The sequence below is a fragment of the Neorhizobium sp. CSC1952 genome (assembly GCF_030378245.1).
Lineage (GTDB): Bacteria > Pseudomonadota > Alphaproteobacteria > Rhizobiales > Rhizobiaceae > Neorhizobium > Neorhizobium oryzae_A.
Genome location: NZ_CP128416.1, coordinates 603,686 through 828,565, shown reverse-complemented (window position 1 = coordinate 828,565; position 224,880 = coordinate 603,686). Strand labels below are relative to the sequence as shown.

Here is a 224,880-nt window from a genome sequence, read left to right as displayed (position 1 = left end):
CCGAGATACATGGCGCGCGCGCCGAGCGGGTTCTCCGGACCGCCCTCCATGCGTGCCGGCAGGTAGTGGCCCTTGGCGGCCTCGCGTGCGATCATTTCCTTCGGCGGGACCCAGGAAGGCCACTCGGCCTTGCGGGTGACCCTGTGCTCGCCGGCCCATTCGAAGCCGGGCTTGCCGACGCCGACGCCGTAGCGGCGGGCCTGGCCGTCGCCCGTCACCAGATAGAGGAAGCGGTTGTTGGTATCGATGACGATCGTGCCGGGCCTTTCCTTGGTCTCGTAGGCGACCGTCTGCGGCAGGAACTGCGGCTCGATTCGGCTGCGGACCGGCTGCGGCCGCATGGCGACCGGCTGGGCGCGGTCTTGGTCGAGGATGCCGCGGCGCTGCACTGCCCGCGGTTCGCGCTGCTGATATGCGCGCTGGCGGTAGACGGGGCGCGGCTCGGCCGCCTGGCGCGGATAGACGACCGGGCGGGCGTTGGGTCCGGCAAGCTGCATCACCCAGGGGGCGGCAAGATCGGGGCTGATGATGACGGGCGGCCGCTCGCGATAGCGGTCGTTCGCAAGGGCGCCGCCGGAAAGGGCGGTCGCAAGGCTGAGCGCCAGGAACAGGGTTTTCTTCATGATCGGGTCCACGCGTTACAAATCACCGGCCGGACGCCTCGGGGCAGGCTGGCATCCGCATCGGCCGTCATCGTTGAGCGCGAGATGAAAGCGAATGGTAAACGGGTGGAACATCGCAATGCATCCGGCCCATAAACCTTTTGGCAGGGTTACCGGCGGGTTTCGGAACATGGTTGACCAGTGCTAAAGCAGGCGGAAAATCGGTTAATGCCAGAAATTTAAAGGGATTCGGGAATGGAAAAGGCGGGAATCATCATCGGCGAGGACGGCAGGGGCCGCTGCTTCTGGCATGGCGGGCTGGAGGATTACCGTCGTTATCACGACGAGGAATGGGGCCGCCCGGTGACGGACGACTTCCGCCTCTTCGAGAAGATCTGCCTGGAAGGCTTCCAGTCCGGCCTTTCCTGGCTGACGATCTTGAGGAAGCGCGAGAACTTCCGCGCCGCCTTCGCCGGCTTCGATTTCGAGAAGGTGGCCCGTTTCGGCGAGGAGGACATCGCCCGGCTGCTCGCCGATGCCGGCATCATCCGCCATCGCGGCAAGATCGTCTCGACGATCAACAACGCCGCCCGCGCTATCGAATTGCGGGACGAGTTCGGCTCGCTCGCCAAGTTCTTCTGGGGATTCGAACCCGGCCCGCACGAGCGGCCCGAGCTCATGGACCTCGAAACCCTGCGGGCCAACCCCACCACGCCGGTTTCCGTCCGGCTCTCGAAAACGCTGAAGAAGCGCGGCTGGACCTTCGTCGGCCCGACCACCGTCTATGCCTTCATGCAGGCCATGGGCCTCGTCAACGACCATCTCGACGGCTGCTTCTGCCGCCGCGAGGTGGAGGAGATCAGGCTGAAGTTCCGCCGTCCGTGATCCGCCGGATCACGTCGGAAAGCTCGCCCAGATGCTCGATCTGGCGGAAGCGGGGCGCATCGGCCGGTGCGTCCACGTGCTCGATCACCCAGGTCAGCGCATGCGGCACGAAGACGCCGTAGCTTCCAGCGGCGATCGCCGGCACGATGTCGGATTTCAGCGAATTGCCGACCATCATCGCCCGCTCCGGCCCGTCGGCGACCTTCGAGAAGATGCGGCGATAGGTCGTGGCGCTCTTGTCGCTGACGACCTCCACCGCGTCGAAGAAATCGCCGAGGCCGGATTGCGCAAGCTTGCGCTCCTGGTCGAAGAGGTCGCCCTTGGTGATCAGCACCAGAAGGTACTCGCCGTTCAGCGCTTCCAGCGTCTCCTCCACATGCGGCAGGGTCTCGACCGGATGGCGCAGCAGCTCGCGGCCGATATCGAGGATTTCGCCGATCGTCTTCGCTGGCACCTTGCCGTCGGTGATCTCGATCGCCGTCTCGATCATCGACAGCGTGAAGCCTTTGATGCCGAAACCGTAATGCGAAAGATTGCGCTTTTCCGCCTCCAGTAGGCGCTCGGAGATATGCGCGCCTTCGCCGAATTCGCCGAGGAGCTGGGCGAAATGCTCTTCCGTCAGCCGATAATACTGTTCGTTCTGCCAGAGCGTATCGTCGGCGTCGAAGCCGATGGCGGTAATCGGGCGCATGGATCAATTGCCTCCATCGGCTGATATGGCGGATAAGAGCACGCCGGGCAAGCCGTCGGGGCCTGCCCGGCGCAATCATGCTATTTGCCGCGTGCCTTCAGCCAGGCCTGCATTTCGGCGATCTCCGCCTCCTGCGCCTTGATGACGGCCTCGGCAAGCTTGCGCAGTTCGGGGTCCTTGCCGTGCTCGAGCTCGACGCGCGCCATGTCGATCGCGCCCTGGTGATGCGGGATCATGCTGCGGACGAAATCGACGTCCGGATCGCCGGAATAGTCGATCGCCATGTCCTTGTGCATCTTGGCGTTCGCATCTTCGAAGCCCTTGGTGGACGGGCTGCCGCCCGTCTGCATGGCGGAATGGTCGTGTCCTTTCATCTCCTGCGCGGCGAGCGGGCCGGCAAGGAGAATCGAGAGGGCGGTGGTGATGAGAATGGTTTTCGCAGACATGGTTTTTCCTTTCCCGTGTCCGATGGAAATATGATGATTGACGTGACAGGTTCCGTCAGGCGCGGGGAGGGGGCGTCAGCGGCGCAGGCGCGGACGGAAGAAGCGCCCGTTCCACGGCGGGCGCCGGATAGGCGTAATCGAACGGACTGCCGTCGCCGGCTGCGATCTCCGGCGGCAGCGTCAGGCAGGCGGCGCAGAACGGCGCTACGCAGCCCTTGCCGCCGTGCGGACAGGGCTTCTGCATATCGCCGTGCGCATGCGCTGCCTTCGCCGTTTCGATCGTCTTGCCATGGTCGTGCTCGCCGTGATGCCGTGTGACGGCTTCCGTCCGCTCGACGACCGTGCCCGGTACCGGGGGCATGGCGACGACCGGCATGGCTCCGTAAAGAAGCCAGGCGAAAAACATCAGAAGGGCGGCAAGGCGCGACATGATCTGGAATCTACGACGGTCCGCGCCGAAATCAACTGCCTGAAAATCACAGCATGATGATCATAGGGCGATGACCTCGTGTACCGCCTGGCAATCCCGGCCGAGCTCACCATAGGGCGCCACAGGCCAGGTCCAGGCCCGTTTCGCCGGCGGTGCCGGCACGCCGCGCAGGAGGTCCGCCTCTTCCAGCACGTTTCCCTCGCGGTCCGTGACGCGATAGCCGGTATCGGTGAGAAGCACAGTCTTGCAGGGGAGCGCGGCGAGACCATCGAGATGGGCGCGGATCAGCGCCGGCAGGATTTCTCCTTTTCCCGGATCGTTCTCCCGTTCCAGCCGGCGTTTCGCCCCGACCCCGATCTGCGAAAGGACGTTCGCCGAGACAACGAGGTCAAGATAGGGCACCCGTCTGAGGAACGCCAGCGGCTCCGGCGTCTTGCCGGCCAGGGCATCCTCGAACCCCGAGAGATCGCGAAAGATCAGCCGGACATTTCCGAACCGCCGAGCCTTCACCCATGCCCTGACGCTTGCGAGATGCACGAGATCGACGAGCACGACCGTATCGAATTTTTCAGCAAGCGTTTCGATCGGCACGTCGCGCAAAAGGCCCGAGCCGAGCACCACGACCGTCCGGCATTCCCTCATCCCGGCAATCGCCTCGCGGATGAATGCCCTGCAATTCTCCTCATGCGGAGCCCAGTCCTTCGCGCACCGCCCGGCCCGCGACCAGAGATTGACGGAGGAGCGGATGAAGGGGCGAAATTCCTTGGGCGTGACCGCACGGGTCGCGGCATACTGGATGGCTTCGGCAAGCATGGGGTCATTTGATATCAGTCAGGATGATTCTTCACCAGCCGCCGCCCTTGCCGCTCCGGTCTCGATCCTCTAAGAAACCGCTCACAAATCCGGCCTCTTTTGGCCGTCGGCAATGGAATTTCGATCATGAGCGACAAGAACAAGAAGCCCCAGAAACTGAAGGCCCGCCTGCCGCGCGGCTTCGTCGACCGTTCCGCTGCCGATATCCATGCCACCGACGAGATGATCGGAAAGATCCGCGAGGTCTACGAGCGCTACGGCTTCGACCCGGTGGAGACGCCGCTCTTCGAATATACCGATGCGCTCGGAAAATTCCTGCCGGACAGCGACCGCCCGAACGAGGGCGTGTTCTCGCTCACGGACGACGACGACCAGTGGATGAGCCTGCGCTACGATCTGACCGCGCCGCTCGCCCGCCATGTCGCGGAGAATTTCAACGAGATCCAGCTTCCCTACCGCACCTATCGCGCCGGCTATGTTTTCCGCAACGAGAAACCGGGTCCGGGGCGCTTCCGCCAGTTCATGCAGTTCGATGCCGACACCGTCGGCGCGCCGGGCGTCCAGGCGGATGCCGAGATGTGCATGATGATGGCCGATACGCTCGAGGCGTTGGGCATCAAGCGCGGCGACTATGTGATCCGCGTCAACAACCGCAAGGTCCTGGATGGTGTCATGGAAGCCATCGGCCTCGGCGGCGACGACAAGGCCGGCCAGCGCCTGAACGTGCTCCGCGCCATCGACAAGCTCGACAAGTTCGGGATGGACGGGGTTCGTCTGTTGCTCGGGCCTGGCCGGAAAGATGAATCCGGTGATTTCACCAAAGGCGCCGGCTTGAGTGAAGAAAGTGTCGAGTTTGTTGTGTCGTTTCTGCGAGGCCAAGTTCGCGAAGTCTCAACGAAGCAATTCGTCGGCCATACCTTCGTTGGTGCTTTCGGTTCTTTTGCTCAGGATATCGAAGGTAAGCTTGGATCACTTCGGGAGCAGCTGTCTACTTCGAAGGGTGGTGTTGAAGGTGTCGATGAGCTTCTAGCCATCCACAAAATGTCCATAGCAGCCGGCTACGGCCCGGACCGCATCAAGATCGATCCCTCCGTCGTCCGAGGCCTCGAATATTATACCGGTCCGGTCTTCGAAGCGGAACTTCTCTTCGACGTCACCAACGAGAAGGGCGAGAAGGTCGTCTTCGGTTCGGTCGGCGGCGGCGGGCGTTACGACGGTCTCGTGTCGCGCTTCATGGGCCAGCCGGTTCCGGCGACGGGCTTCTCGATCGGCGTCTCCCGCCTGATGACGGCGCTGAAGAACCTCGGCAAGCTCGGCCAGGACGAGGTGCTCGCACCCGTTCTCGTCACGGTCATGGATGGCGATGTCGAAAGCATGGGCCGCTACCAGCGCTTCACCCAACAGCTCAGGGCCGAAGGCATCCGTGCCGAGATGTATCAGGGCAACTGGAAGAAGTTCGGCAACCAGCTGAAATATGCCGACCGCCGCGGATGCCCGATCGCCATCATCCAGGGCGGCGACGAGCGGGCGCAGGGCGTCGTGCAGATCAAGGACCTCATCGAAGGCAAGCGGCTTTCCGGCGAGATCGAGGACAACGCCGCCTGGCGCGAGGCGCGCGTGGCGCAGGAGACCGTCGCCGAAGCCGACCTCGTGGCGAAGGTGAAGGAGATCCTTGCCGCCCAGGCCGAGGATCGCAGAAGGGCGAAGGATGCGTAGTCGTAGACCCCTCCCCAACCCCTCCCCACAGGGGGGAGGGGCTTTGCGCCGCGCCGTCCTGCCCGCATCGAGGTTCGCACCTTTGGGAGCGCCTCCGGTGGTGCTCGCCGGGGACCGCGGGTTAGCCCCTCCCCCCTGTGGGGAGGGGTTGGGGAGGGGACTTTCCTTGGGAGGTCTCCCATGCCCCTGATCGACATGCCCGACTTCTCCACCGACCTCCTCGACGAATTCGCCGCCCGGCGGACGGAGCGGGTGAACACGCCCGTCATCCAGCCGGCGGAACCCTTCCTCGACATGGCGGGCGAAGACCTGCGCCGCCGCATTTTCCTGACGGAAAGCGAGACCGGCGCCAATCTCTGCCTGCGGCCCGAATTCACCATTCCCGTCTGTCTGCGCCATATCGAGACGGCGACCGGCACGCCGAAGCGCTATTCCTACCTCGGCGAGGTGTTTCGCCAGCGCCGCGAGGGTGCCCACGAATTCTACCAGGCCGGCATCGAGGATCTCGGCGACAAGGACATCGCCAGCGCCGATGCCCGCGCCGTGGGCGACGCGACCGGTATCCTGAATGCGCTGTTGCCCGGCCGGAAGCTCGAACTGACGCTCGGCGACCAGGCGGTGTTCGAAGCCGTGGTCCGGGCGCTCGGCCTGCCCTTCGGCTGGCAGCGGCGGCTGATCCATGCCTTCGGCGACATGGCGCATCTGGAGGCGCTGCTCGAACGGCTCGCCCGTCCGCAGCCGGTCGCCGGCCTCGATCCGGAGATCGCTGAGCTTCTTGCCGCCGGCAACGAGGCGGAGCTGGTGGCGCGCATCGACCGCACCATGCAGGAGACGGGCTATTCGACGAACGCCAGCCGCTCGCCGGCGGAGATCGCAAGGCGGCTCAAGGAGAAGCTGGAGCTTGCCGAAACGCGGCTCGACGGCAGCGCGCTTCTCCTGCTGCGCGAATTCCTGACGCTGAAGCTGCCGCTCGCCGAAGCGCCGGCGGCGCTCGCAGGCTTCGCCGATGCCGCCGATCTGAAGCTCGGCCCGGCGATCGCGCTTTTCGATGCGCGGCTGGCGGCGCTCGCCAATGCGGGTGCCGATCTCTCCGCCATGACCTATCGCGCTGCCTTCGGCCGTCCGCTCGATTATTATACCGGCCTCGTCTTCGAGGTGACGGAAGCGGGCTCGCCCGCGGTTCTGGCCGGAGGCGGGCGTTTCGACCGGCTGCTGACGCTGCTTGGCGCGAAGGACCATATCCCGGCCGTCGGCTTTTCGCTCTGGCTCGACAGGATTGAAACGGCGAGGGCGGCATCATGAGCACCATCACGATTGCCCTGCCGTCCAAGGGCCGCATCAAGGAAGATACCGCCGCGGTCTTCGACCGGGCCGGATTGGCGATTTCCGCCGTCGGCAACGACCGCTCCTATCGCGGCCGCATTGATGGGATCGAAGGCGTCGAGATCGCCTATCTTTCCGCTTCCGAGATCGCCCGGGAGCTTGCAAGCGGTGCGGTGGATTTCGGCGTCACCGGCGAGGATCTCGTGCGCGAGGGCATGGCGGGTGCCGACCAGAAGGTCGAATTCTGCGCCCGGTTGGGCTTCGGCCAGGCGGATGTCGTGGTCGCCGTGCCGGAAATCTGGCTCGACGTCGAGACGATGGCCGACCTCGGCGACGTGGCGGCGGACTTTCGCGCCCGGCATGGCCGCCGCCTGCAGATCGCTACCAAATACTGGCGGCTGACCCAGCAGTTCTTCTCGGAGAACCACGGCATCCAGCTTTACCGCATCGTGGAAAGCCTCGGCGCCACCGAAGGCGCGCCCGCGGCAGGCCAGGCGGATATCATCGTCGATATCACCTCGACCGGCTCGACGCTCAGGGCAAACCACTTGAAGATCCTGTCGGACGGGGTGATCCTGAAATCCGAGGCCTGCCTCGTCAGGGCCCGCAAGCCCGGCCATCGGCAGGACCCGCGCGTCGCGCGGATCGTGGAGGCAGTCCGCACCGCTTTGTAAGTTTATCGAGGAGGAAGAGCATGCATATTACCGGCGGCTGCCATTGCGGTCACGTGACCTACGAAGCCGAACTCGATCCGCAGCGGGTGGTGATCTGCCATTGCAGCGACTGCCAGAAGCTGACCGGCTCGCCCTTCCGCGTGACGGCCGTCGTGCCGGACAACGACCTGAAAGTGACCGGCGAGCCCAGGATGTACAAGCGCGTGGCCGATAGCGGACGGGTGCGCCAGCAATATTTCTGCCCCGAATGCGGTTCGCAGCTCTTCGTCAACGGCGAAGGCGAAGCCTCGAAGATCTGGGGCGTCCGCTGGGGCAGCATCGACCAGCGCATGGATGTGAAACCCCAGCGACAGGTCTGGTGCCGGTCGGCTCCGGCCTGGCTCTCGGAAATTGGCGAGCTGCCGGCCCGCGAGAAGGACTGAGCGGACACAAAAAACCCGCCGGACTTATCATCCGGCGGGCAGTCTTGGGCAGGGAATTTTGGCAATTTAAGCGGTAATTGCGACCGAACCGCGGCGGCCGTCGATCGAATAGGCGCCGGCGCCGGCCGCGGCGAGAACCAGGAAGCCGCCGGCGATCGTCAGGTTCTTCATCATGTTGAGCTGGTTGAACATGCTCAGCATGCCGTTTGCCGCATCCGGAAAGCCCGGAATGTTGATGGCGCTGGAATGGAAGACGAGCGCCGTGAAGACCGAGAAGGCCGCGAGAAGAAGCGCGGCGATGCGGGTCTTGAAGCCGAGGAGGACGGCAAGGCCGGCCAGGATTTCAAAAATGCCGGCGACATAGGTGAGCAGGGTGGCGGCGGGAATACCCGCGTTGGTGATCATGCCCGCCGTGCCGGAAGGATCGATGAGCTTCGGAAAGCCGGACAGGATGAACATGGCCGACAGCAGGACGCGGCCGACGAGGAGCAGGGAATTGGTGGTGGTGGAGGACATTTCTAATCTCCGATCGGTGCCTGAGCTCGGGCTCGCAGGCGGATGAATTTTCCACCCTCATATTCGCTCTTTTCTCGTGAGTCTGGAAGATGAACAGTGGTGGAATGTTTGTCTTCGTATGGTGAACGATAGCGGCGTTATCCGGCATGCCGCCGGTTTGTCGGAAGAGCTCGCCGCTGGTGATCTCCTCCCTTGAAATGGACCGAACGCCGTCAGATTTCCTCGATGCGTCGGGCATCCTCCGGCAGGACGGAAAGCTCGCGCCAGTCGATCTCCTCCAGGAGGAGATTGTATTCGTCGACATTGATCTGGTACGTGGAGCGGAGCGCTTCGAGCGCCTCCCGCTGTGCGGTGATCGCCGAAAGCGCCAGCCGGCGATAGGTTTCGAGCGACATCGCACCCCCATCGTCGGTCGTCATGACCTGCCGTTCGAGCTGGAACTTGCCGCGCAGCAGCTCGGCTTCGGCTTCAGCCGCGCCGTCGAGTTTGGAAAGTCCCGCAAGCGCGATCTGGCCGCGGAATGCGGCAAGTTCGCGGGGGCCTTCGGCGCGGCGGTCGAGGCCCAGCCATCGGATGATCGGGGTAAGCGTCAGGCCCTGGACGACGAGGGTCGCGAGAACGACGGCGAAGGCCGTCAGCACCACGACATCGCGTTGCGGGAAATCCATCGGCAGGGCGAAGGCCGTGGCGAGCGTCACGAGACCGCGCATGCCGCACCAGCTGGCGAGAAGCCCCTGCTTGACGGAGGCGGGTTCCGGCCTGCCGTGGCGGCGCTCGTAGGAGGCGTGCAGGCGGTTGAAGCCGATGCAGATCACGAAGCGCACCAGGATGACGACGACCACCACCAGGAGCGCAAAGAGGGCCGCTTCCCCGAGATGGCCGGCGGGCATTCCCCCGACGATATCGCGCGCCTGCATGCCCATCAGCAGGAAGGCCGTGACGTTCAGCACGAAGACCACCGCGCTCCAGACGGCGTAGGACTGGACGCGCATCCGCGCCGAGGACAATCCCTCGCCGCCTCTTGCAAGCGTCATCGCGTAGGTGACGATGGCGAGCACGGCCGAAAGGCCGAGGCGTTCGGCGATGATCCACACGAGAAAGGTCTGGACGAACTGCAGGAGGTTGCCGCCGAGCGTGCCGCTTACCAGGCGCGTCAAGGGCGCCGTCAGCCTGGCTGCCAGGACCCCGAAAAGAATGCCGCCCGGAACGGCAAGGGAAAGGTGCAGCGCGACGGGCGTATCGAGGTCGCCGGCGGACTGCACGGCGAGCGCGGCGTCGAAGATCAGGAGGGCGGCGGCATCATTGAACAGGCTCTCCCCGCGCAGCACGGTATCGGTCGTGCGCGGGATCGCCATGGAAGAGAGGACCGCGGTTGCCGCCGCCGCATCGGGCGGGGCGACGATGGCGCCGAGGACCAGAGCGGCCGCGATCGGCAGGCCGGCAAAGGCCCATCCGGCAAAAGCGACCGCCGCAGCGGTGGCGACCACGCCGCCGATCGCGAAGACGAACAGCGGCAGCCAGAAGCGGCGCGCGGTGCCGATCGGGAAATCGAAAGCCGCATCGAGCAGGGCGGGAGCGATGAACAGCGCCAGCGCCGTTTCCGGTTCCAGGGAGATGTATGGCATGCCCGGAACGAGCGCGACCGCCGCGCCGGCCATGGCCAGCATGGAAGGATAGGGCACGGAAAGCCGGCGCGAGACCTGCAGCAGCACGACCGCGACAAGCAGCAGCAAAAGGAGGCTTTCGAAGAAACTCATGGCCGCGACTGTAAAGCGTGCATGCGCCTTTGTCAGCGGGAGCTGGAAACGGACGTTCCGATATCCGCAGGCCATGTGCAGGCGCGGGCGGCGGCGAGCTGCGCCATCCGCTGGAACGTTCGCTCTCCTTGGGCATTTGGACAGTGTGAGCGCAGACGATTGAAGAAAGGGTCCAGACATGCGCACGGCGCATCGGCAGCGATTCCGCCTGTCCGGCGGCACGGAATTGTCCTTTGTCACGGCAGGCGAGGCGTCCGATCCCGCCGTGCTGCTCCTGCATGGTTTTCCGAGCTCGGCACAGACGTTTCGCGGGGTCATCCCCGAGCTGTCGCGGGCCGCTTACGTGATCGCGCCCGATCTGCCGGGTTTCGGCGAGTCCGATGTTCTGCCGGCGGTCTCGTTCGCAGCTTTCGGCCAGGCCGTCTCGGAACTCCTGGATCATCTCGCAATCGGGCCGCGCTATCTCTACCTCCACGATTTCGGCGCTCCGGTGGGTTTCCACATCGCCATGCGGGAGCCGAGCCGGATCTTGGGTCTCATCGTCCAGAACGCCAATGCCCATGCGATCATGGCTTCCGTCGTCACCAGGAGACCTGCGACGGAGGCCGCATCCTGGAGCGCGGTACGCACGACCTTGACCGGGTCGATGACGCCTTGAGCATAGAGATCGCCATATTCACCGGTCTGAGCGTTCCAGCCATAAGAGAAGTCGCCCTTCTCGCGCAGCTTGCCGACGATGATCGAGCCTTCTGCTCCAGCGTTCTCGGCGATCTGGCGCACCGGGGCCTCGATCGCACGACGTACGATGTCGACGCCGACACGCTGGTCGTCGTTGGCGGTCTGCAGAGCGTCAAGTGCCTTGACGGCACGCAGCAGGGCGACACCGCCACCCGGCAGGATGCCTTCCTCCACCGCCGCGCGGGTCGCATGCAGCGCATCGTCAACGCGGTCCTTCTTTTCCTTCACTTCGACTTCCGTCGAGCCGCCGACGCGGATGACGGCAACGCCGCCGGCGAGCTTGGCGAGGCGCTCCTGCAGCTTCTCACGGTCGTAGTCGGAGGTGGTTTCCTCGATCTGCGCGCGGATCTGAGCGACGCGACCGTCGATTTCCGATTTCGAGCCGACGCCGTCGATGATGGTCGTGTTTTCCTTTTCGATCGCCACCTTCTTCGCCCGGCCGAGCATGTTCAGCGTGACGTTTTCCAGCTTGATGCCGAGGTCTTCGGAGATAACCGTGCCCCCGTCAGGATGGCGATGTCTTCCAGCATGGCCTTGCGGCGGTCACCGAAGCCCGGAGCCTTGACGGCGGCGATCTTGAGGCCGCCGCGCAGCTTGTTGACGACAAGGGTTGCGAGTGCTTCGCCTTCGACGTCCTCGGCGATGATGACAAGCGGCTTGCCGGACTGCACGACAGCTTCAAGGACCGGAAGCATGGACTGCAGATTGGACAACTTCTTCTCGTGGATCAAAATGTAGGGATCGTCGAACTCGACCCGCATCTTCTCTGCGTTCGTCACGAAGTAGGGCGACAGATAGCCGCGGTCGAACTGCATGCCTTCGACGACCTCGAGTTCGGTTTCGGCGGTCTTGGCTTCTTCGACGGTGATCACGCCTTCGTTGCCGACCTTCTCCATCGCCTCGGCGAGATGTCGACCGATCTCGCGCTCGCCGTTGGCGGAGATGGTGCCGACCTGAGCGATCTCGGAATTGCTGGTGATCTTGCGGGCGTTCGTCTTCAGTTCCTTGACGACGGCATCGACGGCGAGATCGATGCCGCGCTTCAAGTCCATCGGGTTCATGCCGGCTGCAACGGCCTTGGCGCCTTCCTTGACGATGGCCTGGGCGAGCACGGTTGCGGTGGTGGTGCCGTCGCCGGCGACGTCGTTGGTCTTCGACGCCACTTCGCGCAGCATCTGGGCACCCATGTTCTCGAACTTGTCTTCCAGTTCGATTTCCTTGGCGACGGACACACCGTCCTTGGTGATGCGCGGAGCGCCGAAGGACTTGTCGATGACGACGTTGCGGCCTTTGGGGCCAAGCGTCACCTTCACGGCGTTTGCGAGCACATCGACGCCACGCAACATGCGTTCACGGGCATCGGTGTGAAACTTGACTTCTTTCGCAGCCATTTCCTTAACTCCTCAATAGGCAGCTATCTGACTGATGGTTTCGGGGTGGAGAGCTCAGGCAGCTTTTTTCTGCTCGGCTTGGGCCTCGATGATGCCCATGACATCGCTTTCCTTCATGATCAGCAGGTCCTCGCCGTCGATCTTGATCTCGGTGCCGGACCATTTGCCGAACAGGACGATCGCCGGCCTTGACGTCGAGCGCGACTGGAGCTGGCCTTGTCGTCACGTGCGCCGGGACCGACGGCGATGACCTCGCCTTCCTGCGGCTTTTCCTTGGCGGTATCGGGAATGATGATGCCGCCCTTGGTCTTTTCTTCGGATTCGACCCGGCGGACGAGAATGCGATCGATCGAGAAAGCCGGCGAGAATGGCCGCAAGTGTGACGGTGATCGGGTTGACGAGCCTGCGGTCCTCCCAGCGGCGCTGCCACAGGTAATAGCTCGCGATGCCGGCGACGAAATAGATGGCGAAGTAGCTGACGAGCGATCCGTTCGGCCAGTGCCGGAGAAGCCACCAGGCGGCGAGGCCGGCAAGCACGAAGAGCGCCCGCAGCCACCGCAGGGGCTGATGCAGGAAAAAGAAGGCGACCGGCGCGATCACGTAGAACTGGAACTCGGTGGAGATGTTCCAGCCCTGGCCCAGGAAGGCATAGGAGCCGAGCGGCAGCCATTGCTCCGGATTGACTCCATGCAGCAGCGTCGCATGGGCGATGACGTGATAGGGCCAGTTGAGGAAGCTCTCATCGAGGATCTTCAGTCTGCCGGCATTCCGGATGCTCTCGAAATCGGCGGTGAGAAGCGCCTGGTAGGCGATGCCGGCGGTGAGAATCGACAGGACGAAGGCCAGCATATAGGCCGGATATATCCGCTTCAGCCGGCGCATCAGATAGGCGCCGTAATTTTCCCGGTTGGAGGACATCATCATGAAGATGACGAAGCCGCTCATGATGCAGAAGATCTGCACCCGGATCTTTTCGTTGAAGAGAACCTGGAATTGCCCAAGGCCCTCCGGCTCGATCCCGGAAGCGGGAAGCAGATGGACCACCACGACCCAGACGGCGAGCAGGCCGCGAAGGCCTTCAAGCTGGTCGATCCTTTTCATCGATCGGCTCCTCGTTGGAGTGAGCCAGCCCCGCTTCAATTAAACATTTCGCACCTGCAATCACAACATGGTGCGTTGCAGAAATGTGAAGTTTTGCGGCGCTGACGGGTTCCAGGCGCCTTTCGCGGACGATCTCTCTTGTAATCCCGCCAATGGTTTGCGATGTGACCGGGGAGTTTCGAAAAGGTATCCCGCATGGCAAAGCGCATCCAGAACCTGAGTGAAGTGGTCGGCGATTACGACGTTGTCCTGTCCGACGTCTGGGGCGTCGTGCATAACGGCGTCGAGCCCTTTCAGCAGTCCTGCAAGGCACTCGCTGCGGCGCGGGCGGCCGGTGCGACCGTCGTGCTGATCACCAATTCGCCCCGCCCGGCCCCCGGGGTCATCGAGCAGATGCGCGCGCTCGGGGTCCCGGACGACACCTATGACCGCATCGTCACGTCCGGCGATGTTACCCAGCATCTGATCGTCGAAGGCCCGAAGAAAGTCTTCCTGATCGGGCCGGACCGCGATCTCAACCTGTTCGACGGGCTCGGCGTCGACGTGGTACCTGCGGACGAGGCGGACTGCATCGTCTGCACCGGCTTCTTCGACGACGAGAAGGAAGTGCCGGAAGATTATACCGAGATGCTGACCGCTTTCGCCGGGCGCGATGTGCCGCTCATCTGCGCCAACCCCGATCTCGTGGTCGAGCGCGGCCACAGAATCATCCCCTGCGCCGGCGCGGTTGCCGCCTACTACGAAGAGCTCGGCGGCAAGACCCGTGTCGCCGGCAAGCCGCACCGGCCGATCTACGAGGAGACGCTGGCGGCGGCCCGCGACGTGCGCGGCGATTTCCCGATGGACCGGGTGCTGGCGATCGGCGACGGCATGCCGACCGACGTGCGCGGCGCGCTCGCATACGGTCTCGACCTGCTCTATATCAGCGGGGGCATCCATGTGGCGGAATACACCGTCAACGGCCAGACCGACGAGGCGATCCTCAATGCCTGGCTGAAGCGGGAGAATGCCGCGCCGAAATACTGGATGCCGCGTCTTGCATAGCCCCAGGCGCTTTTTGACGCCCCTTGGGCATTCTTGGGCCTGAACCGGAAATCGCCTCGATGACCGTATTCCATCGCAATGAAAAGAAGGAGCCGCTGCCCGACGAGCTCAAGGGCGGCGTGATCGCCATCGGCAATTTCGACGGCGTGCACCGCGGCCATCGCAGCGTGCTGGAACGCGCGCTGGCATTGGCGGAAGAGCGCGGCGTGCCGGCGCTGGTGCTGACCTTCGAGCCGCATCCGCGGAGCGTCTTCCGTCCCGACGAGCCGGTCTTCCGGCTGACGCCAGCGCCGCTGAAGGCGAGGCTCCTGGAGGCCATGGGCTTCCGTTCGGTGATCGAATATCCCTTCACGCGGGATTTCGCGACCCGCTCGGCCGAAGAGTTCATCCAGACGATCCTGGTCGATTGGCTGCATGCGAGCGCGGTCGTGACGGGCTTCGATTTCCATTTCGGCAAGGGCAGGGAAGGCGGGCCGGCCTTCCTGATGGCATCGGGCGAAAGGCATGGTTTCACCGTCTCGCTGGTCGATGCCTTCCGCGACGAGAATGCCGAGGTGATTTCGTCGAGCCGCATCCGCGCGATGCTGGCGCAAGGCGATGTCGCCGGGGCGGCGGGCCTGCTCGGCTACCGCTACACGGTCGAGGCAGAGGTGATCGGCGGCGAGAAGCTGGGCCGCCAGCTCGGCTTCCCGACCGCCAACATGCAGCTTCCACCCGAAGCCGAACTCAAGGCCGGCATCTATGCGGTCCGTTTCCGCCGCGCCGACGGCACGCTCTACGATGGCGTGGCGAGCTACGGCCGCCGTCCTACGGTAACGGAAAACGGCGCTCCGCTGCTCGAAACCTACGTCTTCGACTTTTCCGGCAGCCTTTACGGCGAGACCTGTTCCGTCTCCTTCTTCGGCCGCCTGCGCGACGAGCTGAAATTCGACGGGCTCGACCCGCTCGTCGCCCAGATCAGGCGCGACGAGGAGGAGGCACGGGCGCTGCTTTCCGGCGTGAGGCCGATCGGGGAACTGGACGCCAGGATCGCGTTTTAGGGGGTTAGAGCTTCTTTGGAGAGCCGGCATCTCTCAAGATGGCATTCGCCGTGTGGCGGCTTTGCAGATTGCGTGGCACGAGAAGGGTTTTGCCCGTTTCGCGAGATTGCCACTTTTCATGCGAGCCCTTGGCGTTCTTGAGATATTCGTAGCCGAGCTCGGAAATGATTTCCCGAACGATCTTGTAATAACCGTCCACCATCAGGCAGCGATGGCTTTCGTTGACGGTCGCTCCCAAAGGATGGCGGGTATCAGGTCTTTCATCGCCGTTCCCGCCACGTCGGCTGCGGACATATGGTTTTCTACGATCAGCTCTATCGCTGTGTCGAAGATGACTTCCTCGAAGACATCGATCGTGGGCGCTTCAATATGAAGGCCTTCGATATCGCTTTCCGAATAGAAAACCTTCGCATTTTCATCCCAGAGGGCTTTGATAAAAAATATTCTTTTCATGTTGCTGATCCAGTTCTGCATCAGAAGCAGGCAAATATGAGTAGCAGACGTTTCGGCTGTAGTCAGTCTCTCGTTGCAGTTGGAGTGTTGAGGTCGAGACTTTCCATGAACTCGACGAATGGCTTCTTTGTCTCTGTTTGAGGTGGTGGCCTATCCCGCATGAACGCCTCCGTAAGCACCAGTTAGATATAAATGCCGAAGCGCTTTAAGTCGAGGATGGCGACCTTGGTTTTGCCCCTTCCTTTCCGCCGCAAAAACCCGTAATAACCGCCCCCATGAAAGAATTCCGGCTGGCTTTGATCGTTCGAATTACAGGCCCGGCCTTCCGCGCGCGGTAAGAGCGGCCGGAGGGTCCGGGTTTTCGGCGTTTCAAAAAGCGCCTTCCGCCACCGAATTTTCATCGATATGCGCCGGTCCGCGGCGCCAGAGACGATTGCCCAAAATGACCGATACCGCCGAAAAGCTCGACTATTCGAAGACCCTCTATCTGCCTGAAACCGATTTTCCGATGCGCGCCGGCCTGCCGCAGAAGGAACCGGAACTGGTCGCCCGCTGGCAGCAGATGGATCTTTACAAGAAGCTCCGCGCCTCCGCCGCCGGCCGCGAAAAATTCGTCCTCCACGACGGCCCTCCCTATGCCAACGGCAACATCCATATCGGCCACGCGCTGAACAAGATCCTGAAGGACGTCATCACTCGCTCGTTCCAGATGCGCGGCTATGACTCGAACTACGTTCCGGGCTGGGACTGCCACGGCCTGCCGATCGAATGGAAGATCGAGGAGGAGAACTACCGCTCCAAGGGCAAGGCCAAGCCCGATCTTTCCGAACCCGCCGCGATGACCGAGTTCCGCCGCGAGTGCCGCGCCTATGCGGAAAAGTGGATCAAGATCCAGGCGGAAGAGTTCAAGCGCCTCGGCATCGTCGGCGATTTCGACAATCCCTACCTGACGATGAATTTCCACGCGGAAGCGCGCATCGCCGGCGAGCTTTTGAAGATCGCCAAGAGCGGTCAGCTCTATCGCGGCTCCAAGCCGATCATGTGGTCGGTGGTCGAGCGCACCGCGCTTGCGGAAGCCGAGGTCGAATATCAGGACTACGAAAGCGATACGATCTGGGTGAAGTTCCCGGTTGTAAGCTTTGGCAAAGAAGCCGCGAATGCGAACGGTGTTGCTTACGAAGATATTCGGGCTGTGGAATGGCGGGATGTATCGGTTGTCATCTGGACGACTACTCCCTGGACCATTCCCGGCAACCGCGCGATCTCCTATTCGCCGAAAATCTCTTACGGCCTTTACGAAGTCACGGCCGCGGAGAACGATTTCGGCCCGCGTCCCGGCGAGAAGCTGATCTTTGCCGATGCGCTGGCGGAGGAATCCTTCAAGAGGGCCAAGCTGGAATACAAGCGCCTGCGCGATGTTTCGGCCGATGATCTCGCAGCGGTCACCTGCGCCCACCCCCTCAAGGGTTTCGGCGGCGGCTACGAATTCCCTGTGCCCCTGCTCGCCGGCGATCACGTCACCGACGATGCCGGTACCGGCTTCGTGCACACCGCTCCGAGCCATGGCCGCGAAGACTTCGAGGCGTGGATGCATCACATCCGCGAGCTGGAGGCGCGCGGCATCGAGACGAAGATCCCGTTCCCGGTCGATGACGCCGGTGCCTATACCGCCGACGCCCCCGGCTTCGAGGGCGCCCGCGTCATGGACGACAGTGGCAAGAAGGGCGATGCCAACGATCGCGTCATCAAGGCGCTGATCGAAAAGAACGCGCTCTTCGCCCGCGGCCGGCTGAAGCACCAGTATCCGCATAGCTGGCGGTCGAAGAAGCCGATCATCTTCCGCAATACGCCGCAGTGGTTCGTCTACATGGACAAGGAATACAACCTTGATTCTGAGGCTGAAAACAATGTTGCTTATTTGCTGGAGAATGAAAGCTTCAAGAGTAATGTTATCGATCTTAAGCTCCTCGGGAAGCCAGTCACTATTCGGAATCTGGCGCTCAAGGCGATCGACGACACCCGCTTCGTGCCCGCCGCCGGCCAGAACCGCCTGCGTGCCATGATCGAACAGCGCCCGGATTGGGTGCTTTCGCGCCAGCGCGCCTGGGGCGTGCCGATCTGCGTCTTCGTGGACGAGCACGGCGAGGTTCTGCAGGACGAGGCGGTCAACCAGCGCATCCTCGATGCCTTCGATGCGGAAGGGGCGGATGCCTGGTTCGCGGAAGGCGCCAAGGAGCGGTTCCTGGGCAACGAACACGACCCGGCCAAGTGGACCCAGGTCATGGACATCCTCGACGTCTGGTTCGACTCGGGCTCGACGCATACCTTCACGCTGGAGGACCGTCCGGACCTGAAATGGCCGGCCGACGTCTATCTGGAAGGCTCGGACCAGCATCGCGGCTGGTTCCATTCCTCGCTGCTCGAATCCGCCGCCACCCGCGGCCGCGCGCCCTACGACACGGTCATCACCCATGGCTTCACCATGGACGAGAAGGGCCAGAAGATGTCGAAGTCGCTCGGCAACGTCGTGGCGCCGCAGGACGTCATGAAGGACGCCGGTGCCGATATCCTGCGCCTCTGGGTCATGACCACCGACTATTGGGAAGACCAGCGGCTCGGCAAGACGATCATCCAGACGAATGTCGATGCCTATCGCAAGCTCAGGAACACGATCCGCTGGATGCTCGGCACGCTCGCCCATGACGAGGGCGAGGAAATCGCCTATGCGGAGCTTCCGGAACTCGAAAAGCTGATGCTGCATCGTCTCGCCGAGCTCGATAAGCTGGTGCGCGAGGCCTACGATGCCTTCGAGTTCAAGAAGATCGCCCGCGCGCTCATCGATTTTGCCAATGTCGAGCTTTCGGCCTTCTATTTCGATGTCCGCAAGGATGCGCTCTATTGCGATGCGCCGTCCTCGCTGCGCCGTCGCGCGGCCCTTGCCGTGATCCGCAGGATCTTCGACTGCACCGTCACCTGGCTTGCGCCCATGCTGCCTTTCACCACGGAAGAAGCCTGGCTGTCGCGCAATCCGGATGCCGTCTCCGTGCATCTCGAACAGTTCCCGACAGTTCCGGCCGAATGGAAGAACGAGGCGCTTGCCGAGAAATGGGCTGCGATCCGCCGCGTCCGTTCGGTTGTGACGGGCGCCCTGGAGATCGAGCGCAAGGACAAGCGGATCGGCTCGTCGCTGGAGGCGGCCCCGGTCGTCTACGTGACCGATCCGGAGCTCCTGAAGGCGCTGGAAGGACAGGATTTCGAGGAGATCTGCATCACCTCGGGCATCGCGATCGTGGCGGGCGAGGGGCCGGAAAATGCCTTCCGGCTGCCGGAAGTGCCGGGCGTGGCGGTCGATCCGAAGTTTGCGGAAGGCGTCAAATGCGCTCGTTCCTGGCGGGTGACGAAGGATGTGGGCTCCGATCCGGCCTGGCCGGACGTGTCGGCGCGGGATGCCGCCGCTCTGCGGGAGCTTGCCGCTCTCGGGCGCCTTTGACGGGGTCTAAAATCGCCGGATGATTGCGCTTTGGCGCGTCATCCGGTATTTCTGCCTGAAATTGGCCGGATTTTTCCGCCACCTGGGGCATACGTAGTCTGAGGCGTCGAGGACGGGCGCCGCTGGAAGGGTTTTGATGAAAACGACATATGCGTTCCGTGTCGGCATGGGCGTGGCCGGCATCCTCGCCTCGACATTGACCCTTTCGGGCTGCATCGGCGGCCCCACCTACGGCACCGACAAGACGGCCATGGAACAGCTCGCCGACGACCTCGGCAAGTCCGTTTCTCTCGGCGGGGGCCGGGAAGAGGCGAACCGCAGCGTCAAATACAATCCGCGCCCCTCGCTGGTCGTCGCCACCAAGGAACAGGGCAGCTCGCTTCCGCCGCCGCAGCAGTCGCTTGCCAACCGCGAGAACAATCCGAACTGGGTGGAATCTCCGGAAGAGACCCGTAAGCGCCTCCGCGACGAGGCTGCCGCGAACGAGAAGGACCCCAACTACCGTTCGCCGCTTCTTGCCGGCAGCGGCCAGGCCGGTCAGATGACCGAGGCCGAGAAGTGGGAAGCCTTCCGCAAGGCCAAGCAGGATGCCGAAACCGTGGACATCTCGGCGCGCCGCCGCTCGCTGGTCGATCCGCCGGCGGAATTCCGCTCGACCGATGCGGCGAACCTCACCGATCTCGGCGAGCCGGAAACGCAGAAGGAAAGGCGCCGCAGGCAGGAGGCGGCCGATGCGAAGAAGTCCAGCGAGTGGTGGAAGCTCTTCTGATAGAACCGCTCAGCCTTCCCTTTTCCCTTTGAAGAAGCCGGTGAGCAGGCTTGCCGCTTCGGTTTCCCCCAGGCCCGAATAGACTTCCGGGGCATGATGGCAGGTCGGCTGGCTGAAGAAGCGCACGCCGTTGTCCACCGCGCCGCCCTTCGGGTCCTCAGCCCCGTAATAGAGACGGCGGATGCGCGCGAAGGAAATCGCCGCGGCGCACATGGTGCAGGGTTCGAGCGTCACGTAGAGGTCGGCGCCGGCAAGCCGCTCCTGGCCGAGCGCGGCGGAGCCTTCGCGGATGACGGCGATCTCGGCATGGGCGGTGACGTCGTTGCCGGCGCGGGTGCGGTTTCCGGACCGGGCGACGATCGCGCCGTCGAGCACCAGCACGGCACCGATGGGGACCTCGCCGCGGGCTGCGGCATCGCGCGCTTCGGCAAGTGCGGCATCCATGAACCCGTCGGTATTCGGCATTTGGCGATTTCCTCTTAACCCGGATCGCGCGAACTGGTAGGAAGCATCCAATCGCAGGCCCGATTTGCGGGCGTCGCTCCATCGCAGTCAACACGAACAAGAATGTCCGGATTGCTCCGCAGACATCACGCTTCAGGCAAACAACAAATGAATTCAAAAGACAAGCCGAAGCGCGGCGAAGGCAGAACCTTCGTCCGCGAAACCAAGCCCAGATCGGCTCCGAAGGCCGATGCAGGTGCAAAGAAGAAGGCTGCGCCCAGGGGCGTTGCAGAAAAGCCCGTGAAGGCGGCGCGCAAGCCTGCCGTGGCTGTCGCGGCGCCGGTCGAGGCCGAGGGCAAGCCGGAGCGCATTTCCAAGATCCTGGCCCGTGCCGGCGTGGCGTCCCGCCGCGATGTCGAACGGATGATCATGGAAGGCCGGGTGAAGCTGAACGGCAAGCTTCTCGAAACGCCCGTCGTCAACGTCACGCTTGAAGACAGGATCGAAGTGGACGACGTGCCGATCCGTGGCATCGAGCGCACCCGCCTCTGGCTCTATCACAAGCCTGCCGGCCTCGTGACCACCAATTCCGATCCGGAAGGCCGTCCGACCGTCTTCGACAACCTGCCGGAAAGCCTGCCGCGCGTCATGTCGATCGGCCGCCTCGACATCAATACGGAAGGCCTGCTGCTGCTCACCAACGACGGCGGACTGTCGCGCGTGCTGGAACTGCCGACCACCGGCTGGCTGCGCCGCTATCGCGTGCGCGCCCATGGCGAGGTCGACCAGGAAGCGCTCGACAAGTTGAAGGAAGGCATTGCCGTCGAAGGCGTGCTCTACGGTTCGATCGACGCGACGCTGGACCGCACCCAGGGCCATAACGTCTGGATCACCATGGGGCTGCGCGAAGGCAAGAACCGCGAGATCAAGAACGTGCTCGGCGCGCTTGGCCTCGAGGTCAACCGCCTGATCCGCATTTCCTACGGCCCCTTCCAGCTCGGCGATCTGCCGGAGGGACAGGTGGTGGAGGTGCGCGGCCGCATGCTGCGCGACCAGCTCGGGCCCCGCCTGATCGAGGAAGCCAAGGCGAATTTCGACGCGCCGATCTACAACGACAAGGGCGCGGAAGACGACAAGCCGGTGCGCGCGGAACGGTCCGACTGGTCCGGGAAGCCGGAAAAGACCGACAAGACGGAACGTCCGCGGGCCGGCAGGGACGAGGATCGGCGTGAAAAGGCGCTTGGCCGGCTGGATACGAAGCCTGGTGACCGGAAGTTTGGTGACCGGAAGTTTGGCGACAAGAAGTTCGGAGACAAGAAGTTCGGCGATGGGCCGCGCGGCAAGGGCGGTGCCAAGGGCAACGACCGTGCTTCCGACGACGACCGTTCGCCGAAACGTTCTCCCATGGGCACCAGCCGCACCGCCAATGTCTGGATGGCGCCAGGCGCCCGTCCGACCACGGACAGCAGGGCGAAAAAATCTTCGGCCCGTGCCGAGGCGGAGCAGTTCTTCAAGAAGCCGGCCCCCGAGAACGACCGCCGCGTGGTGGTGAACCGCGCCGACGACGACAGCGACTGGATCCGCGCCGAAGCACCGGCCCGCCGCCCGCGGGAGGAAGAGGGCGGTGATTTCGGCCGCAAGCGTTCGTTCGGCGACCGTGCTTTCGGGGATCGCCCAAGAGGCGACCGCAAGCCGCGCGAAGAAGGTGACCGCCCACGCGGCGAACGCTCTTTCGACAGGCCGAGAGGCGACCGTCCGTTCGGCGACAAACCCCGCGGTGATCGCAGGCCTCGCGAAGATGGCGATCGTCCGGCCCGTTCTTTCTCCGGAGAGAGCCGTTCGGAGCGTCCGCGCGGCGAGCGCAGCTTTGGTGATCGTCCGCCTCGCGCTGACCGTCCGTTCGGCGACAAGCCGAGAGGCGACCGCCGTCCGCGTGAGGATGGCGACCGTCCCGCACGATCGTTCTCGGCAGGAGAGGGGCGCGGCGAGCGCAGCCGCTCCGAACGCCCGGCGGGAGATCGTCCGTTCGGCGACAGGCCGCGCGGCGGAAAACCGGGTGGAAAGCCCTTCGGCGGCAAGCCGGGCGGCGCCAAGTCCGGATTTGGCGGAAAGCCTTCCGGCGGACGCGGAAAGCCGGGTGGCGCGGGCAAACCGGGCGGACGTCCGGGCGGTGCCCGCAGCGGAGGCAGACCTGCCAGCGGCAAGCCGCGCACGCCGAGGGGGTGACGGGCAGTGCGGATCGTCGGCGGTGAATTTCGCGGCCGTTCCCTGGCCACGCCCAAGACAAATGCGATCCGGCCGACCATCGACCGGACGCGCGAAAGCCTGTTCAACATCATCGGCCACGTCTATCCGGAAGCGCTGGACGGCACCCGGGTGATCGATCTCTTCGCCGGCACCGGCGCGGTGGGGCTGGAGGCCGTCTCGCGCGGCTGCAAGAGCGCTCTCTTCGTCGAAAACGGTGTCGAGGGCCGCGGGCTCCTGTGGGAAAACATCGACAGTCTCGGCCTGCACGGCCGTAGCCGCATCCTGCGCCGGGACGCGACCAAGCTCGGCGCGATCGGCACGATGGAGCCGTTTCATTTCCTTTTCGCCGATCCGCCCTATGCTCAAGGGCTTGGCGAGGATGCGCTATTGGCGGCGCATGCCGGCGGTTGGCTGGTTCCGGGCGCGCTCGCGATCCTGGAGGAGCGCGCCGATATGATGCCCTCCGTCGATCCTGCCTTCAAGCTGCTCGAAAGCCGCGTCTTCGGCGACACCCGCATGCATTTCTTCCGCTATCAGCCCGCGTGAGAGAAAAGGAATGAACACCAAGCTCGCCTTTCCCGATCTTGAAGCCGTCAAGGAGAGGGGCGGGCTGACCTTCGCAGTCGCCTTCGGCGGCGGCGGGGCACGCGGCATTTCGCATATAAGGATCATCGAGGCGCTCGACGAACTCGGCATCCGCCCTGTGGCGATCTCCGGTTCCTCGATCGGTGCGATCATGGGTGCCGGCATGGCGTCCGGCATGACGGGGCGTGAGATCTGCGACTATACGTTGGAGACGGTGGGAAACCGCGGGGCGCTCCTCAACCGGCTCTGGAGCCTCGGGCCTGCGACGATGCGCGACAAGCTCGGCGGCTTCCGCTTCGGCCATTTCAATCTCGAACTCATCCTGAACGCTTTTCTGCCGCCGCAGGTGCCGGAGGATTTCGCCGATCTCCAGATCCCCATGAAGATATCGGCGACGGACTATTACGGTCAGGCCGAAGTGGTGCTGGAACAGGGCGAGTTGCGCACTGCGATCGCTGCCTCCGCAGCCATTCCGGGGCTCTTCATGCCGGTGCATGTCAACGGCCGGATCATGATCGACGGCGGCGTCTTCAATCCCGTGCCCTATGAGCAGCTGATGGAGCTTGCCGACGTGGTGATCGGCGTCGACGTGGTGGGCGCGCCGGAAGGGGACGGCACCCATCCCCCCAGCCGCATCGACGCCCTGTTCGGCGCGAGCCAGCTCACCATGCAGGCGAGCATCGCGCTCAAGCTGAAGCTCAACCCGCCGCATATCTTCCTCCGGCCGTCGGTCAACCGGTTCCGGGTTCTGGATTTCCTGAGGGCCCGCGACATCCTGGACGAATCGGAAGGTGTCAAGGACGAGCTGAAGCGCGCGATCGACGCGCTCCACACGGCCGCCGAGGTTTAGGCTGGCTTTCATGCCGCCTGCGGCGCCTTGGATGCGTTGAACAAATTGCAGCCGATCGTGCGGGCGGTTTCCGGAGGGGCATCCGAATTTCGCGAATCCTGTTCGAGCAGGAGTTCCGATGTCACGACCCGCGCGCCGCAATAGTCGAAAATCCCGTGATCGATCTGCGTTTTCATCGCGCCGAAATAGCCATGCCGTGCATAGGTTCGCATGTCCGCGCCACCGATGGCGACGAGATGAACGGGCAGATGGCGAAGCTTCTTCACCAGCCGGGTGTCCGGTCCCTCGTCATAGGCCCAGCCGTTGGCGAACACCCGATCGATCCATCCCTTGAGCAGACCGGGCATCGACCACCAGTAGACGGGATAGACGAGCACGAGGGCGTCGGCGCGGTCGATTCTTGCCTGTTCGGCGGCAACATCTCCGGACGGCGGCACCTCCCTGCGATGCACGGCAAGATCGGTTCGGGTGAATCTCGGGTCGAAACCCTCTGCCGCGAGGTCGGCGATTTCAAAGGAGTTGTCCGGGGAGGACAAGGAGACGCCCTCGGCGATGTGGGCGGCGATATTATGTGTGAGGGACGCGGGATCGGGATGCGCGACAACGATGAGCGCGTGCATGTTGAAAGCTCCTGCTGACAGGTTGCGATGGGATCATGAAACTTATATACTTTTAGTAAGTTACTTTTGGTATATAAGCATGTCAAGCACGAAAGCGGGCAATCAGGTTCCCATGACGGCGAAACGCCGCCGGCTGTCGCGGGAGGAGAGGCACCGGCAGTTGCTGGATGTCGCCTGGAAGATCGTACGGGAAGAGGGGACGGAGGCGTTGACGCTCGGGCGGCTGGCCGAGCGGGCGTGCGTCGCAAAGCCGGTCGTCTATGACCATTTCGCCGCACGGCCAGCGCTGCTGGCGGCGCTTTATCTGGAATTCGACGCGCGCCAGACGGCCATCATCGACGCGGCGCTCGAAACGAGCGAGGCGACTTTGAACGGCCGGGCCGCGGTCATCGCATCGTCCTACGTCGATTGCGTGCTTCTTCAGGGACGCGAGATACCGGGCGTGATTGCCGCCCTGGCGAGTTCTCCCGAGCTTGAAAAGATCAAGCGGGAATATCAGGCGGCTTTCATGGAGAAATGCCGGGCCGCTCTCGCCCCGTTTGCGGAAGCGGGAAGCATCAAGCCTGCCGGTCTTTGGGCCATGCTCGGCGCGGCCGAGGCTCTGTCTCATGCGGCTGCGACAGGGGAGGTTACCGCGTCCCAGGCGAAGGACGAGCTTTTCGAGACTATTGCCGCAATGGTGGCCCGAAAAGATCGCTGATCCGAAGCCCGGGACTAGGTGGTTTCGGCCGCTTGCTCCGAACCCATTTCGTCCACGACGGTTGCCCGCTTGGGCTTGATCAGCGGCTCCGGCCGGACCGGGCTGTTGAAGAGCATTTCGCGGCCTGCTCCGAGACCCTGTACGGCCTGGATCTGTAGCCGCTCCTCGTCGCGCTTGCGGATGTCCTCGCCGATCTCGTAGGCGTCGCTCTCCGTCATGCCGAGCCCTTCCAGCGTCCGGCGGCCGAAGAGAAGTCCGGATTCCAGCGTCTCACGCAATTCGTATTCGACATCCCGGTCCCGGAGCGACAGGGAATGGAGGCGGTCGTAGGAGCGCACGAAGAGCCGCACGTCCGGGAATTCGGAGCGGATCAGGTCGACGATGCGGTCGGTCGTCTCGCGCTTTTGCGTGGTGACCGCGACGATCTTCGCCTTTTCGATGCCGGAAGCGATCAGCACGTCGCGGCGCGTGCCGTCGCCGAAATAGATGCGGAAGCCGAAGCTTGCCGCCTGGCGGATACGGTCGGCGGAATCGTCGATGACGGTCACGGCGCTGCCGCCGGCAAGCAGGATCTGCGCGGCGATCTGGCCGAAGCGCGAGAAGCCGATCATCAGCACGTCGGCGCCTGCGCCGTCGAAATCCTCCTCCAGCTCCTCGCGGGTCTCGCCGCTCATGAACCGTTTGGAAAGCGCCGCGCCGAAGGGCGTGAGCGCCATGGAAAGCGTCACGCCGGCGATCAGGAGCGAGGCGGTGGCCGAGGAGAAAAGGCCGGCGGCGGTCGCGGTGGTGAAAAGCACGAAGCCGAATTCGCCACCCTGCGGCAGCAGGAAGGCGATCCTGACCGCATCGTCGTGCGGCGAACCCCAGAGCCGGCAGAGCCCGTAGACGATCAGCGCCTTCACGGCCATGAAGACCGGCACGGCCGGCAGGATGAAGAGGATATTGTCGAGGATGACGTCGACTTCCAGCGACAGGCCGACCGCCATGAAGAAGAGCGCGAGCAGCAGGCCGCGGAAGGGCTCGATATCCGCTTCGAGCTCGTGCCGGTAGGAGGATTCCGCGAGCATCACGCCCGAGAGGAAGGCGCCCATGGCCATGGAAAGCCCGACCGCCTGCATGGCCGCCGCCGACCCGAGCACGACCAGAAGGGCTGCGGCGATCATCACCTCGCGCGCGCCGGTGCGGGCGATCACCTGGAACATCGGCGTCAGCAGGTAGCGTCCGGCAAGCACCATGGCCCCGACAGCGCCGACAGCGGTCGCGAAATCGAGGAGCGGGGTCGCGGCGGCTTCGTTGGTGCCGGGGGATAGGATCGTGATCAGCGCCAGGAGCGGCACGATGGCAAGGTCCTGGAAGAGCAGCACGGAAAAGGACCGCTGTCCGTATCGGCTGTTCATGTCGCCGTCGTCGTTCAGAATCTGCAGCGCAAATGCGGTCGACGACAGCGCCAGGCCGAAGCCGATGATCAGGCTGCCGCGCCAGCCCGCCACGTTCGCAAAATAGGCAAGCGCCGTCAGGACGAGGCCTGTCAGCACCACCTGCACCGGGCCAAGGGCGAAAACGTCGCCGCGCATCTGCCACAGGCGCGACGGATTGAGCTCCAGGCCGATGACGAAGAGCAGGAAGACGACGCCGAACTCGGCGAAACTCAGAACCTCCTCCGCCTCCATGATCGAATGCATGATCGGACCGATGACGATGCCGGCGGCCAGATAGCCGAGCACAGTGCCCAAACCCAGCTTCTTGAACACCGTCGCGGCGATGACGGCACCGCCGAGCAGAAGCAGGACTTGGAAAAACAGCGAGTCGGGCGATGTCATGCAGGGTACTTTCGGATCATGGAAGCGAGCGGCTTCTCAAGAATCGGAGAGGCGCCCTTGATGCATCTGACAGTGCACAATAAATGGGACGATAATGAAAGGCTTGCAATCATGACCTCTGAAATCGATTCCGCCGCCCTGCTTTCCCGCGCCAGTGAACTCATCGATCTCGCCAAGGCCGCGGGAGCGGATCAGGCGGATGCGGTGGTCGTGCGATCCCGGTCCCGCTCGGTGAGCGCCCGCCTCGGCAAGGTGGAGGGAACGGAGGCCTCCGAGAGCGACGATTTTTCGCTCCGCGTCTTCGTCGGCAGAAAGGTCGCAAGCGTCTCGGCCAATCCCGGTTTCGACATGAAGACGCTCGCCGAACGCGCCGTCGCCATGGCGAAGGTCTCGCCGGAAGATCCGTTCGCCTGCCTGGCGGACGAAAAGGACCTGGCGAGATCCTATCCGGATCTCGAACTGTTCGACCCGACCGAAGTCCCGACCGATGCGTTGCGGGAAGTCGCGCTGGAGATGGAGCAGGCCGCGCTCGATGTCCGGGGCGTCACCAATTCCTCCGGCGCCGGAGCTTCCGCCGGCATGGGCGGCATGGTGCTGGTCACCTCGCACGGCTTTTCCGGCAGCTATATGGCGAGCCGTTTCGGCCGTTCCGTCAGCGTCATCGCCGGCGAGGGCACAAAGATGGAGCGCGACTACGATTTCGACAGCCGCCTCTATGCCGCCGATCTCGACGATCCGAAGCTGATCGGCCGCCGCGCCGCGGAGCGGGCGGTCAAGCGCCTCAACCCGCGCCAGGTCGATACCGGCAGCAACGTGACCGTTGTCTTCGATCCCCGCATCGCCCGCGGCTTCGTCGGCCATATCGCCGGCGCCATCAACGGCGCTTCGGTCGCCCGCAAGACGAGCTTCCTGCGCGACAGGATGGGCCAGCAGGTCCTGAAGGCCGGGCTCGACATCACCGACGACCCGCTCGTCGTGCGCGGTTCCTCCTCCCGCCCCTTCGACGGCGAAGGCATTTCGGGCGAGCGCATGGTGATGATCGAGGACGGCGTGCTGAAGCACTGGTTCCTGTCCACGTCCACGGCGCGCGAGCTCGGTCTTTCCACGAACGGCCGCGGCGTGCGCGGCGGCACGGCGGTGACGCCCGCCTCCACCAACCTCGCGCTGGAGCCCGGCGACGTCTCGCCGGAGGACCTGATCAGGTCGGTCGGCACCGGCTTCTATGTCACCGAACTGATCGGCCAGGGCGTCAACATGATCACCGGCGAATACAGCCGCGGCGCGACCGGTTTCTGGATCGAGAACGGCGAGCTCGCCTATCCCGTTTCGGAGGTGACGATCGCCTCCAACCTCAAGGACATGTTCATGCGGATCACCCCGGCCAACGACATCGACCGGAAGTTCGGCGTCGCCTCGCCGACGATCGCTATCGAGGGCATGACGCTGGCGGGACGTTGAGCCCGATGGCTACGGGAAACTGGCAGGACGATCTCGAACTCATCCGAGACGCCGCGCGTCAGGCGGCCGAGATCGCCCATGGCTTTTTCGGCAACGCCCCGGAAGTCTGGTGGAAGAACGAGGGCAGGTCGCCGGTCAGCGCCGCCGATTTCGCCGCCAACGACCGGCTGCAGAACCTGCTTTTGAAGGCGCGGCCGAATTACGGCTGGCTGTCGGAGGAGACCGACGACGATGCCGCCCGCCTTTCCGTCGAAACCCTCTTCGTGATCGATCCGATCGACGGGACCCGCGCCTTCATCAACGGGCAGAAGACCTGGTGCGTCTCGGTGGCCGTCGTGCACCGCGGCCGCCCCGTGGCGGGCGTCCTGGTGGCGCCGGCACTGGAGGAGGAGTTCTGCGCGGCGGAGGGCGGCCCCGCCTTGAAGAACGGCCGGCCGATCGCCGTCACCGCCGGCCGCCGGGATGACAAATTGGTGATCGCGGCCGACGAGAGCCTGGTGAAGAAATTCGATCCGGCGTTCCGCGAGGAGATCCATCGCGTGCACCACGTCCCCTCGCTCGCCTACCGGCTCGCCATGGTGGCCGACGGGCGCATCGACGGCACTATCGTCAAGCGAAATTCCCATGATTGGGACCTTGCCGCCGCCGATCTGATCCTCGAACGCGCCGGCGGCATCCTGCAGGATCTCGACGGCAACCGGCTTTCCTACAACCGGGCCGAGGTCAGCCACGAGATGCTGGTCGCCGGCGCCGGCCACGCGGTCGTGAGCCTGGCTCCGCACCTTCCCGGTTGACCTTTTTTCCGGAATGCAGCAGAGGAAAGCCGGGGGAGCTGGAACGGACGGGATATCGGACAATGACGGAAACGCTCGAAAAGAAACAACTCCTGCACCTGGTCTTCGGCGGCGAATTGCAGAACCTCGAAGGTCTTCAATTCAAGGATCTGTCCAAGCTCGACATCGTCGGTATCTTCCCCGATTACGCGAGCGCGCTCGTCGCATGGCGGGCCAAGGCGCAACAGACGGTAGACAACGCCCAGATGCGTTATTTCATCGTCCATATGCACCGGTTGCTGGATCCAGACAGCAAGTCGGCCTGAAGTCGGTCCGACCTCTTGGAAGTGCCATTTTCAATGCAGGTCCTCCACCTGCCGACGCCCCGGAGGACCCTATTTTGACGCATTTGTAAAACACAAAAATTTCCGCTACGGATGGACGAAATCGGAGGGGCTATCACATTGGCGGCGGTCACGATGGATCGGAGGCAGATGCGATGAGCAGCGGCTTGGCGCGCACGGCTCTCTTTGGCTATCGGCTGGCCGGCATCGTGCTGTATCCGCTGGCCGGTCCCTATCTCAGCTACCGTGCCATCAAGGGCAAGGAAGACAAGAGCCGCCGCCTGGAGCGGCTCGGCTATGCGAGCCTTGCCCGGCCGCGCGGACCGCTCGTCTGGGTGCATGCCGCAAGCGTCGGCGAAACGATCGCCATCATGCCGCTGATCCGCGAGCTGCGCCGCCGGGAAATCCATGTCCTTCTCACCACCGGCACCGTCACGTCGGCCAATCTCGTCCAGTCGCGTCTGGCCGACGAGGTGATCCATCAATATGTGCCGCTCGATCTGAAATTCCCGATCAAGCGCTTCATCGCCTACTGGAAGCCGGATGCCTGCATCACCGCGGAATCCGAGATCTGGCCGACGACCGTTTCGGAACTTGCCCGCCGCCATATCCCGCAGATCCGCGTCAACGCCCGCATGTCCGACCGCTCCTTCGAGCGCTGGCGCAATTACGGCTCGGTCGCCGAGAGGCTGTTCGAGAAGATGGCGCTGGTGGTGGCCCAGTCGGACCTCGATGCCGAACGTTTCCGCGATCTCGGCGCCTGGCCGGTCATCGTATCCGGCAACCTGAAGAGCGATACGGACCCTCCGCCCTGCGACGAGGCGCTGCTTGAGCGCTATCGCAAGGAGATCGGCAGTCGCCAGACCTGGGCGGCGATCTCCACCTTCGAGGGCGAAGAGAAGGCGGTCGCCACCGTCCACCGGGCGCTCAAACCGAAGAACGGCCAGCTGACCATTCTCGTGCCGCGTCATCCCGATCGCGCCGATGCGATCGAGACGATGCTGAAGGAGGCGGGATTGACCGTCGCGCGTCGCTCGCGCAACGATCCGCTGACGCCGGAGACGGATGTGTTCCTGGGCGACTCGATCGGCGAGATGGGGCTCTATCTGCGGCTCACGGAGATCGCCTTCGTCGGCAAGTCGCTCGGCGAATCTCAGGGTGGCCAGAACCCGCTGGAACCGGCCATGCTGGGCTGCGCCGTGCTCTCCGGCCCGCATGTCCAGAATTTCCGTGATGCCTATCAGCATCTGGTGCGCAAGGGTGGTGCCCGCATCGTCAAGGATGTCGAAATGCTCGCCAAGGCGGTGCATTACCTGACGATCAACGAACTCGCCCGCAAGAAGATGGTCGATTCCGGCCATGACGCGATGGACGAGATGCGCGGTGCGCTGTCGAAGACGGTGAAGGCGCTGGAACCCTATATCAACCCGTTGACGGTCAGCGCCCGGCTGCAGCCGAAAACCGCTGCGGCGGCCACAAGATGAATCCGGACAAGCTTACAAGGATCGCCGGCATCCTGTTCGACAAGGACGGCACGCTTCTGCGTTACGACGAAAGCTGGGGACCGGTGAACCGCGAAGCGGCCCGGATCGCGGCCGCCGGCAATGCCGGGCTCGAGCCGCAGCTCCTGTTTTCGGGTGGCATGGATCCGGTCTCGGGCCATACGCGGGCGGACAGCCTGCTCGCCGCCGGCAATGCCGCCGAGATCGCCGCCGGTTTCGTCTCCGCCGGTTCGCCCTTCGATGTCGCGGAACTGACGAGGCTGCTCGACGAACTCTTCGTCCGCGCGGCGGAGTTTTCGGTGCCCGTCGCCGATCTCGCCGGACTTTTCGCGCGGCTGAAGGCCCGCGGCTTCAAGCTGGGCGTCGCTTCCAGCGACAACGAGGAATCGATCCGCCAGACCGCCATTCGCTTCGGCTTCATCGACCATCTGGATTTCATCGCCGGCTACGACAGCGGCCACGGCGTCAAGCCGGAGCCCGGCATGGTGCTCGGCTTCTGCCGCGCAGTCGGTCTTGATCCTGATGAGGTCGCCATGGTCGGAGACAACAATCACGACATGCATATGGGCGAGAAGGCGGGCGTCGGCTTGAAGGTCGCGGTGCTGACCGGCACCGGCTCGCGCGAGACTTTGTCGGCCGCCGCCGATATTTGCCTTGACGACATAACGGCGCTCGAAAGGCTCTTGCCCGAAAAGGCCGAAGCCTGAGCCGTGCCGCGGGTTCGGAGGCTTGCCTTTTTGGGAAAAGTCCCTTCTTCTTCGCGGGCTTTTTCAGGACGGATCAGCCGGAGAGCGTAGCGTATGGTATCGGAAGCACCGCCATTCTGGTGGACGAAAGCGGATTGGCGTGCCTGGGCCCTGTCCCCCTTTTCCTTCATTTACGGACGGATCGCCGGACGCCGCATGGCGCGCGCGCGCCGCGCCGGCGCGCCTATCCCGGTCATCTGCGTCGGCAATTTCACGGTCGGCGGCGCCGGCAAGACGCCGACCGCCCTGGCGCTTGCCCGCGCGGCGAAGGAAAAGGGCCTGAAGCCGGGTTTCCTGAGCCGCGGATACGGCGGCTCCATCGATGTCACGACCGTGGTCGATCCCGCCCATCACCGGGCCGAAGCGGTCGGTGACGAGGCGCTGCTGCTTGCGCGCGAAGCCTTGACGGTGATTTCGCGGGGCCGCGTCGACGGCGCCCTGAAGCTGGCCGAGCAGGGCGCCGATCTGATCATCATGGACGACGGTTTCCAGAGCGCCCGCCTCGTGCTCGATTTCGCCCTCGTGGTCGTCGATACGGTGCGCGGCATCGGCAACGGCCATCTCGTGCCGGGAGGTCCGGTGAGGGCGCCGATACCGGAGCAGATGCGCCAGCTTTCCGCCATCCTCAAGGTCGGCAGCGGCGATGCCGCCGACCGGCTGGTGCGCCAGGCCGCCCGCGCCGGCAAACAGGTCTATGTCGCGACGCTGAAGCCCCGGGAAAACCGCGAGATCGCCGGCAAGCCGCTCCTCGCCTTCGCCGGCATCGCCGATCCGCAGAAATTCTACCGCACCGTGAGAGAGCTCGGCGGGGAGATCAGGCGGGAGCGTGCGTTTCCCGACCACCACTATTTCAGCGAGGACGAGATCGCCGGCCTCTTGGACGACGCGGCGAAGGAGAAATTGACGCTCGTCACGACCGCGAAGGACGCGGTGCGGCTTGCCGGCCATCACGGCCGTATGGAGGAGCTGGCAGATAAGGCAAAGGTGGTGGAGGTCGACATGGCATTCGACGATCCGCTGGCACCTTCGAAGATCATCGATACGGCGATCGCCAATTTCCGTGCGCGGCGGATCAGAGAGAAGTAAGGGGAACCGAGCGGGTCCGGCTTGCGCCCTCTTCTCCCCGGCAGGGAGAAGTGCCGAGCGAAGCGAGGCGATGAGGGGGTGCACATGCGGCAAGCGCATCGCCGGATTTGGCTTCGCCCCCCTCATCCGCCTGCCGGCACCTTCTCCCCGCTGGGGAGAAGGGGAGCGCGCGCTGCCGTTCATCGTTCCACGGGAGCATCAGTATTTTGCTCAGATGCAATTGCCCTGCCGCCAGCGGGGGACGCCGGGACGGAGGAAACCGGTGCGGCAAATTTCCTTCTCCCCGTTGACGGGGAGAAGGTGCCGGCAGGCGGATGAGGGGCAACAAGGCATGCGGATGAAGGAGAACGGATGCCTGCCTCGATTCCGGCCGCCGATCAGCCGCGGCTCTGGTTCGGCAAGACGCCGGCGCGCTTCTCGGCTTCCAGCGAGGCGGCGCAATCGACATAGGGCTCCTGCCTTGCGACGCTCCAGTAGCGCAGCTCGTCGATCGGGATCTGCGCGCCCGTCATGGCGCAGACGACGTAGGAGCCGGCGGCGAGAATCTGATAATCGCCGTCGAGATACCGGATTTTGGCCTCGCGATAGCCGCTGCCTTCGAACCGGTTCATCTGTCGTCTCCTGCGGAAAAACATGACGTCTGCTCTAACGCGAATGGGGCCGGAAGGCCAGCCTTTTCAGCTCCGGCCGAAGAGCCGCTCGATATCGGAGAGCTTGAGTTCGATATAGGTCGGCCGGCCGTGATTGCAGGTGCCGGAGCCGGGCGTCGCCTCCATTTCCCTCAGGAGCGCGTTCATCTCCTCCGGCTTCAGCCGGCGGCCGGAACGCACCGAACCGTGGCAGGCCATGGTGGCGGCGACATATTCGAGCTTGCCGCGCAAGCCGCCGGCGGTGTTCCATTCGGCGATCTCGTCGGCGAGGTCGCGCACCAGCGAGCCCGCATCCACCTCGCCGAGCATGGCGGGCGTCTCGCGCACCGCCACCGCGCCGGGGCCGAAACGCTCTACCGCAAGCCCCAGCCGGTCGAGTTCGGATGCGTGCGCCATCAGTCGGTCGCAATCCTCCTCCGGCAGGTCGACGATCTCCGGGATCAGCAGGACCTGCGAGGCGAGCCGCTTGTTGTCGAGCGCCTTGCGCATCGCCTCGAAGACCAGGCGCTCGTGGGCGGCGTGCTGATCGACGATGACGAGCCCGTCCTCCGTCTGAGCGACGATATAGTTCTCATGGACCTGCGCGCGGGCAGCACCCAGCCGGTAGCGGGGCGCGTCCTCGGCCGCCGGGTTCAGAACGGATTCCGCGATGGTCATGTCCGCCCGTGCCGCAGGCATGGTCAGCACGTCGAAATCCGACTGCACCCGTTCGGAAAAATCGTTGGCCGGTTGCGGGTGAAGCGGTCGGAAGGGCGAACTCGCGGCGCCCCAGGGCGTACGCGGCGCGGGCTGCAAGGGGGCTGACGGGAAACCAGGCCGGAAGGCGCGCATCATGCCGGAGGCGCCGGTCGTCGCGGCACGATCGCCTTCCCGGTGCAGCGCCTCGCGGATCGCGCCGACGATGAGGCCGCGCACCAGGCCCGGATCGCGGAAGCGCACGTCCGCCTTGGCCGGGTGCACGTTGACGTCCACCAGCGCGGGGTCGAGCGTGATCGACAGCACCGCGACGGGATAGCGGCCGGCGGGCACGCTTTCGGCATAGGCGCCGCGGATTGCCGACAGGATCAGCTTGTCCTGTACCGGCCGGCCGTTGACGAAGGCGTATTGATGCGCCGAGTTGCCGCGATGGAAGGTCGGCACGCCGACGAAGCCCTTGAGCTCCACGTCTTCCCGCATGGCGTCGATCTCGATCGCGTTGTCGCGGAAATCGGCCCCCAGCACCTGCGCCATGCGGGCGAGGTGGTCGTCCCCGGTCGCAGCGAATTCCAGCGTCGACCGGTCGGAGCCCGAGAGCACGAAGCGGATCTTCGGAAAGGCGATCGCCATGCGCTTGACGACCTCGGTGATGGCGCCGGCCTCGACCTTTTCCGTCTTCAGGAATTTGAGCCGGGCAGGGGTGGCGAAGAAGATGTCGCGCACCTCCACGACCGTGCCCGGATTGGCGGGCGCCGGCCTGACGCCGGAACTCTTGCCGCCCGCGACGGCGACCTGGGAGCCCGCCGCATCGCCAGCCCTGCGGCTGGTGATGGTGAGCTTGGCGACCGAGCCGATCGAGGGCAGGGCCTCGCCGCGGAAGCCGAGCGTGCGGATGTCGTCGAGCGTCTCGGAGATTTTCGACGTGCAATGCCGCCTGACCGCGAGATCGAGATCGGCGGCATCCATGCCGGAGCCGTTGTCGGTGATGCGGATGAGGCTTTTGCCGCCGCCGGCCGTGGCGATCTCGATGCGTGTCGCACCGGCATCGATGGCGTTTTCGATCAGCTCCTTGGCGGCGCTGGCGGGCCTTTCGATGACCTCGCCGGCGGCGATCTGGTTGATCAGCGTCTCGGGCAGTTGTTTGACGGACATGCGTCATTCTCCGGGATTCGCCGTTCGAAGAAAAGCCTCGGCGGGTGAATTCAACGGTTTTGAGGAGAGGTTCGCACAAGCGTGCCGCTGTTTATTAATCGGAGCTTAAGACAAGGACGATAATTTGTTCAAGATTGAATTTGGATGAAGCCGGGGGAGCGCCAGCTCCCCGCGTGTGATCTGGATGGCGGCCGGCTGGGCACCGCCATGCGAGACCGGATCGCCCGTTGAGGACTTGGAGCCAGCATGTTTCCGACCCCACGCGACTTAAACCAGAAGGAATAACGCCCGAGAGGCGAACAAGCGGCATAACGGTCCGGCTTTGGCCGTGTCCGAAAAAGCATACGGGGAGTTTCATCCTATGAATGATTTGTCGTCGGCGGACGCGAACATTCAGATTGCCATGCTCGAAGTGATTTCCGAAGGCATCTCCGGGGGCGTGCTTGTCTATGACAGGAACGACCTGATCGTCTTTGCAAGCCAGCAACTGCTCGGTCTCCTGCCGGTTCCGAAGAGCTTTCTTGCGCCCGGCACGCGCCTCAGGGATTTTCTCGGCGCCGTTTACGACAGCGGCGGGCGCTTCTCCACCGACAGCGCCGGGCCGCGCCGCATGCTGAGCCGCGAGGACTGGATCGCGGAACAGATTGCCACCCTCTGGAAAGAGCGCGCCGAGACGCTGGAACGGCGCGGCACGGACCGCTGGCTGAGCTTCACCAAGCGGCGCCTCTCCTCCGGCTACGGCGTCTGCGTCGTCAGGGACGTTTCGGACCACAAGAAGCGCGAGGAGCAGTGGCGCACGGACATGGAGCGCGTGCAGATCACCGAAGAGGTGCTCGACAATCTGCCCTTCCCGGTCACCGTCAAGGACGGCAATTTCACCTTCGTCGCGGTCAACAAGGCCGCCAGCCGTTTTCTCGACCTGCCGGCCGAAGCCGTTCTGGGGCGCAAGGGCTCGGACATCCATCCGCCGGAGCTGGAGCGGCGTCTCGACCTCGTCAACCGGCAGCTTTTCCAGACGGGCGAACCGGTTCAGCTTCTCGAGCGCGTGACAGGAGCGGATGGCTCCGAAGTCATCATCATCGCCAACAAATACCGCATCGGCAAACCCGGCCGCTATTACATCGTCACCGCGATGGAGGACATCACCGGCCTGGTGGAGGTGGACGGCGGCGGGCGGATCGTTCCCGGCAAGCCCCGGACCGAGTTGATCTCGTCCTCTCCTGGCCGGCATGATCGCAAGGCGCGCCCGGAACCGGGACGCGATACCGCCGGTGTCGCGGGCCGCAAGGTTCTCGTGGTCGCTTCCGACCTTCAAATGGAGGCGGAAGCCCTGGATATCCTCGGCGAACTCGGGCTCGATACATCGTCGGTATCCGGTGCCGGGGAGCTCGAACTCTTCCTGCGGCTGGCATACGAATCCGGAATCCGCATCGATCTCGTCGTCGTCGACGTGGCGATGGACCTGCAATGTCTCGAGGCTGCCGAGCGTCACGGCGTACCGGCACTGGCGATCGGCAGTTTGCGGATGAGGAGGGAACTGGCCGCGGGCGTCACCCGCCTGCTTGCCCGGCCGGAAAACGTGGTGGAGACGGTGCAGGAAGAGGAGCGGCCGACCGAACCCGTATGCGAGACGGAAAGCCCGGGCATCGATATCCTCGTCGCGGAAGACAACGAGGTGAACCAGATCGTCTTCTCGCAGATTCTCGAAGGCTTCGGTTATCGCTATGCGATCGCCGCGGACGGCGAGGAGGCGATCCGGCTCTGGAAGGAGCGCTCGCCGCGGCTGATCCTGATGGACATCACCCTGCCGAAGCTGAGCGGCTTCGAGGCGAGCGCCAGGATCCGGTCGCTTGAAACGGCGGACAGTTCCATTCCGATCATCGGCGTTCTCGCCCAGCCCTTCGACCGCGACCGGGACGAATGCTTCGCTTCCGGCATGAACGAGGTGATCCTGAAGCCGATCAGCCCCGAGGCCTTGGAGGCCCTCTTCCAGACCTTTCTCGACATGCCGGAAAAGCGGTCGTATGCTTAACCGATTAATCATACTGTTCACCTAAGTTAAGGTGAGGGCAGGATTTTTTAATCTTTTTCCCGCATTCTTCCCGCGATTGTGAAGCGTAACGGGATTGTTCATGAAGTCGGCGGGAAATCCATTGCCGCAGGTCAGCCAGAATGAGCTGCAGGCAATGGCCTACAGCGATCCTCTGACGGGCCTTGGAAACCGGTACCGCCTTCGCGACAAGGTGCGCCTTCTGGCAGCCGAGCGCGCCCAGGACCCGGCCCCCTTCACCATCTGCATCGCCAATCTCGACGGGTTCAAGCCGATCAACGACCTTTTCGGGGCGGAGGCCGGCGACGAGATCCTCTGCCAGGTGGCCCACCGGCTGAAGGCCTGCATTCCGGACGGCGCGACCGTCACCCGCCACGAGGGCGACGAGTTCGCCTTCATCCTGCCGCTCGTCTTCGAGCGGACAGGCGCCGAACGGATCGGCCAGATGATCAAGGACGTGCTTTCCGCGCCCTACGATCTCGGCGACCGCAACGTGCGTCTTTCCGCCTCTTTCGGCTTTGCGATCTATCCTTTCGCAGGCGCGGATTTCGAAGAGCTGCTGAAGAGCGCCGAAACCGCCCTCTACCGCTCCAAGCGCCGCGGCCGTGGCCAGATCACCGTCTATTCCCGCGAGATCGCCCAGGAGATGAAGCGGGCGACGCAGCTCGAACAGGCATTGCGCAACGCGATCATCGCCGATGCGGTCGATGTGCATTTCCAGCCGATCGTAGGCGTCGCCGATGGTGCGGTCGTCGGGTTCGAGGCGCTCGCCCGCTGGATCGATGCGGACCTCGGATCGGTCTCGCCCGCGGTATTCGTGCCGCTCGCCGAGGAACGCGGTTTTATTGACGCGCTTTCTGAAACGTTGCTGCGCAAGGCGGCGGAGGCTGCGCTCTCCTGGCCGCGCGAGCTTTTCCTCTCCTTCAACCTGTCTTCCGCGCAACTGATGGACCCCGGCACGACCGAGACCATCCTTTCGACGCTCGCCCGCGTCGGGCTCGATCCCTATCGCCTGGAGCTGGAGATCACCGAAACGGCGGTGATGACGTCGGCCGACACGGCCCAGCGCATCATCACCGATCTTCGCCGGCAGGGCGTGCGCATCGCGCTCGACGACTTCGGCACCGGCCAATCGAGCCTCGGGCGGCTGCGCGATTTCACCTTCGACAAGGTCAAGATCGATCGCGCCTTCGTCTCCCGCATCACCACCGACCGCGCCTCCGAACATATCGTCAAGGCGATCATCGCCATGTGCCAGGGGCTGGATCTGGAAGTGGTGGCGGAAGGCATCGAAACGTGGACCGATGCCAACAAGCTCAAGGAACTCGGCTGCGGCATGGGGCAGGGTTACTTTTACGGCAAGCCGGCCGACAGCGCCGCGACACTGCGCTACCTTCACGAACACTACCGCGATTTCGTGACGCTCTGACATCGCCCGACGACGCTCTCCGGACAATCCGCGCCGCGCATGGTTCTCGCCATGTCCGCGCGCCTGGGCGATGATCGGCCTCTCAGACCAGTAGCGGAAAAGCCGATGCCAGCCTCAAACGATCCCCTTCTGCAGCCGTTCCAGCTCAAGCATCTGACGCTGAGGAACCGCATCATGTCGACCGCGCATGAGCCCGCCTATTCGGAGAACGGCATGCCGAAGGACCGCTACCGGCTCTATCACATCGAAAAGGCGAAGGGCGGCATCGCGCTGACCATGACGGCGGGATCGGCCGTGGTGTCTTCCGACAGCCCGCCGGCCTTCGGCAACCTGCATGCCTATCGCGACGAGATCGTCCCGTGGCTCAGGCGGCTCGCCGACGACTGTCACGAGCACGGCGCGGCGGTGATGATCCAGCTCACTCATCTCGGCCGCCGCACCGGCTGGAACAAGGGCGACTGGCTGCCCGTACTGGCGCCTTCGCCGCTCCGCGAGCCCGCCCACCGCGCCTTCCCGAAGGAGATAGAGGACTGGGACATCGAGCGCATCGTCGCCGATTATGCCGACGCGGCCGCGCGCATGCAGGCCGCCGGCCTCGACGGCATCGAGTTCGAGGCCTACGGCCACCTGCTCGACCAGTTCTGGTCGCCGGCGACCAACCGCCGCGAAGACGAATTCGGCGGCTCGCTCGAAAACCGCATGCGTTTCACGGAAATGGTCCTGGAGGCGGTGCGAAAGGCCGTCGGCCCGGATTTCATCGTCGGCATCCGCATGGTGGCGGACGAGGACTGGGACAAGGGCCTGAGCCGGGAGGAGGGCGTCGAGATCGCCCGGCGCCTGGCGGGTTCCGGCAGGGTCGATTTCCTCAACGTCATCCGCGGCCATATCGATCACGATGCGGCCCTGAACGAGGTGATCCCTATCCAGGGCATGCGATCGGCGCCGCATCTGGATTTCGCGGGCGAGGTGCGGGAGGCGACGAAGTTCCCCGTCTTCCATGCGGCCCGCATCGCGGATGTGGCGACCGCCCGCCACGCGGTCACGTCGGGCAAGCTGGACATGGTCGGCATGACCCGCGCCCATATCGCCGATCCGCATATAGCCTTGAAGGTGGCGCGCGGCGAGGAAGCCCGCATCCGCCCTTGCGTCGGCGCGACCTACTGTCTCGACCGCATCTACGAGGGCGGCGAGGCGCTCTGCGTCCACAACGCCGCAACGGGCCGCGAGGCGGAAATCTCCCATGACATTCCCAGGGCGGATGTCTCCCGCAAGGCCGTCGTCGTCGGCGCCGGGCCTGCGGGATTGGAGGCCGCCCGGGTGCTCGCCGAACGCGGCCACCAGGTCATGGTGCTGGAAGCGACGGGGGAGGCGGGCGGACAGATCAATCTCCTGGTCCGCAATCCGCGGCGGAAGGAAATGATCGGCATCGTCGACTGGCGGCTTGCCGAACTGGAGCGCCTGGGCGTCGAAATCCGCTACGACGTCTATGCAGAGCCGGAAGACGTGCTTGCCCTGGAGCCCGATCTGGTCGTGGTAGCGACCGGCGGCGTGGCGCAGGCGCCGGAGGTGGAAGAAGGCAGCGAACTGTTGACGTCGAGCTGGGATATCCTGGCGGGCGCGGTGAAGCCGGCCGGCCCGGTTCTGCTGTTCGACGACAACGGCGGCCATCCCGGCATGAGCGCGGCGGAAGTGATCGCCGAGGCCGGCGCCGAGCTGGAGGTGGTTTCTCCCGAACGGTTTTTCGCTCCGGAAATGGGCGGCATGAACCATGTGCCCTATGCCAGGGCCTTTGTGGAAAGGGGCGTGCGCGTCACCATCAATGCCAGGCTGCAATCGGTCCGGCGGGACGGCAATGCGCTGGTCGCGGTCCTGGGATCGGATTTTTCAGACGGGGCGCGGCAGGAGCGGCGGGTGGCGCAGGTCGTGGTGGAGCATGGCACGGCGGCCAATGCCGATCTCTATCTGGCGCTGAAACCGCTTTCGAGGAACCTCGGTGCGGTGGACTACAAGGCGCTCATCGCCCGCCGGTCGCCGTTGCCGGTGAAGCTGCCGCAGGGCCGCTTCGATCTCATCCGCATCGGCGACGCGGTTGCCGGCCGCAACATCCACGCGGCGATCTACGACGCATTGCGCTTCTGCTCTTTCTTATAAAAAGAAGAAGGACGGCACCTGCGGGTGCCGTCCCTTTCTCCGTGGATGGCGACGTGTCGCCCGTTCCAGGCTCTTATTTGCTCGGAGCCGTCGACGGGGTAGTGCCGCCGCCCCCGGCAGGCATCTGCGTGCCGGTAGACGATGTGGTCGTCTGGTCGGCCTCGGCCTGCTTGTCCGCCAGGGTCTTGAATTCCGGGGCGCTCTGCAGGGCTTCGGCCGTTTCGGTCGTGGTCAGACGAACCTCGTTGTTGTTGTCGGCATCACGGCTCATGGTGATCTTGTCCATCGGTAGGGCGACATCCTTTTCGCCGATGCCGAGGAAACCGCCGACGCCTATCACGGCTGCGACGATGCCGCCGTTTTCTTCCATGATCAGGTCGTTGACGTCACCGATGCTCTTGTCTTCGGCATTGTAGACAGGCTTGCCGATATAGTCGTTGGCGCTGACCTGGGTTTCGCTCTGTTCGGTCAGGTAAGCGCCCGAAGCGGCCGCGCTATCGGCCGGTTTGGCCGCGGGGTCCGCCGGAGCGGCGGGTGCCGCAGGCGTTGCCGGGGCCGGGGCCGGGGATGCCGGCGGCGCGGGCTGGGCCTGGCCGAATGCCGGCGCAATGGCGGTGGATGCCAAAAGAACTGCGGCGGCCATAGTGCTAAGGGTCTTCTTCATAACGATCCTCCTACCTTCCTCTTTCTGTTATGACCGCGCGGTCCTCCTGCCGGAGTTGCTTTGCCGCGCCGGTTCGAGAGGAGAATGTCAGGAAGGGCGAATAGTTCCGGATTTTTATGCCGAAATTCTAGGCAATTTTACGGGAACATTTCGAGGTTTCCGCAGTTTGGTGTCTCTTTGCCTCTATTATAGGCGGTACGCCGGCTCGGGATCGCATTGAATCGGGACCGCGATCTCGAAGAGCGCTCCCGCCAATGGGTCGGCGGTGCGGGCCGCCTCGTCCAGCCCCTCCCAGGAGGAGGTGACGGCAAGCCGTCCGTCGCCGATGTAGACGGGGCAGGTGGTGCGGCGCGCCGGCAGAAGATGGCGGGAGATGTGGGTCCCGTCGGACGCGTAATGATCCACCGCGCCTTCACCCCATCGGGCATTCCAGATCGAACCGTCGCTTGCGCAGATCGACCCGTCTATCCCGCCGGGCTTGCCGTTCTCGTCGACGAGGACCGCCGCATCTCCGGCCGGCAGCCCCGTTTCGGAATTCAGGGGCACGCGCATCAGCCGGTTGACGCGCGTATCGACATAGTAGCCGATCGTTCCGTCCGGCGAGAAGCAGATCGAGTTCGGAATGCTGATCCGGTCGAAGAGCTTCGTCACCACGCCTTCGCGGACATGGTAGATCGAACCTGCGCCGTCTTCCCCTTTTTTGCTCATCGTACCGATCCAGAGGCTGCCGGAGGGATGCACGCGGCCGTCGTTCGAGCGGTTGCCGGGCTTTTCCGGCTCCAGCTCGCGGTAAAGCGAAAGCTCACCGCTTGCCCGGTCGCGGACGAAGAGGCCCTGGTCGCTTCCCACCAGTTGCCGGCCGGCGTCGATGGAGGCGAGAACGCTGCCCATGACCGGCAGCTTGTGGACGATCTCCCGGCCCGTGGGGAGATGTAGCTCGTGCAGCGCCTTGCCGAGAATGTCGAACCACCAGAGCGTCGCCGTCTCCGCTTCGAAGGTCGGGCCTTCTCCAAGCTCGCAAAGGGACGAGGAAAGGACGGAGCCTTCAAAATTGTGTGTAGTCGCCATGCGAAATCTCCAATTGCAGCCGGGGGTAATGAATCTGTATCATTGCAGCGGGACGCCGCAAGCTCCGTCTAGCTGATTTGATCCCCAAAAATTATCCCCTGACAAAGGCTTAGAAGCGTGCGACAAGATTTGCAAAGGCGAGCATATGTCATCATTATCCGAAATTGATACACAGCATCAAATTCAGAATTTTCTTAAATTTGAGATGTCGGTCTTGGCCGGACAGGCGCTTACAGTAGGGCTTCGGGCAAATTCAGCCCCCGATCGCGGTATGATCGGCGGCCGAAGGCACCGTGAATACGAACCGCTTCGGGGCGAGCGCATGCGGAATGCCGGGAAACGCTCGATGACGACGGGCGAGCAAAGAAACAGATGATGTCCGATTCCGAGAAAACTGAAGAAGCTCGGGCTTTTGACGGAAACGTCGAGGAAATCGCCGGTCTCAAGACCCAGTTCGATGTGATCCGGTTCATGAAGCGCGTCGCGGAACATTACCGCTGCCGCGCTTTCATCGTCCTCAACCTGCCCCCCGCCACCTCGCTCGAATTGTCCAGCAACACGGTCATCACGAACTGGCCGGTCGAACTCATGTCTCATTTCGACAGGGAAGGCCTGCTGCAGACGAGCCCGGTCCTGCGCAAACTCCGCAAATCGACGCTGCCCTTCACCTTCGATCTGGAGACGATCGCCACCGATTGGCGCGGACAAATGTCCCGCAGCATCTTCGGCCGGTTCGGCCTGGTGCGCGGCGCCTATTTCCCGGTGCATGACATGTCCGGCGCCCGCGGTGCTGTGTCTTTCGCCGGCGACGGTCCGCTCTTCAGCCGGCAGCAGATGATGGAGATCATGTATGTCTCCATCCACGTCTTCGAGCGGCTGGCCGAAATCCGCGATCTCGATGTACGTGCCACCGATACGCTGACGGACCGGGAGATCGACTGCCTCAATTGGACCGCTGCGGGCAAGACCAGCGCCGAGATCGCCGATATCCTCGGTCTGTCGGAGCATACGGTGAACCATTATCTCAATCGCGCAGCCAAGAAACTCGACACGGTCAACCGCACCCAGGCGGTGGCCAAGGCTCTCCGCATCGGCTTGATCAAGTAACTAAAATCTGTGCTGCACTGCACACTGTTTCATCACCGCACAAAGCTTGATCGATATGAAATGCGGCAGATACCGGCAGGTTGCTGCGCCGCAGCAGTGGGTTTACTCAGAACTTGTTGAAAATACTCAATAAAAAGAAGTATCTTCCCGTCTGGCATGTTTCGTGCTTCTGTAGGAGCCAGGTCCAGAGGGGACTGTAAGCGTCCCAAGAGGCGTGCAAAGAAAAGCCGCCGTCCGATCTGCGCGCCATACGGCTGCCGATCGGACGGCGGTTTCGATCTTTCTTGCTCCCGACGATTGCGAACTCCTATATATCCCGGAAAGCGGCGCCTGCTTCGTGACGTGGCGCCGGATCATGCAATCGGGAGTTTTCGATTATGTCCGACGTGACGAAGGAAGAAGTTCTGGCGGTGCTCGGGAAGGTGCGCGGGCCGGATCTGGAAGGCGACATCGTCTCGCGCGGCATGGTGTCGGACGTCTTCATCTCCGACAACAAGGTCTATTTCTCGATCACGGTGCCGTCCGAGCGCGCCCAGGAGCTCGAGCCGATGCGCATGGCGGCGGAGCGCGCCGTCACGGCCATGCCCGGCGTCAGGGGTGCGCTGGTGACGCTGACGGCGGACCGCAAGGCCGGCTCTGCGCCGCCACCCCGCCCGCAGCCCGCTCCGGCTGCCCATTCCCACGGACATGCCCATCCGCCCCATGGGCAGCAGCCCGGCCAGCCCCCGCAGCGCCAGAAGTCGGGCGTGCCGGGCGTCGGTGCGATCATCGCGGTCGCGTCGGGCAAGGGCGGCGTCGGCAAGTCGACCACGGCCGTCAATCTCGCCCTCGGCCTCCAGGCGAACGGCCTGCGCGTCGGCATTCTCGATGCCGATATCTACGGTCCCTCCGTGCCCAGGCTTCTGAAGATTTCCGGCCGTCCGCAGCAGATCGAGAACCGTATCATCAAGCCGATGGAGAATTACGGCCTGAAGGCCATGTCCATGGGCTTCCTCGTGGACGAGGAGACGGCGATGATCTGGCGCGGCCCGATGGTGCAGTCGGCGCTGATGCAGATGCTGCGCGAGGTCGCCTGGGGCGAGCTCGACGTGCTGGTCGTCGACATGCCGCCGGGCACGGGCGACGCGCAGCTCACCATGGCCCAGCAGGTGCCGCTTGCCGGTGCGGTCATCGTCTCGACGCCGCAGGATCTGGCGCTCATCGATGCCCGCAAGGGGATCGCCATGTTCCGCAAGGTCGAGGTGCCGCTGCTCGGCGTCATCGAGAACATGAGCTATTTCCTCGCGCCCGATACCGGCAAGCGTTACGACATCTTCGGCCATGGCGGCGCGCGCGGCGAGGCGGAACGCATCGGCGTGCCCTTCCTCGGCGAGGTGCCGCTGACGATCGACATCCGCGAACGTTCCGATGCCGGCACGCCGGTGGTCGTTTCCGATCCGGAAGGGGCATCCGCGAAGATCTACCGGGAGATCGCCGCCAAGGTCTGGGCCGAGCTCGGCGGGCGTACGCCGCGCCAGGCGCCCTCTATTGTCTTTGAATAAAAGCGTCGTTTCCGAATAGGCATTCGAATAAGCGAACCGCAGGATTTCATGACAGGCCCTTCGACTTTGGTTGGGGGGCACTTCCTGGGGTGCTTTCGGCCAAGGTCTTGATCGGGATCGCAAATCGGCCTGCTGTTGCTTCCCCCTTGAACATCGGCTCGGCCGGAGTCATGTTGCAGCGCCCAAAGCGGATCTTATGCACCTCTTGATTTTGACTATGGCTGTCTTTATAGGCGCGTCCCGCCGGAGGCCGGCTGGTGGTTCCGGAACAAGGGAGCCGGCAAGCCCGCTTCTCGTTCAAGGCCGACGAACTTCGGCCGGAGACACAGATTGATCAATGCCTATAGCGCCAATGGTTCGATGAAGACGCTCGCGCCGGCCGAAGCGCTGCGGCAACTTCCCGGCGACGTCGTCTGGATCGACCTGGTCGAACCGACCCCGCAGGAGGACTCCTACGTGGAGGGCCTCGTCGGCATCCAGGTTCCGACCCGCGACGACCTGAAGGATATAGAGCCGTCGAGCCGGCTCTATATCGAGAAGGATTCGGTTTTCATGACCGCTTCGCTTGTCTGGCGGGCGGACGGCAACGATCCCCAGCTCACCGATGTCGCCTTCATCCTTTCGGGCAACCGGTTGATCACAGTTCGCTACGCCGAGCCGAAAAGCTTCCAGCTCTTCATCGCCGCGCTCGGCCGCGTGCCCGAGGAGGCGCGCGATGGCGTGACGCTGCTTGGCCGGCTTCTCGAGACGATTGCCGACCGGACCGCCGAGATCCTCGAGCGTACGGTCGACCGGGTCGATACCCTCTCGACCCACATTTTCCGCGACCGGGACCGGCGCCGGCCGCCGAAATTCCTGGAGGGCAAGCTCGCCGACATCGCCGAACAGCACCGGCTGATCGGCAAGGTGCGGGACAGCCTGGGTTCGCTGTCGCGGCTCCTGACCTTCCTGATGAACGTTCCGATGGTCAATCGGGACGAAGCCGACGGCAGCCTCTGCCGCACGGTGGCGCACGACGTCGAGACATTGTCGGAACATGCCGCTTTCGTCGCCGGCAATATCGCCTTTCTGCTGGACGCCTCGCTCGGCCTCATCAACGTCGAGCAGAATACCATCATCAAGATCTTCTCGATCGCTTCGGTGGTCTTTCTGCCGCCGACGCTTGTCGCTTCCATCTACGGCATGAACTTTCATTTCATGCCGGAGCTCGACTGGCATCTCGGATATCCGTTCGCGATCGTCGCGATGATCCTGTCCGCCATCATCCCGTTTTTCATTTTCCGCTGGAAAGGTTGGCTCTGACGGGCCAGACATCCCATGGGACATCCCGCTGAACATCATGCTGCCGAAAAGACCAAGGTGCAGGGCCTCTTTGCCCTGGCGCTCGGCTCCGTCGGCGTCGTCTACGGCGATATCGGCACGAGCCCGCTCTATGCCTTTCGCGAGGCTTTGAAGCCGGTTTCTCACGACGGCGTCACGGAAGTCGAAATCATCGGCCTCATCTCGCTGATGATCTGGACGCTGACGATCATCGTCACGCTCAAATACGTGCTCTTCCTGCTGCGCGCCGACAACGACGGGGAGGGCGGCACGCTCTCCCTGCTCGCAATGCTGACCAAGACGGCGAACGGCCACACGGCCACGCTGATGCTGCTCGGCCTGGTCGGAGCCGCTCTCTTCCTGGGCGACGCGATGATCACGCCCGCGCTGTCGGTCATGTCGGCGGTCGAAGGCCTGAAGCTGGTGACCCCGAACCTGCAGAGCGCCGTGCTGCCGATCTCCGTCGGCATCCTGATCGCCCTTTTCGCCATCCAGTCGAAGGGGACCGGTCTCGTTTCCCGCTTCTTCGGGCCGATCACCGCGCTCTGGTTCATCGCGCTCGCTGCCGGCGGCATCGCCCATATCTCGGACGATTACAGCATCCTCTCGGCGTTCAATCCCTGGTATGCGGTTCAATTCATGCTGCACGAGGGGTTTGTCGGCATCGTCGTGCTCGGAGCCGTCTTCCTGACCGTCACCGGCGCGGAAGCGCTCTATGCCGACCTCGGCCATTTCGGCCGCCGCCCGATCCAGTGGGCCTGGTTCCTGCTGGTCTTTCCGGCGCTGACGCTGAACTATCTCGGACAGGGGGCGCTGGTGCTCAAGCGTCCCGAGACCATGTCCGATCCGTTCTATCTGATGTTCCCGCAATGGGCGCTGCTGCCGGTGGTGATCCTTGCGACGGCTGCCACCATCATCGCCAGCCAGGCGGTGATCACCGGCGCCTTCTCGCTGGTGCGTCAGGCGATCCATCTCGGCTATCTGCCGCGCATGCAGATCCTCTTCACCTCCGAGACCAATACGGGGCAGATATTCCTGCCCTCGGTGAACACTCTGCTTCTGGTCGGCGTCATCGCGCTGGTGCTGGGCTTCGAAAGCTCCGATGCGCTGGCCACGGCTTACGGCATCTCGGTCACCGGCGCGATGGTCGTCACCACTCTGATGGCCTTCGAGTTCGTGCGGGTGAAATGGAGATGGCCGCAGACCCTTGCGATCTGCGTGCTGGCGCCGCTGCTGGCGCTGGAACTGGTCTTCCTCGGCGCCAACCTCTTGAAGATCCACGACGGCGGCTGGGTGCCGGTCCTGATGGCGATCATCTTCACCGTCATCATGTGGACCTGGAAACGCGGCGCGGCGATTCTCTTCGAAAAGACCCGCCGCATCGACGTGCCGCTTGCCACCTTCGTGCCGATGGTCGAGAAGAAGAGCGATCACGCTCCGGTTTCCGTGCCCGGCGTGGCGATCTTCCTGACCAGCGATCCGGAAACGGCGCCGGCGGCTCTGCTGCACAACATCAAGCACAACCACGTCCTGCACGAGAAGAACGTGATCCTGACCATCGTGACGGTCAACAAGCCGCGCGTTTCGCTGGAAGAGCGCTTCAAGATCGAGAAGATTTCCGACCGCTTCACGCTGATCGAACTGCGGTTCGGCTTCATGCAGTCGCACAACGTCTCGCAGGCGCTCGCCTATCTGCGGAAGACCGGCTTCAAGTTCGACATCATGTCGACCTCCTTCTATCTCGGCCGCCGTAAGCTGGTGCCGGATGCCGAATCGGGCATGCCCATGTGGCAGGACCGGCTGTTCATCGCCATGGCCAACACCGCGACCGACCCATCCGATTATTTCCACCTCCCCGCCAACCGCGTGGTGGAGCTCGGATCGCATGTCATCATCTGAGACGGCGGTAAACCGCGGCTGACATTTATGTGCCGGCTGACATTTGTGTGAATGTCCTAAATCAGCCCGGTTTCCGGGCTTCTCGCCCATCGTGTTAACCGCTCATCAAGGTTAATGATCGATCTTCACTGGGTCGTCTTGCCTTGTGGAGTTCTGGTTTTGCGTTCGAAGAATGTTTTGCGTCGCAGGTCCTCGTCCTATCGGGACGCCTGGACTTCCCCGGCCGTCTTCGGCCTCGCCTGCTGGCTGATCTTTCCCTCAGCGCCCGCTCATGGCGATCTTTCCGATCTTCTGACCGGTTTCGACCGCGCCGACCAGTGGCGCATGGTCCTGACCGATTCTCCGGCGGGTTCGATCCACCAGGCCTCGCTCGCTTTCCCCGGTGTGAGGGATGCGGTCTCCGGCAATGCCGGGCTGGAGCTTCCGGACGGCCGGAAGATCGCGCTTGTCGACGAACGGAAATCCTCCGATCCGCGCCCTGACGAGGACCGCGTCAACCGCGCCGCCAAGAAGGGCCGTGTCGTCGCCGTGGAGCCCATGCAGCCGCCCAAGGCCTTTTCCGCGGGCTCCGTGCTGCAGCGTTCGAGCGCGCTCACCCTGCCGGTCGAAAGCCGCGAGGAGCTGACGGCCTTTGCCAGGCCCGAAAAGGCGCAGAAGCAGATCGAGCTCGCCTCCTTCTATTTCCGCAAGCAGGACAGGCCGAAGCCCGCCGACGATCTGATGCCGATGGTGGCGAGCCTCATCAACAACCATCAGGCCGATGTTCTGGCGACGGCCTACGCACCGCCGGAACCGGATTTCGCCAAGCACTCGCCCTTCGACGCGATTCTGAAGGAAGAGCCGAATGCGGGCCGCTTCATCCCGCCGATCGGCCCGGACGATCATGCTTGGGCGGCGACGCCGCTGCCGCCTTCCGTCTTCTCCGCCCGCGAGCAGCAATGCCTCGCCTCCGGCATCTATTTCGAGGCGCGCGGCGAATCCGCCCGCGGCCAGGCGGCGGTCGCCCAGGTGATCCTGAACCGCGTGCGCAACCCCGCCTATCCGGACACGATCTGCGACGTCGTCTACCAGAACGAGGACTGGCGCAACCGCTGCCAGTTCTCCTTCGCCTGCGACAGGATCAAGGACCGCATCCGCTCGCAATATCACTGGAAGATGGCCCGCGAAGTGGCGATGGCCGTGACCGCCGGCAAGATCTGGCTGCCGGAAGTCGGCTCCGCCACGCACTATCATGCCGTCTACGTCCGTCCGAAATGGGCGCGCTCCATGAAGAAGGTCGGCCGCATCGGCCTGCACGTCTTCTACCGCACCTATGGCGGGGGCTGGAGCTGACGCCAGCCGGGGCCATGGCAAAATAGGCCGCGATTCCCGCGACAGTTTTACCCAGCTCAGGTTGCGTTCCCTGTAAGTCAATGAAATTCCTTGGTTAATTAACCTCTGTCTAATGGTCCTGGATGCCTTGACTATGGGGACGCCCAAAACTATGTTGCGCGCGACTTGAAAACGGGCCGGAAGGCGCGAAATCCCTCGCTGGCTGACCTTTGGGCGGCTGGCTCGGTAGCGGACCGGGCGAGCCGGAAGCCGGATGGGGAGGACGCAAATGACGGATGACCGCGACGATAGTCTGGAAGAGCGCCGGAAGCGCCTTTCCGCGGAACTTGCGGGAAGGAAGGCTGAAGACGCGGCAGAAGCGAAGAGGGACGCGCAGTCTGAAGAAAGCCGCAAGGGCATGGCCCTCGGCTTCAAGCTCTCCTCAGAGTTTATCTCCGCGGTCGCTGTCGGCGCGATCCTGGGCTATATGCTCGACCGTTTTGCCGGCACGTCGCCGTGGGGGATGATCGTTCTTCTTCTCCTGGGTTTCTGTGCCGGTGTGCTGAACGTGCTTCGTGCCGTGGGCATGGTGGCTCCGCCGCCGTCCACGCAGCAGCGGGGCGGCAAGGATAGGAATGGCAACGGCCTTTAAGCGGTTGTCGCAGGTGAATTGAGCCGTCTGGCACGGCGAAGGCAAAGAGGTAGACGGTGGCAAACGATCCGATCCATCAGTTCCAGATCAGCAAGATCGTTCCGATCGAGATCGGCGGCATCGACTTCTCCTTCACCAACGCCTCTCTTTTCATGGTAGCCACCGTCGCCTGCGCCGCGGGTTTTCTCTATTTCGCCACCTCGCAGCGCGGCCTGATCCCGGGGCGCTCCCAGTCGGTCGCCGAAATGTCCTATGAATTCATTGCCGGCATGCTGCGCGAGGGCGCGGGCAGTCACGGCATGAAATTCTTCCCGCTGGTCTTCTCGCTGTTCATGTTCGTGCTGACCGCGAACATGCTCGGCATGTTCCCCTATTTCTTCACCGTCACCAGCCAGATCATCGTCACCTTCGCGCTGGCGCTGCTCGTCATCGGCACTGTCCTCGTCTACGGCTTTTATAAGCACGGCCTGCATTTCCTGCAGCTTTTCGTGCCGAGCGGGGTTCCCGGCGCGCTTCTGCCGCTGGTCGTCGCGATCGAAATCATCTCGTTCCTGTCCCGCCCGGTCTCGCTCTCCGTTCGTCTCTTCGCGAACATGCTGGCCGGCCACATCACGCTCAAGGTGTTCGCAGGCTTCGTCGCCTCGCTTGGAAGCCTGGGCGCGCTCGGCATCGGCGGTGCGGTCCTGCCTCTCATCATGACCGTCGCCCTGACCGGTCTCGAATTCCTCGTCGCCTTCCTCCAGGCCTACGTCTTTGCGGTGCTGACTTGCATGTACCTCAACGACGCGGTCCACCCCGGCGGGCACTAAGGATAACGACATTGGCGTCCTGAGGCGTCAGTCATCAGCCGCAACAACCATTTCGAAGGAGTTTCTCATGGAAGCGGAAGCAGCAAAGTTCATCGGTGCAGGTCTGGCTTGCTTTGGCATGGCCGGTACGGCTCTTGGCCTTGGCAACATCTTCGGCAACTACCTTTCGGGTGCTCTGCGCAACCCGTCCGCCGCTGACAGCCAGTTCGGCCGTCTGGTATTCGGCTTCGCCGTTACGGAAGCTCTGGGCATCTTCTCGCTGCTCATCGCTCTCCTGCTGCTCTACGCAGTCTGATACCTGGCCAGGCATCGGGATCGCGGCCGCTTGAAAACAGCGTGCCGTGATCCTTCGCATTTGGAATACACCTGGAGGTGATGATGTTCGTGACCTCGGCATATGCGCAGACCGCGCCGGCCGCTCCTGAAACGCCTGCAGCGCCGGGCACCGCCCCCGCGGGCGATACGCATGCCGCGCCGGCTGGCGAAGTGCATACCGAAACCGGCGTCGCCCATGAAGGCGAGCACGGCGGCGGCACCTTCCCGCCCTTCGACGCGACCCATTTCCCGTCGCAGATCCTGTGGCTCGTCATCACCTTCGGCCTCTTCTATCTCCTGATGAAGAAGGTCATCGTTCCGCGCGTCGGCGGCATCCTCGAGCATCGCCACGACCGGATCGCCCAGGACCTCGATGAGGCCGCCCGCCTGAAGTCGGAAGCGGACGCCGCTGTCGAGACCTACGAGAAGGAACTGGCTGCTGCCCGTTCCAAGGCTCATAACATTGCCGAAACCGCCCGCGAGGCCGCCAAGACCAAGGCTGCCGCCGATCGCGCCGCGATCGAGGCGGAACTGGCCGAGAAGCTGACCGCCGCCGAAACCAGCATCGGCGAGATCAAGGCAAAAGCCTTTGCCCAGGTCGGCCAGATAGCCGAAGAAACCGCCTCCGCCATCGTCGATCAGCTGATCGGCGCCAAGGCGAACGGCGACGACATCAAGGCTGCGGTCGCGGCCGCGAAGACGGAGGCCTGATCGAGATGGCATTCGATGCAACCTTTTTCGCCCTCGTCGGCCTCGTCCTCTTCTTCGTCCTGATCGTCTACCTCAAGGTTCCGGGCATGATCGCGAAGTCGCTCGACGAGCGCGCCGACAACATCCGCAAGGAACTCGACGAAGCCAAGCGCCTGCGTGACGAAGCGCAGCAGCTGCTTGCCGAATATCAGCGCAAGCGCAAGGAAGCCGAGGCGGAAGCGGCGCAGATCGTCGCGCATGCCGAGCGCGAGGCCGCCGCTCTGACCGAGGAAGCCCGGCAGAAGACGGAGGAATTCGTCGCCCGCCGCAACGCGCTCTCGGAACAGAAGATCAAGCAGGCCGAGACGGAAGCGATCGGCGCCGTCCGCGCCGCCGCCGTCGACCTCGCCATCGCCGCTGCCGAAAGCGTCATCGCCAGGAAGGCCGACGCCTCCACTCAGGACGCGCTCTTCAAGGACGCCGTCGGCAAGGTGCAGTCGCGGTTGAACTGATTTCAATCGGATAGCGACTTCCAAAGGCCGGGCGAAAACCCGGCCTTTTTTGTTGTGGCGGAGCTATGTCTTCGAAAAGATGTAGATCGCGCGGACAAATCCGTCGTCATCAGGATCGGGAAGAAGGGTAAAGCCGCAGCGGCGGACGAGGGCAAGGGCCGCTGCGTTATCGGGAGAGATGCGGCCTTCGATGACCCCGTAACCATGCCCTGGCCCAGCAAGAAAAGCGCTCAACACCGCCGTTCCGAGACCGCGGCCGCGCCGTTCGGGGCGGAGGGCGATGTCGAGATAGCCGGTCCCGTCCTCCCGATCCACCTGCAATACGGCAATGAGCGTATTCGTGTGATCGACGGACGCCCAGCAGGCATTTTCCGGCCTGCGGACATGTCCGAACCAGATGTCGTCGGGATAGGAAATGCGCCGGCTGAGTTCTTCATCGGCGGCGAACCAGGTCCGGTACTCCGGCAGGTCCGTTTCGCCAAAGGGGCGGAACCAGATGTCCATGGGCTTCACGCCTCCGGCAGATCATCCTTGCGGAGCGGCCGGAAGCTCATCCGGTGAAGGCGGCAGGGGCCGTGCGCCTCGATGCCCGCGCGGTGCTGCGGTGTGCCGTAGCCCGCATGGTTCGCGAAGCCGTAAACCGGGAACACCGCATGGGCGCGGGCCATCATCCGGTCGCGGGTGACCTTGGCGATGATCGAGGCGGCGGCGATCGAGACGGAACGGGCGTCGCCCTGGATGACGGCCTTGCCGGGGCAGCAGAGCCCCTGCGGCACGTCGCGGCCATCGGCGAGCACATAAGACGGCGTGACGGCAAGACCGGCCACGGCGCGGCGCATGGCATCCAGGCTTGCGCGCAGGATGTTGCGTTCGTCGATATGGCGAGGCCCGGAGGCGGCGATCGAGACTTCCGCCGTCGCCATGATCGCTTCGAACAGTGTCTCCCGCTGAAGGGCGGTGAGCTGCTTGGAATCGTTGAGGCCGTCCGGAATATTGTCCGGGTCGAGGATCACCGCCGCGGCGACCACAGGGCCGGCGAGCGGTCCGCGCCCGGCCTCGTCCGTACCGGCGACCGGCCAGTGACCGGCCCTGCGTGCGAGCAGTTCCAGGCTGAAATCCGGAACGAGCGGCACTTCTTCGAAAAGCATCGGAGTATCGGGCGACGTGCGAGGCAACATGGCGGCAACCTCGCACGTCGGCCCGACCTCCTGCAACCCCCGGCGGGCGCGAGCGGCATCGCTATCCACCGTGATCGGGACAGGTCGTCCGATCTGGGGCGGCGGTGGAACCGGGGACATTCCGGTGCGTGAAAGGGGCGGACGCGCACCGGAAATTCGGGTTCAAAAAATCAAGTGCCTTATCCGGCAAGATATTCCGGAAAGGGCGGTGCTCCATTGGCGAGACAAGGTATGGAAGATACCGGACCGGCGCCTCAGAGCAGCGAGAGCTGGATGCCTCCCCCATCCGGCCGGATGAAGATGTCGTCGCGCAGCGGCAGGCCGCGGCGCACCATGCCGAGCCGCTTGGTGGCCATCTCGAAGCGCCGGCCGATCTGCCAGGCATAGGGTCCGGCGCCTTTCATCCGCTTGCCCCACTCGGCATCGTAATCCTTGCCGCCGCGCATGGAGCGGATGAGCGACATGACGTGCCGGTAGCGGTTCGGATAGTTTTGCAGCAACCAGTCGCGGAAGAGCGGGCTTACCTCCAGCGGCAGGCGCAGCAGCACATAGCTCGCCTCGGCCGCGCCGGCCGCGTGCCCCGCTTCCAGGATGCGCTCGATCTCGTGGTCGTTGAGCGCCGGGATCACGGGCGCCACCATGACCGCTGTCGGGATGCCGGCATCGGTCAGCGCCTTGATGGCGGCGAGACGCTTGGGAGGGGTCGAGGCGCGCGGCTCCATGGTACGGGCGAGCTTCCGGTCCAGCGAGGTGACGGAAATGCCGACCTTGGCGAGCCCTTTCGAAGCCATATCGGAGAGGATGTCGATATCGCGGGTGATCAGCGCGGACTTGGTGACGATCGCGACGGGATGGTTGGCCTTCTGCAGCACTTCGAGGATCTGGCGCATGATGCGCCATTCCCGCTCGATCGGCTGGTAGGGATCCGTATTGGTGCCGATCGCGATCGCCCGCACCTTGTAGTCCGGCTTGCTGAGTTCCCGTTCGAGCAGTTTCGGCACGTCCGGCTTGGCGAAGAGCTTCGATTCGAAATCGAGCCCCGGGGAAAGCCCCATATAGCTGTGGGTCGGCCTCGCGAAGCAGTAGATGCAGCCGTGCTCGCAGCCGCGATAGGGATTGATCGAGCGGTCGAAGGAGAGATCGGGAGATTCGTTGCGGGTGATCGCCGTGCGCGGCTTTTCCACCTGCACCTCGGTCTTGAACGGCTCGAGCTCCTCGATCGTCTGCCAGCCGTCGTCGAATGCCTCGCGGCGTTCCTCCTCGAAACGGCCGGTCGGGTTCAGGCCCGCCCCGCGTCCGCGCCGCCGGTCCACCTCGACCCGGAGGCCGGACGACTTCACCAGCGCATCGGCAATATCGGCCGTATGAGCAGGCGCGAAAGCGGCCTGCCGCAATTGGGACAGCTCGTTCATGGGTTGCTCCTGACGGGGAACCTTCCCCGTTCCTGATGGATTAAATTCCTAGCCCCAAAATGAGAACATTGCAAGAACAAAATTCGGCGGCGGGGTTTCTGGCGTTCCCTGTTGCGATGCGGTAAATGTCAGGGATGCTGACTGTCATCATGGAATGCCGCGATCAGGAATCGGAACTGGCGCAGACCCTATCGGTACTCGTCTCCGGCGCGGTGGAAGGCCTTGTGAGCGATGTTGTCGTGCTCGATCACGGCTCGCGGGACGGTTCCTCCCGCGTGGCGGATGCGGCCGGCTGCCGGTTTCACACCCATTGGGACATCAAGGATATCCTGCGCAGCGCCCGCGGCGAATGGCTGCTTCTGGCCCAGCCGGGCGCGCGGCTGCAGCCGGGCTGGATCGACGAGGTGATGGAATATATCGCGCTCAACAAGCAGCCGGCCCGGTTCGCCCCGTCGCGGACCTACAGGCTGCCGTTCTTCAAGCGCATTGGTCGTGCGGTTCCGCCTCTGGAATACGGCCTGCTGCTGCCGAAGCGGCAGGCGATCGCGCTCGCGAAATCCGGCATGGACCTGGAAGCGCTTGCCAAGGGGCAGAAGGCTTCGAAGCTGGCCAGCGAGATGATTCCCGCCTGGGTGGCTGCGGCGGCACGGTAGGCATGTGCCGGAGGCTCATTGGCCGGCACCGCGCTTCAGGTGCTCGTCGAGCCGCGGCATGATCTCGATGAAATTGCAGGGCATGTGGCGATAGTCGAGCTGCGCCTTCAAGATGCCGTCCCAGGCATCCTTGCAGGCGCCGGGCGAGCCCGGCAGCACGAAGATGAAGGTGGAATTCGAGACACCGCCGGTGGCGCGCGACTGGATCGTCGACGTGCCGATCTTGTCATAGGAGATGCGGTGGAAGACTTCCGAAAAACCGTCCATCCGCTTTTCGAAGAGCGGCTCCAGCGCTTCCGGCGTCACGTCGCGGCCGGTAAAGCCCGTGCCGCCGGTGGTGATCACCACGTCGATTTCCGGATCGAGGGTCCAGTCCCGCACTTGGCTTGCGATGCGTTCCTTGTCGTCCGGCACGATGGCGCGGGCCTTGAGCCGGTGGCCGGCGTCTGCGATGCGTGCCACGAGCGTGTCGCCGGACTTGTCGTTCTCGGGCGTGCGCGTGTCCGAGACGGTCAGCACGGCGATGCCGACGGGAATGAAGGGACGGGTTTCGTCGATCCTGCTCATGATCCTGTTCCCACGGTCTCAACCGCCTGAAAATACCAGTCCGGCTTCTGGCCGTTAAGGTTTTCCGCTGCTTTTTTGGCGGCTTCCGGGGAAGGAAATATCCCGAAACAGGTGGCGCCGGAACCGGACATGCGCGTCAACATCGCCCCTTCGCCGCCGATCATGCCGGAAATCTGGTCGATCTCGCGCACCAGCGAGCGGGCCGGCGGTTCGAGGTCGTTGCGGAGCGTTTTCAGGAAGCCCAGCCAGTCGCCGCCGAAAGTCCCGGCCGGCAAGCCTATCGGAGAATTGTCCTTGCGAGTCAGCCTCCGGAAGATGTCCGGCGTCGAAACGCCGGTGAGCGGATTGCCGAGCACGAGCGGAAAGGAGGGAAGGGTGGGCAGCGCCGTCAGGTCCTCGCCGATGCCCTTTGCCATCACCGCCTCGCTCTTGAGGCACATCGGCACGTCGGCGCCGAGCGATAGGGCAAGCGCGGCAAGCTCTTCTTCCGGCAGGCCTGCATCCCAGAAGCGCAGCAGGCCGCGCAGCGTGGCGGCGGCGTCCGCCGAACCGCCGCCGATCCCGGCCGCCACCGGCAGGTTCTTTTCGAGATGGATGGTTACAGGCGGTGCCGCAATGCCCTTGCCCGACAGCGCCTGGCGCAACAGGTCGCGGGCCTTCAGCACCAGATTGCCGTGCCTGCCTTCGGCATCGGCGGGCACGAGAGCGGCGAACCGGCCGGAGACCGCAAAATCGTCCGTTCCCGCCGCCGCAAAACCCAGCCGGTCGCCCATATCGGCAAAGGTCACGATGCTTTCCAGCAAATGATAGCCGTCGGCCCGCTGGCCGGTCACATGCAGCGCGAGATTGATCTTGGCGGGCGCCAATTCGAAAAGGCCCGCCTTGTCGGCGGGCCTCGTTTCACGAAACGTATCGGAAAACATCAGGACTTCTTGTCGGGGACTACCGGAGCCGGCGGGGGCGGAGCAACGGGATCGGCCTGGCTGCGGGCGGTCGTCGCATTCGGATCGAGCGGTGGCAGGCCCTTTTCGATCTTCTCCTTGATGTGCTCGCGGTTGACGTCCTCGCCCTCGGAAATCAGCGAACGGTTCCACTGGTAGACGGCTTCGAGCTTGCGGCCGACGCGCCAATAGGCGTCGCCCAGATGGTCGTTGATCGTCGCATCGCCGGCACGCAGCTGGACGGCGCGTTCGAGCTCGGTCACGGCGTCGTCGAACTGGCCCATGCGGAAATAAGCCCAGCCGAGCGAATCGACGATATAGCCGTCGTCCGGCCGCGCGTCGACGGCGCGGCGGATCATGTCGAGACCCTCTTCGAGGTTCTTGTTCATGTCGACCAGCGAATAGCCGAGATAGTTCAGAACCTGCGGCTGCTCGGGATTGAGCTCCAGGGCCTTGCGGAAATTCGGCTCGGCCTTCTCCCACTGCTTCAGCCGCTCATAGGCGATGCCGCGCTGGAAGAAGATCGTCCAGTCGCTCGGCTTCGGAACGGGGCCGATCACCTCGATCGCCTTGTCGTAGGTCTCCGCCATGGCCTTGTAGTCCTTGGCGTCGGAAAGCACGCTGCCATAGGCGATATAGCTGCGGATATCGGTCGGATCGGAATCGATCAGCGATTTCAGGTGCTGCTTGGCTTCGTCGACCTTGCCGGTTTCGGAAAGCGTCAGGCCGAGCTGCAATTCGGAAATCCGCCGCATCGGCGAATCGGCCGGCACGCTCGAATAGAACTGGATGGCGCGGTCCGGCTGTTCGAGTTTTTCGGCGAGCCCGCCGAGCATGATCAGCGTATCGGCGCTCTTCGGATCGAGAGCGTGCGAGATCTGCAGGTAGAGCGAGACCATGTCCTCGGCGCCCTGGCGGTTCAGCGCCCCGCCGATCGAAAAGAGCACGCCGGCTGCCCCTTCGGCGGCCGTCGTCACCTGCTGCTGCGGCTTCTCGCCGTTTTCGATGCTCTGCCGCAACGCCTTCAGCGGCGCGTAATTTGCGACCATGCCGTCGCCGACGGCGATCGCATCGAGCGCCTTCTGCTTGTTGCCGGCGGCAGCTTCGAGGCGCGCCAGCGCCATCACGGCGCGCATGAAGGTATCGGGCGCGGTCGCCACGGCTTCGTTATTGGTGACGGCCGTGTTGAGGTGACGCCGTGCGGTGCCGATATCGCCGGCAACGAGCGCCATGGCTCCGAGATGGTAATCGGTGAAGACCTTGTACCAGGCCGGCCCCTTGAGATTGTTGATGCCGGCCATCGCCTGCTTGCCCTTGCCGGCGCCGACATCCACCCAGGCGGAGAGAAGCTGGTGCGTCAGCCGGTCGAGGTCGTTGGGGCCGTCATAGGCGAGGATCTTTTTCGCCGTGTCGAATTTCTTGTCGCGCAGGGCGTCGAGGCCGCGGACGATCTTGGTGATCCGCTCGACCGCCGCGTCATCCTTCAGCGCTTCGGCCTCCGCGAGGCCCTCCTCGAAATCGCCGTTGAGCAGGAGCGAGATCATCAGCCTTTCGCGGATTTCCAGATTGGCCGGATCGAAACCGAGCGCCTTGCGGTAAAGCGCGATCGCGGTCGGGTAGTCATGGTCCACGTCGGCGGTCCGCGCCGCCAGAAAGGCGCCGGAAAACGACTTCACGTCACCGGCATTGAAGGTGACGGCTTCCTGTGCCGTGGGCTTCGGTTCCGCCGTCGCGGCTCGGGCCACCGTCCCGACCAGAAGGACGGTCGCAAGCGCCGCGCTCGAAAGCAGAAGAAGGCTGGATTTCTGCCGCATAAAGGTGCCTTTCGTGTAGAGCCTGAGGCGACGATGCGATGCCGTCGCCGATCCTGCACCGATTGATTCACGATAGAATGGCTTTTTTGGAGCAGGTCCGCAAGGAAATCTCCGGCACCGCCGGGCGGCCGCGCCGGTCACACCTTCGTTAGCTCCACGCTCCGCTCAGTTGACGCGCTGGATCGAGAAGTCGATCACTTCCAGAAGCGCGGCCTTGAGCGGCGAGGACGGCAAGGGCGCCAGCGCATCCCGGGCGATCGTGCCGTAATGCAGCGCGCGGCCGATCGTATCGTTGAGCGCGCCGTATTTGTTGATCAGACCGAGCGCCTTTTCGAGGTTCTCGTCGCTGCTCTCGCCCTTCTCGATCGCCTCGCGCCAGAAGGCGCGCTCGCTTTCGGTGCCGCGGCGATAGGCGAGGATGACCGGAAGCGTGATCTTGCCCTCACGGAAATCGTCCCCGACATTCTTGCCGAGGTCGGCAGCCTTGCCGCCGTAGTCGAGCGCGTCGTCCACGAGCTGGAAGGCGAGGCCGAGATTCATGCCGTAGGATTTCAGTGCCGCGCGTCCGGCCTTGTCCGCGTTGGCGATGATCGGGCCGACTTCCGCGGCGGCTGCGAAGAGAGCCGCGGTCTTGGCGCGGATGACGGAGAGATAGTCGTCCTCCGTCGTTTCCATGTTCTTGGCGACGGAAAGCTGCAGCACTTCGCCCTCTGCGATCACGCAAGCCGCGGTCGAGAGCACGTCGAGCGCGTCGAGCGAGCCGACCTCCACCATCATCTTGAAGGCCTGGCCGAGCAGGAAGTCGCCGACGAGAACGCTTGCCTGGTTGCCCCAGATCATCCGCGCCGTGGACCTGCCGCGGCGAAGGTCGCTTTCGTCCACCACGTCGTCGTGCAGCAGGGTCGCGGTGTGCATGAACTCGACACTGGTCGCGAGCCTCACATGGCCGTCGCCCTGATAGCCGAACAGCGAGGCGGATGCGAGCGTCAGCATCGGTCTCAGGCGCTTGCCGCCGGACGAGATGAGATGGTTGGCGACTTCCGGAATCATCTGCACGTCGGACCCGGCCTTGGACAGGATCAATTGGTTGACCCGCTCCATATCGGCCTTGGTGAGATCCACCAGCGGTTTAACGGACGCGGGTTTGTTTTTGCCTTCTTCAAGCGGTATGACGACGCCCAACGATGAGGCCTCCCTATCGAAATTTTGCGAATGACAATAGAAAGAGGCAGTTAGGGCGGCAAGGGCAAATCGCATACCGCCGGAGTGATAGGACGTTTTGAAGCATGCGGGAAATCATCCGCACCAACGATGTGGTTACCCTCTCTCTGGCGGAAAGCCTGATGAAGGACGCGGGCATCCATTGCCTCATCGCCGATCAGTCGATGAGCGTGCTGGAGGGCTCGCTCGGGCTCCTGCCGCGCCGCTTCCTGGTGGAAGAGGAAAGGGCGGACGAGGCGCGGCGGATATTGAAGGATGCCGGCCTGGGAGCGGAGCTGAGGCCTTGATGTTCGGGGCCTGTTACCCCCCTCTGCCCTGCCGGGCATCTCCCCCTCAAGGGGGGAGATCGCAATCGGCACGACCTTCGCACCCAAAGAACCATCGCGAATTGCGTGACGTTAATTGGGGAATGATGAGCACGCACCCAGCCAATCTCCCCACCCGTGGGGGAGATGCCCGGCAGGGCAGAGGGGGGCTGGCAACCACCAACCTTAGATGGGATCTGGCAACCGCCGACATTCAACGGTGGCAAACCGCATGACTTCCACGCACACCATCGACGCTTTTCACCGCGGACACTTTCACGTGATGCAGCCGAAGGGTGGGGGGCACCGCTCGGGCGTCGATGCCATGCTGCTCGCTTCGCTGGTGGCTGCCGACAAGCCGGTCAGCGTTGCCGATCTCGGCGCCGGCGCCGGTGCGGCGGGGCTTGCGGTCGCCGCCCGTCTGGAAAAGGCGAAGGTCCTGCTGGTGGAAAAATCATCGCTGATGGCCGATTATGCCCGCCGGACGCTGGCACTTCCCGAAAACGCCTTCCTGGCCGGCCGCGTCGGGGTCATCGAGGCCGATGTGACGCTGACGGGCAAGCCGCGTCTCGCCGCAGGCCTGGCGGACGAAATCCACGACCATGTCGTCATGAACCCGCCCTTCAACGATGCGGCCGACCGCCGGACGCCCGATGCGCTGAAAGCCGAGGCCCATGCGATGACGGAGGGCCTGTTCGAAGCCTGGATACGCACCGCCGGCGCGATCATGAAGCCCGGCGGGCAATTGTCGCTGATCGCCAGGCCGCAATCGATCGCCGAAATCGTCGATGCCTGCGGCAAACGCTTCGGCGGGCTGGAGATCACCGCGCTCCATCCGCGGCCGGACGAGAGTGCCACGCGCATCCTCGTCACCGCCGTCAAAGGATCGCGGGCCCGGCTGACGCTGAGGGCGCCGCTCTTCGTGCATGGCGCGGACGGCCACGCCTTCACGCCCTTCGTGGACGATCTGAACAACGGCCGGGCGGCCTATCCGCGCCTCGGCCCGCGGCGGCATCCGCAGGCGACCTGATGCCGGGCCGGGGAGACGGCATCGAAAATGCCGCTTTCTCCGGGGCCGCCATTGTGTTTGAAATTCCGCCACATACATGTTTCTGAACGTTCCAACGCAACAGAAGGAAGAAAAATGGCCGGGTTTTGGAAGAGGCTGATGCCGAAGCGGTTCCGTAAAGCGGGCGTGACGATCCCCGTCGTCCGGCTTCACGGCGCGATCATGGCCGGCGGCAGCCAATTCAAGCAGACCCTCAATCTGGCCACCGTCGCACCCATGCTGGACAAGGCCTTCGCCAACAAGGAGGCACCGGTCGTCGCCATCTCCATCAATTCGCCCGGCGGCTCGCCGGTGCAGTCGCGGCTGATCTTCCAGCGCATCCGCGCGCTCGCCGAGGAGAAGGACAAGAAGGTGCTGATGTTCGTGGAGGACGTCGCGGCTTCCGGCGGCTACATGATCGCGCTCGCCGGCGACGAGATCTTTGCCGATCCGACGTCCATCGTCGGCTCGATCGGCGTCGTGTCCGGCGGCTTCGGTTTTCCGGAACTCCTTCGCAAGATCGGTGTCGAGCGCCGCGTCTATACGGCCGGCGAGAACAAGGCGATCCTCGATCCCTTCCAGCCGGAAAAGGAAGGCGATATCGAATACCTGAAGTCGCTGCAGCTCGAAATCCACAAGGTCTTCATCGACATGGTGAAGATGCGCCGCGGCGAGCGGCTGGCGGAAGATGCGGCCATCTTTTCCGGCCTGTTCTGGAGCGGCATGCGCGGCCTTGATCTCGGCCTGATCGACGGTCTGGGCGAAATGCGCGAGGTGGTCAAGCGCCGCTACGGCAAGGATGCGAAACTGGAATTGATCGGCAGCGCCCGCACGCTTTTCGGCCGCCGGGTTCCGGGTGTCGCCTTCGGAGGGGGCAAGGCCGGTGAAATCGCCGCGGGAGCGGCAACGGGACTTGCCGCAAGCCTTGAGGAAAAGGCATTGTGGAGCAGGTACGGCCTCTGAGAGGCCGGAAGATACGCGCGAGGGGGAAATGGCGCAGCTTATATTTCTGATTGTTCTGATCGGCGGCGGCTGGATGCTTTACAAGAAGTTCGTCAAGGACGCCGAACGGCTTTCCGCCCGCTCCCGCCGGGAGGAAAAGGAGCGCCAGACCGGCGCGATCGGCACGCTGGAGAAGGACCCGGTGACGGGAGAGTATCGCGTGAAGAGGGATGAGGAGTAAGTTGGCCTTTGATTGGCTTGTGCGATATGATATACATGATAAAAGTATATCATGGAGGTGTTGAATGCTGATCGCAAAATGGGGAAATAGTCTGGCAGTCCGTATTCCCGCGTCCGTCGTGGAAGCCTTGGACCTGAAGGAAGGTGACGATATCGCTATTCGCGTTGCAGATGGTCCCGTCTTCGAAATCAAGCGGAACGATGTCCGCCAGAAGGCGCTTGAACGGATCAAGGCCTTTAAATTGAAGCTGCCGCCCGACTGGAAATTCGACCGCGACGAAGCGAACTCCCGCTGATGCCGTTGGTAGCGAATTTTCTCGATACGAACATACTTGTCTATGCGTTCAGCGAGGGCCCGAAAGCTGAGGTCGCTCAAGCACTGATGGCAGAGCCGTTTGTGCTCAGCGTGCAGGCGCTCAACGAATTCGCAAATGTTGGGCGGAAGAAGCTGAAATTAAGCTGGGAGCGTATTGAGGAGGCGATTGATGACCTCTCTTCAGTGGCTTCCGCGATCGTCGTTTTGGATAAGCAGGCAACCAAAGCCGCTTTAAAGCTGGTCGGACGATACAACTTGGCTTTCTATGATGCTCTAATGTTGGCTGCTGCGTTGAAAGCGAATTGCGGCCGATATTATTCCGAAGATCTCCAACATGGACTTTTGATCGACGGGAAGCTGACAGCTATAAATCCATTCCGCTAAGTCCTGTCGAGCTTGGCTTTCACCCTTGCAGCCATCGCTTCGCCGTCCCACGGAATGAATTGATCCCGCGGCGTATCCATCCGCCGACGGATTCCGTCTTTCATGGCAAGCAGCGGATCGTTAGGGCCGGCCGGGACTTCGTCCGCACGCATGAGGCTGTCGATGCCGGCCTCACAGCGTAACGATCCGGCAGTGCGCAATATGCGCAACGCATAAATCCTTGACCCGCGCCCCCGATGCGTGGCACTCGTCCGCATCTTCAAAACCCAATATATCGCCCAAAGATACCACGATGACCGATCTGCCCGCCCACATGTCTCCGGCCCGCTCCTTCCAGGGGCTGATCCTCGCGCTCCAGAACTACTGGGCGGACAAGGGCTGCGCGATCCTGCAGCCTTACGACATGGAAGTCGGTGCCGGCACCTTCCATCCGGCGACCACGCTGCGTGCGCTCGGGCCGCGGCCGTGGAAGGCGGCCTATGTGCAGCCGTCGCGCCGCCCCTCCGACGGCCGCTACGGCGAGAACCCCAACCGCCTGCAGTACTATTACCAGTACCAGGTCATCCTGAAGCCGAACCCGCCGAACCTGCAGGAACTTTATCTCGGCTCGCTGAAGGCGATCGGCCTCGATCCGCTGCTGCATGACGTGCGTTTCGTCGAGGACGATTGGGAAAGCCCCACCCTCGGCGCCTGGGGCCTCGGCTGGGAATGCTGGTGCGATGGCATGGAAGTCTCGCAGTTCACCTACTTTCAGCAGGTCTGCGGCATCGAATGCGCGCCTGTCGCCGGCGAGCTCACCTATGGTCTGGAACGCCTCGCCACCTATCTGCAGGGCGTCGACAGCATCTACGAGCTGAACTTCAACGGCCGCGAGGGCGAGGAAAAGATCACCTATGGCGACGTCTTCCTGCAGGCCGAGCAGGAATATTCCCGCCACAACTTCGAATTCGCCGACACGGCCATGCTGCACCGGCATTTCATCGACGCGGAGAAGGAGTGCCAGGCGCTGCTTGCCGCAGGAGCTCCGGGCGGCAATGCCAACCAGATGCTGCACAAATGCGTCTTCCCGGCCTACGACCAGTGCATAAAGGCGTCCCACGTCTTCAACCTGCTGGATGCGCGCGGCGTCATCTCGGTCACGGAGCGCCAGAGCTATATCCTGCGCGTCCGCACGCTGGCGAAGGCCTGCGGCGAGGCCTTCCTGCTGACCGAAGCCGGCGGCCTGAACTTCGGCAAAGAGGCGGCATAAGCCCGATCCCGTTTGCGCATCGGGCTTGGCGCCGTTTGACGCCTTTCAAGAAGTGTGCCTAGTCTCCGCCCGGATTACACGTCTGAGGGGGATTCGTGCATGTATATCCTGATCGGCATCGTCGTTCTCGTCGCTCTCTACGCCGTCGTCATCTATAACGGCCTGGTCAAGTCCCGGCAGATGGCGGAGGAGGCCTGGTCGGGCATCGACGTGCAGTTGAAGCGCCGCGCCGATCTGATCCCCAACCTCATCGAGACGGTGAAGGGCTACGCCGCCCATGAGAAGAGCACGCTGGAGGAAGTGATCGAGCTGCGCAACAGGGCGCAGGCCGTGCCGGCCGGCGATGTCGCGGGCCGTGCGGAAGCCGAAGGCCTGCTCGGTCAGGCGCTCGGGAAGCTCTTCGCGCTCGCGGAATCTTACCCGGACCTCAAGGCCAGCCAGAATTTTTCCGAGCTGCAGGCCTCCCTGGAAACCATCGAGAGCGAAATCCAGATGGCCAGGCGCTATTACAACGGCGCCGCGCGCGACCTGAACGTCAAGGTCGAGAGTTTCCCCTCCAATCTCGTCGCTGGCCAGTTCGGTTTTGCCAAGCGCGACTATTTCGAGATCACCGACGAGGCAGACCGGGCGGTCCCGGCCGTCAAATTCTGAGAAACCGCCATTGGACCTTTGCGCCGCGACGGTTTAAGAGCGCGCTTGGCCGTGCTGTCGCGGCGTTTTGAATGGCGTAAGAGACGATCATCATGGGCAGAGCCAAACTCACCATATTGCCGCCGGGCAAGCCGCTCATCGGGCGCGCCGTGCCTCCGGGTTCAAAGTCGATCACCAACCGCGCATTGCTGCTCGCCGGGCTTGCCGAGGGCACCAGCCGGCTGACCGGGGCGCTCAGAAGCGACGACACGCGTTATATGGCGGAAGCGCTCCGGGCCATGGGTGTGACGATCGAGCAGCCGGACGAAACGACCTTCGTGGTGACCGGCACCGGCAAGCTTCTGCCGCCTTCCGCGCCGCTCTTCCTCGGCAATGCCGGCACGGCGACCCGCTTTCTCACCGCAGCGGTCGCCTCGGTCGACGGTACGGTCGTGGTCGATGGCGACGAGCACATGCGCAAACGGCCGATCGGCCCGCTGGTCGCCGCGCTCAAGTCGCTCGGGATCAACGTCGAGGCGCCGACCGGCTGCCCGCCGGTCACCGTGCGCGGCAACGGCCATTTCGCTTCGGGCCGGGTGGAGATCGATGCCGGCCTGTCGAGCCAGTACGTTTCCGCCCTGCTGATGGCCGCGCCACTTGCGCCGAAAGGCGCCAATGCGCCGGTCACCGTGGCGCTTGCCGGTGCCGAGATCGGCGCGCGCGGTTATGTCGACCTGACGCTTGCCGCCATGCAGGCCTTCGGCGCCAGGGTGGAGCAGATCGACGCCGCGACCTGGAAGGTCGAGCCGACCGGCTACAAGGCCGCGGATTTCGTCATCGAGCCGGATGCCTCTGCCGCGACCTACCTCTGGGCGGCGGAAATTCTGACCGGTGGCAGGATCGATCTCGGCGTGCCGAACGATGCCTTCACCCAGCCGGATGCCAAGGCGTTCGATGTCATCTCGACATTCCCGCATCTGCCGGCGGAGATCGACGGCTCGCAGATGCAGGACGCCGTGCCGACGCTCGCCGTTCTCGCCGCTTTCAACGAGACGCCGGTGCGCTTCACCGGCATCGCCAACCTGCGCGTCAAGGAATGCGACCGGGTGCGGGCGCTGTCGCTCGGCCTCACCGCCATTCGCGAGGGCCTTGCCACGGAAGAGGGGGACGACCTGATCGTCGCCTCCGATCCGTCGCTCGCCGGCCAGACCCTGCCGGCCGAGATCAACACCTTCGCCGACCACCGCATCGCCATGAGCTTCGCTTTGGCGGGTCTGAAGATCGGCGGCATCACCATTCTCGATCCGGATTGCGTCGCCAAGACGTTTCCGACCTATTGGGACGTGCTGGCCTCGCTCGGGGTTTCGTACACGGACATCGAATAGGCGCCAAAGGGGATCGGTCCGGGCGCCGAGGGGAGGAACGCGTGGTGCGGTGGTTTTCCGGTTTCTGGCTTGCGCTTTTGTTCTGCCTCTCGGTGGCGCCGCCGGTCCGGGCGGAGGAATATATCCGCGCCTACCATTCTGACATCGAGATCGCCCGGAACGGCGAATTGACGGTTTCCGAAACGATCACCGTCAATGCCGAAGGCCGCAACATCAGGCGCGGCATCTTTCGCGATTTCCCGCTGACCATGGTGGATGCGAACGGCCGCACGGTGCGTGTCGGTTTCGATGTCGTCTCGGTCACGCGGGACGGGCAGCGCGAGCCCTGGCACACCGAAACGGTGACGGGCGGCATCCGCATCTATGCCGGCTCCGAAGACACGCTTCTGAGGAACGGCGAACACACCTATGTCTTCACCTACCGGACCGACCGGCAGATCCGTTATTTCGACGATCACGACGAGCTTTACTGGAACGTCACCGGCAACGGCTGGCTGTTCCGCATCGCCGGGGCTTCGGCGCGGATAACGCTTCCGGCCGGCCGGATCACTCAGACCGCCGCCTATACCGGTCCGCTCGGTTCCACCGCCCGCAACGTGCGCATGCAGGCGAACGGCAACGAGGCGGTCTTTGCAACGACCCGCCCGCTCGGCGAGCAGGAAGGCCTTACCATCGTCGTCGGGTTTCCGAAGGGCATCGTCGCGCCGCCATCCGCCGATCAGGAGCGCTCCTGGTGGTTCCGCGACAATCTCAACCTCTTCCTGGGTTTCGGTGGTCTGATCCTCGTCATCGGCTATTATTTCTTTTTCTGGACCCGTGTCGGGCGTGATCCCGCGCGCGGCGTCATGGTGCCGCGCTGGGACGCCCCGGACGGCATCTCGCCGGCGCTCGTCAACTATATCGAGAACAAGGGATTTTCAGGCGGCGGCTGGACGGCCTTTTCCGCGAGCGCCCTCGATCTCGCGGTGAAAGGCTATGTGAAGCTGGAGGACCTCAAGGAAAAGATCGTCATCCGGCGAACGGACAAGGCCGCGCCCAAAAACCTGCCGATCGGCCAGGCTTCCATCCTCGGCTCGGTCGGCGGACCGGGGCGGAGCCTGGTCATCGACGAGGCTCACGGCACGACGGTGCAATCCGTGGGGGCGAGCTTCCGCAATGCGATCGAGAAGGAGCATCGCGGCCGATATTACAAGGCCAATACGGGTTATGTGGTAGGCGGCGTGGTGCTGAGCGTGCTCGCCGTTCTGGCGCTGATCGTCTTCGGCAATCTCGAGCCGGACATGATCGGCATGCTGATCGTGCCGGCCTTCTTCGCCGTCTTCTTCGGCATCTTTGCGGTCAGCCTCGGCAAGGGCCTGCGCCGCGGCTCCTCGCTCCTCTCCAAGATCGTCTCGATCGTGATCCTCGGTTTCATTGGGCTTGTCGCCTTGTCGATCGGCTCGGCTCTGCTGGTGGCGATCATGTCGGAGATGACCGGCAGCGACCATTGGCCGATGCTGGTGGCGGTGGGCGGCATCGTGCTTGCGAACGTCATCTTCTTCTTCCTGATGGGCGCGCCGACGCCGCTCGGCCGCAAGTTGATGGACGGCATCGAGGGCCTGCGCACCTATCTGACGCTGGCGGAAAAGGACCGGATGAACATGGCGGGCGCGCCGGCCATGTCGCCGCAGCATTTCGAAACGCTGCTGCCCTACGCGGTGGCGCTCGGCGTCGAAAAGCCGTGGAGCCGCGCCTTCGAGACATGGCTCGCGACGGCCGCGGCGGGCGCTGCCGCGGCGTCCTATGCGCCCGGCTGGTACAGCGGCAATTATTCGAACTTCGGCGACCGCATCGGCGGCTTTTCGTCCTCGATGGCCTCCACCATCGCCTCGACCATTCCCGCGCCCAAATCCTCCTCGTCCTCCTCCGGCTTTTCCGGCGGCTCCTCCGGCGGCGGGGGAGGTGGCGGCGGCGGAGGGGGATGGTAAGCTCGATAGGTGTGCCGTGGCTTGGCCGTTGATTTTTGGCGGTGACGATTCGGCATAACGTCACCTCCCCCTTGAGGGGGGAGGTCGCCGCGAAGCGGCGGGTGGGGGTGACCCGATGCGCATCGCAGCAATCACCCCACCCCGAACCTTCCGTTCGACCCTCCCCCTCAAGGGGAGGGTGAGTGTCTGCCTCGACGGCCTGCTCATATCCGATATGCTGATCTTGAGATTGAATTTTGGTCGGGTGAGATGGTCAAGAACAAGGCGTCAAAAATTACCCGCTTCAAGATCGCCAACGCCCGCCGTCTGCGCAAAGGCACAACCGACGCTGAGGCAAAGCTTTGGCATCATCTTTGGCGTATCCCCATCGAAGGTACGCATTTCCGTCGGCAAGTTCCGATAGGCCCGTATTTTGCAGATTTTGCCTGCCATCAAATAGGACTGATCGATTGAACTCGACGGCGGCCAGCACGCCGGGGATGCTGCAAGGCATTATGATGAGAAACGTACTGCTTTTCTCGACAAGCAGGGCTATCACGTCATCCGGTTCTGGAATCACGAAGTTCTGGAAGAACTGGAAGCAGTCCTCGATACGATATTTGCCATTGTGCAAGAGCGATTAACTTTGCTAGCAGAGGCGCACGATTTTCACCCCATACCGGACCTTCGGTCCGACCCTCCCCCTCAAGGGGAGGGTGAGGAAAAGTGACATGCCCGATCTGCTTCTCGAACTCCGCTCGGAGGAAATTCCCGCCCGCATGCAGCGCAAGGCCGCGGGAGATCTCAAAAAGCTCGTCACCGACGCGCTGGTGGAAGCGGGTCTGACCTATGAGGGCGCGCGCGAATATTGGACGCCGCGCCGCCTGACCCTCGATATCCGCGGCCTGACGGCCCGTTCCGCCGATCAGCGCGAGGAGCGCAAGGGCCCGCGCACCGACGCGCCGGAAAAGGCGATCGAAGGTTTCTTGCGTGGCGCAGGTCTCTCGTCGGTGTCGGAAGCCCAGGTTGTCAGCGATCCGAAGAAAGGCGATTTCTACGTCGCCGTCATCTCCAGGCCCGGCCGCCCGGCGGAGGAGATCATCGCCGACGTCATGCCCGGCATCATCCGCAACTTCCCCTGGCCGAAATCGATGCGCTGGGGGGCTGCCTCCATGCCGAAAGGCATGCGTTACGCCGGCATCGAAGGCAAGGGCCCGGAAAGCCTGCGCTGGGTGCGCCCGCTGCAGTCGATCGTCTGCGTCTTCGGTCCGGAGCATGAGGAGACCCAGGTCATCCCGTTCGAAATCGACGGGCTGACGGCAAGCAACGTCACCTATGGCCATCGCTTCCATGCGCCTGAAGCGATCACCGTGCGCCGGTTCGAGGATTACGCATCGAGCCTCGAAAAGGCGAAGGTCATGCTGGATGCAGATCGCCGCAAGGACGTGATCCTGCACGACGCGCGCGACCTCGCCTTCGCGAGCGGCCTCGATCTCATCGAGGACGAGGGCCTCTTGGAGGAGGTCTCCGGCCTCGTCGAGTGGCCGCATGTGCTGATGGGCGAGTTCGAGAAGGAATATCTCGGAATCCCGTCGGAAATCATCCGTCTGACCATCAAGACGAACCAGAAATGTTTCGTCACGCGGCCTCAGGGCGGCGAGGGCCTTTCCAACCGCTTCATCCTGGTCTCGAACATCGAGGCGAAGGACGGCGGCAAGGAGATCGTCCACGGCAACGGCAAGGTGGTGCGTGCGCGCCTTTCGGATGCCAGGCATTTCTGGACCCGCGACCAGGGCGACCTGCCGGACCTCGGCACGCTGGTCGAGTCCGCCAAGAAATTCGACCTCGATCTCAAGAAGCCGCTCGACCAGCGCATGGCGAAGCTCGACGCGCTGAACGTGACGTTCCATGCCAAGCTCGGCACGCAGGGCGAGCGCGTCCGCCGTATCCGCGACCTGGCCCAGCAATTGGCGCCGATCGTCGGTGCCGATCCGACGCTTGTCGATCGCGCCGCCGTGCTGGCGAAGGCCGATCTGCGCACCGAAGCGGTGGGCGAATTCCCCGAACTGCAGGGGTTGATGGGCCGCAAGTACGCGACGTTGCAGGGCGAGAATCCTTCCGTTGCCGCCGCGATCGAGGATCACTACAAGCCGCAGGGCCCGTCCGACCGCGTGCCGGACGACAAGGTTGCGATCACGGTCGCGCTCGCCGACAAGCTCGATACGCTCGTCGGCTTCTGGGCCATCGACGAAAAGCCGACAGGCTCCAAGGATCCGTTCGCGCTCCGCCGCGCTGCATTGGGCGTGGTGCGAATTCTGTTGGAGCGGAAGGTTAGGCTGCCGCTAAAAGAATTTCTTACGCGATCATTCTACCGCTTGCTTGCCGAACTCTATTACGCCGACAAATTCTCCTCTTTGGAGAGAATTGACGAACTGAAAGATCAGGGAGTTCAGGATGATTTCGTCGACGATCTTTCTGCTCGTTTTGGAGGATCGGTAAAAGCACTCGATCCGGAAGATGATTATGCAATCGCAGCTTTCTACCCTGGTTGGGGAGAGGAAAAAGCTGCAGACCTCCTTTCCTTCTTCCACGACCGTCTGAAGGTCTATTTGCGTGACATAGGCGCGCGCTACGATATCATCGATGCGGTGCTCACGCCGGATGTCGATGACCTGTTGCTGGTCGCCCGCCGCGTCGAGGCGCTGACGGCGTTCATCACGTCGGAAGACGGCAAGAACCTGCTCGCCGGCACCAAGCGCGCCGTGCAGCTTCTCGCCGCTGAAGAGAAGAAGGGCACGGTCATCGCGGATGGCGTTTCGGAAGAGCTGTTGACGCTCGACGCCGAAAAGGCGCTCTGGTCTGCCATCACCGCCGCCTCGAAGGAGGCATCCGACGCCATCGCAAAGGAAGACTTTCGCTCGGCCATGGAGGCCCTGTCGAAGCTCCGCGCACCGGTGGACCGGTTCTTTGAGGATGTTCTGGTCAACGACGAGGACGCCGCGATCCGCGCCAACCGCCTGGCGCTCCTGAAGGCCATCCGCGAAGCGACCGGCACGGTCGCCGATTTCTCGAAGATCAGCGGCTGATTCTTGCAAACCGATTGGCAGATGGTTACATATATGTTACCATCTGCCAATGAAGATCACCGAATATCTGGACCGGAAAGGATCGAGCCCGTTCGACGGTGGTTTGCCGATATCGAATCCCGCGCTGCCTCCAAAGTGACGGTCGCTCTGGCTCGCATCGGACAGGGCAATCTCTCGAACGTTAAATCCGTTGGTTCGGGAGTGTCGGAGTACCGGATCGACTACGGGCCGGGTTACCGGATCTACTTTGGCCGGGACGGAGAGCAATTGGTGGTCCTCTTGGCGGGCGGCACGAAGCAACGCCAGCAGAATGATATCGAGACCGCGCAAGCCTATTGGCGGGATTACAAATCCAGGAAAGGAGACTGACATGGCGCTGACACGGGAATTCAAGGAAACGGTCAAGGCTCGCCTGGATCAGGACCCGGCGTTTCGGGCTGCCTTGCTGTCCGATGCCGTGGAACTTCTTCTCGATGGCGATCTCGATACCGGCAAGAGCGTTCTGCGCGATTTCATCAATGCGACCATCGGTTTTGAGGCGTTGGCTGAGAAGGTGGGCATGCCTGCCAAAAGCCTGATGCGCATGTTCGGGCCGAAAGGTAACCCGCGGGCCGACAATCTCTTCAGTGTTATCCGGCAGTTGCAGGAAAGTTCGGGCATCCACCTTGCGGTCGCTGCCGCCTGATTCATCGACAAAACAAAACCGCCGGGCTTGCGCCCGGCGGTTCCTCTGCCCCCCTTGAAGGTTTGGCTCAGCTTGCCCTGCGCATCTTCTGCGCCGCGTGGTGAAGCCCGGTTGCGCCGGCGTCGGCATTCGCAACGCGGAAGCTGCGGATCAGGTTGAGCAGCTCGTCGGTGTCGGAAGCGAGCGCTTCCGCCGAGGCGGTGGTTTCCTCGGCCATGGCGGCATTGTGCTGGGTCGCCGCGTCGAGCTGGTTCAGCGACGAGGAGATCGAGCGCAGCGTCGTGTCCTGTTCGGAAGCCGAATGGGCGATCTTGCCTACAATCTCGCTTGCGGCCTTCACCTGGCTGGAGATGCGCTTCAGCGCCTCGCCTGCTTCGCCCACCAGCCGGACGCCGTTCTGCACCTGGCCGGACGAACGGGAAATCTGGTCCTTGATCTCCTTGGCGGCAGCGGCGGAGCGCTGCGCCAGTTCGCGGACTTCCTGGGCGACGACTGCAAAACCCTTGCCGGATTCGCCGGCGCGGGCAGCCTCGACACCGGCATTCAGCGCCAGCAGGTTGGTCTGGAAGGCGATGTCGTCGATCACGCCGATGATCTTCGAGATTTCTTCCGACGAATGCTCGATGCCGCCCATGGCCTCGATCGCCTGGGCGACGATCTGGTCGGAGCGGTTGGCTTCGGTGCTGACCGAGGTCACGCGCTGGGCGGCCTCATGAGCGCCTTCGGCTGTCTGGCGGACGGCGACCGCCAGTTCGTCGAGCGCGGCGGACGTCTCTTCCAGGTTGGCGGCCTGGCGCTCGGTGCGCTGCGACAGCTCGTTGGAAGCGCGGCGGATTTCCTCTTTCGAGCCGCCGATATCGATGCCCTTGGCATTGACCTTGGCCATGGCCGCTTCGAGATGCGCGAGCGCCTCGTTGAAGTTGTGGCGCAGCGCCTCGTAACGGGGCCCGAGATCGCTGCAGCGGACGGTGAGGTCGCCGGTGGCGAGCGCTTCGAGCGCCTGGCCGATGGTGGAGACGACGCGAGCCTGCTCGGCTGCATCCTGCTGCTGCAGGGAAAGGTTCTGCTGGCGTTCGCGGTCGAGTTCCTGCTGCTGCTTCGCCTCGCGCTCGGCCATGGCATGGCGCTCGCGGATCTTTTCCTGCAGCGCCTGGGTCGCCTTGGCCATCATGCCCACTTCGTTGGACATTTCGGTGTGCGGGATCTCGGTCTTGACGTCCTCGTCCGCGACGGCCTGCAGCGCGTCGTGAACGGCGGCGAGCGGCCGGGTGATGTTGCGGATCACGTAGAAGGCGGCGGCCAGCGCGAAGAGGAAGGCGAGGAAGCCGATGCCGACGACCTGCCAGATGGCAGTGTTGATCTTGGCGTCGAGATCGTCGGTATAGACGCCGGTCGCGACGATGATCTGCCAGGGTTCGAAAGCCCGCGAATAGGCCGCCTTCTCGAAGACCTGGTCGGCGGGCATGCCGGGTTTTTCCCAGTAGTAGAGGGTGATGCCGCCGCCGGCACGGCCCTTGGCGACGAGCTCCTCGCGGAAGAGGTTGCCCATCTTGTCCGGCTGGCCCTTCTGGTTCACGCCGACCAGTTTCGGGTTGTAGTGAAACTGCGTCACGGTGTCGTAGTTCAGGCCGAAAATGTAGCCTGCCGGCTCGTATTTGATGCCGGCAACCGCCGCATAGGCGTATTTCTGGGCATCCTCGTGGCTGAGTTCTCCGGACTTTTCCCGGTCGTAATAGGATTGCAGGATGGAAATGCCGGATTCGACCTGCGTGCGCAGCATGTCGTAGCGCTCTTCATAGATCGCCGCCACCGAGGTGCGGATCTGATAATAGGTCACGGCGGCGAACGCCACCATCAGCACGGCCACCATGCCGAGCAACTGGTGGGAGATCTTGAGATTCTTCATTTTCGACTCACTTTCAGGCAGCCGAAATCTCCCGGAGGGGAGCCGGAGCGGAACGAGGGGGTTTTGGGGAAGGCGCTTCCTGCGCCGGCACGTGCTCACATCGCACTGGTAACGATAGAGTGACGCGCTATACTTGAATAAAAATTTAATTATGCGTGCTTTGGCGGCCGAAACAGACAATAATTTAGGCAAATCTGCCGTGAGGAGGCGAAGATTCACGCATCACGCGAAATTATATTTGCCGAAGCACTTTTTGCTCTGTAAATATTATTATTATCTAATTTAGTAATAACGATAATTGATTGAGTGAAGGCGACGGAGACTGGCTCCGGGTGGTCATCTGCTGACGATCTTAGCCCCGCAGTTTCCTGGAATCGGATATCCGCAGGCTGGCGAGCTGGGGGGCGACGATTGCGATGAACAGTTCGGGATCGCCGAAAGCCCTGGCGGAGAGCATTGCGCCATGAACCGAGGCCATCAGAATCTGGGCCTCCTCTTCCGGCCGCTTGTCCAACCGGAACAGGTCCTGCTCGACGCCGGCTTGCAGCACCGACGTAAGCCATTCCGCGAGGCCGTGGAAATGGGCACGGACGCGTGACGCGACCTCTTCCGGAAGCATCTGCATCTCGCTCGCAAGCATCGCGCAGACGCAGAAAGGCAGCGAGGCATCCCGAATGCACGAATGCCAGTAGTTCATATAGGACTGCAATTGCTCGGCAGGGCTTGAGATTTGTTCGCGCAGAGACTTCAAGCCCGCCTCCGTCTGCTGCCTGTAGCGGCTCACCAGAACCGAGACCAGCTCGGCCTTCGTCGGAAAGTGATGGTGGATGCTCGCCTTCCTGATGCCGATGGCAGCCGAGATGTCGGCATAGCTGAAGCCGTTATAGCCGCCCGCCACAATCAGAGACTGCGCGATGTCGAGGATTTTTTCCGAAGTCGAAGCCGTTGATTTCATGGGGCTGCCTACCTTCTGGTAGGCAGGTTGTCAAGGCTGTTTCTGTACTCCGGTTTCTCACGAAGAGGTGTTCGCGCGTCGCGTTGACTCCAAAATTAGGCTACCTACTAGTAGGGAGGCAACAACAAGGAGCCTGCCGATGCAAAGCCATTCTTTGACCCAGTCCACGTGGCTGCGATCCTATTATTTCATACGCGCCTTATTCTCGATCGCGTGGATTGCCGCCGCCGTTTTCTTCGGGGGGCAACCCCGCACCGCCGCCCTTCTGCTGGCGATCTATCCCGTATGGGACGGCCTCGCCAATCTGGTCGACGCCCGGGTCAACGGCGGCCTGAAGGCCAATCCGTCCCAGGCGTTGAATGTCGTGGTCAGCGTCATCACGACGCTCGCCGTCATCGTCGCGGTCAGCAATAGCACCTACGCCGTTCTGGCGGTGTTCGGGGTTTGGGCGATCCTTTCGGGTCTGCTGCAACTCTACACGGGAGTGAGGCGCTGGCGTGCCTATGGCGCCCAGTGGGTGATGATCCTGAGCGGTGCGCAATCGGCTCTTGCCGGCGGCTTCATGATCAGCCGATCCCTCGGCACCGTTGCGCCGACGATTCTGGATATCGTCCCGTATGCGGGGTTCGGCGCGTTCTACTTCCTGCTTTCCGCAATCTGGCTTGTGGTCGCAAGCTATCGCAAGGCCCATGCGTAGGGCCGCATTGGCCCAATGAGTCCTGACCTTGGATCAGTTGAAGCGAAGCTGGAACGTGTCGAGCGCCAGCGGCTTCTGGATGGCGGATGCCTCGATAATCCCGGTATCCGCCTTGCTGATGGCCTCGACGGCACTGGTGGTGGCTGCGACGTCGATGCCGTCGCCGGAGGCTTCCGCCTCCTCGATCTGCATTTCGGTCGAACCGTTGGTCGTCGGATGAATCTCAGCGACGGCCTTCTCGCCGGCCAGCCATTCGGGCAGCTTGCTGACATAGATCACAGGCGAGCCGCCGAGCCAGGCTTCGGTGCGCGCGAGCTTCTTCTCGCCGTTGATGTCGACGATTTCCATCTTCTGGGTGCCCGGCGCCAGCTCGGGAACCTTGTAGGTGGATTCGTCGGCCTTCGCCTCTGTGACCGGACAGTCGGCGCAACGCTTCTCGACAATGCTGCTGCTGAAGCGCTGGGTGCCTCCCATCTCCATGATGGATGAGGCGAAAGCCGCACTGCTTGCAAACACCAGAACCGTCGTGAGAACGAGACGCATGACCGGAATCCTTCCTTGAGTTCCAAAGAAATAACGCCGCTTCGTTTCGATCCCGTCAGGATAGTCGGTAAATTTTGAATGAATCCGCAGCCGCAGCGTGCTCAGTTCTGCTCGCGTGCGACGGCACGCCAGCCGATATCCCTGCGGCAGAAGCCGTTCTCCCATTCCACCTTGCCGGCGAGCGCGTAGGCGCGATCCTTGGCCTCCGCGACCGTTCGGCCCGTGGCGGTCACGTTGAGCACGCGCCCGCCGGTCGCGACGAGCGAACCGTCTTTCAGGGCCGTGCCAGCGTGAAAGATCTTCTCGCCGGCCGATGTTTCCGGCAGGCGGGCGATCAGCGTGTTCTTCTCGTAGGAGCCCGGATAGCCTTTCGAGGCCATTACGACGGTCAGAGCCGCGTCGTCGCTCCATTCGGCGGCAACGCGATCGAGCGTCCCGGTCGCGGCGGCATGGAGAAGTTCCAGCAGGTCGCTCTTGAGCCGCATCATCAGCGCCTGGCATTCCGGATCGCCGAAGCGGATATTGTATTCGATGAGCTCCGGTCCCTTCGCCGTGATCATCAGTCCGGCGAAGAAGACGCCGGTGAAGGGATAGCCGCTTGCTCCCATGCCGCGGATGGTCGGCTCGATGATCTCCGTCATCGTGCGGGACACCATCTCCGGCGTCATGACGGGGGCCGGGGAATAGGCGCCCATGCCGCCGGTGTTCGGCCCGGTATCGCCGTCGCCGACGCGCTTGTGGTCCTGGGCGGTGGCGAGCGCCAGCGCCGTCTTGCCGTCGGAGAGGCAGAAGAAGCTTGCCTCTTCGCCGTCGAGATAGGCCTCCACCACGACCTCCGCGCCGGCCGAACCGAACGCGCCGTCGAAACAGTCGTCGATCGCCGCCAGCGCCTCGTCGAGCGTCATGGCGACCGTCACGCCCTTGCCGGCGGCAAGCCCGTCCGCCTTGACGACGATCGGTGCGCCCTGTTCCCTGATATAGGATTTCGCCCCGGTTGCATCGGAAAAGCGGCGATAGGCGCCGGTCGGAATGCCGTAGCGGGCGCAGAGATCCTTGGTGAAGCCTTTCGAGCCCTCGAGCTGGGCTGCGGCGGCGGAAGGCCCGAAGACCGCGATGTTTTCGGCGCGAAGGACATCGGCGAGCCCGGCCACAAGCGGTGCTTCCGGCCCGACCACGACGAGATCGATCTGATTTTCGAGGCAGAAGGATGCGACGGCCGGATGATCGTCGATGTCGAGCGCCACGAGATCGGCATGTTCGGCGATGCCGGGATTGCCGGGCGCGGCGTAGAGTTTCGCGAGTTTCGGGGATTGGGCGAGTTTCCAGGCGAGCGCATGCTCGCGTCCGCCCGAACCGATCAAGAGAACCTTCATGCCTCGCCCTCGTTTGCGCCTGAAGAATTGTACTACCGGGCGGTTAAGGGGAGGGGCGGCAAAGGTCAAGGGCCAAGGCCCCGCGATGGCCTCTCATCCCATGGCGGGCACGCCATGATCGATGAGGCCATCACGTAAGCGAACCTATATTTCTTTTCCCCTCCGCATATTGTCGTTCCGGCGGATGTCGAGCGCCGCCTGGAATATCATCCTGTTTCGGTACGCCAGGAAAGGCACCGGTTCGTTTCGCGAGGCTGCGCCGTCCAGTTTTTGGGTGAGATAGCAAATGATGGCTTCGAGCTCTTCATTCGCAACCGTCGTTTCGAATGCCAGAGTCCTGGCTGTCTTGCTAGGCATACATACCTCCTTGCTCGCCGCATCATGCGACTCGGAAAATGTAATTCCGGACGTGGGAACGTGAGAGCGGGCGGCGTCTTTTCCACAGCACCGAGGTTAGCAGATCGTCAAGCCTTTCCCGTTTTGGGACGCCTCCATCCAAATTGTGGACCTTCGGCCCCCTTGGTTGCCTTGCCGAAAACTTCGACTATGGTCGCGCATCCGGTTTCAGAAGAGGACATGCATGGCCGCCGATATCCGTTTTCTTGCCGCTGCGATCGCTGCCGAGATCAATGCCCGCCCGGAACAAGCCGCTGCCGCGATCGGGCTGATCGACGAGGGCGCGACCGTTCCCTTCATCGCGCGCTACCGCAAGGAAGTCACCGGCGGGCTGGACGACACGCAGCTCCGTACCCTTTCGGAACGTCTCGTCTATCTGCGCGAGCTGGAAGCCCGGCGCGTGTCGATCGTCGAATCGATCACCTCGCAGGGCAAGATGACCGACGAACTCTCCGCAAGGATCGCCAGGGCGGCGACAAAGGCGGAGCTGGAAGACCTGTACCTTCCCTACAAGCCGAAGCGCCGCACGCGCGCCGAGATCGCCCGCGAGCGCGGCCTGGGGCCGCTCGCCGAAGCGATCTGGGCCGACCGCGCCGCCGATCCCGCGAAGCTTGCCGAAGCCTATGTCGCAGGCGAGGTGACGGACGTTAAGACGGCGCTCGACGGCGCGCGCGATATCGTCGCCGAGACGATCTCGGAAAATGCCGACCTGCTCGGCCGGCTGCGCCAGCACATGCGCGACGGCGCGCTGCTGAAGGCCAGGGTGGTCGACGGCAAGCAGGAGCAGGGCGCCAAGTTCGCCGACTATTTCGACCATTCGGAACGATGGGCGACGGCCCCCGGCCATCGCGCGCTCGCCATGCTGCGCGGCTGGAACGAGGAAGTGCTGACGCTGACGATCGAGGTCGACGCCGACGATCCGTCGCCCGTCAAGCCGGCGCAGCGCATCATCGCCGCCGCCTTCGACATCCGCGATAGAGGTGCGGCCGATCGCTGGTTGATGGACGTCGCCGGCTGGACATGGCGCGTCAAGCTCTCCGTATCCCTGTCGCTCGACCTGATGCGGGAGCTTCGCGAACGGGCGGAGGAGGAGGCGATCCACGTCTTCGCCCGCAATCTGAAGGACCTGCTCCTGGCCGCCCCAGCCGGCTCGCGGGCCACGATGGGCCTTGATCCGGGCATCCGGACCGGCGTGAAGGTCGCAGTGGTCGACGGCACCGGCAAGCTGCTCGAGACCACGACCGTCTACCCGTTCCCGCCGAAGAACGACATCCGCGGCACCCAGGCGGAACTCGCGTCGCTGATCCGCAAGCACAATGTCGAGCTGATCGCGATCGGCAACGGCACCGGCAGCCGCGAGACGGAAAAGCTGGTGGCCGACATGCTGGCAAGCCTGCCGGCGTCCCCCTCGGGAACCAAGCCGACCAAGGTCATCGTCTCGGAAGCGGGCGCCTCCGTCTATTCCGCATCCGAGACCGCGGCTGCGGAATTCCCTGGGCTCGACGTATCGCTGCGCGGCGCCGTCTCCATCGCCCGCCGGCTGCAGGATCCGCTGGCGGAGCTCGTCAAGATCGAGCCGAAATCGATCGGCGTCGGCCAGTATCAGCACGACGTCGACCAGGGGAAACTCTCCCGCTCGCTCGATGCGGTGGTCGAGGACGCCGTGAACGCGGTGGGCGTCGATCTCAATACGGCATCTGCGCCGCTGCTCGCCCGCGTCTCGGGCCTCAGCCGCTCGATCGCCGAGGCGATCGTCGTTCATCGCGATGAGAACGGTCCGTTCGAAAGCCGCAAGGAGCTACTGAAGGTCGCCCGCCTCGGCAACCGCACCTTCGAGCAGGCCGCCGGCTTCCTGCGCATTCCGAACGGCAAGGAACCGCTCGATTCCTCGGCCGTCCATCCCGAAGCCTACGGGGTCGCCAAGAAGATCGTTGCCGCCTGCGGCCGCGATCTGCGTGCGCTGATGGGCGACAGCGCCACGCTGAAGGCTCTCGATCCGCGCAGGTTCATCGACGAGCAATTCGGTCTGCCGACGGTGAAGGACATCATCGCGGAGCTCGAAAAGCCCGGCCGCGACCCGCGCCCGAGCTTCAAGACCGCGACTTTCGCCGAGGGCGTCAACGAGATCGAGGACCTGAAGCCCGGCATGGTGCTGGAAGGCACGGTGACGAATGTCGCGGCCTTCGGCGCCTTCGTGGATATCGGCGTGCATCAGGACGGCCTCGTGCACGTCTCCCAGCTCGCCGACCGGTTCGTCAAGGATCCGCACGAGGTGGTGAAGGCCGGCGATGTGGTGAAAGTCCGCGTCGTGGAAGTCGATGTGAGGCGCAAGCGAATCGGGCTCTCCATGCGCAAGGATGGCGGCGAACCGGTGCCCACACCGCGCGGCGGCGACCGCGGCAAGCCCGCGAATCCGAAGTTCATGAAGACGGAAAAACCGTCTTCGCAGGGCGCATTCGGCGCGGCACTCGCGGAAGCGTTGAAACGGAAGTAAAAACCTCCGGCCTGTCCCGTAAAAATCAATCAGGAGCTGCAGTCGTCAAACATATTTGACGGCTGGATTTTTTGTGTCATTTTTGTGGCGCCGATGTGCTTGCATGTTGTGCGGAATGTACTATTTCTTTGCAATTGATAAGGCAGCCTTAGCATTCCAGGAGGTGCGTCCATGGCCTCGTCCCTTCACAATCTCCTCAACAAAATCATCAAGACCGGTACCCTGACTGTTCGCGGCTCGGGTGGCGAGCAGCGTTACGGCGGCGGCGGGGGGAGGACGGTGACCATCCGGTTCACCGACGAGGCCGCCGAGCGGGAACTGGTCAACGATCCGCAATTGAAGCTCGGCGAGCTTTACATGGAGGGTCGGCTGCTGGTCGAGCAGGGCGACATTTACGACCTTCTCGCGCTCGTCAAGGACAACACCCTGGCCCAGGGGCTGAGCTTCGGCATGATCTGGCGCGGCATCGCCCGCATCATCGTGTCCCAGTTCCGCAATCGCGTGCCGATCAACCACAACCGGCGCAACGTCGCCCATCATTACGACCTGGATGAAAAGCTGTTCTCGCTCTTCCTCGACGAGGACTGGCAGTATTCCTGCGCCTATTTCAATCCTCCCGGCATTTCGCTCGACGAGGCGCAGCTTGCCAAGAAGCGCCATATCGTCGCCAAGCTTCTGGCCGAGCCCGGCCAGAAGGCGCTGGAGATCGGCTCCGGCTGGGGCGGCATGGCCATGTATCTCGCCGAATCCTCCGGCGTCGATGTCACGGGCATCACGCTGTCGACGGAACAGCTCAAGATTTCCCGGGAACGCGCGGCCAAGCGCGGGCTTGCCAACAGCGTCCGCTTCGAGCTGCAGGACTATTACTACCTGCCGGCCGACAAGAGCTACGACCGTATCGTCTCCGTCGGCATGTTCGAGCATGTCGGCCGGCTGAACTACCGCAAGTTCTTCAACAAGGTGAACGACGTGCTGGCCGATGACGGCGTCATGCTGCTGCATTCGATCGGCCAGCCCTATCCGGCGATCATCAACAATCCCTGGATCGAGAAATACATCTTCCCGGGCGGCTATATCCCGTCGATCGCCGAAGTGATGCCGGCCGTGGAAAAGGCAGGCCTTCTGGTCTCCGACATCGAGATCCTGCCGATGCATTACGCCTATACGCTGCGCCACTGGCGTCAGCGCTTCATGGCGAACAAGGAGAAGGCGGCCGCCATCTACGACGAGCGTTTCGTGCGCATGTGGGAATTCTATCTCGCGGGCTCCGAAATGGCCTTCACGCACGAGAAGTTCTTCATCTTCCAGATGCAGATCGTCAAGAAGCGCACCGCCGTTCCGGACAACCGCAACTATATCTACGAGCGCGAAGCCGAACTGAAGGCCTTCGAGCAGCGCCGCGTGCCGCTCGACAAGATCGCGGTGTGAGCACTCGAACCGCAGGACTTCGGGCCTCACCCTGACCTCCCCGCTTGCGGTAGGTATGTTCGTATGCTGAGGCTTCTGTGGATTGCTGGGAGGCGGCGCGCTTCCCTTCTCCCCGGCGGGGAGAAGGTGGTCCGAAGGACCGGATGGGGGGGGGCGAAGCCACCATCCGGCAATACGCCTGCCGCATGTGCACCCCCCTTCATCGCCTCGCTTTGCTCTGCACTTCTCCCGGCTGGGGAGAATGAACCGCAGGACGCAGCCGGATGAGGGCAGGGGCCGCGGCGGGTCCCGCTTGACCGGCCGCTTTGCCGGGCGCTAGAACCTCGCCATGACGAACGCCGACGATTTCAGCGGCCGCGTGGCCGACGCACCCTCGGACAATTGGGTCTACCGCGTCCTGCCGCGGCCGGCCTGGCCCTATGCGCAGCTTGCGCGCTGGGACCGGCCGATCGGCTGGCAGCTCCTGATGTGGCCCTGCTTCTGGTCGGCGGCGCTGGCGGCCAATGCCGCTCAGGACGAAGGGATATTTTCCTTCGGCCTTCTGCTCTTCCACCTCGTTCTCTTCTTCATCGGCTCGGTCGCCATGCGCGGCGCCGGCTGCACCTATAACGACCTTGTCGATCACGGCATCGACATGGAGGTGGCGCGCACCCGTTCGCGTCCCCTGCCGTCCGGCCGCGTGTCCCGATTCGAGGCGAAGGTGTTCATCGCCGTTCAGGCGCTGGTCGGCCTGCTTGTGCTGATTCAATTCAATGCCTCTTCGATCCTCCTCGGCATCCTGTCGCTGGCGGTCGTGGCGATCTATCCCTTCGCCAAGCGCTTTACCGATTGGCCGCAGTTCTTTCTGGGACTTGCTTTTTCCTGGGGCGCGCTGATGGGCTGGGCCGGTGTGTTCGGCAGCCTGTCCTGGGCGGCACTGTGGCTTTATCTTGCCGCCATCGCCTGGACGATCGGCTACGACACCATCTACGCGCATCAGGATAAGGAAGACGACGAGCTGATCGGCGTGCGCTCGACGGCGCGTCTTTTCGGCGAGAACACCAAGGCCTGGCTTGTCGGCCTCTACGGCCTGGCGCTTCTGTTCCTGCTCTTCGCCTTCGCGGCGGCGGGCGTCGGGTTCCTGGCCTATCTCGGCCTTTTCGCGGCCGCCCTCATGTTCGCCTGGCAGGTGCTGATCCTCGACATCGACAACGCCGACCAGTGCCTGAGGCTCTTCAAGTCCAACAACCGCGTGGGCGCGATCCTGTTCATCGGCCTCGTTCTGTCGCTGGCCGTCTAAAAGGAAAAGCCCGACCGGACCGGTCGGGCTTCCTCCCCTGACGCGTGCATTGTGGGCAAAGGGACAAGCAAAGCCCTACAGCATCGGCCCGAAAATCGGAATCGATTTTCGGTAAGCACGATGCGGTAGATTCAATAAGTTGGAGCGTCCTTTGTGCGTCCGTTCGGACGCACGGCGCTCTAGCTGCGCGCGATAATCTCCTTGCCTTCGATCTTCATCGAGACACCCAGGCTGCCGGTCGTGCGGCGGACCAGGAAGCGGGGTCGGCGGGCGGCGAAATAGGAATGGCGGCGGCGCGGCTGGGCGCCGTTGGCGCGCACGTCCCCGATATGGTTTTCGAGCGGACGGGCAATCCCGTCGGCTTCCACCATCAGCATGGGGATGCGGAAGGCCTCCGACCAGCTCCGCCAGTCCGCGGCAATGTCGCAGAGGTCGTGGGCGACCAGAAGCGGAATGCAGAGATCGGGATCTTCATGATGGAGTTCCAGCGTGACGGTCACTTCGCCGTCGCCATGATCGATGGCACGGGCGGCGACGCCCTTGAAGGCGCGGGCCGGGAGAGCGAAGGAGAGCGGCAGGCCGCTAGCGGGAAGAACCTTGCGCAGCACGGCGCCGCGCTCGTCGATGGTGATGGTGACATCTCCTGATGTCTCGCGCAGCGCATAGGTAACCTGCTGCGGGAAACGAGACGGATCGAGCCTCAATGTCGACCCTGCCCAAACGGGCTTCAGAACGGTATTGGTCATCGGTATGCTACCCTTGTTTTACCTGAGAGCCGTTGACGGTTTCTCTGCGGGACTTTTGTCCTCTGGCGCCAAACATAGGGCTGGCATCTTCGAGACTGCTTAAAAATCGCGGTTAAGGAAACTTTGCCTGACTGGATGGTTAGCGAAAGGGCACGCTTTTGGGTTTCCGGAAGGTGAATCTCTGGAATCTGTGCGGAGCCGGCACACCGGCCGGAACGTGCGAATACCGATGAATCGGGGCCGCTGAAAAGCCACGGGCAAGGCTGGGTCTCGATACTTGCGGCAGCATCATTCCGACCCCTTGAGGCTTGTCCATGGTATCGACCTATCTGACCTTCGATCTCGTCAATCGCGACATGCAGAAAAGCCTGAAGCAGATCGCCGGCCAGACCATGGTCGCCAACGACACGAAATATTACCAGGAGAATATCGGGAAGGTCACGACGGTCGACGAGTTCCTCGACGACTACCGCCTGTATTCCTACGCGATGACCGCTTACGGCCTGGAGGACATGATCTACGCCAAGGCCTTCATGAAGCAGGTGCTGGAAAGCGATCTCAGCGACGACAACAGCTTTGCCAACCGCCTGACCGACGATCGCTACAAGAATTTCGCCGCCGCCTTCAATTTCAGCTCGTCAGCCTCCGACACGGCCGTCGCCCAATCGGACGGGCAGATGGACGAGCTCTTCGATACCTACGACCGGACGATTGCCGCGCTCAACGACACGACCGAGGAGGAAACGCGCTATTTCAAGGTCATGCTGGGAGAGACCGGCAATATCAAGAACGTCGACGAGTTCCTCAGGAACGACCGGCTGCGCGACTACATGTTCACGGCCTATGGTTACGATGGGACATACTACAACTACAATGCGCTTCGCGGGGTCCTGACCAGCGATCCCGACGATCCGAACAGCTATTACAACACCGCCTATGGCAGCCGGCTCGACCAGTACAACGCGGCGAAGACCGAAGACAGCGAACTGGCGGAGCGGCAGTCCATCCTCGGCCTGCAGGATTCGATCGCGCTCGGAGAACAGCTCAAGGCCGATCTCGAAGAGCAGATGGCCGCCAAGCAGGAGGAGCTGGACAATGGCGGCGATCCCGACGTCCTGCAGCCCGAGATCGACGCCTTGCAGGCCGAGATCACAAAGACCGAAAACCTGATCCAGAAGGATCGCGACGCCTTTGAAGAACAGCAGCCCCGGCTCGAGGAATTGAACTCCAGGCTCGTCCCGCCCGAACAGGCGAACCAGCGGCGGGCCGAGCTCGCGAAGATCATCGACGGCACCAAAACGGACATCCCGTTCCTGCAGCTCATGGAGATGCTGGCCGAGGATTTCAACTTCAACGCCGACGGGACGGTCCCGGCCGAAGGGGCCGTGACGCCGGAAAAGCTGCAGGAGATCATCGGCGGCTATTTCAACAAGCAGACGCGCCTGACGCATGCCGAAGCGATGTTCAATCAGGAATATTTCGAGCAGAAGGTCAAAACGGCGACCAGCGTCTCCGATCTCACCGAAGATCCACGCATTCTCAATTACATCAAGGCCGCCTTTGATCTGACCGACAGCTATATCGTCAAGTCCACGATCGAGCGGATTTTGACCAATGATAGCGGCATCGTGGAGGAGTATGAGAAGGAGCGGCCGCAATACCGTGAGCTTTACGAAGCCTTCAACTTCAACGCGGACGGTACCGTTGCCGCCGGGGAAGCGCAGACCGACTTCCAGACGAACAAGACCCGCAACAACTACATGAGCCGGTGGGACGACAAGCAGGAAGAAGACTACGACAAGGCTGTCAAATTCTACAAGACGGACATGGCGGCGATCAAAACGCTGGACGATCTCTTCAGCTCGGAGGCGGCAACCACCCTTGCATTCGCGCTGCAGGCCGTCGGTATCGATCCTTCCGAATATTCCGCATACAAGCTCAAGACCGTGCTGCGAAGCGACCTGTCCGACCCGAACAGCTATGTCTATCAGCTGAAGGACGAGCGGCTGGTGACCTTCGCCAAGCTGTTCAACTTCGACAAGGACGGCGATATCACCACGCCGGTGCTGGCCCAGTCCAACGCGGCGATCACCAACGTCGCCAAGGACTATATCCTGCGCAAGACCCGCTTCCTCGAAGGCGATGAACTGGAAGCCGCCAAGAAAAAAGCGGAGGAGGAAGCGAAATATTACACGGACGCCATGCAGCGCATCGACAGCCGCGACGAACTGCTCGCCGACCGCAAGCTGCTCGACATTCTTTTGACGTCGAAGGGCATCGATCCCGAAACGGTCACCGACGATTTCCTGAAACAGGCCTTCAATTCCGATCTCGACGACCCGGAGAGCTTCGTCAATGCGCAGACCGACAAGAGGTTCGCCCAGATGGTCGGCACCTTCAACTTCGATGCCCAGGGCAATATCGACCGCAGCGCTGCCGGCGAGGCCCAGAACGGTGGCGAGGTAGCGGCAACCCTGAACCTCTATGTGCGCCAGCTTCTCGAAACGCAGCAGGGCGAGGAAAACGCCGGCGTCCGCCTGGCCCTTTACTTCCAGCGCATGGCCGATACCATTACCGACGCTTACGTCATCCTCGGCGACGAGGCGCTGATGGAGTTCTTCCGCATCGCATTCCAGCTGCCCCAGGAAATCGGCAACATGGATGTCGATCAGCAGGCGAAGATCGTAGAGAAGAACCTCAATCTCGAAGATCTGTCCGATCCGGAAAAGCTCGGCAAGCTGATCGAGCGCTTCACGATGATGTACGACCTGGAGAATGCCACCGTGAGTTCGTCGGCGCTCGACATCCTCTATGGCAGCAATGGTTCCGCTGGTATCAGCGCCGACACCCTATGGGCATTGTCTCAGATCAGGATGGGCTAGGGGCCGGCATGGCCTATGGCATCGGCCCGAAAATCGGAATCGATTTTCGGTAAGCACGATGCGTAGATTCAATAAGTTAGAGCGTCCTTTGTGTGTCCGTTCGGACGCACGGCGCTCTAGGTTTCGTCGATCTTGCCCGCCGGCTCGAAATTCGGGTCGGCATTGGCCGCCAGCCAATCGAGATCGGCATGCATCGCGCCGCGGCTTGCCTCCTCCATGCGGCGATACCGCGAAAGCAGTTCCCGGCCGAATTCGGTCAGGCCTGCGCCGCCGCCGCTTTTTCCCCCGTGGCGGGTGAAGATCGACGGTTCGCGGAACATGCGGTTGATCTCGTCGCCGAGCAGCCACGCGCGGCGATAGGACATGCCGATCGCGGCACCCGCGGCCCGGATCGAGCCGTGTTCGGCGATGAGCTGGAGAAGCTGCGCCTTGCCAGGGCCGAGCCGAACGCCGTTGTCGAGATCGATGCGGATCGTGGTTCTCGGAGGCCGGCTCATGGGATCGTCACCACTTTGCCCGGGTTCATGATCCCGGCCGGATCGAAGGCCTTCTTGACGCGCCGCATGAGGTCCATCTCGATCGGCGCGCGGATATGCGCGAGCTCGTCGCGCTTCAACTGGCCGATACCGTGTTCGGCCGAGATCGAGCCGCCGGCGGCAAGCACGATGCCGTGCACGATCGCGTTGATCTCCCGCCAGCGGGCGATGAAGGCCGCTTTGTCACCCCCCATATCGGCGCTGAGGGGCTGGGAGATATTGTAATGGATGTTGCCGTCGCCGAGATGGCCGAAGGCGCAGATGCGGGCGCCGGGAATGGCAGCCGTGACCGCCTTGTCGGCTTCCGCCATGAAGGCCGGAATTTTCGAGACCGGCACCGAGACGTCGTGCTTGATGGAGCCGCCTTCCGGCTTCTGGGCGTCGGACATGCCTTCCCGCATGTGCCAGAGCGCCTTCTGCTGGGCGACGGAGGAGGCGACCACCGCGTCGCGGATGAGCCCCGCTTCGAAACCCTGCTCGAGCAGCGACTGGATCATCGTCTCCGCCGTTTCGGCGGAATCCGAGGTCGAGATGTCGATCAGCGTGTACCAGGGATGCGGCTCGGAAAGCGGATCGCGCACGCCTTCGATATGGCGGGTGGTGAATTCGATGCCGATCCGCGGCATCAGCTCAAAGCCCGTCAGCGCCGTGCCGCAAAGGTTGGAGGCCCGCTCGAAAAGCTTCAGGGCATCTTCCGGGGAGTTGAGGCCCGCCAGCGCCACCTGGTGGCCGGCCGGCTGCGGAAAGAGTTTCAGGACGGCGCCGGTGATGATGCCGAGCGTGCCTTCCGCGCCGATGAAGAGGTCGCGCAGGTCGTAGCCGGTATTGTCCTTCTTGAGGCGGCGCAGCCCGTCCCAGATCTCGCCCGTCGGCAGCACCACTTCGAGGCCGAGGCAGAGCTGGCGCATGTTGCCGTAGGCGAGCACGGCGGTGCCGCCGGCATTGGTGGAGAGATTGCCCCCGATGCGGCAGGAGCCTTCCGAGCCGAGCGACAGCGGGAACAGCCGGCCGACGGCTTCGGCCGCCTTCTGCACGTCGGCAAGGATCGCGCCGCCATCGGCGACGAGCACGTTGGCGACGGGATCGACGTCGCGGATGCGGTTCATCCGCTCGAGCGAGACGATCAGGTCGCTGCCGCCGGTGCGGGGCGTCTGGCCGCCGACGAGGCCGGTATTGCCCGTCTGCGGCACGATAGGCGTACCGGTCTCGCTCGCGAGCTTCAATATTTCCGAAACCTCCTGCGTCGAACCCGGCTTCAGGAGCATGGGCGAGGACCCCTGATAGAGCCCGCGGCCTTCGACGAGATGGGGCGCCAGATCTTGCGGATCGCGCAGCACATGGTTTTCGCCTACGATCGCCGCGAAACGGTCGAGAAGCTCTGGTTTCGGTCCGGAGATATCCATAGGCTGCCTCCTCCTCTTATTCCCGCGGCGCGGCGGCGCGGGCCAGCCGGTCGTTGATCGCCTCGCCAAGCCCGTGATCAGGGATGGGTGTGACCGCAATGCGGGCCGCACCCGTCGCATCGGCGCGCTTCAGGTAATCGAACAGGTTTGCCGCCGCCTGCGCAAGATCGCCGGAAGGACTGAGATCAAAAACCGCTACGGCGCGTTCGACCCCCTTCACCGGGGTAGGGCCCAGCCGGATCAGCGCCTCGCCGGGCTCGACATGGTCGGCGTTGAGCCGCACGGCGGCGCCCGGCGCATAGTGGGAAGCGAGCATGCCGGGCGCTTCGATGATCGCCGCCGGACCTTCCGGCCGGATCACCGTAAGGCCGGTGGCCTTCTCGATCTCCTCTGCCGCCACGCCACCGGGTCTCAGCAGGCGGATGATACCGTCTTCCACGCGCACGATGGTGGATTCGACGCCCACCGGTGCGGCGCCGCCGTCGACGATGAGCTTGAGCCTGTCGCCCAGGTCCTCCGCCACGTGGCTCGCGCTCGTCGGGCTCACCTTGCCGGACGTGTTGGCGCTCGGCGCGGCAAGCGGCTTCCCGAAGGCGCGGATAAGCTCGGATGCGAACCCTTTCGGCAGGCGGATGCCGATCGTGTCGAGACCCGCGGTGGCGAGCGAGTGGATGCCGTTTTCCGGCTTCAGCGGCAGGATCAGCGTCAGCGGCCCGGGCCAGAAGGTTTCGGCGAGCGTTTTCGAGATCGGATCGAAAACCGCATAGCGCTCGGCCATGGAAAGGTCGGCCACGTGGCAGATCAGCGGGTTGAAACGCGGCCGCCCCTTGGTCTCGTAGATGCGGGTGATGGCTGCGGGATTGGTGGCGTCCGCGGCGAGCCCATAGACGGTCTCGGTCGGGATCGCCACGGGAAAGCCTTCGGCAAGCACCGCACAGGCTCGCTTGAGCGCGTCTTCGTGGTTGCGGGTGATATCGATGATCTCGGCCGTCATGTCCGCACGTCCATAGCGCGGACCGGGCCGTCTTCAAAGCTTTTTGATGATCTCGCGCAGCGCATTGCTCGATGCGCCGAGCGTCAGCACGTTCTTGATCGCTTCCATCGGATCGCTGGTCTGGAACAGGAGCCCGTTCTTGCGGATCGAGCGGTCGATCCGGAATGGCTCGCCCGGCTCGCCCTCGATCGCGACGGCGAAGTACATGCGCGAATAGGTCGTGCTGATGCGTTCGAAAAATATCTCCTCTTCCCCGATCTCGGAGAAGAAATTGGCGATGTAGAAGGACCAGCTGACCGGCACGCGGCGTGCAAGGAGCGTTCTCGCCGCCGTGACATGGCAGTAGCCGAGATGCGGGCGCTCGTCGAGCGTGCGGTGGAAGATGATCTTCGGGAACTGGATCGACCGATGGAATGCGTTGATCCGCTCGTGGCTCTTTTCGCCGGCGGCTTCCAGTTTCTTGCCCGTGCGTGCCGCGACTTCCGCGTAGCTGACGTAGCGCCGCTCCGCCGGCATCCAGATGGAGCTGTTGCGGGCGATGCGCCCGGTGCGCAGGAATTCCGAATGCGCGGTCGTCTTCGGCGCCGCGGGAGCAGGAGGCTTCGGCGGCGGAGCTTCGTAATAGCGGAATTTTCCCGTAGCCCGCATGGTGGCGCTGCTCCCATCGATGGCGGGACCGTAACATTCACCCCTTAATGACCGGTTTTCCTTTCGCGGGGCTTGAGGGTTTTCCGAAGCCGTCGTCAATGCGGTTGCCGATGTCGCAATGTTGCCTATGCGACACGCGGGGCTGATGATTATATCCGCTGCAAGCTCAAGGTGCCGCCTCGCTAGGGAGGGCGGAGAATTGGGAAGCCGGTCGAAACCCGGCGCTGCCCCCGCAACGGTGGTGGAGTTGAGAGGCCTGGCAGAAGTCACTGGGAAAGAGCCGGAACGGCCGCCCGGGAAGGCGCCATGCCCGTCCCGCAAGGGACAGCTCCTGAGCCCGGAAACCAGCCTGGGATGAGAGAGAATTTGACCGATCGCGGTGGGCGCTCGGGACGCGGAGATTGCGGGTCGGAGCCGGCCGGTATTTCCCTGTCCTTCCGTGGTTGCTCAAGGGCCGCATTGACGAGGAAGGCAAGATGGAAATTCGCAGTCAGGTCCTGCGGCAGCTCAAGAACCGCCGCGAAGGCTTCAGCCTCGAACAGGCCTTTTATACCGATCCCGATTATTACAGGCTCGATCTCGAATTGATCTGGTATCGCGATTGGCTGTTCGTCGGCCACGATTGCGAACTGCCCAAGGCCGGCAGCTATTTCACGCTGCAGATCGGCGACTATCCGGTCGTCGTCGTGCGCGGCCGTGACGGTCAGATCCGGGCGCTCCACAACACCTGCCGCCATCGCGGCAGCCGGGTCTGCACCAAGGAAAGCGGTTCGGCGGTACGGCTCGTCTGTCCCTACCATCAATGGACCTACGAGCTCGACGGCTCGCTGCTGATCGCCCGGCAGATGGGCCAGGATTTCGACAAGACGCAGTTCGGGCTGAAGAAGGTCCATTGCGAGAGCGTCGCCGGCTACATCTTCATCTGCCTTGCCAACGAGGCTCCCGACTTCGCGCCCGTCCGCGCCGCGATCGAGCCCTACATGGCGCCGCATCGCCTGTCGGAGGCCAAGGTCGCCCACCAGTCGACGATTATCGAGAAGGGCAACTGGAAGCTCGTCTGGGAAAACAATCGCGAATGTTACCATTGCGCCGGCAATCACCCGGAACTCTGCCGTACGTTCCCGGAGGCGCCGACCGTCACGGGCGTGTCGGGTGCGATCGACGATCCGGTCATCCTCGAGCACTGGCAGCGCTGCGAGGCGGCCGATCTGCCGAGCGAGTTCAGGATATCGCCGGACGGCCAGTTCCGTGTGGCCCGCATGCCGCTGATCGAAGGCGCCGAAAGCTATACCATGTTCGGGAGGAGCGCCGTGCAGCGAAGGCTTTCCGACGACGTGGCGATCGACGGGATCGGTACGATGCTGCTCTTCCATTATCCGACCACGTGGAACCACATGCTGGGCGACCATGCGGTCTCCTTCCGCGTCACGCCGATCGGGCCGGAGGAGACGGCGGTCACCACCAAATGGCTGGTTCACAAGGATGCGGTCGAAGGCGTCGATTACAATCTGGAAGAGCTGACGCATGTCTGGAACATGACCAACGACCAGGACCGTCAGATCGTCGAGGAAAACGCCTTCGGAATCCGCTCGCCGGCATACGAGCCGGGGCCCTATTCGGCGGTGCACGAAGGTGGCGTCATGCAGTTCGTCGAATGGTATTCGAACTTCATGGTCAATCGCCTTCAGGGCGATCAGACGATGCTTTCGATCGTTGCGTGATCCGGTTTCTTCCGAGGCTGATCGCTTATTCGTGATCGTCGAGAACCCTTCTCCCAGGAACGGAATACTCTATTTTGCATTGTTTCCTAAACAGAATTCAGAACAAGGAAACATGAGGAATGAGATCTTTTCGTTTACGCCTGACCGCGGTCGCGATCGCCGCCGCGTCCGCTTTTGCCGGGTTTACGCCCGCGCAGGCTTTCCAGATGCCCGCGGCGCCCGGCATTTCGTTCGCCAACCCCGTGACGGATGTGCAGTACCGGGATCGCCGTGACTGGCGGCGCGACCGCTATGGCTGGCATCGCGGTTATCGAGGCTATCGCGATCGCCGTCCGGGCTATCGGTATCACAACGGCTTCTGGTTCCCGCTGGCTGCCTTCGCCACCGGAGCGATCATCGGCGGCGCGGTCGCGGCCGATCGCGGCGGCTATGGCAGCCGGCACGTCGCCTGGTGCGAAAGCCGCTACCGGACCTACCGCGCTTCGGATAATACCTACGTGCCGCGTGCCGGCGTTCGCGCGCAATGCGTATCGCCGTACCGGTAAGATCATTTCGAGGCTGGAATGTGGGACCCGGTTCGGGCATCTGCCCGGGCCGGGTTTCCGTTGCTTGTGCGTTAATCACGCATTCAGGATGAATTTTCTAGTATCGTGGGGAACTTACGGTTCGTCGATGGCAGGCGCTGTCGGAGCCGGCGAAGGAAATGAAAACGTCGACCAAGGGTTGGGAGAGTTCAACATGACGCTGTTCAAGAAAATCGCGGTCGCGGGCATTTCCGCCGCCGTTCTGCTCGGCTCGCTGATGCCGGCCGGGGCAATGCCGCTGCCGGCCGCTCCGGCAGCCGGGATCGAGGCGAATTCGGGCATAAACCTGGTGCAGTATCGCCGCGATTGGCGTGACGGCCGCGATTGGCGCGACCGCCGCGGCTGGGATGATCGCCGCGGCTGGTACCGCGGTCATCGCGGCTATCGCGACCGCCGGCCGGGCTATCGCTATTACAATGGTTACTGGTTCCCGCTGGCGGCATTCGGCGCCGGCGCGCTGATCGGCGGCGCCATCGCCGCCCAGCCGCGCTATGTCGAGCCGGCTCCCGCCCCGGTCTATGGCGGCGGCGGTCTCAACCCCCGCCATTACGAATGGTGCTCGGCCCGTTACCGGTCCTACGACGCCTATTCGAACTCGTTTCAGCCCTATAACGGGCCCCGCCAGACCTGCTATTCGCCCTACTACTGAGAGCGGCCGGCAATCGCATCGAAGGCCCGTCCGGCATGAGCCGGGCGGGTTTTCGTTTGGCAGGCGGCATCAAAGAATGCCCACCCTCTTCAACAGCCACCAGGCGGCGACCACGGACAGCGCGATGAGGCCGAAAGCATAGGCCGTTCCGCTCATGCCCTCCGCGAAGGGCAGGGAGGACGTGTTCATGCCGAAGAAGCCGGTGACGAGCGTCGGCGGCAGCATGAAGGCCGTCATCAGCGACAGGATGTAGAGGTGCCGGTTGGTCTCGGAGGAGAGCTTCGAGTCGATTTCCTCATGCAGCAGCCGGGCGCGCTCCTGCAGGGCGTAGACGTCGTGGTCGACCGCTTCCAGCCGGGCGACAAGGCGCGACGCGGCGTCGTCGAAGCCGGGCGGCATTTCGTCGTCGTCCGCGGCGGCAGCCCGCCGCATCAGCGTCAGCACGGTTCTCAGATGCCGGTGCAGCCTGACCACCGTGCGCCGGACCGGAGCAAGCCGCCGGCGCTCGTCGCGCGGCGCATTGTCGTAGACAAAATCCTCGATGAGGTTCAGCTCCTCGGTAAGTTCCATGACGAGGCTGATCAGCGTGCGCTGGAATTCGGCGACGAGCGTTTCGAACACGTCGATCGGCTGCCTGTAGCGCGATGCGTTCTTCTCGATCGCCGCCCGCACCCGGTCGATCGACCTGAGCGGCTGTAGGCGGGTGGTGATGATCACCCTGTCCGAGACGAAGAAATGCAGCCAGCCGATATCGCGCGTGTCGTTGTCGAATTCCCGCTGGAAATCGACCAGCGTGCCATAGACGAGCTGTTCGTCGAGCGTGATGGCCGCGTGGGTATCATGCGTGGTCAGCGCCGCGATGGCCGCCGGGGTGAGGCCTGGAAAATTTTCGAGGAAGGCCGTGACACGGGTATCGGCGAGATTGAGATGAAGCCAGAGGAAACCTTCGGCCACGTCCAGATCGCTGCGGGCGGCATCCAGCGGCAATCGCGTGCAGGGCGCCGAACCGGGGCGGAAGTGATAGGCCCAGACGAGCCCGGGAACGGCGGGGGTGAGGATGGACATGGGCGAGGAATCCGGAAGCATGCGCGTCACTCCTTAGGCCTCTTGTGTAACGCCGGTTCGACAAGATTTTCTAAAGCGAAAGAGATAGGAATGGGAAGCTGCTTGCCGCTGTGGTTGACAATCGCATTTACGTTTACGTAAAAGAAAGGGCAGGAGTGGGCAGCAATGCGGTGAGGCGCATATGCGCCAAGGAGGAGCATCATGTACAAGGCACCGGTCGAGGAGATCGCCTTCACGCTGAACCATGTGGCGGGCCTGGCGGAGGCCGTGGAGATCGGCCGGTTCGGGGATCTTTCCGCCGACCTGGTCGATGCTATCCTGGAAGAGGCCGGCCGCTTCGCCGGCAACGAGATGGCGCCGCTTGGCGAGATCGGCGATCGACAGGGCGCACGGCTCGTTGACGGCGAGGTGAAGACGCCGGACGGCTGGCCGGACCTCTACCGCCGCTGGCGGGAGGGCGGCTGGAACGGGCTGACCGCGCCGGAAGCCTTCGGTGGCCAGCACCTGCCGCATATGCTGAACGTCGCGGCGCTCGAAATGTGGAATTCCGCCTCCATGGCCTTTGCGCTCGCGCCGACGCTCACCATGGGCGCGATCGAGGCGCTCGTGGCTCACGGCAGCGACGCGCTCAAGGAAAAATACCTGGCGAAAATGGTCTCCGGCGAATGGACCGGCACCATGAACCTGACCGAGCCGCATGCCGGCTCCGATCTGGGCGTCTTGAAGACCCGCGCCGAACGCCGCGACGACGGCACCTACCGCATCTTCGGCCAGAAGATCTTCATCACCTGGGGCGAGCACGATGCGGCCGACAACATCATCCATCTCGTGCTTGCGCGGCTTCCCGACGCGCCGGCCGGCACGCGCGGCATCTCGCTCTTCCTGGTGCCGAAGTTCCTCGTCGACGACGACGGTTCGCTCGGCCCCCGGAACGACGTCTTCTGCCATTCGCTCGAACACAAGCTCGGCATCCACGGTTCGCCGACCTGCACGATGATCTACGGCGACGGAGTGTTCGCCCCCGAAAACAGCAGTGAGAAGGGAGCGGTCGGCTGGCTGATCGGCGAGGAGAACAAGGGCCTCGCCTGCATGTTCACCATGATGAACAATGCAAGGCTGGCGGTCGGCATGCAGGGTGTGGCGATCGCGGAGGCCGCAACGCAGAAGGCGGCCGCCTATGCCCGCGAGCGGACGCAGGGCAAGGCGCCGGGGTGGTCCGGATCGGGCATGAGCCCGATTATCGAGCACCCGGATATCGCCCGGACGCTGATCACCATGAAGGCGCTGACCCAGGGGGCGCGGGCCATCTGCTATGCCTGCGCCCACGCGATCGACATGTCGCACCACACGGAGGGCGAAGAGGCGCGCCACTGGAGCGAGCGCGCCGCGCTGCTGACGCCGGTCGCCAAATCCTTCGCAACCGATATCGGCGTCGAGGTCGCCTCGCTCGGCATCCAGGTGCACGGCGGCATGGGCTTCATCGAGGAGACGGGAGCGGCCCGTTATCTCCGTGACGCCCGTATCGCTCCGATCTACGAGGGCACCAACGGCATCCAGGCGATCGATCTCGTGACGCGCAAGCTGCCGCTCTCCTCCGGCGATCAGGTGCGCGGCTTCATCGGCGAGATGAAGGAGGTCGCCGACCGGGTGGCTGCGTCGAACGAGCCGGCTTTCGGCGAAACCGGCGACAGGCTGAAGGCCGCGATCGCCGCGCTCGAGACCGCCACCAACTGGCTGCTGGAAACGCAGGCCGATGGCAGGGTGGCCGATGCGCTGGCAGGTGCCACGCCCTATCAGCGCCTGTTCGGCCTGACGCTCACCGGCTGCTACCTCGCCAGGGGCGCGCTTGCCGATATCGGCGACGGCGGAACGGAAAAGCGTGTGGCGCTCTGCGGCTTCATGGCGGAAAACCTGCTCGCCGAAACCTCGGCGCTGAAGGACCGCGTCGTCTCCGGTGCCGCGAGCCTCGAAGCGGCCCGTGCAATCCTCGCCTGAAGGAGTTTTCCGTGAGCGACAGCCATATCCTTGTCGAACGTCCGGAGGTCCGGCCGGGCGTCATGGTGATCCGCTTCAACCGGCCGGAAAAGAAGAACGCCATCACCTCGGCCATGTACAACCGCATGACCGCGGCGCTGGAAGAGGCGAACGGCGACGAGACGGTGCGTGCCGTCGCCTTCCTCGGCACCGAGGGCTGTTTCTCGGCAGGCAACGACATGGGCGATTTCCTGACCTATGCCCTGTCGGGTTCGAAGGATGCGCCTGCCGCCGCCGTCTTCATCAAGGCGCTGGCGCTTGCCGAAAAGCCGCTGGTCTCCGGCGTCGACGGCCTGGCGATCGGCATCGGCACGACGCTCAACCTCCATTGCGACATGACGGTCGCCTCCGGCCGCAGCCTGTTCAGGACGCCATTCGTCGATCTGGCGCTGGTGCCGGAAGCCGCCTCCAGCCTTCTGGCCCCGAGGATTATGGGCCATCAGCGCGCCTTCGCCATGCTGGTGGCGGGCGAGGGCTTTTCCGCGCAGGCCGCACTGGATGCCGGCCTCGTCTGGAAGATCGTCGAGCCGGAAACGGTGGAGGCGGAAACGCTCTCGCTTGCCGCAAGCCTGGCGGCCAAGCCGCCGCAGGCGCTGAGGATCGCCCGCGATCTGGTGCGCGGGTCCCGCGATGAGGTTCTCGCCCGCATCGATGAGGAACTCGTGCATTTCTCCGCCCAGCTCAAAAGTGCGGAGGCGCGCGCCGCGTTCGAGGCTTTCATGCGGCGTTAACGCTGCCGAGCGGGAAAATCCGGCCATCCCCTTCTTTTGGCATGCGAGCAGGATTAGTTTTTCTTCTGAAAGGGAAGCAATCTCATGCGCAAAATCCTGTCGAGCCTCACGATCCTGCTGATCTCCTGTTCCGCGGCCACGGCAGGGGATTTTCCGGGCGGGGCGCCCATGTCGTTAGCCCAGTATCAGGGGGATACCCGCACCAGAACCGACGATCGCCGGCCGCGGCCGCAGCGCTATGTCTGCGTCGTGCCGCCCCGCCAGAGCGATGACCGCAACCGGCCCTATGTCTGCCGTGCCGATGCGGGCCGCGTCGGCGGGACCTGCCGCTGCCAAAACGTCGTCGGTACCGGCCGGCTGGACCTGGATTTCTAGGAATTACTTCTCCAGCAGCGCCACCGCTTCCACATGCGGTGACCAAAGGAACTGGTCGATCGGCGTCACCGATCTGATGCGATAGCCGCCGTCCACCAGTATCCGCAGGTCGCGGGCGAGCGTGACCGGATTGCAGCTCACCGCGGCGATGGCCTTCACGCCGGAACGGGCGAGTTCCTTCACCTGTGCCTCGGCGCCGGCGCGCGGCGGATCGAAGACGACCGCGTCGTAGTTCTTCAGCTCCTGCGGGATCATCGGCCGTCGGAAAAGGTCCCGTTTCTCGATGGTGAGCGGTTTCAGGCCCTGCGTGTTGCGGGCGGCATGGTCGAGCGCCTTCAGCGGCTTCTCCTCGCCTTCGACGGCATGCACCTTGGCGGTCCGGGCCAATCTCAAGGCAAATGTGCCGGAGCCTGCGAAAAGATCGAGCACGCGCTTCGCCTTGCCCACATGGCCGAGCACGAGCGCGGCCATCGCGTCTTCCGCCGGTTTTGTCGCCTGGGTGAAGGCGCCCGGCGGCGGCGAGACCTTCACACCGCCGAAATCGATCAGCGGCTTCTGCGGCTCGATGACGATTTCGCCGTTGACCGAAACCCGCGCGATGCCCCTGAGGCCGAGCACGATTTCGGTCACCGCACGCCGCTGCCTGTCGGTAAGCGGCTTCAGCCCGTCGGCGGCGAGGTCGAGGCCGGAGAGTGTTTCGAGCACCGTGATGCGGAAGATATCGGAGCCGGTCGCCAGCGCCTGGCCGACTGCCCGGATGGCATCGAGCCGCGCCATGATGCCGGGTGCTGCGATCGGACATTCATCGATCGAGACGATGTGGTTGGTTTCGGCGCGGTTGAAGCCGAGCAGGAAATCCTTCTCCGTCCTGCGGGCCGAGAAGACTGTCCGCCGCCGCTCGCCCGGATGTGCGGCGGCGAGTTCGCCGACCTCCGGCGTCAGACCCCTGGATTTCAGCGCCTCAACGACCAGTTCGCGCTTGAAGGCGCGGTAGGGCGTATCCGCCAGATGCTGCAGCGAACAGCCGCCGCAGGCGTCCCGGTCCGGATCGAAATGCCGGCAGTGCGGCACCGCACGGTCCGGCGAAGTCTCGGCGATCGAGATCAGCGTGCCGTGATTGCCGTTGCGGGCGATCGCCACCATCTCTCCCGGCAGCGCATGCGGCACGTAGACCGGCCCCTTCTCGCCCTCGGCAATGCCGTGGCCCTGCGCGCCGAGCCGCGCGATCTTGACTGTTTCTGTGCTCATTCTGGCTTTCGTCCTGCGAGCAGGAATTCCCGGTTGCCGTCGCCGCCGGAGATGGGTGAGGGGATGAGGCCGAAACTCGTCCAGCCCATGTCTTCGGTCAGCCAGCGTTCCAGTTCCGCCGCGACCTGCGGCGCGCTTTCCGGCTCACGCAGGAGCCCGCCCTTGCCGATCGCATCGCGCCCGGCCTCGAACTGCGGCTTGACGAGAAGCACGCATATGGCGCCGGGCACGGCAAGGTTCAATGCCGGCGGCAGCGCCAGCTTCAGCGAGATGAACGAGACGTCCGAGACGACGAAATCGATCGCCCGGCCCTCGAGGTCCGCCTCGGTGAGGTTGCGGGCGTTCAGCCCCTCGATATCCGTCACGCGCGGGTCGGCGGCGATCCGCGCATGCATCTGACCGTGTCCCACGTCGATCGCGGTGACATGCGCCGCGCCGCGTTGAAGCAGGACTTCGGTGAAGCCGCCGGTGGAAGCGCCCACGTCGAGACAGGTTCTGCCGGCCGGATCGAGGTCGAAATGGTCGAGCGCCGCGACAAGCTTCAGCGCAGCGCGGGAGACATAGGCCTTGGCCGGATCGTCGATCGCAATTGCAGCGTCCGGAGAAACCACCTGGCCCGGCTTCGTCACCACCTGGCCGTTCACCGTCACGGTGCCGCGCGAAATCGCATCGCGCGCCCGCGATCGGCTTTCGAACAGGTCGAGCGATATGAGAAGCTGGTCGAGGCGTTGGTTTTCAGCGGATTTGGCCATGCGGCCAGTCAATGCCTGCCGGCGGGCCGATGCGCAAGTATCTCATGGAATGAAAACTCGCGTCGCCGTTCAATCAAATTTTAATCATGTTGGGATTCTCTCGGCTGCGGAGGAGCCTGCAATCCTTTGACCGAGAGTGGAAGCCGTCATGGCGCTCAAAAATCTTTCCCTGAACAAGAAACTCATCATCACTTTCGCGGCTTTGATGTCGGTTTGCCTCCTGGCATCGGCCGGCGTCTACTGGCAGGCGCTGAAGTCGAGCCGGGCTTCGGCCCAGCAGACCGTTTCGCAAGCCATCATGATGCAGGTGGACAACGCGCTGGAAGCCATGCTGGAGCAGGCCGTCAACCAGCGCGGCTTCCTGCTCTTCAAGAGCGACAGCACCTATAACGACGTGTTCGCCAATCGCGACAGGATGATCGCCGCGATCGATGCCGCCAAGCGGGCCGCGGCCGGCATGCCGGACCTGATCGCCTCGCTCGACGCCATGCGCGCCGCGGCCGACGTCTTCCATACCCAGCTCACGGTGCCGCAGCTCGAGGCCCGCAAGAACACCGACAGGCCGATCGACGAAGTCATCGAAATCGGCCGCAACCAGGCGAGGGGCCAGCTCGACGGGTTCCGCGAGGCAGCCGCAAAGATCAAGAAGCAGGCGTTCGATCTGACGACCGGCCTGCAGGATACGCAGGCGAACGCCCATCGTGACCTGCTGCTCACGCTGCTCGTCGGCGGCGGCGTCGCGGGTCTGATCGCCGTAGCGCTCGTTCTCGCCCTCTCTCGCGCCATCGTCACTCCGATCGTCGGCATGACGGAAGCCATGGCCGCGCTCGCCGGCGGAAACCACGACATCAAGGTTCCGGCGCTCGACCGCACGGATGAAGTGGGCCGCATGGCCAAGGCCGTCGCGGTCTTCAAGGATGCGGCGATCGAAAAGCAGCTCCTTGCCCGCGATGCGGAGGCGTTGCGCGAAAACAGCGAGCGCGAACGTCTCGCCAACGATGCGCAGAAGGCGCGCGAGGCTGCGGAGATCGAATTCGCGATCGACTCGCTTGCCACCGGCCTTGCAAGCCTCGCCAATGGCGATGTCGCCTATCGTCTCGAGAAGCCGTTCGCGGGTCGTCTCGACCGGCTGCGGACCGACTTCAACCAGGCGCTCGGCAAGCTGCAGTCGGCACTCCAGGCGGTCGGCGAGAATGCCTCCGCCATCAGCGCCGGCGCCGGTGAGATTCGCGCCGCTGCCGACGACCTCGGCCGCCGCACCGAGCAGCAGGCCGCCGCCGTCGAGGAGACCGCCGCAGCGCTCGAAGAGGTGACGACGACGGTAAAGGAATCCGCCCGCCGTGCCGAAGATGTCGGCCAGCGCGTCGAGCGCACCCGCATCGGCGCGGAGAAGTCGGGCGATGTGGTCCGCCGCGCCGTCTCCGCCATGGAGCAGATCGCGAAATCCTCCGGCGAGATCATCAACATCATCAGCGTCATCGACGATATCGCCTTCCAGACCAACCTTCTGGCGCTCAACGCAGGCGTCGAGGCGGCCCGTGCGGGCGATGCCGGCAAGGGCTTTGCGGTCGTCGCCCAGGAGGTGCGCGAGCTTGCCCAGCGCTCCGCCAATGCGGCGAAGGAGATCAAGGCGCTCATCACCACCTCCAGCCAGCAGGTAGATGCAGGCGTGGCGCTGGTCGGCGAGACCGGTCAGGCGCTGGAAGCGATCGTCGGCGAGGTGCAGCAGATCAACGAGCACCTGAACGCGATCGTGATCTCCACGCGCGAGCAGTCGACCGGCCTGCAGGAGATCAATTCCTCGGTCAACAACATGGACCAGAACACACAGCAGAACGCGGCCATGGTCGAGGAGCAGACGGCGGCCAGCCACAAGCTCGCTCAGGAGGCCCAGGCGCTCGATGCCCTGCTGAGACAGTTCAACTTCGGCGGTTCCACGGCGTTCCGTATGTCCGGCCCCGTCGTCGTGCCGGCGGAAGCCCGCCCCGCCGCGTCGCCCGTCAATACGCTGCGCTCCACCGTCGCCCGCGCCTTCTCGGGCAAGACCGCGACGACCGCGGCCACCAAGGAAGAATGGTCGGAATTCTGATCCGCCGGATGGTTTGTGACATATAGGAAGGCAGGCCGGAGATTGTCCGGCCTGCCTTCTCTGTTTTCGCAATTCGGTCTATTTTGCCGGCCGTAATAGACTGGAGGTAAGATATGCGCTGGATACTGATCGCAGGCGGACTGCTCTCTGCGGCATCGCCGACATTCGCCCCGGCATTCGCAAATGACACCACTGCGGAACTGACCACCGGCGGCCTCAGCTACCTACAGACTTCCGATGTGACGATGGAGCAGGAAAACCTCTATATTTCCCGCAAGGAGGTTCTGGTCGATTATGTCTTCAGGAACACCGGAACTTCGGATTTCGAGAGCATCATCGCCTTTCCGATGCCGGACGTCACGGGCGGCTCGCAGAGCGATATCGCCTATGGAGACCCGGAAAGCGATAATTTCCTCGGCTTTTCGGTCGTCCAGGACGGCAAGCAGATCACGCCGGAATTGCAGCAGCGCGCCATTGCGATAGGCGTGGACAGGACCGACGAACTCGTCGCCCATAAGGTCCCGCTTCTCCCCTATAGCGACAAAACGTATGAAGCTCTGAAATCGCTGCCGCAAGACGTTAAGACACGATGGATCGCCGAAGGCCTCGTCTATGTGGACCGCTACGATGCGGGAAAGGGCTGGCAGGAGGATTTGCGGCCGACCTGGACGCTCCGCTCGGTCTATTGGTGGAAGACGATGTTTCCGGCCGGCAAGCCGGTACGCGTCAGCCACCGGTATGCACCGAGCGTCGGCGGCACCGTCGCCATGTCCTTCATCGACCAGGGCAAGCCGAGCACGGGTTACAAGGATTATGTCGAACGCTACTGCATAGACGACGCCTTCATGAAGACGGCGGCCAAGCTCGAGGCGGCGGCCGGCAAATCCGGCCCGAACTACATGGAGCAGTGGGTCTCCTATATCTTGACCACGGGCACGAATTGGGGCGGCCCGATCGGCAAGTTCAAGCTCACGATCGACAAGGGTCGGCCGCAGGATTACGTCAGCTTCTGCGGCAATGGGATCAGGAAGGTCGGTCCGACGACCTTCGAGATGACGGCGGAGGATTTTTACCCGGAAAAGGATCTCCACATCCTGTTCCTCACAGCAGCGGACCAATAGGCTCCACGACTGTTGAAGCGGTGTGATCTCTTCGCGACTTGCCGAAGAGCGAATTGAGGAGGATGATCCCGGACGAGATTTCCGGGAAGCCAGTCATGCGTCGTCCTGCCGATCGCTATGATCCATTCGCGATCATCCTCCACTGGCTGATCGCAGGTCTTATCCTTGGCCTCATGGTGCTCGGCTTCGCGATGACCAGGCCATCCATCGACCCCGTTCTGCAATTTTCGCTCTTCCAGTGGCATAAATCCTTTGGGATGCTGGCGCTGCTCTTCGCTATCGTCAGGTTCGCCCATTCCCTGATCCGTGTCCGGGTGACGCCGGTCGCGGGCATGAGCCGGCTTGAGCATCTCGCGGCAAAGGGCATGCACCACGTGCTTCTGGCATTGGCAGTTGCGGTTCCCCTGGCCGGCTGGATGGTCGCTTCGGTCTCGCCGCTGGAGATTCCGACCTTCGCCTTCAACCTCGCCGTCATTCCGCATCTGCCGGTGCCGAAGTCGGATGCGGCGGAAGCCTGGTGGACGACGGCCCATGCGGTGCTTGCCTATTCCACCCTGGCGCTGGTGTTCCTGCATTCCGGCGCGGCGCTCTACCACCATTACCGCAGGCATGACGACACGCTGATCCGCATGGTCGGCGGCCGGCGTCGTCAGATCAAAACGTCCGCCACGGAGTCGCGATCATGACCCACAAGACAACTCTCATCGCGGCGCTGCTTGTCGCCGCATCGTTTCCAGAGACAAGCCGATCCGACATTGAGGTGCCGAGCCTGTCCGAGGTCGCAGGACGTTATGCCATCACGCCGGGTTCGCGCATCGCCTTCACCGTCGATCAGGTGGGCGGCGGCGGCATCAAGGGCAAGTTCGGAAAGTTTTCCGGCACCTTCAATCTGAAGGCCGGCGATCTTCCCCATTCCATGGTGAATTTCGAGCTGAAGCCCGGAAGCGTCAGCACCGGCCAGGCACGCATCGATGCGTTCCTGCGGTCAGGTGCGGTCTTCGACACCGACCACTTCGACACGATTTCCTTCCGCTCGAACCGTGTGGAGCAGACGGGACCCGACAGCGCCCGTATCACCGGCACCCTGACGGCCAAGGGACGCAGCATGTCCGAGAGCTTCGACGTGAAGCTGACGGGCTGGAGCGGCCGCAAGATCGCCTTCAACGTCAGCGGCAGGATCTTCCGCTCGCGTTACGCGATGGATGTCGGCACGCCGATCTACTCCAATGTCGTGCAGTTCGACATGATGATCGAGGGGCTGCGCAGTTAGAGCGTTTCCTTGTTAGATTGAAGCATTCTGTTGGCTCAAACGGAGTCGGATGGTCGACCGGCTGGCGCAGGTCGTAGCCCAGCCCTACGGCCGAGCCAGCCGGTTGATCAGGCGGCCCGTTTCAGCCAACCCGCAGGGCCGGGCATCTTTCCGCCGGGATCAAAGGCGATCGGCTCGGACGTACCAGGGGGTATGCCCTTCGCCAATCGCCTTTGCCCCATCGAAAACCTGCTCCGGCAGAATGCTTCAATCCAACAAGGAAACGCTCTAGTCTCAGCCGGCTGCCCCGACGCCGATGCGCGGCTGGCCGAGCGTTTTGAAGACGGTCGAGACGATGCCGGCGCGGTCGAGGCCTGCCTTGGCATACATGGCATCCGGATTGGCCTGTTCCATCCAGATATCCGGCAGCACGAGGGAGCGGATCTTCAGCCCGTTGTCGAGCAGGCCTTCCATGGCGAGGAACTGCAGCACATGACTGCCGAAGCCGCCGACGGAACCCTCTTCGACGGTGATCAGCACTTCGTGGTGATGGGCAAGCTGGCGGATCAGGTCACGGTCGAGCGGCTTGGCGAAACGGGCATCCGCAACGGTGGTGGAAAGCCCGGCGGCATCCAGGTCTTCCGCCGCCAGCAGACATTCCTTGAGGCGCGTGCCGAAGGAAAGCAGCGCCACCTTTGAACCCTGCTTCACCAGGCGGCCCTTGCCGATTTCGAGGATCTGGCCGCGCTCCGGCAGCTCGACGCCGACGCCTTCGCCGCGCGGATAACGGAAGGAGATCGGCCCTTCGCCATAAGCCGCCGCCGTGCGCACCATATGCTTCAGCTCCGCCTCGTCGGCGGCCGCCATCACCACCATGCCCGGAAGGGTGGCGAGGAAAGTCGTGTCGAAGGAACCCGCATGGGTCGGACCGTCGGCACCGACGAAACCGGCGCGGTCGATCGGGAACCGGACGGGAAGCCCCTGGATCGCCACGTCGTGGACGACCTGGTCGTAGCCGCGCTGCAGGAAGGTCGAATAGAGGGCGCAGAAGGGCTTGTAGCCTTCCGCGGCAAGCCCCGCGGCGAAGGTCACCGCATGCTGCTCGGCGATGCCGACATCGAAGGTGCGGGCAGGGAAGGCTTCGGCAAGCTTGTCGATGCCCGTGCCGTTCGGCATGGCGGCGGTGATGCCGACGATCTTCTCGTCGAGAGCCGCTTCCTGCACCAGCGCCTCGCCGAACACGCTCGTATAGGAGGGCGCATTCGGCTTCGATTTCGCCTGCGCCCCGGTGATGACATCGAACCTGTTGACGCCGTGATACTTGTCGGCGGCAGCCTCCGCCGGCGGATAACCCTTGCCTTTCTGGGTGACCACGTGGATCAGCACCGGACCGCGGGCGTTGTCGCGCACGTTGCGCAGCACCGGCAGGAGATGGTCGAAGGAATGCCCGTCGATCGGGCCGATATGGTAGAAGCCCATTTCCTCGAACATGGTGCCGCCGGTGACGTAGCCGCGGGCATGTTCGACGGCGCGGGTGATCGCCTTGTCGATGCCGTGGCCGAGATAGGCCGTCAGCTTCTTGCCGAGCTCGCGGAAGCCCATATAGGTGCGGCCGGAGGCGAGCCGCGCCAGATAGGCGCTCATGGCGCCGGTCGGCGGCGCGATCGACATGTCGTTGTCGTTCAGGATGACGATCAGCCGCGCATCGAGGGCGCCGGCATTGTTGAGCGCCTCGTAGGCCATCCCGGCCGACATCGCGCCGTCGCCGATCACCGCCAGCACATTGCGCTTGGAGCCGGAAAGGTCCGCCGCCACCGCCATGCCGAGGCCGGCGGAGATCGAGGTGGAGGAATGCGCCGCGCCGAACGGATCGTATTGGCTTTCCGCCCTCCGGGTGAAGCCGGAAAGGCCGCCCTCCTGGCGCAGCGTCCGGATACGGTCGCGCCGCCCCGTCAGGATCTTGTGCGGATAGCACTGGTGGCCGACATCGAAGATCAGCCGGTCGTCCGGCGTGTTGAACACCTTGTGGATGGCGATCGTCAGTTCCACGACGCCCAGGCCCGCGCCGAGATGCCCGCCGGTGCGCGATACCGCGTCGATCATCTCGTCGCGCACTTCCCGCGCAAGCCGCGGAAGGTCGCGGTCATCGATCTCACGAAGGTCGGCGGGGAGCTTGACCGTGTCGAGCAACGGCGTAGCGGGCATTGAGGTCACGGATGGCAGCCTTTGTCTCATCTTGTCTGGAAGTCTGTCCTTCCACAAGATGAGAAGAAAACAGGCTTTTTCAAGTTGTCCGGTGGCAGGTTTCTAATCGATTTTAGCCTGCGGGCAAAGGGACAAACTCTTCCTCGTCGCCCGGCACGATGTCGAAACGGCCGGTGCGCCATTCTTCCTTCGCCTTTTCGATCCGTTCTTTCGAAGAGGAAACGAAGTTCCACCAGATGTAGCGCTTGGAATTCAGGGCCGCGCCCCCGAAGAGCATGAGATGACAGCCCGAAGGACCGGCCTCCAGCGTGATCGGATCGCCCGGCCGGAAGACGAGAAGCTGGTCGGCCGCAAAACGGTCGCCGGCCACGATGAGCTCGCCCGAAAGGATATAGATCGCCCGTTCCTCGTGATCGGCAGCGAAGGGAAAGCGACGGCCTGCATCGAGGCGGAGATCGACATAGAGCGTGTCGGTGAAAGTCGTGACCGGCGAGGCGAGGCCCTCGAAAGCACCGATCACCACCCGGCCCTTGGCGCCGTCCGCGTCGATCGCCGGCATCGCCTCCTTGCCCGTATGCGCGAAGGCCGGATCGATTTCTTCCCGGTCGTCCGGCAGCGCCAGCCATGTCTGCAGTCCGGAGACGGATTGCGGATGGCCGCGCAGGTTCTCCGGCGTGCGTTCCGAATGCACGATGCCGCGGCCGGCGGTCATCAGGTTGATGTCGCCCGGCCGGATGACGAGTTCGGTGCCGAGGCTGTCGCGGTGTTTGATCTCGCCGTCGAAGAGATAGGTGACGGTGGAAAGCCCGATATGCGGATGCGGCTTGACGTCCAGCGCTTCGCCGGCGCGCAGAAGCGCCGGTCCCATCCGGTCGAAGAAGATGAAGGGACCGACAAGCCGCCGCTGCCGCGTCGGCAGCGCCCGCCGCACGGCAAACCCGCCGATATCGCTGGTGCGCGGAATGATCAGGTTTTCGATCGCATCACATGCGAAGGCATCGCCTGCGACGGGGTCTTTTCCGGGAAAGAAGGACATGGGTCAGGCCTCAGATGTGTTGCGATTGGCGAGAGCACTCCCGATGTCGCTGACGAGAGGCGGCAGGTTGATGGTGATTACGTCCCAAATATTGACCGTTTCGATCTGATCGTATTCGTGCCTCAGGATATTCCCTATGTCTCGAATGCCTCTCCAGTTATGTGCCGGAAACATCTCTTCTGCGAAAGCTCCCAGCTTTACGGCAGCCTCTGAGATGCGCGACAGGCACCGTTCGCAGGCATCTCTCGTCTTGATCCGACAGGTAGTCGGCCAACTCCATGCCTCGAGTATATTCGAGCACGGCAAGTGCATTTTCGAGGATGTCCTCAACGCGAACCCATGGGCGGCTAGAAGGCAAGCTGTCTGTCCCGTGTAATTTCCCGTGCCAGCCTTGGCTTTTGGACCGGCTCGGAAACGATGTCGACCGACTTGCCGACGATGGTCTCCAGCTTTTCTTTCAAATCGGCGAGGGAACTGAAATAATCGAGCCCGCGGCCCGTCACATCCAGGTCCAGTCGTACCACCACGTCGACATCCGACATATCGGTTGCTTCGCCCCGTGCAACCGAACCGAACAGCGAAAGCGTCTGCACGCCCGCGGCGCGCAACTCGTCTTCGTGCTCCCTCAGCTTGGCTATGACCTGATCCTTGTCCATGCCATTAATATAGGGGAATGTCGGGTTCTGGTCGAGAGCAGCGTATTGACGCCTATGGCGCCGGATGCCATAATTATATCCATGAAAGCCGATCTTGTCACTCGCGAACGCATTGTTTTCGGTGATGGCGCGATCATGGAGATCAGGATATGGCGAGTGCCGAACAAGGTGCCGCCGTCGCAGCATTTCCTGAAATATTCGCTCTTCTACGGCCGGCCCGGCGAGCGGTCGGTAGGGTATGACAACGAACGCGGCAAGGGCGATCACCGGCATTATGGCAGCCGGGAAGAGAGCTACCAATTCGTCTCGATCGAACGGCTGCTGACGGATTTCAGGCAGGATGTCGAAGCGATAAGAGGAGAAAAGATATGAGCAGAGACATAGAGCTGCATATCGGCGGCTCCTTCGGTGACATTGCAAAGCGAGTCTCGGATGCCTGGCATCGGGCGGAAAAAGGGGAGGCGGTCTCGGAGGAACATCTGACCTTCGTCACCTGGGACGCCTTTTCCAGCACGATGACCGGCAAACGGCTGGAATTGCTGCGTTATCTGCACAAGCATCCGCAGGCGAGCGTCGCGGCTCTGGCTCGGGCTCTTGGCAGGGATTACCGGCGGGTCCATGAGGATGTCGAAATTCTTGGACGTGCCGGGCTTATCAAGCAGGATGAAACCGGATTGCATGCCGGCTACGATGAAATCCGTACGGTGATCTCCCTCTAAGGCTCTGGACACCGGCTCAGCACCACCGCGTTTCCCGCCTTCGCTCCCAGCTCGATGCAACCGCCGTTATGACAGAGCCGCCACGCGCTCGGCGTCATGCCGGAGGCTGCGAGAGACACGCGCTCCTGCGGCGGCAGCGACGGATGCCATACCCACCAGCCATCGCGCAGCACGGCGTCCGGCCCAGGTTCCATCCCGGCGCCGGAGCCCTTGACGGCGGCCTCGCGTATTTCGAGGCCTGCCGGCGTGACCGCCCAGGTCTCGCGCCATTCGGTCTTCTGCACCGAATGGGTCCAGGAAAGCGAAAAGAGCGAGACGGCGAGCGCCGTGATCTTGCCGCCTGCGAGGATGCAGAGGCTCACCGGCCGCCGCTCAGGTCAGCGCCGGCGCAGCCGGCGCGTTGCGGTTCCGCCACCAGTGCTGCGCCACGACGATGATGCCGAGCGCCCAGCCGAGCTCGTCGGTCCAGGGCAGGGCCAGCACGAGGCTCGCGCCGGCGACGAAGGCGAGCAGCCGCTCCCAGAGCGCCATGCGGGCGAACAGGAAGCCGACGACCGCCGTGCCCCAGAGCGCGATGCCGAAGCAGGCCTTGAGGAAGAGATAGATCACCTCGACGGGATAGCCCCAGGCGGCGGAAATGGCGCCCGGATCCTGCAGCATCAGCGCCGGCGTGTAGACGGCCATGAAGGGCACGACGAAACCCGATGTCGCAAGCTTCGTCGCCTCCACCGAAATCTTGAGCCCCGACGTCTTGGCCATCGGCGCGGCGGCGAAGCAGGCGAGCGCCACCGGCGGCGTCAGGTCGGCCATGATCCCGAAATAGAAGACGAACATGTGGCTGACGATCAGCGGCACGCCGAGCTCCAGCAGCGCCGGGCCGGCGAGCGAGGAGGTTATGATGTAGTTCGGGATCGTCGGAATGCCCATGCCGAGGATCAGGCAGGTGATCATCGTCAGCACCAGCGACAGGAAGAGATTATGCTCGCCGATCCGGATGATGGCGCCGACGAAGGTGGAGGCGATGCCGGTCAATGTCAGCGTGCCGATGACGATGCCGACGATGGCGCAGGCGATCCCGACGGGCAGGGCGTTCTTGGCGCCCTCCGCCATGGCGTCGCGGCAGATGGCGAGCGTCTCGCGGCCGCCCTTCACGAAGATGCAGCCGGCGATCAGCGCCAGGATGACGATCGCCAGGAAGTTGACCCCGTAGCGCAGGAAGGATGCTGCGGCGAGGCCGAGCACGACCCAGAAGACGAGGCGGAAGGCGAGCGGCCCGATGCTTGCGGCAAGCGGCATGCCGAGGACCAGAACCGCGACGAGCGCGAGCCCCATCGTGCCTGCGAAGATCGGCGTGTAGCCGGCGAAGAGGAGATAGACGAGGGCCGCGAGCGGCAGGATGAGCGGCCAATGTTCCTTCACGGCCGCCCAGGGGTTCGGCAGCTCGGTCTTGCTCATGCCTTTCAGCCCGGCCTTGCCGGCTTCGAGGAAGACCATCCAGAAGCAGGCGCCGAAATAGAGAATGGCCGGAATGACGGCGGCCTTGACGATCTCGGCATAGGAGACGTTGAGCGTCTCGGCCATGATGAAGGCGACTGCACCCATGACCGGCGGCATGATCTGCCCGCCCATCGAGGAGGTCGCTTCGACGCCGCCGGCGAATGCCGAGCGGAAGCCGAAGCGCTTCATCAGCGGAATGGTGAACTGCCCGGAGGCGACGACATTCGCGACGCCCGAGCCGGAGATCGTGCCCATCAGCGCCGAGGACATGACGCAGACCTGCGCCGGCCCGCCGCGCCAAGTGCCGACGAGACCCAGCGCGAAATCGTTGAAGAGCGCCAGCATGCCGGCCCGTTCCAGAAAAGCGGCGAAGACGACGAAGATGAAGATATAGGCGGCCGAGACATAGATCGGCGTTCCGTAGATGCCTTCGGTGCCGAAGCCGAAATGCTCGACGATGAGCTCGAAATCGTAGCCGCGATGGATGAAGGGGCCGGGTGCATATTGCCCGAGGAAACAGTAGGCGAGAAAGATCGCCGCGATGATCGTCAGCGGCAGGCCCATCAATCGTCGTGCGCCCTCGAAGACGAGGGCGATCATCACCGTGGCAACCGTCAGGTCCAGCGTCGTGTGGAAGCCGCTGCGCAGGATGAGGTCCTGATAGAAGACCCAGTTATAGACGCCGGTGAGGAAGCCGAGGATGCCGAGCGCCCAGAACCAGAGCTTTCCTGCGGTGGTCTTGGCGACGAGATTGCCGAACAATGCAAAGCCGAGAAGCAGCAGGAAGCCGACATGCATGGCGCGCACGATCTGGCTCGCGAGCGTTCCATAGGCGGCGGTCCAGAGCTGGAAGAGGGTGAAGGCGAAGGCGATCCAGAAGGCGATGCGCCCGGTAATGCCTTCACCGAATCCTGCCGGCAGGCCCTCGATCGCTTCTTCGGCCGAATGCGGGGTCATCGGGTGGTGCATTGCGGATTCTGACATTTTTGCTCCGGAGATCGCTCTGGACTTTTGGAAATGCCCCCTCTGGCCTGCCGGCCATCTCCCCCACAAGGGGGGAGAAGACCCGCAGTAGGGTCCTGCCTTACATGCAGCATTGCGGCAAGGTTAAGCCCCTCCCCCTTGTGGGGAGGGGTTGGGGAGGGGGCTTGCAGAAAGCGCGCACGCGCTCACTTCATCAAACCGGCTTCCTTGTAATAGCGCTCGGCGCCCGGATGCAGCGGCACCGGCATGCCGTCCAGCGCTTTTTTCGGGTCGATCGCCTTTGCTGCCGCATGGGCTGCTGCAAGTTTCGGCAGGCTTTCGAAGAGCAGCTTGGTCATCTGATAGACCGTCTCGTCGGAAACCTCCGAATGGGTGATGAGAAAATTGCCGACGGCGGCGGTTTCCACATCCGCGGTCTGGCCTTCATAGGTCCCGGCCGGAATGACGACGGAAATATAGGGCGCGCCGATCTTCTCGACTTCGGCCTTCGGGATCGCCACGACGTTGATCTTCAGCGATGTGGCGAGGTCGCGGATTGAAGCGACGCCGAGGCCGGCCGATTGCAGCGTGGCGTCGAGCTGGCGGTTCTTGATGAGTTCGACGGATTCCGCGAACGGCAGGTATTCCGTCTTGCCGAGATCCTTGTAGGACATGCCGGCGGCGGCGAAGATGGCGCGCGCGTTGAGTTCGGTGCCGGAGGCCGGCGCCCCGACCGACAGGCTCTTGCCCTTGAGATCGGCCAGCGTCTTCACGCCGGAATCGGCGCTCGCGACGACCTGGATGTAGTTCGGATAGATGGCGGCAATGCCGCGCAGCTTGTCCAGCTTCGCGGGAAATCCCGCCTCCTTGTTGCCTTTCCAGGCTTCCTGGACGGAATCGCCGAGCGAGAAGGCGATCTCGCCGCGGCCGGCCTGAAGAAGGTTCAGGTTCTCGACCGATGCCTTGGTGGCCTGCACCTGCGTGCGGGCATCCTTGATCCCCTGGCCGTAGATTTCCGAAAGCGCGACGCCGAGCGGATAGTAGACGCCGGACGTACCGCCGGTCAGCACGTTGATGAATTCCGCGGCCTTCGCGCCGGTCATGGAAAACGCCGTCGAAACGGCAAGCGTCGCGGCGAACATGAGATTGATTTTGCTGGATTTCGCGCCAAGCATCACGATTGTCTCCTCCCAAAGCAACCATTCGGATGACGGCTATCATGGGGAGGCGGTCACGGTGCGTCAATCGCTTTGTGACGTGATCGTGGCGATGGTCGTACGACTTTGGTTTTAGACGCCGGATGCGCGCAAGGGTTACTCTCCGTCGAGCGGCTCGACGCCCTGCGGTTTGCCGGCGCGGTCGAGACGGATCTTCTCGATGCGGTTCTCGGCGGCGGTGAGCAGCTTTTCGCAATGCTTCTTCAGCGCTTCGCCGCGCTCGTAGATGGCGATGGATTCGTCGAGCGCCACGTCGCCACGTTCGAGCCGCGCGACGATGCTTTCGAGTTCCGCGACCGCCTTCTCGAAGGAATAGCCGCTCACATCGCCCGTCGACCCAAGAGTCTCGGTGTTCTCGGTCATTCCTTATCCTCTCATCAGTCTCATGATGTGCATGCCGGCCGATTCGGCCAGACCTTCCAGATCATAGCCGCCCTCGAGCAGGCTGACGACCCGGTTGCCGGCATATTTGCCGGCAATCTCCATTACCCGTCCCGTCGCCCAGTCGAAGTCGTTGCCGACGAGATTGATCTGCGCCAGCGGGTCGCGGTGATGGGCGTCGAAACCTGCCGAAATGATGATGAAATCCGGCCGGAAGTTTTCGAGCGCCGGTAGAACGCGGCTCTTGAAGGCTTCGCGAAAATGCTCGCTGCCGGTATCGGGGGAAAGCGGCGCGTTGACGACGTTGTTCTTCGTGCCGGTCTCGTCCTTGGCGCCGGTGCCGGGGTAGAGCGGCATCTGATGGGTCGAACAGAACAGCACGGAGGGATCGTCCCAGAAAATGTCCTGGGTGCCGTTGCCGTGGTGTACGTCCCAATCGACGATCGCGACGCGCTCCATGCCGTATCTCCGTTGGGCATGGCGGGCGGCGATCGCGGCGTTGTTGAACAGGCAGAAGCCCATCACCTTGTCTTTTTCGGCGTGATGGCCGGGTGGCCGGGCGGCGACGAAGGCATTGTCCACCTTGCCGGTGACGACGTCGTCGACGGCTGCCATCGCCCCACCGATGCCGGTGAGCGCCGCCTGCAGGCTCTTCGGCCCCACATAGGTGTCGGCCTCGATCTGCCGGATCCTGTCTTCTTCCTCCGGGATTTCCCGGATGACGGCGCGAAGATGCTCTTCCGGGTGGGCGAGCAGGACTGCATCCTCATTCGCCCGGGGCGCGTCTTTCCGGTCGAGCTTTTCGAAATTCGGGTGCTGGAGCGCGATATTGAGCGACCGCAGACGGTCGGCTCTTTCGGGATGCCCTTCCGGGGTCTGATGCTCGAGGAAGATCGCGTGTTCGTAAAGGCGCGTGGTCATGAAGGCGGCCTCGTGAAGTGTGAGCCCCGGGGCGGACATCTCCGACATGGCGCAGATGCCGTACTTTTTCAAGCCGAATCCCCTTGCTCCTCCGCTTGTTTGGATCGAAGGATTGGTCTTACATGGGGATATTCAACCTAGAGGGTGTGGTGGCTAAAGACGCAGTCAAATCGCAGGAGTTCCGCGTACCGTTCCGCGACGTGGACATGCATGGGGAAATGTCGCGGTCGGCCTATGTCGTCCGGGCGGAGGAGGCGGTCACGGAGTTCTGGCGCCGCCGCAAGCCCCAGAAGGGGGATCCGTTCTTCACCATCGGCAAGATCACCTGCACCTTCCATACGGCGCTGAGGCTCGGCGATCTCGTGCATATGCATGTCGGCGTCAGCAAGATCGGCGGAAAGTCCGCCGGCTTCCTGGTGCATATGCTGCGCGATGGCGAAGCGGCGGCGGAAGCCGAGATCGTCTGGACGGCGCACGATCCTGTGAGCCGGGAGCCAGTCGCGCTGCCCGAAGACCTGCGCGACTGGTTCTATCAGTATCTGGATTGAGCCTTTTGCGGTCAGGCCCGCTGCGGCAGCAGCGGATAGCCGATCATGACCGCGCGGCCGGCGAAAGCCGCGATCAGGGCTTTCAGCACGTCGCCCGGAATGAAGGCGAGATCGCCCATGAACGCGGTCATGAGGCCGGTGCCCGTACCCCAGGCGAGATAGGCCACGCCGAGCGCGTGGTCCACCACGACGCCGCCCGCGAGCGCGGCCAGGAAGAAGCCGGCGATCTGGACGATGCTGCTCTGCGAGCGGTCCACGAAGCGTTCCGAAAGATAGCCGGTAACGTAGGCTGCGAAGAGCCAGCCGACCAGATAGCCTGCGGTCGGCGAGACGAAGGTGGCAAGCCCGCCGCGTCCGCCGGACAGCACCGGCAGGCCGATCGCGACGAGCAACAGGACGAGAAGCACGGCAAAGCCGCCGCGCTTTGCTCCCAGGATGACGCCAGCCAGCATGACGCCCAGCGATTGCGCGGTGATCGGCACGGGAATGAAGCCGAGCATGATCGGCGGCACCAGGCCGAGCGCCACGATGATGGCGGCAAACAGGGCGGCCAGAACGAGATCCCGGGTGGACATAATGCAGGATTCCTTAATGCTGACAATGAATCACTTTTGCGCCCGAATGCCCCTGGCGTCAATGGCGGCGGCAATCTCGTCGGCGTTTCGCAACGTCAGGATGATCAAGGGAACCGCGAGCGTCAATGGCCGGGGCTTCAACCCTCGCGCGTGGTGGGCGTCCCGGATGGCCTGGTAGCGGGTCAGGACTTCCGGCACGAAGCGCACCACGAGGCCGATCGAAAGTCCGAGGTCAGCGGCTCGAACGAGGCCGATGCGTTCCAGCGGCCGGGCCGCCAAAGTTATTTCGTCGATGAAATCGCCGGTGCTCGTGGTGGCCGTCACGGCTGCCGCCAGAAGCGCCAGCGCCGTCAGCCGCAGCAGGACGACGAGTGCCTGGCCGGCACCGTTCAGGGCAAGCGTGAAGATGGCGACGATCGCGATCGTCAGCAGGATCGGCCGCAGCCGCAGCAGGGATTGGCGCCATCCGAGCCGGAGAGAGGCATAGATGCATCCGCCGCAGACGGCGGCGGCGGCGAGAAAGAGAGGCGAATCGATCAGGAAGAGAAGGAAACTCGAAAGCGCCAGCGCCACGAGCTTCACCCTTGGCGAGAGCCGGTGCAGAAAAGTATCGCCCTCGACATAGAGCGTCTTCATGCCGCGATTTCCCGGTATCGGGCGATGACCTCTTGCGGAACGCCGTCGGCGGCTAGCCGCCCTTCGTGGAACAGGAGCACCCGGTCGAAATCCGCGACCAGCGAAAGATCGTGGCTGATGACGATGACATTCTCGCCGAGACCGCGGATCGTCCGCTCGACGAGATCGCGGTTTTTCAGGTCGAGCTGGTTGGTCGGCTCGTCCATGATCAGGATGTTCGGCTCGGTGACGAGCACGGAAGCGAGTGCCGCAAGCTGCAGCTCGCCGCCGGAGAGCTCGTGCGCCCGCCTGTCGGCAAGATGGGCGATGCCGAACCGGGAAAGCACGGCTTCGACTGCCGCCTCCGTCTCCTGCTTCGAAAGCTTCCGGCCCTTGAAGCCCAATGCGATGTCTTCCTTCAGGATCGGCAGGATGATCTGGTTCTGCGGGTTCTGGAAGATGAAGCCGGCCTCGGCGCGCACTTTGTCGCCGTCCTTCGCCGTATCGAAGCCGTTGACCGTGACGCGGCCGGCGGCAGGCACGACGAGGCCGTTGATCATCCGCGCGAATGTCGTCTTGCCGGAGCCGTTGAGGCCGATCACGCCGATCCGGCGCTCACCGAGCGAAAGCGTCAGCGGATGAAGTACGGTGCGCCCCTCGAAACGCGCTTCGGCCTGTTCGAAACGGATGTCCAAACCTGTCCCTCGATGTCTGGAGTGCTCTATAGACCGGAAGACGGGTGAGGGGAATTCGGAACCAAACATGAACATTGAATCCGCCGCGATGGCATTCTACTCTTCCATGCATGGCGATTCTCATTCCGAACGATCAGGCGCGAAAAATCTTCCTCGAACGGCAGCGGCTTTCCGATCCGCCCGGCCGGGCGCTCACCAAGGCCGGTCTCCTGCAACTGATCGACGATCTCGGCTTCGTTCAGGTGGACAGTATCGCGACCGTGGAGCGCGCTCACCACATGATCCTGTTCTCGCGCCACCAGACCTACAAGCGGGAGCATCTGAACGCGCTTCTGGAAAAGGACCGCGAGCTTTTCGAACACTGGACGCATGACGCGTCGATCATTCCGGCGCGTCTTTTCCGCTATTGGAAACACCGCTTCCGCCGCCGCGAGCCGATCATCGCCGAACGCTGGAAGAAATGGCACGGCGAAGGCTTCGACGCCGCCTTCGAGGAGACGTTCCGGCACATAGCGGAGAACGGTGCGATCATGTCGCGCGACATGAAGGTGGAGGACCACAAGTCCGGCGGCTGGTGGAACTGGCATCCGAACAAGACGGCGCTCGAATATTACTGGCACACCGGCAGGCTCGCGATCGCCGGCCGCGTCAACTTCCAGAAGATCTACGACCTGATGGAGCGGGTCATCCCGCCGCGCCACCACGAGCCGGAGGTGAGCCACGAGGAATTCGTCGACTGGGCCTGCCGCAGCGCGCTGAAAAGGCTCGGCTTCGCGACCTCGGGCGAGATCGCCGCCTTCTGGGATCTCGTCACGCCGCAGGAGGCGAAGGACTGGGTGACCGATCATCGCGACGAGCTCATCGAAGTGCTGATCGGCTCCGCCAACGGCGGCAAGCCCCGCCCGTCATTCGCCTTTGTGGGCTTTCCGGAAAACCTCGGCGACATCCCGGAGCCGCCCGCCCGCGTGCGGGTACTGAGCCCCTTCGATCCGCTTCTGCGCAATCGCGATCGCGCGGAACGGCTCTTCGACTTCTTCTACCGCATCGAGGTTTTCGTGCCGGAGCCGAAGCGGCAGTACGGCTACTACGTGTTCCCGCTCCTCGAAGGCGACCGCATGATCGGCCGCATCGATATGAAGGCCGATCGCAAGGCGGATGCGCTGGACGTCAAGCGGCTGTGGCTGGAAAAAGGCGTGCGCCCTTCCGCCGGGCGCCTGGAGAAGCTGGAAGCGGAACTGCTCCGCGTCGCGCGTTTCGCCGGCGTGGACAAGATTACGTATCAAGAGGGATGGCGGGGCGAATAAGCAAGGCTGAAAAAGGCACTGCCCCGCCGCATATGCTGCCGCACCCCCCTCTGCCTTGCCGGGCATCTCCCCTACAAGGGGGGAGATCGGATAGTAGCCAACTCTCACCCTCAACACAGGTTCGAGACTGCAGGAACTAGGCCCGACATCGTTAATGGTGGGGGAAGCCCGTGCGTCTTGCCGATCTCCCCCCTTGTGGGGGAGATGCCTGGCAGGGCAGAGGGGGGTATCGAGGCGGCTTCAGGGCAACCAGAAAATCTACCGCTGCCACCTCAAAAACACCGTCGCCAGCGGCGGCAGCACGAGCGACACGGAAAACGCCTTGCCATGCGCCGGCTGATTTTCCGTCCAGGCTTCGGATTGGCCGAGATTGGACCCGCCGTAGATTTCCGCATCGGTGTTGAGCACCACCTCCCAGCGGCCTTCCGCCGGCACGCCGATGCGATAGCCGTACCGGGGCACCGGCGTCATGTTCGAGACGATCAGAAGCCAGGACGACCGGTCCGCGGATGTGCGCAGCATGCCGTAGACGGAGTTCGCCGCATCGTCCGCGACCACCCATTCGAAACCTTCCGGATGAAGATCGCCGAACTGCAGCGCCGGTTCCGCGCGGTAAAGGCTGTTCAGGTCGCCGATCAGCCGCTGCACGCCCGCATGACCCGGCTGGTCGAGCAGGTCCCAGTGGACTGAGCCGTCATGGCTCCACTCGGCACCCTGCGCGATCTCGCCGCCCATGAAGAGCAGCTTCTTGCCGGGATGCCCCCACATGAAGCCGTAATAGGCGCGCAGATTGGCGAGCTTCTGCCAATGGTCCCCGGGCATCTTGCCGAAAAGGGAGCCTTTGCCGTGCACCACCTCGTCATGGGAGAGCGGCAGCATGAAACGTTCGGTATAGGCATAGATCATGCCGAAGGTCATCGCGTGATGGTGGTACTTCCGGTAGACGGGGTCGTCCTGCATGTAATGCAGCGTGTCGTGCATCCAGCCCATGTTCCATTTGAAATCGAAGCCGAGGCCGCCGTCTTCCGGCTTTTTCGTCACGTTCGGCCAGGCGGTCGATTCCTCCGCTGCGGTGAAGGCATGCGGGCAGCGCGTGTGGATGATGCTGTTCAGATGCTTGAAGAATTCCACCGCTTCGAGGTTCTCGCGCCCGCCATACCGGTTGGGAATCCATTCGCCCTCGTTGCGGCTGTAGTCGCGGTAGAGCATCGAGGCGACGGCATCGACGCGCAGGCCGTCCACGTGGAAATGCTCCAGCCATTCCAGCGCCGAGGCGATCAGGAAGCCCTTCACCTCGTTGCGGCCGAGATTGTAGATCAGCGTGTTCCAGTCCTTGTGGAAGCCCTCGCGGGGGTCCTCGTGCTCGTAGAGGGCCGTGCCGTCGAAGCGGGCCAGCCCCCAGACGTCGGTCGGGAAATGCGCAGGCACCCAGTCGAGGATCACGCCGAGGCCGGCCTGATGGCAGCGGTCGACGAAATAGGCGAAATCCTCCGGCGTGCCGTAGCGGCCGGTCGGCGCGAAAAGGCCGAGCGGCTGATAGCCCCAGGAGCCGCCGAAGGGGTGTTCCATGATCGGCAGCATCTCGATATGGGTGAAGCCGAGGTTCTGCGCATAGGGGATGAGCCTCTGGCTGAGCTCCACCCAGTCGAGCGAACGGTTGCCTTCCTCGCTGATCCGAAGCCAGGAGCCGAGATGGACTTCGTAGACGGAGACCGCGCCTTCGCCGGATCGGTTGGCGCGCTGCTTGCGCATCCAGTCCTCGTCGCTCCAGCGGAAGGGTTTCGAGGAGGCGACGATCGAGGCGGTGGAGGGCGCCGCTTCGCTGGCGCGCGCCACCGGATCGGCCTTTTGCGGCAGAAGATTGCCGTTCCCGTCGAGAAGCTCGAACTTGTAGCGCTCGCCGTGGGTGAGGCGGGGGATGAACAGTTCCCAGACGCCCGCCTGCGGCCTGAGCCGCATCGGGTGGCGGCGCCCGTCCCAGGAATTGAAGTCGCCGACGACCGAAACGCGTCGGGCATTCGGCGCCCAGACGGCAAACCGCACGCCCTCCACGCCCTCGACCTCCATCGGGATCGCGCCGAGCGTTCGGCCGAGATCGTAATGGGTGCCCTGGCCGATCAGGTGCAGATCGAGATCGCCGAGCAGCGTGGAGAAGGAATAGGGGTCTTCCATCTCCTGGGTCGCGTCCGGCCAGCCGATGCGGAAGAGGTAAGGAGCGGTACCGCCCCCTGACTTGCCGATCACGCCGGCGAAGAGCCCGCCCTCGTGAATGGTTTCGAGCTCAGCCAGCACCTTGTTGCTATCGGCCTCGACCACCTCGACCGAAAGCGCTCCCGGCAGCAGCGCTCTTACCACGATGAGCTCGCCGTATTGATGTCGCCCGAGGATCGAGAAGGGATCGCCGTGCCGCCCTTCCACCAGGGCCTGAAGGCCCTCGCGGACCGTGCCGATCATCAGGTCCGTGCGCTCGTATCTCATCAGGCGGTCTCCAGAAGTCTTGATGCGATCGCCGAAAGGCCGGCAAGCGGAAGCGGCAGCCAGTGGGGCCGGCTGCGCGCTTCGTAGACGATCTCGTAGGCAGCCTTTTCGAGAAGGAAGAAATCGAGGATGCGGTCGCGGGCCTCGTTCGAAATCCGCAATTCGTCCGAATTCTCGGTGGCGTCGAAATAGGCCTGCAGGAAGGCGGGTTCCGCCATCTCCATGAAGCGGCCGACCAGCGCGTTGTGACCGGCATCGTCCACCTCGCTTACCACCTCTCGGTCGAGATCGGCCGAGGCGGCGAGATAGCTGAGCGACCTGAGGAGGCCAGCCACGTCCCGCAGCGGATTGGTCTTGGCGCGGCGTTCGGCGAGGTCGCGGGCCGGCTCGCCCTCGAAGTCGATGATATAGGCGTCACCCTCCGCGACCAGGACCTGGCCGAGATGGAAATCGCCGTGATTGCGCGTCATCAACGCTCCCTTGAGCGCTTTCGAAAGATGCGCCGCGAGACGGATGAGGACGTCCTGGCGCGCGAGCAGCTCTTTTGCCTCGCGCGCCGGCTCGGGGTCGAGGCCGTCGATGGCGCCGGCAAGCATCGAGAAGCTTTCGGACATCTGTGCGGTGACCGCCCCGCCCCATTTCCTGGCGTCCTCCGCGGTGGCCCAGACGGGGTTGAAAGCCTCGTCGTCGGTGGGCCGGGCAAGCGCCACATGCAGCTCGCCGAGCCGCTTGCCGATGGTGGCGGCAAGGTCGACGAGCGGCTTGAAATGTTCGTCCGCCGCCTCGCCGTCGGTTCCGGTCACGGTCACCTCGTCGATCGAGCGGCGCAGGTTGCCGAGCATCCAGTTCCAGGCGTCGCCCTGGTTGCGGATCGCGCCCTGCACGATGATCAGCGTATAGCGGCTGCCGTCTGGCGCGATGCGGGCCACCTCGCCGAGGAGCTGCGCCGTATTCTTGTATCCGACATTCGTGAGGTAGCGGGTCATCTCCACTTCCGGGTGCATGCCGGGAAAGACGTGGCGGATGAGCTTCACCATCGCCATGTCGCCCATGATCAGCGAGCTGTTGGATTGTTCGGCCGACAGCCAGCGAACCGGCATGTCGTCGTTGACCCCCAGGCAATCGAGCTGGTCGGTGCCGAGAAATTCAAGCGTGCCTGCGCGGCCGGAAATGACGGAGCGCTCGCAAAGCCCCCGGATGACGCTGCGCGCCAGCCCCTCCATGGCGAAGCCGTCGGTCAGGAAGCCGACGCGGCGGCCCTGGCGGATGCGGGCGAGGGCGAGCTGCTGGGCAAGCGCGGTCGGCTGGCTGTCGTCCCAGGAGACGGCAAGTGGCAGCAGATACGTGTCCTTGCGGCTGTTCAGTTCCACCTCCAGCTCGCCGAGCAGCACGTTGTTGGCAAAGGCCATCGGCGTCGCGGCGACGAGCGAGGCGCGGCTCAAGGCCTCGTCCTTGGAGCCGAACCAGCGGCGCTTCCTGAGATACGGCGGCAGGATTTCGTTCGACAATGTACCGGCAAGACGGGGCTCGTCGATAAGCTCCTGCAGGTCGCGGCGCACGACCATGGTCACCATGTCCTGCATCTGCTCCGGCGGTTCCGTCCTCCAGTCCGGCCCGTCCGTATCGGCGGCAAGCTGGAACCAGAAGAAGCCGTAGGGCGGAAGGGTGAGCAGATAGGTGAGCTGGCCGATCGGTGGGAAGGGCGACATGCCGGTGAGCTCGATCGGCACCCGGCCGGAAAACTGCGCAAGGTCGAGCTCGACGGCCTGCGGCAGGCGCGAAAGGTTGGCGACGCAAAGGATCGTCTCGCCCTCGTGTTCACGCAGATAGGCGAGGATCTTCCGGTTGCCGGGTGAAAGAAACCTCAGCGAGCCGCGGCCGAAGGCGGCATGCCGGTTGCGCAGCGCCAGCATCCGCCGCATCCAGTTGAGCAGCGAATGGGCATCGGCGCTTTGTGCCTCGACGTTCACAGCTTCGTAGCCGTAAAGGGGGTCCATGACCGGCGGCAGTACGAGCCGTGCCGGGTCGGCTCTGGAAAAGCCGCCGTTGCGGTCCGGCGACCATTGCATCGGGGTCCTGACGCCGTCCCGGTCGCCGAGATAGATATTGTCGCCCATGCCGATTTCGTCGCCGTAATAGATGACCGGCGTGCCAGGCATGGAGAGAAGCAGCGCATTCATCAGCTCGACGCGGCGGCGGTCGCGTTCCATCAGCGGCGAGAGCCGCCGGCGGATGCCGAGATTGATGCGCGCACGGCGGTCGGCGGCATAGATGTTCCAGAGATAGTCGCGTTCCTCGTCGGTCACCATTTCGAGCGTCAGCTCGTCGTGGTTCCGGAGGAAGATCGCCCATTGGCAGTTCTCCGGGATTTCCGGCGTCTGCCGCATGATGTCGGTGATCGGAAAACGGTCTTCCTTGGCGATCGCCATGTACATGCGCGGCATCAGCGGGAAGTGGAACGCCATGTTGCATTCGTCGCCGTCGCCGAAATATTCGCGCGTGTCCTCCGGCCATTGGTTGGCCTCGGCGAGCAGCATCTTGCCGGGATGGGTGCTGTCGAGCGCGGCGCGGATCTTCTTCAGGATCTCGTGCGTCTCCGGCAGGTTCTCGTTGATCGTCCCCTCGCGCTCGACGAGATAGGGAATGGCGTCCAGCCGGAACCCGTCGATACCGGTCTCCAGCCAGAAGCGCATGACGCCGAGCAGTTCGTCGAGCACCAGCGGATTGTCGAAGTTGAGGTCCGGCTGGTGGGAATAGAAGCGGTGCCAGTAATAGGCGCCGGCGACCGGATCCCAGGTCCAGTTCGATTTTTCCGTGTCGAGGAAGATGATCCGGGTTTCCGGGAATTTCTGGTCCGTGTCCGACCAGACGTAGAAGTCGCGTTCGGGGGAGCCGGGCGGCGCGTGCCGCGCCCGCTGGAACCAGGGATGCTGGTCGGACGTGTGATTGATGACGAGCTCGATGATGACCCGAAGCCCCCGCTCGTGCGCCGCTGCGACAAACGCCTTGAACTCCTCGACGGTGCCGTAGTCGGAGCTCACGTTCGCGTAGTCGGCGATGTCGTAGCCGTCGTCGCGGCGCGGCGAGGGGAAGAAGGGGAGCAGCCAGATCGTATTGGCGCCGAGCGAGGCGATGTGATCGAGCTTCTCGTGCAGCCCTTTGAAGTCGCCGATGCCGTCGCCGTTGGCGTCGTAGAAGGATTTGATGTGGAGCTGGTAGATGACCGCGTCCTTGTACCATAGCGGATCGGTCTCGTGGGGCTGCGCCGGGTTGGGGGCCTGGCTGCGGTTGGTGCCTACCATGTCCATCCTGTTTTCCTCCCTATCTCACGCGCCAGATCGCAAAGGGCAGGCCCGCATGGGGATCGAGCCTTATCCTCTGCATCTTGCCGGCAAGGCTGAACCTGTGGCCGGTGATCAGGTCTTCGAGGTCAAGTGCTGCATGGTCGGGGAGGTTCCATGACCAGAGCGGAATTTCGACATCCGCCTCGTGGGCATTGTAGGGATCGAGGTTGACCGCGATCAGCAGGGCGTTCTCCCGGCCCGCGCTCGCCTTCTCGTAGAACATGATGTTGTCGTTCCAGGCGGTGAGAAGCTGGAGGCCGAGATGCGAATGCAGCGCCGGGTTTTCCCGGCGGATGCGGTTCAGCATGGCGATCTCGCCCTTGATGTTGCCCGGCCGGTCGTAATCCCAGGCGCGGATCTCGTATTTCTCCGAGTCCGCATATTCCTTCCGCTTGGCATCCGGCCGGCCCTCGCAGAGCTCGAAGCCGTTGTAGACGCCCCAGAGGCCGGAGAGCGTCGCGGCAAGTGCCGCGCGGATGAGAAAGGCCGGCCGCGGCGCGTTCTGCAGGAAGTCCGGGTTGATGTCGTGCGTGTTGACGAAGAAATGCGGTCGGAAGAACTCCTTCGGCTCCTGCGTGGTGATCTCGCGCATATACTGCTCGAGCTCCCATTTCGTATTGCGCCAGGTGAAATAGGTGTAGGACTGCGAGAAGCCGATTTTCGCGAGCCGATACATCACCTTCGGCTTGGTGAAGGCCTCCGAGAGGAACACGACCTCGGGATGGCGCGAGCGGATGTCGGCGATCAGCCATTCCCAGAAGGGGAAGGGCTTGGTGTGCGGATTGTCGACCCGGAAGAGTTTGACGCCGTTGTCGACCCATTTCTGTACGATGTCGCGCAGCTCGATCCAGAGCGACGGCACCGCATTGCTGGCGTAGAAATCGACGTTGACGATGTCCTCGTATTTCTTCGGCGGGTTTTCCGCATAGCGGATCGTGCCGTCCGGCCGCCAGTCGAACCAGCCGGGATGTTCCTTCAGCCAGGGATGGTCGGGCGAGCACTGGATGGCGAGATCGAGCGCGATTTCCAGACCTTCCTCCCTGGCCGCTTCGATGAGCCGGCGGAAATCCTCGAACGTGCCGAGCTCGGGATGGATGGCGTCGTGGCCGCCGTCTTCCGAGCCGATCGCATAGGGGCTGCCGGGATCCCCCGGTGCCGCCTGGAGGCTGTTGTTCCTGCCCTTGCGGTTCGTCTTGCCGATCGGGTGGACCGGCGGAAAGTAGAGGACGTCGAAGCCCATGGCGCGGATCGCCGGCAGGCGCCGGATGACGTCGTCGAAGGTCCCGTGCCGGTCGGGATCGCCGCTCTGGGAGCGCGGGAATATCTGGTACCAGCTGGCGAAGGCCGCCGCCGTGCGCTCCGCATCGAGCGGAATGGCCTGCGAGCGTACCCTGTACGGCCGCCGATCGGCCTCCGCCATCAGGTCGGCGGTCTCCGCGGCCAGCAGGATTTCGATGCGCTGCGTGTCCTGCACCTCGGTCAGCTTGTCGAAAAGGGTCTTCAGCCGGGTCTTGATGGAGCCGGAGGAGTTGTCGAGCGCATCGAGCACGAGATTGATGCCTTCCTGGATTTCCAGGCGGAGATCGAGCCGCGCCTCGTGCTTCTTGGTGAATTCGTAGCGGAAGATCGCGAAGGGGTTGCGCCAGCCTTCGACCGCGAATTCGTGGCGTCCCAGGCGTCTCGGCGTGAATTCCGCCTGCCAGCGATCGTTTTCGATGAGCTGCATGCGGACTTCCTGCCAGTTCGTTTCGTCCGCCGCGCGCCAGAGCAGCGCCGCCGAAAGCGGGTCATGGCCGTCGCCGAAAATATCGGCTTCGACCTTCACGGTCTCGCCGACGACGCGCTTGACCACGAAACGGCCGTCATCGACCGAGGGTGTGATCTTTTCGATCGCAAGCCGAGGCGAGGCGGCGGCCTCCTTGGCGGCGGGCACCGGAACGGCATCGGTGACCGGCACGGAAGACCAGCCCTCGAAGACGCGCAGCTCGCCGGGCTTCAGCTTGAGTTCGGCGGCAAGGATCTGGCTTTCGTCGTCTGCCGCCGTCAGCGGCAGAAAAGGGGAGGCGGCCTCGCGCAGCGCGTTGAAGGGTGCGTTCACCGCACGCCGCAGGTCGCGATTGAGCACCACGACCCGGATTTTCTCCGAGGCGCGGATGTCCTCCCTGTCGGTCTGCAGCAGCGCGACGGCCGGCGTCTGGCTGGTGGAGATGAGCCTGAGCGGCTGCCGGGCGAAACCGGCCCTCGTCTTGTTGGTGCCGGCATTGACCGCGCGGATATCGCCAGAGAGGTCGAACGAGCCTTGCTCCCGCAGGCCGCGCAGGCTCAGGCCGTCGCCGTGCAACGGGTCGAGCGGCACTGCGGCGCCGTATTCGAACCCCATCGGAATCATCAATCCGCTCGCGAAGGTCGAGGCAAGCTTCAGCGCCCGCACCGCCTTGCGCTGCAGCACCTCGCAACTGTCGGTGCCGTGCGCCATCCGTGTGCCGAACGGCGCCTCGGGAAAGGTGACCTGGTAGCCGAGTTCGCGCTGGATCTGGTATTCGTCCATGATCCAGCGCTCCTCCAGGTTCCACCAGGCGAAGGACGAAAAGCTGCCGTCGAACCCGGTGCCCTGCAGCGCTCTGCGATCTTCGAAAGCGCTGCCCGGCGTCCAGGCGAGAAAGGTGGTGTCCGGTGCCGACCTTCGTGTGGAAAGGATGAGATCGTACCAGGCCTCGGGCGCAATGCGGCCGATGCCGAGGCAGCGGAAACCCGCGATGCCGAGCCCTGCGAGCCACGCCAGGCGCTTGCGCCAGTCCTCGATATGACGGACCTCGCTCAGGAAATCGATTTTTCGGCTGCAGCTCTCTTGCGGTGCGATGCGCGGGTCGGCGACGACAGGCGGAGCATGTTCGGCATCGACCGCGACGCGGTCGACCACGAGATCGAGCATCAGCCGGATATCGTTTTGTCGTGCCGCTTCGATCAGTGCCCTGAGCCCATCCTCGACGGAGGAGCCCAGATCCAGTTCCGGGTCCAGGCGCTCGAAGCTTCTGGTCACGAAAACGCTGGCATTGCGGCCCCGTTCGAACAGCGGGGCGGTCAGCACGGTGTCGAAGCCGAGATCCTTGGCATGGGCGAAAACCTCGCGCCAGGCATCGAGCCCTTTCAGCATCAGGGGATGGACGTAGTAAATCTGCGGTGGCAGTTGCGAGAGCGAGATCCGCGTGGCGAATTGGGGGCGCGTGTTCATCGGTTTTGCCTTGCCGTAGAGTTCTGGCTCTAACGGCAAGGCTGGCGAGCTTGTTCCGGCAAAATGACGCGAAGTGGGCGGAAGGCACCGGAAAGAGGCAGTCGCTTGCGCCGGGAAGGGCGGCAATTCCGGGTTGCTACGGAAGGCATCCGTAAGGCGCGGTTGTTTTGAAAACGCGCAAGGAAAAAGCCGGAGCGGAACTCCGGCCCTCTTTGAACTACCTTTGCGGCGTTTACTGCTTTTCGATCTTGCCGATCTTCGCCCAGTCTTCCCAGCGCTTCACGTCCATCGTCGCATAGTCGAGGGTGGCCTGGGGGCTGTCGAGCGTCATCGGCTCGCCGCCGTTGGTGCCTACGAACTTGCGGGCTTCGTCGCTGGTGGTGACCTCGGTCATCACCTTGTGCATCTTCTCGAGGATCGGCTTCGGCGTGCCCTTCGGCGCCGCGAGAACCCACCAGATGCGCACGTCGACATTCGGCACGCCTTCTTCCTGGAAGGTCGGGATGTCCGGAACCGATGAAATGCGTTTTGCCGTGCTGACGGCGAGGATACGCAGCGTTCCATCGCGCGAGCGGGCCAGTCCGAAGACCGGGTCGCCGACCATGTAGTCGATCGAGCCGCTGGCGAAATCGTTGAGCGAATCCGCGCTGGTCTTGTAGCGCACCTGCAGCGTCTCCAGGCCGCCGGCATTGGCCTTGTACATCTCGGCGAGGATGGTCGCCGGGAAGTTCGGCGTGGCATAGGAAGCCTTGTCGCCCTTTTCCTTCATCGCCGCGGTCAGCTCGGAAATATGCTTGTACGGCGATTTGGCGCTCACCAGCATCATGAACGCCTGGCTGAAGACCGGCGCGATATAGTCGAAATCCGTAAGCGGATCGTAGGGCGGCGCCTTGAAGACGTGCGGAGCCGCGGTGAACTGGTCGGCGGAACCGATCAGCATCGTATAGCCGTCCGGTTTTGCGTTCTTCAGCGCCACGACCGAAAGGCTCCCGAGCCCGCCCGGCTTGTTCTCGACGATGACGGTCTGGTTGAGCTTTTCCTCGAGCTTCTTGGCAAAGAAGCGGGCATAGACATCCGCGCCGCTGCCGGCCGGGAAACCGGCAATCAGCGTGATCTGCCTGCTCGGATAGTCGTCGTCAGCACCGGCACCGCCCGGCGCCACGACCGCGGTAAACATCAGCGCCAGCGCGCCTGCGAGAAATCGTTTCACTGCACTCTCCTCCTGGAGTTCAGTCCGGCTCATCGCGGGCGATGCCGGATGATGATGCGCGAAAAACGGTCTCCTCCCCGTTCGCGCTGAAATGTAAGGTAGCCATATGTTTTGAGGAGCGTCAAACACTCTCCATGCGGGAAGCCCGATCCGGCTTAAATCTAATGGAGGAAGCGGGTGCGCTTATGCCGGGAACGTTAAATGCCTGTTCCCCGGTTTCCGACAATGGAATGCGGTGTTCCAACTGTAGTGTAGGTAATGCTCAGCGACGGGTCCAATGCCGCCTCAGCGGGCCGGCCTCGCCTTCGAGCGGATCTGTGGCGGGAATGGCAAGGCCTGCGATCTTCCGAAGCTGCGCTTCGCTTGCCGGACCGGTCTGAATGTCGGCCTCCTGTCCCGGCGGGTAGGCGCCGACCACCAGGAAATCCCGGCTGGCTTCGATCCGCTTGTGGCCGGTGCCGGCCGGCAGGATCAAACAGTCGCCGGCATGTACGTCGAGTTCCGCGCCATCCGGCCCGCCGATCAGCAGCCGCGCCCGGCCGCCGGCGATGCCGAGCACCTCGTGCGCGCCGGTGTGATAGTGCTGATAGTCGAAGACGCCGTTCCGCCACATCCCCAGCCAGCCGTTTTCCCGGAACCGCTCCTCGAACCTGGGCGCCATCTCGCCTTCCGCCGGAAACGCTTCGTGATAGATGAGGACCGGCAGGTTCCGGTTGTTGGGCACCCAGCCGCTGGGTTCGAAGGTGAGGGTTTCGATGCTCATCGCGGTGGAGGGCATGGTCGGAGCCAGAGTGGGCGGAACGATCTTAGTGCTTCGGTTCACGGCCGAAATCCTTGCGCAACTGGTCCTTGGCCTTTTCCAGGGTCGCGCGCCGGGATTTCGAAAGCTGCTCGCCGGCACGGTTAATGTAGAAGGTCAGCATCGACATGGCCGACTGGAACGGCCCCGATTTGCGGCGAGGACTCTCCTCCGCCGAACGCTTCAGCGAGTCGGCGATCTTCTTGGGGCTTTTCGACCTGAACACGCCTTCCTTCAGATCCATGGCGTCGCTGTTCTCGGTCACGTCCTGCGACCATTTTTTCTTCTTCTTGTTCTTGGGCATGGAAACTCCCGCGAAACGGTGAACGCCATCCAAACCTGCCCGGGAAACTAAGGTTCCACGCCTAATTCGCGGCAGCCGTCGTATTGCGCACCACCAGATGGGTCTCCAGCACGTAGCGCACGTCGCGGATGGCGCGCGATTGCAGCATGTCGAGCAGCAGCGAGACGGCGACGCGGCCCGCTTCCATGGAGCGGTTGGAAACGGAGGTGAGGGCGGGATAGGTGACGGCGCCGAGCACGTCGTCGCAGCCGATCAGGCTGAAATCGGAAGGCACGGAGACGCGCTTTTCCGCGAGCCCCGCCAGCACGCCCTGCGCCGTCAGGTCGTCGAAGGCAACCGCCGCCGTGGCGCCCGTGGCGAGGATGGCGCCCACCGCGTTGCGCCCGGAATTGTAGCTCGGCAGCACCGCAGGCACGGTTTCGACCGCGACCCCAAGGCCGGAGGCGGCCGCCCGCATGGCGGAACGCCGCTGCTTGTTGGACCAGGAGGTCGAAGGGCCACTGACATAGGCGATCTTGCGGTGGCCGAGCTTAACGAGATGCTCGACCGCTTCCCGCACGCCCGAGCCGCTGTCGATCAGCACGCGCGGGATGCCGTCGAGATCGCGGTTGATCAACACGAGCGGCAGCTTGCCGGCATGGGCGCGGATGCGTTCGTCGGAAAGCCGGGAGGAGGCCAGCACGAGACCTTCCACCTGGCCCGCGAACCGGCCGACCAGCTTGTCCTCCTGCTTGGGGTTTTCTTCCGTATTGCCGAGGAAGATGCAGAAATCCGAGCGGTCGGCCTCGAGCTGGGCCGCCTGGATCATCGGCGGGAAGAACGGGTTGGCGATATCAGGCACGATCAGCCCGACATTTCCGTGCCGGCCGGTGCTGAGCGCGCGCGCCGTGTGGTTCGGCACGTAGCCCAGTGCCTCGGCGGCTTTCATGATCCGCTCCACCGTTTCCGGGCTCAGCATGTCCGGCCGGGTGAAGGCGCGCGAAACGCTGGAACGCGCCACTCCGGCCGCTTCCGCGACCTGGCTGATGGTGACGCCCTTGGTCCGCTTGATCATGGATTCTGGAAACTCGCCCTTTTCAGCTTCGACTACCACGAATTCCACGGCTCCATCAATTCGAGGCTAGAGACTGCCATTCATCCACTTGACATGCAACCGGTTGCATGAAACTCTTTCGCCAACAAAAAAAGGGGGATCTGCGACAGGCGCGGTAACGTGCCGGCCGGTTCCCTGTGCGACGACATGGAGACCGCGTTGAACCTCGCAACCGCCCTTCGCCCTTCACCGGAAACTCGGCGGACCTTTGACCGGCTTGTCGTCGAAAGCTTTGCAGCACGGGCAGAGATGGGAGCCGCCGCCGCTGCGGATATCGCGGCCGCGCTTGCGGGGCTTCTCGGTAAACAAGCCAATGTGCGGATGGTGTTTGCGGCAGCGCCCAGCCAGGCGGACATGCTTGCAGCGCTTTGCGCGGTGCCGGGCATCGACTGGAACCGCGTCACCGCTTTCCATATGGACGAATATATCGGCCTTTCGCCTTCCTCGCCTGCCCGGTTCGGCAACTGGCTGGATCAACACGTCTTCGGCAGGCTGCCTTTTGCCGCCGTCCACCGCATCACGCCGGAGCCGGATGCGGCGGCGGAGATCCGGCGTTACTCCGACCTCCTCAACGAGGCGCCGATCGATTTCGTCTGCCTCGGCATCGGCGTCAACGGCCATATCGCCTTCAACGATCCGCCGGTTGCGGATTTTTCCGATCCGCTGGACGTCAAGATCGTCGAACTCGACGACATCTGCCGGCAGCAGCAGGTGGACGACGAATGTTTCCCCGATCTTGCCTCCGTGCCCCGCGAGGCGGTCACGCTGACGGTGCCGCGTCTCGTCCGCGCCGGGCGGATGTTCTGCGTCGTGCCGGGCCGCGTCAAACGGGACGCGGTTTCGAAAACGCTCCACGGCCCGCTCACCACGGAATGCCCTGCAAGCATCCTGCGCACGCATGCCGCCTGCACCCTCTATATCGACAAGGACTCCGACCCCGATGCCTGAACTTGAAGCCCCTGGGCCTGTCATCGATGCGGATGCGCTCTGCGAAGGTTACTTCGCCTCCACCCACGCCCTGATGCGCCGGGTGCTGGAGGAGGAAAGGGCTCCGCTCGATCAGGCGGCCGAAAAACTCGCCGACCAGATCGCCGCCGACCGGCTCGTGCATATCTATGGGCCGGGCGGCCACTCGAACCTGGCTTCGCAGGAAGTCTTCTTCCGCGCCGGCGGGCTGATGCACATCAGCGCCATCCTGGACGAGGGCACGCTGCTCTCCAACGGCGCGCTGCGCTCCATGGCGATCGAACGCACGCCCGGTTACGGCAAGGTGGTGATCGCCAACCAGCGGCTCGGCGAAACCGACCTGCTGATCCTGGTGAATGCCTACGGCATCAACGCGGCGCTGATCGATGCGGCGCTGGAGGCGCGCCGCCGTGGCGCCTTCCTGATCGGCATCAGTTCGCGCGAGCACGCCTCGAACACCTCGCCGGATCATCCCGCGCGCCATCCGACGAAGCAGAACCTGCACGATATCGTCGATATCGCCATCGATACCAAGGTGCCGATCGGCGATGCGGTGGTAACCGTGCCGGGCATGGGGGAGAATATCGCGGCGATCTCCACCTTCGCCAATGCCTTCACGCTGAACTGCCTCGTCATCCGGACCGTCGCCAAGCTCGTGGAGCGCGGCATCGAGCCGCCCGTCTGGCGCAGCGGCAACGCACCGGGCGGCGACGAGGCGAACAGCCGCTTCATCGCCGGTTTCCAGGGCCGGGTGAGGGCGCTCTGATGACGACCGTCGACGGTATCGATCCCCGCACCGGCAAAGGTATTGCGATCGACATCGCCGATGGGAAGATTGCCGCTGTCCGAGCGGCCGAAAACACAAGCTCTCACTATCTGTCGCCGGGCCTGATCGACCTGCAGGTCAACGGTTTCCGGGGCTTCGACCTGAACAATGGCGAGGTGACGGCGAATGTCGTCCTTTCGCTCTGCGAGGAACTCCTGAGCACCGGCGTGACCACCTGGCTGCCGACCATCATCACCGCGTCGGAAGAATCGATCCTCCAGGCGCTGGAGGCGATCGCCGGGATTCGCGCCGGCCATCGGCTGATCGCCGAAATGGTGCCGGGCGTGCATGTCGAAGGCCCGTCGATCTCCGACAGCGACGGCCCGCGCGGCGCCCATCCGCTGCAGCATGTCCGGCCGCCTTCGATCGAGGAGTTCGATCGCTGGCAGAGGGCTTCCGGCGATCTCGTTTCGATGGTGACCATCGCGCCGGAACATGAGGGCAGCATCGATTACATCCGGGCTCTGGCCGCGCGCGGCGTCTCCGTGGCGCTCGGCCATACGGCCGCGACACCCGAGCAGATTCACGCGGCGGCGGAGGCGGGAGCCGTGCTCTCCACCCATCTCGGCAACGGGGCTGCGGCCATGCTGCCCCGCCATCCGAATTTCCTCTGGGCCCAGCTTGCCGACGACCGTCTGACGGCGAGCTTCATCGCCGACGGCTGGCACCTGCCGCCGGATACGTTCAAGGCCATGTTGCGCGCCAAGGGCATGGAGCGGTCGATCCTCGTTTCCGACATGGTGGCGCTTGCCGGCATGCCGCCCGGCCTTTACGACCAGCCGGTCGGCGGCCAGGTCGAGGTCTCGCCGGAAGGGCGCATCGGCGTCGCCGGCACGCCCTATCTCGCCGGCGCCAGCCTGCCGCTATCCGCCAATGTGGCGATCGCCGCGGGGATGGCCGGCTTGGTCCTGGCCGATGCCCTGCTCCTTGCAACTGAGAATCCCGGCCGCTTCGTCGGCGGGCGAGGGCGGCTGGAGGTCGGCGCGCGGGCGGATGTCATCCGTTTCGACTGGTCCGAAGGCGACCGCGAGCTGAAGGTCCGCGAAGCCTGGGTCCATGGCGAGAAGGCATTCCGCGCATGATCGAGGCAGGGGCGGCCATTGTCGATATCACGCCCACGCCGGGGCTCTCGATGTCCGGCTTCGCGGCCCGCAGCCTGCTCGCAAAAGGTGCCCATGACGCGCTGACGGCGCGGGCGGTGGCGGTCGGAGATACCGCCGTCGTCGTGGCCGATGTCATCGGCATCGAAGCCGGCATGAGCGCCCGCATCCGCGAGCGCTGCACGCTGCCGGCCGGAAACGTGGTCGTGGCGGCGCTCCACAATCACGGCGGGCCGGTTTCCATGGCGGGGAGGCTGAGCCTCGCGGCCGATCCGGCCTATCTGGAGCGGCTGGAGGATGCCTGCGTGGCGGTGATCGACAAGGCCGCAGCGGCCCGCCGGCCGGCAAGGATTACGGCGGGGCAGGGGAGCGACCCGGGGATAGCGCGCAACCGGCGCCATCCCGGCGGACCGGTGGACGCTTCCCTGCCGCTGCTGCGCATTCGCGGCGAAGATGGCGCCATGATCGCCGTCCTCACGGCCTATGCCTGCCATCCGGTGGTGCTCGGCGCCGACAACCTGCTGTGGACGGCGGACTATCCGCACTTCGTGCGGCAGACGCTGGAGGAAGCCTGTCCCGGCGCAGTCGCCCTCTTCATGACCGGCTGCGTCGGCGACGCCAATACCGGCCATTCGGCGCATGCTTCGATCACGCTGTCCGCCAATCCGGACCGGACTTATGAGGCCGCCGCGCGGATCGGCCGCAAGGTTGCGGAAGCGGCCCTTGCAGCCTCGGAGCAATCCGTTTCCGATACCGTCACCGCGCGAAACGGAACTGTCGTCCTCGGCTTCCGGCGCCGCGAGACGGATCTTCCGGAAATCCTCGAAAGACGCTGGCGGGAGGAAGCCCTGACCGCCGAACCCGCACGCAAGAATCTGCTCGGTTACTGGGCCAACTGGGCGCGCGATATCGCCCCCGTCGAAACCGGGCCGCTTGCCGCGCGGGTGACTGTGCTCGATTGGGGCGGCGTGCCCATCGTGGCGCTGCCGGGCGAGATCTTTGCCGAAACGGCCCTGTCGATCCGCGCCGCGCTCGGCCCCGGCAGACCCGCCTTCGTCATCGGCTTTGCGGACGACAATCCGGGCTATATCCCGCCGGCCGGCGAGTTCCGCCATGGCGGCTACGAGGTGGACGAGGCGCACCGCTATTACGGGCTGGCCGCAACCTTCGCGCCGGGCTCGGCCGAAGCGCTTGCCGCTTGCGCCATCGAATTGGCGAACGGCAGCTGAGGAGGAGCAAGCCGCATGATCCGCACGCGACCAAGACCCATCCGATGCTTGACACGCAACCGGTTGCATGAGAGCTTTTTGTCAACAACAAGAGGGAACAGGGACATGAAAAACGCATCAGTGAAGACTAGGATTTCCACCCGCGCTCTGCTTATGGGCACGGCATTCGGCGCCGCTCTGCTTTCCGGCCTCTCTTCGGCGTCGGCGGAGACGCTGACGGTCTGGAGCGGTTATCCGGAAATGGCGCCGTTCTACGAACATGTCGCCCAAGGCCTCAAGGCCAGCCATCCGGACCTCGACGTGAAGGTCGAGGCGATTGCGCTGCGCGAGCACGAGAAGCGCGTGGCGCTCGGCCTCACCGGCGGCCAGGAAGGCATCACCGTCATCGAGCTTTCCGGCTCGACCGCCACCCGCTATCTCGAAAACGGCCTCCTGCCGGAAGCGCCGGACGATGTCGCGACTTTCGTCAAGGACCCGAAGAACTTCGACAAGTTCTTCAGCGACACGGCAAGTTACGACGGCACCGTCTACGGCGTGCCGCTCTTCCGCGGCCAGGGCGCTCTCTATTACAATACCGACATGTTCAAGGCCGCCGGCCTCACCGAGCCGCCGAAGACCATGGAAGACTATTCCAAATATGCCGAGAAACTGACCAAGCGCGACGCTTCCGGCAAGGCGACGGTTTCCGGCTGGAGCCTGCGCCTTTCCGGCGGTGGCCAGGGCATTGCCGAAAAGTTCTGGATCAACATGCACCAGTACGGCGGCGCGATCCTGGTGCCGGCCGGCGACGGCAAGTGGAAGACCGATTTCGCCAACGAGGCCGGCCGCAAGGCGCTGAAACAGTATCTCGAAAACATCTACACGCTGAAGACCGTCACGCCGGAAATGCCGGCCGATGCGGACGCTTTCGAGCGCGGCCAGACCGCCATGTTCATCCGCGAGTCCTGGGTGATCGGCGACATCGCCAAGAAGGCGCCGGACCTGAAATATGCGACCGCGCCGCTGCCGAAGGGCTCGATCGCGCTGCCGACCAATCTCTATGTCGCGGGCGACGATGCGGATATCGGCTGGGAATTCGCCAAGGCGGCCAGCTCGCCGGAAAACCTCGTCTGGCTGCTGGAGAATGTCGGCTGGCTGCCGAACCGCTCGGGCGTCGACTATTCGAGCGTCACGGCCAAGCAGCCGGCCTTTGCGGCCTTCGTCAACTATCCGCAGGGCTACGAGTTCTTCACGCTGCCCTCGATCGGCCCGATCGAGGAAATCCTGACCCGCGTCGCGGCCCAGCTCGTGGTCGCCTTCGGTGACGCCTCGATGGCGACCGACGATGCCAAGATCGACGCCTTCCTGAAGAAGGCGAGCGACGAAGTGAACACCATCCTCGATCGCGAAGGACTGCTGGCGAAATAATCCGCCGGCAACCCTCGCCAATCGCATCCGCCCGAGGCATCATTCGCCCCGGGCGCTTTCCCGAGGATCAGGGTCCGACCCGCTTTGCGGCCGAACCCGATTATCTACAGGCCATGACGTAATGCTGAAGCGCAAAAGATTTATCTTTGCGATCCTCGCGATCCTGCCGACGCTGGCGATCTTCGCCTATGTGCGGCTTTATCCGATCGCCGACACGCTGAGGCTCAGCCTTTTCAAATGGGATATCCTGTCGAGGAACAAGCCGTTCATCGGGCTTGCGAACTTCCGCGAGCTGACGGGCGATCACCTGTTCCTCGATGCGCTCGTCAACACCACGATCATCGCCTTCGGCGTGCTCTTCCTGACCATTCCGATGGCGCTCGTCATCGCCGCGCTGATCTTCCATCGGACGCGGTCGAAAATGGCAGGCTTCTACGAGACCGCCGTTTTCATCCCGCATGTCGTGTCGCTGGTACCGGCCGCCATGGCCTGGAAGTGGATTTTCGACGCCCGTCTCGGACCGCTCAACGCGCTTTTGGATTTCTTCGGCATTCCGATGCAGAACTGGCTGTTCGACCCGGTCCTGTCGGTCATCTGCATCATCGTCCTCTGCTCCTGGCAGGCGCTGGGTTATGCGGTGCTGATCTACATCGTCGGTTTCAAGAACCTGCCGGTCTCGCTTTACGAGGCGGCCAAGCTCGACGGCGCTTCCGGCCCGCAGAGTTTCTGGCACCTGTCGATCCCGATGCTGAAGCCGATCACGCTTTACGTCTCGGTGGTGACGCTGGTCTCCGGCTTCAACGTCTACGCCCAGGCCTTCGTACTGGCGTCGGATGCGCAGGGCGCGCCGGGCAGACAGGTGCGCGTGCTGGTCCTCGACATGCTGGAAAACAGCTTCCGCAATTATCGCGTCGGTTACGCCGCCTCCGAAGCGGTGGTGCTGCTGGTTATCGTGCTTGTGCTGACGCTCATCCAGTTCTCGATGCTGCGGGAAAGGGGCAGGGCATGACCGCCGAAATCGCGACCATCCACATCGAACCGACCGCGGACGAACTCGCCGAAGGCCGCCGCCTGCGCCGCAGGAAGCGTCTCACCAATCTTGCGATCGATGTCTTCCTCGTCATCGTCTCCCTGCTGATGCTGCTGCCGCTCGTCTTCCTGGTGGCGAACGCCTTCAAGACACCGGCGGAAATGCTCGCCTGGCCGCCGACCATCATCCCGCGCGACCCGACGATCGCCAATTTCTCGGCGGTGCTCGGCGAGACGCCGCTCATCCGCTGGATCGGCAACAGCCTCGCCTTCGCCGTCCTCTCGACGATCGCGATCGTCGCGACCTCGGCGATTGCCGGTTACGTTTTCGGCAAATTCCGCTTCGGCACCATGAACGTGCTTTTCGCGCTCTTCCTAGCGACCGCGATCGTGCCGTTCGAGGTCTACATGATCCCGCTCTATTTCCAGGCAAAAAGCCTCGGCATCCTGAATTCCGTCTGGGGCCTGCTGCTCGGTTATCTGGTAATGAGCTTCGGCATCTTCCTGATCCGCCAGAACGTCATCCATTCGATCCCCGACGAGCTTCTGGAGGCGGCGCGCATCGACGGCGCCGGCGAGTTCTGGATCTTCCTGCATATCGTCCTGCCGCTCCTGCGCGGAGCGCTCGGCGCTCTCGCAGTGCTGGCTTTCTTCCAGGCCTGGACCGCCTTCGCCTGGCCGATGATCGTCGCGACCACGCGGACGAGCTACACGATCGAGGTTGGGCTGGCGCTTTTCCAGACAGGCTTCACGGTCGATCTCGGACGCCTCAGCGCCGCCTCCGCCACAGTGCTCATCCCGTCCATCCTGCTCTTCGTCATCCTGCGCCGCAATTTCGTGCAGGGCGTCGCCAGCACCGGCCTCAAGGAGTGACGGCGATGGAGTTTTTCGAAGAGACGCGCACCACCTATGCCGCGGCCAATGCCGGCACGCTCTACTGGATGCTGCAGCGGCCAACGCTCGGCGGCGGCTTTCTGAACACCAAGCAGAACAGCATGACGCTCACGGATTACGGCACTGGGGACGGCGTGCGCGGGCCGGGTTACACCTATGGCTGGATTCAGGGGCGGGGGCTCGAATCCCTCGTCACCCATGCGGAATTCTTTGAGCGGGAATTGCCTCCGCTGGCCGAAAAGCTCGATGCTGCCGGCCGCCGCCTTTACGACCTGCTCGCCGGTCTGCAGAAATCGGATGGCCATGTCTATTTCTGCTACGACCGCGACATGCTGCCGGTTTACGCGGATGCGGCCAACGTCGTGCACAAGCAGGAAAAGCCGGCGCTGATCTACACCTACTCGGATGCCTTCGTGGCCAAGGGTCTCGTGGCAGCGGCGAGCCGCTACGGCCTGCCGGGCGTGACCGATCATCTCGCCTATCTGGGAGAGGTCGTCGCGTCGATCGAGAACGGCCGCTTCCAGATGGACGAGCGCCGGCCGCTGTCGCTCGAAAGCCTCGCCCTCCAGCCTGATGATTTCGGGCCGCGCATGATTCTTCTGGGCGCCGCAGGCCCGCTGAAACGCCTCGGGCATACCGCGCATCTCGCCTTTGCCGACCGCTTCATCGCCCATGTCGTCGACCGGCATTTCGATGCCGGAACCGGCCTGCTCCGCAACGTACCGGGCGAGGATGCCTGCAATGTCGGCCACGGCATCGAGTTCGTCGGCTTCGCGCTGGACTATCTCGACGACAGCGTCGATCCGGCGCTGATCGAGACGCTGGAACGTATTCTGGTCTCGTCCTTCAAAACGGGCTTCGTCGGGCCCGGCATCACGCTCACCGTTTCGATCGCGTCCGGCAAGCCGCAGAGCCCCTATTGCCCCTGGTGGTCGCTGCCGGAGACGATCCGCTCCGCAGCCCTCTGCCATGGGCGCACCGGCAGCGCCGAGAGCCTGAAGGTCTGGAAGGCGGCGCATGCGGCCTTCTTCGAGCGCTATTGGCGCGGAACGCCGCCGATCGCCTACCAGACCATGACGAAGGACGGTCCGGTCGATTTTGTGCCCGCCACGCCCGACCTCGATCCCGGTTAGTCGGTCCTTCGGGCTGCGGCAAGTCGACGACGCTGAGGATGATCGCCGGACTGGAGGAAATCTCCGGCGGTGAACTGCGGATCGGCGGAGACCTGGTGAACGACGTTCCCTCCAAGGACCGCGATATCGCGATGGTTTTCCAAAACTATGCGCTTTATCCGCATATGACCGTTTACAAGAACATGGCCTTCGGTCTGCAGCTGCGCAAGGCGGGGCGCGACTTCATCGACAGCCAGGTGCAGGACGCGGCCAAGATCCTCGACATCACGCATCTTCTGAACCGCAAACCCAAGGCGCTTTCGGGCGGCCAGCGCCAGCGCGTGGCGCTCGGTCGTGCCATGGTGCGCAATCCGGCCGTCTTCCTGCTGGACGAGCCGCTCTCCAACCTCGACGCGCTGCGCGTGCAGATGCGCGCCGAGCTCAAGGACATCCCACAAGCGGCTCGACGACGACCTCATCTCACCCACGACCAGATCGAGGCCATGACCATGGCCGACCGCATCGTGCTGATGCGGGACGGCATCGTCGAGCAGGTCGGCGCGCCGCTGGAGCTTTACGACAAGCCGGCCAACACCTTCGTCGCGAGCTTCATCGGCCGCTCAGCTTCGCGAGCGTCTTTTCATCAAGACGGGCGACGTATTGAACCTCACGCTCGTACCTGCCAACGGCCATCTCTTCGACGCAGCCACCGGCGTGCGGCTCTAACAAGGTAAGACGACAATGGAACAGACCTGGCGCTGGTTCGGACCGGACGACACGGTAACGCTTTCCCATGTGAAGCAGGCGGGCGCCACCGGCATCGTCAGCGCGCTTCACCATCTGAACGACGGCCGCGCCTGGCCGGACGACGAGATATCGAAACGCAAGGCGATCATCGAGGAGGCGGGGCTCACCTGGTCGGTGGTGGAAAGCATCATCGTCCACGAAGACATCAAGACCCGCACCGGCCGTTATCGCGAGCTGATCGAGAACTACAAGGCTTCGATCCGCGCGGTCGCCAGGGCCGGCATCAGGACGGTCTGCTACAATTTCATGGCGATCACCGACTGGACCCGCACCGATCTCGAATACCGCATGCCGCACGGCGGCACGGCACTGCGCTTCGATATCGTCGAGTTCTGCGCCTATGACGTCTTCATCCTGAAGCGTCCCGGTGCGGAGGCGGACCATCCGGCCGGCCGGATCGAGAAGGCGGCCGCGTGGCTGAAGGCGGCGAACGAGGGCGATCTCGCCCGGCTGGAACGCAACCTCATCGAATGGGTGCCGGCGCGCGAATTCGTCTACGACCGCCAAAGCCTCAACCGCATGCTGGATATCTACAGGGAACTTTCCGAGGATGGTTTTCGCGAAAACCTCTTCGCCTTCTTGCATGAGATCATCCCCGTCGCGGAAGAGGCGGGCGTGAGGATGGCGATCCATCCGGACGATCCGCCGTTCCCGCTCTTCGGCCTGCCGCGCGTCGTCTGCAAGGCGTCGGATGCCCGCGCGCTGCTCGCCGCGGTGAAGTCGCCGTCGAACGGCATCACGCTCTGCACCGGTTCCTATGGCGCCAACCCTGAAAACGATCTCGTCGCCATGGCGAAGGAATTCGCGCCCGACATCCATTTCGCGCATCTGCGCAACGTCACCAAGGAAGGCGACGGCTCCTTCCACGAGGCGGAGCATCTGGAGGGCGACACCGACATGGTGCGGGTCGTGATGGCGCTGATGGCGGAAGAGAAGCGCCGCAAGGCCGAGGGCCGGGCGGACTGGCGGATCCCCATGCGGCCCGACCACGGCCACGCGATCGTCGACGACATAGGCAAGAAGGTCAATCCCGGCTATTCCTGCATCGGCCGCCTGAAAGGCCTGGCGGAACTGCGCGGCATCATGCGCACGCTGGAAGTGCTTGGGTGAGGAAATGCGGGGAGGGGTAAGGATAAGCCCCCTCATCCGACCCTTCGGGCCACCTTCTCCCCGTTGGGGAGAAGGAGAAACGGCGACGTCGCGGCATATCCCCTTCTCCCCAACGGGGAGAAGGTGCCGGCAGGCGGATGAGGGGGCCGCGAGACAAACGATATTTTTGTAAGCGGATTGGAGAGGATCGAATGGCGAAATTGAAAGTGGCGATGATCGGGCTCGGCATGGCGTCGGGGCATCATGCCCGCGCCCTTCTGGACCTGTCGGACCGGATCGAATGCGTGGCGGCCTATAGCCAGACGGCGGCCCGGCGCGATGCCTTTGCCGCACAATATCCCATTCCGGTCAGCGGCGATCTCGACGCCATCTTCGCGGACGAGGCGATCGGGGCGGTTCTGATCCTCACCCCGCCGAGCAGCCATCTGGAGCTCGTCCGGCGGGCCGCTGCGGCGAAGAAGCATATCCTGCTCGAAAAGCCGCTGGATATCTCCTTCGAGCGCTCCGAGGCGATCGTCCGCGCGGCGAAGGAAGCGGGCGTGCTGCTCGGCATGGTGCTGCAGAACCGGTTCCGTGCGGCCGCCCTGAAGCTCGACGAGATCGTGAAATCCGGCCGCCTCGGGCAACTGGTGGAAGCCTCCGCCGCGATCCGCAACTGGCGTCCCCAGAGCTATTACGATGTCGAAGGGCGGGGCACGCGGGCGCGCGACGGCGGCGGCGTGCTCCTGACCCAGGGCATCCATACCATCGACCTGCTCCTGAGCTATGCGGGTACGCCGAAGGATGTCTCTTCCTTCGTCCGCACCAGCCCGATCCACACGATGGAGACCGAAGACCTCGTCACCGCCGCCTTCTGCTTCGAGAACGGTGCGATCGGCACGCTGAACGCCACGACCTGCGCCTATCCCGGCCTGCCGGAGCGCATCGAGCTGATCGGCACCAAAGGCACGGCGGTTTTCACGGGCGACAGGCTCGACGCCGCCTTCATGGACGGCACGAGCGTTACGGAAGGCGGAGAGAGGTCAGGCAGCGGGTCAGGTGCCAATCCCATGGCCTTCGGCCACGAGATGCACCGCGCGCTCATCGAAAATTTCGCGGATGCTGTCCGGGACGGCACGCCGCTCCGCGTCACCGGCGACGATGCGCTGAACGCGCACCGTTTCATCGAGGCGATCCTGGCAGGCGGCAGATAAGGCTAGCAGATCACCGTCTCGGAAATCTTGATGCCGAACCCTTCGAGGCCGACATAGTGACGCTCGCTGCGGGTGAGCAGCTTGATCGAGGTGACGCCGAGATCCTTCAATATCTGGGCGCCGAGACCGATTTCCAGCCATTCGCTTTCGCGCGCCTGGGCTTCGGCATGCGCTTCCTGATCCTGGCGCAGCTTGCGTCCGTGGTCCTTCTGGCCGACGCCGACCGAGCCTTCGCGCAGGTAGATAATGACGCCGCGGCCTTCCTCCTCGATCTTCGCCATGTAGCGGTCGAGGGGCCGGTAGGCGCCGAAGACGTCGCGGGTGACGTTTTCGAGATGCAGGCGGACGGGGATGTCGACGCCGTCGCGGATGTCGCCGAAGATCACCGCCACATGCTGCATCGGGTCCCAGGGCAGCGAATAGGCATGCGCCTTCGCCTTGCCGTGCGGCGTCTCCACGTCGAAGCTCGACTGCAGCTCGATCAGGGTTTCCTTGCGCTGGCGATAGGCGATGAGATCGGCGACGGAAACCTGCTTCAGCCCGTTCTTCACCGCGAAATCGGCGACCTGCTGGCCGCGCATCACGCTGCCGTCGTCGTTGACGAGCTCGCAGATCACGCCGACTGGCGGGAGATTGGCGAGCCGGCAGAGATCGACTGCCGCTTCCGTATGGCCCGAACGCATCAGCACGCCGCCTTCGCGGGCGATCAGCGGGAAGATGTGCCCCGGGCGGACGAAGTCGCTCGGGCCGACATTAGGGTTGGCGAGGTTGCGGACGGTCAGCGTCCGGTCTTCGGCGGAAATGCCGGTCGTGGTGCCGTGCTTGAAATCGACCGTCACCGTGAAGGCGGTGGTGTGGGCGCTGTCGTTCTCGGCCACCATGGCGTTGAGGTTCAGCCGCTTCGCTTCCTCGCGCGGCATGGGCGCGCAGACGATGCCGGACGTGTGCCGGACGATGAAGGCCATCTTGTCGGGCGTGCAATGCACGGCGGCGACGATCAGGTCGCCTTCGTTCTCGCGATCGTCGTCATCGGTGACGACGACGATTTCGCCGGCTTCGAAGGCGCGGATAGCATCGACGACACGCTTCTGGTCATAGCCCATGGATCAGGTTCCTAGAGAGTTCGCCCGGTTTGTGCCCGGTGGCGCAGATAGTGATCGGCAACCGCGCAGGCAACCATCGCCTCGCCGATCGGCACGGCGCGGATGCCGACGCAGGGGTCGTGGCGTCCCTTGGTGCGCACCTCGACATTGTTGCCGTCGGCATCGATCGAGTGTCGTTCGGAGAGGATGGAGGAGGTCGGCTTGATCGCGAAACGGGCGACCACGGCTTCCCCGGTCGAGATGCCGCCGAGGATGCCGCCCGCGTGATTGGAGAGGAAGATCGGCTTGCCCTCGTTGCCCATGCGCATTTCGTCGGCATTCTCCTCGCCGGAAAGTTCCGCCGCGGCAAAGCCGTCGCCGATCTCGACGCCCTTCACGGCGTTGATCGACATCAGGAGCCCGGCGATATCCTGGTCGAGCTTGCCGTAGATCGGCGCTCCGAGCCCGGCCGGCACGCCTTCGGCCACCACTTCCACCACCGCGCCGATCGAGGAGCCGGCCTTGCGAATCGAATCCAGATACTCTTCCCAGACCGGCACGATCGCCGCATCCGGCGAGAAGAACGGGTTCTGGCCGACCTGTTCCCAGTCCCAGTTGTCCCGGTTGATCCTGTGCTTGCCGATCTGGATCAGCGCGGCGCGGACGTTGAGACCAGGCACGACCTTACGGGCGAGCGCACCTGCCGCCACGCGCGCCGCCGTCTCGCGGGCGGACGAACGGCCGCCGCCGCGATAGTCGCGGATGCCGTATTTCACGTCATAGGTATAGTCCGCATGGCCGGGGCGGTAGCGGCGGGCGATCTCGCCGTAATCCTTGGAGCGCTGGTCGGTATTCTCGATCAGCATGGAGATCGGCGTCCCGGTCGAGATCATCGTCTCGCCGTCCTCGTCCATCATCACGCCGGAGAGAACCTTTACGACGTCGTCTTCGCGGCGCTGCGTCACGAAACGCGACTGGCCGGGCTTGCGCTTGTCCATCCAGGCCTGGATTTCCGCATGGGTGAAGCGGATGCCGGGCGGGCAGCCGTCGACCACGCAGCCGAGCGCCGGACCATGGCTTTCGCCCCAGGTGGTGACGCGGAACAGGTGACCGAACGTATTATGCGACATGGCAGTAAAAAACCGGCTGTGGCGAAGCCGGCCTCCTGCCAGCTCCTGACGCGGTTGTCATATGGAAAAGGTCGCCGGGCGACAAGCTTTTCTTGCGCAAACGGGTACGCCCGCGGGCGAAAGGCTGGACGGCCCTTATGCCGCCGCCTTCCGCCAGCCGACGCGTGCGGCCTCGGTGAAATCCTTGAAGGAGAGCGGCCGGGAGAAGGCGTAGCCCTGCAGGAGGTCGCAGCCGAGTTCGCGCAGCAGGCTGGCGTGCTGCATCGTTTCGACGCCTTCGGCCACGGTCTCGACGCCGAGTGAGCGGGCGATGTCGATGATCGAGCGGACGAGCGCGCGCTCCTGCGGCGAGTTGACGATCGGCATGACGAGCTGGCGATCGATCTTCAGCCGCTTCGGCTTCAGCTTCAGAAGGCTGACGATCGACGTATGGCCGGTGCCGAAATCGTCGATCTCGATATCGATGCCGAGCTCCTTGATGCGTTCGAGGTTTCCGGCCGCGGCGGCCTCGCTCTCGTCGAGGAAGATCGATTCCACCAGCTCGAACGAGATTTCGCCGGGCGCGATCTGCAGGGTCTTCAGCGTATCGATCAGCGTCTCGTCATGCAGCCGCTTCGAGGAGACGTTGACGGAGACCTTGGGAATTCTCATGCCGAGCGCGGCCCAGCGCAGCTTGTCCTTCATCACGGTTTCGAGCACGATCTGGTCGAGCGCGGCCGAGACGTTCAGGTCCTCGGCGATCTTCAGGAACCGGTCGGGGGCAAGCACCCCGTGATGCGGATGGTTCCACCGGATCAGCGCCTCGACGCCGGTGAACTCGCTGGTGCGGGCGCAGAATTGCGGCTGGTACCAGGTCGTGAATTCGCTGTTGTCGATGCCGGCGAGGACCTCGTCGGCGGTTCGCTTCTGGCTGACGATCTCGGCCTGCAGGTTCTGCGTGAAGAATTCGTACCGGTTGCGGCCCATGCCTTTCGCCCGGTAGAGCGCGATGTCGGCATTGACCAGCATGCGGCGGGCGTCCACGTTCAGGCCGCTCGCCTGGGCGATCCCGATCGAGACGCCGCAACGGCACGAAAAGCCCTCGAAATCGATCGGGTGGTGGAATTCCGCGATGATCCTTTGGGCAAGCTGCGCCATCTGTTCGGCGCTGGCATTGCCGGCCGCGAGGATGACGAATTCGTCGCCCCCGATGCGTGCGACGATGTCCGTGCTGCGCACGTTGCGCGACAGGATGCGCGAGGCATGCACCAGCATGGCATCGCCCGCCGCGTGTCCGAGCGTATCGTTGATCTGCTTGAAGCGGTCGAGATCGAGATGCAGGATCGAGAACTTCTGCCGCTCGTTACGGCTGGAGCGCGACAGCCGGTCGAGTTCCATGTCGAGCTTGCGGCGGTTGGCGAGCAGCGTCAGCGGGTCGTGCAGCGCATTGTGTTCGATCCGGCTCTTGGCGAGCTCGAGTTCGGCATTCTTGGCGTCGGCCTCGTTCTTGGCTGCCTGGAGCTGCTGGGTGAGGATCGCGTCCTGGGTGATGTCGAAGGCGATGCCCACCACCTTCTTGGTTCCGTCGCGGGTCGTATGCAGCTTGCCGATCGAACGGATATAGCGGATCGACCCGTCCGGCTGCGGAACGCGCGCGACGAGCGGGTCCGGCCGGAAGCTGTCGTTGAAGTGATAGGAGGTCTGCTTCGCGAGAGACCGGTCGTCCGGATGGATGAGGTCGATCCACTGTTCGGCCCGCACGATGCCGTCGGTGAACGGAAGGCCGTGCAGCTGGCACATGCGCCGGTCCCAAATCTCGATATGGGTGACCGGGTTGGATTCCCATATGCCGCAATTGGAGGAGGCGAGAGCCAGGTCGAGTTTGGTCGAGAGCTCTTCCAGCTCCTGTTCGCGGTTCGACAGCTCGTCGAGAGCCAGTTCTAGCTCGGCATTCTTGATGTCTGCGTTCTCCTTGGCATTCCGGAGCGTCTGCGTCATCACCATGTCCGCCGTCACGTCCCAGACGATGCCGGTCGTGCGATGGCTGCCGTCGGCGTTGCGGTAGCTCGCGCCGGCCGACCTCAGATAGCGCACGGCTCCGTCCGGAAGCCGAACGCGATAGACCTCGCTGCAAGCCGTATTGCTGCAGGTGCAATTGAAGAAATGCGTCTCGGCCGCGGGCCTGTCCTCCGGATGGATCGAGTTCAGCCAGTCGTCGAGGCGGTTGCCCTCGCTGTCGGCGGCCTTGCCGTGCAGCCCGGCGGCCCGCTTGTCCCAGAAGAGATTGCCGCTGTCGCCCGTCACCTCCCAGATGCCGATGTTGGAAGCCTCCATAGCGAGGTTGAAGCGCTGCGACAGATCGATGAGATTGAGTTCGCGCGCCTTCAGCGCCGCGATATTGCGGTTGCGCTCGCTGATCAGCGAGGTCGCGACGAAGATCGGCATGATGACGGCGAGCGCGGCAAGCGCGATCGACAGGCGGAAACGCAACTGGTTCGGCGGCACCACATCCCAGCCGGACCGGGGGGCGGCGAGCAGGGTCCAGTTGGCGCCGCTGACCGGCACGGTCCATTTCAGGGGAGACTGGTCCTCGATCGAATCGTCGCCGTAGAAGGCGAAATATTCCGGCTTGTCGGCGTCGCGCAGGACCACGTTCAGCCAGTCGAGATTGATGAGGCTCTGCGCCGTTGCCGTATTCGGCGAGAAAGTGACGCCGGAGGCTTCCATGAGCCCGGTTTCATCGATGAGGAGGGCGATCGCACCCCAGAGGGCTGCGCCGTCGCCTTCCTTCGGCACCGGCATGACCAGCGTCAGGTGGCCTTCCTGGGAGCCGCTCAGCAGGGATGCCCGATTGCGGCCGCTGACCGATTTCAGGTCGCTTGCGAGGCGGGCGGGATCGATATCGGCGTCCGTCCCCGACGCGGCTGCTGGAGCTTCGCGTGTTATGATCCGGGCGAGGTCGAAGTCCGGCGCGATCGCAACGGCGGAAAAATGTGGTCCGTAGCGGAATTCCTTGTCGACGAAACGCTTGAAATCGTCCGGCGATCTTCTTGCGTCTTCCGTCAGGGTGTGGACAAGGCGGTCGGCGACCGCGGCATCGGCCTCGATGCGTGAGACGAGCCGCCGCGCCAGCAATCCCACCGTTCTTTCCGTCGTCACCCGCAGTTCGCGGCGATAGTCATTGGTGTTGTGCCGGTCGAGGAGCACGCCGATGCTGATCACCGCCAGCGCGATGGCGGATGCGATTGCCGTAGGCGCCTTGGGGTTCCGGAAAAGGCGAAGAGATTTTGAAGCGGGCGGAAGCCAGAATTTCAATCGCGCAAACCTTTTCGTTAACCTCTATGACGTCGGAAAAAAGCCTATTGGACGGGGGTTAATTTCCGATTGCACTGCAGCCGGTAAATTTGATAGCCATTTGTTGTGCGGAAATACTTGGCAAGGTTTGGCGAAATCGGCCGCTGCAACCGGAGGGTGGCGCTAGGCTGTTGAAAAGCGTTAATAATCTGGCCTTCACTTATACTCAAAATGTCATGGTCACGGGCGATTTTCGCCACAATCTGAGGGCTATCTGTGCAACGAAACGAGACAACACCGATCTCACCGAAGGCCCCGACCATGCGTATCCTGATCGCAGCTCTCCTCGCCACGGCCAGCATCTTTTCGCCTCTCAACAGCTGGGCGCAAAGTGCCGACGTGGAGGCTACGATCAAGTCCGTGGACGTGAAGTCGCTCAGCCTGACGCTCGACGACGGAAAGATCTACAAGGTGCCCGAAGAATTCAACTTCGAAGGGCTTAAAGCCGGCGTCAAGGTGCTGGTCTTCTACACCGTCGTGGATGGCAGCCGCGTGGTGGATGATCTCGAAATCGTTCAGTAGTTTCGAAGAATTAGCAAAGTATAATTTAGAGTATATACGGCGTGGCCTAGAGCCACTCCATCCGGCCGTGGTCCGTGTCGATCCTGAGGATCCGGTCTTGCGGGGTGGGGGCCGTCGCCGCTTCGTCCTCTGGAAGGTCGCCGATCAGCCGGAAGAGCGAGCGGATCACTCCGCCATGGCTGATGCAGACCGTCGGTCCGTCGACGGATTGCAGCCATGCGCCGATCCGCCAGCAGAGTATCTCATAGCTTTCGGCGCTCGCGCCGGGCGGGATGAAGCTCCACTTTTCCTCCGCCCGGGCGGTGAGCCTGTCCGGCGATATGCGGGCGATCTCCTCGAGCGTGTGGCCTTCCCAGTCGCCGAAGGAGAGTTCCTTCAGCCGGTCATCGATACCGTAGTCATGGGGATCGAGGCCCATGGCGGCGCGCAGCCGCTCCATGGTTTCGCGGGTTCGCGACAGGGGGCTGGCGATGAACGAGAAATCCCCGGCCGTGCCGATCATGCCGCGCAGCCGCTCGCCGTTGCGGCTGGCCTGTGCCCGGCCGAGCGCATTGAGCGGAATATCCTGCTGGCCCTGGAGCCGTCCCTCGGCATTCCAGTCCGTCTGCCCGTGGCGGATCATGTAGAGGAGCAAGGCAGACGTTCCTGGAAGCTGGCCATCAGTCCTTGATGACCGAAATGTCGGGCGCGTCGACGGCTTTCATGCCCACCACATGGTAGCCGCTGTCGGCATGGTGCGTCTCGCCGGTGACGGAGCGCGAGAGGTCGGACAGCATATAGAGCCCGACATCGCCCACTTCCTCGATCGTCACGGTACGGCGCAGCGGCGCGTTGTACTCGTTCCACTTGAGGATATAGCGGAAATCGCCGATGCCGGACGCGGCGAGCGTCTTGATCGGGCCGGCGGAGATCGCGTTGACGCGGATATTCTTCGGGCCGAGGTCGACGGCGAGATATTTCACGCTCGCTTCGAGCGCGGCCTTGGCGACGCCCATGACGTTATAGTTCGGCATGACCTTTTCCGCGCCGTAATAGGTCAGCGTCAGCATCGAGCCGCCGTCGGTCATCAGCTTCTCCGCCCGCCGCGCGACGGAGGTGAAGGAATAGACCGAAATCTGCATGGTCTTGGCGAAATTGTCGGGCGAGGTGTCGATATAGCGGCCGGTCAGCTCGTCCTTGTCGGAAAAGCCGATCGCATGCACGAGGAAATCGATCTTGCCCCAGTGCCTTTCGAGATTTTCGAAAACCGCATCGACGGTCGATTCGTCGGCGACATCGCAATGGCCGGCCATATAGGCGCCGAGTTCGGCGGCCAACGGTTCGACCCGCTTCTTCAACGCGTCGCCCTGGTAAGTGAATGCGACCTCGCCGCCTTGGCTGTGAATGGCCTTGGCAATGCCCCATGCGATGGAACGGTTGTTGGCAACGCCCATGATGACGCCACGTTTGCCTGCCATGAGGCCGGAAGCCTGAACCATACATAGTCCCCTGAAACTTAGACGAATGTTGCCTATGACATAGGCAGCCCAAGGGTTCAAGCTGGCTTCATTCATCTCGTGTTAGAGGTCGTAACAAAGGGTGCGCGCCGGTGAAAACCGACGCATAACTGTCATATTCGGCCGTTTTCCTCAGACATAAAGCCCGTGGCGCATGTGCCGCATGAGGTCCGTGACCTTCTCGTTCGGCTTTTCCCACAGAATAATCCTGAGCTCGATGACGAGATCGCCGCGGCCGCCGGCATCGTCGAAAAGGCCGAGACCGCCGAGGCGGATCGTCTGGTCGGAGCCGGACCATGGCGGAATGGTGATGCTGCGGTTGCCCTCCGGCGTCTCCATCGCCGCCTCGGCGCCGAGCACCGCATCTTCCAGCGAGATCGGCAGGGTCGCGTGGAGGTTGAACCCTTCGACCCGGTAATTGGCGTCGCGGGCGATCTTGAGCGTGACCAGAAGATCGCCGGCCTTCATGCCGGGAACCTTGAGGCCCTGGCCCTTGAGCCGCACGACGTGCCCTTCCGTCATGCCCTTTTCCAGGACGAAGCGCACCTCGCGCTCGTCCGCCAGCTTGAGGGTGATCCAGCTCTGCTTCAGCAGGTCCTCGATGGTGACAGCCGCATCGATGGAAAGGTCCGGCGCCTTTTCGGGAACCGGCGCGGTGCCGCGCAGCCGGCGTACCAGCGAGGTGACGAGATCGATCGCCATGGCCGGCAGCGGAGGCTTCTCTCCCATGGGATCGGCCTTTGCCGCTTCGGCAGAATCGCCGGCGGTGTGTGTCTGGGCCTTCGTCTGGCCTTGGGCTTTCGCCTGTTCGGCTGCGGCGGCTCCGAAAATGCGTTCGATCACGTCTTCCGGCGTCTCTCCGGCGTTACCCGACGGCCCCTGGGCCTGGCCGCGCTGCGCATTGGCGCGCGCCAGTTCCTCCATGACCTTTTCGGCATTCGCCTTGGCGGCCTTGGCGCGTTCGGCCGCTTCCCGTGCGGCCTGGCGCTGCTGCATGATGGTCTGCTGCATTTCGGCGGCGCGGTCGTAGCGCTTGCGGCGCTCCGGGTCCTTCAGGACCTCGTAGGCCTGGCCGACCTCCGCAAAACGGCTCGCCGCGGAAGGATCGCCCTGATTATGGTCGGGATGGGCGGTCTTCGCCTTGGCGCGCCAGGCCGCCTTGATCTCGTCGGCGTCGGCATTGTGCTTTACGCCGAGAACGGAATAGGGATCACGCATTGTGGGACCACCGGTTACCTGAAACGGCGGGCCTCGCTCGATCCTTGGCCCCTCCGATACGCGTCACAACTCGACAGCAGCCCGCCGGTTCCTCATGATCGGCGGGCGGTCCGTCTGCTCGCGAAAAACCTAGGTCAGAACTCCTGAATCAGGAGTTACATCGAAAGGCTCAGCACTCGTTAAGGTAAAGAAAGCGTTTAGAGACCGATTCCTAAGGGTGCGGAAACGGTTTTACCGCCCGAGATTGCATCGAAAAGAGAGGATGCGCTTCTGCTTTTTCGGAGAAGAGGGGCGAGCCCTATTGCCTGTCGAAGGCGGTCAGCATCCAGTCGCCGCTGTTGGTCAGGCAGGCCTGGCCGGAAAACATCGCGATGCCTTCGTAGGAATGGCGCGTGGTCATGAAGTCGCGGCAGATATGCCCCTCGTTGCGGGCTTCGCGGATCTGCGAGACGACGCCGGCGCTGCCGGTCGCGGTATTCGCCCAGGGAAGGGAGGCGTTTCCGAGCCTTTCGAGATCGGCGGAGGTGACGGCGTTGCGCACCGTCGTTTCGTCGGAAAGCGTCGCACCCGTGTGCTGCGGCGCGCCGGGCACGGTACCGGTCGAGATGTTGCGGTCGATCTTTTCCGCACTGCCGAAGAGATCCAGGCTGCTGGTGCAGCCGGCAAGCGAAAGGCCGACGAGGCAGACGGCGGCGCGCCTGCCGAGCAAAAGTAATCCCTTTGTGCGGCTTTTCGACTTTGCTATCACGTCCACTAGTTTCCTGTCCGTCAACGAGTCACGGGCAATCATCAGATTGGGAGTATTTTAGTCAATATGTCTGAAGGCGGGTTAACAAGTGGTGACTTCACCGAAGAGAACGAGCCCTTCGCGCTGTTCGGCGCCTGGCTGAAGGAGGCGGAGCGCACAGAGCCCAACGATCCGAACGCGGTGGCCCTGGCGACGGTCGACGAGCGCGGCATGCCGAACGTCCGGATGGTTCTCCTGAAGGGCTACGACGAGCACGGCTTCGTCTTCTACACGAATTTCGAAAGCCAAAAGGGCCGCGAGATTCTCGGCCAGAAGAAGGCGGCCATGTGCTTCCACTGGAAATCGCTGCGCCGTCAGGTGCGCCTGCGCGGCGAGGTGGAGGTGGTGAGCGACGCGGAAGCCGACGCCTACTACGCGTCCCGTGCCCGCGGCAGCCGGATCGGCGCCTGGGCCTCGAAACAGTCCCGGCCTCTGGAAGGCCGCTTCGCGCTCGAAAAGGCGGTGGCCGAATATACCGCCCGCTATGCGATCGGCGAGATTCCCCGTCCGCCTTACTGGTCCGGCTTCCGCATCAGGCCGGTCTCGATAGAATTCTGGCACGACCGCCAGTTCCGCCTGCACGACCGCATCGAATTCCGCCGCCCGGTTCCGGATGGCCCCTGGGAGAAGGTCAGGATGTATCCTTGAGACGCATGCCGCCCGAAAGCAGAACCCGGTTTCGGGATAACGGCATGCAGGAACGCAAAAAAAGCGCGTCACCGCCCGATCGAGAAGGGGATTCCCGAGGCCAGGGCCGAGACGTAGCGCGGCTGCTGGTAATAGCCGTTGAGCGAGATGCGCGGCAGGCCGGTAAGCCGGTTGGCGTGTTTTTCGCAAAGCGTGCCGGGCTGCGTCGTCACCGCGACCGAGAAGCCGAGCTCTTTGGCGATCGTCATGTCGCGTTCGGAAACGGCCTGCTGCGTGCCGTAGGGATAGGCGAGCGATCGCGGCCGCTCGCCGGTCAGCATTTCCACATAATCCGCCGATTGCCGCATTTCCTCGCGCGCCTCTTCCACCGAGAGGCGGGCGACCGCACGGTGGCTTATGGTATGGGCGCCGAGAGAAGCCAGCGGATGCGCTGAGAGCGCTCTGAGCTCCTGCGCGTCCATGGTGAGATCGGCGGTGATCTTCAGCGGGTCGACGCCGTGCTTCTTCGCCATCGCATCGATGCGGGAGACGGCGCTCGCCTCGTCGGTCGTTCCGACGTAGTGGGAGATGCGGTCGAAGGCGTCGAACTTTCGGGCTTCGGAGGTCAGGTCCATCAGCTCGGGCCCGTCGCCGAAGTCGAAGGTGACTTCAGGCGCCTGCCCGAGCAGTTCTGCAAGCGTCTCCCACCAGAGCGAATGGGTGCGCTCCGCAAACCCGCGGGTCACGAAGATCGTGAAGGGAGCGTTGTGGCGCTCGAAAACGGGCAGCGCATATGCGGCGTTGTTCCTGTAGCCGTCGTCGAGCGTGAAGGCGGCGAAGGGCCGCTTCGACGGTTTGGCGAGTCGCGCCGGGACTTCCGCCAGGGGCACGAATTCGTAGCCTTCCGCGGAAAGCCGCTCGATCGCCTCGCTCAGGAAATCCGGCGTGACTTCGAGATGGGCGCTGGGTTGCAGGGGACGGCTCTTTTTCGGCCGGACATGGTGAAGGGTGAAGATCGCGCCGCGCCCGCGCGCATTCGCCATCATGCCGGCGCGTGCGAGGGCGGCGGCCATGTCGAGCCCGCCCGCGACCAGACGGCGCTTGACGTCGCGGCGCCAGAGCGCCTGCAGCCTCTCCTTGGTGTTCCCCACAGCGATCACGCCCACGTTACTATAAAGCAGCGCGACCCTACTCCCGCACGCGTTAAGCCTTGCTGAAGAAACGCGGGCAGAATCCGGTCAGGGCCGCAGCGTGTCGAAGAGGGGAAGCCCGACGATCGCCGCCATCGCGATGAGCAGGAAGCAGATGCGCCGGAAGGTGCCTTCGGAGGCGACGCCGAAAAGCCGCGAGCCAAGGAAGAGGCCGACGCCGTAGCCGGGCCCGGCGATCAGCGCGAGTGCCAGCACTTCAAGCGTCAGCAGGTGGCCGACGACGTAGGAAACCGCCGAGATGACGGTGGCCAGCGCAAAATAGAGGATCAGATTTGCCCTGACCGTCAGCGGCGGGATCGCGCCGCCCAGCCAGTAGGCGACGATCGGCGGGCCGGAAAGCTGGGTGGCACCGCCGAACAGTCCGGCGATCGCCCCGACCACGACCGTCAGCCAGGTCTTCGGCGTTCCGTGGTAACGCCACCCGGAAATCAGGAAGGCGAGCAGGCCGAGCACGACGATGGAGATGAGCCAGCGCAGCGCCGTCGGCTCGATGACCGCAAGCAGCGCCGTGCCGGCCGGCACGCCGACGAGGGCTCCGACGAGCATCGTGCCCACCTCCCGCCGGTTGGCGCGCCGCCAGCCTTCCGGCAGCATGCCGAGCGTCGTGATCCCGTCGATGACCAGCAGCAGGGCGGGGGCGATTTTCGGGCCGACCGCCGCGCCGGCGAGAGGCACGAAGATCAGGGCGCCGCCGAAACCGGAAAACCCGCGCGCCAGCCCCGCGATCACCGCCGCGAAGAACATGAAGGCGAGTTCGGGCAATCCGTGCCCGGGAAGCAGGGTTCCCACGAAGGTGGAAAACGGATTTTGGGAGTCCATGGAGAGGCCGTGCGGGGGATTCGAGCGATGGTCCGCACCTGGCGGGATTTGGTCTGCGCTGTCAAGCAAACGCTCTGGACAGCAGCCTGAGAATCATCGTTTCCTGTGGAAACAAAAGGAGAACGATATGCTGGAGAGATTGGCCGGCCGGTTCGAGGCCGCATCCGTCGCCTATGCAGAAACCCACGGCATCGCCCGCGACCCCGACTGGTTTCTCCTGAAGCTTCAGGAGGAGATGGGAGAGCTAACCCAGGCCTGGAACCGCAAGACCGGCCGCGGCCGCAAGAAGGGGCGGAGCGAGGAGGAGCTTGCGCGTGATCTCGCCGACGAGACCGCCGATCTGCTTGGCCATGTGCTGCTCTTCGCCCGCGCGAATGGGATCGATCTTGCCGCGGCGATCGAGCGGAAGTGGCTTTTCAGGCCGTTCGGCGATTCAACGTGAATTGGCCCTAGTAGTAGCTTGCATGGCTTCACCCCCCTCTGCCCTGCCGGGCATCTCCCCCACAAGGGGGGAGATCGGCAAGAAGTACCGGCTTCCCAAATCATTAGCGGTGTTGAACCTGGCTCCGGTGATCTCAAACCTGTGTTGGGAGTAAGAGCTTGCTACTATCCGATCTCCCCCCTTGTGGGGGAGATGCCCGGCAGGGCAGAGGGGGGTGAAGCGCTCCGTTATAGTATAGGGCTACGCCCTCGTGCCGCCCACCGTCACCTGGTCCATCCGCAGATGCGGCTGGCCGACGCCGACCGGCACCCATTGGCCGGCCTTGCCGCAATTGCCGATGCCGGTGTCGAGCTTCGTGTCGTTGCCGACCATCGAGACCCGCTTCATCGCGTCCGGGCCGTTGCCGATCAGCATGGCGCCCTTGATCGCCGGGCCGATCTTGCCGTTTTCGATCATATAGGCCTCGGTGCAGCCGAACACGAACTTGCCGGACGTGATGTCCACCTGGCCGCCGCCGAAGGAGACGGCATAGATGCCCTTCTTCACCGAGGCGATGATCTCTTCCGGCGTCTTGGTCCCGCCGAGCATATAGGTGTTCGTCATGCGCGGCATGGGCACATAGGCATAGCCCTGCCGGCGGCCGTTGCCGGTGGGCTTCATGCCCATCAGCCGGGCGTTCTGGCGGTCCTGCATGTAGCCGACCAGCTTGCCGTCCTCGATCAGCACGTTGTAGGCCGACGGCGTTCCCTCGTCGTCGATGGTGATCGAGCCGCGGCGATTGTCGATCGTGCCGTCGTCGACGACCGTCACGCCGGGAGCGGCGACCATCTCGCCGAGGAGGCCCGCGAAGGCAGAGGTCTTCTTGCGGTTGAAGTCGCCTTCCAGCCCGTGGCCGACCGCCTCGTGCAGCATCACGCCCGGCCAGCCGGAACCGAGCACGACGTCCATCGTGCCGGCCGGTGCCTCGCTGGCGGTCAGGTTGACGAGCGCCTGGCGGAGCGCCTCGTCGGCCCCGGTCTGCCAGTTGCCGTCCGTGACGAAATCGCCGAAGCCGATGCGGCCGCCGGTGCCGAAGGAGCCGGATTCCTGCCGGTCGCCGTCGCCGACGACGACGGAAATGTTGAGACGCGTCATCGGGCGGATGTCCTGCACCCGGTGGCCGTCGGCACGCAGGATGTCGACCACCTGCCAGCTTGCCGAAACGGTGGCGGTCACCTGCCGCACCTTGTCGTCCTTGTTGCGCAGATAGGCGTCGATCTCGGTCAGGAGCTTCGCCTTCTCCTCGAAGCTCGGGGATCCGATCGGGTTCTCGTCGCCGTAATATTTCTTGTTGGTGCGCTGGGGGGCAGCCGCATAGGAGCCGGAATAGCCGGCGGTGACGGCGCGCACCGCGTCGGAGGCGCGGGAAAGCGCGGCGGCAGAAAGCTCGCCCGCATGCGCGTAGCCGACCGCCTCGCCGGCGACCGCCCGCAGGCCAAACCCCTGGTCGGTGTTGAACGAGCCGCCTTTCAGCCTTCCGTTGTCGAAGGTCAGCAATTCCGCCTGGGCATGTTCCACGAAAAGTTCGCCGTCATCGGCGCCGGAAAGCGCACCGGAAAGGATCGAGCGCAGCTTAGTCTCGTCGCAGTCGAAAAGGTTGAGAAGGTCGGTATTCATGGAATGCTCCTTTGGGCGCTGCGGCGAAGACGCGGGCTCTCATCCGACCGATGTAGGTCCCGAAGGGGGGCTAAGCAAGCCTATCTTCGAACCGACCGGGCGCTCAGAAAGGCCTGGACCTCTTCCGGCATGGTATCGCGCGGCAGGATGTTGAAGGCGTTCGCGCCGCTGAAGAGCATGAAGGAGCGCGGCCGCTCCCAGATTTCGGTGACGTTGCGCCAGGTGAGGTTTCCGCTGCCGAGATCGGAGCTGATGCCGAAGCCTTCCGGGTCGATGGTGATGTCCGCCCGGCGGTCGGCCATGCGGTTGTACCGGCCGAATGTGTTGGCGGAATGGACGCGCCAGACGATGGCGCTGAAAATCGCCGGAAAGCAGGCGACGACGATCGCCAGGACGGCAAGCGTGAAATTGCCCTGGACGACCAGGAAAAGGCTGGCCACCACCATCAGCGCCGCTGCGCGCCATTTCATTTTCTGCTCACGCACAGTGCGCTGGACGACGAAGGCGCGCACCGCGTCGCTGACGACCTCGTCGTCGAAACGAACGGGGAAGTGATGGCTGCCCTGCAATTCCATGAGCGTCGTCCCGGCGCCGATGTTCTCTTTATTATATGACGTTCAGGGGAGGGCGTCGTAGCCTTCGCCGAAGCCGGTGAGCTCGATCGGAATCCCGACCCGGTCCTGGTCGGCGGATTCGCGCAGCGCGAAGACGGCGTTCTTGCCGGCGCGCAGGATGCGCATCAGCTCGTCGTCGATCTCGACCTCCACATAGCAGCCCTCGGAGAAGCAGCGGGTGAAATAGGCGCGGCCGATATTGTTGTTGTCGACATAGAGTTCCATGCCGTCCTTCAGGAGCACGCCGAGCGGCGCCAGGATGCGCAGGATCTTCGCCTTTCGGTCGGCCGTCTTCAGGACGACGACCGAAAGCCCGACCTCGGGACGGTCCTCAGCGATCACGTTCTGCATCAGCGCGCATTGTTCGACGGATGCGCCGGCCGGCCGGTCGCAGATGATCGACCACGCGCCGTGGTTCTCGCGGACATTGCCCGGCGGCTTGGGCGCCTGGGAGGGTGGCTGGGGAGACGGTTGTGGCGCCGTCACTCCCGGTGTCCCGCTCGGTTGAGGGGCAGAGCCCTGGGCCGGCTGTGGCGTCGGACGCGGAGCCGGCTGCTGCGCGAACGCCGGAAGCGACAGGACCGCCGAGAGCATCACGGCAAGGCTGGCGCGGATCAGGGAGGGACGACCCATGGAAACCTCTGGAAGACGAATCAGTGCGGCTATTCTTGTCGTTCGCCGGGCGAAATGAAAAGCCCCGCCCACTTTCCAGCCGAGTACGGCGAAAATGGGACTCCGAATCCGGCTGGGCCTCCCATGCGCGCTCCCGCCGGGAAATAGCCGTTTTTGCGGACCTGAGAGGCTATGATGGTTTGGCCCGAAATACCGAAGACCTCAAAAAAACGGGGGACGAATGCTGAAATTCCGCTACGCGGCTTGCGCCATTCTCGCATGATTCCGGGGTTTCCCGGGAGGCGCAAAAATGCCGCACGGGCTTTTCCCGCCAGATATTGCGGTGGCAGGCAAACTGTGATTGAAGCAGACCATATAGCTTGGATTCTGCGTTCGGTTTGATCGAGATCAGACGCATGGGGAGAATTATAGTGATGAACAGAGCTTATGCAGTGATGACGGCGCTCATCTGTCTGCTCTTTGCTTCTGCCGGTTATGCGGATCAGCCGCATCCTTGGCAGCTTGACTTTCAGGCGCCCGCCACGCCGATCATGCACCAGATTCGCTGGTTCAACCATTATACCCTGGTGTTCATCGTGCCGATCACGCTGCTCGTCCTGGCTCTGCTGGTCGTCGTTGCCTTGAAGTTCCGCGCCAGCGCCAATCCGGTGCCGTCGCGCACCAGCCACAACACGGCGATCGAGATCATCTGGACCCTCGGCCCGGTTCTCATCCTCTTCTTCCTCGCCATCCCCTCGTTCAACCTCTTGAACGCGCAGCTCGAAATTCCGGAATCGGACATGACGGTCAAGGCCACCGCCACCCAGTGGCAGTGGAACTACGAATATGAAGGAACGCCGGCTCCGGTGGCCTTCGACAGCTTCATGCTGAAGGAAACGGACCGCGCTGCTGCGGGCAAGACCGATGTCGCCACCTATCCGCGCCTGCTCGCCGTCGACAACGAGATGGTCGTCCCGGTCGGAAAGACCGTTCGCCTGCTCGTGACGGCGGCTCCCTCGGACGTCATCCACGCCTTCGCGATGCCGGCTTTCGGTCTCAAGATCGACGCCGTGCCGGGCCGTCTGAACGAGACCTGGTTCAATGCCGAAAAGGAAGGCCTGTACTACGGCCAGTGTTCCGAACTCTGCGGCAAGGATCACGCTTACATGCCGATCGCCATCCGCGTCGTCTCCGAAGACAGGTACAATACCTGGCTCGCACAGGCCGCGACCGACCTGCCGGGCGCCAACAAGGCCCTGATGGCAGCGGTCGACGCGCCCGCCGGCAACCTTGCCGTCGCGGCAAACGAAGCCAAGTAATAAGGAGGAGTGAGGACAATGGCTGGACATTCCGCTCACGACGATCACGCTCATGCCCGCACCTCTGACGATGCGCATGCTCACGACGATCATCATCATGCACCGGGCTTCGCCGCCCGCTGGCTCTTTTCGACCAACCACAAGGACATCGGCACGCTCTATCTGATCTTCGCGATCATCGCGGGCATCATCGGCGGCCTCATGTCGGTGGCCATGCGCATGGAGCTGCAGGAACCGGGCATCCAGATCTTCCACGGTCTGGCCTCGATGGTCTACGGCTTCGAGGGCGACGCCGCGATCGACGGCGGCAAGCACATGTTCAACGTGTTCACCACCGGTCACGCGCTGGTCATGATCTTCTTCATGGTCATGCCGGCGATGATCGGCGGTTTCGCCAACTGGATGGTGCCGATCATGATCGGCGCGCCGGACATGGCCTTCCCGCGGCTGAACAACATCTCCTTCTGGCTGCTCGTGCCGGCCTTCCTCCTGCTGATCCTGTCGATGTTCGTCGAGGGCCCGGCGGGCGCTTACGGCGTCGGCGGCGGCTGGACCATGTATCCGCCGCTCGCGACCATGGGGCATCCGGGTCCCGCCGTGGACCTGGCGATCTTCTCGCTGCACGTCGCGGGCGCATCCTCGATCCTCGGTGCGATCAACTTCATCACCACCATCCTCAACATGCGCGCTCCCGGCATGACGCTGCACAAGATGCCGCTCTTTGCCTGGGCCGTTCTGGTCACCGCCTTCCTGCTGCTCCTCTCGCTGCCGGTTCTGGCGGGCGCCATCACCATGCTTCTGACCGACCGCAACTTCGGCACGACCTTCTTCGCGCCGGAAGGCGGCGGCGACCCGATCCTCTACCAGCACCTGTTCTGGTTCTTCGGTCACCCGGAAGTCTACATCCTGATCCTGCCGGGCTTCGGCATCATCAGCCACATCGTCTCGACCTTCTCGAAGAAGCCGGTCTTCGGTTACCTCGGCATGGCCTATGCCATGGTGGCGATCGGCGCCGTCGGCTTCATCGTCTGGGCCCACCACATGTACACGGTCGGCCTGTCGCTCGACGCGCAGCGCTACTTCGTCTTCGCGACGATGGTCATCGCGGTTCCGACCGGCATCAAGATCTTCTCCTGGATCGCGACGATGTGGGGCGGCTCGCTGACCTTCTCGACCCCGATGGTCTGGGCGATCGGCTTCATCTTCCTGTTCACCGTCGGCGGCGTCACGGGCGTCCAGCTCGCCAATGCCGGCCTCGACCGTTCGCTGCATGACACCTATTACGTCGTGGCCCACTTCCACTACGTTCTGTCGCTCGGCGCGGTCTTCGCCATCTTCGCGGCCTGGTACTACTGGTTCCCGAAGATGTTCGGCTACATGTACAGCGAGTTCATCGGCAAGCTGCACTTCTGGGTCATGTTCATCGGCGTCAACCTGGTGTTCTTCCCGCAGCACTTCCTCGGCCTCGCCGGCATGCCGCGCCGTTACATCGACTATCCGGATGCATTCGCCGGCTGGAACTATGTCTCGTCGATTGGCTCCTACATCTCCTTCGTCGGCGTGCTGATCTTCCTCTTCGGTGTCTGGGAAGCCTTCGCCAAGAAGCGCGTCGCGGGCGACAATCCGTGGGGCGAGGGTGCGAGCACGCTGGAATGGCAGCTTTCCTCGCCGCCGCCCTACCACCAGTGGGAGCAGTTGCCGCGCATCCGCTAAGCGGCGGACGATATTGAAAGAGGGCATCGCGGCATCCGCGGTGCCCTGAAAGAGCAGACAGGACGGTTCAATGACGGTTATCGACAATCACGACGCTCTCGGCACCGATGGAGGCACGCGCCTCTCGGAAGCCAGCGCGCGCGATTTCTTCGAGCTCCTGAAGCCGCGGGTGATGTCCCTCGTCGTCTTCACCGCGTTTGCCGGCCTCATGCTGGCGCCCGGAGAGATCAATCCGGTGCTCGGCGTGATATCCGTACTCTGCATCGCGGTGGGTGCCGGCGCGTCCGGCGCGCTCAACATGTGGTACGACGCCGATATCGACGCTGTCATGACCCGCACCGCCAGGCGCCCCATCCCGGCCGGCCGCATCCTGCCGAAGGAAGCGCTGGCCTTCGGCCTGACGCTCTCGGTCTTCTCGGTGGTCATCCTCGGCCTCGCGGTCAATTGGTTCGCGGCCGGGCTGCTCGCCTTCACCATCTTCTTCTATGTCGTCGTCTACACGATGTGGCTGAAGCGCTCGACGCCCCAGAACATCGTCATCGGCGGGGCCTCCGGCGCCTTTCCGCCGATGATCGGCTGGGCCTGCGTGACGGGCGGCGTGTCGCTCGACAGCATCCTGCTCTTCATGATCATCTTCCTGTGGACGCCGGCGCATTTCTGGGCGCTGGCGCTCTTCAAGATGCGCGATTACGGCGCGGTCGGCGTGCCGATGATGCCCAATGTGGCGGGCGAAGCCTCCACCAAGAACCAGATCGTCGTCTATGCCGTCCTGACGGCGGTGACTGCCGTAGCACCTATGCTGACCGGCCTGGTCGGCCTCGGCTACGGCGTCTTCGCCGCCGTGCTCGGCGCGATCTTCATCATCTGTTCCATCGCCGTCCGGCGCATGCCCGACGGCGACGAAAAGATGGTTCCGGCGAAGAAGATGTTTGCCTATTCGGTCTTCTATCTCTTCGCGATCTTCTCGGCTCTTCTGGCGGACCGGCTTTTCGAAGGACTGCCGGGCCTCGTTGGAGGTGTGCTGTGATCGAAACCGTCAAGCTCAGTGAGGCGCAGAGAAAGTCGCGCCGCAACCGCAATATCGCGCTCGGTCTGGTTCTCGCCGGCCTTGTGGTTCTTTTCTACATCATGACGCTGGTGAAAATCGGCGGTCTCGGGAACTAGGAGCGGAGCGATGACGGAGGTTCAAAACGGGCAGGTCCGGAACGGTCAGGTAAAGCGGGTCAGCAACAGCGCGATTTTCGCCGGCTGCGCCGTTTTCGTCGCCGGCATGGTTGGCGCGGCCTATGCTTCCGTGCCGCTCTACCGCCTGTTTTGCCAGGTCACCGGCTATAACGGCACGACGCAGCGCGTCGAGCAGTATTCCGACACGATTCTCGACAAGACCATCCAGGTCACGTTCGATGCGAATATCTCGCCGGGCCTGAACTGGGAGTTCAAGCCCGCCACGGCCGTCAATCCGAAGATCGGCGAGACCATGCAGGTCGAGTACACGGCGACCAACCGTTCGCCGGAGGCGACGACCGGAACGGCCGTCTTCAACGTGACGCCGATGGAAGCGGGCGCCTATTTCAACAAGGTCGAGTGCTTCTGCTTCACCGAGCAGACGCTTCAGCCCGGCCAGTCGGTTACCATGCCGGTGGTGTTCTTCGTGGATCCGGAGATCGCCAAGGCGGCAGAAACCAGGAACATCAAGACGATCACGCTGTCCTACACCTTCTATCCGAGCGAGCCGTCGAAGCCGGTCGCAGCTCTGCCGGAAGGCGATAAGACAGGGGCAGGAAAACTTTAAGAGGGTTCGCCGGGTTCCGGCGAAGCAGGCATTCATCCGGGGATTCTGACATGGCCGATGCGCATCAGAAACATCACGACTACCACATCATCGATCCGAGCCCGTGGCCGATCCTGGCTTCACTTGGCGCTTTCGTCATCACCTTCGGCGGCGTCGGCTACATGCGCTATCTGCATGGCAGCGCGTTCAGCATGTTCGGGGTAAATCTCGCCACCCCGTGGCTCTTCTACATCGGTCTTGCGATCATCATCTACACGATGATCGGCTGGTGGTCGGACACGATCAAGGAAGGCCGTGCCGGCGCCCATACCCGCGTCGTGTCGCTGCATCTGCGCTACGGCATGATCATGTTCATCGCGTCGGAGGTGATGTTCTTCGTCGCCTGGTTCTGGGCCTTTTTTGATGCGAGCCTTTACGCCAACGAGGCGATCCAGGCGACCCGCACCGAATTCCTGGGCGGCCAGTGGCCGCCGAAGGGCGTCGAGGTCCTCGATCCGTGGCATCTGCCGCTCTACAACACCGTCATTCTTCTCTTGTCCGGCACCTGCGTCACCTGGGCTCACCATGCGCTGCTGCACAACGACCGCAAGGGCCTCATCACCGGTCTGGCGCTGACGGTTGCCCTCGGCATCCTGTTCTCCTGCGTGCAGGCCTACGAATACATCCATGCGCCGTTCGAATTCTCGAACTCGATCTACGGCGCGACCTTCTTCATGGCGACCGGTTTCCACGGCTTCCACGTCCTGGTCGGCACGATCTTCCTGGCGGTCTGCCTGCTGCGCGCCATCAACGGCGGCTTCACCCCCGCCAAGCATTTCGGCTTCGAGGCTGCCGCCTGGTACTGGCACTTTGTCGACGTGGTCTGGCTCTTCCTCTTCTTCGCCATCTATATCTGGGGTGGCTGGGGCGCGCCGCTCGCCCATTGATCCGGGAAGCAGGAATTCGGGGAGGGCGGCGAAAGCCGCCCTTCTGCTTTTTGAGGACTGGAATTTCCGATGGCGATCAAAGTCTCTGCCGAAACCGAAACGCCCGACAGGCCCGCCCGCGGCAGGGGCCGGACGATCGCGACCGCGGCCGCCGTGCTGGCGGCGCTGGCGATCCTGATCTCGCTCGGCACCTGGCAGGTTCAGCGGCTGCATTGGAAGGAGGGCCTGCTTGCCGATATCGCCGAACGCCGGGCGGCGGAGCCCGTTGCACTCTCCGAGATAGAGGCGATGGCAAGATCCGGCGGCGATATCGAATACCGGCGGGTCTCGGTGACCGGTGTCTTCGATCATTCCAGGGAGCGGCATTTCTTCGCCACCTTCGAGGGGCGGACCGGCTACTACGTCTACACGCCGATGGTGCTTGGCGACGGCCGCATCCTCCTCCTCAACCGCGGTTTCGTACCCTATGAGATGAAGGATCCGGCGACGCGCGCGGCGGGAGAGATACCGGGCGAGCAGACCGTTACCGGCTATGCCCGCGCGCGGCTCGGAGAAAAGCCGTCCTTCCTCGTGCCGGATAACGATCTCGCCAAGAACATCTTCTACTGGAAGGACCTCGACGCCATGGCATCGAGCGCCGGGCTCGACGCTTCGAAGGTCGTGCCCTTCTTCGTGGATGCGGATGCGTCGGTGACCAATCCCGGCGGCTGGCCGAAGGGCGGCGTGACGCAGTTCGACTTGCCGAACAGCCACCTGCAATACGCCGTCACCTGGTACGGGCTCGCCGCGGCGCTGATTGCCGTGGTCGCAGGCGTCTGGCTGCGGCGTCGTTCGGCTTCTCCCGGACAGTGAGCAACATTTTCCTTGGCGCGGTCGGATCGGCTCGCCTATATGGAGCGCGAGCAACGACCATGGGACCGGAATGAACATCCAGGTGAAAAAGCCTCCTCTGACGATCCGCCTCTGCGGTCCGCGCGGGTTCTGCGCCGGCGTCGACAGGGCGATCCAGATCGTCGTGCTGGCACTGAAGGCCTATGGCGCGCCGGTCTATGTCCGCCACGAGATCGTCCACAATCGCTATGTGGTCGAGGGGCTGGAGGCCAAGGGCGCGATCTTCGTCGAGGAGCTCGACGAGATTCCCGCCGAGCACCGGGAGCAGCCGGTCGTCTTTTCCGCCCACGGCGTTCCGAAATCGGTGCCGGAGGATGCCCAGGCCCGCAATCTCTTCTATCTCGACGCGACCTGCCCGCTGGTCTCCAAGGTCCACAAGCAGGCCATGCGCCACCAGCGGCTCGGCCGCCATGTCGTCCTCATCGGCCATGCCGGCCATCCGGAAGTGATCGGCACGATGGGCCAGCTTCCTCCCGGCACCGTGTCGCTGATCGAGACGGTCGAGGACGCGGACGGATACGAGCCGGCCGATCCGGACAATCTCGGCTACGTCACCCAGACGACGCTCTCGGTCGACGACACCGCCGGCGTGATCGCGCGGCTGACGGAGCGTTTTCCAAACCTTTCGGCGCCCGCCGCCGACAGCATCTGCTATGCCACCACCAACCGCCAGGAGGCGGTGAAGGAAGCCGCACCCGGCTGCGATCTCTTCATCGTCGTCGGCGCTCCGAATTCGTCGAATTCCAAGCGGCTGGTCGAGGTGGCCCTGCGGGCCGGGGCCAGGCGCTCCATGCTGGTGCAGCGCGCCGCGGAACTGGACTGGAACGAGATCGGCGACATCCGCACGCTCGGCCTCTCCGCCGGGGCATCCGCTCCGGAAGTCATCGTCGACGAGATCATCGCGGCCTTCAAGGCACGTTTCGAGGCGGAGATCGAACTCGCCGTCACCGCCGAGGAGACCGAGAATTTCCTCGTCAACCGCGAATTGCGCGGAGTGCCGCTGACCGTCGAGGACATGGCCTGGGTCAACGGGGTGCGGGCGTGAAGGCGTGGGCGCCGGAACACCCCCCTCTGCCCTGCCGGGCATCTCCCCCACAAGGGGGGAGATCGGATGGGCGCCTGCTCGATAGTCCCTTGCTGACGCATTGCGCTCCGCGACATTTTTTCGGGAATGACGGTCGTGCCGTTTGTGATCTCCCCCCTTGTGGGGGAGATGCCCGGCAGGGCAGAGGGGGGTACAATCCCTCTCAAACGATTCTGCCCACCCACGGACTGTGAGACCACCTTGGCCGTTTATACCGACATCACCGAAGACGACCTGAAGCGTTTCCTGACCGAATACGATGTCGGTGCGCTGACCTCGTACAAGGGCATTGCCGAGGGCGTCGAGAATTCGAATTTCCTGCTGCACACGACGCGCGATCCATTGATCCTGACGCTTTACGAAAAGCGGGTGGAGAAGGCCGACCTGCCGTTCTTCCTGGGCCTGATGCAGCACCTTTCGGCCCGCGGCCTGTCCTGCCCACTGCCTTTGCCGCGCCGTGACGGCCAGCTGCTCGGCGAGCTTTCCGGCCGCCCTGCGGCGCTGATTTCCTTCCTCGAAGGCATGTGGCTGCGAAAGCCGGAAGCGAAGCACTGCCGCGAGGTGGGCAAGGCGCTGGCTGAGATGCATCTTGCGGGCGAGGGATTTGAACTGACCCGTCCCAATGCCTTGTCGCTCGAAGGCTGGAAGGTGCTCTGGGCGAAATCCGCCGATCGCGCCGACGAAGTCGAAAAGGGTCTGCAGGAGGAGATTTCCTCCGAGCTGGCCTTTCTCGCCGCCCACTGGCCGAAGGACCTGCCGGCCGGCGTCATCCATGCCGACCTCTTCCAGGACAATGTCTTCTTCCTGGGCGACGAGCTTTCCGGCCTGATCGACTTCTACTTCGCCTGCAACGACCTGCTGGCCTACGACGTCTCCATCTGCCTGAACGCCTGGTGCTTCGAGAAGGACGGCGCCTACAACCTCACCAAGGGCATGGCGATGCTGGAAGGTTACGGCAGCGTCCGGCCGCTTTCGGATGGAGAGATCGCCGCACTTCCGGTGCTCTCGCGCGGTTCGGCGCTACGCTTCTTCCTGACCCGCCTCTACGACTGGCTGACGACGCCGGCGGGCGCGCTGGTGGTCAAGAAGGACCCGCTCGAATACCTGAAGAAGCTGCGCTTCCACCGGCAGATTTCTTCCGCCGCCGAATACGGGCTCGCCGCATGAAGCACGTGGAGATTTTCACCGACGGTGCCTGCTCCGGCAATCCCGGCCCGGGCGGCTGGGGCGCCATCCTGCGTTATGGCGAGGCGGAAAAGGAAATGTTCGGCGGCGAGGCCGAAACGACCAACAACCGCATGGAGCTGATGGCCGCGATCCAGGCCTTGAATGCGTTGAAGACGCCCTGCGAGGTCGATCTATACACTGACAGCGCCTATGTGAAGGACGGTATTTCCAAATGGATTTTCGGCTGGAAGAAAAACGGCTGGAAGACATCCGACAAGAAGCCGGTCAAGAATGCCGAGCTCTGGCAGCAGCTTGAGGAAGCCCGTAACAAGCACAAGGTGACCCTGCACTGGATCAAGGGCCATGCCGGCCATCCGGAAAACGAGCGGGCCGACGAGCTCGCCCGGCTCGGCATGGCGCCGTTCAAGAAGAAGTAGGCCGGTAGGGGACGACCGGGAAGGAACCATGGCGCAGAACATCTACGACACGCCGGAGTTTTTCGAAGGCTACAGCCGGCTCGGCCGATCCGTACACGGCCTTGCCGGTGCTGCGGAATGGCCGGTGATCCGGTCGCTTTTGCCGGATTTGAAGCAGAAGCGCGTGGTCGATCTCGGCTGCGGTTTCGGCTGGTTCTCGCGCTTTGCCGCGGAGAAAGGGGCGGCATCCGTGCTCGGCCTCGATCTTTCCGAGAAGATGATCGCCCGGGCGAAGGCAGAGAATGCCCACCCGGCAATCGCCTACGATATCGCCGACCTGGAACGTGTCGAACTGCCGCAGGCCGCTTTCGACCTCGCCTACAGCTCGCTCGCCTTCCATTATCTGGAGGATTTCGGCCGGCTGGTGCGGCAGGTGCATGCGGCGCTGGTTCCCGGCGGCAAATTCGTCTTCACCATCGAGCACCCGATCTACATGGCGTCCGCCAATCCGGGCTGGCGTACGGATGAGGCCGGCAGGAGATTCTGGCCGGTGGATGGCTATTCGGTCGAGGGAAGGCGCACCACCGATTGGCTCGCCAAGGGCGTCCTCAAATATCACCGCACCGTCGGCACGACGCTGAATACGCTGATCGACGATGGCTTCACTATCCGCCGCGTCGTCGAATGGCGTCCCTCGGAAGAGCAGATTGCCGCCAATCCCGATCTTGCGGAGGAAATGGACCGGCCGATGATCCTCATGGTTTCCGCGGAGCGCTAATTCATGACCCTGCGCCTCATCTCCCTCAATGCCTGGGGTGGCCGCGTCCACGAGCCGCTGATGCGGTACCTCAGGGAGGCCGATCCAGATGTGCTCTGCCTGCAGGAAGTCACCCATGTCGCGGGACATGACGGCGGCTGGCTGGCCTTTCGCGACGGCGATTTCGAGCTGCCGCAGCGCGCCAGCCTGCTGGAGGACGTGGCGGCGATCCTGCCTGACCATCATGCCTTTTTCGCCCCGGCCGCGCGCGGCCCGCTCCATGAGGGCGATCGCGAAGTGACGTCCGAATGGGGGCTTGCGACCTTCGTCCGGCAGGGCCTGCCGGTCATCGGCCAGGCGCAGGGCTTCATCCACGGCGACTTTCCGGTCTCCGGTTTCGGCGAACATCCGCGTCCCCGCAATGCCCATGGCTTCCGCATCTTCCGTCCAGACGCCGGCTCGGCTGTGACGATCGTGCAGATGCACGGCCTGCGCGATCTCGCCGGCAAGGGCGATACGCCCGCGAGGCTCGCCCAGGCGCATGCGCTTGTCGCGCTCGTCGAGAAGGTCCGGCGGAGAGGCGAGGGGCTCGTCGTCTGCGGCGATTTCAACCTCCTGCCGGATAGCGAGACCTTTGCGGTTCTGGGAGAACTGGAACTCGCCGACCTCGTCACTACGCGCGGCTTCACCGATACCCGCACCTCCTGGTATCCCAAGGAGGGGCGTTACGCGGATTATCTCCTGGTGACGCCCGAAGTGAAGGTCGGGAAATTCGACGTGGTGGCGGAGCCCGAGGTTTCCGACCACCGGGCGCTTCTTCTGGAAATCGCCTGACGGGCGGTTGCGCTCGCCGCGTCAGCCACTATTCTGCCGCAAACGAAAATCCGGGAGGTCCGCTCAATGATCCTGCATTGCGTCTTCGTTCGGTTCAAGGCGGCCCTTCAAGCGGCCGACAAGCAGGCGATCTATGATGCGGTCGCCGCGCTGAAAAACGTGACCCCCGGCATTCTCGACGTCAAGTACGGTCCGAATACATCGCCGGAAGGGTTGAACGGCGGCTTTCTGGACGGCTTCATCGTGACATTCGAAAGCCCGGAGGCGCGCGACGCCTATCTCGTCCATCCCGAGCATATCGCCGTCGGCGAACGCATTCTCGCCTCCACGGATGGCGGGCTGTCGGGGCTGATGGTCTTCGACCTTGCCGTCTGACGAAAGGCTCCCGACGAAAAAGGGCGCCTCCGGGCGCCCTTCCGGGGAAGATGCGGATATCGTTCAGAGCTGTTCCAGCATCGTGGCGGCACCCGAAACGGTCGCCTGGCCGGGGCTTTCTTCGATATTGAGAGACTTCACCACACCGTCTTCGACCAGCATGGAATAGCGCTTGGAACGGACGCCCAGGCCTCCGGCCGAGAGGTCGAGCTCGAGGCCGAGCGCCTTGGTGAAGGCGCCGTCCCAGTCGGCGAGGAAGTGGATCTTGCCGGTGCCGCCCGTCTGCTGCGCCCAGGCGCCCATGACGTGCCAGTCGTTGACGGCCACGACGGCGATGTCGTCGACGCCTTTGGCGAGGATCGCATCCCGGTTTTCGAGATAGCCCGGCAGGTGGTTCAGCGTGCAGGTGGGCGTGAAGGCGCCCGGCACGGCGAAAAGGACGACCTTCTTGCCGTCGAAGAGCTGGTCGGTGGTGATCTCCACCGGCCCGTCTGCGGTCTTTTCCTTGAACTTGGCTGCGGGCAGTTTGTCGCCGACGGCTATGGTCATGGGAATTCTCCTCTGTGTCGGGATTTTGCGGGTCCATACCTCCGGCCCGCCGGTCGCGGCGCACTATAGACCCGGCTCGACCGATGGCAAGGGCAATACCGGCGCACCGGAGGACACCAATTGTTGAAGCCGGCCGGCCATCCGTTCCGGCTTACTCGCCCTTCACTCGAAGGCGAGCGAGGTTTCCATGGCGCGGTTTCCGGCGATCACCAGGATTCCCCAGCGCTTGCCCTTGATGTCGTAGTTCTTGGGAAGTTTCCCGACCGGCATGTCGAGCGAGTAGCTGTCGCCGTCCTGATGCCCGTTGGCGCCGTCGAAGAGCACATGGCCCTGCGGACCCGTGACGATCACCTGCGGCGGCGCGGCGGTCTCTTCCGGCAGCTTCAGCTTCAGGTTCAGGGTTTCGCGGCCCTGCGTCATCGCATAATGGGTGACGGCGAAGTCGTCCGAAGGCGCTTCCGGCAGTTTCGAGGCGGCCTGATTGATGATCATCGCCTCTTCCACGGGCGTGCCCTTGACCGGTGCGAGCGCCAGCGAGAACTCCGCCTGGAACGGAATGCAGATATTGCGGCAGAGGCCGACGAAGGCGGAAGCGCCGAGGTTCAGCGGCTTGCCGGGATCTTCCACCTTCAGTTCGAAGGGCAGGGCCACCGGATGATCGTAGCCGATGTCGTTCAGCTTGCCGTTGGCGATGCGCTTCGGCACGGGATAGGAAACATGGGAGAGCGTCGCGCCGCCCGCCTTGGAAAACACCATTTGCGGCGGAATGCCGGCATCGCCCGGTTCCTTCCAATAGGTGATCCAGCCGGGCCGGGGTTCGATCTGCAGCGCGCCGCGCACCGTTCCGTCGGGTTCCGGCGGCAGGGCCACGATCCGCATGCGGCCGCCCTCGGTGGTGGCCCAGGGCGTGGTTTCCGCCCGGCCGACCGCCGGACTGCCCAGGATCGTACCCGCGGTAACACAGGCGACGAGCGCACCAAGCGCGCGGGCCGGGAGGCTGCGGACTGAATTTATCTTCATGGGCCCAAGCGTTTAACCGATCTGGCCGGCGTGGACTAGTCGTAAGCTGGCCAAAGCCGATCATTTTCGGTTGATTGATGGGGCGGACTGCCCCATCTTGCTTCAATGACAGATCGAAGCCTCTCCTGTCCGGGGTTCGGGCCGGAAGGCAGGCTGGAGGCGTGATGGTTTTCTCGACCTTGAGGGACAAGTGCGAACGGGGTTTCCTGGACGGCCAGTTCCTGATCGCCATGCCCGGCATGCAGGACAGCAATTTCACGCGCACGGTCGTCTATGTCTGCGCCCATTCTCAGGCGGGCGCCATGGGCTTCATCATCAACCGGCCGCAGCCGATCTCCTTCACCGACGTCCTCCTGCATCTGAAGCTTATGGACCAGGCGGACGCGATCATGCTGCCCGGTGATACCCGTGATTTCCCGATCCTCTCGGGAGGACCGGTCGAGACCGGCCGCGGCTTCGTGCTGCATTCCGACGATTTTTCGAGCGAGTCCTCGATCCCCGTCAGCGACGAGATCTCCCTGACCGCGACGCTCGATATCATCCGCGCGATCTGCGACGGCCGGGGTCCCGCGCGGGCGACCATGCTGCTCGGTTACGCCGGCTGGGGGCCGGGTCAGCTCGAGCTGGAGATATCCGGCAACGGCTGGCTGAATTGCCCGGCCAATGACGAGCTGATCTTCGACCGCACGGTGGAAGGCAAATACGAACGGGCACTGGCGCTGATGGGCGTCAGCCCGGAAATGCTGTCGAGCGAAGCCGGCCATGCATGATTTTGAATTTGAAAATATCGGAACGAAGCCGCAGGGCCTCGCGTTCTTCTTTGGTCGGGACAATGGGGTCCCCTGTCGAAGGAGAAAAGATCATGGGCAGCACCAGCGACAAGATGGCCGGCAAGGCCAACGAAGTGTCCGGCAAGATCAAGCAGGCCGCAGGCGACATGACCGATAACCCGAAGCTGAAGGCAAAAGGCAACGCCCAGGAAGCCAAGGGCCATGCCCAGCAGGCCAAGGGCAAGGTCAAGGACGCCGCCAAGAACGTCGTGGACCGCATGTAACGGTCTGTCCGAGGCTCGTAAGTCGAAACCTGTTCCGGTTCTCGCCCGGAGCAGGTTTTCTGTATCCGCTTCAAGAACCCGGTTCCTCCATGCGCCTCTATGAATGCGATCACTGCGGCCAAACCATCCATTTCGACAACCGGTCCTGCGTCAATTGCGGCCATCGGCTGGCTTTCGTGCCGGAGAGGCTCGCCATGCACGCGCTCGCCGAAGACGAGGGTGAGGGGACCTGGCATCCCGTCGCGGAGCCGGGATACAAGGTGCGGCTCTGCGCCAATGCAGCCATGGACATCTGCAACTGGACGGTCCCGACGGACGATCCGAATGTCTTCTGCCCGGCCTGCCGGCATAACCGGCTGGTCCCGGACGCTTCCACAGAGGTCGGCCTCAACCAGTGGCGCCGCATCAGCCAGGCGCAGCGGCACCTCTTCTATTCGCTGCTCCGCTGGAACCTGCCGTGCACCACCCGCGAGCAGGATCCGGAAGGCGGCCTGGTCTTCGATTTCCTGGTCGACGAAGTGCAGCCGGACGGCACCGTGGTGCCGGCCATGACCGGCCACGAGGACGGGTTGATCGCGATCCGCGCGGCCGAAGCCGACGACGCGACCCGCGAGCAGGTGCGGGTCATGATGAACGAGCCGTATCGCACCATGCTCGGCCACTTCCGCCACGAGACGGGCCATTACATGTGGGACAAGCTCGTGCGCGACGGGGGGAGGCTCGATGAGTTCCGTGCCGTCTTCGGCGACGAGACGGCCGATTACGGCGAGGCGCTGCAGCGCAATTACGAACAGGGCCCGCCGCCCGGCTGGCAGGAAACCTTCATCAGCACCTATGCGAGCACGCACCCTTGGGAGGATTTCGCCGAATGCTTCGCGCATTACCTCCATATCGTCGATACGCTGGAAACGGCCCGTTCCTACGGCATGTCGATCGAGCCGCAGCAGCATGAGGAACTGTCGGTCGAAGTCGCCTTCAATCCCTATCACGCCCAGGGCGCCGGGCAGCTCGTCTCAGCCTGGATCCCGTTCAGCGTGGCGCTCAACAGCCTGCACAGGTCCATGGGCGTGCCGGACCTCTACCCCTTCATCCTGACACCGGCGGTGGTCGGCAAGCTGGAGTTCATCCACCGGCTTGTTCATAGCCGGGGTTGATCACCGGCGGCCGGCAAAAAATCGGCCCGCCTTTTGGTGGATCAAAAGGCGGGCCAGTCATTCTAGGATCGTGGCCGATGAAATTCGCAGGTGCATCCCGTAGGCTCAGACCCTAAAGGGGCGCATTCAAAACCCCGTGAGAATTAAGGGGTATGTTCACGATTTCGTCAACTGGAAATATGCATGTTCATATTTCCGGAAATGCTTTCGTACCTCTGACACCTTCTTCTGGTTGTGACGTGAAGGCCGCCTTGATTTCGTTTCCTTCCGTCAGAAGGTTTTCACCGTATCGAGCCCCAGAGCCGTGCGGCCGGCGAATTCCTGCTGTGCGCCGGTCCTCATGGGGTGGTAGCGCGCGCCCTGCACGTCGCGGAACCGCCGTTCGAGGCCCTTGTCCCGGAAAAAGGCGCCGCCGCCGGCCGTTTCCATCGCAAGCTCGGTTGCGGCGATCGCGTGGCGCGCCACCAGCGAACGGCCGATCATGATCTCGTTGGTGGTGGCGGGGCCGGGTTCGCCCCGTTCGGCTGCGGCGATCATCGCGGCATGCGCATATTGCGCGGCCCTCAGTTCCGTATCCATCCGCCCTGCGAGCGCGATGACATGCGCATCCGGCTTGCGTTTCCTGGCGAGTTCGACGGCGATGTCGCGGGCGCTTTCCGCCACGCCCAGATAGGCGGAGTAGATCACTGGGAAGGCGATCATCGAGATGATGTGGAAGAGCATGTGCCATTCGCCCTGATTGCGCTTCAGGGCAACCGCTTCTTCCGGAACCACATGCCCCTCGACCATCACGTCGTTCGAGCCCGTGCCGCGCATGCCCATCGTCCTCCAGGTGTCGAGGACTTTGATATGCGGCGATTTCATCGGCAGGCCGAAATGCAGGACCTTCGGTCCGTCGTCGCCGTCGAAAACCGCGCCCGTCATCAGGACATCGCCCATGGGCGAGCCGGACGTGAAGATCTTGCGTGCCGTGATCCGGTAGCCGCCCTCGACCTTCTCGGCCTTGCCCGAACCTTCGATCCAGTCAGAACCGCCGCTGGACAGAAGAATGATCCGCTCCGCGGCGACGCGCTTCAGAAGCGGGACCACCGGCTCGGCCTTCTGATGCGTCCAGCGCCAGGCGGGGATCGCCACCTGATGCGTATGCATGGAAAAGGCGAGCGCCGTCGAACCGCAATGGTGGGCGAGTTCCTTGATCATGGCGCAGAGTTCCGCGATCTCGGCACCGCCGCCGCCGAGATCGGCCGGTACGCCTGCCTCCACCAGGCCGGCTTCGCGCAGGTCGCGGTAGTTTTCGGCGACGAAGGCGTCGCTGTCGTCCGCCGCCGCGGCGCGCGCGGCAAAGCTCGGCCCCAGCGAGCGGGCAATGCCGACGGGCTCCGCGTGAACCGTATCCCGGGGCGAAATTTCGGTTGTTGCAATCATGTTCTGATCCTCCTCCTGTTGTTGAGAATGGACCGATTGTTCGCCGGTGACCAAAGAGCCGCAAGTACAGGAAATGTACCGCCATCGGCCGATCCGGTTTCCTGCCATTGGATGAGATGAAAATCGCCAATACAATCAATGGTGCAGGAAAATGGTCTTGGTGCTTCCAAAGAACGGGCTTATTCTACTTCGGATATTGGCGCGGAGGGTTTTTCCATGACGGAAATGACCGGAAGTTACGGCCAGTTCTGCCCGGTCGCGATGGCGGCCGAGGTTTTCTGCACGCGCTGGACGCCATTGGTGCTTCGGGAACTTCTGTGCGGCAGCCGCCGCTTCAACGACCTGCGCCGCGGCGTGCCCCGCATGTCCCCGACACTGCTCTCGAAGCGGCTGAAGGAACTGGTGCAGGCCGGCATCATCGAGAACCGCAGGGCGCCTGACGGCGCCACCGAATATCACCTGACGCCGGCCGGCGAGGAGCTGCGCGAGGTAGTCATGACGCTCGGTTTCTGGGGACAGCACTGGGTCGAAACCCAGCACTCTCTCCAGAAGCTCGATCCATCGCTGCTGATGTGGGACATGCGCCGTCATCTCGACCCGGTACCGCTGCCCACCCGGCGCTGCACGGTCCTCTTTTATTATCCGGAGCAAGCGCCGGCGCAGCAGCGCTACTGGCTCGTCATCGACGGGCGGGACGTCGACATCTGCTCGACGGATCCCGGTTTCGAGATCGATCTCTACGTGACGTCTCCGCTCCGCACGATGACGGCGATCTGGATGGGGATTGCAACCGTCCGGGCCGAGATGGATGCGGGCCGGCTGGAACTGGACGGCGATACGGACATGGCAAGCTCCATGCAGCAATGGCTGGGCCTCAGCCCCTTCGCCCGGGAACAGCCGAGGAGAGGAAAGGCGGCGTAACTGCCGGATGGCTCCGAAGCTCCAGACCCCGGGCGTACCGTCCCACTTTCCTCCCAGCAATATGCTGATGCTGATGAGGCGGCAGCGGCTCTCCCCTTCTCCCCAGCGGGGAGAAGGTGCCCGTAGGGCGGATGAGGGGGGCGAAGCCACCATCGGGCAATGCGCCTGCCGCGTGTGCACCCCCTCATCGCCTCGCTTTGCTCGGCACTTCTCCCCGCTGGGGAGAAGAGGGCGCAAGCCGAACCTGCTCGGTTCCTCATATGCGATTGTCCCGCCCTCGGGGGAGATCGGATGCCGCAGGTCTTTTCCCAGTTCAGGTCGTAGCTACGCCCGTTTCGTCAGCGGAAAACGTTCCTTCAGCAGCCTCAAAACCGCGTCGGCTGCGGCGGGCGGGCCGAAGAGGTAGCTCTGGCCGAAATGGCAGCCCATCTTGGCGAGTTCGGCGGCGTCCTCGTCCGTCTCCACCCCTTCCGCCACCACGTCCATGTCGAGCGCGCGGGCCATGGCGATCACCGATCGCAGCAGGACGGCGCGCTTTTCCGTCGCGTCCCTCACCAGCGCCTTGTCGAGCTTGATCGTGTCGAAGGGGAATTGCGTGAGATAGGCGAGCGAGGAATAGCCGGTGCCGAAGTCGTCGAGCGCGAGGCTGAGCCCCGTCTCCTTTAGCTTGGCGAGCACGAGGCGGGCCTGTTCCGGGTTCTCCATCATCAGGGACTCGGTGAGCTCCAGCTTGAGCTGGCTCGGGTTGACCTGGGTCTTCTGGATGAGCGCCCGGACGTCGTTGTAGAGATCGGCGTTGAGGAGCTGCGCGCTCGACAGGTTGACCGAAACGAAGATCGGCAGGTCGCCCGTCTGGTGCTGCCAGGTCATCAGGTCGGAAGCGGCGCGGTCCATCGCGAAGAGGCCGAGCGGGCCGATCAGGTCCGACATCTCCGCGACCGGAATGAATTCCGACGGCGGAATGCTGCCGCGTTTCGGATGGTCCCAGCGCATCAGCGCCTCGAAGCCGGCGATCTCGCCGTCCTTCAGCCGGATGATCGGCTGGTAGGCGAGCGAAAGCTCCTTGCGTTCGATCGCCCGGCGAAGATCCGTCTCGATCTGCAATCGGTCGGTGCCGCCGGAACGGAAGGCCGGGCGGAAAGGCTCGACGCGGTTGCCGCCGGCGCGCTTGGCCCGGTACATGGCGAGCTCCGCATCGGCGAGCATGCCGGCTGCGCTTTCCTGCTGGTCGACCCAGGAGGCAAGCCCGATCGAGGCGGTCAGGATGATCTCGCGATTGGCGAAGTTGATCGGCACCATGATCGCCTTGGAGACCGCATCGGCGAAATCCGCCACCTTGGCGGGATCGCGCTCGGAAACCAGGATCAGGCCGAATTCGTCGCCGGAAAGCCGCGCCAGCGTGTCCTGCGGCTTCAGGAGACGGCGCAGCCGCCGGGTCAGCGCGATCAGGATATTGTCGCCTGCGGCAATCCCCAGCGCGTCGTTGACCTGCTTGTAGCGGTCGAGGTCGATCGCCATGACGGTCGGCCGCACGGTGTCGCCGCCGGGCGCCAGCGTCAGCACCGATTGCAGGCGGTCGAGAAAGACCTGGCGGTTCGGCAGCCCGGTGAGGTTGTCGTGCAGCGCATCCTGCAGCAGGCGTTCGACGGAGTTCTTCTGTTCCGTCACGTCGATGATCGTGCCGACGCAGCGGATGATTTCGCCGTTCGAACCGAGAACCGGCCGGGCGCGGATCTGCAGCCAGTGGAAATGGCCGTCCTCGGCGCGGATGCGGAATTCGTGGTTCAGCCGTCCCCGGCGGTGTTCGAGTAGCACGTCGAGCGTGGCGCGGAACCGGTCGCGATCGTCCGGGTGGAGCCGCGGCACCCAGTTGCGGACCGGCCCGTGCATCGCGCCTGCGTCCAGGCCAAGGCGGGTCGAGATATCGGGCGTGGTGACGACCCGGTCGCGCGCCACGTCCCAGTCCCAGACGGTGTCGCCGCTGCCCGTCAGTGCCAGCGACTGCCGTTCGAGATCCGAGAACAGGCCCTGCTGGTAGGCGCCGCCGGCAAAGGCATGCTGCATGACCGTGAAGCCGATCAGGAGCACGATCAGCACGAGCCCGCCGCCGAGCGCCGGCTGGATGATGTCGTTGTCGAGCCTGCCGGTCACCGTCAGCCAGCCGCCGAACAGCCAGACGAGGATCAGCGCCCAGGTCGGCACGAGCAGGATCGCCCGGTCGTAACGGTTGAAGCCGAGATAGATGATCAGCAGGATGCCGACGGAGCCGGTGAGCGCGAAGGAGAGGCGGGCGATGCCTGCGGCCACGGACGGGTCGTAGATCGCCACGCCGCCGAGCAGCACGAGGCCGACGATCCAGGCGAGCGTCGCGTATCCGAGATGCACGTGCCAGCGGTTGAGGTTGAGATAGGTGAAGAGGAAGATGACGAGCGAGGAGGCGAGCGCCACCTCCGCGCCCGCTCGCCAGATGCGCTGGTCGCTGGACGTGACGGTGATTAGCTTGTCGAGGAAGCCGAAATCGACGCAGATATAGGCGAGCACCGCCCAGGCGAGCGCCGCCGCCGCCGGCAGCATGGACGTGCCCTTCACCACGAAGAGGATGGTCAGGAAGACCGCGAGCAGGCCCGCGATGCCGAGCACGATGCCGCGGTAGAGCGTGAAGGAGTTGACCGTGTCCTTGTAGGCGTCCGGCTGCCAAAGGTAGATCTGCGGAAGCTGCGGGGTGGCGAGTTCGGCGACGAAAGTGATGGTCGAACCGGGGTTCAGCGTGATGCGGAAGACGTCGGCGTCGGGGCTCGGCACCCGGTCGAGCGCAAAACCTTCCGAGGGCGTGATCGAGATGATGCGCTGCGAGCCGAGGTCCGGCCAGAACATCTTGGAATTCGCGAGGCGGAAATGCGGCGCGACAATCACCCGTTCGAGCTGTTCCTCGGAGACGTTGGCGAGCGCGAAGACCGCCCAGTCGCCCTGGTGGCGGGGGGAGCTCGCGCGCACCTCGATGCGGCGGCGGATGCCGTCGGCGGCGGCGGCCGTCGAGACCTGAAAGGCCTCGCCCTGATTGGTGTAGATCTCGGTCGTCTTGGTGAGGTCGAGCGCGGTGTCGTCGCGCGATATCTTCACCGGCTCGGCGGCGCCTGCGGCCTGTGCGGCGGTGAGGACCATCACGGCGGCGACGATGGCGAGAAGCGCCGGAAGCCAGCGCGTCAACGGCGGAAAACGCAGAATCCGGGCGCTCATGGTCTCGACATCTTCCCGAATTCACCGTCTTCCGGCAACCGGGAGAACATCAGATGGTCGCGCCATTCGCCGTTGATTTTCAGATATTTCCGCAAAAGACCTTCCCGCTCGAAGCCGGCTTTTTCGAGAAGCCGGACACTTTTCCAGTTTTCCGGAATACAAGCTGCCTCGATCCGGTGCAACTGAAGTCCGCCATAGATATATGGGATAGCCACCTGTAATGCGGCCAACATATGGCCTTGGCCGGCATGTCTTTCGCCCATCCAATATCCGATCATGCAGCTTTGCGCCGCGCCCCGGCGGATGTAGCCGATGGTGAGCCCGCCGAGCAGCACGTTGTCCCGGCGGCTGAAGAGAAGAAGCGGCACGGCAAGCCCGGAGGCGTATTCCTGTCCGCTGCGCACGACCCGGGAGCGGAACGAGGCCTCCGTCAATTCGTCGGCCCGCCAGGTCGGCTCCCAGGGCTGCAGGAAGGTGCGGCTTTCCGAACGCAGCCTATACCACTGCCGGTAATCGGAATAGCGCGGCAGCCGAAGCAGATGGTTCTCGCCGAAAAGCTCTGGTGTGTCCGGCTGTCGTGACAGGAACCGAAACACCGACTTCGTCATCCCATGCTCCAGCCGGAATTCAGCCGGCAGCCTTCTTGGTCTCAAATCCCGGCGTCGAAAGCGCCGCGGTGATCTCGGCCATCGGTGCGAGCTGTTCGATCGGCCCGACGGCGGACAATGTCGGAACTGTATCGAAAAACAGCCGTCCGGCAAGATCGGTGAGGCGCTCCGTGGTGATGCCGGCCAGCCGCTCCATCATTTCCGGGTTCGGGATCGGCCGTCCGTAAAGCATCATCTGCCGGGCGATCTGGCCGGCGCGTGCCGCGGGGCTTTCCTGCCCCATCAGGAGCTGGGCGCGGATCTGCGCCCGGGCCCGGTCGATTTCCTGCTGCTCGATCGATTCGGAGGCCTTGCGAAGCTCGTCGATGACGACCGGGACGAGGTTCGGAAGCTCGTCTCCGTTCGTCGCGGCATGGATGCCGAAAATGCCGGTGTCGGAAAAGCCCCAGTGGAAGGCGTAGACCGAATAGCAGAGGCCGCGATGCTCGCGCACTTCCTGGAAGAGGCGCGACGACATGCCTCCGCCCAGAATGTTCGCAAGGATCTGCGAACAGTAGAAGTCGCGCATGTGATAGGCCTTGCCCTCGAAACCGAGCAGGACCTGCGCGTCCATGAGATCACGGTCTTCGCGAACGTCGCCGCCGATATAGCGTGCCGCGTCGAAGACGGGCGGTGCGCTCGGAGTGCGGGGCAGCTTGGCGAAGCGCTCCTCCACCTGCTTGCAGAACGCGGCGTGATCGACCGCGCCGGCGGCCACGACGAACATCCGGTCGGTCGTATAGTTGCGCGAGAGATAGTTGCGGATCTGGGCGGGCGTGAAGCTTTTCACCGTGTCCGGGGTGCCGAGGATCGGTCTGCCGATCGTCTGGCCGCGGAAGGCGGCTTCGGAGAATTTATCGAAGATCACGTCGTCCGGCGTATCGTTCGCCGCGCCGATTTCCTGCAGGATCACGTGCTTTTCGCGCCGGAGCTCTTCCTCGTCGAATTCCGATTCCGTCAGGATGTCGGCGAGGATGTCGACCGCGAGCGGCACATGGTCCTTGAGCACGCGGGCGTAGTAGGAGGTCGTTTCGGTGGAGGTGGCGGCGTTGAGCTCGCCTCCCACATTCTCGATTTCCTCGGCGATGTCGCGGGCGCTGCGCCGGCTCGTGCCCTTGAAGGCCATGTGCTCGAGGAGGTGGGCGATCCCGTGCTCGTCTTCGGTCTCGTTACGCGATCCGGACTTGATCCAGACACCCAGCGCGACGCTCTCCAGATGGGGCATGGTCTCGGTGACGACTGTCAGCCCGGAGGGGAGCCGGGTGAGTTCTACATTCATCTTTACGTCTTTCCGGCGCGGCCGATGGCTTCAAGCGCGGGCATGCTGGCCGATGAAGATTTCGACGGCCTTAAGCTCAGGCTCCAAGATATCGAAGCGCTCCTCCCTTTCCATGAGATCAGCGAGCCATGATGGAAGGGCCGGATCAATTCCGCAAGCGGATTTTACCGCGGCCGGGAATTTCGCCGGATGCGCGGTGGCGAGCGTCACCATCGGGCTTGAGGCCCGGGCGTTCTTCTTCGCGACGAAAACGCCGGTCGCCGTATGCGGGTCGATGAGGTAACCGGTTTCGGCAAGCGTCTCGCGGATGGTGGCGGCCACCTGGCGCTCCGTGGCGCGGCCGGCACGGAACTCCCGCTTTATGGCCTTCAGTGCGTCCGGCTGGATTTCGAAGGCGCCGGACTGTTTCAGCCCCGCCATGGACGAGCGTACGGCAGCGGCATCGCGGCCGTAGGATTCGAACAGCAGCCGCTCGAAATTGGACGATATCTGGATATCCATCGAAGGCGAAGTGGTCGCCTTCACGCCGCGCATCTCGTAGCGGCCGCTCTTCAGCGTGCGGGCGAGAATGTCGTTGTCGTTCGTGGCAATCACCAGCCGGTCGATCGGCAGACCCATCTTCTTGGCGACGTAACCTGCGAAGATGTCGCCGAAATTGCCCGTCGGCACGGTGAAGGAGATTTTCCGGTCGGGGCCGCCGAGTGAAACGGCTGCCGTGAAATAATAGACCACCTGCGCCATGATGCGGGCCCAGTTGATCGAGTTGACGCCGGAAAGCTTCAGCCGGTCGCGGAAGGCGACGTCGTTGAACATCTCCTTGACGAGGTTCTGGCAGTCGTCGAAATTGCCCTTGATCGCCAGCGCGTGCACGTTCTTGGCGGCGGATGTCGTCATCTGCCGCTGCTGCACCGGCGAGACCTTGCCGTGCGGGAAAAGGATGAAGATGTCGGTGCGTTCGCGCCCGGCAAAGGCGTCGATCGCCGCCCCGCCGGTATCGCCCGACGTGGCTCCGACGATGGTGGCGCGCTCGCCGCGTTCGGCGAGAACGTAGTCCATCAGCCGGGCGAGAAGCTGCATCGCCACGTCCTTGAAGGCGAGCGTCGTGCCGTGGAAGAGTTCGAGCACGAAATCGTTGGGACCCGTCTGGACGAGCGGCACGACCGCCGGGTGCCGGAAGGTCGCATAGGCCTCCTCGATCATCGCCTTGAACTTGTCGTCGGGGATTTCGCCGTCGACGAAATGCTTGAGGACCTCGAAGGCGATTTCCTGATAGGACTTGCCGCGCAGCGCGCGTATTTCCCGTTTCGTTAGCCGCGGCCATTCGCGCGGCACGTAAAGCCCGCCGTCGCGTGCAAGTCCGGCGAGCATGGCATCCCGGAAGCGGAGGGACGGTGCTTCGCCCCGGGTAGAAATGTAGTCCACGACCTTCAATCCCCAATCGATTTTTATTCGCGCCGCTGATATAGACCAGGAAAATGGGCGGTGAAAGACCGGAATATGATGCTCCGGTTCGCCAAGAACGTGGCCCGTGAACGGGATGGAAGAGGGTAGAGTACGGTGTTTGGCAAGATTTCGCGTGGGTTTTCGGCAGTATCGTTCGTGGCAGTTCTCGCAGGCTGCAATTCCTCATCCCCCACGGAAGGCCTGACGGCCCAGGCTCAGCAGCCCGTGACTCCCGTCGTGCAGGCCTATTGCCCGCAAGTGGTGATGCTGGAGCAGGATGCCATCCACCGCGCCTATGCCCGCGGCGGCCAGGACAATCCGGAAAAGCTGCTTTATCAGGCTTCTTTCGGCGACGTGACGCGCCAGTGCACCGCCAACGAGACGACCCTGACGATCAACGTCGTCGCCCAGGGCCGTATCGTCCAGGGGCCTGCCGGCACGCCGGGACAGGTCACCCTGCCGATCCTGGTCGAGGTGATCGACGGCGACAAAGTCATCTATTCGCAGAAGGTGGCTTTCCCGGTCGAAATCCCGGCCGGCGGCACGCAATTCATCTTCAACAAGCCGGACGTGCAGATCCCCAACGCACAGGGCGGCGCCTCGCGCTTCACCCGCGTGCGCCTCGGCTTCGACACCGGCCCGGCGAAGAAGCCGGCCCGCCGGAGCTGATCAGAACGCGCCGGTCCATTCGCTGAGTGCGGCGATCACCGCCGGCAGGTCCATCATCCGGGAGATCACCGTTTCGGCGCCGGCATCGGTCAGCCGGTCCGCATGGCTCGGATAGGTGTGCGATGCGCCGGTGAAGCCGACGACGCGCATGCCGGCGGCCCTGGCGCCATGGATGCCGTGAACGGAATCCTCGATCACCAGGACCTTGTCCGGAGAAACCTTGAACTGCTGGGCGGCATGCAGGAAGATATCCGGCTTCGGCTTCACGCGGTCGGGGCCGAGATCCTTCGCCGAATAGATATGCGGCGCGAAATAGGGTTTCAGCCCGACTTTCTCCAGCATCATGTCGAGCCGGTGGCTGCTCGAATTGGAGCAGACGCAGCGCTGCGTGGTGAGGCGGGCGAGCGCGAATTTCACGCCGTCGATGATCTTCACGTCGCGGGCAAGGCGCGCGTCGAGCAGCTTTTCCGATTTGTCCAGCAGCGAGGCGGAGAGCGGGATGTTGGCTTCCTTCTCCACGGCCAGCAGGATGTTCTTCCAGGTCATGCCGGCGAACCGTTCGCCCATTTCCTCGACGCTGATCGGATAACCGGCTTCGGTGAGCAGTCTCGATTCGACCTGTGCCGCGATGATTTCGGAATCGACGAGCACGCCGTCGCAGTCGAAAATGATGAGGTCGAAACCGCTCATGATGGAATGCCTTATGTAGGAAGTGAGGCGGGCCTTTTATCCGACCGGGCCTGAAATCTCAATCGATACTCCTGCATGGCAGGATTAAGCCGAGCGGGCGGCTCTCGACAAGCCGGAAAGCCCCCTCTAAGGAACATGCATGGGCAAGGAGCCGGAAGACACCATCGCCAGCCGCATCAGCCGCGTGCTTGCCGATCGCATCGTGCGCGGCGAGCTCGCCCCCGGCGCGCGTCTTCGCCAGGATCATATCGCCGAGGAGTTCCGCACGAGCCACGTGCCGGTGCGCGAGGCCTTCCGTCGGCTGGAGGCGCAGGGCCTGGCGATCGGCGAACCCCGCCGCGGCGTGCGTGTCGCCTCGTTCGATCTCGCCGAGGTGCGCGAAGTGGCGGAAATGCGTGCCGCGCTGGAAGTACTGGCCCTTCGCCATGCCGCTCGCCACCTGACGCCGGCGATCCTCGACGCCGCCGAAGAGGCGACCCGCGAAGGCGACGCCGCAGCCGACGTCTTTGCATGGGAGGAGGCGAACCGCCGTTTCCATCGCCTCATCCTGACGCCCTGCGGCATGAACCGTCTGCTCGCCTCGATCGACGATCTGCATGCCGCAAGCGCCCGCTTCCTTTTCTCCGCCTGGCAATCCGGCTGGGAAAAGCGCACCGACCACGACCACCGCGCCATCCTCGCGGCGCTGCGCCAGGGCAGGACGGAGGAGGCCGCCGCCATCCTCCAGAAGCATGTGCAATGGATCGGCCGCGGCCCGCAGCCGGCCAAAAACGGCCCCGCACGCGAAACATTCGCCATCGTCGGCTGAGAATTCCAGAAATTATAGATAATTTTCGGACGGCTTTCGAAGGAAGGCCTTCCCGCTTCTTGTCTTGGCTTTCGGGCGAAGATTTCCGCCCGCTTGTCGCCACTTTCCCTTTGATTGACACTTGCCTTTCGATCAAAACTCCGCTCACATATAGATCGTGAATCAAAATTATCTATAATTTGGAAGGAGACTTCATGTCCTTGCCTCAGCAGATGGCCGCAGGCCGTTTCGATCCTCTGCGCCTTTCCGCCCGCTCGCCGCTCGCTCTCGCCGTCTTCGTGCTGGCCGGCACGCTGGCGCTGGCGATCGCCTCGCAGATCGCCGTGCCGATGGTTCCGGTGCCGATCACCATGCAGACCTTCGCCGTGACGATGATCGGCGTGCTTTACGGCTGGCGGCTCGGCGCCCTGACGGTCCTGGTGTGGCTCGGCGAAGCTATGCTGGGCGCTCCGGTCCTCGCCAACGGTTCGGGTGGCCTGGCGCCCTTCGCCGGTCCGACGGCGGGATATCTCGCATCATTCCCGGTCATGGCGGCTCTGGCCGGCTGGCTTGCCGAACGTGGCTGGACCGGGCGGCGCGTCGTCGCCAGCTTCTCGGCGCATCTGGTTGCCAACCTTCTGTGCCTTGCGCTCGGCTGGGCCTGGCTTGCGGCATTGATCGGCGCCGACAAGGCGTTCTGGGCCGGCGTTGCTCCCTTCATCCTCGGCGCGGCGCTGAAATCGGGCCTCGCGGCGGCGGTTCTCGCCGCGATCGCTTCCCGCCGGAGCGCCGCGGCGGGGTGATGGTGAGGCTGCGTCCGCATCATCTTCTCTGCATGCTGACCTTTGTCGGCGAAGGCTACAGTCCGGCCTTCGTCGCCAATTATCGCCGGCTCGCCGGCCGGCTTTCCGCCGGCGAGCCGATCGAGATCGTCTCCGGGCCGGACGATATATGCGCTCCGCTCCTGTCGGATGAGGATGCGCATTGTTTCGGGGCCTCGGTGATGGGCCGCGACGCGGCGGCGCTGGCCGATATCGCCCGCCTGCTCGCACGCAGGCTGGAGGTGGGCTCGGTGATCGCTTCCGATCCGGCGCTGTTCAGGAGGTTGCGCCGCGCCTTTTCCCTCGGCATCACGCGCCACGCCTGCACCGGCTGCGAATGGGAGAGCCTTTGCGACCGTATCGCGGGAGCGGGATATCAGGGCGCTCTGGTAGGGAGAAGAGAGCTCAATCCGCCGGAAACAGCGCCAGGAATTTCCGCTCGCCCTCGGGCGTGAAGAGCACGGCGCGGCTTTCGCCGCTGCGCCTCGCCCAGCCCTTTTCGAGGAAATGCGACAGCAGCGCCTTGCCGAGCGTGCCGGCGAGATGCGAGCGCCGCTCGCTCCAGTCGAGGCAGGATTTGCAGAGCGGCCGGCGGCTGGAGGCAAGCGATGCGACATCGATGCCGAGCTTGCCGAGTTCGGTACGGCCTTCCTCCGTCATCGCCAGGTTCTCGCCATCGGTCTCGATCGCGCCGCGTGCGACGAAACTGTCGAGCATCCTTACCCCGTAGTCGCCGGCGAGGTGATCGTAGCAGACCCGCGCCTTGCGCAGCGCCGGATCCTTCGGCCCCGGCCGATGGCGCAGATGCCCGCGGCTTGCGGCAAACCCCATGATGCCTTCGAGCAGCGCTCCGGCCGCGGTGTCCGCAAGCGTGAAATATCGGTGCCGGCCCTGCTTGCGCTGGGCGATCATGCCGCCGTCTTCGAGTTTGGAGAGATGCGAGCTCGCGGTCTGCAGCGTCACGCCGGCCGCCTGGGCGAGTTCGGTCGCCGTCAGCGCCTGGCCGCCCATCAGCGCGGTCAGCATGTTGGCTCGGGCGGGGTCGCCGATCAGCGTTCCGATGCGGGCAATGTCTGGACCTTCCTTCATACTTCGATCCTAACCGAAGCATTCTCGTTCGGCAACATGGCAAAACGTCCTCGTCATCACAGGAGAAAGCCATGATCACCTGCTTCATTCGCTACGAGATCGACCCGTTCAAGAAGGATAAGTTCGAGGATTACGCCCGTGCTTGGGGCCAGGCGATCCCGCGCTGCGGCGCCGATCTCGTCGGTTATTTCGGCCCGCACGAAGGTTCTGCGACGACCGCCTACGGGGTCTACAATATCGAGAGCCTTGCGGCCTACGAGGCCTATCGCGCCCGGCTTGCCGCCGATCCGCTCGGCCGGGAGAATTACGCCTTCGCCAGGCGCGAGCGTTTCATCCTGAAGGAAGACCGCATTTTTTTGAAGAATATGTCCACGCCCCACGGAGCTTTCGTAAAGCCATGATCGCTGTCATCTTCGAAGTCGTGCCCTATATGGGCGAACGCCACAAATATCTGGATCTCGCGGGCGAACTGCGCTCGGAACTCGAAAGGATCGATGGGTTCATTTCGATCGAGCGCTTCGAGAGCCTGACGATGCGCGGCAAGCTTCTCTCGCTCTCCTTCTGGCGCGACGAGGAGGCCGTGCGTCAATGGCGCAATCTCGAAGCGCACCGGGCGGCGCAGCGGGCAGGGCGGAACGGCATCTTCGCCGATTACCGCCTCCGCATCGGCCACGTCCTGCGCGACTACGGCATGTTCGAGCGCGACGAGGCGCCGAAGGACAGCCGCGAGGCGCATGCGGCGTGACTTGACGTTATCCGCGGGCAATTCTGGTTTGGAGGGCAAGGACTGCCGCCTTGAGAGGCGGCAGATCGTGAGTCACGACATCCCAGATAACGTCGTCTGCAATTCGATGATATTCATGACGCAGGATATTTCCCATCCCACGGATCGACCGCCATGGGATTTCGGGAGCATGTTCCAGCAGTTCGCTCGGAATATGCTTGCTCGCTTCCGAAATGATTTCGATCGCACGCTGTATTGCAAGCCGCAGAATATCGTCGCCATCGAAATCGCTGCGGGTTTTCTCAAGCAGAGATTTTTCGACCACCGCGATCATTTCAAGGATGTCATTCAGGATCAGTTCGATGTCGCGCGCCATCAGAAAATCCGGATCGCTGAGTGTTCGATCTTATTTTTGAGGCGCGGGTGGAGGCTGTTCCGTGTCGTGACATCCACTTCGGTGTCAAGCTCATCCTCCAGGAAAAGCTTGATACCGGCGAGATCGACGAGGGAAAATTTCTTTTCCAAATCATAATCGATGAAGAGATCGAGATCGCTCGAAGGACCGGCCTCGTCCCGTGCGACCGAACCGAAAAGATAAAGCGAGGTCGCGCCGAGCGCCTTTATGGCGTCGGCCTGCCGTTTCAGCTTCTCGATCGCTTCGTGTCTCTTCATGAAAGCGATCTTAGCGCAGTCATCGCATCCTTTCCACGCCTTTGAAATTTTTCTCGGAATCGGCCGTGCCCTTCAGGTTTTGGTAACCAGGATGGGTAACCATAACAGTCAGTAAATTTCGTTCGAGTACAGCGTAGCGAGTATCTTATGGCAGCAGTTCTTCCGCTGGCCGACCTGAAGCAGCAGGTCCGTCCGGACACCTGGCTCAATTCCATCATCAAGGGTGACTGCGTCGCCGCTCTGGAGGCCCTGCCAGATCACTCCGTCGACGCGATCTTCGCCGATCCCCCGTACAATCTGCAGCTCGGCGGCACGCTGCATCGTCCCGATCAGTCGCTGGTCGATGCGGTCGACGACGAATGGGACCAGTTCGCGTCTTTCGAAGTCTATGACGCCTTCACCCGCGCCTGGCTGCTCGCCTGCCGCCGCGTCCTGAAGCCGAACGGCACGATCTGGGTCATCGGCTCCTACCACAACATCTTCCGGGTCGGCTCCATCCTGCAGGACCTGAATTTCTGGCTCCTGAACGACATCGTCTGGCGCAAGACCAATCCCATGCCGAATTTCAAGGGTCGTCGTTTCCAGAACGCCCACGAGACGATGATCTGGGCAAGCCGCGATGCCAAGGCGAAGGGCTATACCTTCAACTACGATGCGCTGAAGGCGTCGAACGACGACGTGCAGATGCGTTCCGACTGGCTCTTCCCGATCTGCTCCGGCTCCGAGCGGCTGAAGGATCAGGACGGCAAGAAGGTCCATCCGACCCAGAAGCCGGAGGCCCTGCTTGCCCGCGTCATCATGGCATCGACAAAACCGGGCGACGTCATCCTCGATCCCTTTTTCGGCTCCGGCACGACCGGCGCGGTGGCCAGGCGTCTTGGCCGCAATTTCGTCGGGATTGAACGCGAACAGGATTACATCGATGCGGCTGCCGCCCGCATCGCGGCCGTCGAACCGCTCGGCAAGGCGGAGCTGACGGTCATGACCGGCAAGAAGGCGGAGCCTCGCGTCGCCTTCAACACGCTGGTCGAAGCAGGCCTTGTCCGGCCCGGTCAGGTGCTGACCGATGCCAGACGCCGTTTCAGCGCGGTCATACGCGCCGACGGCACGCTTGCAGCCAACGGCGAAGCAGGTTCCATTCATCGCCTGGGCGCGAAAGTGCAGGGCCTTGATGCCTGCAACGGATGGACGTTCTGGCACTTCGACGACGGGCAGTCCTTGAAGCCCATCGACGAGCTCAGAACCGTGATCCGAAACGACCTGGCGAAATTGGACTGATCCACCAGTCCCTGCCAGATCGTCCGCATTCCTTGTCCGGTCATGTACCTCTAGTCCCGGATGAGGATAATTGGCGCCCGGGGAGGCTGACCCCGGGCGCCATTCTTCCTGATCTCAGACTTCCACGCCGTGCGCGGCGAGATCCTTCTTCAACGTTTCCGGATCCTTGAAATGCACCGCCTGCCAGCCGGCGGCGCGCGCGCCTTCGACATTCGCCTGGGAATCGTCGATGAAGATCGTCGCTTGCGGTGCGAGGCCGAAATCGCGGGCATGCTTCTCGTAGATCGCGACATCCGGCTTGATGAGGCCGATCTCGCCGGAAACGGTGACGCCGCGCGGCTTGTTCAGGAAAGGGAAGAGCTCCCTTGCGTGGACGAAAGTGTCGGCGGCGAAATTGGTGAGCATCGTCACGTCGCGGCCCTTGCCGATCAGGCCCTCCATGATCGCGACCGAACCGTCATAGGCATGCGGCACCATCTCGTGCCAGTATTTGCGGAAGGCGCGGATCTGCTCCTCGCGCTCGGGATATTTCTCGATCAGCAGCGCTTCGGCCTCTTCCCATTTCCGGCCTCGATCCTGTTCCAGGTTCCATTCGTGGGTGCAGACGTTGAGGAAGAACCACCGGCGTTCCTCCTCGTCGGGAATGATGCGGCTGTAGGGAATGTTTGGATCGTAGTGGATCAGCACCTTGCCGATGTCGAAGACGATGTGGTCGATCTTGGCCGCCATGAATGTTTCCTGAGGAATGGAAGGATCGGGATCAGTTCGGGTGTTTTTCGAAGGCTCGCGGAATAGCCTGTGCGATTGCTTTTTTCATGACGGTCGGCAGCGCCTGCGCCTCAAGATTTGTGACCGGCTCCCACCATCCGTCACCGGCGGCGATTTTTCGGGTTTTCGCGCGGAAGACGGAGAGCCTGAGTTCGAAATGGGTGAAGACATGGACCACGGTCCCGCAGGCGTCCCAGTCGGCGGGGAAGGGGGCGTGCTCGACGGTCGTGCCGCCGTCGAGCCGCGAGGTCCAGGCCGTCGTCGGCACCTCCGTCATGCCGCCCAGAAGGCCGCTCTCGATGCGCCGCCGCAGAAGCACGTCGCCTTCCGGCGTGACCGCGACGAAAGCGGCGCCCAGGCGTACCGGCTTCTCCTTCTTCGCGGCCTTCACCGGAAACAGTTCCGGGTCGTGTTCGGCAAAGGCGAGACAGTCGTCGCGGAAGGGACAGATGGCGCAGGCCGGTCGCTTCGGCGTGCAGATCGTCGCGCCGAGGTCCATCATGGCTTGCGCGAAATCGCCGGGCCGGTCGGCGGACGTCAGTTCCGCGACGTGTCGCTTCATCAGCGGTTTGGAGCCGGGAAGCGGCGCATCGATGGCGTAGAGCCTTGAGACCACCCGTTCCACATTGCCGTCCATCACCGCGGATGGACGGTTGAAGGCGATCGCCGCAACGGCCGCGGATGTATAGTCGCCGATGCCGGGGAGCGCTCTCAGCCCTTCCTCGGTATTCGGAAAGATGCCGCCGTGCTCGCCCGCCACCGCTTCGGCGCATTTCTTGAGGTTGCGGGCGCGGGCGTAATAACCGAGGCCGGCCCAGGCGGCCATGACGTCCTCGACCGGGGCCGAGGCAAGATCGGTCACCTTCGGCCAGAGCTTGAGGAACTTCGCGAAATAGGGTTTGACCGCCTGCACGGTCGTCTGCTGCAGCATCACTTCCGACAGCCAGACGTGATAGGGATCGGCCTTTTTGCCCGCCTTCGCCGCGGCGGGGCTCACCCGCCAGGGCAGTTCCCGGTGATGCCGGTCGTACCAGGCGAGAAGGCTGCCGGCCAGGTCGGATCCTGATGTATCAAGGGCTGTGGACGTTTTCATCGGCTGCGAAGATAGTGGTTGAGGCACGGTTCGCCAACGGCAGGTCCCCTCGAAAGCTGGGGATGGAGGCCCGGTTGGCCGTGCCGGCTTTTGCCTGAAAACAACGAACCCGATCGGTCGCAGGCCAATTCAGTCGCAGGCCAATTCAGTCGCAGGAGAGAGACATGATATCGTTCACCGGAATTTCCATCGGATCGCTGCCCTACGAAGATTATCTGGCGCCGCTCGTTGCCTTGGTTGCCGTGATGACCGCGCTCGCGGCCATCGTGGGCGGTGTCTATCTTCTGGGCAGATATGTGCGGCTGGCGATCCGTCAGTGGACGGCCCTGTCCATGCGACCTTTCTATGAAGCCATCGGGCGTGCGTGGGATGCATTGGTTCTGTTCCTGAGAGGCCAGCTTGATTACCCGGAATTGCCGAACGGGCGGGCGAGATGGCGGCCGGTCGATGTTCCGGAGGCCGTGAAGGCCGCCCCTTGCCTCATCTTCTCGCTGCTGCTCCTCGGCATCTTCACGGTGATCACGATGCTTTACGGATGGCAGGGGCTCGGCAGCCCCAAGCTTTCCCTTGGCGCCCATGCGATGGTCCTCGCCTATCTGGTCGGAATTGTCGCCTTCGCGCGGATGCTGATGGTCAGGGGCGTCAAGATCTGGCACGGCTTGCGTTAGAACGCTTTCCCCATTGCGTTACGACGTTTATGATGATCCCCGACCAACTGGATTAGATCGGAAAATGAGCAGCTCGGAACAGACCCGCCGTCAGAAAGGACGGCGGGAGTTTCAGATTTCCGAAGTGGCGAACGGCATCATCGACCCGGTGCTCGCCCGCCGCGCCGGCATTTCGACGGCGCTGCTCGGCTCCTGGGACGAGATTGCCGGCGAAGAATTCGCCGATTGCACGCGGCCTGAAAAGATCGCCTGGCCGCGACGCGACGAAGGCGCAGGCACCGGCGGCGGCCATCAACCCGGCGTGCTGACGATCGCCTGCGAAGGCGCACGCGCGCTTTTCCTCACCCATGCGCAGGGCGAACTGATCGCCCGCATCAACGGATTTTTCGGCTTTCCGGCGGTCCGCCAGATCCGCATCGTCCAGAAACCGGTCTCGCAGACCTTCAGGCATCCGCGCAAGCCGCCGCCCTTGAAGGGGGAGGCGGCGAAGCGGCTCGAGACCATGATGCAGGGCATCGAGAGCGAAGCCTTGAAAAAGGCAGTCGAGCGGCTCGGCACCGCCGTCCTGCAGAAGAAACGCAAGATCTGATCTCTGAAGAACTGGGATCTTCTTGATGCACCTCCGATTTGTCACAATTCTTTGAAGAGATTTCCCTATCGACAGCTTGTTCGCGTTCGGGCGCCGCGATACGGAATGTCGAATTTATTTGAGATCTCTCGCACACGGGTGTTCCATGCAGATGAAAGATATCACCATGACCAGGCGCGCGCTTCTTGGCGGAGTGGCCGTGACCGCTCTTTGCCTCGCGCTGCCGCTCGGCGCTTCCGAAGCCTTCGCGCAGGAACTGCCGGAATCCCAGGGCGATGTCGATATGGCCGAGGCCGTGAAGCCCGGCCCGCTGCCGGAAATGGTGATCGGCGATGAAAAGGCGCCGGTCACGATCATCGAATACATGTCGATGACCTGCCCGCACTGCGCCCACTTCCACAACACGACCTTCGATACGATCAAGACCAAATATGTCGATACCGGCAAGGCGCGCTTCATTATTCGCGAATTCCCGTTCGATCCGGTCGCGACCGCTGCCTTCATGCTCGCCCGCTGCAATCCGCAGAACCCGGCCGAGCTTGCGACGGCCGCGCAGTATTTCCCGATGGTCTCGATGCTCTTCAAGCAGCAGCGTAACTGGGCGGCCCCGGCCGACGGCAATGTCCGCAACGCCCTTCTTCAAAGCGTCAAGCTTGCAGGTTACTCACAGCAGAGTTTCGAGGCCTGCTTGACGAACCAGAAGCTTCTCGATGAAGTAAATGCGGTCGTGAAGAGAGGTGCGGACGAATTCGGCGTCAATTCCACGCCGACCTTCCTGATCAACGGCAAGAAATATTCGGGAGACATGTCGGTTGAATCCATGTCGGCGCTCATCGACAGCCTGTTGTGAGGCGGAACTGCCGATTATTGGGTGCGGTGGGTCGCGTGCGCTTTCTTTTGAGCGCCGGGTACCCCCCTCTGCCCTGCCGGGCATCTCCCCCACAAGGGGGGAGATCGCAAGAGGCATGTCCTTCCCGCGTCGCTTGACCTCTACCGGAAAGCACCGTTTTTGTTTGGGGAAGCCGGTGCGCCCATCCGATCTCCCCACCTGTGGGGGAGATGGCCGGCAGGCCAGAGGGGGGCTCACGGCCTCCGCGTGGCCGGCATGAAGTTCAACAAGCTGCGCCTCGTCGGATTCAAGTCTTTCGTCGAGCCGACGGAATTCATCATCGAGCGCGGGTTGACCGGCGTGGTCGGCCCGAACGGCTGCGGCAAGTCGAACCTCGTCGAGGCGCTGCGCTGGGTGATGGGAGAGAACTCCTATAAGAACATGCGCGCGTCCGGCATGGACGACGTGATCTTCTCCGGCTCCGGCAACCGTCCGGCCCGCAACACTGCGGAAGTCGGCCTCTATCTCGACAATTCCGACCGCACGGCGCCCGCCGCCTTCAACGATGCGGACGAGATCCAGGTGTCGCGCCGCATCGAGCGCGAGTCCGGCTCCCTCTATCGCATCAACGGCAAGGAGGCGCGCGCCAAGGACGTGCAGCTTCTGTTTGCCGATGCCTCGACCGGCGCCCGCTCGCCGTCCATGGTCGGACAGGGCCGCATCGGCGAGCTCATCCAGGCCAAGCCCCAGGCCCGCCGCCAGCTTCTGGAAGAGGCAGCCGGCATTTCCGGCCTGCATTCCCGCCGTCACGAGGCCGAACTCCGGCTGCGCGCCGCCGAGAGCAATCTGGAACGGCTCGACGACGTGCTGACCCAGCTCGAAACGCAGATCGAGAGCCTGAAACGGCAGGCCCGCCAGGCGAACCGCTTCAAGATGCTGTCGGCCGATATCCGCTCCCGCGAGGCCCTGCTCCTGCACATCCGCTGGGTTCAGGCCAAGGAGGCGGAGGGCGAGGCGGAAAGCGCGCTCAACCAGGTGACCTCCGTCGTCGCAGGGAAGGCGCAGGCGCAGATGGAGGCCGCCAAGCAGCAGGCGGTCGCGAGCCTCAAGCTGCCGGAACTGCGCGAGGAGGAGGCGAAGGCGGGTGCGGCGCTGCAGCGCATCCAGATCGCTCGCGGCCAGCTGGAGGAGGAGGCGAACCGGCTTCTCAAGCGCCGCGACGAATTGACCCGCAGGCTTGCCCAGCTCGGCGAGGACATTCGCCGCGAGGAGCAGCTCGCCGCCGACAACACCGCCTTCCTCGAAAAGCTCGGCCAGGAAGAAGCCGAGCTGAACGACATGCTGGCCGATTCCGGCTCGGAAGCGGAGGAGATGCGCGAGGCCTTCGAGGCTGCCGCCGCTGCACTTGCCGAAAGCGAGAAGCTGTTCTCTGCCATCACTGCCGAGCGTGCCGAGGCCGCCGCCGGCCGCAACCAGCTCGAACGGCTGATCCGCGATCTTGCCGAGCGGCGCCAGCGTCTCGACAGGCAGCTTTCCGAAGCGACAGGCGAGCTCGATGCCATCAACGGGCGTCTTGCGGGCCTCGACGATCCGGCCGAGAGGCGGGAGGCGGTGGAGGCTGCGGAAGTGGCCGTCGAGGATGCCGCCATCGCCGTCGAAGAGGTCGAAGCCGCGCTCGCATCCGCCCGCTCCAATGAGTTGATGGCCCGCGGCCCCGTTGAATCCGCCCGTTCCGCCCTGAACGCGCTGGAGACCGAGGCCCGCACCATTTCGAAAATGTTGGCCGCCGGCGCCGCTTCCGGCGATTTCGTCGCGGTTGCGGAAATGATCCGTGTCGATCGCGGTTTCGAGGCGGCATTGGGTGCTGCCCTGGGCGACGATCTCGAAAGCCCCGTAGACAGTGCCGCGCCGACCTTTTGGTCGCTGAACGGGGACGGCGCCGCCGATCCGGGCCTGCCTCAGGGCGCCGAGCCGCTGATTGCCCGTGTGACCGCCCCGCCCGAGCTTTCCCGCAGTCTCGCCCAGATCGGCATCGTTTCGGAAGCGGATGCGCGTCGCCTGATGCGGCTCTTGCGGCCGGGTCAGCGTCTGGTGACGAGGGAAGGCGCCGTCTATCGCTGGGACGGGCATGTCACCGGTTCCGAGGCGCCCGGTGCCGCGGCGCTGCGCCTTTCCCAGAAGAACCGCCTCTCGGAGCTCGAAGCCGAGATCGACGAGGCCCGCATCGTACTCTCGGAGACCGAGGTGGCGCTTGCCGCTGCGGCATCCGAGATCGGCGCCGAGGAAAAGCGGCTTGCGGACGCCCGCGACCGCAGCCGGTTCGCGGCCCGCCAGCTCTCCGAAGCCCGGGAGGCGCTCGCCGCCGCCGAACGCGCCGCCGGCGACCTGATGCGCCGTCGCGACATCGCCACCGAAGCCCTGAACCAGCTCAATGCCCAGATCGAGGATCTTGGCCTGCAGGAGGAGAATGCCCGGGCGGAGCTGGAGGATGCGCCGGATATTTCCGGCATCGACGACCGGCTGCGCGAGCAGCAGGCGGTGGTGGCGACCGATCGCGGTCTGCTTGCCGAAGCGCGCGCCCGCTACGAGGGCCTGAGCCGCGAGACCGAAGCCCGCAAGCGCCGCCTTGCGGCGATCGCCCAGGAGCGGGCCTCCTGGACCGCACGCGCGGCGAGCGCCGCCGACCACATAGCAAGCCTGCGGGAGCGCGAGGAAGAAGCCCGCGAGGAGATCGTCGATCTCGAAGCCGCGCCGGAGGAATTCGACGACAAGCGCCGGGCGCTGCTCTCCGAATTGCAGAAGGCCGAGGAAGCCCGCCGCGCCGCGGCCGACCGGCTGGCCGAAGCGGAGGCCCATCAGCGCGAGGCGGACCGGCTTGCGGCGGTTGCGCTTTCCGAACTCGCCGAAGCGCGCGAAAAGCGCGGCCGCGCCGAGGAGCGCCTGGTCTCGGCGGCCGAGAAGCGCCACGAGAGCGAGCAGCGCATCCGCGAGGCGCTGGGTGTCCCCCCCCATGAGGTGCTGCGGCTCTCAGGCTTGAAGCCCGATGCGCCCATGCCCGATATCCGCGAGATCGAGCGCGAGGTCGACCGGCTGCGCATGGAGCGCGAGCGGCTGGGCGCCGTCAACCTGCGCGCCGACGAAGAACAGAAGGAACTGTCCGACAAGCTCGACCTGCTGATGCACGAGCGCGCCGACGTCATCGATGCGATCCGCAAGCTGCGCGGCGCGATCCAGAGCCTGAACCGCGAAGGCCGCGAACGCCTTCTCGCCGCTTTCGATGTGGTCAATGCCGAATTCCAGCGGCTTTTCACCCACCTCTTCGGCGGCGGCACTGCCGAACTGCAGCTCATCGAGTCGGACGATCCGCTCGAAGCGGGCCTCGAAATCCTCGCCCGCCCGCCGGGCAAGAAGCCGCAGACCATGACGCTGCTGTCCGGCGGCGAGCAGGCGCTGACCGCGATGGCGCTGATCTTTGCCGTGTTCCTCACCAATCCCGCCCCCATCTGCGTGCTGGACGAGGTGGATGCGCCGCTCGACGATCACAATGTGGAGCGCTATTGCAACCTCATGGATGAAATGGCGGCGTCCACCGAGACCCGGTTCATCATCATCACCCACAATCCCATCACCATGGCCCGCATGAACCGGCTCTTCGGCGTCACCATGGCCGAGCAGGGTGTCTCCCAGCTCGTGTCGGTCGATCTTCAGACGGCCGAGCTGATGCGTGAGGCGAGCTGAGCAAATTTACAACGTTTCGTAAAAATGCTCACCTTTTACGTTAAATCACCCATATGGGGGATGGAACTTTTCGGTTATTAGTGTCTTGTGATTGCGTAGTGAATTAAAATTGCGCCGATCGGTTTTCAGTACGAGCGCAGATGGTTGGTTTCCAACCCCCCGTCCGGGTTTCCTGTCCCGGGCGGAAAGCTTTGCGGGGCCGCCTGTGATCCGGCCCCGCAAAGCTTTGTTTCTGAAATCCTCCCATTCTTCCTTAACCCTGTCTCCGCGGTTTTTGTTGCGATGCAACATAATCCTGCCGTCATCCGTTCCCAAACCGTCATAAAACTTGTAGTTATTGCGAAAAACAGACTGCATCGGGGTGGAGAGCAGGATGACGAAGTGGGTCTATCGCTTCGGCGGAGGCGAAGCGGAGGGACGTGCGGCCGATTTCGACCGGCTGGGCGGCAAGGGTGCCAATCTTGCGGAAATGGCGAGCCTCGGCCTGCCGGTGCCGCCGGGCCTCACCATCGTTGCCGATGCCTGCGGCTTTTATTTCAGGAACGGCAGGACGCTTCCCGACGACCTGAAGGCGCAGGTTCTGGAAGGCATCATCGCCATGGAAGGGCTGACGGGCCGAACCTTCGGCGGCGATACGAAGCCGCTGTTGCTCTCCGTCCGCTCGGGCGCACGCGCCTCCATGCCGGGCATGATGGACACGGTCCTGAACCTCGGCCTCAATGACGAGACCGTGCAGGCGCTCGGCCACGATGCGGGCGACGCCCGTTTCGCCTGGGATAGCTACCGCCGCTTCATCCAGATGTATGCCGACGTGGTGATGGGGCTCGACCATGAAGTCTTCGAGGAAATCCTCGAGGACGAAAAGGCCCGCTTCGGCCACGAATACGAAACCGATCTTTCCGCCGTCGAGTGGCAGCATGTCGTGGGGCTCTACAAGCGGGTCATCGAGGAGGAGCTGGACACCAGCTTTCCGCAGGACCCGCATGTGCAGCTCTGGGGCGCGATCGCCGCAGTCTTTGCGAGCTGGATGAACCCGCGCGCCGTGACCTACCGCACGCTCCACCGCATTCCGGAGGAATGGGGCACGGCCGTCAACGTCCAGGCCATGGTCTTCGGCAATCTCGGCTCTTCCTCGGCCACGGGTGTGGCCTTCACCCGCAATCCGTCCACCGGCGAAAAGGCGCTTTACGGCGAGTTCCTGGTCAATGCGCAGGGAGAGGATGTCGTGGCCGGCATCCGCACGCCGCAATCGATCACGGAGGAGGGACGGCTTGCCTCCGGCTCCGAAAAACCGTCGATGGAAAAGCTGATGCCGGAGGCGTTTGCCGAATTCAAGGCGATCTGCGAGCGGCTGGAAGCCCATTACCGCGACATGCAGGACCTCGAATTCACCGTCGAGCGCGGCACGCTCTGGATGCTGCAGACCCGCTCGGGCAAGCGCACCACCCGCGCCGCGATGAAGATCGCCGTCGATATGGTGGAGGAAGGACTGATCGGCGAAGAAGAGGCCGTCTGCCGCATCGAGCCGCCGTCGCTCGATCAGCTTCTCCATCCGACCATCGATCCGCGCGTCGAGCGCCATGTCGTCGGTTCCGGCCTGCCTGCCTCGCCGGGAGCGGCGACCGGCGAGATCGTCTTCACCGCTGAAGAAGCCGTCGAGGCGGAGAGCGAAGGCCGCAAGGTCATCCTCGTGCGCATCGAGACGAGCCCGGAGGATATCCACGGCATGCACGCTGCGGAAGGCATCCTCACCACCCGCGGCGGCATGACCAGCCATGCGGCGGTCGTCGCCCGCGGCATGGGCATCCCCTGTGTCGTCGGCGCCGGCTCCATGCGGGTCGACCTGCGCAACGAGCATCTGATCGGTACCGGCGGCGTCACCCTGAAGCGCGGCGACACGATCACCATCGACGGTTCGTCGGGCCAGGTGCTGAAGGGCGCCGTGCCGATGATCCAGCCGGAACTCTCCGGCGATTTCGGCAAGCTGATGGCCTGGGCCGACAAGAGCCGCCGCATGACCGTGCGCACCAATGCCGATACGCCGCAGGATGCCCGCGCCGCGCGCTCCTTCGGGGCGGAGGGTATCGGTCTCTGCCGCACCGAGCACATGTTCTTCGAAGGCGACCGCATCCATGTGATGCGGGAGATGATCCTGGCCGAGGACGAGAAGGGCCGTCGCGAGGCGCTTTCGAAACTCCTGCCGATGCAGCGCTCGGATTTCACCGATCTCTTCTCGATCATGCACGGCCTGCCGGTGACGATTCGCCTCCTCGATCCGCCGCTGCACGAATTCCTGCCGAAGACCGAGGCCGAGATCGCCGAGGTGGCGAAAGCCATGGCCATGCCGCCGGCCTTCCTCGCCCGCCGCATCGATGCGATCCACGAGTTCAACCCGATGCTCGGCCATCGCGGCTGCCGGCTGGCGATCTCCTATCCCGAGATCGCCGAGATGCAGGCCCGTGCCATCTTCGAAGCGGCGGTCGCGGCGGCGAAGGAGACCGGCGAGCCGGTGGAACTGGAAATCATGGTGCCGCTCGTCAGCCTCCGCACGGAGCTCGACTACGTGAAGGGCGTCATAGACCGTGTCGCCGAGGATGTGGCGAAGGAAAGCGGCATGCCGATCGCCTATCTCGCCGGCACGATGATCGAGCTGCCGCGCGCGGCGATCCGCGCCCATGTGATCGCGGAGACGGCGGAATTCTTCTCCTTCGGCACCAACGACCTGACGCAGACGACCTTCGGCATCTCACGCGACGATGCGGCCGCCTTCATCCCCACCTACCAGAGGAAGGGCATCATCGAGCACGACCCGTTCATCTCGCTCGATTTCGACGGCGTGGGCGAGCTGATCCGGTTGGCTGCCGAACGCGGCCGCAAGACCCGCAACGACCTGAAGCTCGGCATCTGCGGCGAACATGGCGGCGATCCGGCCTCGATCCGCTTCTGCGAGGATGCCGGCCTCGACTACGTTTCCTGCTCGCCCTTCCGCGTCCCGATCGCGCGTCTGGCGGCCGCCCAGGCGGCGATCGACAGGAGGAAGCCATGACCGGCATCACCGTCCTTTCCGTTCCCGTCTTCAGCACGCTCTGCAACGAGGGTTTCCGCCTTCGCCGCGAGGTCTTCATCGTCGAGCAGGACGTGCCGGCCGATATGGAATTCGACGCGGACGATCTGACGGCGTTCCACTACGTCGCGATCGTCTCCGGCGAGGTCTGCGGCACGCTGCGCGTCATCCATGCGGAGGATTGCGTGAAGATCGGCCGGGTGGTGGTGAGCCTTCCCTGGCGCGGCAAGGGGGTCGCGAGCGCCATGATGCGCCAGGCGATGGACGACCATAAGGGCGTAAGGGACAACCGCTTCTATCTGACGGCGCAGAGCGACAAGACCGCCATGTACGAGCGCTTCGGCTTCAAGGCCTATGGCGATGAGTTCTTCGAGGTCGGCATTCCCCATTACGCGATGAGGAATTACTGAGACGCGGCCGGCCGTGCGGGACTACCAGCGCAGCAGGCGAGGTCCGAGGAGGCTGCCGAGCGCGCCGGTCAAAAGAACGCCGAGCGAGTACCAGATCAGCACGAAAGGCATGCCGTTTTCGGTGCAGAACCAGGAATAGACCCAGGCGCCCGCCGCCCCCGCCGCAAGGCCGGCGATGAAGCCCGTAAGCCGCAGATTGGTTGGCGCCGCGCCGCGCAGCACCCAGGCGTTCCCGGCAAGGACGGGAAGCGCGAAGGCGAAGATCAGGAACGGGCAGTGCAGCGCCGACGACCCGAGGATCAGGGCCGGATAGGTTTCGGCGGGGGAAAGAAGAAGCTGGATGGCGGCGGCTGCAGCCATCGCCGCGAAGATCGCTGCAGCCGCTGCGAAGAACCGCCCCTGCGAACCCTCGGGCCGCGCCAGATGATAGACAGCCAGGAAAGCGGCGATGGCAAGAAGCGCGTTATAGGCCGACTTGATCCAGAAGAGGGGCAGCGACAGCGCCTGGGAAAGATCGGGCCGCAGGCCGGCGATGGTCAGCATCAGGACGAGCGAGACCGCAAGCGCAGGAAGGATGCCGAGAACAAAGCGCCGCTGCAGGGCATGTCGCGGCACCGGCTTCAGCTCGCCGACCAGGCTCTCGATGATGTCGTCCGTCTTTCTCACGCTCCGCCTCGCAACTTCTCCGCCAGCGCCTTGAGGCCTCTGTGGATGCCGACCTTCACCGCTGATTCCGACTGGCCGGTGCGGCTTGCCGTGTCGGCGACCGACTGGCCCTCCAGCTTCACCCGGCGGATCAGCTCCCGCTGTTTTTCCGGCAGACTGCCGAGAAGCCGCTCGACATCCATCCGCGCCGTCACGGTGTCCTCGCTGAAATCGCTCTCCATGTCCTCGCCAAGCTCCGTTTCCGCCAATTTTCGTCCGCCGCGGCCGCGATGGTGGTCGATCAGCTTGTAGCGGGCGATCGAGAAGAACCAGGCCGTAAAAGGCCTCTCCCGGTCATAGGTCGACCGGCGGGAATGCAGCGCCAGCAATGTCTCCTGGACAAGATCTTCCATGTCCGCCTTCGTCGCCGCGCCCATTCTGCGGCCGTAGTAACCGACGAGCAGGATGCGCAGAGCATTCAGCAAATGCCGGTAGGCCGCCTCGTCCCCATCCAGGGAGAGAAGCATCAGCGTCTTCAGGGCTTCTTCCGAATGAGCGGTCGTCATGCTGCTTCAACGATTATTCGCAAAGACGAGGTAAACGGTTACAGGAGGGAAGAAAAATACTCCGTCGCCATGGGGTGATCACATGCGCGTGAGGTGGTAACGTCCTTGCCCGGATCCCGAATGAGGGGATGTGAGCCTTCGGCAGGCAGCCGGCGGACACGTCGATCCCATTCGAGGAGAACACGCCATGATCAAGCTTCTTTCCAGCCTTGCGGCTTGCACGGTCGTTGCCGGTCTGTCTTTTGCGGCCGCCGCCAACGCTCAGACCAGCACGGGCGCGGACACGATGAAGAAGGACAACATGCAGAGCGGTGCGATGTCGAAGGACTCTATGAAGACCGATACGATGTCGATGGCCGGCACCAAGACCGCCTGCATGGACAAGGCCGGCATGGAGAAGGACTCGATGAAGAAGGCCGAGATGATGAAAGCTTGCGACGCCATGAAGTAAGTTCGCCGCGGCCGCCGAACTTTCGCTTCGCGGCCGCGTCTCCCTTTGCGGCAGAAGCCTTTCATTCATTCGAAAATGCGTGGCCCTGCGATCGTGCCGGCTCGGCGACCGGCGGATTCCGCTCAGCGCCGCCTGACGATCACGCGCCGTTCGACCACCATGGGCGGCCACATCATCGAAGCGTTGCGGTACTGGAAGGAGCGGGCTTCGGCGCGCCGGTCGAGCTCGATGTCGAGCAGGCAGCGCGCCATGGCCTCGGTGCCGCGCCGGAAACCGTAGCCGGCGCAGGTGTTTTCGTCGGCCGCGCGGCGCTCCTCCGGCGTCATGGTCTGGCAGGCCGCAAGCAGTCCGGCGAGTGCGGCAAGGACGAGAAGGCGATGAAGGCGCATGGCGGGAAACTCCATGGAATGCAGAGGTGGTCGAAACGACCGATCTCGACCTTTTTCTACACAAGAACGGCCGCTTGCGCTATCATCGGCTTTCATCAGGCACTGCTGGATTCGAACACCGATGATCGGTCGACGGGCGAGAAGCCGGGATTCCGGCCCGGATCGTGGGATGTGGACTGACACCCGGCGGTGAGGACGGAAATCGCGACGAGGAAGGAAATCCCGAGGTGGCGCATGGTGAACTCCTTATGCCCCGGGGGAAACAAAGCGATTTCCATTTAGGAACGGCTGCTTTAGATTGAAGCGCAGCTGTTTTCATATTGCCGTGAGCTTTCCGCCAGCATGACCGTCCGCTTCGTCCGGCCCGTTTCCTATTCGGCTTATGCCGGCCGCCGGTTCGGCTTTTCGGCCCTGGTGCTTTTCGTCATCGCCGCGCTGGCGCATCGCTTCGGGCCGCTGACGAGCCCGGATTTCCTGGCGCTCGCCTTTCTCTCCGCAGCGATCGCCGCCGTCTCCGTGCCGCTGTCGGTGATCGGCCTGGTGCGGCTCTGGCAGGTGGGGGCGGAAGGCGGCGTCGCGGCGGCCAAGGGGCTTTTCTATGCTGCGGTCCCGCTCGCCGTCGTGGCTGCCGGCGCCTTCTATTACTATACCCTGCCGCGGCTTTACGACGTTTCCACGGATATCGCCGATCCGCCGCCATGGGTCGCGGAGCCGCAGGCGAACCAGCAATGGCTGCCTCGGACCGGAATGATCACGCCGGCCGATCGCCGCGCGCAGTTCGCCGCCTATCCCGGCCTCACCGGCCGGCGCTATCAGGGCGCGCTCGACCGTGTCTATGAAGGCGTGCAGAAGGCGGTGCTTTCCGCCCGCATCGCCATCACCAGGAAGGAAGGCATCGAGCTGATCGCGCCGGATATCGCCGAACGCCCGGCGCCGCAGGACGAGCAGGCGCCGGTGCCGGATGTGGCGCCGGTCCCGCTCTCGCGTCCCGAGCCGCTGCTTTCGCCGCTCTTCGGCAATGCCGGCGACGTCCTTCTCCAGGGCGAGACCCGCACGCTGGTCCTCGGGCTGCGTTTCGATCTCGTCATACGCCTGCGCGAGGATGCGGAGACGACGTCGGTCGATATCCGCGTCGCCTCCCGTTACGGCCCGCACGATCTCGGCATCGGCCAGGCGATCGCCGAGGATTTTCTCGACCGGCTCGATACCGAGCTTCTGGGGATCGCCGGCAATTAGATTTTCGGCAACTAGGCCGGCCGGTAGGCTCCCGTAAGCGACGGCGGCCCGTCGGTTGCGACGCGGCCTTTTTCGACCAGGTCCTCCAGATGCGCGAGCACCGAAAGTGCCGCGGCCCCATGCAGGCGCGGATCGGTGCTCGCATAGATCACCTTGACCATGTCGGGGATCAGCCGGTCGCCGGCCCGGATGCGCTCCAGCACGGCGCGCTCGCGCATGCGGCGATGGGTCCTGAGGCCTCTGAGGAAAGAGGCCGGCTCTTTCACCGGTCCGCCATGGCCGGGCAGGAAAATGCGATCCTCGCGGGCGAGCAGCTTCTCGATCGAGGTCATGAAATCCGCCATGGAACCGTCCGGCGGCGCCACGATCGTCGTCGCCCAGGCCATCACGTGATCGGCGGAAAAGAGCACGCCCGTACCTTCGAGCGAGAAGGCGGAGTGGTTCGCCGTGTGGCCGGGCGTATGGACGGCCGCAAGCGCCCAGCCGTCGCCCTCGACGACCTCTCCGTCCGCAATCGCGATATCCGGTACGAAGCCGGTATCCGAGCTTTCCGCGAACGGGTTCGTCTCACCGGCGTGGAGCGGCCTTGCCGCCCGGTGCGGACCCTCGGCGACGGTGAGCGCGCCGGTCGCTTCCTTCAACCGCCGGGCAAGCGGCGAATGGTCGCGGTGGGTGTGGCTGACGAAGATATGCGTCACCTCGCGGCCCTCAAGCGCCGCCATCAGAGCCGCGAAATGCGCCTCGTTCTCCGGTCCCGGATCGATGACCGCCACCGAAGAGCCGCCGACGATATAGGTGTTCGTCCCGTGGAAGGTGAAGGGCGAGGGATTGTTGACGGTGAGCCGCTGCACGCCGGCAGCCACCGGCACGGGCGTGCCGTAGGCGGGCGCGAAATCCAGGTCGAAGGTGATGTCCTCTGCCATGCGGGATCTCAACGCTTGTATTCGATTTCGATGAAGGCCATGGGGTCGGCGCCCGCATTGACGACGTTGTGCTCGACGCCCGCATCGCGCCGGTATGCGGCGCCGGCCGCCATGTCGACGCGGCGGCTGCCCTCCTTGTCCTCGATGAGGAACCGGCAGTCGGTCATCGGCACGACCACATAACCGAGCCCGTGCACGTGATGGCCGGTATCGGCGCCCGGCTCGAAATCCCAGCGGGTGACACGCACGACGTCGTCGTCGATCAGCACGGTGGGGATTGCAGGCGGTCGGGCGCGGAACTGCGTCATGGTCTCTCCTGATAAGAGGGAATGGCAAGGTCTAGCACCGCTTCTGCTGCGCTGCATTCAAAAACAGTCCTCGGAAAATTGGAAAATCGCAAAGTTAGACGTTGAGAGGCCGGAAAAGCTTTGCTAGAGCAGGCCCACTCGTCCGGGCGGTTGTTTTTACCGATTGTCGCCCGCGCTCGTGTTGGGGCGTAGCCAAGCGGTAAGGCAGCGGTTTTTGGTACCGCCATCCCCTGGTTCGAATCCAGGCGCCCCAGCCATACACTATTTACGCAATACAAACAAATGCTTAGAAAGCGTTAGAAAACGCTAAGTGTTACACCTTTGTGGATGTTCCACAGGTATCAGCGGGGCACGGCGCCCATCAAAATCTTATTGCCTTCCATGTTCCCGCACTCGCACTTGAGCCGATGGCGAAGGTTTATGAGGTAGTGATTCGCCACTTCTGTTCAGTTGCACGCTTTACTTTAGCAGTGTCGATACCGGGACACTTTTCGATGTAGAAATCCGGATAAGGCACTAACCTCTCTCGCAAACGTCGCCGTTATAAAGTTGCATATTGAAGTCGCTCCACAAATTGTCCGAGTATGACGCAGAAAATTGGGTGATTCTCTTATTAGGGGTGAGATTTGCTGGGAAACTTACGAAATAGCTGGCGAGAAGCTCAAGCTCGTTTGGTCGTTCAAACAGCCGACCTCCCGCTGGGCACCTTGGCTGACATGGTTGAGACCGGTGCAATCGATCTTCAACCAGGGTTTCAGCGGCGAGAGCGGTGGGCGGTTGATAAGCAGTCAGCCCTGATTGAGTCGTTTCTTCTGAATGTTCCGGTGCCACCTGTTTATCTCGCTGAAGAGGAAGAAGGCACATATACAGCGATCGATGGCAAGCAGCGGCTAAGAGCAATTGCGGATTATATCCATGGTAGGCTGCCGCTAAAGAATCTCGAGCGGCTTACTGAGGCAGAAGGCATCCTATTTTCTCAGTTGCCGTCCGATATCCAGAACTCCCTAAGGCTGAGGCCGTTCCTTCGGGTAGTGACGCTGTTGAAGCAGACTGACCCTCTGCTCAAATACGAAGTTTTCCTTCGGTTAAACAGGGGCGGTGAATCCCTGAATAACCAAGAGATTCGCAACGTAGCATTCCGGGGTAAGCTGAATGACACAATCTATCAGCTTTCCGAGCACGGATTCCTACGGAAGCGTCTGAAAATTGATGGTCCAAAGTCTTCCGCCTATCGCGACATGGACGATGCAGAATACGTGCTTCGATTCATGACCCTGAGAGAGCGGTATGAGAATTTCAGTGGTGATCTCGCAAAGGAGATGGACGAATTCATGCGGCGAAACCAGTCTTTGAGCGACTGGGATATCGGCACAGTTGCGGGTTATTTTTCCGAAGCAATCCACCGCTGTGAAGTTCTTTGGGGTGATAATGCTTTTCGGCGGCCGGACGGGAATGGCTGGCGAGATCAAACCCTAGCTGGAATGTATGATGCACAGATGATTGCTGCATTTGAAGTCGATCCAGCGGTCGTGCAGAAGGGGCAGCAGAAGACAGCAGCGGTTCTGAGTGGCACTAAAGCGCTTTTCGCTGACGACGAATTCGATAAATCTGTTCGGACGGGAACTAACACGCCCCAGAGAATTCGCTACCGCATTCAAAAGATGCGCGAGATGCTCGAGGCCCTTTAGCCGTGACAATATTCCGCGCTGAATTTTACGAGGCGCTACAGGCTATGCTTCGCGCTACAGACGAGCCGCTTCTTACGGATCAACTTGCCATAACATCGGAGCACAACACTCGAGCTAGGATTTTGCGACACGGTATAGCTGTTTCTGCCTTCGCCATGCTGGAGCGTTATGTAAAAAATGTATTTGAACATATGATGAAGGAATTAGCGCAGTCATCGATCTTGTATAATGATCTTCCTGACAAATTAAGACGTTTTATTATTGTCGATTCTGTTGCTGGTCTTAATAATGGAGCTTATTTTATTCGAGATGAGGTCCAGAAGATTAACTACATCGAAACCCACATCGCTTCTATCTCACTCTATAAGGACAATCCCCCTACTTACACACATCTTGGATTCAGCCCGACCGGATCTAACGTAGGCCATGAGGATATTAAAAAGGGCTTCGCGGCCTTTGGTGTGCAAGATCCATGGGGTAAGCTTACGACGCTATCCGCATCGGTAGGGTCGGCTTACCTAAATTTACAGGATCAATATAAAACGCTCGCATCAGCTCGTAATAGCTCTGCGCATGACCCTGCTGGAAATATCCCGACCACGACCTTGCAGTCGAATCTGACAGCAGTGATCGCGTTGGGCATTTCGATCGATCTGCTAGGTCATGCTGTGGGGAAGGCCGCTAAGCTATGCACTGACAAAACTAAGTTCGATACAGATGTCAATAAGGTAACCCCTTCAATCCGTTTCTTAGACGAGCAGCTGGACGGCAAATGGGCGGAGCGCGCATCGACGTTGGGCAAGATCATTAAGCGGTATCCTAACCGACTTGCGGGCACCGCTAGCGCTTCGGCTCGGACTAGTAATCCAGCCGTTGTCATTAGAGATACGTCCGGCAAACCTATCTCATTAGCATAATCTGTGGGCGAGAGCTGTTAGCCGCGGCGCCAGTCTGCAATCATCGTATCGTTTTTAGGCTGGACAGGTCGCCGGGCTTCTTTTCGCCGAACGCCCACCAACATTAGTTGGTCATAGTCCGTCAGTTCATGCCGAAGCATGTTTCGGATTACGTGGTTTACGGCCACTTCGATTGATGTGCCTCGCCAGTTTTTCGGCTCGGTGCAAATCTTGCTGGTGAGGCGGACAACCGCAAACTCCGAGCATCCGGGAGAGGCCAAGCCGATACCCATCTCCCTCAATCGAACGGATACAACACCCGCCCGACCTTTCTGAACGTAGGGTTCGAAAGCTCCCGGAAGAAGAGGATAGGGTTTTTCCGGAAGTCGTCGGCGTCGGCCCTGTCGCCGATCGTGCCGATGATCCGCGCCAAGGGTTCCGTGAGCAGGTGGCGCCATCCGAGAAGGCCGTAAGGGCCGGAAAGCCGGAACCCGGGCTTTTCCGGAATGGGAATGGGCGCGATGAGGCTTTCCGGCATGCCAGTCTTCCGCCAATGGGCCGCGAGTTCCAGGCATTCCTCGAAGCTGATCGCGGCTCCCATCACCGGATTGAAATAGTGCGGATACAGAAGATAGGCGCCGGCGAAGAGCTCTTCGACGCTGAGCTTCCGGCCGCGCCTCGGGTTCGCCTGGCGGTCGTCCGTTAGTCCCCATCCCGCGTAGAACGGACACCCCATGACGGTTACCGGAATGCCCCGCAGCAGCGCTTCGAAGCCGCCGAGGGAGGTGATCGTGTAGACATGGTCCGTGCCGGCGAGAAGCTCCGGCAGGGAGACCGGAGCGGTGACGAGCCGGCAGAGATGGGCGACCTCCGCCGGATCGGAAAGGCGCTTGCGCACCCCGTTCAGCACGTCCGGATGCGGCTTGTAGAGGATTTCGCAGCCGGGATTTTCCGCCGCCGCGGTGCGGATCACGTCGTTGTTCGTCATGGGGCGATCGCATCCGAGCGTGATGGATGCGTCGTCCTCCACCTGCCCGATGACGAGGATGCGGCGCCTCTCCTTTGTCTTCGGTTCATGCGCCGCAGCCATGGTGCCGGCGGCATTGTATTTGCTGAGGCCGGAGGCGAGCAGCGAGCGGATGCCCTTCCGGGCGCGCTCCATCAGCGCAGGATCGCCCGCAAAATCGTAGGAGCCCAGAAGGCATTCGAGATCCGATGCCTGGCGGCTGTCGAAATAGGGCGTGCGGGAATCGAAGGTCAGCGAAAACGGCGCGCTGTGGCTGGCATTCGGCACGAGCGACCGGATGAAGCCGTCCTCGATGAAACGAAGGGGGATCGAATTCTCTCGGGCAAAGGCGATCGCCGCCTGCGGCGCATTCCGGCCCCAGACGAGAAGGACCGGCTTTTCCGAGGCCCCGATCGCGCGTGCCCAGTCGCGCGCAAAAGCCCTGTCCGTCAGGTAGAGCGGCGGATAGACGAAGCGGGCTTGCGGAAAATAGGCCTGAAGGACCGCCCTTTTCCATCTTCGGAAATGGAAGGCGAAAACGGTGAGCCCCGCAAAGTCCGGCCTGTCATTCGTCATCATGCTGCCGGCAGCTTTTCCCAAGTCATTGCATGCGGCGGGCCATGGATGGCGGAGCGAGGGTTACAGCAGCGCTGTCCCTCTCGACGGCCCCGCACCTAGTTCCTGTCGCGGATATTGTAATATCCCATGACCACGACACCCCAGGCGAGCAAGGCGCCGAGGAATACGAGGATCGAATTCAGGATCCTGCTCGGATATTGCGCCAGCTCCGACAGCGTCGGCTGAATGAAGACGGCGAGGTAGCGCTGCTTTGCATTGGCCTCGATCCGTGCCTTTTCCAGGCCCGCGAGCGCGGACGTATAGGCCCGTTCGGCGAATTCGCGGTCGGTTTCCAGCGTTTCATACTGCTGGATGCGGCCCGCCACATCCGTGAACGCTGCCGAAGCCATGCGGCCCTGCTTGCTGGCGGAGCCGCTGCCGAACCTCTGCCTCTCCTGTTCGATCTGCTTCTCCAGGCTGGCGATCTGGGAGCGCATGACGCGGACGCGGGGCGTATTCTCGCCCATCTGGGTCAGCGCCGTGGAAAGTTCCGTCTTCAGCTGGACGAGTTGCTGCTCGAGCGAAGCCACCAGCTGGGTCGCGAGCTTCGCACCCTCGACCGGGTCGGCTTCCTGCGATGAATCGCGATAGATGCGCAACGCCATCCGGGCGTTCGACAAACGCTCCTCGGCCATGCGGACTTCGCTCTGGGCGACTTTCAGCACTTCGTTGCGCGCCGAGAGCGAAAGCTCGTTCACCAGCTTTTCGCTCTGCGCGATGACGAAGGCGGCGATCTTCTGGGAATCTTCCGGCGTGAAGGCCTTGACCTCCAGCTCCATGATGCCGGACGTATGATCGAAATTGACGCTGATCATGCTCCGCCAGTATTCGAGCTTGTCCTCGATCGGCCGGTCCTGGCCGATGCCGTAGAAATAATCGAGCCCGCGCGGCGCAAAGACGGAATCCAGCCCGAACGCCTCGTCCACCGCCTGAACCATGCGCTCGCTGCGGATGAAGTCGAGCAGGACGTAGGAGTCGGAGAATGTGCTGCCGCTGGAGGCCTGCGAGAACATGCCGAGAATGTCTGCAGGCTGGGAGGATTCGATGCTGCGGACGGAGAAGGAGGACGAACTGTGATACTGGTCGGCGGCGATGAACGCCATGTAGAGGGACGTCAAAACCGCCGGCAGCGCGACGAGGCCCAGGAAACCGGAGATGATGGCGATGTGCCGGGGCCGCAATCTGCTGGCCCAACCGCGGGAAGGCTTGGCCGCCTGCGGTTCCACCTCGATGACGGGCGGGGATGCCTCGGCAGGCGCAGGCACGGGGGCTTCCAGAAGACCCTCGAGCAGCCGGAGGTTTTTGGGCTTCTGAACGGGTTTCGCCTCTTCCGGCAGCGGAAGGCGGGCAACAGCTTCGCCGGTCTTTTTGGTTTGGGCTTGGTCTGTCACGTCTACTGCCTCGTCATGTTGCGCTCGTGGACGGTGAGGGCGTCTTCCAAATTATCATAATATGTTAATTTTCCGTGTTCGGGAACTATTCCGGATTCGCAATGCTCCTGCAACGGAGAAGGGCTATCGGCGATCGTGATGACGTCCGAACCCTTGAGCCGCGCCTTGGAGACCTGCCGGGACATTTGCTTGAAATGGGTATTCCGGAAAGCCCGGATGCAACCGCCGGGCCTGCTGCCGGACCGCGCGGCCGTCTCGCGAAGCGCCGGCGCTGCAACCACACGGATATGAGTTACGAAATAGGACAAGCGACCTCGTAAGACCCGGCATCGACCCCGTAAGTGTGGTCCCCTTGGCCGGTTATCGTGTCGAAAATATGCTGTTTTGCAGGATGATGCCAGAAATAAGTTCGCCCGGGCGGCGCATTTCGGAACGCCGTCCGGTGGGGGCAGGGGCCGGTGGCCCCTTCGCTCAGTTCGCGGCGAGCAATTCCGTGCAATAGCTCGGGCCGTTGGCGCCCGGGGGATCGGATATGATCGCGATGTCGCGGATGACGTAGCTCTCGGAAACGGTGATCTTCGCCGAGCAGCTGACGCGTGCGGTGCGGCCGTTCTGCTGCTTGATGCGGTTATAGCCGCCGCGCCAGTTGTAGACCGTGGCGGAGCCCTCGTTGCTGTCGCTGATCGGCGGGCTGAACTTCGCGAAGAATTCGCCGGCCGAACGGCCCACCCAGCGGGCTTCGATGGGATTGCTGGCGACGCCTACGGTGGTGCAGGCCGAAAGGGCAAGAGCGAAAAGGCCAAAGGTGAAAAGGGTGTGCGATGCGAGAACGCGGCGGCTCATGATCTGAAATGAATCCTTGTATCGTCTGTGGCGCCCCGGGAGGCATGGTTTGGGAGGCATGGTTTTCGAGATCGCAACTAACAGATTTTGTGCAGGCTTCGCGAGACGGCCGGCCGCCGCCGATATCAAATTTCTCCTGCGCCGCTTTTTTGCAACGCCCCGCGTCTCAATGCCTCTTGCGCCACCGCGCCCAAGGACCGCGATTCCGTCGCAAATTTTTCATGACGGCGCTTGTGGAATGGAAAATGCTGGTCTATAGAGGCGCCGCTGGTCACGGAGTGTAGCGCAGTCTGGTAGCGCACCACGTTCGGGACGTGGGGGTCGAGTGTTCGAATCACTCCACTCCGACCAGCCGAAAAGCCCGCCGCAGCGGGCTTTTTTCTTTTCCGCCGAACCGTTGGATATCTGCACCCGCCCCGCCGAAGCCGCGTTGAGGCTCGGTGCCGAACGGCGTTGCCCTGCCTGTCCGTCCCGTTACGCCCGCTGCCGGGAATTTCACCCATCGCGCAGAACAGGCTGGACAGCTCCCGGAAACTTCGATAATCGATGTAATGTTATTACATATCAAAGGAGAGATTCCATGAGGTCAGCGAAGCCGATATGGTCCAGGCGATCCGGTCCGGCGTGACCCCGTCAGACCACGGCGAGCGTCGCATCGTTGCCGCCGGAGGCTCCGGCGCCGTCCATTGACGGCGCCCCTCTCTCGGCTTGACGCGGTCGCCGCGCTCGGCATAACTGGGCGCGACGGTTCCCCGACGGTGACTCGGAGGGGATGAAAAGGGAACACGGTGCGGACGCCCGAAAGGGGCCAATGCCGTGGCTGCCCCCGCAACTGTAAGCGGATTGCCGTCCATCCTCGTGGCGCCGGAAGGCGCCATGCCACTGTGCCCCTGCGGCGCGGGAAGGCAGATGGACGGCGGATATCCGTGAGCCAGGAGACCTGCCGTCGAACATCGATCCATCGCACGGGCGGGGATGCCCGGAACAGGAGCAGGACATGACCACCATCCGCGCCGCATGGCGCCCTGGCGCTTCGCATTCCCCATATCTCGACGATCGTTCGGCCGAACGGGCTGCCTCAAGGGCATTCTGAACTCCTCTGCTGTCCGGCAGATGGATCTGCTGGCTGCATTCACGTCACATTCGGGGAAACACGATGAATATCTTTCTGAAACGGCCGTCGCTCGCGGGCCTCGGCGCCATCTCCTTGATCGCCTCCGGCCTGTTCCACGGTGCCCTGGCGGCGCAGACCGGCTATCCGCTCACGCTCGAAAATTGCGGCCGGCAGGTGACTTTCGGAAAGGCTCCGTCGCGCACCGTCTCCATCGGCCAGAGCAGCACCGAAATCCTCTACCTCCTAGGCCTGGCCGACAAGGTCGTCGGCACCGCGCTCTGGGTCGGGCCGGTCCTCAAGGGGTATGAGGAGGTGAATTCGAAGATCGACCGGCTTGCCGACAACGAGCCGAGCTTCGAAAGCGTGCTCGCCAAGAAGCCGGATATCGTCGCCGTGCAGTTCCAGTGGCAGGTCGGCCCCGAGGGCGTGGTCGGCAAGCCCGAACAGTTCGAGGAACTCGGTATCCCGGTCTACACGTCGCCGTCCGATTGCACCGGCAAGGAAAATTCCGCCGCCAGCGACGGCGTCCGCCACCAGGTCTTCACCATGGACCTCGTCTATCGGGAGATCCGCGATCTCGCGAAGATCTACGACGTAGAGGACAGGGGCGAGGAAGTCGTGGCCGATCTGAAGCACCGCGAAGCCGCCGCCCGGGCCAAGGTCGCTTCTGCGGAAGGCAGGCTTTCCGCCGTCTTCTGGTTCTCCAGTGCCGCGGGCGCCGATCCCTATGTCGCCGGCAGGAACGGCGCTCCGGGCTATATCATGTCGGCTCTCGGGATCGAGAACATCATCAAGACGGACGACGAATGGCCGACGGTCGGCTGGGAGACCATCGCCAAGGCCGATCCGATCATGATCGTCGCGGGCGCCATGGACCGGCGCCGCTATCCGCTGGACAGCATCGAGGCCAAGTACAAGTTCCTTGAGACAGACCCGGTCGCGAGCCTGATGCCGGCCGCGAAGAACGGCCATGTCTTCGACATGGACGCGCAGGCGATGAACCCGACGATCCGCACGATCGAAGGCATCGAGACGCTGGCCGAAGCCATCGCAGCCGCCGGCCTCGCCAGATGAGCCGGGCCTTGTCCTCGATCGGGCGGACGGGGGCGGTTTCCCTCGCGCTCGTCGTCCTCGTCGCCGCGCTCTGGCTGGGTGCGGCGATCGGCGAGACCGCGATCTCGTTCGATGTCGTCGCCAAGACGGTCGCCAACCGGCTGTGGGATGCGGGCTATCCGCTGGAACCGATCGACGAGGGCATCGTCTGGAGCTATCGGCTGAGCCGCGCGGTCGTGGCGGCCTGCTGCGGGGCCTCGCTTGCCCTCTCCGGCGTCGTGCTGCAGTCGCTGCTGCGCAATCCCCTGGCAGACCCGTATATCCTCGGCATTTCGGCGGGCGCCTCCACCGGCGCCGTCGGCGTGGCGATCCTGGGCCTCGGCGGAGGATTCCTGACGCTGCCGATGGGAGCTTTTTTCGGGGCGCTGGTTGCCTTTGCGCTGGTCAGCCTGCTCGCTCTCAAGGCGGGCAAGGGAACGGCGGCCATCATCCTTGCGGGGGTCGCGGGCTCGCAGCTCTTCAACGCGCTCACCTCCTTCATCGTCACCAAGGCGGCGACCGCGGATCAGGCGCGTGGCATCATGTTCTGGCTGCTCGGCAATCTTTCCGGCGTCCGCTGGCCGGATGCCTGGCTTGCCATACCCGCTGCCCTGTTGGGCCTCGTGGTCTGCCTCTGGCATGCCCGCTCGCTCGACGCCTTCACCTTCGGCGCGGAGCAGGCCGCCTCGCTCGGCATTTCGGTTCGCCGCACCTATCTCGCGCTGGTCGGCATCTGCGCCATGATGACGGCGGTGATGGTGTCCATCGTCGGCTCGATCGGCTTCGTCGGGCTGGTCATCCCGCATGCGGCGCGCATGCTGGTCGGCGTGCGGCACGGCGTTCTCCTGCCGGCGGCGGCGCTGATCGGCGCCGTCTTCATGATCGTGGCCGATATTCTGTCGCGCATCCTGATACCCGGCCAGGTCCTGCCGATCGGCGTGATCACCGCGCTTGTCGGAGCCCCGGCCTTCGCCTTGATTCTCGGACAGAGGAGGGGCCGCGCATGACGCTTTCGGCCAGGAATGTTTCATGGACCGCCGGCGGCGCCGAAATCCTGCGCGATGTTTCGCTCGACGTGCGGACCGGCGAGTTTCTCGGCATCATCGGCCCGAACGGCTCGGGAAAGACCAGCCTGATGGCGCTGCTTGCCGGCATCCGCAAGCCGAAGTCGGGGGAGGTCCTGCTGGACGGCGTGCCGATCACGGCGCTCGGGCGGCGCGAGGTTTCCCGCCGGCTGGCGCTGGTGGAGCAGCAGGCGGAGACCGGCGAGCGGATCACCGCCCGGCAGGCGGTGGAGCTCGGGCGCACGCCCTATCTCGGCCCCCTGTCGCCCTGGTCGCCCGAGGACGATGCGATCGTCGAGGCCGCGCTTCGGAACGTCGACATGGCCCATCTGTCCGGAAGGCTGTGGCACACGCTTTCCGGCGGCGAGCGCCAGCGCCTGCATATCGGCCGTGCGCTCGCGCAGCAGCCGAAGATACTGCTCCTCGACGAGCCGACCAACCATCTCGACATCGGCCACCAGATCGGCCTGCTCGATCTGGTGCGCCGGCAGGATCTGACCGTGGCGGCGGCCCTGCACGACCTCAATCATGCGGCCATGTTCTGCGACCGCCTCGCGGTCATGCAGGGTGGCCGGCTGGTGGCGCTCGGTGTGCCGCGCGAGGTGCTGACGCCTGAGCGCATCCGCGACGTCTTCGGCGTGGAAGCGGAGATCGATCACGAAAGCGACGGCAGCTGTTTCATCCGCTACCGGGCTGCCGGGCAGTCCCGTCCGGCGTCGCGGCGCGGGAACGGTGCGCGGCTTGAGACGGTCGCAGGTGGGGTATCTTGAACATGGATGGACGCAACCACCACCTCAAGGAGGACATCCGCGAATACTGGTCGAAACGGTCGGAAACCTTCGATCTCGCCTTCGGCCACCGCATTCCGCCCGGACCGGAACTGGAGGCCTGGGCGGCCGCGGTCCGGCGCGGCCTCGGCAGCGAACCGCTCAAGGTCCTCGAACTGGCCTGCGGCACCGGCGAAGTGACGAACGTGCTGCTCTCCCTCGGGCACGAGGTGACGGCGCTCGATTTCTCCGAGGCGATGCTGAGCGTCGCCCGCCGCAAGCATGCGGGGCGCAAGCGGGTTCGTTTCATCCTTGCCGATGCGGAACGGACGATGGAGCCGGACGAAAGCTATGACGCCGTCGTCTGCCGCCATCTCGTCTGGACGCTGACGGCGCCGGAACAGGCCCTTGCCGACTGGTACCGGGTCCTGAAGCCCGGCGGCAGGCTCCTGGTCTTCGATGGAGACTGGGCGAGACCGACTCCGCTTGGAAAGCTCGCGTCTTACGCCATCTGCCTGATCGACCGGCTGAGCGGCGCCGATCCGCATTACGACGGCGCAATGAGCGACCGCCATCAGAGCATCATGCAGCGGCTGCCGTTCGGAAAAGGCCTCACCGTGGAAAAGCTCGTGCCGCTGATCGAAGCGACCGGCTTCGAGAATATCGGGATCGCCTCTCATGCGCCGATCGCTGCCGCCCAGCGGAAGACCGCCGATCTGCGGAACCGGCTGCGCACGCGGCTTTACCGGCGTTTCATTCTCTCCTGCCGGCGGCCGGGTTAGCCGCTCACGCGTTGTCTGCGAATATCCGGACCAGCCAGTCGATGAAGACGCGCACCCGCGGCGAGAGCTGCCGGTTGCGGGGGTAGAGCAGGGAGACCGGCGTCCTGGTCGGCGGAAAGGCCGAAAGCACCTCGACCAGCGTGCCGGCCGCGAGATCGTTCGTTGCGTGATAGCGGGGGATCTGGATCAGGCCGAGCCCCAGCCGGGCGGTGGCGATATAGCTTTCCGCCGCGTTGACGGTCACGGTCGCGGGAATGGCGATGTTGCGGACCGTGCCGTTCACGGTGAATTCCAGCGGAAGCGCGGCAGTGCTGCCGGTCGCGCGGAAGCCGACCATACGGTGGCCGTCGAGTTTCTCCGGATGCCCGGGCAGGCCGAAATTTTCGATATAGGCGGGCGAGGCGAGCGTGACTTCGTCCAGCATGGCGACGCGCCGGGCGATCAGGTCGCTGTCCTGCGGCGTGCCGACCCGCAGCACGCAGTCGATGCCTTCGCGCACGAGATCGACCAGCCGATCGCCCTCGCTCATGTAGAATTCGATCTCCGGATAGGTTTCGAGGAAGGAGGGCAGGTTCGGCAGCACGAAATGCCTGGCGAGCGTGCCGTGCACATCCACCCGCAGCAGCCCCTTCGGCCTGACGCCCGCAAAGGCGCCCTCGGCATCTTCGATATCGGCGAGGATCGAGAGGCACCGCTGGTAATAGGCTTCGCCGTCGAGCGTCGGGCTGACATGCCGCGTGGTCCTGAGCAGCAGGCGCACGCCGAGGCGGGCCTCCAGTTCCTTCACCGCGTCGCTCACCGTCGAGCGTGGCAGACCCGTATCCTCGGCCGCCAGCGTAAAGCTGCGGCGCTCGACGACGCGGGTGAAGACATGCATGGCGTCAAATCGGTCCATGAGTTTTGTTCGCGATCTTCGGATAGTGATGGCGAACTATGCCCGATTATCCGCAGATCGGAAAGCGCCATCTTCTCCTCACCGAAAACGCGCTGCGGCGCGGAGAACCGAAGGAGAAGAAAATGTCTGCCAATCAGAACAAGGTCGCCATCGTCACGGGCGCTTCCCGCGGCATCGGAGCTGCGATCGCCGAACGTCTCGGCAAGGACGGCTTCACCGTCGTCGTCAACTATGCCGGCAATGCCGCCGCGGCCGAAGAGGTCGTCCGCAGGATCGAGCAGGCCGGCGGCAAGGCCGTCGCCGCCCAGGCCGACGTTGCCGATGCGGAAGCCGTCCGCCGCATGTTCGACAGCGCCGAGACCGCTTTCGGCGGCATCGATGTGCTCGTCAACAATGCCGGCATCATGATGCTGTCGCCGCTTGCCGGCGCCGACGATGCCAATTTCGACCGCCAGGTCGCCGTCAATCTCAAGGGTACTTTCAACACGCTGCGCGAAGCTTCAAAGCGTCTGCGCGACGGCGGCCGCGTCGTCAACTTCTCGACCTCCGTCGTCGGCCTGAAGCTGGAAACCTACGGCGTCTATGCCGCCACCAAGGCCGCCGTCGAAACCATGACGGCGATTATGGCCAAGGAGATGCGCGGCCGCGATATCACCGTCAACGCGGTCGCTCCCGGCCCGACGGCGACCGACCTCTTCCTGAACGGCAAGTCGGACGAGTTGATCGAGCGCATGGCGAAGATGAACCCGCTGGAACGGCTCGGCACGCCGGAAGATATCGCCGCCGCCGTCGCCTTCCTCGCCGGCCCGGACGGCGGCTGGATCAACGGCCAGACGCTGCGCGCCAACGGCGGCGTCATCTGAGCAATCCTGTTCGAAGCAAGCCCGGCGGCGGCCATGGCCGTCGCTCCAAGGCTGCCGACATCGCCCCAGAACCCGCACAGAAAAGGATCAAGATCATGAGCAAGCAAGTCATCGTCATCACCGGCGCATCGAGCGGCTTCGGCGCGCTTGCCGCCCGCGCGCTCGCCAGGGCCGGCCATACCGTCTATGCCGGCATCCGCGCCACCGAGACCCGCAACGCCAGGGCCGTCGCCGATGCCGCCGCCTTTGCAAAGGAGAACGGCGTCGATCTGCGCACCGTCGAACTGGATGTCGCGAACGGCGCCTCCGTCGAAGCCGGCATCGCCAAGGTGATCGCCGAGGAAGGGCGCATCGACGTCATCGTCCACAATGCCGGCCACATGTCCTTCGGCCCGGCCGAAGCCTTCACGCCGGAACAGTTCGCGGAGCTCTACGATATCAACGTGCTCTCCACGCAGCGCGTCAACCGTGCGGCCCTGCCGCACATGCGCAAGGCGGGGCGGGGCCTCGTGGTGTGGGTTTCCTCCTCCAGCACCCGGGGCGGCACGCCGCCTTACCTCTCGCCCTATTTCGCCGCCAAGGCCGCGATGGATTCGCTCGCCGTCTCCTATGCGGGCGAGCTGACCCGCTGGGGCATCGAGACGTCGATCATCGTCCCGGGCGCCTTCACCAAGGGCACCAATCACTTCGCCCATTCCGGCGCGCCGGCCGATACCGCCCGCGCCGCGGAATATAACGACGGCCCCTACAAAGGCGTGCCGGAACAGGCGCTGCAGGGGCTTGCCTCGCTGGAACCGGCGGATGCGGATGCCGCCGAAGTCGCCGCCGCCATCGTCGATGTCGTCGGCAAGCCGTTCGGCAAGCGGCCCTTCCGGGTCCATATCGATCCGTCGGAGGACGGTGCGGAAATCGTCAACGGCGTCGCCGACCGTGTCCGGGCCGAACTGTTCCGCCGCATCGGCCTCGAAGACCTGTTGAAGCCGACGGTCATCGGCTGATCGTTTTCATGGCGCGGCCGGGACCAACCAGGCCGCCCACTCGTTCAGTGCAGGCCGCCTGGAAGTCCGATCGGGACCGATCGGGCGGCCTATTTGTCTTTGGCAGCCTGTGCCGAAGCCTCCCGCAGCGGCGCCCGGCTGAGTTCGTTGCCGGCGGCGATCGCCTTGCGCAGGAGCCGCATCAGCTCCTCCGTCTCCTCTGCCGTGAGCCCCCGCACCATGGTCTTCTGCGCCGCCTCCACCGCCGGCGTGATGCCGGCAAGGGTCTGCCGTCCCGCATCGGTGATCTGCAATTCGCGGGCGCGCCTGTCCCTGCTGCTCGGATTGCGCGCCACCAATCCCTTCTGCGCCAGCCGGTCCACCACGCCGGTGATGGTCGTCCGGTCGTAGGCGATCAGTCCGGCAAGCGTTATCTGGTCGATTCCCGGGTTGGTGCTGATCGCGGCGAGTGCGGCGTATTGCACTGGCGTCAGGTCGTATCCCGCCTCCTCGACCTCGGCATGGAAGACCGCCACGGCGATCTGCTGGAACCGGCGGGCCAGGTGCCCGGGCATGTCATTGTTGTCCTTCACCGATCTCTCCACCGTTGAACACGCTCTTGACAGTATACTGATAATCAGCATACTGATCAATTATCGCGACGGCTTGTCTACAGGCATCGCCGCATCGACTTAAATCACGGGGCGGTCCGGCCGTCGATACGGTCGGCTTGAAGCCGGTATGTAACCGGCTTGAACCGGACACCCGTCGGAGGCACGCGGAGGAGGCAGTCCCATGCAATTTCATCTGAACGGATTCCGGACGGGCGATCCGGGTGTGTCGGAACGGTCCGAACAGGCCCTGTCGTCGTCCGGCAGCAACTCTCTTCCCCGGGAGGTCGACGTGCTGATCGTCGGCTGCGGGCCGGCCGGCCTGACGCTTGCGGCGCAGCTCTCGGCCTTTCCCGGCATCAGGACCTGCATCGTCGACCAGAAGAGCGGCCCGTTGCAACTGGGCCAGGCCGACGGCATCGCCTGCCGCACGCTCGAAATGTTCGAGGCCTTCGGCTTTTCCGAGCGCGTGCTGAAGGAATCCTATTGGGTCAACGAGACGTCGTTCTGGAAGCCCGACGATGGCAACCGGGAGAACATCGTCCGCCACGGCCGGATAGAGGATGTCGAAGACGGGCTCTCCGAAATGCCGCATGTCATCCTCAACCAGGCGCGCGTCCACGATTTCTATCTCGACGTCATGCGCCGCTCGCCGAACCGGCTGGAACCCCACTATGCGCAGCGCCTGATCGATCTCGAGATCGACCCCGCCGTATCCGGCGGCGGGGCTATCACCCATCCGGTCACCGTCCGGCTCGAACGGCTGGATCCTTCGCACGAAGGGCAGGTGGAGACGGTGAAAGCCCGCTACGTGGTCGGCTGCGACGGCGCACGCAGCGCGGTGCGCAAGTCTCTGGGCCGGGAACTCAAGGGGGATTCCGCCAATCAGGCCTGGGGCGTCATGGATGTGCTGGCCGTCACCGATTTCCCCGATATCCGCCTCAAGGCGCTGATCCAGTCCGCCGGCGAAGGCAGCATCGTCCTCATTCCGCGCGAAGGCGGTTATCTTGTCCGCATCTATGTCGAGCTCGACAAGCTTGCCGTCAACGAGCGTGTGGCGAGCAGGAACATCACGGTCGATCATCTGATCGCGGCGGCGCAGCGCATTCTCAATCCCTACAAGCTCGATGTGAAGGAAGTCGCCTGGTGGTCGGTCTACGAGATCGGCCAGCGGCTTTGCGACAAGTTCGACGACGTGCCGGAGGACGAGGTCCGGACGCGCCTGCCGCATGTCTTCATCGCCGGCGACGCCTGCCATACCCACAGCCCCAAAGCGGGGCAGGGCATGAACGTATCGATGCAGGATGCTTTCAACCTTGGGTGGAAATTGGCGGCCGTTCTCCAGGGGCGGTGCCCGCCCGAGCTGCTGCACAGCTACTCGGCCGAGCGCCAGGCGATCGCCCGGGAGCTGATCGATTTCGACCGCGAATGGGCAAAGATGCTGAGCGCGCCGCTGAAATCCGAGAGCAATCCGGACGGTGTCGAACCGGCCGAAGTCCAAAGCTACTTCGTCAGGTCCGGGCGCTACACCGCGGGAACGGCGACCCGCTACCGTCCGTCCGTCCTCACCGGTGAAGCGACCCATCAGCATCTGGCGAAGGGACTGACGATCGGCATGCGCTTCCATTCCGCGCCGGTCATCCGCCTGGGCGATGCCAAGCCGGTCGAACTCGGTCATGCGGCGAAGGCGGACGGCCGCTGGCGCATCTATGCCTTCGCAGGCGCCGGAGACCGTGCCGCGCCGTCCTCGCGCCTGCGGGCCTTGTGCGATTTTCTCGCGGATTCTCCCGCATCGCCGGTCCGCAAATACACGTCGGCAGACGGGGATATCGATTCGGTGATCGATCTCCGGGCGATCTTCCAGCAGGCCCATCGCGAGCTTGCCGTGGAATCCATGCCGGCCCTGCTTCTGCCCGCGAAGGGACGTTTGGGGCTTCGCGACTACGAGAAGATGTTCTGCCCCGACCTCAGGAGCGGCAGAGACGTTTTCGATATGCGCGGTATCGACAGGGAACGGGGCTGCATGGTCGTGGTGCGGCCGGACCAGTATGTCGCCCATGTCCTCCCGCTCGATGCGCATGCGGAGCTCGCGGCCTTCTTCGATGGCTTCATGCTGCCGAGGGTTTGAATGGGAAAGCCGAAGCCGCGGCAGCCCGACGCAGGACTGCCGCTTGTTTCCGCAGGGCCGGATCGATCCTCTTGCGTTAGATAGACCTTATTGAGCAACCCCACACTTTTGCAGGCCTAAAATTGTACTAGGTGCGGCTGCCGCTTCCATGCATGATGGCAACCGAAACGTGTACATTGCAATACTCCCTTGCTCCCCGGGAAGCGGCCTGGAGCGGGGGCCGAAGAAGGATGGCCGCAACAGGCATGTCGCATAGAAATTCCAAATCCGAGCGGGTGACATTGCTGGATGTCGCGAATGCGCTCGGGATCAGTGCCATTACCGTTTCCCGTGCCTTGCGCGACCCGGGAAAGGTCTCCGAAGCACTTCGCGAAAAGATCCTCAGCCAGGTGGAGGAGATGGGCTATATGCCCGACCTGGCGGCCCGGGCCCTGGCAAGCCGGCTGAACGGCACCATTTGCGTCCTGGTTCCCGCGCTCACCCATCAGGGCACGCTGAATTTCGTGCGCGGCATCGAGGCGCGCACCCAGGGCACGGATTTCCGCATCCAATATGCCAATTGCCGCAACGATCCCGAAGAGGAGCGGCGGCTCATCCGGCTTTTCCTGTCGCAATACCCGGCCGGTATCATCTTTGCGGGCCTCGATGTGCCCGAGAAGACGGCCGATCTTCTGAAATCGGGCACATGCCCCGTGGTGCACGTCATCGATCCCGCCCTGCGGACGAAGGGCGCGGCGGTCGGCGGCGACAATTTCGAAGCCGCCGCCGCGGCGACGCGCCATCTTCTCGCCTGCGGGTACAGGCGGATCGGCCTGCTGGGTGCGCATGCCGATATCCGCGGCCAGAGGCGCCAGCAGGGCTATCGCGCGGCGATGCAGGAGGCAGGCCTTTACGACCCCGCGCTCGTGGTTTGCGACCACACGCCGGCGACCGTCGAGCTCGGCTGCCGGCTTCTGCGCAGGCTGGTGGATGGCGTGAAGGGGGTCGACGCGGTGTTCTGCCAGGACGACGACATCGCGCTCGGCGCCCTTTTCGAGAGCCGCAGGCTCGGATTGCGCGTGCCGGAAGATCTCGGGATTTGCGGTTACGGCGACCTGCCGTATTCCGCCCATACGGAGCCGCCGCTGACGACGGTCCGGGTGCCGGCTTTCGACATCGGGTATCGGGCTGCCGATCTGCTCGTCCGGGCGCGCGCCGGCGTCGACGGAGCGGATGGCGTCGTCAACCTCTCCTTCGAGCTGATCCGGCGCGGCTCGACGCGGTCTTCCTGCGGTCTTCGCCGAGAGACGGCGGACGAGACCCTGACGGCGGGGATGTGAAGCGAAAGGGGCCTTCCGGCCCCCGGCTTGTTGACGAACCTCTAGTCTTGTTCGGCGTCATCCTCGGCCTTGTGCCGAGGATTTGCAGCGATCCGACAAGCAACGGTTGGCAGATGCTCGGGACAGGCCCGAGCATGACGAAAGAGAAGTCTCGCCTTTGTCAGCAGCCTGGGGGCCTTCCGGCCCCCTTCTTTATCCTTGCGCGGCGAACGCTCAGATGTCGCTCGCTGCGTTGGAGAATATCTCCGCTGCCTGCTTGGCGGTCATGCGGCGGATTTCCGTCTCGTCGCGGCGGCTGGCGAAGAGTTCGCTCGCCATGATCTGTTCGGCAAGATCGGCCGGCAGCGACAGGAGCACCCTTTGGCCTTCCCGATGGATGCCGCCGGTCTCGCCGCGCTTGGCGGTGATCATGCCGCCCGCCACGGTGTTCAGGGTGTCGGGATCGATCAGGATGAAAGCGCCGGTCGAGCGGTTCTGTTCGTAAGCATCGAAGATCGCCGTCTCCTCGAAGGAAAGCCGCACCTTGCCGATCGCATTCATCTGAAGCGTCGAGGCGTGCGGCTGCCATGCACCGGTGGCGAGTTCGAGCTGCCAGATCGGTTCGACGGTGACGCGCTGGCGGCGGGAGCCGCTCTTCAGCCAGTAGCGCTTGCCCGGTTCGATGCCGCCCGGCTGCAGCGCGACGAGCTGCGCGTCGAAATCGAGGCCGGTCATCGGCGGGCCGTCGATCGAGACGATCATGTCGCCGCGCGAAACGTCCACCTGCCGGTCGAGCACGAGCGTGATCGCGTCACCTGCGACGGCCGCATTGCGCACCAGGTCGAAGGTGACGATCTGCTTGACGTTCGCGACCGTGCCGGAAGGCAGGATCGCGACAGAGTCCCCTGGCTTGATCGATCCGCTGGCGACCGTGCCCTGATAGCCGCGGAAGCTTTCGCCGGGACGGGAGACGCGCTGCACCGGCAGGCGGAAACCGCCGGCCTGGGCGGAGCGCACGGTCGCAAGCTCCAGCGCGTCGATCAGCGTCGGACCTTCGTACCAGGGCATCGAGGCCGTGGCCGGATAGACGACGTTCTCGCCCTTCAGCGCCGACATCGGGATCGCGGTGATCTGGCGCACGCCGAGCGACAGCGCGAATTCACGGAAATCATGGGCGATCTTCTCGAAGATGGCCTTGTCGTAATTGACGAGGTCGATCTTGTTGACCGCCAGCACGAACTGGCGGATGCCCATCAGCGCCGCGATCGTCGCGTGCCGGCGGGTCTGTTCGAGCAGGCCGGCGCGGGCATCGGCCAGAAGCACGGCGAGATCGGCGGTCGAGGCGCCGGTCGCCATGTTGCGGGTATATTGCTCGTGGCCGGGCGTGTCGGCGACGATGAAGGAGCGCCGGTCGGTCGAGAAATAGCGATAGGCGACGTCGATCGTGATGCCCTGTTCGCGCTCGGCCTGCAGGCCGTCGAGCAGCAGGGCAAAGTCGGGCAGGCCGAGATCGTTCTGGCTCCCGCTGTCGCGGGCGAGCGTCGCGGCCTGGTCTTCCTTCACCGCCTTGGTGTCCCAGAGCAGGCGGCCGATCAGCGTCGACTTGCCGTCGTCGACCGAGCCGCAGGTGATGAGCCTGAGCGGGCGGGTGTCGCGATGCGCCTTGGCGGCGGATTCGGCGAAGGGGATGACGTTCGCCGATGCGGCGTTGGCTGTAGCTGTGGCGCTCATCTCAGAAATATCCTTCGCGCTTCTTCTTTTCCATCGAGCCGGACTGGTCGCGGTCGATCGCGCGGCCCTGGCGTTCGGAGACGGTGGCGATCTCGAGTTCGGCGATCACCTCTTCCAGCGTCGTGGCGTTGGAGCGGATGGCTCCGGTGAGCGGGAAGCAACCGAGGGTGCGGAAGCGGATCATGCCCCGCTGCACCTTTTCGCCGGGAAGCAGTTCGAGGCGCGGATCCTCGGCAAGGATCATCATGCCGTCGCGCTCCACATAGGGGCGTTCGGCGGCGTAGTAGAGCGGCACGAGGG

The 224,880-nt window shown here is 63.6% G+C and carries 217 protein-coding genes, 2 tRNA genes, 4 pseudogenes and 2 riboswitches (2 of these 225 only partly in view); of the genes and pseudogenes, 127 read left to right on the top strand and 96 right to left on the bottom strand.

What is annotated here, in order from left to right; genetic code table 11:
- On the bottom strand, window positions 1-626 hold the 5' portion of the coding sequence (locus QTA58_RS04370; protein WP_289673015.1) for a L,D-transpeptidase. Its footprint begins 145 nt before the window's first position; 626 of the gene's 771 nt are visible here — the first part of the coding sequence; the start codon lies at window positions 624-626; its stop codon lies beyond the left edge, outside the window.
- Window positions 627-857: 231 nt separating this feature from the next.
- Between QTA58_RS04370 and QTA58_RS04365 the strand changes: the two genes are divergently transcribed.
- Window positions 858-1,487: a DNA-3-methyladenine glycosylase I gene (locus QTA58_RS04365; protein ID WP_085422435.1), complete on the top strand. Its 630-nt coding sequence runs from the start codon at window positions 858-860 to the stop codon at window positions 1,485-1,487.
- Here the strand turns inward: QTA58_RS04365 and QTA58_RS04360 are convergent.
- The 4 genes from QTA58_RS04360 to QTA58_RS04345 all read right to left on the bottom strand — a co-directional run bounded on the left by QTA58_RS04360 (window position 1,462) and on the right by QTA58_RS04345 (window position 3,867).
- Window positions 1,462-2,178, bottom strand: a complete 717-nt coding sequence (locus tag QTA58_RS04360; protein WP_289671861.1) for an HAD family hydrolase — start codon at window positions 2,176-2,178, stop codon at window positions 1,462-1,464. The two genes, QTA58_RS04365 and QTA58_RS04360, sit on opposite strands and share 26 nt — an antisense overlap.
- Before the next feature lie 80 nt (window positions 2,179-2,258).
- On the bottom strand, window positions 2,259-2,624 hold the full coding sequence (locus QTA58_RS04355) for a DUF305 domain-containing protein (RefSeq protein ID WP_085422437.1): 366 nt from the start codon (window positions 2,622-2,624) through the stop codon (window positions 2,259-2,261).
- Window positions 2,625-2,679: 55 nt separating this feature from the next.
- Entirely contained in the window at window positions 2,680-3,054 is a 375-nt protein-coding gene (locus tag QTA58_RS04350; protein WP_289671860.1) for a hypothetical protein, read from the bottom strand.
- A gap of 60 nt (window positions 3,055-3,114) precedes the next feature.
- Window positions 3,115-3,867, bottom strand: coding sequence for a hypothetical protein (locus tag QTA58_RS04345; RefSeq protein WP_289671859.1), 753 nt, complete (start codon window positions 3,865-3,867; stop codon window positions 3,115-3,117).
- A gap of 126 nt (window positions 3,868-3,993) precedes the next feature.
- Between QTA58_RS04345 and hisS the strand changes: the two genes are divergently transcribed.
- From hisS to QTA58_RS04325, 4 genes are all read left to right on the top strand, one after another.
- A complete protein-coding gene (gene hisS, locus QTA58_RS04340) occupies window positions 3,994-5,583 on the top strand; it encodes a histidine--tRNA ligase (protein WP_289671858.1) in 1,590 nt (529 codons plus the stop codon).
- A gap of 180 nt (window positions 5,584-5,763) precedes the next feature.
- A complete protein-coding gene (locus tag QTA58_RS04335; RefSeq protein ID WP_085422442.1) occupies window positions 5,764-6,885 on the top strand; it encodes an ATP phosphoribosyltransferase regulatory subunit in 1,122 nt (373 codons plus the stop codon).
- A complete protein-coding gene (gene hisG / locus QTA58_RS04330; RefSeq protein ID WP_289671857.1) occupies window positions 6,882-7,580 on the top strand; it encodes an ATP phosphoribosyltransferase in 699 nt (232 codons plus the stop codon). Before QTA58_RS04335 ends, hisG begins: the two co-directional genes overlap by 4 nt.
- A gap of 20 nt (window positions 7,581-7,600) precedes the next feature.
- Window positions 7,601-8,002 carry a GFA family protein gene (locus QTA58_RS04325; protein WP_085422444.1) on the top strand — a complete coding sequence of 134 codons (402 nt, stop codon included), beginning with the start codon at window positions 7,601-7,603 and terminating at the stop codon, window positions 8,000-8,002.
- 66 nt (window positions 8,003-8,068) lie between these two features.
- Here the strand turns inward: QTA58_RS04325 and QTA58_RS04320 are convergent, their stop codons facing one another.
- Complete coding sequence (locus QTA58_RS04320; protein ID WP_289671856.1) at window positions 8,069-8,518, bottom strand: DoxX family protein; 450 nt, start codon at window positions 8,516-8,518, stop codon at window positions 8,069-8,071.
- Window positions 8,519-8,730: 212 nt separating this feature from the next.
- Window positions 8,731-10,275: a cation:proton antiporter gene (locus QTA58_RS04315; RefSeq protein ID WP_289671855.1), complete on the bottom strand. Its 1,545-nt coding sequence runs from the start codon at window positions 10,273-10,275 to the stop codon at window positions 8,731-8,733.
- Between the two features lie 178 nt (window positions 10,276-10,453).
- Between QTA58_RS04315 and QTA58_RS04310 the strand changes: the two genes are divergently transcribed.
- Window positions 10,454-10,933 carry an alpha/beta fold hydrolase gene (locus QTA58_RS04310; protein ID WP_289671854.1) on the top strand — a complete coding sequence of 160 codons (480 nt, stop codon included), beginning with the start codon at window positions 10,454-10,456 and terminating at the stop codon, window positions 10,931-10,933.
- Here QTA58_RS04310 and groL read toward each other — a convergent pair.
- The 3 genes and pseudogenes from groL to QTA58_RS04295 all read right to left on the bottom strand — a co-directional run.
- A pseudogene (gene groL, locus QTA58_RS04305) lies at window positions 10,837-12,404 on the bottom strand (chaperonin GroEL); the annotation flags it as partial. The gene QTA58_RS04310 and the pseudogene groL overlap by 97 nt on opposite strands.
- A 54-nt stretch (window positions 12,405-12,458) precedes the next feature.
- Window positions 12,459-12,745, bottom strand: a pseudogene (locus tag QTA58_RS04300) (co-chaperone GroES).
- Window positions 12,627-13,505, bottom strand: a complete 879-nt coding sequence (locus tag QTA58_RS04295; RefSeq protein ID WP_289671853.1) for an acyltransferase — start codon at window positions 13,503-13,505, stop codon at window positions 12,627-12,629. The pseudogene QTA58_RS04300 and the gene QTA58_RS04295 overlap by 119 nt, the downstream one beginning before the upstream one ends.
- 195 nt (window positions 13,506-13,700) lie before the next feature.
- On the opposite strand from QTA58_RS04295, the gene QTA58_RS04290 reads away from it, so the two are divergent.
- Both QTA58_RS04290 and QTA58_RS04285 read left to right on the top strand, forming a co-directional pair.
- A complete protein-coding gene (locus tag QTA58_RS04290; RefSeq protein ID WP_289671852.1) occupies window positions 13,701-14,549 on the top strand; it encodes a TIGR01459 family HAD-type hydrolase in 849 nt (282 codons plus the stop codon).
- Between the two features lie 59 nt (window positions 14,550-14,608).
- A complete protein-coding gene (locus QTA58_RS04285) occupies window positions 14,609-15,589 on the top strand; it encodes a bifunctional riboflavin kinase/FAD synthetase (RefSeq protein ID WP_085422450.1) in 981 nt (326 codons plus the stop codon).
- Window positions 15,590-15,790: 201 nt separating this feature from the next.
- Here the strand turns inward: QTA58_RS04285 and QTA58_RS04280 are convergent, their stop codons facing one another.
- On the bottom strand, window positions 15,791-16,042 hold the full coding sequence (locus tag QTA58_RS04280) for a DUF1902 domain-containing protein (RefSeq protein WP_159457642.1): 252 nt from the start codon (window positions 16,040-16,042) through the stop codon (window positions 15,791-15,793).
- A 442-nt stretch (window positions 16,043-16,484) separates the two neighbouring features.
- On the opposite strand from QTA58_RS04280, the gene ileS reads away from it, so the two are divergent.
- Both ileS and QTA58_RS04270 read left to right on the top strand, forming a co-directional pair.
- Window positions 16,485-19,532 carry an isoleucine--tRNA ligase gene (ileS, locus tag QTA58_RS04275; RefSeq protein WP_289671849.1) on the top strand — a complete coding sequence of 1,016 codons (3,048 nt, stop codon included), beginning with the start codon at window positions 16,485-16,487 and terminating at the stop codon, window positions 19,530-19,532.
- A 136-nt stretch (window positions 19,533-19,668) separates the two neighbouring features.
- Window positions 19,669-20,301: a hypothetical protein gene (locus tag QTA58_RS04270; protein WP_289671848.1), complete on the top strand. Its 633-nt coding sequence runs from the start codon at window positions 19,669-19,671 to the stop codon at window positions 20,299-20,301.
- 9 nt (window positions 20,302-20,310) lie between these two features.
- Here the strand turns inward: QTA58_RS04270 and QTA58_RS04265 are convergent, their stop codons facing one another.
- Window positions 20,311-20,766 (bottom strand): nucleoside deaminase, encoded by a 456-nt coding sequence (locus tag QTA58_RS04265; protein WP_289671847.1) that lies wholly within the window; start codon window positions 20,764-20,766, stop codon window positions 20,311-20,313.
- Between the two features lie 147 nt (window positions 20,767-20,913).
- Here QTA58_RS04265 and QTA58_RS04260 point away from each other — a divergent pair, with 147 nt between their 5' ends.
- The 3 genes from QTA58_RS04260 to QTA58_RS04250 are packed head-to-tail and all read left to right on the top strand — an operon-like array spanning window position 20,914 to window position 24,427.
- On the top strand, window positions 20,914-22,971 hold the full coding sequence (locus tag QTA58_RS04260; RefSeq protein ID WP_289671846.1) for a pseudouridine synthase: 2,058 nt from the start codon (window positions 20,914-20,916) through the stop codon (window positions 22,969-22,971).
- 6 nt (window positions 22,972-22,977) lie between these two features.
- Complete coding sequence (rsmD, locus tag QTA58_RS04255) at window positions 22,978-23,538, top strand: 16S rRNA (guanine(966)-N(2))-methyltransferase RsmD (protein WP_289671845.1); 561 nt, start codon at window positions 22,978-22,980, stop codon at window positions 23,536-23,538.
- Window positions 23,539-23,548: 10 nt separating this feature from the next.
- Window positions 23,549-24,427, top strand: coding sequence for a patatin-like phospholipase family protein (locus tag QTA58_RS04250; RefSeq protein ID WP_289671844.1), 879 nt, complete (start codon window positions 23,549-23,551; stop codon window positions 24,425-24,427).
- Window positions 24,428-24,435: 8 nt separating this feature from the next.
- Here QTA58_RS04250 and QTA58_RS04245 read toward each other — a convergent pair whose 3' ends face one another.
- A complete protein-coding gene (locus tag QTA58_RS04245; protein ID WP_289671842.1) occupies window positions 24,436-25,047 on the bottom strand; it encodes an NAD(P)H-dependent oxidoreductase in 612 nt (203 codons plus the stop codon).
- Between the two features lie 79 nt (window positions 25,048-25,126).
- Between QTA58_RS04245 and QTA58_RS04240 the strand changes: the two genes are divergently transcribed.
- On the top strand, window positions 25,127-25,747 hold the full coding sequence (locus tag QTA58_RS04240) for a TetR/AcrR family transcriptional regulator (RefSeq protein WP_289671841.1): 621 nt from the start codon (window positions 25,127-25,129) through the stop codon (window positions 25,745-25,747).
- 14 nt (window positions 25,748-25,761) lie between these two features.
- On the opposite strand, the gene QTA58_RS04235 is transcribed toward QTA58_RS04240, so the two are convergent.
- A complete protein-coding gene (locus QTA58_RS04235; protein WP_085422461.1) occupies window positions 25,762-27,567 on the bottom strand; it encodes a monovalent cation:proton antiporter-2 (CPA2) family protein in 1,806 nt (601 codons plus the stop codon).
- 111 nt (window positions 27,568-27,678) lie between these two features.
- Here QTA58_RS04235 and QTA58_RS04230 point away from each other — a divergent pair, with 111 nt between their 5' ends.
- The 6 genes from QTA58_RS04230 to lpxK all read left to right on the top strand — a co-directional run bounded on the left by QTA58_RS04230 (window position 27,679) and on the right by lpxK (window position 33,476).
- Window positions 27,679-29,025, top strand: coding sequence for a TldD/PmbA family protein (locus QTA58_RS04230; RefSeq protein WP_289671839.1), 1,347 nt, complete (start codon window positions 27,679-27,681; stop codon window positions 29,023-29,025).
- Window positions 29,026-29,030: 5 nt separating this feature from the next.
- Complete coding sequence (locus QTA58_RS04225; RefSeq protein ID WP_289671838.1) at window positions 29,031-29,819, top strand: 3'(2'),5'-bisphosphate nucleotidase CysQ; 789 nt, start codon at window positions 29,031-29,033, stop codon at window positions 29,817-29,819.
- 62 nt (window positions 29,820-29,881) lie between these two features.
- Entirely contained in the window at window positions 29,882-30,124 is a 243-nt protein-coding gene (locus QTA58_RS04220) for a DUF4170 domain-containing protein (RefSeq protein WP_289671837.1), read from the top strand.
- Window positions 30,125-30,297: 173 nt separating this feature from the next.
- Entirely contained in the window at window positions 30,298-31,626 is a 1,329-nt protein-coding gene (gene waaA, locus QTA58_RS04215) for a lipid IV(A) 3-deoxy-D-manno-octulosonic acid transferase (RefSeq protein ID WP_085422464.1), read from the top strand.
- Complete coding sequence (locus tag QTA58_RS04210; protein ID WP_289671835.1) at window positions 31,623-32,351, top strand: HAD family hydrolase; 729 nt, start codon at window positions 31,623-31,625, stop codon at window positions 32,349-32,351. Before waaA ends, QTA58_RS04210 begins: the two co-directional genes overlap by 4 nt.
- Window positions 32,352-32,444: 93 nt before the next feature.
- A complete protein-coding gene (lpxK, locus tag QTA58_RS04205; RefSeq protein ID WP_289671834.1) occupies window positions 32,445-33,476 on the top strand; it encodes a tetraacyldisaccharide 4'-kinase in 1,032 nt (343 codons plus the stop codon).
- A 377-nt stretch (window positions 33,477-33,853) separates the two neighbouring features.
- On the opposite strand, the gene QTA58_RS04200 is transcribed toward lpxK, so the two are convergent.
- Both QTA58_RS04200 and mutL read right to left on the bottom strand, forming a co-directional pair.
- Complete coding sequence (locus tag QTA58_RS04200) at window positions 33,854-34,087, bottom strand: DUF2093 domain-containing protein (protein WP_085422467.1); 234 nt, start codon at window positions 34,085-34,087, stop codon at window positions 33,854-33,856.
- Between the two features lie 66 nt (window positions 34,088-34,153).
- A complete protein-coding gene (gene mutL / locus QTA58_RS04195) occupies window positions 34,154-35,974 on the bottom strand; it encodes a DNA mismatch repair endonuclease MutL (RefSeq protein ID WP_289671833.1) in 1,821 nt (606 codons plus the stop codon).
- Between the two features lie 361 nt (window positions 35,975-36,335).
- Here mutL and QTA58_RS04190 point away from each other — a divergent pair, with 361 nt between their 5' ends.
- From QTA58_RS04190 to QTA58_RS04180, 3 genes are all read left to right on the top strand, one after another.
- On the top strand, window positions 36,336-38,006 hold the full coding sequence (locus tag QTA58_RS04190; RefSeq protein ID WP_289671832.1) for a response regulator: 1,671 nt from the start codon (window positions 36,336-36,338) through the stop codon (window positions 38,004-38,006).
- Window positions 38,007-38,106: 100 nt separating this feature from the next.
- The gene (locus QTA58_RS04185; RefSeq protein WP_085423376.1) at window positions 38,107-39,453 is read left to right on the top strand and encodes an EAL domain-containing protein; all 1,347 of its coding nucleotides are present in this window, start codon (window positions 38,107-38,109) and stop codon (window positions 39,451-39,453) included.
- A gap of 105 nt (window positions 39,454-39,558) precedes the next feature.
- Window positions 39,559-41,604 (top strand): NADH:flavin oxidoreductase, encoded by a 2,046-nt coding sequence (locus tag QTA58_RS04180; protein ID WP_289671831.1) that lies wholly within the window; start codon window positions 39,559-39,561, stop codon window positions 41,602-41,604.
- Window positions 41,605-41,677: 73 nt separating this feature from the next.
- Here the strand turns inward: QTA58_RS04180 and QTA58_RS04175 are convergent, their stop codons facing one another.
- Window positions 41,678-42,268, bottom strand: coding sequence for a PRC-barrel domain-containing protein (locus tag QTA58_RS04175; protein WP_085422471.1), 591 nt, complete (start codon window positions 42,266-42,268; stop codon window positions 41,678-41,680).
- 186 nt (window positions 42,269-42,454) lie between these two features.
- Window positions 42,455-43,336 (bottom strand): SMP-30/gluconolactonase/LRE family protein, encoded by an 882-nt coding sequence (locus tag QTA58_RS04170; protein WP_289671829.1) that lies wholly within the window; start codon window positions 43,334-43,336, stop codon window positions 42,455-42,457.
- 375 nt (window positions 43,337-43,711) lie between these two features.
- On the opposite strand from QTA58_RS04170, the gene QTA58_RS04165 reads away from it, so the two are divergent.
- From QTA58_RS04165 to QTA58_RS04120, 10 genes are all read left to right on the top strand, one after another.
- Entirely contained in the window at window positions 43,712-44,443 is a 732-nt protein-coding gene (locus QTA58_RS04165) for a LuxR family transcriptional regulator (protein ID WP_289673013.1), read from the top strand.
- A 377-nt stretch (window positions 44,444-44,820) separates the two neighbouring features.
- Complete coding sequence (gene apbC, locus QTA58_RS04160) at window positions 44,821-45,984, top strand: iron-sulfur cluster carrier protein ApbC (RefSeq protein ID WP_085422473.1); 1,164 nt, start codon at window positions 44,821-44,823, stop codon at window positions 45,982-45,984.
- 360 nt (window positions 45,985-46,344) lie between these two features.
- Window positions 46,345-47,286, top strand: a complete 942-nt coding sequence (locus tag QTA58_RS04155; RefSeq protein ID WP_289673011.1) for a magnesium transporter CorA family protein — start codon at window positions 46,345-46,347, stop codon at window positions 47,284-47,286.
- Window positions 47,287-47,301: 15 nt separating this feature from the next.
- On the top strand, window positions 47,302-49,203 hold the full coding sequence (locus QTA58_RS04150) for a potassium transporter Kup (protein ID WP_289671828.1): 1,902 nt from the start codon (window positions 47,302-47,304) through the stop codon (window positions 49,201-49,203).
- Window positions 49,204-49,380: 177 nt separating this feature from the next.
- The gene (locus tag QTA58_RS04145) at window positions 49,381-50,535 is read left to right on the top strand and encodes a cell wall hydrolase (protein WP_085422475.1); all 1,155 of its coding nucleotides are present in this window, start codon (window positions 49,381-49,383) and stop codon (window positions 50,533-50,535) included.
- Window positions 50,536-50,803: 268 nt separating this feature from the next.
- Window positions 50,804-51,166: an AtpZ/AtpI family protein gene (locus QTA58_RS04140; protein WP_085422476.1), complete on the top strand. Its 363-nt coding sequence runs from the start codon at window positions 50,804-50,806 to the stop codon at window positions 51,164-51,166.
- Between the two features lie 56 nt (window positions 51,167-51,222).
- The gene (locus tag QTA58_RS04135) at window positions 51,223-51,975 is read left to right on the top strand and encodes a F0F1 ATP synthase subunit A (protein ID WP_085422477.1); all 753 of its coding nucleotides are present in this window, start codon (window positions 51,223-51,225) and stop codon (window positions 51,973-51,975) included.
- Window positions 51,976-52,042: 67 nt separating this feature from the next.
- On the top strand, window positions 52,043-52,270 hold the full coding sequence (locus QTA58_RS04130; protein WP_037158317.1) for a F0F1 ATP synthase subunit C: 228 nt from the start codon (window positions 52,043-52,045) through the stop codon (window positions 52,268-52,270).
- A gap of 80 nt (window positions 52,271-52,350) precedes the next feature.
- Window positions 52,351-53,001, top strand: coding sequence for a F0F1 ATP synthase subunit B (locus tag QTA58_RS04125; protein WP_289671827.1), 651 nt, complete (start codon window positions 52,351-52,353; stop codon window positions 52,999-53,001).
- Window positions 53,002-53,006: 5 nt separating this feature from the next.
- The gene (locus QTA58_RS04120; RefSeq protein WP_085422479.1) at window positions 53,007-53,492 is read left to right on the top strand and encodes a F0F1 ATP synthase subunit B; all 486 of its coding nucleotides are present in this window, start codon (window positions 53,007-53,009) and stop codon (window positions 53,490-53,492) included.
- A 63-nt stretch (window positions 53,493-53,555) separates the two neighbouring features.
- Here QTA58_RS04120 and QTA58_RS04115 read toward each other — a convergent pair whose 3' ends face one another.
- The 3 genes from QTA58_RS04115 to QTA58_RS04105 form a co-directional block, all read right to left on the bottom strand.
- A complete protein-coding gene (locus QTA58_RS04115) occupies window positions 53,556-53,996 on the bottom strand; it encodes a GNAT family N-acetyltransferase (protein WP_289671826.1) in 441 nt (146 codons plus the stop codon).
- A 5-nt stretch (window positions 53,997-54,001) separates the two neighbouring features.
- Entirely contained in the window at window positions 54,002-54,670 is a 669-nt protein-coding gene (locus tag QTA58_RS04110) for a ribonuclease HII (RefSeq protein WP_289671825.1), read from the bottom strand.
- Window positions 54,671-54,924: 254 nt separating this feature from the next.
- Complete coding sequence (locus QTA58_RS04105) at window positions 54,925-56,082, bottom strand: PA0069 family radical SAM protein (protein WP_289671824.1); 1,158 nt, start codon at window positions 56,080-56,082, stop codon at window positions 54,925-54,927.
- A gap of 134 nt (window positions 56,083-56,216) precedes the next feature.
- On the opposite strand from QTA58_RS04105, the gene QTA58_RS04100 reads away from it, so the two are divergent.
- Window positions 56,217-56,735 (top strand): glycosyl transferase, encoded by a 519-nt coding sequence (locus QTA58_RS04100; RefSeq protein ID WP_289671823.1) that lies wholly within the window; start codon window positions 56,217-56,219, stop codon window positions 56,733-56,735.
- Window positions 56,736-56,750: 15 nt separating this feature from the next.
- Here the strand turns inward: QTA58_RS04100 and moaB are convergent, their stop codons facing one another.
- The 4 genes from moaB to QTA58_RS04080 all read right to left on the bottom strand — a co-directional run bounded on the left by moaB (window position 56,751) and on the right by QTA58_RS04080 (window position 61,239).
- A complete protein-coding gene (moaB, locus tag QTA58_RS04095; protein WP_289671822.1) occupies window positions 56,751-57,302 on the bottom strand; it encodes a molybdenum cofactor biosynthesis protein B in 552 nt (183 codons plus the stop codon).
- On the bottom strand, window positions 57,299-58,225 hold the full coding sequence (locus QTA58_RS04090) for a 4-(cytidine 5'-diphospho)-2-C-methyl-D-erythritol kinase (protein WP_289671821.1): 927 nt from the start codon (window positions 58,223-58,225) through the stop codon (window positions 57,299-57,301). Before QTA58_RS04090 ends, moaB begins: the two co-directional genes overlap by 4 nt.
- Window positions 58,225-60,057, bottom strand: coding sequence for a tetratricopeptide repeat protein (locus QTA58_RS04085; protein ID WP_289671819.1), 1,833 nt, complete (start codon window positions 60,055-60,057; stop codon window positions 58,225-58,227). The genes QTA58_RS04090 and QTA58_RS04085 overlap by 1 nt, the downstream gene beginning before the upstream one ends.
- A gap of 165 nt (window positions 60,058-60,222) precedes the next feature.
- A complete protein-coding gene (locus QTA58_RS04080; RefSeq protein WP_289671818.1) occupies window positions 60,223-61,239 on the bottom strand; it encodes a polyprenyl synthetase family protein in 1,017 nt (338 codons plus the stop codon).
- A gap of 104 nt (window positions 61,240-61,343) precedes the next feature.
- Here QTA58_RS04080 and QTA58_RS04075 point away from each other — a divergent pair, with 104 nt between their 5' ends.
- The 15 genes and pseudogenes from QTA58_RS04075 to QTA58_RS04005 all read left to right on the top strand — a co-directional run bounded on the left by QTA58_RS04075 (window position 61,344) and on the right by QTA58_RS04005 (window position 73,494).
- Entirely contained in the window at window positions 61,344-61,565 is a 222-nt protein-coding gene (locus tag QTA58_RS04075) for a DUF2007 domain-containing protein (RefSeq protein ID WP_085422488.1), read from the top strand.
- A 250-nt stretch (window positions 61,566-61,815) separates the two neighbouring features.
- Window positions 61,816-62,613, top strand: coding sequence for a methyltransferase (locus tag QTA58_RS04070; RefSeq protein WP_085423379.1), 798 nt, complete (start codon window positions 61,816-61,818; stop codon window positions 62,611-62,613).
- Window positions 62,614-62,727: 114 nt separating this feature from the next.
- A complete protein-coding gene (locus QTA58_RS04065; protein ID WP_289671817.1) occupies window positions 62,728-63,594 on the top strand; it encodes a S49 family peptidase in 867 nt (288 codons plus the stop codon).
- A gap of 28 nt (window positions 63,595-63,622) precedes the next feature.
- Complete coding sequence (locus QTA58_RS04060; protein WP_085422490.1) at window positions 63,623-63,814, top strand: hypothetical protein; 192 nt, start codon at window positions 63,623-63,625, stop codon at window positions 63,812-63,814.
- A gap of 64 nt (window positions 63,815-63,878) precedes the next feature.
- Window positions 63,879-64,109, top strand: coding sequence for an AbrB/MazE/SpoVT family DNA-binding domain-containing protein (locus tag QTA58_RS04055; RefSeq protein ID WP_085422491.1), 231 nt, complete (start codon window positions 63,879-63,881; stop codon window positions 64,107-64,109).
- Window positions 64,109-64,513 (top strand): PIN domain-containing protein, encoded by a 405-nt coding sequence (locus QTA58_RS04050; protein WP_289671816.1) that lies wholly within the window; start codon window positions 64,109-64,111, stop codon window positions 64,511-64,513. The genes QTA58_RS04055 and QTA58_RS04050 overlap by 1 nt, the downstream gene beginning before the upstream one ends.
- Window positions 64,514-64,805: 292 nt before the next feature.
- The gene (locus QTA58_RS04045; RefSeq protein ID WP_289671815.1) at window positions 64,806-65,762 is read left to right on the top strand and encodes a glycine--tRNA ligase subunit alpha; all 957 of its coding nucleotides are present in this window, start codon (window positions 64,806-64,808) and stop codon (window positions 65,760-65,762) included.
- A gap of 99 nt (window positions 65,763-65,861) precedes the next feature.
- Window positions 65,862-66,413 carry a LemA family protein gene (locus QTA58_RS04040; RefSeq protein WP_289671814.1) on the top strand — a complete coding sequence of 184 codons (552 nt, stop codon included), beginning with the start codon at window positions 65,862-65,864 and terminating at the stop codon, window positions 66,411-66,413.
- Between the two features lie 89 nt (window positions 66,414-66,502).
- Window positions 66,503-67,777 carry a 3-phosphoshikimate 1-carboxyvinyltransferase gene (locus QTA58_RS04035; protein ID WP_289673009.1) on the top strand — a complete coding sequence of 425 codons (1,275 nt, stop codon included), beginning with the start codon at window positions 66,503-66,505 and terminating at the stop codon, window positions 67,775-67,777.
- A gap of 41 nt (window positions 67,778-67,818) precedes the next feature.
- Window positions 67,819-69,744: a DUF2207 domain-containing protein gene (locus tag QTA58_RS04030; RefSeq protein ID WP_289671813.1), complete on the top strand. Its 1,926-nt coding sequence runs from the start codon at window positions 67,819-67,821 to the stop codon at window positions 69,742-69,744.
- 249 nt (window positions 69,745-69,993) lie between these two features.
- A complete protein-coding gene (locus QTA58_RS04025; RefSeq protein WP_289671812.1) occupies window positions 69,994-70,197 on the top strand; it encodes a DUF559 domain-containing protein in 204 nt (67 codons plus the stop codon).
- Entirely contained in the window at window positions 70,193-70,453 is a 261-nt protein-coding gene (locus tag QTA58_RS04020) for a DUF559 domain-containing protein (RefSeq protein WP_289673007.1), read from the top strand. Before QTA58_RS04025 ends, QTA58_RS04020 begins: the two co-directional genes overlap by 5 nt.
- Before the next feature lies 1 nt (window position 70,454).
- Window positions 70,455-72,809, top strand: coding sequence for a glycine--tRNA ligase subunit beta (gene glyS, locus QTA58_RS04015; RefSeq protein ID WP_289671811.1), 2,355 nt, complete (start codon window positions 70,455-70,457; stop codon window positions 72,807-72,809).
- A gap of 49 nt (window positions 72,810-72,858) precedes the next feature.
- A pseudogene (locus QTA58_RS04010) lies at window positions 72,859-73,178 on the top strand (type II toxin-antitoxin system RelE/ParE family toxin).
- 1 nt (window position 73,179) lies between these two features.
- Window positions 73,180-73,494, top strand: coding sequence for a transcriptional regulator (locus tag QTA58_RS04005; protein WP_289671809.1), 315 nt, complete (start codon window positions 73,180-73,182; stop codon window positions 73,492-73,494).
- A gap of 67 nt (window positions 73,495-73,561) precedes the next feature.
- Here the strand turns inward: QTA58_RS04005 and QTA58_RS04000 are convergent, their stop codons facing one another.
- Window positions 73,562-75,400, bottom strand: coding sequence for a methyl-accepting chemotaxis protein (locus QTA58_RS04000; RefSeq protein WP_289671808.1), 1,839 nt, complete (start codon window positions 75,398-75,400; stop codon window positions 73,562-73,564).
- Window positions 75,401-75,752: 352 nt separating this feature from the next.
- Window positions 75,753-76,355, bottom strand: a complete 603-nt coding sequence (locus tag QTA58_RS03995; protein ID WP_289671807.1) for a TetR/AcrR family transcriptional regulator — start codon at window positions 76,353-76,355, stop codon at window positions 75,753-75,755.
- Window positions 76,356-76,494: 139 nt separating this feature from the next.
- Here QTA58_RS03995 and QTA58_RS03990 point away from each other — a divergent pair, with 139 nt between their 5' ends.
- Window positions 76,495-77,052, top strand: coding sequence for a DUF308 domain-containing protein (locus QTA58_RS03990; protein ID WP_289671806.1), 558 nt, complete (start codon window positions 76,495-76,497; stop codon window positions 77,050-77,052).
- 33 nt (window positions 77,053-77,085) lie between these two features.
- Here the strand turns inward: QTA58_RS03990 and QTA58_RS03985 are convergent, their stop codons facing one another.
- The 3 genes from QTA58_RS03985 to QTA58_RS03975 all read right to left on the bottom strand — a co-directional run bounded on the left by QTA58_RS03985 (window position 77,086) and on the right by QTA58_RS03975 (window position 79,325).
- Window positions 77,086-77,595 carry a plant virulence effector HPE1-like domain-containing protein gene (locus QTA58_RS03985; RefSeq protein ID WP_289671805.1) on the bottom strand — a complete coding sequence of 170 codons (510 nt, stop codon included), beginning with the start codon at window positions 77,593-77,595 and terminating at the stop codon, window positions 77,086-77,088.
- 101 nt (window positions 77,596-77,696) lie between these two features.
- Window positions 77,697-78,968, bottom strand: coding sequence for a phosphoribosylamine--glycine ligase (gene purD, locus QTA58_RS03980; RefSeq protein WP_289671804.1), 1,272 nt, complete (start codon window positions 78,966-78,968; stop codon window positions 77,697-77,699).
- A 144-nt stretch (window positions 78,969-79,112) separates the two neighbouring features.
- On the bottom strand, window positions 79,113-79,325 hold the full coding sequence (locus QTA58_RS03975) for a hypothetical protein (RefSeq protein ID WP_085422502.1): 213 nt from the start codon (window positions 79,323-79,325) through the stop codon (window positions 79,113-79,115).
- A 223-nt stretch (window positions 79,326-79,548) separates the two neighbouring features.
- Here QTA58_RS03975 and QTA58_RS03970 point away from each other — a divergent pair, with 223 nt between their 5' ends.
- From QTA58_RS03970 to ubiA, 3 genes are all read left to right on the top strand, one after another.
- A complete protein-coding gene (locus QTA58_RS03970; protein WP_289671803.1) occupies window positions 79,549-81,858 on the top strand; it encodes a Tex family protein in 2,310 nt (769 codons plus the stop codon).
- A 171-nt stretch (window positions 81,859-82,029) separates the two neighbouring features.
- Complete coding sequence (locus QTA58_RS03965) at window positions 82,030-83,286, top strand: cyclopropane-fatty-acyl-phospholipid synthase family protein (RefSeq protein WP_085422504.1); 1,257 nt, start codon at window positions 82,030-82,032, stop codon at window positions 83,284-83,286.
- A gap of 328 nt (window positions 83,287-83,614) precedes the next feature.
- Window positions 83,615-84,565: a 4-hydroxybenzoate octaprenyltransferase gene (gene ubiA, locus QTA58_RS03960; RefSeq protein WP_289671801.1), complete on the top strand. Its 951-nt coding sequence runs from the start codon at window positions 83,615-83,617 to the stop codon at window positions 84,563-84,565.
- A 179-nt stretch (window positions 84,566-84,744) separates the two neighbouring features.
- Here ubiA and QTA58_RS03955 read toward each other — a convergent pair whose 3' ends face one another.
- Window positions 84,745-85,311 carry a DUF6101 family protein gene (locus tag QTA58_RS03955; RefSeq protein ID WP_085422506.1) on the bottom strand — a complete coding sequence of 189 codons (567 nt, stop codon included), beginning with the start codon at window positions 85,309-85,311 and terminating at the stop codon, window positions 84,745-84,747.
- Window positions 85,312-85,625: 314 nt separating this feature from the next.
- Between QTA58_RS03955 and QTA58_RS03950 the strand changes: the two genes are divergently transcribed.
- Window positions 85,626-88,193 (top strand): DUF1217 domain-containing protein, encoded by a 2,568-nt coding sequence (locus QTA58_RS03950; protein WP_085422507.1) that lies wholly within the window; start codon window positions 85,626-85,628, stop codon window positions 88,191-88,193.
- A gap of 116 nt (window positions 88,194-88,309) precedes the next feature.
- Here the strand turns inward: QTA58_RS03950 and QTA58_RS03945 are convergent, their stop codons facing one another.
- From QTA58_RS03945 to QTA58_RS03930, 4 genes are read right to left on the bottom strand one after another with little or no spacing between them, the layout of a single operon-like run.
- On the bottom strand, window positions 88,310-88,690 hold the full coding sequence (locus tag QTA58_RS03945; RefSeq protein WP_289671800.1) for a LysR family transcriptional regulator: 381 nt from the start codon (window positions 88,688-88,690) through the stop codon (window positions 88,310-88,312).
- Window positions 88,687-90,132 carry an FAD-binding oxidoreductase gene (locus QTA58_RS03940; RefSeq protein WP_289671798.1) on the bottom strand — a complete coding sequence of 482 codons (1,446 nt, stop codon included), beginning with the start codon at window positions 90,130-90,132 and terminating at the stop codon, window positions 88,687-88,689. Before QTA58_RS03940 ends, QTA58_RS03945 begins: the two co-directional genes overlap by 4 nt.
- A gap of 16 nt (window positions 90,133-90,148) precedes the next feature.
- Window positions 90,149-91,126 (bottom strand): L-threonylcarbamoyladenylate synthase, encoded by a 978-nt coding sequence (locus tag QTA58_RS03935; RefSeq protein ID WP_289671797.1) that lies wholly within the window; start codon window positions 91,124-91,126, stop codon window positions 90,149-90,151.
- A 33-nt stretch (window positions 91,127-91,159) separates the two neighbouring features.
- The gene (locus tag QTA58_RS03930) at window positions 91,160-91,774 is read right to left on the bottom strand and encodes a DUF6656 family protein (RefSeq protein ID WP_085422511.1); all 615 of its coding nucleotides are present in this window, start codon (window positions 91,772-91,774) and stop codon (window positions 91,160-91,162) included.
- A 152-nt stretch (window positions 91,775-91,926) separates the two neighbouring features.
- Window positions 91,927-92,142, top strand: a riboswitch (cobalamin riboswitch).
- A 108-nt stretch (window positions 92,143-92,250) separates the two neighbouring features.
- On the opposite strand from QTA58_RS03930, the gene QTA58_RS03925 reads away from it, so the two are divergent.
- The 3 genes from QTA58_RS03925 to QTA58_RS03915 all read left to right on the top strand — a co-directional run bounded on the left by QTA58_RS03925 (window position 92,251) and on the right by QTA58_RS03915 (window position 94,728).
- Complete coding sequence (locus QTA58_RS03925; RefSeq protein WP_289671796.1) at window positions 92,251-93,495, top strand: aromatic ring-hydroxylating dioxygenase subunit alpha; 1,245 nt, start codon at window positions 92,251-92,253, stop codon at window positions 93,493-93,495.
- A 119-nt stretch (window positions 93,496-93,614) separates the two neighbouring features.
- Window positions 93,615-94,040 carry a BA14K family protein gene (locus QTA58_RS03920; RefSeq protein ID WP_289671795.1) on the top strand — a complete coding sequence of 142 codons (426 nt, stop codon included), beginning with the start codon at window positions 93,615-93,617 and terminating at the stop codon, window positions 94,038-94,040.
- A gap of 193 nt (window positions 94,041-94,233) precedes the next feature.
- On the top strand, window positions 94,234-94,728 hold the full coding sequence (locus QTA58_RS03915) for a BA14K family protein (protein WP_289671794.1): 495 nt from the start codon (window positions 94,234-94,236) through the stop codon (window positions 94,726-94,728).
- 69 nt (window positions 94,729-94,797) lie between these two features.
- Here the strand turns inward: QTA58_RS03915 and QTA58_RS03910 are convergent, their stop codons facing one another.
- Complete coding sequence (locus tag QTA58_RS03910; protein WP_289673005.1) at window positions 94,798-95,793, bottom strand: transporter; 996 nt, start codon at window positions 95,791-95,793, stop codon at window positions 94,798-94,800.
- A gap of 201 nt (window positions 95,794-95,994) precedes the next feature.
- On the opposite strand from QTA58_RS03910, the gene QTA58_RS03905 reads away from it, so the two are divergent.
- The 3 genes from QTA58_RS03905 (at window position 95,995) to QTA58_RS03895 (ending at window position 98,933) form a co-directional block, all read left to right on the top strand.
- Complete coding sequence (locus QTA58_RS03905) at window positions 95,995-97,788, top strand: acyl-CoA dehydrogenase (RefSeq protein WP_289671793.1); 1,794 nt, start codon at window positions 95,995-95,997, stop codon at window positions 97,786-97,788.
- A gap of 11 nt (window positions 97,789-97,799) precedes the next feature.
- Window positions 97,800-98,558, top strand: coding sequence for a crotonase/enoyl-CoA hydratase family protein (locus tag QTA58_RS03900; protein ID WP_289671792.1), 759 nt, complete (start codon window positions 97,800-97,802; stop codon window positions 98,556-98,558).
- Window positions 98,559-98,642: 84 nt separating this feature from the next.
- Entirely contained in the window at window positions 98,643-98,933 is a 291-nt protein-coding gene (locus QTA58_RS03895; protein WP_289671791.1) for a hypothetical protein, read from the top strand.
- 3 nt (window positions 98,934-98,936) lie between these two features.
- Here the strand turns inward: QTA58_RS03895 and QTA58_RS03890 are convergent, their stop codons facing one another.
- Window positions 98,937-100,181 (bottom strand): class I SAM-dependent RNA methyltransferase, encoded by a 1,245-nt coding sequence (locus QTA58_RS03890; RefSeq protein WP_289671790.1) that lies wholly within the window; start codon window positions 100,179-100,181, stop codon window positions 98,937-98,939.
- Window positions 100,178-100,933, bottom strand: a complete 756-nt coding sequence (locus QTA58_RS03885) for a TlyA family RNA methyltransferase (protein WP_289671788.1) — start codon at window positions 100,931-100,933, stop codon at window positions 100,178-100,180. The genes QTA58_RS03890 and QTA58_RS03885 overlap by 4 nt, the downstream gene beginning before the upstream one ends.
- A 148-nt stretch (window positions 100,934-101,081) precedes the next feature.
- Here QTA58_RS03885 and QTA58_RS03880 point away from each other — a divergent pair, with 148 nt between their 5' ends.
- From QTA58_RS03880 to QTA58_RS03865, 4 genes are all read left to right on the top strand, one after another.
- Window positions 101,082-103,022 carry a methyl-accepting chemotaxis protein gene (locus tag QTA58_RS03880; protein WP_289671787.1) on the top strand — a complete coding sequence of 647 codons (1,941 nt, stop codon included), beginning with the start codon at window positions 101,082-101,084 and terminating at the stop codon, window positions 103,020-103,022.
- A 113-nt stretch (window positions 103,023-103,135) separates the two neighbouring features.
- Complete coding sequence (locus tag QTA58_RS03875) at window positions 103,136-104,143, top strand: DUF4424 domain-containing protein (RefSeq protein ID WP_289671786.1); 1,008 nt, start codon at window positions 103,136-103,138, stop codon at window positions 104,141-104,143.
- 95 nt (window positions 104,144-104,238) lie between these two features.
- Window positions 104,239-104,829: a cytochrome b gene (locus tag QTA58_RS03870; RefSeq protein WP_289671785.1), complete on the top strand. Its 591-nt coding sequence runs from the start codon at window positions 104,239-104,241 to the stop codon at window positions 104,827-104,829.
- Window positions 104,826-105,413: a YceI family protein gene (locus QTA58_RS03865; RefSeq protein WP_085422522.1), complete on the top strand. Its 588-nt coding sequence runs from the start codon at window positions 104,826-104,828 to the stop codon at window positions 105,411-105,413. The genes QTA58_RS03870 and QTA58_RS03865 overlap by 4 nt, the downstream gene beginning before the upstream one ends.
- Before the next feature lie 273 nt (window positions 105,414-105,686).
- Here the strand turns inward: QTA58_RS03865 and dxs are convergent, their stop codons facing one another.
- The 4 genes from dxs to QTA58_RS03845 all read right to left on the bottom strand — a co-directional run bounded on the left by dxs (window position 105,687) and on the right by QTA58_RS03845 (window position 109,289).
- A complete protein-coding gene (dxs, locus tag QTA58_RS03860) occupies window positions 105,687-107,606 on the bottom strand; it encodes a 1-deoxy-D-xylulose-5-phosphate synthase (protein ID WP_085423383.1) in 1,920 nt (639 codons plus the stop codon).
- Between the two features lie 103 nt (window positions 107,607-107,709).
- Window positions 107,710-108,633 carry a pirin family protein gene (locus QTA58_RS03855; protein WP_085422523.1) on the bottom strand — a complete coding sequence of 308 codons (924 nt, stop codon included), beginning with the start codon at window positions 108,631-108,633 and terminating at the stop codon, window positions 107,710-107,712.
- 3 nt (window positions 108,634-108,636) lie between these two features.
- Window positions 108,637-108,945, bottom strand: coding sequence for a HepT-like ribonuclease domain-containing protein (locus QTA58_RS03850; RefSeq protein ID WP_289671784.1), 309 nt, complete (start codon window positions 108,943-108,945; stop codon window positions 108,637-108,639).
- A 35-nt stretch (window positions 108,946-108,980) separates the two neighbouring features.
- On the bottom strand, window positions 108,981-109,289 hold the full coding sequence (locus QTA58_RS03845) for a nucleotidyltransferase domain-containing protein (protein WP_289671783.1): 309 nt from the start codon (window positions 109,287-109,289) through the stop codon (window positions 108,981-108,983).
- A gap of 81 nt (window positions 109,290-109,370) precedes the next feature.
- Here QTA58_RS03845 and QTA58_RS03840 point away from each other — a divergent pair, with 81 nt between their 5' ends.
- Together QTA58_RS03840 and QTA58_RS03835 are read left to right on the top strand one after the other, a co-directional pair.
- Window positions 109,371-109,661: a DUF6516 family protein gene (locus QTA58_RS03840; protein ID WP_085423384.1), complete on the top strand. Its 291-nt coding sequence runs from the start codon at window positions 109,371-109,373 to the stop codon at window positions 109,659-109,661.
- Window positions 109,658-110,008, top strand: coding sequence for a hypothetical protein (locus QTA58_RS03835; RefSeq protein WP_289671782.1), 351 nt, complete (start codon window positions 109,658-109,660; stop codon window positions 110,006-110,008). Before QTA58_RS03840 ends, QTA58_RS03835 begins: the two co-directional genes overlap by 4 nt.
- Here the strand turns inward: QTA58_RS03835 and QTA58_RS03830 are convergent.
- The 5 genes from QTA58_RS03830 to QTA58_RS03810 form a co-directional block, all read right to left on the bottom strand.
- On the bottom strand, window positions 110,005-110,370 hold the full coding sequence (locus QTA58_RS03830) for a DUF1850 domain-containing protein (RefSeq protein ID WP_085422526.1): 366 nt from the start codon (window positions 110,368-110,370) through the stop codon (window positions 110,005-110,007). The genes QTA58_RS03835 and QTA58_RS03830 overlap by 4 nt on opposite strands.
- 10 nt (window positions 110,371-110,380) lie before the next feature.
- Window positions 110,381-112,489: a TRAP transporter permease gene (locus QTA58_RS03825; RefSeq protein WP_289671780.1), complete on the bottom strand. Its 2,109-nt coding sequence runs from the start codon at window positions 112,487-112,489 to the stop codon at window positions 110,381-110,383.
- Window positions 112,490-112,674: 185 nt separating this feature from the next.
- Entirely contained in the window at window positions 112,675-113,610 is a 936-nt protein-coding gene (locus QTA58_RS03820) for a TAXI family TRAP transporter solute-binding subunit (protein WP_234811223.1), read from the bottom strand.
- Window positions 113,611-113,781: 171 nt separating this feature from the next.
- Window positions 113,782-114,048, bottom strand: coding sequence for an exodeoxyribonuclease VII small subunit (locus QTA58_RS03815; RefSeq protein WP_085422529.1), 267 nt, complete (start codon window positions 114,046-114,048; stop codon window positions 113,782-113,784).
- A gap of 3 nt (window positions 114,049-114,051) precedes the next feature.
- A complete protein-coding gene (locus QTA58_RS03810) occupies window positions 114,052-114,987 on the bottom strand; it encodes a histone deacetylase family protein (protein WP_085423385.1) in 936 nt (311 codons plus the stop codon).
- 149 nt (window positions 114,988-115,136) lie between these two features.
- Between QTA58_RS03810 and QTA58_RS03805 the strand changes: the two genes are divergently transcribed.
- Window positions 115,137-115,535, top strand: coding sequence for a thioesterase family protein (locus tag QTA58_RS03805; protein ID WP_289671779.1), 399 nt, complete (start codon window positions 115,137-115,139; stop codon window positions 115,533-115,535).
- Window positions 115,536-115,546: 11 nt separating this feature from the next.
- On the opposite strand, the gene QTA58_RS03800 is transcribed toward QTA58_RS03805, so the two are convergent.
- Genes QTA58_RS03800 through QTA58_RS03790 form a run of 3 tightly spaced genes read right to left on the bottom strand, consistent with a single transcriptional unit; the run spans window position 115,547 to window position 117,420 of the window.
- The gene (locus QTA58_RS03800) at window positions 115,547-116,110 is read right to left on the bottom strand and encodes a biotin transporter BioY (protein ID WP_085422531.1); all 564 of its coding nucleotides are present in this window, start codon (window positions 116,108-116,110) and stop codon (window positions 115,547-115,549) included.
- A gap of 30 nt (window positions 116,111-116,140) precedes the next feature.
- Entirely contained in the window at window positions 116,141-116,746 is a 606-nt protein-coding gene (locus QTA58_RS03795; protein WP_289671778.1) for a CbiQ family ECF transporter T component, read from the bottom strand.
- The gene (locus tag QTA58_RS03790) at window positions 116,743-117,420 is read right to left on the bottom strand and encodes an energy-coupling factor ABC transporter ATP-binding protein (RefSeq protein ID WP_289671777.1); all 678 of its coding nucleotides are present in this window, start codon (window positions 117,418-117,420) and stop codon (window positions 116,743-116,745) included. Before QTA58_RS03790 ends, QTA58_RS03795 begins: the two co-directional genes overlap by 4 nt.
- A 110-nt stretch (window positions 117,421-117,530) precedes the next feature.
- On the opposite strand from QTA58_RS03790, the gene QTA58_RS03785 reads away from it, so the two are divergent.
- Window positions 117,531-118,724, top strand: a complete 1,194-nt coding sequence (locus QTA58_RS03785) for a winged helix-turn-helix domain-containing protein (RefSeq protein ID WP_289671776.1) — start codon at window positions 117,531-117,533, stop codon at window positions 118,722-118,724.
- A 258-nt stretch (window positions 118,725-118,982) separates the two neighbouring features.
- On the opposite strand, the gene glgB is transcribed toward QTA58_RS03785, so the two are convergent.
- The 7 genes from glgB to QTA58_RS03750 form a co-directional block, all read right to left on the bottom strand.
- The gene (gene glgB / locus QTA58_RS03780; protein ID WP_289671775.1) at window positions 118,983-121,202 is read right to left on the bottom strand and encodes a 1,4-alpha-glucan branching protein GlgB; all 2,220 of its coding nucleotides are present in this window, start codon (window positions 121,200-121,202) and stop codon (window positions 118,983-118,985) included.
- Window positions 121,202-124,504, bottom strand: coding sequence for a maltose alpha-D-glucosyltransferase (gene treS, locus QTA58_RS03775; protein WP_143531667.1), 3,303 nt, complete (start codon window positions 124,502-124,504; stop codon window positions 121,202-121,204). The genes glgB and treS overlap by 1 nt, the downstream gene beginning before the upstream one ends.
- A gap of 19 nt (window positions 124,505-124,523) precedes the next feature.
- A complete protein-coding gene (locus QTA58_RS03770; protein ID WP_289671774.1) occupies window positions 124,524-127,778 on the bottom strand; it encodes a maltotransferase domain-containing protein in 3,255 nt (1,084 codons plus the stop codon).
- Between the two features lie 232 nt (window positions 127,779-128,010).
- Window positions 128,011-128,988 carry a tripartite tricarboxylate transporter substrate binding protein gene (locus tag QTA58_RS03765; protein WP_159457644.1) on the bottom strand — a complete coding sequence of 326 codons (978 nt, stop codon included), beginning with the start codon at window positions 128,986-128,988 and terminating at the stop codon, window positions 128,011-128,013.
- 262 nt (window positions 128,989-129,250) lie between these two features.
- Window positions 129,251-129,751, bottom strand: a complete 501-nt coding sequence (locus QTA58_RS03760) for a cupin (RefSeq protein WP_289673000.1) — start codon at window positions 129,749-129,751, stop codon at window positions 129,251-129,253.
- 43 nt (window positions 129,752-129,794) lie between these two features.
- Entirely contained in the window at window positions 129,795-130,091 is a 297-nt protein-coding gene (locus QTA58_RS03755) for a DUF3175 domain-containing protein (RefSeq protein WP_289671773.1), read from the bottom strand.
- A gap of 61 nt (window positions 130,092-130,152) precedes the next feature.
- On the bottom strand, window positions 130,153-131,145 hold the full coding sequence (locus QTA58_RS03750) for a LacI family DNA-binding transcriptional regulator (RefSeq protein WP_085422539.1): 993 nt from the start codon (window positions 131,143-131,145) through the stop codon (window positions 130,153-130,155).
- Between the two features lie 198 nt (window positions 131,146-131,343).
- Here QTA58_RS03750 and QTA58_RS03745 point away from each other — a divergent pair, with 198 nt between their 5' ends.
- The 11 genes and pseudogenes from QTA58_RS03745 to QTA58_RS03695 all read left to right on the top strand — a co-directional run bounded on the left by QTA58_RS03745 (window position 131,344) and on the right by QTA58_RS03695 (window position 142,857).
- Window positions 131,344-132,132, top strand: a complete 789-nt coding sequence (locus tag QTA58_RS03745) for a 6-phosphogluconolactonase (protein WP_289671772.1) — start codon at window positions 131,344-131,346, stop codon at window positions 132,130-132,132.
- Window positions 132,125-132,916 carry an SIS domain-containing protein gene (locus tag QTA58_RS03740; RefSeq protein ID WP_289671771.1) on the top strand — a complete coding sequence of 264 codons (792 nt, stop codon included), beginning with the start codon at window positions 132,125-132,127 and terminating at the stop codon, window positions 132,914-132,916. The genes QTA58_RS03745 and QTA58_RS03740 overlap by 8 nt, the downstream gene beginning before the upstream one ends.
- Entirely contained in the window at window positions 132,916-134,058 is a 1,143-nt protein-coding gene (locus QTA58_RS03735; RefSeq protein WP_289671770.1) for an amidohydrolase family protein, read from the top strand. Before QTA58_RS03740 ends, QTA58_RS03735 begins: the two co-directional genes overlap by 1 nt.
- Window positions 134,055-135,305 carry an alkaline ceramidase gene (locus tag QTA58_RS03730; protein ID WP_289671768.1) on the top strand — a complete coding sequence of 417 codons (1,251 nt, stop codon included), beginning with the start codon at window positions 134,055-134,057 and terminating at the stop codon, window positions 135,303-135,305. The genes QTA58_RS03735 and QTA58_RS03730 overlap by 4 nt, the downstream gene beginning before the upstream one ends.
- 105 nt (window positions 135,306-135,410) lie before the next feature.
- Complete coding sequence (locus tag QTA58_RS03725) at window positions 135,411-136,712, top strand: extracellular solute-binding protein (protein WP_289671767.1); 1,302 nt, start codon at window positions 135,411-135,413, stop codon at window positions 136,710-136,712.
- 121 nt (window positions 136,713-136,833) lie between these two features.
- Window positions 136,834-137,721 (top strand): sugar ABC transporter permease, encoded by an 888-nt coding sequence (locus tag QTA58_RS03720; RefSeq protein ID WP_289671766.1) that lies wholly within the window; start codon window positions 136,834-136,836, stop codon window positions 137,719-137,721.
- Complete coding sequence (locus tag QTA58_RS03715; protein WP_289671765.1) at window positions 137,718-138,614, top strand: carbohydrate ABC transporter permease; 897 nt, start codon at window positions 137,718-137,720, stop codon at window positions 138,612-138,614. Before QTA58_RS03720 ends, QTA58_RS03715 begins: the two co-directional genes overlap by 4 nt.
- A gap of 5 nt (window positions 138,615-138,619) precedes the next feature.
- A complete protein-coding gene (locus QTA58_RS03710; RefSeq protein WP_289671764.1) occupies window positions 138,620-139,768 on the top strand; it encodes a hypothetical protein in 1,149 nt (382 codons plus the stop codon).
- Window positions 139,765-140,364, top strand: a pseudogene (locus QTA58_RS03705) (ATP-binding cassette domain-containing protein); the annotation flags it as partial. The gene QTA58_RS03710 and the pseudogene QTA58_RS03705, both read left to right, overlap by 4 nt.
- A 124-nt stretch (window positions 140,365-140,488) precedes the next feature.
- Window positions 140,489-141,664, top strand: a complete 1,176-nt coding sequence (uxuA, locus tag QTA58_RS03700; RefSeq protein ID WP_289671763.1) for a mannonate dehydratase — start codon at window positions 140,489-140,491, stop codon at window positions 141,662-141,664.
- A 191-nt stretch (window positions 141,665-141,855) separates the two neighbouring features.
- Window positions 141,856-142,857 (top strand): Gfo/Idh/MocA family oxidoreductase, encoded by a 1,002-nt coding sequence (locus QTA58_RS03695; protein WP_289671762.1) that lies wholly within the window; start codon window positions 141,856-141,858, stop codon window positions 142,855-142,857.
- Window positions 142,858-142,859: 2 nt separating this feature from the next.
- Here the strand turns inward: QTA58_RS03695 and ribB are convergent, their stop codons facing one another.
- The 3 genes from ribB to QTA58_RS03680 form a co-directional block, all read right to left on the bottom strand.
- Window positions 142,860-143,960, bottom strand: coding sequence for a 3,4-dihydroxy-2-butanone-4-phosphate synthase (gene ribB, locus QTA58_RS03690; RefSeq protein ID WP_085422549.1), 1,101 nt, complete (start codon window positions 143,958-143,960; stop codon window positions 142,860-142,862).
- Between the two features lie 11 nt (window positions 143,961-143,971).
- Window positions 143,972-145,069, bottom strand: coding sequence for a chorismate synthase (gene aroC / locus QTA58_RS03685; protein ID WP_289671761.1), 1,098 nt, complete (start codon window positions 145,067-145,069; stop codon window positions 143,972-143,974).
- Between the two features lie 135 nt (window positions 145,070-145,204).
- Window positions 145,205-148,270: an EAL domain-containing protein gene (locus QTA58_RS03680; RefSeq protein WP_289671760.1), complete on the bottom strand. Its 3,066-nt coding sequence runs from the start codon at window positions 148,268-148,270 to the stop codon at window positions 145,205-145,207.
- On the opposite strand from QTA58_RS03680, the gene QTA58_RS03675 reads away from it, so the two are divergent.
- A complete protein-coding gene (locus QTA58_RS03675) occupies window positions 148,260-148,529 on the top strand; it encodes a hypothetical protein (RefSeq protein WP_289671759.1) in 270 nt (89 codons plus the stop codon). The two genes, QTA58_RS03680 and QTA58_RS03675, sit on opposite strands and share 11 nt — an antisense overlap.
- A gap of 134 nt (window positions 148,530-148,663) precedes the next feature.
- Window positions 148,664-148,924 (top strand): DUF1344 domain-containing protein, encoded by a 261-nt coding sequence (locus QTA58_RS03670; protein ID WP_085422553.1) that lies wholly within the window; start codon window positions 148,664-148,666, stop codon window positions 148,922-148,924.
- Between the two features lie 46 nt (window positions 148,925-148,970).
- Here QTA58_RS03670 and QTA58_RS03665 read toward each other — a convergent pair whose 3' ends face one another.
- The 4 genes from QTA58_RS03665 to QTA58_RS03650 form a co-directional block, all read right to left on the bottom strand.
- Window positions 148,971-149,558: a histidine phosphatase family protein gene (locus QTA58_RS03665; RefSeq protein ID WP_289671758.1), complete on the bottom strand. Its 588-nt coding sequence runs from the start codon at window positions 149,556-149,558 to the stop codon at window positions 148,971-148,973.
- 25 nt (window positions 149,559-149,583) lie between these two features.
- Window positions 149,584-150,402, bottom strand: a complete 819-nt coding sequence (gene fabI, locus QTA58_RS03660; protein WP_085422555.1) for an enoyl-ACP reductase FabI — start codon at window positions 150,400-150,402, stop codon at window positions 149,584-149,586.
- Window positions 150,403-150,552: 150 nt separating this feature from the next.
- Window positions 150,553-151,638 (bottom strand): DnaJ C-terminal domain-containing protein, encoded by a 1,086-nt coding sequence (locus QTA58_RS03655; RefSeq protein ID WP_085422556.1) that lies wholly within the window; start codon window positions 151,636-151,638, stop codon window positions 150,553-150,555.
- A gap of 298 nt (window positions 151,639-151,936) precedes the next feature.
- Complete coding sequence (locus QTA58_RS03650) at window positions 151,937-152,392, bottom strand: RT0821/Lpp0805 family surface protein (RefSeq protein ID WP_085422557.1); 456 nt, start codon at window positions 152,390-152,392, stop codon at window positions 151,937-151,939.
- A gap of 60 nt (window positions 152,393-152,452) precedes the next feature.
- On the opposite strand from QTA58_RS03650, the gene pdxH reads away from it, so the two are divergent.
- On the top strand, window positions 152,453-153,073 hold the full coding sequence (pdxH, locus tag QTA58_RS03645) for a pyridoxamine 5'-phosphate oxidase (RefSeq protein WP_289671757.1): 621 nt from the start codon (window positions 152,453-152,455) through the stop codon (window positions 153,071-153,073).
- 68 nt (window positions 153,074-153,141) lie between these two features.
- Here the strand turns inward: pdxH and QTA58_RS03640 are convergent, their stop codons facing one another.
- Together QTA58_RS03640 and QTA58_RS03635 are read right to left on the bottom strand one after the other, a co-directional pair.
- Window positions 153,142-154,182, bottom strand: coding sequence for a polysaccharide deacetylase family protein (locus QTA58_RS03640; RefSeq protein ID WP_289672998.1), 1,041 nt, complete (start codon window positions 154,180-154,182; stop codon window positions 153,142-153,144).
- 108 nt (window positions 154,183-154,290) lie between these two features.
- Window positions 154,291-155,082 carry a sulfite exporter TauE/SafE family protein gene (locus QTA58_RS03635; RefSeq protein ID WP_289671756.1) on the bottom strand — a complete coding sequence of 264 codons (792 nt, stop codon included), beginning with the start codon at window positions 155,080-155,082 and terminating at the stop codon, window positions 154,291-154,293.
- 127 nt (window positions 155,083-155,209) lie between these two features.
- Between QTA58_RS03635 and QTA58_RS03630 the strand changes: the two genes are divergently transcribed.
- Window positions 155,210-155,524: a MazG nucleotide pyrophosphohydrolase domain-containing protein gene (locus QTA58_RS03630; protein ID WP_289671755.1), complete on the top strand. Its 315-nt coding sequence runs from the start codon at window positions 155,210-155,212 to the stop codon at window positions 155,522-155,524.
- A gap of 240 nt (window positions 155,525-155,764) precedes the next feature.
- On the opposite strand, the gene tldD is transcribed toward QTA58_RS03630, so the two are convergent.
- The 3 genes from tldD to QTA58_RS03615 form a co-directional block, all read right to left on the bottom strand.
- Window positions 155,765-157,180 (bottom strand): metalloprotease TldD, encoded by a 1,416-nt coding sequence (gene tldD, locus QTA58_RS03625; RefSeq protein ID WP_289671754.1) that lies wholly within the window; start codon window positions 157,178-157,180, stop codon window positions 155,765-155,767.
- A gap of 80 nt (window positions 157,181-157,260) precedes the next feature.
- Window positions 157,261-157,755 (bottom strand): YcxB family protein, encoded by a 495-nt coding sequence (locus QTA58_RS03620; RefSeq protein WP_289671753.1) that lies wholly within the window; start codon window positions 157,753-157,755, stop codon window positions 157,261-157,263.
- Window positions 157,756-157,797: 42 nt separating this feature from the next.
- On the bottom strand, window positions 157,798-158,427 hold the full coding sequence (locus tag QTA58_RS03615; protein WP_234811156.1) for an invasion associated locus B family protein: 630 nt from the start codon (window positions 158,425-158,427) through the stop codon (window positions 157,798-157,800).
- Window positions 158,428-158,840: 413 nt separating this feature from the next.
- On the opposite strand from QTA58_RS03615, the gene coxB reads away from it, so the two are divergent.
- From coxB to QTA58_RS03550, 13 genes are all read left to right on the top strand, one after another.
- Window positions 158,841-159,725 (top strand): cytochrome c oxidase subunit II, encoded by an 885-nt coding sequence (gene coxB, locus QTA58_RS03610; RefSeq protein WP_085422564.1) that lies wholly within the window; start codon window positions 158,841-158,843, stop codon window positions 159,723-159,725.
- 18 nt (window positions 159,726-159,743) lie between these two features.
- On the top strand, window positions 159,744-161,438 hold the full coding sequence (ctaD, locus tag QTA58_RS03605) for a cytochrome c oxidase subunit I (RefSeq protein WP_085422565.1): 1,695 nt from the start codon (window positions 159,744-159,746) through the stop codon (window positions 161,436-161,438).
- Between the two features lie 70 nt (window positions 161,439-161,508).
- Entirely contained in the window at window positions 161,509-162,465 is a 957-nt protein-coding gene (locus QTA58_RS03600; protein ID WP_289671752.1) for a heme o synthase, read from the top strand.
- Window positions 162,462-162,602: a hypothetical protein gene (locus QTA58_RS03595; protein WP_200814116.1), complete on the top strand. Its 141-nt coding sequence runs from the start codon at window positions 162,462-162,464 to the stop codon at window positions 162,600-162,602. Before QTA58_RS03600 ends, QTA58_RS03595 begins: the two co-directional genes overlap by 4 nt.
- Window positions 162,603-162,612: 10 nt before the next feature.
- Entirely contained in the window at window positions 162,613-163,230 is a 618-nt protein-coding gene (locus tag QTA58_RS03590) for a cytochrome c oxidase assembly protein (protein ID WP_289671751.1), read from the top strand.
- Window positions 163,231-163,280: 50 nt separating this feature from the next.
- Complete coding sequence (locus QTA58_RS03585) at window positions 163,281-164,156, top strand: cytochrome c oxidase subunit 3 (protein WP_085422568.1); 876 nt, start codon at window positions 163,281-163,283, stop codon at window positions 164,154-164,156.
- Window positions 164,157-164,225: 69 nt separating this feature from the next.
- Complete coding sequence (locus QTA58_RS03580; RefSeq protein ID WP_289671750.1) at window positions 164,226-165,008, top strand: SURF1 family protein; 783 nt, start codon at window positions 164,226-164,228, stop codon at window positions 165,006-165,008.
- Window positions 165,009-165,078: 70 nt separating this feature from the next.
- Window positions 165,079-166,092: a 4-hydroxy-3-methylbut-2-enyl diphosphate reductase gene (ispH, locus tag QTA58_RS03575; RefSeq protein ID WP_289671749.1), complete on the top strand. Its 1,014-nt coding sequence runs from the start codon at window positions 165,079-165,081 to the stop codon at window positions 166,090-166,092.
- Window positions 166,093-166,332: 240 nt separating this feature from the next.
- On the top strand, window positions 166,333-167,298 hold the full coding sequence (locus QTA58_RS03570; RefSeq protein ID WP_289671748.1) for a homoserine kinase: 966 nt from the start codon (window positions 166,333-166,335) through the stop codon (window positions 167,296-167,298).
- Entirely contained in the window at window positions 167,295-167,735 is a 441-nt protein-coding gene (gene rnhA, locus QTA58_RS03565) for a ribonuclease HI (protein WP_289671747.1), read from the top strand. The genes QTA58_RS03570 and rnhA overlap by 4 nt, the downstream gene beginning before the upstream one ends.
- A gap of 28 nt (window positions 167,736-167,763) precedes the next feature.
- Complete coding sequence (locus QTA58_RS03560; protein WP_289671746.1) at window positions 167,764-168,492, top strand: class I SAM-dependent methyltransferase; 729 nt, start codon at window positions 167,764-167,766, stop codon at window positions 168,490-168,492.
- A 3-nt stretch (window positions 168,493-168,495) separates the two neighbouring features.
- Window positions 168,496-169,305, top strand: a complete 810-nt coding sequence (locus QTA58_RS03555) for an endonuclease/exonuclease/phosphatase family protein (protein ID WP_289671745.1) — start codon at window positions 168,496-168,498, stop codon at window positions 169,303-169,305.
- 66 nt (window positions 169,306-169,371) lie between these two features.
- The gene (locus QTA58_RS03550; RefSeq protein ID WP_289671744.1) at window positions 169,372-169,680 is read left to right on the top strand and encodes a Dabb family protein; all 309 of its coding nucleotides are present in this window, start codon (window positions 169,372-169,374) and stop codon (window positions 169,678-169,680) included.
- Window positions 169,681-169,743: 63 nt separating this feature from the next.
- Here the strand turns inward: QTA58_RS03550 and QTA58_RS03545 are convergent, their stop codons facing one another.
- A complete protein-coding gene (locus tag QTA58_RS03545; protein WP_085422575.1) occupies window positions 169,744-170,229 on the bottom strand; it encodes a peroxiredoxin in 486 nt (161 codons plus the stop codon).
- Window positions 170,230-170,391: 162 nt separating this feature from the next.
- Window positions 170,392-171,249, bottom strand: a complete 858-nt coding sequence (locus tag QTA58_RS03540) for a protein-disulfide reductase DsbD domain-containing protein (protein ID WP_289671743.1) — start codon at window positions 171,247-171,249, stop codon at window positions 170,392-170,394.
- A gap of 164 nt (window positions 171,250-171,413) precedes the next feature.
- Here QTA58_RS03540 and QTA58_RS03535 point away from each other — a divergent pair, with 164 nt between their 5' ends.
- The 3 genes from QTA58_RS03535 (at window position 171,414) to QTA58_RS03525 (ending at window position 173,457) form a co-directional block, all read left to right on the top strand.
- The gene (locus QTA58_RS03535; RefSeq protein ID WP_085422577.1) at window positions 171,414-172,019 is read left to right on the top strand and encodes a YqgE/AlgH family protein; all 606 of its coding nucleotides are present in this window, start codon (window positions 171,414-171,416) and stop codon (window positions 172,017-172,019) included.
- Between the two features lie 92 nt (window positions 172,020-172,111).
- Entirely contained in the window at window positions 172,112-172,303 is a 192-nt protein-coding gene (locus tag QTA58_RS03530; RefSeq protein ID WP_085422578.1) for a CsbD family protein, read from the top strand.
- 89 nt (window positions 172,304-172,392) lie between these two features.
- Window positions 172,393-173,457 carry a putative zinc-binding metallopeptidase gene (locus QTA58_RS03525; RefSeq protein WP_289671742.1) on the top strand — a complete coding sequence of 355 codons (1,065 nt, stop codon included), beginning with the start codon at window positions 172,393-172,395 and terminating at the stop codon, window positions 173,455-173,457.
- Window positions 173,458-173,727: 270 nt separating this feature from the next.
- Here the strand turns inward: QTA58_RS03525 and QTA58_RS03520 are convergent, their stop codons facing one another.
- On the bottom strand, window positions 173,728-174,882 hold the full coding sequence (locus tag QTA58_RS03520) for an acyl-CoA dehydrogenase family protein (RefSeq protein WP_289671741.1): 1,155 nt from the start codon (window positions 174,880-174,882) through the stop codon (window positions 173,728-173,730).
- Window positions 174,883-175,098: 216 nt separating this feature from the next.
- Here QTA58_RS03520 and QTA58_RS03515 point away from each other — a divergent pair, with 216 nt between their 5' ends.
- Window positions 175,099-175,803, top strand: a complete 705-nt coding sequence (locus tag QTA58_RS03515; protein WP_289671740.1) for a helix-turn-helix domain-containing protein — start codon at window positions 175,099-175,101, stop codon at window positions 175,801-175,803.
- Window positions 175,804-176,127: 324 nt separating this feature from the next.
- On the opposite strand, the gene QTA58_RS03510 is transcribed toward QTA58_RS03515, so the two are convergent.
- The 4 genes from QTA58_RS03510 to thrC all read right to left on the bottom strand — a co-directional run bounded on the left by QTA58_RS03510 (window position 176,128) and on the right by thrC (window position 182,397).
- On the bottom strand, window positions 176,128-178,965 hold the full coding sequence (locus QTA58_RS03510) for an EAL domain-containing protein (RefSeq protein WP_289672996.1): 2,838 nt from the start codon (window positions 178,963-178,965) through the stop codon (window positions 176,128-176,130).
- Window positions 178,966-179,036: 71 nt separating this feature from the next.
- The gene (locus tag QTA58_RS03505; protein ID WP_085422582.1) at window positions 179,037-179,648 is read right to left on the bottom strand and encodes a GNAT family protein; all 612 of its coding nucleotides are present in this window, start codon (window positions 179,646-179,648) and stop codon (window positions 179,037-179,039) included.
- A 19-nt stretch (window positions 179,649-179,667) separates the two neighbouring features.
- Window positions 179,668-180,966, bottom strand: coding sequence for a pitrilysin family protein (locus QTA58_RS03500; RefSeq protein ID WP_085422583.1), 1,299 nt, complete (start codon window positions 180,964-180,966; stop codon window positions 179,668-179,670).
- 30 nt (window positions 180,967-180,996) lie between these two features.
- Window positions 180,997-182,397, bottom strand: a complete 1,401-nt coding sequence (thrC, locus tag QTA58_RS03495) for a threonine synthase (RefSeq protein ID WP_289671739.1) — start codon at window positions 182,395-182,397, stop codon at window positions 180,997-180,999.
- A gap of 126 nt (window positions 182,398-182,523) precedes the next feature.
- Between thrC and QTA58_RS03490 the strand changes: the two genes are divergently transcribed.
- Window positions 182,524-183,078 (top strand): PilZ domain-containing protein, encoded by a 555-nt coding sequence (locus tag QTA58_RS03490; RefSeq protein WP_085422584.1) that lies wholly within the window; start codon window positions 182,524-182,526, stop codon window positions 183,076-183,078.
- Here the strand turns inward: QTA58_RS03490 and QTA58_RS03485 are convergent, their stop codons facing one another.
- The gene (locus QTA58_RS03485; RefSeq protein WP_085422585.1) at window positions 183,079-183,768 is read right to left on the bottom strand and encodes an HAD family hydrolase; all 690 of its coding nucleotides are present in this window, start codon (window positions 183,766-183,768) and stop codon (window positions 183,079-183,081) included.
- A 139-nt stretch (window positions 183,769-183,907) separates the two neighbouring features.
- Here QTA58_RS03485 and QTA58_RS03480 point away from each other — a divergent pair, with 139 nt between their 5' ends.
- The 3 genes from QTA58_RS03480 to QTA58_RS03470 all read left to right on the top strand — a co-directional run bounded on the left by QTA58_RS03480 (window position 183,908) and on the right by QTA58_RS03470 (window position 185,831).
- Window positions 183,908-184,576 (top strand): GntR family transcriptional regulator, encoded by a 669-nt coding sequence (locus tag QTA58_RS03480; RefSeq protein ID WP_289671738.1) that lies wholly within the window; start codon window positions 183,908-183,910, stop codon window positions 184,574-184,576.
- A gap of 194 nt (window positions 184,577-184,770) precedes the next feature.
- Window positions 184,771-185,358 (top strand): biotin transporter BioY, encoded by a 588-nt coding sequence (locus QTA58_RS03475; protein WP_289671737.1) that lies wholly within the window; start codon window positions 184,771-184,773, stop codon window positions 185,356-185,358.
- Entirely contained in the window at window positions 185,358-185,831 is a 474-nt protein-coding gene (locus tag QTA58_RS03470) for a DUF1284 domain-containing protein (protein WP_289671736.1), read from the top strand. Before QTA58_RS03475 ends, QTA58_RS03470 begins: the two co-directional genes overlap by 1 nt.
- On the opposite strand, the gene QTA58_RS03465 is transcribed toward QTA58_RS03470, so the two are convergent.
- On the bottom strand, window positions 185,782-186,465 hold the full coding sequence (locus QTA58_RS03465) for a winged helix-turn-helix domain-containing protein (protein ID WP_289671735.1): 684 nt from the start codon (window positions 186,463-186,465) through the stop codon (window positions 185,782-185,784). The two genes, QTA58_RS03470 and QTA58_RS03465, sit on opposite strands and share 50 nt — an antisense overlap.
- A gap of 71 nt (window positions 186,466-186,536) precedes the next feature.
- Between QTA58_RS03465 and QTA58_RS03460 the strand changes: the two genes are divergently transcribed.
- On the top strand, window positions 186,537-186,866 hold the full coding sequence (locus tag QTA58_RS03460) for an NIPSNAP family protein (protein ID WP_289671734.1): 330 nt from the start codon (window positions 186,537-186,539) through the stop codon (window positions 186,864-186,866).
- Window positions 186,863-187,210, top strand: a complete 348-nt coding sequence (locus QTA58_RS03455; RefSeq protein WP_085422591.1) for an antibiotic biosynthesis monooxygenase — start codon at window positions 186,863-186,865, stop codon at window positions 187,208-187,210. Before QTA58_RS03460 ends, QTA58_RS03455 begins: the two co-directional genes overlap by 4 nt.
- 7 nt (window positions 187,211-187,217) lie before the next feature.
- Here the strand turns inward: QTA58_RS03455 and QTA58_RS03450 are convergent, their stop codons facing one another.
- Both QTA58_RS03450 and QTA58_RS03445 read right to left on the bottom strand, forming a co-directional pair.
- On the bottom strand, window positions 187,218-187,565 hold the full coding sequence (locus QTA58_RS03450) for a HepT-like ribonuclease domain-containing protein (protein ID WP_289671733.1): 348 nt from the start codon (window positions 187,563-187,565) through the stop codon (window positions 187,218-187,220).
- Window positions 187,565-187,861 (bottom strand): nucleotidyltransferase domain-containing protein, encoded by a 297-nt coding sequence (locus QTA58_RS03445; protein WP_289671732.1) that lies wholly within the window; start codon window positions 187,859-187,861, stop codon window positions 187,565-187,567. Before QTA58_RS03445 ends, QTA58_RS03450 begins: the two co-directional genes overlap by 1 nt.
- A gap of 147 nt (window positions 187,862-188,008) precedes the next feature.
- Between QTA58_RS03445 and QTA58_RS03440 the strand changes: the two genes are divergently transcribed.
- Complete coding sequence (locus tag QTA58_RS03440) at window positions 188,009-189,139, top strand: site-specific DNA-methyltransferase (RefSeq protein ID WP_289671731.1); 1,131 nt, start codon at window positions 188,009-188,011, stop codon at window positions 189,137-189,139.
- Window positions 189,140-189,253: 114 nt separating this feature from the next.
- Here QTA58_RS03440 and QTA58_RS03435 read toward each other — a convergent pair whose 3' ends face one another.
- Both QTA58_RS03435 and mutY read right to left on the bottom strand, forming a co-directional pair.
- On the bottom strand, window positions 189,254-189,868 hold the full coding sequence (locus QTA58_RS03435) for an HAD family phosphatase (RefSeq protein WP_085422594.1): 615 nt from the start codon (window positions 189,866-189,868) through the stop codon (window positions 189,254-189,256).
- 31 nt (window positions 189,869-189,899) lie between these two features.
- A complete protein-coding gene (mutY, locus tag QTA58_RS03430; RefSeq protein WP_289671730.1) occupies window positions 189,900-191,000 on the bottom strand; it encodes an A/G-specific adenine glycosylase in 1,101 nt (366 codons plus the stop codon).
- Between the two features lie 164 nt (window positions 191,001-191,164).
- Between mutY and QTA58_RS03425 the strand changes: the two genes are divergently transcribed.
- The 6 genes from QTA58_RS03425 (at window position 191,165) to QTA58_RS03400 (ending at window position 200,298) form a co-directional block, all read left to right on the top strand.
- Entirely contained in the window at window positions 191,165-191,668 is a 504-nt protein-coding gene (locus QTA58_RS03425) for a hypothetical protein (protein WP_289671729.1), read from the top strand.
- 64 nt (window positions 191,669-191,732) lie between these two features.
- Complete coding sequence (locus QTA58_RS03420; protein ID WP_289671728.1) at window positions 191,733-192,257, top strand: DUF721 domain-containing protein; 525 nt, start codon at window positions 191,733-191,735, stop codon at window positions 192,255-192,257.
- A gap of 145 nt (window positions 192,258-192,402) precedes the next feature.
- Window positions 192,403-193,107, top strand: coding sequence for a DsbA family protein (locus QTA58_RS03415; protein WP_289671727.1), 705 nt, complete (start codon window positions 192,403-192,405; stop codon window positions 193,105-193,107).
- A 255-nt stretch (window positions 193,108-193,362) separates the two neighbouring features.
- Window positions 193,363-196,824 (top strand): chromosome segregation SMC family protein, encoded by a 3,462-nt coding sequence (locus tag QTA58_RS03410; RefSeq protein WP_289671726.1) that lies wholly within the window; start codon window positions 193,363-193,365, stop codon window positions 196,822-196,824.
- A 373-nt stretch (window positions 196,825-197,197) separates the two neighbouring features.
- Window positions 197,198-199,870, top strand: a complete 2,673-nt coding sequence (gene ppdK / locus QTA58_RS03405; RefSeq protein WP_289671725.1) for a pyruvate, phosphate dikinase — start codon at window positions 197,198-197,200, stop codon at window positions 199,868-199,870.
- Window positions 199,867-200,298 carry a GNAT family N-acetyltransferase gene (locus QTA58_RS03400; protein WP_289671724.1) on the top strand — a complete coding sequence of 144 codons (432 nt, stop codon included), beginning with the start codon at window positions 199,867-199,869 and terminating at the stop codon, window positions 200,296-200,298. The genes ppdK and QTA58_RS03400 overlap by 4 nt, the downstream gene beginning before the upstream one ends.
- A gap of 21 nt (window positions 200,299-200,319) precedes the next feature.
- Here QTA58_RS03400 and QTA58_RS03395 read toward each other — a convergent pair whose 3' ends face one another.
- Complete coding sequence (locus tag QTA58_RS03395) at window positions 200,320-200,964, bottom strand: NrsF family protein (RefSeq protein WP_289671723.1); 645 nt, start codon at window positions 200,962-200,964, stop codon at window positions 200,320-200,322.
- Window positions 200,961-201,509: a sigma-70 family RNA polymerase sigma factor gene (locus QTA58_RS03390; protein ID WP_289671722.1), complete on the bottom strand. Its 549-nt coding sequence runs from the start codon at window positions 201,507-201,509 to the stop codon at window positions 200,961-200,963. The genes QTA58_RS03395 and QTA58_RS03390 overlap by 4 nt, the downstream gene beginning before the upstream one ends.
- A 187-nt stretch (window positions 201,510-201,696) precedes the next feature.
- Between QTA58_RS03390 and QTA58_RS03385 the strand changes: the two genes are divergently transcribed.
- On the top strand, window positions 201,697-201,960 hold the full coding sequence (locus tag QTA58_RS03385) for a pentapeptide MXKDX repeat protein (protein WP_289671721.1): 264 nt from the start codon (window positions 201,697-201,699) through the stop codon (window positions 201,958-201,960).
- A gap of 122 nt (window positions 201,961-202,082) precedes the next feature.
- Here the strand turns inward: QTA58_RS03385 and QTA58_RS03380 are convergent, their stop codons facing one another.
- Both QTA58_RS03380 and QTA58_RS03375 read right to left on the bottom strand, forming a co-directional pair.
- Window positions 202,083-202,349, bottom strand: coding sequence for a hypothetical protein (locus tag QTA58_RS03380; protein ID WP_085423394.1), 267 nt, complete (start codon window positions 202,347-202,349; stop codon window positions 202,083-202,085).
- 95 nt (window positions 202,350-202,444) lie between these two features.
- Window positions 202,445-202,585, bottom strand: coding sequence for a hypothetical protein (locus QTA58_RS03375; protein ID WP_289671720.1), 141 nt, complete (start codon window positions 202,583-202,585; stop codon window positions 202,445-202,447).
- A gap of 106 nt (window positions 202,586-202,691) precedes the next feature.
- Between QTA58_RS03375 and QTA58_RS03370 the strand changes: the two genes are divergently transcribed.
- Window positions 202,692-203,585: a DUF1499 domain-containing protein gene (locus QTA58_RS03370; RefSeq protein WP_289671719.1), complete on the top strand. Its 894-nt coding sequence runs from the start codon at window positions 202,692-202,694 to the stop codon at window positions 203,583-203,585.
- Between the two features lie 11 nt (window positions 203,586-203,596).
- Here the strand turns inward: QTA58_RS03370 and QTA58_RS03365 are convergent, their stop codons facing one another.
- Together QTA58_RS03365 and QTA58_RS03360 are read right to left on the bottom strand one after the other, a co-directional pair.
- On the bottom strand, window positions 203,597-204,508 hold the full coding sequence (locus tag QTA58_RS03365) for an MBL fold metallo-hydrolase (RefSeq protein WP_289671718.1): 912 nt from the start codon (window positions 204,506-204,508) through the stop codon (window positions 203,597-203,599).
- An 8-nt stretch (window positions 204,509-204,516) separates the two neighbouring features.
- Entirely contained in the window at window positions 204,517-204,816 is a 300-nt protein-coding gene (locus QTA58_RS03360) for a cupin domain-containing protein (protein ID WP_289671717.1), read from the bottom strand.
- A 182-nt stretch (window positions 204,817-204,998) separates the two neighbouring features.
- On the opposite strand from QTA58_RS03360, the gene QTA58_RS03355 reads away from it, so the two are divergent.
- From QTA58_RS03355 to QTA58_RS03345, 3 genes are all read left to right on the top strand, one after another.
- Window positions 204,999-205,073: transfer RNA gene (locus QTA58_RS03355), tRNA-Gln, on the top strand.
- A gap of 459 nt (window positions 205,074-205,532) precedes the next feature.
- On the top strand, window positions 205,533-206,504 hold the full coding sequence (locus QTA58_RS03350) for a DUF262 domain-containing protein (RefSeq protein WP_289672995.1): 972 nt from the start codon (window positions 205,533-205,535) through the stop codon (window positions 206,502-206,504).
- A 2-nt stretch (window positions 206,505-206,506) separates the two neighbouring features.
- Window positions 206,507-207,421 (top strand): HEPN domain-containing protein, encoded by a 915-nt coding sequence (locus QTA58_RS03345; RefSeq protein ID WP_289671716.1) that lies wholly within the window; start codon window positions 206,507-206,509, stop codon window positions 207,419-207,421.
- 277 nt (window positions 207,422-207,698) lie between these two features.
- Here QTA58_RS03345 and QTA58_RS03340 read toward each other — a convergent pair whose 3' ends face one another.
- The 4 genes from QTA58_RS03340 to QTA58_RS03325 form a co-directional block, all read right to left on the bottom strand.
- Complete coding sequence (locus QTA58_RS03340) at window positions 207,699-208,985, bottom strand: capsular polysaccharide biosynthesis protein (RefSeq protein WP_289671715.1); 1,287 nt, start codon at window positions 208,983-208,985, stop codon at window positions 207,699-207,701.
- Window positions 208,986-209,080: 95 nt separating this feature from the next.
- On the bottom strand, window positions 209,081-210,415 hold the full coding sequence (locus QTA58_RS03335; RefSeq protein WP_289671714.1) for an RkpR, polysaccharide export protein: 1,335 nt from the start codon (window positions 210,413-210,415) through the stop codon (window positions 209,081-209,083).
- A gap of 2 nt (window positions 210,416-210,417) precedes the next feature.
- Window positions 210,418-210,723, bottom strand: a complete 306-nt coding sequence (locus tag QTA58_RS03330) for a hypothetical protein (RefSeq protein WP_289671713.1) — start codon at window positions 210,721-210,723, stop codon at window positions 210,418-210,420.
- Between the two features lie 163 nt (window positions 210,724-210,886).
- A complete protein-coding gene (locus QTA58_RS03325; protein WP_085422611.1) occupies window positions 210,887-211,258 on the bottom strand; it encodes a hypothetical protein in 372 nt (123 codons plus the stop codon).
- A 274-nt stretch (window positions 211,259-211,532) separates the two neighbouring features.
- Between QTA58_RS03325 and QTA58_RS03320 the strand changes: the two genes are divergently transcribed.
- The 5 genes from QTA58_RS03320 to QTA58_RS03300 all read left to right on the top strand — a co-directional run bounded on the left by QTA58_RS03320 (window position 211,533) and on the right by QTA58_RS03300 (window position 216,077).
- Window positions 211,533-211,609, top strand: a tRNA-Pro gene (locus tag QTA58_RS03320).
- Window positions 211,610-211,986: 377 nt separating this feature from the next.
- Window positions 211,987-212,221: riboswitch (cobalamin riboswitch) on the top strand.
- Window positions 212,222-212,414: 193 nt separating this feature from the next.
- Entirely contained in the window at window positions 212,415-213,446 is a 1,032-nt protein-coding gene (locus QTA58_RS03315; RefSeq protein WP_289671712.1) for an ABC transporter substrate-binding protein, read from the top strand.
- The gene (locus QTA58_RS03310; RefSeq protein WP_289671711.1) at window positions 213,443-214,471 is read left to right on the top strand and encodes an iron ABC transporter permease; all 1,029 of its coding nucleotides are present in this window, start codon (window positions 213,443-213,445) and stop codon (window positions 214,469-214,471) included. Before QTA58_RS03315 ends, QTA58_RS03310 begins: the two co-directional genes overlap by 4 nt.
- Window positions 214,468-215,298: an ABC transporter ATP-binding protein gene (locus QTA58_RS03305; RefSeq protein ID WP_289671710.1), complete on the top strand. Its 831-nt coding sequence runs from the start codon at window positions 214,468-214,470 to the stop codon at window positions 215,296-215,298. Before QTA58_RS03310 ends, QTA58_RS03305 begins: the two co-directional genes overlap by 4 nt.
- 2 nt (window positions 215,299-215,300) lie before the next feature.
- Complete coding sequence (locus QTA58_RS03300) at window positions 215,301-216,077, top strand: methyltransferase domain-containing protein (RefSeq protein WP_289673354.1); 777 nt, start codon at window positions 215,301-215,303, stop codon at window positions 216,075-216,077.
- Between the two features lie 4 nt (window positions 216,078-216,081).
- Here the strand turns inward: QTA58_RS03300 and QTA58_RS03295 are convergent, their stop codons facing one another.
- Complete coding sequence (locus QTA58_RS03295; protein ID WP_289671709.1) at window positions 216,082-216,972, bottom strand: LysR family transcriptional regulator; 891 nt, start codon at window positions 216,970-216,972, stop codon at window positions 216,082-216,084.
- Between the two features lie 122 nt (window positions 216,973-217,094).
- Here QTA58_RS03295 and QTA58_RS03290 point away from each other — a divergent pair, with 122 nt between their 5' ends.
- A complete protein-coding gene (locus QTA58_RS03290; protein WP_289671708.1) occupies window positions 217,095-217,835 on the top strand; it encodes an SDR family oxidoreductase in 741 nt (246 codons plus the stop codon).
- A 95-nt stretch (window positions 217,836-217,930) separates the two neighbouring features.
- Complete coding sequence (locus QTA58_RS03285; RefSeq protein WP_289671707.1) at window positions 217,931-218,833, top strand: SDR family NAD(P)-dependent oxidoreductase; 903 nt, start codon at window positions 217,931-217,933, stop codon at window positions 218,831-218,833.
- 89 nt (window positions 218,834-218,922) lie between these two features.
- On the opposite strand, the gene QTA58_RS03280 is transcribed toward QTA58_RS03285, so the two are convergent.
- Entirely contained in the window at window positions 218,923-219,405 is a 483-nt protein-coding gene (locus tag QTA58_RS03280) for a MarR family transcriptional regulator (RefSeq protein WP_289671706.1), read from the bottom strand.
- A gap of 202 nt (window positions 219,406-219,607) precedes the next feature.
- On the opposite strand from QTA58_RS03280, the gene QTA58_RS03275 reads away from it, so the two are divergent.
- Window positions 219,608-221,551: an FAD-binding monooxygenase gene (locus tag QTA58_RS03275; RefSeq protein ID WP_289671705.1), complete on the top strand. Its 1,944-nt coding sequence runs from the start codon at window positions 219,608-219,610 to the stop codon at window positions 221,549-221,551.
- A 245-nt stretch (window positions 221,552-221,796) separates the two neighbouring features.
- Window positions 221,797-222,870 (top strand): LacI family DNA-binding transcriptional regulator, encoded by a 1,074-nt coding sequence (locus tag QTA58_RS03270; RefSeq protein ID WP_289671704.1) that lies wholly within the window; start codon window positions 221,797-221,799, stop codon window positions 222,868-222,870.
- A gap of 213 nt (window positions 222,871-223,083) precedes the next feature.
- On the opposite strand, the gene cysN is transcribed toward QTA58_RS03270, so the two are convergent.
- Entirely contained in the window at window positions 223,084-224,580 is a 1,497-nt protein-coding gene (gene cysN / locus QTA58_RS03265) for a sulfate adenylyltransferase subunit CysN (RefSeq protein ID WP_289671703.1), read from the bottom strand.
- A 1-nt stretch (window position 224,581) separates the two neighbouring features.
- A protein-coding gene (cysD, locus tag QTA58_RS03260) for a sulfate adenylyltransferase subunit CysD (protein WP_085422622.1) crosses the window boundary here: on the bottom strand, window positions 224,582-224,880 show its 3' end. 655 nt of this gene lie beyond the right edge of the window; 299 of the gene's 954 nt are visible here — the last part of the coding sequence; the start codon falls outside the window, past its right edge; its stop codon occupies window positions 224,582-224,584.

Coding starts and splice junctions, on each gene's coding strand:
- QTA58_RS04365 (WP_085422435.1), top strand. CDS start 858: ATGGAAAAGGCGGGAATCATCATCGGCGAGGACGGCAGGGGCCGCTGC.
- QTA58_RS04360 (WP_289671861.1), bottom strand. CDS start 2,178: ATGCGCCCGATTACCGCCATCGGCTTCGACGCCGACGATACGCTCTGG.
- QTA58_RS04355 (WP_085422437.1), bottom strand. CDS start 2,624: ATGTCTGCGAAAACCATTCTCATCACCACCGCCCTCTCGATTCTCCTT.
- QTA58_RS04350 (WP_289671860.1), bottom strand. CDS start 3,054: ATGTCGCGCCTTGCCGCCCTTCTGATGTTTTTCGCCTGGCTTCTTTAC.
- QTA58_RS04345 (WP_289671859.1), bottom strand. CDS start 3,867: ATGCTTGCCGAAGCCATCCAGTATGCCGCGACCCGTGCGGTCACGCCC.
- hisS (WP_289671858.1), top strand. CDS start 3,994: ATGAGCGACAAGAACAAGAAGCCCCAGAAACTGAAGGCCCGCCTGCCG.
- QTA58_RS04335 (WP_085422442.1), top strand. CDS start 5,764: ATGCCCCTGATCGACATGCCCGACTTCTCCACCGACCTCCTCGACGAA.
- hisG (WP_289671857.1), top strand. CDS start 6,882: ATGAGCACCATCACGATTGCCCTGCCGTCCAAGGGCCGCATCAAGGAA.
- QTA58_RS04325 (WP_085422444.1), top strand. CDS start 7,601: ATGCATATTACCGGCGGCTGCCATTGCGGTCACGTGACCTACGAAGCC.
- QTA58_RS04320 (WP_289671856.1), bottom strand. CDS start 8,518: ATGTCCTCCACCACCACCAATTCCCTGCTCCTCGTCGGCCGCGTCCTG.
- QTA58_RS04315 (WP_289671855.1), bottom strand. CDS start 10,275: ATGAGTTTCTTCGAAAGCCTCCTTTTGCTGCTGCTTGTCGCGGTCGTG.
- QTA58_RS04310 (WP_289671854.1), top strand. CDS start 10,454: ATGCGCACGGCGCATCGGCAGCGATTCCGCCTGTCCGGCGGCACGGAA.
- QTA58_RS04295 (WP_289671853.1), bottom strand. CDS start 13,505: ATGAAAAGGATCGACCAGCTTGAAGGCCTTCGCGGCCTGCTCGCCGTC.
- QTA58_RS04290 (WP_289671852.1), top strand. CDS start 13,701: ATGGCAAAGCGCATCCAGAACCTGAGTGAAGTGGTCGGCGATTACGAC.
- QTA58_RS04285 (WP_085422450.1), top strand. CDS start 14,609: ATGACCGTATTCCATCGCAATGAAAAGAAGGAGCCGCTGCCCGACGAG.
- QTA58_RS04280 (WP_159457642.1), bottom strand. CDS start 16,042: ATGAAAAGAATATTTTTTATCAAAGCCCTCTGGGATGAAAATGCGAAG.
- ileS (WP_289671849.1), top strand. CDS start 16,485: ATGACCGATACCGCCGAAAAGCTCGACTATTCGAAGACCCTCTATCTG.
- QTA58_RS04270 (WP_289671848.1), top strand. CDS start 19,669: ATGAAAACGACATATGCGTTCCGTGTCGGCATGGGCGTGGCCGGCATC.
- QTA58_RS04265 (WP_289671847.1), bottom strand. CDS start 20,766: ATGCCGAATACCGACGGGTTCATGGATGCCGCACTTGCCGAAGCGCGC.
- QTA58_RS04260 (WP_289671846.1), top strand. CDS start 20,914: ATGAATTCAAAAGACAAGCCGAAGCGCGGCGAAGGCAGAACCTTCGTC.
- QTA58_RS04250 (WP_289671844.1), top strand. CDS start 23,549: ATGAACACCAAGCTCGCCTTTCCCGATCTTGAAGCCGTCAAGGAGAGG.
- QTA58_RS04245 (WP_289671842.1), bottom strand. CDS start 25,047: ATGCACGCGCTCATCGTTGTCGCGCATCCCGATCCCGCGTCCCTCACA.
- QTA58_RS04240 (WP_289671841.1), top strand. CDS start 25,127: ATGTCAAGCACGAAAGCGGGCAATCAGGTTCCCATGACGGCGAAACGC.
- QTA58_RS04235 (WP_085422461.1), bottom strand. CDS start 27,567: ATGACATCGCCCGACTCGCTGTTTTTCCAAGTCCTGCTTCTGCTCGGC.
- QTA58_RS04230 (WP_289671839.1), top strand. CDS start 27,679: ATGACCTCTGAAATCGATTCCGCCGCCCTGCTTTCCCGCGCCAGTGAA.
- QTA58_RS04225 (WP_289671838.1), top strand. CDS start 29,031: ATGGCTACGGGAAACTGGCAGGACGATCTCGAACTCATCCGAGACGCC.
- QTA58_RS04220 (WP_289671837.1), top strand. CDS start 29,882: ATGACGGAAACGCTCGAAAAGAAACAACTCCTGCACCTGGTCTTCGGC.
- waaA (WP_085422464.1), top strand. CDS start 30,298: ATGAGCAGCGGCTTGGCGCGCACGGCTCTCTTTGGCTATCGGCTGGCC.
- QTA58_RS04210 (WP_289671835.1), top strand. CDS start 31,623: ATGAATCCGGACAAGCTTACAAGGATCGCCGGCATCCTGTTCGACAAG.
- lpxK (WP_289671834.1), top strand. CDS start 32,445: ATGGTATCGGAAGCACCGCCATTCTGGTGGACGAAAGCGGATTGGCGT.
- QTA58_RS04200 (WP_085422467.1), bottom strand. CDS start 34,087: ATGAACCGGTTCGAAGGCAGCGGCTATCGCGAGGCCAAAATCCGGTAT.
- mutL (WP_289671833.1), bottom strand. CDS start 35,974: ATGTCCGTCAAACAACTGCCCGAGACGCTGATCAACCAGATCGCCGCC.
- QTA58_RS04190 (WP_289671832.1), top strand. CDS start 36,336: ATGAATGATTTGTCGTCGGCGGACGCGAACATTCAGATTGCCATGCTC.
- QTA58_RS04185 (WP_085423376.1), top strand. CDS start 38,107: ATGAAGTCGGCGGGAAATCCATTGCCGCAGGTCAGCCAGAATGAGCTG.
- QTA58_RS04180 (WP_289671831.1), top strand. CDS start 39,559: ATGCCAGCCTCAAACGATCCCCTTCTGCAGCCGTTCCAGCTCAAGCAT.
- QTA58_RS04175 (WP_085422471.1), bottom strand. CDS start 42,268: ATGAAGAAGACCCTTAGCACTATGGCCGCCGCAGTTCTTTTGGCATCC.
- QTA58_RS04170 (WP_289671829.1), bottom strand. CDS start 43,336: ATGGCGACTACACACAATTTTGAAGGCTCCGTCCTTTCCTCGTCCCTT.
- QTA58_RS04165 (WP_289673013.1), top strand. CDS start 43,712: ATGTCCGATTCCGAGAAAACTGAAGAAGCTCGGGCTTTTGACGGAAAC.
- apbC (WP_085422473.1), top strand. CDS start 44,821: ATGTCCGACGTGACGAAGGAAGAAGTTCTGGCGGTGCTCGGGAAGGTG.
- QTA58_RS04155 (WP_289673011.1), top strand. CDS start 46,345: ATGAAGACGCTCGCGCCGGCCGAAGCGCTGCGGCAACTTCCCGGCGAC.
- QTA58_RS04150 (WP_289671828.1), top strand. CDS start 47,302: ATGGGACATCCCGCTGAACATCATGCTGCCGAAAAGACCAAGGTGCAG.
- QTA58_RS04140 (WP_085422476.1), top strand. CDS start 50,804: ATGACGGATGACCGCGACGATAGTCTGGAAGAGCGCCGGAAGCGCCTT.
- QTA58_RS04130 (WP_037158317.1), top strand. CDS start 52,043: ATGGAAGCGGAAGCAGCAAAGTTCATCGGTGCAGGTCTGGCTTGCTTT.
- QTA58_RS04125 (WP_289671827.1), top strand. CDS start 52,351: ATGATGTTCGTGACCTCGGCATATGCGCAGACCGCGCCGGCCGCTCCT.
- QTA58_RS04120 (WP_085422479.1), top strand. CDS start 53,007: ATGGCATTCGATGCAACCTTTTTCGCCCTCGTCGGCCTCGTCCTCTTC.
- QTA58_RS04115 (WP_289671826.1), bottom strand. CDS start 53,996: ATGGACATCTGGTTCCGCCCCTTTGGCGAAACGGACCTGCCGGAGTAC.
- QTA58_RS04110 (WP_289671825.1), bottom strand. CDS start 54,670: ATGTTGCCTCGCACGTCGCCCGATACTCCGATGCTTTTCGAAGAAGTG.
- QTA58_RS04105 (WP_289671824.1), bottom strand. CDS start 56,082: ATGAACGAGCTGTCCCAATTGCGGCAGGCCGCTTTCGCGCCTGCTCAT.
- QTA58_RS04100 (WP_289671823.1), top strand. CDS start 56,217: ATGCTGACTGTCATCATGGAATGCCGCGATCAGGAATCGGAACTGGCG.
- moaB (WP_289671822.1), bottom strand. CDS start 57,302: ATGAGCAGGATCGACGAAACCCGTCCCTTCATTCCCGTCGGCATCGCC.
- QTA58_RS04090 (WP_289671821.1), bottom strand. CDS start 58,225: ATGTTTTCCGATACGTTTCGTGAAACGAGGCCCGCCGACAAGGCGGGC.
- QTA58_RS04085 (WP_289671819.1), bottom strand. CDS start 60,057: ATGCGGCAGAAATCCAGCCTTCTTCTGCTTTCGAGCGCGGCGCTTGCG.
- QTA58_RS04075 (WP_085422488.1), top strand. CDS start 61,344: ATGCGGGAAATCATCCGCACCAACGATGTGGTTACCCTCTCTCTGGCG.
- QTA58_RS04070 (WP_085423379.1), top strand. CDS start 61,816: ATGACTTCCACGCACACCATCGACGCTTTTCACCGCGGACACTTTCAC.
- QTA58_RS04065 (WP_289671817.1), top strand. CDS start 62,728: ATGGCCGGGTTTTGGAAGAGGCTGATGCCGAAGCGGTTCCGTAAAGCG.
- QTA58_RS04060 (WP_085422490.1), top strand. CDS start 63,623: ATGGCGCAGCTTATATTTCTGATTGTTCTGATCGGCGGCGGCTGGATG.
- QTA58_RS04055 (WP_085422491.1), top strand. CDS start 63,879: ATGCTGATCGCAAAATGGGGAAATAGTCTGGCAGTCCGTATTCCCGCG.
- QTA58_RS04050 (WP_289671816.1), top strand. CDS start 64,109: ATGCCGTTGGTAGCGAATTTTCTCGATACGAACATACTTGTCTATGCG.
- QTA58_RS04045 (WP_289671815.1), top strand. CDS start 64,806: ATGACCGATCTGCCCGCCCACATGTCTCCGGCCCGCTCCTTCCAGGGG.
- QTA58_RS04040 (WP_289671814.1), top strand. CDS start 65,862: ATGTATATCCTGATCGGCATCGTCGTTCTCGTCGCTCTCTACGCCGTC.
- QTA58_RS04025 (WP_289671812.1), top strand. CDS start 69,994: ATGGTCAAGAACAAGGCGTCAAAAATTACCCGCTTCAAGATCGCCAAC.
- glyS (WP_289671811.1), top strand. CDS start 70,455: ATGCCCGATCTGCTTCTCGAACTCCGCTCGGAGGAAATTCCCGCCCGC.
- QTA58_RS04005 (WP_289671809.1), top strand. CDS start 73,180: ATGGCGCTGACACGGGAATTCAAGGAAACGGTCAAGGCTCGCCTGGAT.
- QTA58_RS04000 (WP_289671808.1), bottom strand. CDS start 75,400: ATGAAGAATCTCAAGATCTCCCACCAGTTGCTCGGCATGGTGGCCGTG.
- QTA58_RS03995 (WP_289671807.1), bottom strand. CDS start 76,355: ATGAAATCAACGGCTTCGACTTCGGAAAAAATCCTCGACATCGCGCAG.
- QTA58_RS03990 (WP_289671806.1), top strand. CDS start 76,495: ATGCAAAGCCATTCTTTGACCCAGTCCACGTGGCTGCGATCCTATTAT.
- QTA58_RS03985 (WP_289671805.1), bottom strand. CDS start 77,595: ATGCGTCTCGTTCTCACGACGGTTCTGGTGTTTGCAAGCAGTGCGGCT.
- purD (WP_289671804.1), bottom strand. CDS start 78,968: ATGAAGGTTCTCTTGATCGGTTCGGGCGGACGCGAGCATGCGCTCGCC.
- QTA58_RS03975 (WP_085422502.1), bottom strand. CDS start 79,325: ATGCCTAGCAAGACAGCCAGGACTCTGGCATTCGAAACGACGGTTGCG.
- QTA58_RS03970 (WP_289671803.1), top strand. CDS start 79,549: ATGGCCGCCGATATCCGTTTTCTTGCCGCTGCGATCGCTGCCGAGATC.
- QTA58_RS03965 (WP_085422504.1), top strand. CDS start 82,030: ATGGCCTCGTCCCTTCACAATCTCCTCAACAAAATCATCAAGACCGGT.
- ubiA (WP_289671801.1), top strand. CDS start 83,615: ATGACGAACGCCGACGATTTCAGCGGCCGCGTGGCCGACGCACCCTCG.
- QTA58_RS03955 (WP_085422506.1), bottom strand. CDS start 85,311: ATGACCAATACCGTTCTGAAGCCCGTTTGGGCAGGGTCGACATTGAGG.
- QTA58_RS03950 (WP_085422507.1), top strand. CDS start 85,626: ATGGTATCGACCTATCTGACCTTCGATCTCGTCAATCGCGACATGCAG.
- QTA58_RS03945 (WP_289671800.1), bottom strand. CDS start 88,690: ATGAGCCGGCCTCCGAGAACCACGATCCGCATCGATCTCGACAACGGC.
- QTA58_RS03940 (WP_289671798.1), bottom strand. CDS start 90,132: ATGGATATCTCCGGACCGAAACCAGAGCTTCTCGACCGTTTCGCGGCG.
- QTA58_RS03935 (WP_289671797.1), bottom strand. CDS start 91,126: ATGACGGCCGAGATCATCGATATCACCCGCAACCACGAAGACGCGCTC.
- QTA58_RS03930 (WP_085422511.1), bottom strand. CDS start 91,774: ATGCGGGCTACGGGAAAATTCCGCTATTACGAAGCTCCGCCGCCGAAG.
- QTA58_RS03925 (WP_289671796.1), top strand. CDS start 92,251: ATGGAAATTCGCAGTCAGGTCCTGCGGCAGCTCAAGAACCGCCGCGAA.
- QTA58_RS03920 (WP_289671795.1), top strand. CDS start 93,615: ATGAGATCTTTTCGTTTACGCCTGACCGCGGTCGCGATCGCCGCCGCG.
- QTA58_RS03915 (WP_289671794.1), top strand. CDS start 94,234: ATGACGCTGTTCAAGAAAATCGCGGTCGCGGGCATTTCCGCCGCCGTT.
- QTA58_RS03910 (WP_289673005.1), bottom strand. CDS start 95,793: ATGTCCATCCTCACCCCCGCCGTTCCCGGGCTCGTCTGGGCCTATCAC.
- QTA58_RS03905 (WP_289671793.1), top strand. CDS start 95,995: ATGTACAAGGCACCGGTCGAGGAGATCGCCTTCACGCTGAACCATGTG.
- QTA58_RS03895 (WP_289671791.1), top strand. CDS start 98,643: ATGCGCAAAATCCTGTCGAGCCTCACGATCCTGCTGATCTCCTGTTCC.
- QTA58_RS03890 (WP_289671790.1), bottom strand. CDS start 100,181: ATGAGCACAGAAACAGTCAAGATCGCGCGGCTCGGCGCGCAGGGCCAC.
- QTA58_RS03885 (WP_289671788.1), bottom strand. CDS start 100,933: ATGGCCAAATCCGCTGAAAACCAACGCCTCGACCAGCTTCTCATATCG.
- QTA58_RS03880 (WP_289671787.1), top strand. CDS start 101,082: ATGGCGCTCAAAAATCTTTCCCTGAACAAGAAACTCATCATCACTTTC.
- QTA58_RS03875 (WP_289671786.1), top strand. CDS start 103,136: ATGCGCTGGATACTGATCGCAGGCGGACTGCTCTCTGCGGCATCGCCG.
- QTA58_RS03870 (WP_289671785.1), top strand. CDS start 104,239: ATGCGTCGTCCTGCCGATCGCTATGATCCATTCGCGATCATCCTCCAC.
- QTA58_RS03865 (WP_085422522.1), top strand. CDS start 104,826: ATGACCCACAAGACAACTCTCATCGCGGCGCTGCTTGTCGCCGCATCG.
- QTA58_RS03855 (WP_085422523.1), bottom strand. CDS start 108,633: ATGTCCTTCTTTCCCGGAAAAGACCCCGTCGCAGGCGATGCCTTCGCA.
- QTA58_RS03850 (WP_289671784.1), bottom strand. CDS start 108,945: ATGCACTTGCCGTGCTCGAATATACTCGAGGCATGGAGTTGGCCGACT.
- QTA58_RS03845 (WP_289671783.1), bottom strand. CDS start 109,289: ATGGACAAGGATCAGGTCATAGCCAAGCTGAGGGAGCACGAAGACGAG.
- QTA58_RS03840 (WP_085423384.1), top strand. CDS start 109,371: ATGAAAGCCGATCTTGTCACTCGCGAACGCATTGTTTTCGGTGATGGC.
- QTA58_RS03835 (WP_289671782.1), top strand. CDS start 109,658: ATGAGCAGAGACATAGAGCTGCATATCGGCGGCTCCTTCGGTGACATT.
- QTA58_RS03825 (WP_289671780.1), bottom strand. CDS start 112,489: ATGTCAGAATCCGCAATGCACCACCCGATGACCCCGCATTCGGCCGAA.
- QTA58_RS03820 (WP_234811223.1), bottom strand. CDS start 113,610: ATGTTCGCCGCGACGCTTGCCGTTTCGACGGCGTTTTCCATGACCGGC.
- QTA58_RS03815 (WP_085422529.1), bottom strand. CDS start 114,048: ATGACCGAGAACACCGAGACTCTTGGGTCGACGGGCGATGTGAGCGGC.
- QTA58_RS03810 (WP_085423385.1), bottom strand. CDS start 114,987: ATGACCACGCGCCTTTACGAACACGCGATCTTCCTCGAGCATCAGACC.
- QTA58_RS03800 (WP_085422531.1), bottom strand. CDS start 116,110: ATGTCCACCCGGGATCTCGTTCTGGCCGCCCTGTTTGCCGCCATCATC.
- QTA58_RS03795 (WP_289671778.1), bottom strand. CDS start 116,746: ATGAAGACGCTCTATGTCGAGGGCGATACTTTTCTGCACCGGCTCTCG.
- QTA58_RS03785 (WP_289671776.1), top strand. CDS start 117,531: ATGGCGATTCTCATTCCGAACGATCAGGCGCGAAAAATCTTCCTCGAA.
- glgB (WP_289671775.1), bottom strand. CDS start 121,202: ATGAGATACGAGCGCACGGACCTGATGATCGGCACGGTCCGCGAGGGC.
- treS (WP_143531667.1), bottom strand. CDS start 124,504: ATGGTAGGCACCAACCGCAGCCAGGCCCCCAACCCGGCGCAGCCCCAC.
- QTA58_RS03770 (WP_289671774.1), bottom strand. CDS start 127,778: ATGAACACGCGCCCCCAATTCGCCACGCGGATCTCGCTCTCGCAACTG.
- QTA58_RS03760 (WP_289673000.1), bottom strand. CDS start 129,751: ATGAGCATCGAAACCCTCACCTTCGAACCCAGCGGCTGGGTGCCCAAC.
- QTA58_RS03755 (WP_289671773.1), bottom strand. CDS start 130,091: ATGCCCAAGAACAAGAAGAAGAAAAAATGGTCGCAGGACGTGACCGAG.
- QTA58_RS03750 (WP_085422539.1), bottom strand. CDS start 131,145: ATGATCAAGCGGACCAAGGGCGTCACCATCAGCCAGGTCGCGGAAGCG.
- QTA58_RS03740 (WP_289671771.1), top strand. CDS start 132,125: ATGCCTGAACTTGAAGCCCCTGGGCCTGTCATCGATGCGGATGCGCTC.
- QTA58_RS03735 (WP_289671770.1), top strand. CDS start 132,916: ATGACGACCGTCGACGGTATCGATCCCCGCACCGGCAAAGGTATTGCG.
- QTA58_RS03730 (WP_289671768.1), top strand. CDS start 134,055: ATGATCGAGGCAGGGGCGGCCATTGTCGATATCACGCCCACGCCGGGG.
- QTA58_RS03725 (WP_289671767.1), top strand. CDS start 135,411: ATGAAAAACGCATCAGTGAAGACTAGGATTTCCACCCGCGCTCTGCTT.
- QTA58_RS03720 (WP_289671766.1), top strand. CDS start 136,834: ATGCTGAAGCGCAAAAGATTTATCTTTGCGATCCTCGCGATCCTGCCG.
- QTA58_RS03715 (WP_289671765.1), top strand. CDS start 137,718: ATGACCGCCGAAATCGCGACCATCCACATCGAACCGACCGCGGACGAA.
- QTA58_RS03710 (WP_289671764.1), top strand. CDS start 138,620: ATGGAGTTTTTCGAAGAGACGCGCACCACCTATGCCGCGGCCAATGCC.
- uxuA (WP_289671763.1), top strand. CDS start 140,489: ATGGAACAGACCTGGCGCTGGTTCGGACCGGACGACACGGTAACGCTT.
- QTA58_RS03695 (WP_289671762.1), top strand. CDS start 141,856: ATGGCGAAATTGAAAGTGGCGATGATCGGGCTCGGCATGGCGTCGGGG.
- ribB (WP_085422549.1), bottom strand. CDS start 143,960: ATGGGCTATGACCAGAAGCGTGTCGTCGATGCTATCCGCGCCTTCGAA.
- aroC (WP_289671761.1), bottom strand. CDS start 145,069: ATGTCGCATAATACGTTCGGTCACCTGTTCCGCGTCACCACCTGGGGC.
- QTA58_RS03675 (WP_289671759.1), top strand. CDS start 148,260: ATGCTGATCACCGCCAGCGCGATGGCGGATGCGATTGCCGTAGGCGCC.
- QTA58_RS03670 (WP_085422553.1), top strand. CDS start 148,664: ATGCGTATCCTGATCGCAGCTCTCCTCGCCACGGCCAGCATCTTTTCG.
- fabI (WP_085422555.1), bottom strand. CDS start 150,402: ATGGTTCAGGCTTCCGGCCTCATGGCAGGCAAACGTGGCGTCATCATG.
- QTA58_RS03655 (WP_085422556.1), bottom strand. CDS start 151,638: ATGCGTGATCCCTATTCCGTTCTCGGCGTAAAGCACAATGCCGACGCC.
- pdxH (WP_289671757.1), top strand. CDS start 152,453: ATGTCTGAAGGCGGGTTAACAAGTGGTGACTTCACCGAAGAGAACGAG.
- QTA58_RS03635 (WP_289671756.1), bottom strand. CDS start 155,082: ATGGACTCCCAAAATCCGTTTTCCACCTTCGTGGGAACCCTGCTTCCC.
- QTA58_RS03630 (WP_289671755.1), top strand. CDS start 155,210: ATGCTGGAGAGATTGGCCGGCCGGTTCGAGGCCGCATCCGTCGCCTAT.
- tldD (WP_289671754.1), bottom strand. CDS start 157,180: ATGAATACCGACCTTCTCAACCTTTTCGACTGCGACGAGACTAAGCTG.
- QTA58_RS03620 (WP_289671753.1), bottom strand. CDS start 157,755: ATGGAATTGCAGGGCAGCCATCACTTCCCCGTTCGTTTCGACGACGAG.
- QTA58_RS03615 (WP_234811156.1), bottom strand. CDS start 158,427: ATGGGTCGTCCCTCCCTGATCCGCGCCAGCCTTGCCGTGATGCTCTCG.
- coxB (WP_085422564.1), top strand. CDS start 158,841: ATGAACAGAGCTTATGCAGTGATGACGGCGCTCATCTGTCTGCTCTTT.
- ctaD (WP_085422565.1), top strand. CDS start 159,744: ATGGCTGGACATTCCGCTCACGACGATCACGCTCATGCCCGCACCTCT.
- QTA58_RS03600 (WP_289671752.1), top strand. CDS start 161,509: ATGACGGTTATCGACAATCACGACGCTCTCGGCACCGATGGAGGCACG.
- QTA58_RS03590 (WP_289671751.1), top strand. CDS start 162,613: ATGACGGAGGTTCAAAACGGGCAGGTCCGGAACGGTCAGGTAAAGCGG.
- QTA58_RS03585 (WP_085422568.1), top strand. CDS start 163,281: ATGGCCGATGCGCATCAGAAACATCACGACTACCACATCATCGATCCG.
- QTA58_RS03580 (WP_289671750.1), top strand. CDS start 164,226: ATGGCGATCAAAGTCTCTGCCGAAACCGAAACGCCCGACAGGCCCGCC.
- ispH (WP_289671749.1), top strand. CDS start 165,079: ATGAACATCCAGGTGAAAAAGCCTCCTCTGACGATCCGCCTCTGCGGT.
- rnhA (WP_289671747.1), top strand. CDS start 167,295: ATGAAGCACGTGGAGATTTTCACCGACGGTGCCTGCTCCGGCAATCCC.
- QTA58_RS03560 (WP_289671746.1), top strand. CDS start 167,764: ATGGCGCAGAACATCTACGACACGCCGGAGTTTTTCGAAGGCTACAGC.
- QTA58_RS03555 (WP_289671745.1), top strand. CDS start 168,496: ATGACCCTGCGCCTCATCTCCCTCAATGCCTGGGGTGGCCGCGTCCAC.
- QTA58_RS03550 (WP_289671744.1), top strand. CDS start 169,372: ATGATCCTGCATTGCGTCTTCGTTCGGTTCAAGGCGGCCCTTCAAGCG.
- QTA58_RS03545 (WP_085422575.1), bottom strand. CDS start 170,229: ATGACCATAGCCGTCGGCGACAAACTGCCCGCAGCCAAGTTCAAGGAA.
- QTA58_RS03540 (WP_289671743.1), bottom strand. CDS start 171,249: ATGAAGATAAATTCAGTCCGCAGCCTCCCGGCCCGCGCGCTTGGTGCG.
- QTA58_RS03535 (WP_085422577.1), top strand. CDS start 171,414: ATGGTTTTCTCGACCTTGAGGGACAAGTGCGAACGGGGTTTCCTGGAC.
- QTA58_RS03530 (WP_085422578.1), top strand. CDS start 172,112: ATGGGCAGCACCAGCGACAAGATGGCCGGCAAGGCCAACGAAGTGTCC.
- QTA58_RS03525 (WP_289671742.1), top strand. CDS start 172,393: ATGCGCCTCTATGAATGCGATCACTGCGGCCAAACCATCCATTTCGAC.
- QTA58_RS03520 (WP_289671741.1), bottom strand. CDS start 174,882: ATGATTGCAACAACCGAAATTTCGCCCCGGGATACGGTTCACGCGGAG.
- QTA58_RS03515 (WP_289671740.1), top strand. CDS start 175,099: ATGACGGAAATGACCGGAAGTTACGGCCAGTTCTGCCCGGTCGCGATG.
- QTA58_RS03510 (WP_289672996.1), bottom strand. CDS start 178,965: ATGGTCCTCACCGCCGCACAGGCCGCAGGCGCCGCCGAGCCGGTGAAG.
- QTA58_RS03505 (WP_085422582.1), bottom strand. CDS start 179,648: ATGACGAAGTCGGTGTTTCGGTTCCTGTCACGACAGCCGGACACACCA.
- QTA58_RS03500 (WP_085422583.1), bottom strand. CDS start 180,966: ATGAATGTAGAACTCACCCGGCTCCCCTCCGGGCTGACAGTCGTCACC.
- QTA58_RS03485 (WP_085422585.1), bottom strand. CDS start 183,768: ATGAGCGGTTTCGACCTCATCATTTTCGACTGCGACGGCGTGCTCGTC.
- QTA58_RS03480 (WP_289671738.1), top strand. CDS start 183,908: ATGGGCAAGGAGCCGGAAGACACCATCGCCAGCCGCATCAGCCGCGTG.
- QTA58_RS03475 (WP_289671737.1), top strand. CDS start 184,771: ATGTCCTTGCCTCAGCAGATGGCCGCAGGCCGTTTCGATCCTCTGCGC.
- QTA58_RS03470 (WP_289671736.1), top strand. CDS start 185,358: ATGGTGAGGCTGCGTCCGCATCATCTTCTCTGCATGCTGACCTTTGTC.
- QTA58_RS03465 (WP_289671735.1), bottom strand. CDS start 186,465: ATGAAGGAAGGTCCAGACATTGCCCGCATCGGAACGCTGATCGGCGAC.
- QTA58_RS03460 (WP_289671734.1), top strand. CDS start 186,537: ATGATCACCTGCTTCATTCGCTACGAGATCGACCCGTTCAAGAAGGAT.
- QTA58_RS03455 (WP_085422591.1), top strand. CDS start 186,863: ATGATCGCTGTCATCTTCGAAGTCGTGCCCTATATGGGCGAACGCCAC.
- QTA58_RS03450 (WP_289671733.1), bottom strand. CDS start 187,565: ATGGCGCGCGACATCGAACTGATCCTGAATGACATCCTTGAAATGATC.
- QTA58_RS03445 (WP_289671732.1), bottom strand. CDS start 187,861: ATGAAGAGACACGAAGCGATCGAGAAGCTGAAACGGCAGGCCGACGCC.
- QTA58_RS03440 (WP_289671731.1), top strand. CDS start 188,009: ATGGCAGCAGTTCTTCCGCTGGCCGACCTGAAGCAGCAGGTCCGTCCG.
- QTA58_RS03435 (WP_085422594.1), bottom strand. CDS start 189,868: ATGGCGGCCAAGATCGACCACATCGTCTTCGACATCGGCAAGGTGCTG.
- mutY (WP_289671730.1), bottom strand. CDS start 191,000: ATGAAAACGTCCACAGCCCTTGATACATCAGGATCCGACCTGGCCGGC.
- QTA58_RS03425 (WP_289671729.1), top strand. CDS start 191,165: ATGATATCGTTCACCGGAATTTCCATCGGATCGCTGCCCTACGAAGAT.
- QTA58_RS03420 (WP_289671728.1), top strand. CDS start 191,733: ATGAGCAGCTCGGAACAGACCCGCCGTCAGAAAGGACGGCGGGAGTTT.
- QTA58_RS03415 (WP_289671727.1), top strand. CDS start 192,403: ATGCAGATGAAAGATATCACCATGACCAGGCGCGCGCTTCTTGGCGGA.
- QTA58_RS03410 (WP_289671726.1), top strand. CDS start 193,363: ATGAAGTTCAACAAGCTGCGCCTCGTCGGATTCAAGTCTTTCGTCGAG.
- ppdK (WP_289671725.1), top strand. CDS start 197,198: ATGACGAAGTGGGTCTATCGCTTCGGCGGAGGCGAAGCGGAGGGACGT.
- QTA58_RS03400 (WP_289671724.1), top strand. CDS start 199,867: ATGACCGGCATCACCGTCCTTTCCGTTCCCGTCTTCAGCACGCTCTGC.
- QTA58_RS03390 (WP_289671722.1), bottom strand. CDS start 201,509: ATGACGACCGCTCATTCGGAAGAAGCCCTGAAGACGCTGATGCTTCTC.
- QTA58_RS03385 (WP_289671721.1), top strand. CDS start 201,697: ATGATCAAGCTTCTTTCCAGCCTTGCGGCTTGCACGGTCGTTGCCGGT.
- QTA58_RS03380 (WP_085423394.1), bottom strand. CDS start 202,349: ATGCGCCTTCATCGCCTTCTCGTCCTTGCCGCACTCGCCGGACTGCTT.
- QTA58_RS03375 (WP_289671720.1), bottom strand. CDS start 202,585: ATGCGCCACCTCGGGATTTCCTTCCTCGTCGCGATTTCCGTCCTCACC.
- QTA58_RS03370 (WP_289671719.1), top strand. CDS start 202,692: ATGACCGTCCGCTTCGTCCGGCCCGTTTCCTATTCGGCTTATGCCGGC.
- QTA58_RS03365 (WP_289671718.1), bottom strand. CDS start 204,508: ATGGCAGAGGACATCACCTTCGACCTGGATTTCGCGCCCGCCTACGGC.
- QTA58_RS03360 (WP_289671717.1), bottom strand. CDS start 204,816: ATGACGCAGTTCCGCGCCCGACCGCCTGCAATCCCCACCGTGCTGATC.
- QTA58_RS03350 (WP_289672995.1), top strand. CDS start 205,533: ATGGTTGAGACCGGTGCAATCGATCTTCAACCAGGGTTTCAGCGGCGA.
- QTA58_RS03340 (WP_289671715.1), bottom strand. CDS start 208,985: ATGATGACGAATGACAGGCCGGACTTTGCGGGGCTCACCGTTTTCGCC.
- QTA58_RS03325 (WP_085422611.1), bottom strand. CDS start 211,258: ATGAGCCGCCGCGTTCTCGCATCGCACACCCTTTTCACCTTTGGCCTT.
- QTA58_RS03315 (WP_289671712.1), top strand. CDS start 212,415: ATGAATATCTTTCTGAAACGGCCGTCGCTCGCGGGCCTCGGCGCCATC.
- QTA58_RS03310 (WP_289671711.1), top strand. CDS start 213,443: ATGAGCCGGGCCTTGTCCTCGATCGGGCGGACGGGGGCGGTTTCCCTC.
- QTA58_RS03305 (WP_289671710.1), top strand. CDS start 214,468: ATGACGCTTTCGGCCAGGAATGTTTCATGGACCGCCGGCGGCGCCGAA.
- QTA58_RS03300 (WP_289673354.1), top strand. CDS start 215,301: ATGGATGGACGCAACCACCACCTCAAGGAGGACATCCGCGAATACTGG.
- QTA58_RS03295 (WP_289671709.1), bottom strand. CDS start 216,972: ATGGACCGATTTGACGCCATGCATGTCTTCACCCGCGTCGTCGAGCGC.
- QTA58_RS03290 (WP_289671708.1), top strand. CDS start 217,095: ATGTCTGCCAATCAGAACAAGGTCGCCATCGTCACGGGCGCTTCCCGC.
- QTA58_RS03285 (WP_289671707.1), top strand. CDS start 217,931: ATGAGCAAGCAAGTCATCGTCATCACCGGCGCATCGAGCGGCTTCGGC.
- QTA58_RS03275 (WP_289671705.1), top strand. CDS start 219,608: ATGCAATTTCATCTGAACGGATTCCGGACGGGCGATCCGGGTGTGTCG.
- QTA58_RS03270 (WP_289671704.1), top strand. CDS start 221,797: ATGTCGCATAGAAATTCCAAATCCGAGCGGGTGACATTGCTGGATGTC.
- cysN (WP_289671703.1), bottom strand. CDS start 224,580: ATGAGCGCCACAGCTACAGCCAACGCCGCATCGGCGAACGTCATCCCC.